This window comes from Bradyrhizobium sp. Arg816 (assembly GCF_029989365.1).
Taxonomy (GTDB): Bacteria; Pseudomonadota; Alphaproteobacteria; order Rhizobiales; family Xanthobacteraceae; genus Bradyrhizobium.
In genome coordinates this window covers 1-225,774 of the sequence record NZ_JAPRAQ010000001.1, presented here as the reverse complement: position 1 = coordinate 225,774, position 225,774 = coordinate 1, and the positions used below count along the sequence as shown (strand labels likewise).

208 protein-coding genes, 1 tRNA gene and 3 pseudogenes are annotated in these 225,774 nt (G+C 64.4%); 133 read left to right on the top strand and 79 right to left on the bottom strand.

The window, feature by feature from the left end:
- Positions 1-265: 265 nt before the first annotated feature.
- Complete coding sequence (locus tag OWC48_RS01060; RefSeq protein ID WP_282518255.1) at positions 266-1,270, bottom strand: hypothetical protein; 1,005 nt, start codon at positions 1,268-1,270, stop codon at positions 266-268.
- Between the two features lie 176 nt (positions 1,271-1,446).
- On the opposite strand from OWC48_RS01060, the gene OWC48_RS01055 reads away from it, so the two are divergent.
- Genes OWC48_RS01055 through OWC48_RS01040 form a run of 4 tightly spaced genes read left to right on the top strand, consistent with a single transcriptional unit; the run spans position 1,447 to position 5,010 of the window.
- Positions 1,447-1,686, top strand: a complete 240-nt coding sequence (locus OWC48_RS01055) for a hypothetical protein (RefSeq protein WP_282518254.1) — start codon at positions 1,447-1,449, stop codon at positions 1,684-1,686.
- A 40-nt stretch (positions 1,687-1,726) separates the two neighbouring features.
- Positions 1,727-2,416, top strand: coding sequence for a M24 family metallopeptidase (locus OWC48_RS01050; protein ID WP_282518253.1), 690 nt, complete (start codon positions 1,727-1,729; stop codon positions 2,414-2,416).
- Between the two features lie 28 nt (positions 2,417-2,444).
- The gene (locus OWC48_RS01045) at positions 2,445-3,242 is read left to right on the top strand and encodes a substrate-binding domain-containing protein (protein WP_282518252.1); all 798 of its coding nucleotides are present in this window, start codon (positions 2,445-2,447) and stop codon (positions 3,240-3,242) included.
- A gap of 13 nt (positions 3,243-3,255) precedes the next feature.
- On the top strand, positions 3,256-5,010 hold the full coding sequence (locus OWC48_RS01040; RefSeq protein WP_282518251.1) for a cytochrome c biogenesis protein DipZ: 1,755 nt from the start codon (positions 3,256-3,258) through the stop codon (positions 5,008-5,010).
- Here OWC48_RS01040 and OWC48_RS01035 read toward each other — a convergent pair.
- From OWC48_RS01035 to OWC48_RS01025, 3 genes are all read right to left on the bottom strand, one after another.
- Positions 4,997-5,785 (bottom strand): hypothetical protein, encoded by a 789-nt coding sequence (locus tag OWC48_RS01035; protein WP_282518250.1) that lies wholly within the window; start codon positions 5,783-5,785, stop codon positions 4,997-4,999. The two genes, OWC48_RS01040 and OWC48_RS01035, sit on opposite strands and share 14 nt — an antisense overlap.
- A gap of 69 nt (positions 5,786-5,854) precedes the next feature.
- The gene (locus OWC48_RS01030) at positions 5,855-6,193 is read right to left on the bottom strand and encodes a hypothetical protein (protein ID WP_282518942.1); all 339 of its coding nucleotides are present in this window, start codon (positions 6,191-6,193) and stop codon (positions 5,855-5,857) included.
- 121 nt (positions 6,194-6,314) lie between these two features.
- Positions 6,315-7,064: a hypothetical protein gene (locus OWC48_RS01025; RefSeq protein WP_247307291.1), complete on the bottom strand. Its 750-nt coding sequence runs from the start codon at positions 7,062-7,064 to the stop codon at positions 6,315-6,317.
- Between the two features lie 227 nt (positions 7,065-7,291).
- Between OWC48_RS01025 and OWC48_RS01020 the strand changes: the two genes are divergently transcribed.
- Both OWC48_RS01020 and OWC48_RS01015 read left to right on the top strand, forming a co-directional pair.
- Entirely contained in the window at positions 7,292-7,954 is a 663-nt protein-coding gene (locus tag OWC48_RS01020) for a response regulator transcription factor (RefSeq protein WP_071917541.1), read from the top strand.
- Positions 7,951-9,261 (top strand): ATP-binding protein, encoded by a 1,311-nt coding sequence (locus tag OWC48_RS01015; protein ID WP_282518249.1) that lies wholly within the window; start codon positions 7,951-7,953, stop codon positions 9,259-9,261. The genes OWC48_RS01020 and OWC48_RS01015 overlap by 4 nt, the downstream gene beginning before the upstream one ends.
- 2 nt (positions 9,262-9,263) lie before the next feature.
- Here the strand turns inward: OWC48_RS01015 and OWC48_RS01010 are convergent, their stop codons facing one another.
- Entirely contained in the window at positions 9,264-10,160 is an 897-nt protein-coding gene (locus OWC48_RS01010; protein ID WP_282518248.1) for an alpha/beta fold hydrolase, read from the bottom strand.
- A 182-nt stretch (positions 10,161-10,342) separates the two neighbouring features.
- Between OWC48_RS01010 and OWC48_RS01005 the strand changes: the two genes are divergently transcribed.
- The 3 genes from OWC48_RS01005 to OWC48_RS00995 are packed head-to-tail and all read left to right on the top strand — an operon-like array spanning position 10,343 to position 13,863.
- Positions 10,343-11,731, top strand: a complete 1,389-nt coding sequence (locus tag OWC48_RS01005; protein WP_282518247.1) for a class II 3-deoxy-7-phosphoheptulonate synthase — start codon at positions 10,343-10,345, stop codon at positions 11,729-11,731.
- A 4-nt stretch (positions 11,732-11,735) separates the two neighbouring features.
- A complete protein-coding gene (locus OWC48_RS01000; protein ID WP_063983991.1) occupies positions 11,736-12,089 on the top strand; it encodes a diacylglycerol kinase in 354 nt (117 codons plus the stop codon).
- Positions 12,090-12,105: 16 nt separating this feature from the next.
- Complete coding sequence (locus OWC48_RS00995) at positions 12,106-13,863, top strand: NAD+ synthase (protein WP_282518246.1); 1,758 nt, start codon at positions 12,106-12,108, stop codon at positions 13,861-13,863.
- 25 nt (positions 13,864-13,888) lie between these two features.
- On the opposite strand, the gene OWC48_RS00990 is transcribed toward OWC48_RS00995, so the two are convergent.
- From OWC48_RS00990 to OWC48_RS00970, 5 genes are all read right to left on the bottom strand, one after another.
- Positions 13,889-14,281, bottom strand: coding sequence for a cytochrome C oxidase subunit IV family protein (locus tag OWC48_RS00990; protein WP_282518245.1), 393 nt, complete (start codon positions 14,279-14,281; stop codon positions 13,889-13,891).
- A 9-nt stretch (positions 14,282-14,290) separates the two neighbouring features.
- Positions 14,291-15,013 carry a heme-copper oxidase subunit III family protein gene (locus OWC48_RS00985; RefSeq protein ID WP_282518244.1) on the bottom strand — a complete coding sequence of 241 codons (723 nt, stop codon included), beginning with the start codon at positions 15,011-15,013 and terminating at the stop codon, positions 14,291-14,293.
- Positions 15,014-15,027: 14 nt separating this feature from the next.
- Entirely contained in the window at positions 15,028-15,732 is a 705-nt protein-coding gene (locus OWC48_RS00980) for a cytochrome c oxidase subunit 3 (RefSeq protein ID WP_282518243.1), read from the bottom strand.
- On the bottom strand, positions 15,729-17,507 hold the full coding sequence (locus tag OWC48_RS00975; RefSeq protein WP_282518242.1) for a cbb3-type cytochrome c oxidase subunit I: 1,779 nt from the start codon (positions 17,505-17,507) through the stop codon (positions 15,729-15,731). Before OWC48_RS00975 ends, OWC48_RS00980 begins: the two co-directional genes overlap by 4 nt.
- A 78-nt stretch (positions 17,508-17,585) precedes the next feature.
- Complete coding sequence (locus OWC48_RS00970; RefSeq protein WP_282518241.1) at positions 17,586-18,419, bottom strand: cytochrome c oxidase subunit II; 834 nt, start codon at positions 18,417-18,419, stop codon at positions 17,586-17,588.
- A 545-nt stretch (positions 18,420-18,964) separates the two neighbouring features.
- Between OWC48_RS00970 and OWC48_RS00965 the strand changes: the two genes are divergently transcribed.
- Entirely contained in the window at positions 18,965-19,873 is a 909-nt protein-coding gene (locus OWC48_RS00965) for a DUF2189 domain-containing protein (protein ID WP_282518240.1), read from the top strand.
- Positions 19,874-19,927: 54 nt separating this feature from the next.
- Here OWC48_RS00965 and OWC48_RS00960 read toward each other — a convergent pair whose 3' ends face one another.
- Together OWC48_RS00960 and OWC48_RS00955 are read right to left on the bottom strand one after the other, a co-directional pair.
- On the bottom strand, positions 19,928-21,130 hold the full coding sequence (locus OWC48_RS00960) for a DUF2865 domain-containing protein (RefSeq protein ID WP_282518239.1): 1,203 nt from the start codon (positions 21,128-21,130) through the stop codon (positions 19,928-19,930).
- Between the two features lie 142 nt (positions 21,131-21,272).
- Positions 21,273-21,578, bottom strand: coding sequence for a hypothetical protein (locus OWC48_RS00955; RefSeq protein WP_282518238.1), 306 nt, complete (start codon positions 21,576-21,578; stop codon positions 21,273-21,275).
- A 290-nt stretch (positions 21,579-21,868) separates the two neighbouring features.
- Here OWC48_RS00955 and cysS point away from each other — a divergent pair, with 290 nt between their 5' ends.
- The 4 genes from cysS (at position 21,869) to OWC48_RS00935 (ending at position 26,055) form a co-directional block, all read left to right on the top strand.
- Positions 21,869-23,251 carry a cysteine--tRNA ligase gene (cysS, locus tag OWC48_RS00950; protein WP_282518237.1) on the top strand — a complete coding sequence of 461 codons (1,383 nt, stop codon included), beginning with the start codon at positions 21,869-21,871 and terminating at the stop codon, positions 23,249-23,251.
- Positions 23,252-23,366: 115 nt separating this feature from the next.
- Positions 23,367-23,858 carry a GNAT family N-acetyltransferase gene (locus tag OWC48_RS00945; protein WP_282518236.1) on the top strand — a complete coding sequence of 164 codons (492 nt, stop codon included), beginning with the start codon at positions 23,367-23,369 and terminating at the stop codon, positions 23,856-23,858.
- Positions 23,855-25,453: a citramalate synthase gene (gene cimA, locus OWC48_RS00940; protein ID WP_282518235.1), complete on the top strand. Its 1,599-nt coding sequence runs from the start codon at positions 23,855-23,857 to the stop codon at positions 25,451-25,453. The genes OWC48_RS00945 and cimA overlap by 4 nt, the downstream gene beginning before the upstream one ends.
- Before the next feature lie 224 nt (positions 25,454-25,677).
- Positions 25,678-26,055 carry a VOC family protein gene (locus OWC48_RS00935; RefSeq protein WP_282518234.1) on the top strand — a complete coding sequence of 126 codons (378 nt, stop codon included), beginning with the start codon at positions 25,678-25,680 and terminating at the stop codon, positions 26,053-26,055.
- A gap of 4 nt (positions 26,056-26,059) precedes the next feature.
- Here the strand turns inward: OWC48_RS00935 and OWC48_RS00930 are convergent, their stop codons facing one another.
- Positions 26,060-26,665, bottom strand: a complete 606-nt coding sequence (locus tag OWC48_RS00930) for a TIGR00730 family Rossman fold protein (protein ID WP_248882691.1) — start codon at positions 26,663-26,665, stop codon at positions 26,060-26,062.
- Between the two features lie 201 nt (positions 26,666-26,866).
- Between OWC48_RS00930 and OWC48_RS00925 the strand changes: the two genes are divergently transcribed.
- The 4 genes and pseudogenes from OWC48_RS00925 (at position 26,867) to OWC48_RS00910 (ending at position 31,416) form a co-directional block, all read left to right on the top strand.
- Positions 26,867-28,825, top strand: coding sequence for an ABC transporter ATP-binding protein/permease (locus OWC48_RS00925; RefSeq protein WP_282518233.1), 1,959 nt, complete (start codon positions 26,867-26,869; stop codon positions 28,823-28,825).
- Between the two features lie 74 nt (positions 28,826-28,899).
- Positions 28,900-29,610: pseudogene (locus tag OWC48_RS00920) on the top strand (phosphatidylserine decarboxylase); the annotation flags it as partial.
- An 80-nt stretch (positions 29,611-29,690) separates the two neighbouring features.
- Positions 29,691-30,575 carry a phosphatidylcholine/phosphatidylserine synthase gene (locus OWC48_RS00915; RefSeq protein ID WP_282518232.1) on the top strand — a complete coding sequence of 295 codons (885 nt, stop codon included), beginning with the start codon at positions 29,691-29,693 and terminating at the stop codon, positions 30,573-30,575.
- Between the two features lie 121 nt (positions 30,576-30,696).
- Positions 30,697-31,416 (top strand): RraA family protein, encoded by a 720-nt coding sequence (locus OWC48_RS00910; protein WP_208086134.1) that lies wholly within the window; start codon positions 30,697-30,699, stop codon positions 31,414-31,416.
- A 16-nt stretch (positions 31,417-31,432) separates the two neighbouring features.
- Here the strand turns inward: OWC48_RS00910 and OWC48_RS00905 are convergent, their stop codons facing one another.
- Complete coding sequence (locus tag OWC48_RS00905; protein WP_282518231.1) at positions 31,433-31,726, bottom strand: hypothetical protein; 294 nt, start codon at positions 31,724-31,726, stop codon at positions 31,433-31,435.
- 100 nt (positions 31,727-31,826) lie between these two features.
- On the opposite strand from OWC48_RS00905, the gene OWC48_RS00900 reads away from it, so the two are divergent.
- From OWC48_RS00900 to OWC48_RS00865, 8 genes are all read left to right on the top strand, one after another.
- The gene (locus tag OWC48_RS00900; protein WP_282518230.1) at positions 31,827-32,651 is read left to right on the top strand and encodes an SDR family NAD(P)-dependent oxidoreductase; all 825 of its coding nucleotides are present in this window, start codon (positions 31,827-31,829) and stop codon (positions 32,649-32,651) included.
- Between the two features lie 226 nt (positions 32,652-32,877).
- Positions 32,878-33,651 (top strand): motility protein A, encoded by a 774-nt coding sequence (locus OWC48_RS00895; RefSeq protein ID WP_028146686.1) that lies wholly within the window; start codon positions 32,878-32,880, stop codon positions 33,649-33,651.
- Between the two features lie 24 nt (positions 33,652-33,675).
- A complete protein-coding gene (locus OWC48_RS00890; protein WP_282518229.1) occupies positions 33,676-34,506 on the top strand; it encodes a flagellar motor protein MotB in 831 nt (276 codons plus the stop codon).
- Between the two features lie 274 nt (positions 34,507-34,780).
- The gene (locus OWC48_RS00885) at positions 34,781-36,679 is read left to right on the top strand and encodes a potassium transporter Kup (protein WP_282518228.1); all 1,899 of its coding nucleotides are present in this window, start codon (positions 34,781-34,783) and stop codon (positions 36,677-36,679) included.
- A gap of 140 nt (positions 36,680-36,819) precedes the next feature.
- Entirely contained in the window at positions 36,820-38,748 is a 1,929-nt protein-coding gene (locus OWC48_RS00880; RefSeq protein WP_282518227.1) for a potassium transporter Kup, read from the top strand.
- 303 nt (positions 38,749-39,051) lie between these two features.
- The gene (locus OWC48_RS00875) at positions 39,052-39,378 is read left to right on the top strand and encodes a rhodanese-like domain-containing protein (protein ID WP_008139644.1); all 327 of its coding nucleotides are present in this window, start codon (positions 39,052-39,054) and stop codon (positions 39,376-39,378) included.
- Positions 39,379-39,385: 7 nt separating this feature from the next.
- Complete coding sequence (locus OWC48_RS00870; RefSeq protein WP_038932055.1) at positions 39,386-40,567, top strand: aminotransferase; 1,182 nt, start codon at positions 39,386-39,388, stop codon at positions 40,565-40,567.
- 5 nt (positions 40,568-40,572) lie between these two features.
- Positions 40,573-41,685 (top strand): polyamine ABC transporter substrate-binding protein, encoded by a 1,113-nt coding sequence (locus OWC48_RS00865; RefSeq protein WP_282518226.1) that lies wholly within the window; start codon positions 40,573-40,575, stop codon positions 41,683-41,685.
- A 302-nt stretch (positions 41,686-41,987) separates the two neighbouring features.
- Here the strand turns inward: OWC48_RS00865 and OWC48_RS00860 are convergent.
- The 3 genes and pseudogenes from OWC48_RS00860 to OWC48_RS00850 all read right to left on the bottom strand — a co-directional run bounded on the left by OWC48_RS00860 (position 41,988) and on the right by OWC48_RS00850 (position 47,928).
- Positions 41,988-44,048, bottom strand: a pseudogene (locus OWC48_RS00860) (autotransporter domain-containing protein).
- A pseudogene (locus OWC48_RS47515) lies at positions 44,025-44,999 on the bottom strand (beta-propeller fold lactonase family protein); the annotation flags it as partial. The pseudogenes OWC48_RS00860 and OWC48_RS47515, both read right to left, overlap by 24 nt.
- Positions 44,989-47,928 (bottom strand): autotransporter domain-containing protein, encoded by a 2,940-nt coding sequence (locus OWC48_RS00850; RefSeq protein ID WP_282518225.1) that lies wholly within the window; start codon positions 47,926-47,928, stop codon positions 44,989-44,991. The pseudogene OWC48_RS47515 and the gene OWC48_RS00850, both read right to left, overlap by 11 nt.
- A 48-nt stretch (positions 47,929-47,976) precedes the next feature.
- Between OWC48_RS00850 and OWC48_RS00845 the strand changes: the two genes are divergently transcribed.
- On the top strand, positions 47,977-49,392 hold the full coding sequence (locus OWC48_RS00845) for a tetratricopeptide repeat protein (RefSeq protein WP_282518224.1): 1,416 nt from the start codon (positions 47,977-47,979) through the stop codon (positions 49,390-49,392).
- A gap of 180 nt (positions 49,393-49,572) precedes the next feature.
- On the opposite strand, the gene OWC48_RS00840 is transcribed toward OWC48_RS00845, so the two are convergent.
- From OWC48_RS00840 to OWC48_RS00815, 6 genes are all read right to left on the bottom strand, one after another.
- Positions 49,573-50,505, bottom strand: a complete 933-nt coding sequence (locus tag OWC48_RS00840) for a lipid A biosynthesis lauroyl acyltransferase (protein ID WP_282518223.1) — start codon at positions 50,503-50,505, stop codon at positions 49,573-49,575.
- 8 nt (positions 50,506-50,513) lie between these two features.
- Positions 50,514-51,791 (bottom strand): beta-ketoacyl-ACP synthase, encoded by a 1,278-nt coding sequence (locus OWC48_RS00835; protein ID WP_282518222.1) that lies wholly within the window; start codon positions 51,789-51,791, stop codon positions 50,514-50,516.
- Positions 51,792-51,838: 47 nt separating this feature from the next.
- A complete protein-coding gene (locus tag OWC48_RS00830) occupies positions 51,839-53,044 on the bottom strand; it encodes a beta-ketoacyl-ACP synthase (RefSeq protein WP_282518221.1) in 1,206 nt (401 codons plus the stop codon).
- Entirely contained in the window at positions 53,041-53,511 is a 471-nt protein-coding gene (locus OWC48_RS00825) for a 3-hydroxyacyl-ACP dehydratase FabZ family protein (RefSeq protein ID WP_282518220.1), read from the bottom strand. Before OWC48_RS00825 ends, OWC48_RS00830 begins: the two co-directional genes overlap by 4 nt.
- A gap of 10 nt (positions 53,512-53,521) precedes the next feature.
- A complete protein-coding gene (locus tag OWC48_RS00820; RefSeq protein ID WP_007592476.1) occupies positions 53,522-53,809 on the bottom strand; it encodes an acyl carrier protein in 288 nt (95 codons plus the stop codon).
- Between the two features lie 210 nt (positions 53,810-54,019).
- Positions 54,020-54,361 (bottom strand): hypothetical protein, encoded by a 342-nt coding sequence (locus tag OWC48_RS00815; protein ID WP_282518219.1) that lies wholly within the window; start codon positions 54,359-54,361, stop codon positions 54,020-54,022.
- Between the two features lie 339 nt (positions 54,362-54,700).
- On the opposite strand from OWC48_RS00815, the gene OWC48_RS00810 reads away from it, so the two are divergent.
- The gene (locus OWC48_RS00810; RefSeq protein WP_282518218.1) at positions 54,701-55,330 is read left to right on the top strand and encodes a ParB-like protein; all 630 of its coding nucleotides are present in this window, start codon (positions 54,701-54,703) and stop codon (positions 55,328-55,330) included.
- 15 nt (positions 55,331-55,345) lie between these two features.
- Here OWC48_RS00810 and OWC48_RS00805 read toward each other — a convergent pair whose 3' ends face one another.
- A complete protein-coding gene (locus tag OWC48_RS00805; RefSeq protein WP_166352319.1) occupies positions 55,346-55,501 on the bottom strand; it encodes a hypothetical protein in 156 nt (51 codons plus the stop codon).
- A gap of 275 nt (positions 55,502-55,776) precedes the next feature.
- On the opposite strand from OWC48_RS00805, the gene OWC48_RS00800 reads away from it, so the two are divergent.
- Positions 55,777-55,920, top strand: a complete 144-nt coding sequence (locus OWC48_RS00800) for a hypothetical protein (RefSeq protein WP_282518217.1) — start codon at positions 55,777-55,779, stop codon at positions 55,918-55,920.
- 43 nt (positions 55,921-55,963) lie between these two features.
- On the opposite strand, the gene OWC48_RS00795 is transcribed toward OWC48_RS00800, so the two are convergent.
- The gene (locus OWC48_RS00795; RefSeq protein ID WP_282518216.1) at positions 55,964-56,167 is read right to left on the bottom strand and encodes a hypothetical protein; all 204 of its coding nucleotides are present in this window, start codon (positions 56,165-56,167) and stop codon (positions 55,964-55,966) included.
- 161 nt (positions 56,168-56,328) lie between these two features.
- Here OWC48_RS00795 and OWC48_RS00790 point away from each other — a divergent pair, with 161 nt between their 5' ends.
- Both OWC48_RS00790 and OWC48_RS00785 read left to right on the top strand, forming a co-directional pair.
- The gene (locus tag OWC48_RS00790) at positions 56,329-57,060 is read left to right on the top strand and encodes a Crp/Fnr family transcriptional regulator (protein WP_282518215.1); all 732 of its coding nucleotides are present in this window, start codon (positions 56,329-56,331) and stop codon (positions 57,058-57,060) included.
- An 8-nt stretch (positions 57,061-57,068) separates the two neighbouring features.
- On the top strand, positions 57,069-57,287 hold the full coding sequence (locus tag OWC48_RS00785) for a DUF6894 family protein (RefSeq protein ID WP_282518214.1): 219 nt from the start codon (positions 57,069-57,071) through the stop codon (positions 57,285-57,287).
- A 20-nt stretch (positions 57,288-57,307) separates the two neighbouring features.
- Here OWC48_RS00785 and OWC48_RS00780 read toward each other — a convergent pair whose 3' ends face one another.
- The 5 genes from OWC48_RS00780 to OWC48_RS00760 all read right to left on the bottom strand — a co-directional run bounded on the left by OWC48_RS00780 (position 57,308) and on the right by OWC48_RS00760 (position 65,326).
- Positions 57,308-57,790, bottom strand: coding sequence for an MgtC/SapB family protein (locus tag OWC48_RS00780; protein WP_282518213.1), 483 nt, complete (start codon positions 57,788-57,790; stop codon positions 57,308-57,310).
- Positions 57,787-58,368, bottom strand: coding sequence for a peroxidase-related enzyme (locus OWC48_RS00775; RefSeq protein WP_282518212.1), 582 nt, complete (start codon positions 58,366-58,368; stop codon positions 57,787-57,789). The genes OWC48_RS00780 and OWC48_RS00775 overlap by 4 nt, the downstream gene beginning before the upstream one ends.
- Before the next feature lie 111 nt (positions 58,369-58,479).
- Complete coding sequence (locus tag OWC48_RS00770; protein WP_282518211.1) at positions 58,480-60,258, bottom strand: di-heme-cytochrome C peroxidase; 1,779 nt, start codon at positions 60,256-60,258, stop codon at positions 58,480-58,482.
- A gap of 282 nt (positions 60,259-60,540) precedes the next feature.
- Positions 60,541-63,432 carry an AAA family ATPase gene (locus tag OWC48_RS00765; RefSeq protein ID WP_282518210.1) on the bottom strand — a complete coding sequence of 964 codons (2,892 nt, stop codon included), beginning with the start codon at positions 63,430-63,432 and terminating at the stop codon, positions 60,541-60,543.
- Between the two features lie 139 nt (positions 63,433-63,571).
- Positions 63,572-65,326 (bottom strand): ATP-binding protein, encoded by a 1,755-nt coding sequence (locus OWC48_RS00760; RefSeq protein WP_282518209.1) that lies wholly within the window; start codon positions 65,324-65,326, stop codon positions 63,572-63,574.
- A gap of 420 nt (positions 65,327-65,746) precedes the next feature.
- On the opposite strand from OWC48_RS00760, the gene OWC48_RS00755 reads away from it, so the two are divergent.
- Positions 65,747-66,715, top strand: coding sequence for a catechol 2,3-dioxygenase (locus tag OWC48_RS00755; RefSeq protein ID WP_282518208.1), 969 nt, complete (start codon positions 65,747-65,749; stop codon positions 66,713-66,715).
- Between the two features lie 75 nt (positions 66,716-66,790).
- On the opposite strand, the gene OWC48_RS00750 is transcribed toward OWC48_RS00755, so the two are convergent.
- A complete protein-coding gene (locus tag OWC48_RS00750) occupies positions 66,791-70,318 on the bottom strand; it encodes a molybdopterin cofactor-binding domain-containing protein (protein ID WP_282518207.1) in 3,528 nt (1,175 codons plus the stop codon).
- Entirely contained in the window at positions 70,318-70,800 is a 483-nt protein-coding gene (locus tag OWC48_RS00745; RefSeq protein ID WP_282518206.1) for a (2Fe-2S)-binding protein, read from the bottom strand. Before OWC48_RS00745 ends, OWC48_RS00750 begins: the two co-directional genes overlap by 1 nt.
- Before the next feature lie 250 nt (positions 70,801-71,050).
- Between OWC48_RS00745 and OWC48_RS00740 the strand changes: the two genes are divergently transcribed.
- The 9 genes from OWC48_RS00740 (at position 71,051) to OWC48_RS00700 (ending at position 79,845) form a co-directional block, all read left to right on the top strand.
- Complete coding sequence (locus tag OWC48_RS00740; protein WP_282518205.1) at positions 71,051-72,508, top strand: 6-hydroxynicotinate reductase; 1,458 nt, start codon at positions 71,051-71,053, stop codon at positions 72,506-72,508.
- Complete coding sequence (locus tag OWC48_RS00735; protein WP_282518204.1) at positions 72,505-73,401, top strand: UPF0280 family protein; 897 nt, start codon at positions 72,505-72,507, stop codon at positions 73,399-73,401. Before OWC48_RS00740 ends, OWC48_RS00735 begins: the two co-directional genes overlap by 4 nt.
- Before the next feature lie 15 nt (positions 73,402-73,416).
- Positions 73,417-74,001, top strand: a complete 585-nt coding sequence (locus tag OWC48_RS00730) for an amino acid synthesis family protein (RefSeq protein ID WP_282518203.1) — start codon at positions 73,417-73,419, stop codon at positions 73,999-74,001.
- Between the two features lie 80 nt (positions 74,002-74,081).
- Complete coding sequence (locus tag OWC48_RS00725; RefSeq protein WP_028146663.1) at positions 74,082-75,284, top strand: ABC transporter substrate-binding protein; 1,203 nt, start codon at positions 74,082-74,084, stop codon at positions 75,282-75,284.
- A gap of 152 nt (positions 75,285-75,436) precedes the next feature.
- Positions 75,437-77,326, top strand: a complete 1,890-nt coding sequence (locus OWC48_RS00720) for an ABC transporter permease (RefSeq protein ID WP_282518202.1) — start codon at positions 75,437-75,439, stop codon at positions 77,324-77,326.
- Positions 77,323-78,108 (top strand): ABC transporter ATP-binding protein, encoded by a 786-nt coding sequence (locus tag OWC48_RS00715; RefSeq protein ID WP_282518201.1) that lies wholly within the window; start codon positions 77,323-77,325, stop codon positions 78,106-78,108. The genes OWC48_RS00720 and OWC48_RS00715 overlap by 4 nt, the downstream gene beginning before the upstream one ends.
- Positions 78,105-78,809, top strand: coding sequence for an ABC transporter ATP-binding protein (locus OWC48_RS00710; RefSeq protein ID WP_247307205.1), 705 nt, complete (start codon positions 78,105-78,107; stop codon positions 78,807-78,809). Before OWC48_RS00715 ends, OWC48_RS00710 begins: the two co-directional genes overlap by 4 nt.
- A gap of 13 nt (positions 78,810-78,822) precedes the next feature.
- Positions 78,823-79,278, top strand: coding sequence for a MarR family winged helix-turn-helix transcriptional regulator (locus OWC48_RS00705; protein ID WP_282518200.1), 456 nt, complete (start codon positions 78,823-78,825; stop codon positions 79,276-79,278).
- A gap of 177 nt (positions 79,279-79,455) precedes the next feature.
- Positions 79,456-79,845: a hypothetical protein gene (locus tag OWC48_RS00700; RefSeq protein WP_306664151.1), complete on the top strand. Its 390-nt coding sequence runs from the start codon at positions 79,456-79,458 to the stop codon at positions 79,843-79,845.
- Positions 79,846-79,849: 4 nt separating this feature from the next.
- Here OWC48_RS00700 and OWC48_RS00695 read toward each other — a convergent pair whose 3' ends face one another.
- Together OWC48_RS00695 and OWC48_RS00690 are read right to left on the bottom strand one after the other, a co-directional pair.
- A complete protein-coding gene (locus tag OWC48_RS00695) occupies positions 79,850-80,539 on the bottom strand; it encodes a hypothetical protein (protein ID WP_282518198.1) in 690 nt (229 codons plus the stop codon).
- Between the two features lie 125 nt (positions 80,540-80,664).
- Positions 80,665-81,861 (bottom strand): amidohydrolase family protein, encoded by a 1,197-nt coding sequence (locus OWC48_RS00690; protein WP_282518197.1) that lies wholly within the window; start codon positions 81,859-81,861, stop codon positions 80,665-80,667.
- A 157-nt stretch (positions 81,862-82,018) separates the two neighbouring features.
- On the opposite strand from OWC48_RS00690, the gene OWC48_RS00685 reads away from it, so the two are divergent.
- From OWC48_RS00685 to OWC48_RS00675, 3 genes are all read left to right on the top strand, one after another.
- Positions 82,019-82,792: a ferredoxin--NADP reductase gene (locus tag OWC48_RS00685; RefSeq protein WP_282518196.1), complete on the top strand. Its 774-nt coding sequence runs from the start codon at positions 82,019-82,021 to the stop codon at positions 82,790-82,792.
- A gap of 106 nt (positions 82,793-82,898) precedes the next feature.
- On the top strand, positions 82,899-83,225 hold the full coding sequence (locus OWC48_RS00680) for a hypothetical protein (protein WP_282518195.1): 327 nt from the start codon (positions 82,899-82,901) through the stop codon (positions 83,223-83,225).
- An 89-nt stretch (positions 83,226-83,314) separates the two neighbouring features.
- A complete protein-coding gene (locus tag OWC48_RS00675) occupies positions 83,315-84,622 on the top strand; it encodes a cytochrome P450 (protein WP_282518194.1) in 1,308 nt (435 codons plus the stop codon).
- Here the strand turns inward: OWC48_RS00675 and OWC48_RS00670 are convergent.
- From OWC48_RS00670 to OWC48_RS00660, 3 genes are all read right to left on the bottom strand, one after another.
- Positions 84,523-85,773, bottom strand: coding sequence for a DUF763 domain-containing protein (locus OWC48_RS00670; protein WP_282518193.1), 1,251 nt, complete (start codon positions 85,771-85,773; stop codon positions 84,523-84,525). The two genes, OWC48_RS00675 and OWC48_RS00670, sit on opposite strands and share 100 nt — an antisense overlap.
- A gap of 104 nt (positions 85,774-85,877) precedes the next feature.
- Positions 85,878-86,678 (bottom strand): ABC transporter substrate-binding protein, encoded by an 801-nt coding sequence (locus OWC48_RS00665; protein ID WP_282518192.1) that lies wholly within the window; start codon positions 86,676-86,678, stop codon positions 85,878-85,880.
- 10 nt (positions 86,679-86,688) lie between these two features.
- Positions 86,689-87,666, bottom strand: coding sequence for a tripartite tricarboxylate transporter substrate binding protein (locus OWC48_RS00660; protein WP_282518191.1), 978 nt, complete (start codon positions 87,664-87,666; stop codon positions 86,689-86,691).
- Between the two features lie 113 nt (positions 87,667-87,779).
- Here OWC48_RS00660 and OWC48_RS00655 point away from each other — a divergent pair, with 113 nt between their 5' ends.
- From OWC48_RS00655 to OWC48_RS00630, 6 genes are read left to right on the top strand one after another with little or no spacing between them, the layout of a single operon-like run.
- Positions 87,780-88,490, top strand: a complete 711-nt coding sequence (locus tag OWC48_RS00655) for a TetR/AcrR family transcriptional regulator (RefSeq protein ID WP_282518190.1) — start codon at positions 87,780-87,782, stop codon at positions 88,488-88,490.
- A gap of 30 nt (positions 88,491-88,520) precedes the next feature.
- Positions 88,521-89,405 carry an amidohydrolase gene (locus OWC48_RS00650; RefSeq protein WP_282518189.1) on the top strand — a complete coding sequence of 295 codons (885 nt, stop codon included), beginning with the start codon at positions 88,521-88,523 and terminating at the stop codon, positions 89,403-89,405.
- Positions 89,406-89,457: 52 nt separating this feature from the next.
- Positions 89,458-90,171, top strand: a complete 714-nt coding sequence (locus tag OWC48_RS00645) for a PIG-L deacetylase family protein (RefSeq protein WP_027517331.1) — start codon at positions 89,458-89,460, stop codon at positions 90,169-90,171.
- Entirely contained in the window at positions 90,168-90,851 is a 684-nt protein-coding gene (locus OWC48_RS00640; protein WP_282518188.1) for a 4-carboxy-4-hydroxy-2-oxoadipate aldolase/oxaloacetate decarboxylase, read from the top strand. Before OWC48_RS00645 ends, OWC48_RS00640 begins: the two co-directional genes overlap by 4 nt.
- Positions 90,852-90,875: 24 nt before the next feature.
- On the top strand, positions 90,876-91,745 hold the full coding sequence (locus OWC48_RS00635; RefSeq protein WP_282518187.1) for a hypothetical protein: 870 nt from the start codon (positions 90,876-90,878) through the stop codon (positions 91,743-91,745).
- Positions 91,745-92,662 carry a DUF1932 domain-containing protein gene (locus OWC48_RS00630; RefSeq protein ID WP_282518186.1) on the top strand — a complete coding sequence of 306 codons (918 nt, stop codon included), beginning with the start codon at positions 91,745-91,747 and terminating at the stop codon, positions 92,660-92,662. The genes OWC48_RS00635 and OWC48_RS00630 overlap by 1 nt, the downstream gene beginning before the upstream one ends.
- Positions 92,663-92,681: 19 nt before the next feature.
- Here the strand turns inward: OWC48_RS00630 and OWC48_RS00625 are convergent, their stop codons facing one another.
- From OWC48_RS00625 to OWC48_RS00615, 3 genes are all read right to left on the bottom strand, one after another.
- A complete protein-coding gene (locus OWC48_RS00625) occupies positions 92,682-92,993 on the bottom strand; it encodes a hypothetical protein (RefSeq protein ID WP_282518185.1) in 312 nt (103 codons plus the stop codon).
- Between the two features lie 152 nt (positions 92,994-93,145).
- A complete protein-coding gene (locus tag OWC48_RS00620; RefSeq protein ID WP_282518184.1) occupies positions 93,146-94,351 on the bottom strand; it encodes an amidohydrolase family protein in 1,206 nt (401 codons plus the stop codon).
- Positions 94,352-94,424: 73 nt separating this feature from the next.
- Positions 94,425-95,678, bottom strand: coding sequence for an amidohydrolase family protein (locus OWC48_RS00615; protein WP_282518183.1), 1,254 nt, complete (start codon positions 95,676-95,678; stop codon positions 94,425-94,427).
- Between the two features lie 143 nt (positions 95,679-95,821).
- Between OWC48_RS00615 and OWC48_RS00610 the strand changes: the two genes are divergently transcribed.
- Positions 95,822-96,241, top strand: coding sequence for a nuclear transport factor 2 family protein (locus OWC48_RS00610; protein WP_282518182.1), 420 nt, complete (start codon positions 95,822-95,824; stop codon positions 96,239-96,241).
- Positions 96,242-96,368: 127 nt separating this feature from the next.
- Positions 96,369-97,277 carry an amino acid ABC transporter substrate-binding protein gene (locus tag OWC48_RS00605; protein WP_282518181.1) on the top strand — a complete coding sequence of 303 codons (909 nt, stop codon included), beginning with the start codon at positions 96,369-96,371 and terminating at the stop codon, positions 97,275-97,277.
- 10 nt (positions 97,278-97,287) lie between these two features.
- Here OWC48_RS00605 and OWC48_RS00600 read toward each other — a convergent pair whose 3' ends face one another.
- On the bottom strand, positions 97,288-98,514 hold the full coding sequence (locus OWC48_RS00600; protein ID WP_282518180.1) for an MFS transporter: 1,227 nt from the start codon (positions 98,512-98,514) through the stop codon (positions 97,288-97,290).
- Positions 98,515-98,606: 92 nt separating this feature from the next.
- Between OWC48_RS00600 and OWC48_RS00595 the strand changes: the two genes are divergently transcribed.
- Genes OWC48_RS00595 through OWC48_RS00580 form a run of 4 tightly spaced genes read left to right on the top strand, consistent with a single transcriptional unit; the run spans position 98,607 to position 102,199 of the window.
- Positions 98,607-99,080, top strand: coding sequence for a MarR family winged helix-turn-helix transcriptional regulator (locus tag OWC48_RS00595; protein WP_282518179.1), 474 nt, complete (start codon positions 98,607-98,609; stop codon positions 99,078-99,080).
- A gap of 1 nt (position 99,081) precedes the next feature.
- Positions 99,082-101,133 carry an FUSC family protein gene (locus tag OWC48_RS00590; RefSeq protein ID WP_282518178.1) on the top strand — a complete coding sequence of 684 codons (2,052 nt, stop codon included), beginning with the start codon at positions 99,082-99,084 and terminating at the stop codon, positions 101,131-101,133.
- Complete coding sequence (locus OWC48_RS00585; RefSeq protein WP_282518177.1) at positions 101,130-101,336, top strand: DUF1656 domain-containing protein; 207 nt, start codon at positions 101,130-101,132, stop codon at positions 101,334-101,336. Before OWC48_RS00590 ends, OWC48_RS00585 begins: the two co-directional genes overlap by 4 nt.
- On the top strand, positions 101,333-102,199 hold the full coding sequence (locus tag OWC48_RS00580) for an HlyD family secretion protein (protein ID WP_063983918.1): 867 nt from the start codon (positions 101,333-101,335) through the stop codon (positions 102,197-102,199). Before OWC48_RS00585 ends, OWC48_RS00580 begins: the two co-directional genes overlap by 4 nt.
- Positions 102,200-102,858: 659 nt before the next feature.
- Here OWC48_RS00580 and OWC48_RS00575 read toward each other — a convergent pair.
- The gene (locus OWC48_RS00575; RefSeq protein ID WP_282518176.1) at positions 102,859-104,070 is read right to left on the bottom strand and encodes an acyl-CoA dehydrogenase family protein; all 1,212 of its coding nucleotides are present in this window, start codon (positions 104,068-104,070) and stop codon (positions 102,859-102,861) included.
- A gap of 556 nt (positions 104,071-104,626) precedes the next feature.
- Here OWC48_RS00575 and OWC48_RS00570 point away from each other — a divergent pair.
- From OWC48_RS00570 to OWC48_RS00555, 4 genes are read left to right on the top strand one after another with little or no spacing between them, the layout of a single operon-like run.
- A complete protein-coding gene (locus tag OWC48_RS00570; RefSeq protein ID WP_282518175.1) occupies positions 104,627-105,367 on the top strand; it encodes an outer membrane protein in 741 nt (246 codons plus the stop codon).
- Positions 105,368-105,418: 51 nt separating this feature from the next.
- Positions 105,419-105,925 (top strand): porin, encoded by a 507-nt coding sequence (locus OWC48_RS00565; RefSeq protein ID WP_282518174.1) that lies wholly within the window; start codon positions 105,419-105,421, stop codon positions 105,923-105,925.
- Entirely contained in the window at positions 105,922-106,737 is an 816-nt protein-coding gene (locus OWC48_RS00560) for an outer membrane protein (RefSeq protein WP_282518173.1), read from the top strand. Before OWC48_RS00565 ends, OWC48_RS00560 begins: the two co-directional genes overlap by 4 nt.
- Positions 106,738-106,768: 31 nt before the next feature.
- Positions 106,769-107,302 carry a porin gene (locus OWC48_RS00555; protein ID WP_282518172.1) on the top strand — a complete coding sequence of 178 codons (534 nt, stop codon included), beginning with the start codon at positions 106,769-106,771 and terminating at the stop codon, positions 107,300-107,302.
- Positions 107,303-107,385: 83 nt separating this feature from the next.
- On the opposite strand, the gene OWC48_RS00550 is transcribed toward OWC48_RS00555, so the two are convergent.
- Together OWC48_RS00550 and OWC48_RS00545 are read right to left on the bottom strand one after the other, a co-directional pair.
- Positions 107,386-108,525, bottom strand: coding sequence for a glycoside hydrolase family 172 protein (locus tag OWC48_RS00550; RefSeq protein WP_282518171.1), 1,140 nt, complete (start codon positions 108,523-108,525; stop codon positions 107,386-107,388).
- A 63-nt stretch (positions 108,526-108,588) separates the two neighbouring features.
- Positions 108,589-110,214 carry a long-chain fatty acid--CoA ligase gene (locus OWC48_RS00545; RefSeq protein ID WP_282518170.1) on the bottom strand — a complete coding sequence of 542 codons (1,626 nt, stop codon included), beginning with the start codon at positions 110,212-110,214 and terminating at the stop codon, positions 108,589-108,591.
- Positions 110,215-110,380: 166 nt separating this feature from the next.
- Here OWC48_RS00545 and OWC48_RS00540 point away from each other — a divergent pair, with 166 nt between their 5' ends.
- From OWC48_RS00540 to OWC48_RS00475, 14 genes are all read left to right on the top strand, one after another.
- Positions 110,381-112,243, top strand: coding sequence for an NAD(P)/FAD-dependent oxidoreductase (locus tag OWC48_RS00540; protein WP_282518169.1), 1,863 nt, complete (start codon positions 110,381-110,383; stop codon positions 112,241-112,243).
- Positions 112,240-113,046, top strand: a complete 807-nt coding sequence (locus OWC48_RS00535) for a shikimate dehydrogenase (protein WP_282518168.1) — start codon at positions 112,240-112,242, stop codon at positions 113,044-113,046. Before OWC48_RS00540 ends, OWC48_RS00535 begins: the two co-directional genes overlap by 4 nt.
- A gap of 119 nt (positions 113,047-113,165) precedes the next feature.
- Positions 113,166-113,996: a lytic transglycosylase domain-containing protein gene (locus tag OWC48_RS00530; RefSeq protein WP_282518167.1), complete on the top strand. Its 831-nt coding sequence runs from the start codon at positions 113,166-113,168 to the stop codon at positions 113,994-113,996.
- A 105-nt stretch (positions 113,997-114,101) separates the two neighbouring features.
- A complete protein-coding gene (locus OWC48_RS00525; RefSeq protein ID WP_014496049.1) occupies positions 114,102-114,323 on the top strand; it encodes a hypothetical protein in 222 nt (73 codons plus the stop codon).
- Positions 114,324-114,335: 12 nt separating this feature from the next.
- Positions 114,336-114,758 (top strand): hypothetical protein, encoded by a 423-nt coding sequence (locus tag OWC48_RS00520; protein ID WP_282518166.1) that lies wholly within the window; start codon positions 114,336-114,338, stop codon positions 114,756-114,758.
- A 387-nt stretch (positions 114,759-115,145) separates the two neighbouring features.
- The gene (locus OWC48_RS00515; protein WP_014496047.1) at positions 115,146-115,592 is read left to right on the top strand and encodes a MaoC family dehydratase; all 447 of its coding nucleotides are present in this window, start codon (positions 115,146-115,148) and stop codon (positions 115,590-115,592) included.
- A 101-nt stretch (positions 115,593-115,693) separates the two neighbouring features.
- On the top strand, positions 115,694-116,206 hold the full coding sequence (locus OWC48_RS00510; RefSeq protein WP_282518165.1) for a hypothetical protein: 513 nt from the start codon (positions 115,694-115,696) through the stop codon (positions 116,204-116,206).
- Between the two features lie 289 nt (positions 116,207-116,495).
- Complete coding sequence (locus OWC48_RS00505) at positions 116,496-117,653, top strand: LuxR C-terminal-related transcriptional regulator (RefSeq protein WP_282518941.1); 1,158 nt, start codon at positions 116,496-116,498, stop codon at positions 117,651-117,653.
- A 209-nt stretch (positions 117,654-117,862) separates the two neighbouring features.
- Entirely contained in the window at positions 117,863-118,837 is a 975-nt protein-coding gene (locus OWC48_RS00500; RefSeq protein WP_282518164.1) for an AraC family transcriptional regulator, read from the top strand.
- A gap of 135 nt (positions 118,838-118,972) precedes the next feature.
- On the top strand, positions 118,973-119,221 hold the full coding sequence (locus OWC48_RS00495; protein ID WP_282518163.1) for a DUF6894 family protein: 249 nt from the start codon (positions 118,973-118,975) through the stop codon (positions 119,219-119,221).
- Positions 119,222-119,328: 107 nt separating this feature from the next.
- Positions 119,329-120,441, top strand: coding sequence for a helix-turn-helix transcriptional regulator (locus OWC48_RS00490; protein WP_282518162.1), 1,113 nt, complete (start codon positions 119,329-119,331; stop codon positions 120,439-120,441).
- 108 nt (positions 120,442-120,549) lie between these two features.
- Positions 120,550-121,668: a helix-turn-helix transcriptional regulator gene (locus tag OWC48_RS00485; protein WP_282518161.1), complete on the top strand. Its 1,119-nt coding sequence runs from the start codon at positions 120,550-120,552 to the stop codon at positions 121,666-121,668.
- A gap of 231 nt (positions 121,669-121,899) precedes the next feature.
- Positions 121,900-122,157 carry a hypothetical protein gene (locus OWC48_RS00480; protein WP_282518160.1) on the top strand — a complete coding sequence of 86 codons (258 nt, stop codon included), beginning with the start codon at positions 121,900-121,902 and terminating at the stop codon, positions 122,155-122,157.
- A 193-nt stretch (positions 122,158-122,350) separates the two neighbouring features.
- The gene (locus OWC48_RS00475; protein ID WP_282518159.1) at positions 122,351-123,079 is read left to right on the top strand and encodes a sulfite exporter TauE/SafE family protein; all 729 of its coding nucleotides are present in this window, start codon (positions 122,351-122,353) and stop codon (positions 123,077-123,079) included.
- On the opposite strand, the gene OWC48_RS00470 is transcribed toward OWC48_RS00475, so the two are convergent.
- Together OWC48_RS00470 and OWC48_RS00465 are read right to left on the bottom strand one after the other, a co-directional pair.
- Positions 123,076-126,276: an efflux RND transporter permease subunit gene (locus OWC48_RS00470; RefSeq protein WP_282518158.1), complete on the bottom strand. Its 3,201-nt coding sequence runs from the start codon at positions 126,274-126,276 to the stop codon at positions 123,076-123,078. The genes OWC48_RS00475 and OWC48_RS00470 overlap by 4 nt on opposite strands.
- Positions 126,277-126,425: 149 nt before the next feature.
- A complete protein-coding gene (locus OWC48_RS00465) occupies positions 126,426-127,670 on the bottom strand; it encodes an efflux RND transporter periplasmic adaptor subunit (protein ID WP_282518157.1) in 1,245 nt (414 codons plus the stop codon).
- Between the two features lie 199 nt (positions 127,671-127,869).
- On the opposite strand from OWC48_RS00465, the gene OWC48_RS00460 reads away from it, so the two are divergent.
- The gene (locus OWC48_RS00460; RefSeq protein WP_282518156.1) at positions 127,870-128,475 is read left to right on the top strand and encodes a TetR/AcrR family transcriptional regulator; all 606 of its coding nucleotides are present in this window, start codon (positions 127,870-127,872) and stop codon (positions 128,473-128,475) included.
- Between the two features lie 16 nt (positions 128,476-128,491).
- Here the strand turns inward: OWC48_RS00460 and OWC48_RS00455 are convergent, their stop codons facing one another.
- The 4 genes from OWC48_RS00455 to OWC48_RS00440 form a co-directional block, all read right to left on the bottom strand.
- Positions 128,492-129,979, bottom strand: coding sequence for an amidase (locus OWC48_RS00455; protein WP_282518155.1), 1,488 nt, complete (start codon positions 129,977-129,979; stop codon positions 128,492-128,494).
- Positions 129,980-130,214: 235 nt separating this feature from the next.
- Entirely contained in the window at positions 130,215-131,582 is a 1,368-nt protein-coding gene (locus tag OWC48_RS00450) for an MFS transporter (protein ID WP_282518154.1), read from the bottom strand.
- 77 nt (positions 131,583-131,659) lie between these two features.
- Complete coding sequence (locus OWC48_RS00445) at positions 131,660-133,189, bottom strand: aldehyde dehydrogenase (RefSeq protein WP_282518153.1); 1,530 nt, start codon at positions 133,187-133,189, stop codon at positions 131,660-131,662.
- Positions 133,186-133,836, bottom strand: coding sequence for a GntR family transcriptional regulator (locus OWC48_RS00440; protein ID WP_212453567.1), 651 nt, complete (start codon positions 133,834-133,836; stop codon positions 133,186-133,188). The genes OWC48_RS00445 and OWC48_RS00440 overlap by 4 nt, the downstream gene beginning before the upstream one ends.
- Positions 133,837-133,993: 157 nt before the next feature.
- Here OWC48_RS00440 and OWC48_RS00435 point away from each other — a divergent pair, with 157 nt between their 5' ends.
- The 5 genes from OWC48_RS00435 to rnz all read left to right on the top strand — a co-directional run bounded on the left by OWC48_RS00435 (position 133,994) and on the right by rnz (position 139,759).
- Positions 133,994-134,767, top strand: a complete 774-nt coding sequence (locus tag OWC48_RS00435; RefSeq protein WP_282518152.1) for an alpha/beta fold hydrolase — start codon at positions 133,994-133,996, stop codon at positions 134,765-134,767.
- A gap of 395 nt (positions 134,768-135,162) precedes the next feature.
- Positions 135,163-136,380, top strand: coding sequence for a multidrug effflux MFS transporter (locus OWC48_RS00430; RefSeq protein WP_282518151.1), 1,218 nt, complete (start codon positions 135,163-135,165; stop codon positions 136,378-136,380).
- A 14-nt stretch (positions 136,381-136,394) separates the two neighbouring features.
- On the top strand, positions 136,395-137,792 hold the full coding sequence (gene guaD / locus OWC48_RS00425) for a guanine deaminase (RefSeq protein ID WP_282518150.1): 1,398 nt from the start codon (positions 136,395-136,397) through the stop codon (positions 137,790-137,792).
- Between the two features lie 14 nt (positions 137,793-137,806).
- Positions 137,807-138,790: an antibiotic biosynthesis monooxygenase gene (locus OWC48_RS00420; protein WP_282518149.1), complete on the top strand. Its 984-nt coding sequence runs from the start codon at positions 137,807-137,809 to the stop codon at positions 138,788-138,790.
- A gap of 66 nt (positions 138,791-138,856) precedes the next feature.
- Positions 138,857-139,759: a ribonuclease Z gene (gene rnz / locus OWC48_RS00415; RefSeq protein ID WP_282518148.1), complete on the top strand. Its 903-nt coding sequence runs from the start codon at positions 138,857-138,859 to the stop codon at positions 139,757-139,759.
- Between the two features lie 15 nt (positions 139,760-139,774).
- Here the strand turns inward: rnz and OWC48_RS00410 are convergent, their stop codons facing one another.
- Positions 139,775-140,596, bottom strand: coding sequence for an IclR family transcriptional regulator (locus OWC48_RS00410; RefSeq protein ID WP_282518147.1), 822 nt, complete (start codon positions 140,594-140,596; stop codon positions 139,775-139,777).
- Positions 140,597-140,719: 123 nt separating this feature from the next.
- On the opposite strand from OWC48_RS00410, the gene OWC48_RS00405 reads away from it, so the two are divergent.
- From OWC48_RS00405 to OWC48_RS00380, 6 genes are read left to right on the top strand one after another with little or no spacing between them, the layout of a single operon-like run.
- Positions 140,720-141,640 carry a dihydrodipicolinate synthase family protein gene (locus OWC48_RS00405; protein ID WP_282518146.1) on the top strand — a complete coding sequence of 307 codons (921 nt, stop codon included), beginning with the start codon at positions 140,720-140,722 and terminating at the stop codon, positions 141,638-141,640.
- A gap of 27 nt (positions 141,641-141,667) precedes the next feature.
- Positions 141,668-143,107: an FAD-binding oxidoreductase gene (locus OWC48_RS00400; RefSeq protein ID WP_282518145.1), complete on the top strand. Its 1,440-nt coding sequence runs from the start codon at positions 141,668-141,670 to the stop codon at positions 143,105-143,107.
- 2 nt (positions 143,108-143,109) lie between these two features.
- Positions 143,110-144,216, top strand: coding sequence for a four-carbon acid sugar kinase family protein (locus OWC48_RS00395; RefSeq protein ID WP_282518940.1), 1,107 nt, complete (start codon positions 143,110-143,112; stop codon positions 144,214-144,216).
- The gene (pdxA, locus tag OWC48_RS00390) at positions 144,213-145,250 is read left to right on the top strand and encodes a 4-hydroxythreonine-4-phosphate dehydrogenase PdxA (RefSeq protein WP_282518144.1); all 1,038 of its coding nucleotides are present in this window, start codon (positions 144,213-144,215) and stop codon (positions 145,248-145,250) included. Before OWC48_RS00395 ends, pdxA begins: the two co-directional genes overlap by 4 nt.
- Before the next feature lie 13 nt (positions 145,251-145,263).
- On the top strand, positions 145,264-146,394 hold the full coding sequence (locus tag OWC48_RS00385) for an iron-containing alcohol dehydrogenase (protein ID WP_282518143.1): 1,131 nt from the start codon (positions 145,264-145,266) through the stop codon (positions 146,392-146,394).
- Positions 146,395-146,452: 58 nt separating this feature from the next.
- A complete protein-coding gene (locus OWC48_RS00380) occupies positions 146,453-147,424 on the top strand; it encodes a tripartite tricarboxylate transporter substrate binding protein (protein WP_282518142.1) in 972 nt (323 codons plus the stop codon).
- Between the two features lie 86 nt (positions 147,425-147,510).
- On the opposite strand, the gene OWC48_RS00375 is transcribed toward OWC48_RS00380, so the two are convergent.
- Entirely contained in the window at positions 147,511-147,912 is a 402-nt protein-coding gene (locus OWC48_RS00375; RefSeq protein ID WP_282518141.1) for a hypothetical protein, read from the bottom strand.
- Between the two features lie 273 nt (positions 147,913-148,185).
- Between OWC48_RS00375 and OWC48_RS00370 the strand changes: the two genes are divergently transcribed.
- Both OWC48_RS00370 and OWC48_RS00365 read left to right on the top strand, forming a co-directional pair.
- Positions 148,186-149,529 carry a YcaO-like family protein gene (locus tag OWC48_RS00370; protein WP_282518140.1) on the top strand — a complete coding sequence of 448 codons (1,344 nt, stop codon included), beginning with the start codon at positions 148,186-148,188 and terminating at the stop codon, positions 149,527-149,529.
- Between the two features lie 210 nt (positions 149,530-149,739).
- Positions 149,740-151,674 carry a BTAD domain-containing putative transcriptional regulator gene (locus OWC48_RS00365; protein WP_282518139.1) on the top strand — a complete coding sequence of 645 codons (1,935 nt, stop codon included), beginning with the start codon at positions 149,740-149,742 and terminating at the stop codon, positions 151,672-151,674.
- 12 nt (positions 151,675-151,686) lie between these two features.
- Here the strand turns inward: OWC48_RS00365 and OWC48_RS00360 are convergent, their stop codons facing one another.
- Complete coding sequence (locus OWC48_RS00360) at positions 151,687-152,079, bottom strand: hypothetical protein (protein WP_282518138.1); 393 nt, start codon at positions 152,077-152,079, stop codon at positions 151,687-151,689.
- 413 nt (positions 152,080-152,492) lie between these two features.
- On the opposite strand from OWC48_RS00360, the gene OWC48_RS00355 reads away from it, so the two are divergent.
- The 4 genes from OWC48_RS00355 to OWC48_RS00340 all read left to right on the top strand — a co-directional run bounded on the left by OWC48_RS00355 (position 152,493) and on the right by OWC48_RS00340 (position 155,318).
- Positions 152,493-152,942 (top strand): hypothetical protein, encoded by a 450-nt coding sequence (locus tag OWC48_RS00355; protein WP_282518137.1) that lies wholly within the window; start codon positions 152,493-152,495, stop codon positions 152,940-152,942.
- A 144-nt stretch (positions 152,943-153,086) separates the two neighbouring features.
- On the top strand, positions 153,087-153,407 hold the full coding sequence (locus OWC48_RS00350; protein ID WP_282518136.1) for a hypothetical protein: 321 nt from the start codon (positions 153,087-153,089) through the stop codon (positions 153,405-153,407).
- A 142-nt stretch (positions 153,408-153,549) separates the two neighbouring features.
- Positions 153,550-154,938 carry a DUF6056 family protein gene (locus OWC48_RS00345; RefSeq protein ID WP_282518135.1) on the top strand — a complete coding sequence of 463 codons (1,389 nt, stop codon included), beginning with the start codon at positions 153,550-153,552 and terminating at the stop codon, positions 154,936-154,938.
- A 306-nt stretch (positions 154,939-155,244) separates the two neighbouring features.
- A tRNA-Gln gene (locus OWC48_RS00340) sits at positions 155,245-155,318 on the top strand.
- A gap of 150 nt (positions 155,319-155,468) precedes the next feature.
- On the opposite strand, the gene OWC48_RS00335 is transcribed toward OWC48_RS00340, so the two are convergent.
- Positions 155,469-155,993 carry a hypothetical protein gene (locus OWC48_RS00335; RefSeq protein ID WP_282518134.1) on the bottom strand — a complete coding sequence of 175 codons (525 nt, stop codon included), beginning with the start codon at positions 155,991-155,993 and terminating at the stop codon, positions 155,469-155,471.
- A 247-nt stretch (positions 155,994-156,240) separates the two neighbouring features.
- Here OWC48_RS00335 and OWC48_RS00330 point away from each other — a divergent pair, with 247 nt between their 5' ends.
- The 6 genes from OWC48_RS00330 to OWC48_RS00305 all read left to right on the top strand — a co-directional run bounded on the left by OWC48_RS00330 (position 156,241) and on the right by OWC48_RS00305 (position 161,597).
- A complete protein-coding gene (locus OWC48_RS00330) occupies positions 156,241-156,603 on the top strand; it encodes a DUF1428 domain-containing protein (protein WP_282518133.1) in 363 nt (120 codons plus the stop codon).
- Between the two features lie 369 nt (positions 156,604-156,972).
- Positions 156,973-158,226, top strand: a complete 1,254-nt coding sequence (locus OWC48_RS00325) for an ABC transporter substrate-binding protein (RefSeq protein ID WP_282518132.1) — start codon at positions 156,973-156,975, stop codon at positions 158,224-158,226.
- A gap of 63 nt (positions 158,227-158,289) precedes the next feature.
- A complete protein-coding gene (locus OWC48_RS00320) occupies positions 158,290-159,153 on the top strand; it encodes a branched-chain amino acid ABC transporter permease (RefSeq protein WP_282518131.1) in 864 nt (287 codons plus the stop codon).
- Positions 159,153-160,124, top strand: coding sequence for a branched-chain amino acid ABC transporter permease (locus tag OWC48_RS00315; protein ID WP_282518130.1), 972 nt, complete (start codon positions 159,153-159,155; stop codon positions 160,122-160,124). The genes OWC48_RS00320 and OWC48_RS00315 overlap by 1 nt, the downstream gene beginning before the upstream one ends.
- Positions 160,114-160,881 carry an ABC transporter ATP-binding protein gene (locus tag OWC48_RS00310; protein ID WP_071914964.1) on the top strand — a complete coding sequence of 256 codons (768 nt, stop codon included), beginning with the start codon at positions 160,114-160,116 and terminating at the stop codon, positions 160,879-160,881. The genes OWC48_RS00315 and OWC48_RS00310 overlap by 11 nt, the downstream gene beginning before the upstream one ends.
- The gene (locus tag OWC48_RS00305) at positions 160,878-161,597 is read left to right on the top strand and encodes an ABC transporter ATP-binding protein (RefSeq protein WP_014496007.1); all 720 of its coding nucleotides are present in this window, start codon (positions 160,878-160,880) and stop codon (positions 161,595-161,597) included. The genes OWC48_RS00310 and OWC48_RS00305 overlap by 4 nt, the downstream gene beginning before the upstream one ends.
- On the opposite strand, the gene OWC48_RS00300 is transcribed toward OWC48_RS00305, so the two are convergent.
- The gene (locus tag OWC48_RS00300; protein ID WP_282518129.1) at positions 161,579-162,244 is read right to left on the bottom strand and encodes a TetR/AcrR family transcriptional regulator; all 666 of its coding nucleotides are present in this window, start codon (positions 162,242-162,244) and stop codon (positions 161,579-161,581) included. The two genes, OWC48_RS00305 and OWC48_RS00300, sit on opposite strands and share 19 nt — an antisense overlap.
- A 107-nt stretch (positions 162,245-162,351) precedes the next feature.
- Between OWC48_RS00300 and OWC48_RS00295 the strand changes: the two genes are divergently transcribed.
- Entirely contained in the window at positions 162,352-164,640 is a 2,289-nt protein-coding gene (locus OWC48_RS00295) for an arylsulfatase (RefSeq protein WP_282518128.1), read from the top strand.
- 151 nt (positions 164,641-164,791) lie between these two features.
- On the opposite strand, the gene OWC48_RS00290 is transcribed toward OWC48_RS00295, so the two are convergent.
- The 3 genes from OWC48_RS00290 to OWC48_RS00280 all read right to left on the bottom strand — a co-directional run bounded on the left by OWC48_RS00290 (position 164,792) and on the right by OWC48_RS00280 (position 169,738).
- Positions 164,792-165,358 (bottom strand): invasion associated locus B family protein, encoded by a 567-nt coding sequence (locus tag OWC48_RS00290; RefSeq protein ID WP_282518127.1) that lies wholly within the window; start codon positions 165,356-165,358, stop codon positions 164,792-164,794.
- Positions 165,359-165,422: 64 nt separating this feature from the next.
- Positions 165,423-168,569 carry a multidrug efflux RND transporter permease subunit gene (locus OWC48_RS00285; RefSeq protein WP_282518126.1) on the bottom strand — a complete coding sequence of 1,049 codons (3,147 nt, stop codon included), beginning with the start codon at positions 168,567-168,569 and terminating at the stop codon, positions 165,423-165,425.
- On the bottom strand, positions 168,566-169,738 hold the full coding sequence (locus OWC48_RS00280; protein WP_282518125.1) for an efflux RND transporter periplasmic adaptor subunit: 1,173 nt from the start codon (positions 169,736-169,738) through the stop codon (positions 168,566-168,568). Before OWC48_RS00280 ends, OWC48_RS00285 begins: the two co-directional genes overlap by 4 nt.
- Positions 169,739-170,132: 394 nt before the next feature.
- Here OWC48_RS00280 and OWC48_RS00275 point away from each other — a divergent pair, with 394 nt between their 5' ends.
- The 6 genes from OWC48_RS00275 to OWC48_RS00250 all read left to right on the top strand — a co-directional run bounded on the left by OWC48_RS00275 (position 170,133) and on the right by OWC48_RS00250 (position 176,248).
- Positions 170,133-170,372, top strand: coding sequence for a hypothetical protein (locus tag OWC48_RS00275; protein ID WP_028146580.1), 240 nt, complete (start codon positions 170,133-170,135; stop codon positions 170,370-170,372).
- Positions 170,373-170,796: 424 nt separating this feature from the next.
- Entirely contained in the window at positions 170,797-173,349 is a 2,553-nt protein-coding gene (locus OWC48_RS00270) for a TonB-dependent siderophore receptor (RefSeq protein ID WP_282518124.1), read from the top strand.
- A gap of 20 nt (positions 173,350-173,369) precedes the next feature.
- Positions 173,370-174,059 carry a Fe2+-dependent dioxygenase gene (locus OWC48_RS00265; RefSeq protein WP_282518123.1) on the top strand — a complete coding sequence of 230 codons (690 nt, stop codon included), beginning with the start codon at positions 173,370-173,372 and terminating at the stop codon, positions 174,057-174,059.
- Positions 174,056-174,964, top strand: coding sequence for a tonB-system energizer ExbB (gene exbB, locus OWC48_RS00260; protein WP_282518122.1), 909 nt, complete (start codon positions 174,056-174,058; stop codon positions 174,962-174,964). The genes OWC48_RS00265 and exbB overlap by 4 nt, the downstream gene beginning before the upstream one ends.
- A 3-nt stretch (positions 174,965-174,967) precedes the next feature.
- Positions 174,968-175,423, top strand: a complete 456-nt coding sequence (exbD, locus tag OWC48_RS00255) for a TonB system transport protein ExbD (protein ID WP_014495997.1) — start codon at positions 174,968-174,970, stop codon at positions 175,421-175,423.
- Positions 175,424-175,432: 9 nt separating this feature from the next.
- Positions 175,433-176,248, top strand: a complete 816-nt coding sequence (locus OWC48_RS00250; protein ID WP_282518121.1) for an energy transducer TonB — start codon at positions 175,433-175,435, stop codon at positions 176,246-176,248.
- Here OWC48_RS00250 and OWC48_RS00245 read toward each other — a convergent pair.
- The 3 genes from OWC48_RS00245 to OWC48_RS00235 form a co-directional block, all read right to left on the bottom strand.
- Positions 176,236-176,655 carry a hypothetical protein gene (locus OWC48_RS00245; protein WP_282518939.1) on the bottom strand — a complete coding sequence of 140 codons (420 nt, stop codon included), beginning with the start codon at positions 176,653-176,655 and terminating at the stop codon, positions 176,236-176,238. The genes OWC48_RS00250 and OWC48_RS00245 overlap by 13 nt on opposite strands.
- A 62-nt stretch (positions 176,656-176,717) precedes the next feature.
- Complete coding sequence (locus OWC48_RS00240; protein ID WP_282518120.1) at positions 176,718-177,398, bottom strand: site-2 protease family protein; 681 nt, start codon at positions 177,396-177,398, stop codon at positions 176,718-176,720.
- Positions 177,399-177,464: 66 nt separating this feature from the next.
- Entirely contained in the window at positions 177,465-178,331 is an 867-nt protein-coding gene (locus OWC48_RS00235) for a LysR family transcriptional regulator (RefSeq protein WP_282518119.1), read from the bottom strand.
- Between the two features lie 90 nt (positions 178,332-178,421).
- On the opposite strand from OWC48_RS00235, the gene OWC48_RS00230 reads away from it, so the two are divergent.
- A complete protein-coding gene (locus OWC48_RS00230; protein WP_282518118.1) occupies positions 178,422-179,321 on the top strand; it encodes a DMT family transporter in 900 nt (299 codons plus the stop codon).
- 8 nt (positions 179,322-179,329) lie between these two features.
- Here the strand turns inward: OWC48_RS00230 and OWC48_RS00225 are convergent, their stop codons facing one another.
- From OWC48_RS00225 to OWC48_RS00205, 5 genes are all read right to left on the bottom strand, one after another.
- A complete protein-coding gene (locus tag OWC48_RS00225) occupies positions 179,330-179,722 on the bottom strand; it encodes a GFA family protein (RefSeq protein ID WP_282518117.1) in 393 nt (130 codons plus the stop codon).
- A 7-nt stretch (positions 179,723-179,729) separates the two neighbouring features.
- Positions 179,730-180,476, bottom strand: coding sequence for an SDR family NAD(P)-dependent oxidoreductase (locus OWC48_RS00220; protein WP_014495989.1), 747 nt, complete (start codon positions 180,474-180,476; stop codon positions 179,730-179,732).
- Between the two features lie 120 nt (positions 180,477-180,596).
- On the bottom strand, positions 180,597-181,328 hold the full coding sequence (locus tag OWC48_RS00215; RefSeq protein WP_135214354.1) for an SDR family oxidoreductase: 732 nt from the start codon (positions 181,326-181,328) through the stop codon (positions 180,597-180,599).
- Positions 181,329-181,456: 128 nt separating this feature from the next.
- Positions 181,457-183,286: an IlvD/Edd family dehydratase gene (locus tag OWC48_RS00210; RefSeq protein WP_282518116.1), complete on the bottom strand. Its 1,830-nt coding sequence runs from the start codon at positions 183,284-183,286 to the stop codon at positions 181,457-181,459.
- 122 nt (positions 183,287-183,408) lie between these two features.
- Positions 183,409-184,509 (bottom strand): LacI family DNA-binding transcriptional regulator, encoded by a 1,101-nt coding sequence (locus tag OWC48_RS00205; protein WP_282518115.1) that lies wholly within the window; start codon positions 184,507-184,509, stop codon positions 183,409-183,411.
- 201 nt (positions 184,510-184,710) lie between these two features.
- On the opposite strand from OWC48_RS00205, the gene OWC48_RS00200 reads away from it, so the two are divergent.
- From OWC48_RS00200 to OWC48_RS00135, 14 genes are all read left to right on the top strand, one after another.
- Positions 184,711-185,772 carry an ABC transporter ATP-binding protein gene (locus OWC48_RS00200; RefSeq protein ID WP_282518114.1) on the top strand — a complete coding sequence of 354 codons (1,062 nt, stop codon included), beginning with the start codon at positions 184,711-184,713 and terminating at the stop codon, positions 185,770-185,772.
- A gap of 72 nt (positions 185,773-185,844) precedes the next feature.
- Positions 185,845-187,158, top strand: coding sequence for an ABC transporter substrate-binding protein (locus tag OWC48_RS00195; protein WP_282518113.1), 1,314 nt, complete (start codon positions 185,845-185,847; stop codon positions 187,156-187,158).
- Positions 187,159-187,225: 67 nt separating this feature from the next.
- Positions 187,226-188,173, top strand: a complete 948-nt coding sequence (locus tag OWC48_RS00190; RefSeq protein ID WP_282518112.1) for a carbohydrate ABC transporter permease — start codon at positions 187,226-187,228, stop codon at positions 188,171-188,173.
- A gap of 2 nt (positions 188,174-188,175) precedes the next feature.
- Positions 188,176-189,051: a carbohydrate ABC transporter permease gene (locus OWC48_RS00185; protein ID WP_014495982.1), complete on the top strand. Its 876-nt coding sequence runs from the start codon at positions 188,176-188,178 to the stop codon at positions 189,049-189,051.
- 75 nt (positions 189,052-189,126) lie between these two features.
- Complete coding sequence (gene denD, locus OWC48_RS00180) at positions 189,127-190,113, top strand: D-erythronate dehydrogenase (protein WP_282518111.1); 987 nt, start codon at positions 189,127-189,129, stop codon at positions 190,111-190,113.
- Positions 190,114-190,142: 29 nt separating this feature from the next.
- Entirely contained in the window at positions 190,143-191,117 is a 975-nt protein-coding gene (locus OWC48_RS00175; protein ID WP_282518110.1) for a sugar kinase, read from the top strand.
- 26 nt (positions 191,118-191,143) lie between these two features.
- Complete coding sequence (gene eda / locus OWC48_RS00170; RefSeq protein ID WP_282518109.1) at positions 191,144-191,794, top strand: bifunctional 4-hydroxy-2-oxoglutarate aldolase/2-dehydro-3-deoxy-phosphogluconate aldolase; 651 nt, start codon at positions 191,144-191,146, stop codon at positions 191,792-191,794.
- A 57-nt stretch (positions 191,795-191,851) separates the two neighbouring features.
- The gene (locus tag OWC48_RS00165) at positions 191,852-193,021 is read left to right on the top strand and encodes an acetyl-CoA acetyltransferase (protein ID WP_028169791.1); all 1,170 of its coding nucleotides are present in this window, start codon (positions 191,852-191,854) and stop codon (positions 193,019-193,021) included.
- Between the two features lie 123 nt (positions 193,022-193,144).
- On the top strand, positions 193,145-193,351 hold the full coding sequence (locus OWC48_RS00160) for a hypothetical protein (RefSeq protein ID WP_282518108.1): 207 nt from the start codon (positions 193,145-193,147) through the stop codon (positions 193,349-193,351).
- A gap of 120 nt (positions 193,352-193,471) precedes the next feature.
- Entirely contained in the window at positions 193,472-194,686 is a 1,215-nt protein-coding gene (locus OWC48_RS00155) for a CaiB/BaiF CoA-transferase family protein (protein WP_282518107.1), read from the top strand.
- Complete coding sequence (locus tag OWC48_RS00150) at positions 194,683-195,819, top strand: thiolase family protein (RefSeq protein ID WP_282518106.1); 1,137 nt, start codon at positions 194,683-194,685, stop codon at positions 195,817-195,819. The genes OWC48_RS00155 and OWC48_RS00150 overlap by 4 nt, the downstream gene beginning before the upstream one ends.
- The gene (locus OWC48_RS00145; protein WP_282518105.1) at positions 195,816-196,175 is read left to right on the top strand and encodes a Zn-ribbon domain-containing OB-fold protein; all 360 of its coding nucleotides are present in this window, start codon (positions 195,816-195,818) and stop codon (positions 196,173-196,175) included. The genes OWC48_RS00150 and OWC48_RS00145 overlap by 4 nt, the downstream gene beginning before the upstream one ends.
- A 511-nt stretch (positions 196,176-196,686) precedes the next feature.
- Positions 196,687-197,214, top strand: a complete 528-nt coding sequence (locus OWC48_RS00140) for a carboxymuconolactone decarboxylase family protein (protein ID WP_282518104.1) — start codon at positions 196,687-196,689, stop codon at positions 197,212-197,214.
- 26 nt (positions 197,215-197,240) lie between these two features.
- On the top strand, positions 197,241-197,543 hold the full coding sequence (locus tag OWC48_RS00135) for a nucleoside triphosphate pyrophosphohydrolase family protein (protein ID WP_282518103.1): 303 nt from the start codon (positions 197,241-197,243) through the stop codon (positions 197,541-197,543).
- Positions 197,544-197,734: 191 nt separating this feature from the next.
- Here OWC48_RS00135 and glsA read toward each other — a convergent pair whose 3' ends face one another.
- The 4 genes from glsA to OWC48_RS00115 form a co-directional block, all read right to left on the bottom strand.
- Positions 197,735-199,582 carry a glutaminase A gene (gene glsA / locus OWC48_RS00130; protein WP_282518102.1) on the bottom strand — a complete coding sequence of 616 codons (1,848 nt, stop codon included), beginning with the start codon at positions 199,580-199,582 and terminating at the stop codon, positions 197,735-197,737.
- 21 nt (positions 199,583-199,603) lie between these two features.
- Positions 199,604-201,802 carry a TRAP transporter permease gene (locus tag OWC48_RS00125; RefSeq protein WP_282518101.1) on the bottom strand — a complete coding sequence of 733 codons (2,199 nt, stop codon included), beginning with the start codon at positions 201,800-201,802 and terminating at the stop codon, positions 199,604-199,606.
- Positions 201,803-201,844: 42 nt separating this feature from the next.
- Entirely contained in the window at positions 201,845-203,008 is a 1,164-nt protein-coding gene (locus OWC48_RS00120; protein ID WP_282518100.1) for a TAXI family TRAP transporter solute-binding subunit, read from the bottom strand.
- A 166-nt stretch (positions 203,009-203,174) separates the two neighbouring features.
- Entirely contained in the window at positions 203,175-203,396 is a 222-nt protein-coding gene (locus tag OWC48_RS00115; protein WP_282518099.1) for an acetyl-CoA carboxylase biotin carboxyl carrier protein subunit, read from the bottom strand.
- A gap of 94 nt (positions 203,397-203,490) precedes the next feature.
- Between OWC48_RS00115 and OWC48_RS00110 the strand changes: the two genes are divergently transcribed.
- From OWC48_RS00110 to OWC48_RS00100, 3 genes are all read left to right on the top strand, one after another.
- Entirely contained in the window at positions 203,491-204,465 is a 975-nt protein-coding gene (locus OWC48_RS00110; RefSeq protein ID WP_282518098.1) for an IclR family transcriptional regulator, read from the top strand.
- Positions 204,395-205,954 (top strand): acyl-CoA carboxylase subunit beta, encoded by a 1,560-nt coding sequence (locus OWC48_RS00105; protein ID WP_282518097.1) that lies wholly within the window; start codon positions 204,395-204,397, stop codon positions 205,952-205,954. Before OWC48_RS00110 ends, OWC48_RS00105 begins: the two co-directional genes overlap by 71 nt.
- Positions 205,955-206,104: 150 nt before the next feature.
- Complete coding sequence (locus tag OWC48_RS00100; protein WP_282518096.1) at positions 206,105-206,281, top strand: hypothetical protein; 177 nt, start codon at positions 206,105-206,107, stop codon at positions 206,279-206,281.
- A 184-nt stretch (positions 206,282-206,465) separates the two neighbouring features.
- Here OWC48_RS00100 and OWC48_RS00095 read toward each other — a convergent pair whose 3' ends face one another.
- Both OWC48_RS00095 and OWC48_RS00090 read right to left on the bottom strand, forming a co-directional pair.
- On the bottom strand, positions 206,466-206,741 hold the full coding sequence (locus OWC48_RS00095; RefSeq protein WP_282518095.1) for a DUF3303 domain-containing protein: 276 nt from the start codon (positions 206,739-206,741) through the stop codon (positions 206,466-206,468).
- Between the two features lie 219 nt (positions 206,742-206,960).
- Complete coding sequence (locus tag OWC48_RS00090) at positions 206,961-208,436, bottom strand: FAD-binding oxidoreductase (RefSeq protein ID WP_282518094.1); 1,476 nt, start codon at positions 208,434-208,436, stop codon at positions 206,961-206,963.
- Positions 208,437-209,045: 609 nt separating this feature from the next.
- Here OWC48_RS00090 and OWC48_RS00085 point away from each other — a divergent pair.
- From OWC48_RS00085 to OWC48_RS00075, 3 genes are read left to right on the top strand one after another with little or no spacing between them, the layout of a single operon-like run.
- Complete coding sequence (locus OWC48_RS00085; RefSeq protein WP_282518093.1) at positions 209,046-210,470, top strand: TadE/TadG family type IV pilus assembly protein; 1,425 nt, start codon at positions 209,046-209,048, stop codon at positions 210,468-210,470.
- 10 nt (positions 210,471-210,480) lie between these two features.
- On the top strand, positions 210,481-211,038 hold the full coding sequence (locus tag OWC48_RS00080) for a TadE/TadG family type IV pilus assembly protein (RefSeq protein ID WP_282518092.1): 558 nt from the start codon (positions 210,481-210,483) through the stop codon (positions 211,036-211,038).
- A complete protein-coding gene (locus OWC48_RS00075; RefSeq protein WP_282518091.1) occupies positions 211,038-211,691 on the top strand; it encodes a TadE/TadG family type IV pilus assembly protein in 654 nt (217 codons plus the stop codon). Before OWC48_RS00080 ends, OWC48_RS00075 begins: the two co-directional genes overlap by 1 nt.
- Before the next feature lie 116 nt (positions 211,692-211,807).
- Here the strand turns inward: OWC48_RS00075 and OWC48_RS00070 are convergent, their stop codons facing one another.
- Complete coding sequence (locus OWC48_RS00070; protein ID WP_282518090.1) at positions 211,808-212,608, bottom strand: type 1 glutamine amidotransferase domain-containing protein; 801 nt, start codon at positions 212,606-212,608, stop codon at positions 211,808-211,810.
- Between the two features lie 112 nt (positions 212,609-212,720).
- Entirely contained in the window at positions 212,721-214,094 is a 1,374-nt protein-coding gene (locus tag OWC48_RS00065) for an aldehyde dehydrogenase family protein (RefSeq protein ID WP_282518089.1), read from the bottom strand.
- Between the two features lie 141 nt (positions 214,095-214,235).
- Between OWC48_RS00065 and OWC48_RS00060 the strand changes: the two genes are divergently transcribed.
- Positions 214,236-214,370 (top strand): hypothetical protein, encoded by a 135-nt coding sequence (locus OWC48_RS00060; RefSeq protein ID WP_282518088.1) that lies wholly within the window; start codon positions 214,236-214,238, stop codon positions 214,368-214,370.
- Between the two features lie 225 nt (positions 214,371-214,595).
- On the opposite strand, the gene OWC48_RS00055 is transcribed toward OWC48_RS00060, so the two are convergent.
- Entirely contained in the window at positions 214,596-215,771 is a 1,176-nt protein-coding gene (locus tag OWC48_RS00055; RefSeq protein WP_282518087.1) for a patatin-like phospholipase family protein, read from the bottom strand.
- Positions 215,772-215,991: 220 nt separating this feature from the next.
- Between OWC48_RS00055 and OWC48_RS00050 the strand changes: the two genes are divergently transcribed.
- The 3 genes from OWC48_RS00050 (at position 215,992) to OWC48_RS00040 (ending at position 219,323) form a co-directional block, all read left to right on the top strand.
- Positions 215,992-216,774 (top strand): acetoacetate decarboxylase, encoded by a 783-nt coding sequence (locus OWC48_RS00050; protein ID WP_028153388.1) that lies wholly within the window; start codon positions 215,992-215,994, stop codon positions 216,772-216,774.
- Positions 216,775-216,889: 115 nt separating this feature from the next.
- On the top strand, positions 216,890-217,909 hold the full coding sequence (locus OWC48_RS00045) for a transporter (RefSeq protein WP_282518086.1): 1,020 nt from the start codon (positions 216,890-216,892) through the stop codon (positions 217,907-217,909).
- A 58-nt stretch (positions 217,910-217,967) separates the two neighbouring features.
- The gene (locus OWC48_RS00040) at positions 217,968-219,323 is read left to right on the top strand and encodes a carbohydrate porin (RefSeq protein ID WP_282518085.1); all 1,356 of its coding nucleotides are present in this window, start codon (positions 217,968-217,970) and stop codon (positions 219,321-219,323) included.
- Here OWC48_RS00040 and OWC48_RS00035 read toward each other — a convergent pair.
- From OWC48_RS00035 to OWC48_RS00025, 3 genes are all read right to left on the bottom strand, one after another.
- On the bottom strand, positions 219,320-220,615 hold the full coding sequence (locus tag OWC48_RS00035) for an MFS transporter (protein WP_282518084.1): 1,296 nt from the start codon (positions 220,613-220,615) through the stop codon (positions 219,320-219,322). The genes OWC48_RS00040 and OWC48_RS00035 overlap by 4 nt on opposite strands.
- A gap of 113 nt (positions 220,616-220,728) precedes the next feature.
- Positions 220,729-221,925 (bottom strand): acetyl-CoA C-acyltransferase, encoded by a 1,197-nt coding sequence (locus OWC48_RS00030; RefSeq protein WP_282518083.1) that lies wholly within the window; start codon positions 221,923-221,925, stop codon positions 220,729-220,731.
- Positions 221,926-222,296: 371 nt separating this feature from the next.
- Positions 222,297-223,067, bottom strand: a complete 771-nt coding sequence (locus tag OWC48_RS00025; RefSeq protein ID WP_282518082.1) for an enoyl-CoA hydratase — start codon at positions 223,065-223,067, stop codon at positions 222,297-222,299.
- A gap of 156 nt (positions 223,068-223,223) precedes the next feature.
- Here OWC48_RS00025 and OWC48_RS00020 point away from each other — a divergent pair, with 156 nt between their 5' ends.
- Positions 223,224-223,757, top strand: coding sequence for a PaaI family thioesterase (locus OWC48_RS00020; protein WP_282518081.1), 534 nt, complete (start codon positions 223,224-223,226; stop codon positions 223,755-223,757).
- 86 nt (positions 223,758-223,843) lie between these two features.
- Positions 223,844-224,464: a TetR/AcrR family transcriptional regulator gene (locus OWC48_RS00015; RefSeq protein ID WP_282518080.1), complete on the top strand. Its 621-nt coding sequence runs from the start codon at positions 223,844-223,846 to the stop codon at positions 224,462-224,464.
- Between the two features lie 125 nt (positions 224,465-224,589).
- On the opposite strand, the gene OWC48_RS00010 is transcribed toward OWC48_RS00015, so the two are convergent.
- Positions 224,590-225,498 (bottom strand): LysR family transcriptional regulator, encoded by a 909-nt coding sequence (locus OWC48_RS00010; RefSeq protein WP_282518079.1) that lies wholly within the window; start codon positions 225,496-225,498, stop codon positions 224,590-224,592.
- Positions 225,499-225,599: 101 nt separating this feature from the next.
- Here OWC48_RS00010 and OWC48_RS00005 point away from each other — a divergent pair.
- Positions 225,600-225,774, top strand: a 175-nt coding sequence (locus tag OWC48_RS00005; protein WP_282518938.1) for an aldehyde dehydrogenase family protein, incomplete at its 3' end; no start/stop codon positions are given.

Sequence of the window (225,774 nt, the reverse complement as noted above, 5' to 3'; positions counted from 1 at the left end):
GCGTTCTCTGCGCCTTGAATCATGCGGTCTCGCGCGTCGTCGAACGGACGCTCCGATCGCGGCGGAGCACCACGGCGCAAAATTAGCCAATCCGGAGCGTTCGCCGCTCCGGCAACGAGGGGAGATTTTGGATCATCCCGGCGAAACCACGCGAAGTCTGCGCCGGGCCGCATGGTTCGTCAACGCTATATACGATGAAATATGGCGCGCAGCCGCGGGACATGGACGCGCAGCGCGATTGCTGCGCTGCGCGTCCGCTGGTGCGTTACTTCGGCAGTGCAATCGGCTTCAGTGTGAAGGCGCCCGGGTCTTTGCTCTTGTTGTCACCGATGACGTAGGACAGTTTGCCTTCCGCGACCCAGCCGGTATTGCCCACCTGCGCGACCGAGACCGGCTCGGCGAGCCCGTCCTTGATCACCTCGATCCGCGCCTCGTCGCCGCTGACGGTGACCTTGTCGAGACGTCCGGCGCCCTCGATCAGCAGAAAACCGCTGCCGAATGTGCGAAGCGCATCGGCGTGGTCCAGCGCGCTTGACGGCTTCAGCTCCGTGATGGCGCCGGACTTGCCGTCCTTGGCGGCGATCCGGAACAGTTTTGCCGGGATGAAGGTCGTGACATAGACGTTGCCGTCGGAACCAACGGCGATGCCGTCGAGACCCACGCCGTCCTTGGCCGGTGCCAGCACCGGGTCCGTCGCCCAGACCTCGAGCGCGGTCGCGCCCGGCTTGAGACTGTAGACATAAGGCGCGAAGGAGTCGCTGACATAGGCTGTTCCATCGGCGCCCACCGCGATGTCGTTGCAGAAGGATTTTTCGTCCTTGAGCGGGAAGCTGCTCCTGGGCGCACCCGTTCGCAGGTCGAACGTCTTGAGGAATGCGCCTTTGCCTTCGCCGGGGCTGGGAACGCCGAGGCCGGAGAGGTCGTTTGAGCAGGCATAGAGCGTGCCGCTTGTCTCGTCGGCCAGCACCCCGAGCGTGGAGCGGCTGCCATTGGCGCCGGGCGAGACGAAGGCATCCACCTTGCCGGTCGGCGTAATCCGCGTCACGCCGCCATGGTTGAAGCTGCCGACATAGAGTGCGCCGTCACTGGTCGACGTCACGCTCTCGGGAAAACTCTTTTCGGGCAGATTGACCGGCGTGGTCTGCGCCCGGGCAAGACCGGTGGTCAGTAGGCAGGCGGTGAGGATGGCAACGGCCGCGCCGAGTGCGCGACCGGTCATGAGCGTTTCTCCCTGCGTGCGCGAGCGCGAGGCATCATTGTACTTTTTCATGATTGCGATTCCTGACGAATAAGAAGGGACTATTCTTCAGAGGCGAGCTTTGTCGGCCGTTTTGTCGCTATGGCTGGCGGTTTGTTGATCCTCCCGGGCCGCCTTGCCGCATTCGATGTATACGGATAAATATAGCGAGACGAAGGCCGACGGCCGGAATGTAAGAGGATCCCACGATGTCCCGTCATGTTGCACCGGCGCAGGGCGCCGCCGATGGTCGCTGGGAGGATGTTCAGCGCAGGTGCCTGAGCTGCAACGGGATTATCGAGAGCCTTGGCGATCAGGACCTCGACATCGGCCTCAACGCCAAGCTCGGTCTGGTCTCGGACGAGTGCGCGCTCGTCTGCAACGCGTGCACCGCAAAATTGATCGAGATGCGTCCGGCAGGCGGGAAGGCCGTCACGCGGCGCAGATAAGATCGCGATCAAAGCAGTTTGACAGGAACGAGGATAACGAGTGAAGCAAGAGCAGGCAGAGCTTTCAGCGCGGCGTATGGCGCTGGTCGAGGCCGAGAAACGTGCAGAGACCCTCTTCGACGAGATCGAACGGCGACACCTGATCCGGCCGGGCCGCACCGAGCGCGAGATCGAGCAGGAGATCTATACGATCGCCCTTGAGCAATTCGGCGTCGAGAAGCACTGGCACAAGCGTATCGTGAGGGCGCGCGAGAACACGCTGACACTGGCCGCCGACAATCCGCCGATCCGGAATATCGAGGCCGACGACATCGTCTATGTCGACCTCGGTCCCGTCTTCGAGGATTGGGAGGCGGACCTTGGACGGACCTATGTCCTGGGCAATCATCCCGGCGGGCCGCTGGTGGAAGCGCTGCCTGTCGTGTTCGACAGGGTGCAAGCCCACTATCTCGCTTCGCCCGACATCACGGGCCAGGATTTGTACGCGTTTGCAGAGAAGGCGTCCGAACAGGCTGGCTGGCGTTTTGGCGGCGCCATCGCGGGCCATCTCGTCAGCGAGTTCGCCCATGCCCACATCCCCGGCGACAAGAACCTCAATCGCGTGCAGCCCGGGAACGACAAGCGGATGCGCGACCCCGACGAGCTCGGCCGGGAGCGGCACTGGATCTTGGAGATCCATCTCGTCGAGCCGAATGGCTCCTACGGCGGATTTTACGAGCGTCTGCTATAGTGCCGACGCATCCGGACATCGAGGTCGAATGAAACTGCTTGTCTCCGCGTTGTGTCTCGCCGTCGGCGTCGTCGCCGCCCATGCCGAGCCGGCGCGCGTCTTCGCCGCGGGAAGCCTGACGGCGCCGCTGAAGCAGGCAATCAAGGCCGCGGGCCTTGACGCCTCGCAGGTCGCCGATCCCGTGTTCGGCCCGTCGGGTGGTCTGCGCGAACGGATCGAGAAGGGCGAGGCCGTTGATTTTTACCTGTCGGCCGACACGGCGCATCCGCGCACGCTGGTGGCTCAACGGCCCCAGGCGCTGATGATCCCGTTCGCGCGCAATACGCTCTGCCTGTTCAGCCGTGAGGCGGTCGGGCTGACCGAGGCGAACGCGCTGGAGACGATGCTGGACCCCAGGATACGTCTGGCGACGTCGACGCCGATCGTCGATCCCGGCGGCGACTATGCTTTTGCGGTGTTCAAGCGCGCGGAGAAGGTCCGGGCCGGTGCGGAGGCGGTGCTCAGCAACAAGGCGCTGAAGCTGATCGGCGGTCCGGCCGCGATCAAGCCGCTGGAAGGCCATTCGCCTGCCGCCAGCATCTTCCTCGCCGACAAGGCGGATGTGCTGCTGGTCTATTGCAGCGGCCGGCAGCAGACCCTCCGCGAGGTTCCGGGATTGAAGGTCTCGCGCCTGCCGGCGGAAATCGACGTCGTCGCCACCTATGGGCTCGCATTGCTCACGGACAATCCGGCCGCCGCAAGGCTCGCGCTGTTCCTGTTGTCGGACAAGGGGCAGGACATTCTCGCCGAAAACGGTCTTGTGAAGATCGCTCCCACTGAGCGGTGATAAGAGCAGGCCCATGATCCTCTATCTATTGGCCTATCTCGGTGGCGTCCTGACCATCGTGAGTCCGTGCATCCTGCCGGTCATCCCATTCGTGCTGGCGCGCGCCGATCGGCCGTTCCTGCGGAACGGGCTGCCGATGCTGATCGGCATGTCGCTGGCCTTTGCCGTCGTCGCGACGTTGGCCTCGGTGGCGGGCGGCTGGGTCGTCTCCGCCAATCAATACGGGCGTGCAGCCGCGCTGATCCTGCTGGCCGTGTTCGGCCTGACGCTGGTGTTTCCTGAGCTGGCCGACCGCCTGATGCGGCCGCTCGTGGCGGTAGGCGCGCGCATCTCGCAATCGGCGGAGCAGCCGGGCGAGGACAGTCTTGTCGCGCCGTTCGTGCTCGGCATCGCTACGGGCTTCCTCTGGGCGCCTTGCGCAGGCCCCGTGCTCGGCCTGATCCTGACCGGCGCAGCGCTCCAGGGTGCAAATGCCGGAACGGCGTTGCTGCTTCTGGTTTACGCCGCGGGAGCGGCGACCTCGCTGGCGCTGGCCCTGCTGGTCGGCGGGCGGGTCTTTGCCGCGATGAAGCGATCGATCGGCGCTGGTGAATGGATCAGGCGTGGCGTGGGCGTCGCCGTGCTCGCGGCTGTCGTCGCCATTTCGCTTGGTCTGGACACCGGCTTCCTCACCAACCTCTCGGTCGGCAGCACGACGTCACTTGAGCAGGCACTGCTCGACAAGCTTCGCCCGAACCAGAAGACGGTGATGACCGGCCCGTCGATGCAGGCCAAGCCCGCTGGCGAGGCCGCCTCCGGCCTGACGGTGGAAGATCTCGATCCCACGCTGGCCGGCGCGCAGGAGTGGCTGAACTCGCCTCCGCTCACGTTTGAGGCGCTCAAGGGCAAAGTCGTCCTCGTCGATTTCTGGACCTATTCCTGCATCAACTGCCTGCGCTCGATCCCCTATGTCCGTGCCTGGGCGGAGAAATATCGCGATCAGGGGCTGGTGGTGATCGGCGTGCACGCGCCCGAATTCGCTTTCGAGCGCAACGTCGCCAACGTCAAGAATGCGGTTTCGACGCTGAGGATCGGCTACCCCGTCGCGATCGACAACGACTACAAGATCTGGCGCTCGTTCGAGAACCAGTACTGGCCCGCGCACTACTTCATCGATGCCAACGGCAAGGTCCGTCACCATCATTTCGGCGAGGGCGAGTATGCGGAGTCCGAGCGCGTGATCCAGACGCTGCTCGCCGAAGCCGGCAACAGGAACGTTCCGTCCGACGTCGTCGCGGTCAAGGCCTCGGGCGCGGAGGCGGCTGCGTCCGACAGCGCCGACGTCCAGTCGCACGAGACCTATGTCGGCTATAGCCGCGGCGAAAACTTCGTCTCACCCGGCGGCGTGGTGAAGGACGAGGCCCACGCCTACGCCGCCGGCGAGCCGCAGCTCAACGACTGGTCGCTGACCGGCAACTGGACGGTCGGGCCCGAGCGCGGGCAACTGAATGCTCCTGATGGCAGCATCGTCTACCGCTTCCACGCCCGCGACCTGCATCTCGTGCTCGGCCCTGCAACGGAAGGCGCCAGCATTCGCTTTCGCGTCACCATCGACGGCAAGCCGCCCGGGGCCGCGCATGGCATGGACACGGACGCCGACGGCAACGGCGTGGTGACGACGCAGCGCCTCTATCAGCTCATCCGTACCCCGGACGCCGTCACCGACCACACCTTCGAAATCCGCTTCCTCGATGCCGGCCTTCAGGCTTACGCGTTCACGTTCGGCTGAGAGAGTGATCGCCGGGATGCTGCCCCGCGCGTTGCGGGAGCAGCAGCAGGCACACCAGCATAAAAGCTGCGATCACGACCGAGGCCAGCGGCCGGCTCAGCGCCAGGCCGCCGTGGTCGAGCGGCTTGTCGAGAAAGTCGCCGACGGTCGCACCCAGCGGACGCGTCAAGATGAAGGCGGCCCAGAACAGCGTGACGCGCGAGGCGCGGGTCCAGAAGTAAAGTGCAGCGATAACGGCGAGTCCGGCCGCGAAGATCAATGCGCCGCCGCGATAGCCCATATCGCCGGTATCTGCGATCCAGTCGCTGAGCGCAGTACCCAGTGTTTGCGAAAAGGTGATCGCGCCCCAATAGAAGGCCTCAACGCGCGGTGTGCTGACGCTGTTGACCGAGATCGTTCCCTCGGCGCGATACCAGAGGCCGAGCACCAGCACGAGACAAGTGAGCAGCAGCGTCGAGCCGCCGGTATAACCGATGCCAAGCGAGCGGTCGGCGAAGTCGGCCATCGTGGTGCCGAAGGTGGTCGATGCGACGATGGTGGCCCAATACAGTGCCGGATGGAATTTGCGCGCGCGGACCTGCGCCGCGACCAGGACGATCATGGCCGCGAGGAACAGGCAAGTCCCGGCCAGATAGCCCCAGTTCAGCGTCATGGTGACGGTGTCGCCGCCGGTCTCGCCGAGCGTGGTGGCGGCGATCTTGATGATCCAGAAGCCGAGCGTGACCTCGGGGACCTTGCTCTCGTTGCTGATACTGCTTTTGGTCTGATCTTCCATTGTGTCCTCGTTGATGCGTCAGCCGCGGACCGGGATCCGCGGCTGACGGGATGATGGCGCGCAGAGGCGTCAGGACTTCGCGGCGGTATCCATGGCCGCGAGCAGATCAGCGATCGCCTGCTTGCACTTCGCCGCATCCGGCGCGCCCGCGCGCAGCGCCTCCAGCGCGCGGTCGATCGCCTTGTCGACGGTGTGCCAATCGGCTGCCGCGCGCGGCTTCAATCCGGCTTCGGCCTCGTCCCATTTGGTCTCGAGGTCCTTGATCCTCGTCTTGGCGGCGGGGAGGTCGCCCTTGTCGATCAGCGCGGCGACGTCGACCACGATGCTCCGGAACGGCGTGAGATCGCCGAGCTTTGCGGTCGCGGCTTCTGCGAGCGGCACGAAGGTGAAGTGCTGGGTCGCATGCATGCGCGGCTCGCCTGTGAGGGTCGTCACGAGGCAGACGGCGACGGCGGAAATCAGTTTCATCATGTGGTTTCTCCTGGTGGAGCTCCTGCTTCGTGCAGAGAGCGGGATTTCGCGGTTGAAACTATTGCGCCGGATCGGCGCGGCGCCTGCCGTCGCCCTCGAAGGTCACCCAGGCGACGAGGCCGACGATCACGGTCAGGAAGGCGATGCTGGTCTGGATCGTGCCGAGGCCGATGCCGCCGTACTCGCGCGATTGCGAGAGCAAATCGCCGAGCGAGGCGCCGAGCGGGCGGGTAAGGATGTAGGCAAGCCAGAAGGTGAGGACGGGATTGGCGCCGAAATAATAGGCCATCATCACCGCCGCGATCAGCATGCCGAAGGCGGCGACGCCGAGCTGGAAACCGAGACCGAGTGCTTCGGTGGCAAGATCGCCTGCGGCCGTGCCGAGCGCGAAGGTGAACAGGATTGCCGTCCAGTAAAATAGCTCGCGCCGCGTCGTCACGATGCTGTGGATCGACAGCGTGCGCTCGACGCCGTACCAGACCGCAAAGGTCGCGGCGAGCGCGCAAGCGAACGCCGCTGTGCTGATGTAGAGGCTGATCTCGAGCTTGTCGGTCAGGAGATCCGTGAGCTGCGTGCCGACGATACTGACGAGAACGACGGTCAGCCAGTAGATCCAGGGCACGTAGACGCGGCGGTTCAGTTGCAGCAGCAGGGCTGCGACCAGCAGGCCGCTCATGCAGATCGCGGTCAGGCTGGCGCCGAGGCCGACATGCACCGCGAGATAGTCGGCGCCGGTCTCGCCAACCGTGGTCGAGAGAATCTTGATGGCCCAGAAGATCGCCGTGACCTCCGGAACCTTGTTCAGCATCCGTCTTGCGCCAAAACCTGAATATTGCGACACGCCCAAATCTCCCAAAGCCGAAGCGATGCGAGACCGTCGCGCAGGCGACTTAGGCCGGGCTTAGGGACGAGAATTTTCAATGCGGGGGCGGCGTTCGCCGCATTTTTGGCCTGCTGGCGCTCCCTAACTCTGCGCTAAGTCGGAACGGCCATGATTTTGACGGCCGGATGGCCGGCGGTTTCGAGGATCGAGCTTTGCGGGTACTGCTGATCGAAGACGACAGGATGGTTGGAGCCGCCGTCGAACAGGCGCTGAAGGATGCTGCTTACGCCGTCGACTGGGTGAGGGACGGCGAGTCCGCGCTGCTTGCTGCCTCAGCCGAGTCTTATGAGGTGCTGCTGCTCGATCTCGGCCTGCCGAACGCGGACGGTCGGGATATCCTGCGGCAGCTGCGCGCGAATGGCTGCAGGTGCCCGGTCATTATCGTCACCGCGCGGGATGGCGTCGATCACAGGATCGAAGGCCTAGATCTCGGCGCAGACGATTATCTGGTCAAGCCGTTCGAGATCCGCGAATTGCTGGCGCGGATGCGGGCGGTGCTTCGCCGCGAAGGCAGCGGTGCGCCCGCTGTGCTTGGCAACGGCAAGCTCAGTCTCGATCCTGCGACCCGCGAGGCTTCTCTGTGTGGCCAAACGGCCCTCCTGACCGCGCGCGAGTTCGCGCTGCTCCAGGCATTGTTGACGCGCCCCGGCACCATCCTGTCGCGAAGCGAACTCGAGCGGCAGCTGTACGGCTGGAACGAGGAGGTCGAAAGCAACGCGGTCGAATTCCTGATCCACACCATCCGAAAGAAGCTTGGTACGGAGGCGATCCGTAACGTGCGCGGGATGGGATGGATGGTGGATCGCGCGCCATGATCAACTCGCTGCGCGGCCGGCTGTTCATCAGCTTGACGACGATCGTGCTGGTGACCGGGCTCATCGGAGGCGTCTTCGCACACCGGTGGGCATTCGATGAGGCGATCGAGACGCAGGACTCCGTGCTGATCCAGATCGCGGGCCTCGTTCAGAGCGGTGGCTTCACCGGAGCTCAGGACCTCCATGGGGTCGATGAAAACTCCGAGGTCTGGCTGATGGAGCTGGGCAAGGCGCCGCAAGGCACACCCGAGGAGCGCCAGTTGTGGCGGCTTCAGGATGGGATGCGCGATGCAACGCGACAGGGAAAACCGGTCCGGGTGGTGCTGAGGACGCGATCCGATGGCAGCCGGTTTGCCGTGGCCCAGAGCACGGGGGTCAGGGATGAGATCGCGAGTGACATGGCGCTCCGCACCGTGCTTCCGATCGCCGCGCTGATCCCTTGCCTGATGCTGGTGATCGCCTTTGTCATTGCCGGATCGCTTCGACCCATGGTCCGGCTGGCGGACGAACTCAACGCACGGCGTGCGGATGACATGACGGCGTTGCCGCTTCGCGAGCTCCCAAGCGAACTGAATCCGTTCGTGTCTTCCATCAACGGCCTGTTGCAGCGCATGCACGAAATGATAGGGCAGCAGCGAAGGTTTATCGCGGATGCCGCGCACGAACTGCGCACACCGCTCACGGCGTTGAGCGTACAGGCTGAGAATCTCGATCACGTCGAACTGCCGCCGGCCGCGCGCGAGCGCCTTGCGGCGCTTCGGCAGGGCATGAGTCGCAGCAAGCATCTTCTGGAGCAGTTGCTTGCGCTGGCGCGCCACGACGCTGCGTCCACCGATTGCCGGCAATGGGAAGTCGTGGAGCTCGATCACGCGGCGAAGAGCGTCATCGCCGATCTCTTGCGGGAGGCGATCAGCCGCGGCGTCGATCTTGGTTTCGAACGGGCCGAGTCAGTTCCGGTGCGCGGCGAGCCGGTCATGCTCGCAGCCATGATCCGCAATCTTCTCGATAACGCGCTCCGTTTCACGCCGGCGGGCGGCAGGATCGATGTGGCGATTTACCGGGATGGCGCCATGGCTGTGCTTCGGATCGAGGACAATGGGCCAGGCGTGTCCCCCGACGAGATCGGCCGGATATTTGAGCCGTTCTTCCGTGGGCAGCGGCCGGAAGGCGAGGGCGTCGGTCTGGGCCTCTCGATCGTCAAGCGGATTGTCGATCGACTTGGGGGAACGATCGACGCCGCGAATATCACGGAGAGCGAACGAAGCGGATTGCGGATCGTCATCAAGCTGCCCGCGGCGGCCGCGTAATGTCACTCCCCCTGGATCCATTCCGCCACGCCGCGCCACAGCGTGTCGCGGTGCTCGGGGCGGAAGAAGCCGAAATGGCCGATCGCCTTGGCGCCGACGTCGGACGGCTTGACCGTCAGCACCTCCGGCTTGATCGCGGTGAAGCCGCTCGCGAGCAGTTCGACCGCGGGCCGCGTCGCCCAGGGATCGTCGGAGAAGCAGAGCGCGCGCAGCTCGCCCTTGAACTTTGCGAAGTTCTCCAGCGCCGGTAATTTGGAGTCGAACAGATAGCGCGGGCTGGAGACCCAGTCGGCCCATTGCAGGAAAACCCCCTTGGGCAGATCCTCGCCGATGCCGGCCCAGCCCGGCGCGTAGCCGAGCGCGTGGACGAGCGGCACGCCGACGAAATTCATGAAGGCGTAGACGCGGTATTTTTCCGGCGACGTCATCAGCCGCCAGGTCGCGGCCTGCGAGGCCACGAAGGCGGCGCGCGAAATGTCGCTGTTGTTGTCGATCAGTCCGAGCGCCTGGCCGCCGAAGGAGTGGCCGACATAGGCGAGCGGCAGGGTGGTGTAGCGCTCGCGCATCCAGCGCACCGCGGCGGTGACGTCCTGCGCGGCCCAGTCCGACATCGAGGCCTTGAAGCCGACCAGCGATTTCGGCTGGTTGTAGCCGACCATCGCCGGCTGCCGGGAATCGCCGATGCCGCGATAATCGTAGGTCAGGACCGCGCAGCCGCGATGGGCGAGGTAGGAGGCAAAGCCGCGATAGATCTTTCGCGGGACGGCGGTGGCGGAGTTGATCAGCACCGCATGGCGTTTGCTGGCGCGCGGCAGGAACAGGGTGCCTGCCAGCGGATAGCCGTCCGTCGCCGGGAAGGTGATCTCGTCGATGAAAACGTCGTTGCGCGCCGCGTCCATGGGCAGCCGATGTCCTGCCGGTTTCCTTGCCAGCCCTCAGCAAATGCGAATTCGGCTTTCCCCGCAAGGGTTTGCAGTGCGAAATGGATTTACAACTGGCGGCGGGGGACTGGGCTGTGTATAAGGCGGCCCTCGCAACCCACAGATCAGGTTGTGCTTTTTTGCTTCACGGAGAGATTGCGATGTCCGAGCGGTGGACGCCCGAGTCCTGGCGCAGCAAGCCGGTGCTACAGGTGCCCGATTATCCCGACGCCAAGGCCTTGGCCGACGTCGAGGCGCAGCTTGCGACCTTTCCGCCGCTGGTGTTCGCGGGCGAGGCGCGCAATCTGAAGAAGTCGCTGGCCCGCGTTGCGGCCGGCGAGGCCTTCCTGCTCCAGGGCGGCGACTGCGCCGAGAGCTTTGCCGAGCACGGCGCCAACAACATCCGCGATTTCTTCCGCGTGCTGCTCCAGATGGCGGTGGTGTTGACCTATGCCGGCGCGGTGCCGGTGGTGAAGGTCGGCCGCATCGCCGGCCAGTTCGCAAAACCGCGGTCGTCGCCGACCGAGAAGATGAACGGCGTCGAGCTGCCGAGCTATCGCGGCGACATCGTCAACGACATCGCCTTCACCAAGGAAGCGCGCGTGCCGGACCCGCAGCGCCAGCTGATGGCCTATCGCCAGTCGGCCGCGACGCTGAACCTGCTGCGGGCATTCGCGACCGGCGGCTTTGCTAATCTCGGCAGCGTGCATCAATGGATGCTCGGCTTCCTGAAGGACTCGCCGCAGTCCCGCCGCTACAAGGAACTGGCCGACCGCATCTCCGACGCGCTCAATTTCATGCGCGCCTGTGGTCTCGACCTCGAGAGCCATCCTGAGCTGCGCGCGACCGATTTCTACACCAGCCACGAGGCGCTGCTGCTCGGCTACGAGCAGGCCATGACCCGGGTCGATTCCACCACCGGCGACTGGTACGCGACCTCGGGCCACATGATCTGGATCGGCGACCGCACCCGCCAGCTCGATCACGGCCATGTCGAATATTTCCGCGGCATCAAGAACCCGATCGGCCTGAAGTGCGGCCCGTCGCTCAAGCCCGACGAGCTCTTGAAGCTGATCGACGTGCTCAACCCCGACAACGAGCCGGGCCGGCTGACGCTGATCAACCGCTTCGGCTCCGACAAGGTCGCCGACCATCTTCCGGGATTGATCCGCGCCGTGAAGCGCGAGGGCAGGGTTGTGGTCTGGTCGTGCGATCCCATGCACGGCAACACCATCACCTCGACGTCGGGCTACAAGACACGCCCGTTCGACCGCGTCCTGTCGGAGGTGAAGTCGTTCTTCACCATCCACGCCGCGGAAGGCACGCACGCCGGCGGCGTGCATCTGGAGATGACCGGCCAGGACGTCACCGAGTGTATCGGCGGCGCCCGCGCGATCACCGACGAGGATCTCAACGACCGCTACCACACGGTCTGCGATCCCCGCCTCAATGCCGAGCAATCGATCGACATGGCTTTCCTGATCGCGGAGCTCCTCAAGCAGGAGCGCGCCGGCAAGGCCAGGCCGATGCCGGTCGCCGCGGGGCTCTAACACCTTGCTGCGGATCTGGAAGGCGACGATCAATTCACGCAACGGTCTGGCCTTCGCGTTCCGGTCGGAGCAGGCCGTTCGCGAGGAGATTTTTGCGCTCATCCTGTCGGTGCCGCTGGCATGGTTCGTCGCCGCGACGGCGCTGCGGGCGGTTGAGCTGGTCTGTTCGGTTGCGTTCGTGCTGACGGTCGAGCTGCTCAACACCGCGATCGAGAAGCTTGCCGACCGCCTGACCATGGATCACGACAAGCAGATCGGCCGGGTCAAGGACATGGGCTCGGCCGCGGTCGGCGTTGCGCTGCTGATGGCCGGCGCGTTCTGGATCATCGCCATCATCGAGCGATTGGGGTTCCTCTGAAGCGGAGTGCGGCGCCATGACCGAACGTCTCAACGTCTTCGCGGTCACGCTCGCCCAGCTCAATCCGACCATGGGCGACATCGAGGGCAATGCCGCGAAAGTGCGTGCCGCGCGCGCGCAAGCCAAGTCCGACGGCGCCGATCTCGTGCTGTTTCCGGAATTGTTCATCGCCGGCTACCCGCCGGAAGATCTGGTGCAGAAGCCGGCGTTTCAGGACGCCTGCCGCGCCGCGATCGAGGCGCTCGCGCGCGAGACCGCCGATGGCGGCCCGGCGGTGCTGGTCGGCACGCCCTGGGTCGAGGACGGCAGGCTCCATAATGCCTGCGCGCTGCTCGATGGCGGCCGCATCGCCGCACTGCGCTTCAAGTGCAACTTGCCGAATTACGGCGTGTTCGACGAGAAGCGGCTGTTTTCGCGCGGCCCTGCCGCAGGTCCCGTGACCGTGCGCGGCGTGCGGATCGGCGTGCCGATCTGCGAGGACATCTGGCTGGAGGAGTCCGAGGATTACGAGAATGTGGTCGAGACGCTGGCCGAGACCGGCGCCGAGATCATCCTGGTGCCGAACGGCTCGCCCTATGCCCGCGACAAGAGCGATGTGCGCCTGTCGGTCGCCGTGGCGCGCGTCACCGAGAGCGGCCTGCCGCTGGTCTATCTCAACCAGGTTTGCGGTCAGGACGAGCTGGTGTTCGACGGCGCGTCCTTTGCACTCAACGGCGATCTCTCGCTCGCGGCGCAATTGCCGGCTTTCGAAGAGAGCGTCACCACATTGCGCTTCACCAGGAACGGCGACGATTGGCGCTGCGCGGGGCCGATTGCCGCGCAGCCCGAGGGCGACCACGCCGACTACGCGGCCTGCGTGCTGGGCTTGCGCGACTATGTCGCCAAGAACGGATTTCCCGGCGTTCTGCTCGGCATTTCCGGCGGCATCGACTCCGCTCTCTGCGCGGCGATCGCGGTCGATGCGCTCGGTGCCGACCAGGTGCATGGGGTGATGCTGCCTTATCGCTACACCGCAGCACACTCGATCGCGGACGCGGGCGAACTCGCCGGGCATCTCGGAATCCGCTACGAGGTGCTGCCGATCGCTGAAGCCGTGACCGGCTTCGAGACCATCCTGTCCGGCATCTTCAGGAATCTGCCGCCCGATATCACCGAGGAAAACCTGCAGGCCCGCACCCGCGGCACGTTGCTGATGGCGATCTCCAACAAGACCGGGCTGATGGTGGTGACGACCGGCAACAAGTCGGAAATGTCGGTCGGCTACGCCACGCTCTATGGCGACATGAACGGCGGCTTCAATCCGATCAAGGACATCTACAAGACGCAGGTGTTTCGGTTGGCCGCGCTGCGCAACCACTGGAAGCCCGACGGCGCGCTCGGGCCTGCGGGCGAGGTCATTCCGCCCGATATCATCACGCGCCCGCCGACGGCGGAGCTGCGCGAAAACCAGACCGATCAGGATTCATTGCCGCCTTATGACGTGCTCGATGCCATCCTGGAGCGTCTGATCGAGCGCGAGGAGTCGCTCGACAAGATCATCGCCGCCGGCTTCGACCGCGAGACGGTCGTCCGCATCGATCATCTGCTCAACGTCGCCGAATACAAGCGCCGCCAGGCCGCGCCGGGCGTGAAGGTGACGGCCAGGAATTTCGGCCGCGACCGCCGCTATCCCATCACCAACCGCTTTCGCGACAAGGGCGAGCCGTCGCCCGCCGCGGACGAGACGCTGGTCTCGCGCGGCAGCACGGCGTCGATCGACGCGTTCGAGGGCTGAACTTCAGCTCGAACGACAGCGGGCCCTATGACGGGGTTGCGAAGAACATCACCCGCAGGAAGTGCGTGTACTCGGATTCGAGCACCATGATTGTCACAAACACCATGACCGCGATTGGTGGCAGCAGGATCGCATAGGCGAGGGCCAGCCGCTCCCAGGCCATGTGCATGAAGACGGCGACGATCAGGCCGGCCTTCAGCACCATGAACACCAGGATCAGCGACCACCTGAGGTAGCCGTGCAGGCCAAAGTAGTCGACGAGGTAGGAGCACGTGCTGAGGACGAACAGCCAGCCCCAGACCACGAGGTAGAGCTTGATCGGGTGCTGTTGCCCCTTGGCGTGCACGGCTGCTGTTGCGACTGCGCCGTGCGCCGGAGCGTGGAGCTGGCCTTCCATGTGTACCGCCGCGTTTGTCATGCGTCGACCTCACCAAAGATAGAACAATGCAAAGATGAACACCCACACGAGATCGACGAAGTGCCAGTACAGGCCCGTGATCTCGACGATCTCGTAATAGCCCTTGCGGCTTGTGAAGAAGCCGCGCCTCTCGACGTCGAAGTCTCCACGCCAGACCTTTCGCGCGATCGCGATCAGGAAGATCACGCCGATCGTCACGTGGGTGCCGTGGAAACCCGTGATCATGAAAAAGCTTGAGCCAAACTGCGCCGCGCCCCATGGATTGCCCCAGGGGCGAACGCCCTCCATGATCAGCTTGGTCCATTCGAACGCCTGCATTCCGACGAATGTTGCGCCGAAGGCCGCCGTGACCAGCATCAGGATTGCGGTTCTGACGCGATCCTTGCGGTAGCCGAAATTGACGGCCATCGCCATTGTTCCGCTGCTGCTGATCAGGACGAAGGTCATGATGGCGATCAGGATCAGGGGGATGTGGTGGCCCCCGATATTGAGGGCGAAGACTTCGCTGGGATTCGGCCACGGCACGGTCGTCGACATGCGTGCCGTCATGTAGGAGAGCAGGAAGCAACTGAAGATGAAGGTGTCGCTGAGGAGGAAGATCCACATCATGGCCTTGCCCCAGGACACGTTCTTGAAGGCGCGCTGATCGGACGCCCAGTCGGCGGCGATGCCGCGCCAGCCTTCAAGCCGCGCAGGCGATTGGCCCGAATGTGTCAGCACGGTTTCAGCCATCTGGTCTCGCCTCCCTAGCTCAGCAATTGACGGCAGATGTTGACGAAATCGTCGGTCCAGCCCGTGAGAAGACCGAGCAGCACAAGCCAGACCAGCAGCAGGAAGTGCCAGTAGATGGCGCACAGCTCCACGCTCAAGCGCATCTCGGCGATCTCGGCGCCGCGCCACACCTTGGCCGAGGTTCGCCCGAGGGCCACCAGGCCGCCCGTCAGATGCAGCCCGTGGACCGCGGTCAACAGGTAGAAGAAGGAATTGGCCGGATTGGACGCCACGAAATATCCGGCAGCCCCGAGCCGTTGCCAGGCCAGGAGCTGTCCGGCGAGGAAGATCACGGCAGATGCTCCGCCGACGAGCAGACCGATCTTGACGCTCTCGGTATCGTGTCGCCCGGCAGCCACGTACGACCATTGCAGCGCGACACTGCTCAGGACCAGGACGCCCGTGTTGACCCACAGCAGCCGCGGTACCGGTACCGGGCGCCAGTCCACCACGCTCATGCGCATCGAGTAGGCGCTGATGAAGAGGACGAATAATGCGCTCGCGACGGCGAGAAACACGCCAAGCCCGACCTTCGCTGCGGGCCAGGTCATGCTATCGCCACCGGGGAAGTCACCGACCGAGCCTTCCTCCAGCCAGGGCTTGGCCATCAGCCGCTGCTGCGACAGCCACCATCCGGCGATCACCGCAAGCACAGCCAGGAACAGGATGATGGCGCTCACGAAGCAGCTCCCTGAACGAGCTGCGTCGCGCGCGGCGGCTGGTTCTGCGGAATGAAGTCCTCCGCGGCGCCGGGCACACTGTAGTCATAGGCCCAGCGGTAGACGACCGGGAGCTCCTTGCCCCAGTTGCCGTGCCCCGGGGGCGTCTCCGGCGTCTGCCACTCCAGCGTCGTCGCCCGCCACGGATTGCCGCCTGAGGCCTCACCCTTGAACAGGCTCCAGGCAAGATTGAACAGGAACACCATCTGGCTGAAGCCGACGGTCAAGGCCACCACGGAGATGAAGGCATTCAGCGAATGGGCCGAGGACGGAATGAACGACGTGTCGCCAAGTTCGAAATACCGGCGCGGAACCCCGAGCAGTCCCAGATAGTGCATGGGGAAGAAGATCAGGTAGGCGCCGAGGAAGGTGACCCAGAAGTGAAACTTGCCCAGGAGGTCGTTCAGCATCCGTCCCGTGACCTTGGGGTACCAATGATAGATCGCGCCGAGCACGACCATGATCGGTGCCACGCCCATCACCATGTGGAAATGCGCGACCACGAACATGGTATCCGAGAGGGGCACGTCCACGACGACGTTGCCGAGGAAGAGGCCGGTGAGCCCGCCATTCACGAAGGTGATGATGAAGCCGAGGGCGAACAGCATCGGCACCCTGAGATGAATGTCGCCGCGCCACAGGGTCAGCACCCAGTTATAGACCTTGATCGCGGTGGGGATGGCGATGATGAGCGTCGTGGTGGCGAAGAAGTACCCGAATTGCGGGAACATACCGCTCACATACATGTGGTGCGCCCACACGACGAAGCTGAGCGCACCAATCCCCACGATCGCCCAGACCATCATGCGATAACCGAAGATGTTCTTGCGCGCATGCGTGCTGATCAGATCGGAGACGATGCCGAAGGCGGGCAGGGCGACGATGTAGACCTCGGGGTGGCCGAAGAACCAGAACAGGTGCTGGAACAGCAGCGGGCTGCCGCCGCCATATTTCGACAGCTGTCCCATCTCGACGAGGGAGGGCATGAAGAAGCTGGTTCCCAGGAGACGGTCGAGCAGCAGCATGACCGAGGCAACGAAGAGTGCAGGGAATGCCAGCAACGCCATGACGGTCGCCGTGAAAATGCCCCACACCGTCAGGGGCAGGCGCATCAACGTCATGCCGCGGGTGCGCGCCTGCAGCACCGTGACCACGTAGTTGAGCCCGCCCATGGTGAAACCGATGATGAACAGGATCAGGGATGACATCATGAGAATGATGCCCCAATCCTGCCCGGGCGTTCCGGAGAGGATGGCTTGCGGCGGGTATAGCGTCCAGCCGGCGCCGGTGGGGCCGCCGGGCACGAAGAATGTCGAGGCCAGCACCAGGACTGCGAGCAGGTAGACCCAGTAGCTCAGCATGTTCACGTAAGGGAAGACCATGTCCCGGGCGCCGACCATCAGCGGGATCAGGTAGTTGCCGAAGCCGCCGAGGAACAATGCGGTGAGCAGATAGATCACCATGATCATGCCGTGCATGGTGATGAACTGGAGGTACTGGTTGGCATCGATGAAAGAGAAGGTGCCGGGGAATCCCAGTTGCAGTCGCATCAGCCACGACAGCACAAGGGCCACCAGCCCGATGGCCGAAGCCGTCAGCGAATACTGAATGGCGATCACCTTGGCGTCCTGCGAGAAGACATACCGCGTCCACCAGCTCCTTGGATGATAGAGCTCGACTTCAGGTACTTCGGCAGGCGGGATGCCTGCGATCCCATCATATGGAATATCGACCATCGAAACCTCCTCGGTCGTTTCCATCGGGGGTGGGGCGTTGGCCTCGTGCACCCGATCCATCTTCGCAGCGGCAGCTTGCTACTTGCCACCGGATTGGTACGTCGCCTTCACGACCGCTCTTGCCGGCGACAATTCGGCAAACGTCTTTTGTTGCTCCAGCCAGGCGTGATATTCACGCTCTTCGTCGACGATGACCTTGGCCCGCATCTGATAATGAGCAGCGCCACAAAGCTCCGCACATAGAACGTCGAACGTTCCGGTTCGGATCGGCGTTATCCAGAAATAGGTCACCATGCCAGGGACCATGTCCATCTTGGCGCGGAATTCGGGCACGTAGAAATCGTGCAGGACATCAACCGAGCGGAGCAGAACCTTGACCGGCTTTCCCATCTGAAGGTGCAGGTCGCCGTTCTCGATCACCACGTCGTCCTGCGCGTGTGGGTCGTCACGATTGAGTCCCATCGGATTGTCGGAAGCGATGTTGCGGACGTCGGATGTGCCCAACCGCCCATCCTTGCCCGGAAGGCGGAAGCTCCATTGCCATTGCTGGCCCATGACCTCGACCTCGGTAGCATCCGCAGGCACCGTCACGAACTGGTGCCAGACCACGAGGCCAGGCGCCAGCATGGCCGCGACTCCGACGCCGGTCCCGACGCTCAGCCACCATTCGAGCTTTTTGTTTTCCGGATTGTAGTCAGCCCGTCTTCCCTCTTTGTGGTGAAAGCGAAAGACGCAATAGGCCATGAAGGCGATGACCGCGACGAAAACGAAGCCCGTGATCCAGAACGTGATGTTGATGGTGTGGTCGATATAGGCCCAGTTCGTGGCGATCGGCGTCCACCACCACGGGCTGTAGAGGTGAAACAGCACCGAGCCGATCGCGACCAGAAGCAGTATCAGAGCGACAGCCATCCTGATCCATCCTTGCCATCGAAGGCTACGGATACGAATCCAGGGCGGAGCTCATGTCTGTCGCGATGGCGGACTTTCTCTACGCGGACATCTATGCTGACATATGCGCCATCGCGGCGCCTCTTGCCTCGCCCATTCAACCGGTCGCGATGTTCAAGAGGAAGACCGCGACCGCTGGGGGCGTCCAGACTTTTAAAATGATCCCCCGCGAACCCGGCGTCAATAGCATGTCAACACGCTTAGGCGGCGTGGGCGATCGATGTTGCCGTGCGAGCTGGCGAGCGTCGGTCTCATTCTCGATGTGATGCATCGCACAAAATATGCAACGCACAATTCACCCAGCCGGGAGCGCTGGTCATTCCAGATCGCGCGCGCTAAGCTCGGGGCGCAGGTCGCGACGGGTTTCGTCCGGCTAAGCTCCTTCCTCGTTGAGCCTGGAACTGCCGTACTCGGCTCGATCGCGTCTCCCGCACATAAGGGCGGATACGCGCGGCCGGAAAGCGCGCCGTTTGCCGCCGCGACTTTCAGCAGAGGAGGGTGTGTCCATGGCCACTCTTTATTCCGACAACATCGTAAAGCGGCACCTGTTCGGCGAAGCGGCCTCCTATCCCATTCGCAAGATCGGCTGGTCCGACCTGACAGAGGCGCTGCGCCTGGGTTGGGAGGATTTCCAGGCGATGCCGAGCCACGCGATCGTCGTGTGCGTGATTTATCCCGTCCTCGGTCTCGTCCTGTTCAGGATGGTTCTCGGCTATTCGGTGCTGCCGCTGCTGTTTCCGCTGGCTGCCGGCTTTGCCTTGATCGGCCCTTTTGCCGCGATCGGTCTATATGAACTCAGCCGGCGTCGCGAGCGCGGCGAGGAGGTCGATGCGTGGGATGCGATCAAGGTGCTGCGCGCACCGTCGTTCGGCGCCATGGTCGAGCTCGGCGTACTCCTGCTGGTCCTGTTCGGGGCCTGGATCGGTGTCGCGAACGCGATCTATGTCACGATCTTCGGTCACGCGGCGGCCGCAAGCATTCCCGACTTCGCAACGCGGGTGCTGACGACACCGGAAGGCTGGTCGCTCATCATCGTCGGTTGCGGTTGTGGCTTCCTGTTTGCGGTTGTGGCCTTGTGCGTCAGCGTCGTGTCGTTTCCGTTGATGCTTGACCGGCACGCGACTGCGATCGACGCGATCCGCACGTCGCTCCGAGCGGTGGCGGCGAATCCGGTTGCGATGGCCGGATGGGGCGTCATCGTCGCGGCACTGCTCGTGATCGGCTCGTTGCCGTTCTTCGTCGGTCTCGCTGTCGTCCTGCCGGTGCTCGGTCACGCCACCTGGCACCTCTATCGGCGGGTGGTCGAGCCGAATCCGAATCCTCCGGACGAGCCGCCGCCGCCTCCGAAGGGAAAGCGCTACGCAGCGGACTTTCCGGCCAATCTCTTCCCGTGGAGCCGCGAGGGTAAGCAGTAACAGTGAAACGGCCGCGCCTGGCGGCCGCCTTCGCGGGGCATGACGGGTCAGGGCCTACTTCTGCTGCTGCGGCAGGAACGTCGGGCCGACTGAGCGGATCGGCTTGTTCTCCGACGACGGGGTGGCCGTGCCGGTCTCCGCAGGCGGCGTCGCAGCCGGTGCGCCGGCCGTCGTCGGCGCGGGAGCCGCGCCCTTCTTGGCAGTCGCAGGCGTGCCCTTGTTGAGCCGCTGCTGCTGCATCTTCTTGGCGCTCTCCTCGGTGACGATGATGTCACCCTGCTGCTCGGCCGCCGCCTTGTCGTCGGCGGATTTCAGCGCGTCGGCCCAGGTCTGGCCTGCGGCCTTGCAGGAGCAGGACGGGTTGAACTCGCCGCGGAATTTGAACGCAGTCGGCAGCGCCGTGTAGGGCTGGCCGCTGGTGGAGACCGCGGAGTTCATGTCTTCGCCGGGATTGCGATGGGTGTAGAGCACGGCTTCCGCGGCCGGGCACAGCGCCTTGCAGGTCTTCTCGTCGTCGGGGATGCGCGCCGGCACGGTGGCAAACGAGACAGGGAAATACGCGCCGTCGCAGGTGCGCACGCACACGGTGCGGTAGGTGCCGGATTGCGGCCCGAGATCGGAGGGCGGCACGCCTTGCGGATTGTTGGGATTGTTGGGGTTGTTGCCGCCGAACAGATTGCTCAGGAAGTTGCCGCCGCCCTGCGATTGCGCGGCGTTGGCATATTGCGGGCCGCAATTGTTCTGCGCCAGTGCCGCCAGCACCGAGCGGCGCTGGTTGTCGCGCTCCGGGCTGAAGCCGCCGGGGCCGCCGCCGCGCAGGCGTTCGAGATTGCCGGTGATCTGGTCCAGATTGGCGCGCATCTGCTGGATCTGGGTGTTGACCGGGCCGCATTGCGCCGACTGGCCGTTGAACAGCGAGAAGAAGCCGGAGGAATCGCAGCCCATGCGCTTGGCCTGCATGGTGACGCGGTCGAGCTCGGCCTGCTGCTTGGCCTGGGAATCCTGATAGCGGCGGATCTGGTCTTCGCGCGCGGGGTCGCCACCGCCGCCGCCACGATCGAGCGCGGCGAGCTGGCCTTCCAGCCGCACGCACATCGGATTTGGTCCGAGCCCGTTCTGGCCGGGCTGCGGCGGCGGGCCGGGCGGGCCGGCTTGCGCGAAAGCACCGTTGGCGAGCACGACCGTGCTCAGAAGCACGGTGCAGGCAAGGATGGAGCGAGCACGGGAGAGAGGCAAAAATTCAGGCATATCCGCCATTCTAGCGAGGTCACGGCCCCAAGTGACTTCCAATGCGATTTTGGGGGCCGACGCGCGCCCTCCAATAGCCGCTTCCTGCGGCATCGTCACGTCGTTTCAGGGGCCGAAAACTGGTCCTAAGGTCCGCCAGCTCCGAGGGAATTCAGCGCTGGCAGGTGATTGCTACATATTCGTCGCAATGGCCATGGGAGCAGTTTGCGCCAGTTTTGAGGACAGAGCCGGTAATTTCGTCGGGATCGACCCGGCGGTAGGCCGAGGCCTGGGCAAAATCGCGTGACTGGCAATAGGTGCGCGCGACCTGTGCGCCGCATTTCTCGCCCTTGGCGAGGCACTGGTCCACACCGTAGCCGTCCGCCTGATTGGCGATGATGAAGACGCGGGTCTCGGCGAACGCGCTGGATGCCGCGATGATGGAGGCACAAGAGACGAGCGCGAGCAGGGATCGCATGGGTGCACCGGGGGCTGTAGGGAACCGCCGGGTTCCAAGTAAACTCAAAAGGTTAAGGATGATGAACCATCAAGGCGGGCGGCCGCGCTTTGCGGAGATAAAACGGCGTTTTCGCGGCTCTCTTGACGCAAGGGCCCCTCGTGGCCCATATGTTCCCGCATGAACGGTCTCCTCGCCATTTGTGGCATTTGCCGCGAGATTACGAGCTAGCGATTCGCTGGCTGGAGCCGTCTTTTCTCAAAAAGCATTGAGAGCACTGGACGCCCGGCCAACAGCCGACGGGTATCCATATGGAATTGCGCCTTTACGATACGCTGAGCCGGGACAAGCGCACCTTCGTGCCGCTCGATGCGAAGAACGTCCGCATGTATGTCTGCGGACCGACCGTCTACGACTTCGCCCATATCGGCAATGCGCGGCCGGTGATCGTGTTCGACGTGCTGTTTCGGTTGCTGCGCCATCTCTATGGCGAGGCGCACGTGACGTATGTCCGCAACATCACCGACGTCGACGACAAGATCAACGACCGCGCCGCGCGCGATTTTCCGGGGCTCCCGCTGAACGAGGCGATCCGCAAGGTCACCGAGCAGACCGGAAAGCAGTTTCACGCCGACGTCGATGCGCTTGGTGCACTCCGGCCGACCGTCGAGCCGCGCGCGACCGAGCATATCGGCGAGATGCGCGAGATCATCGAAAGGCTCGTCAAGGGTGGCTTTGCCTATGCTGCCGAGGACCATGTGCTGTTCTCGCCGCAGGCGATGAACGCGGCCAATTCCGGCCTGCCGCGCTATGGCGCGCTGTCCAATCGCTCGCTGGACGAGATGATCGCCGGCGCCCGCGTCGACGTCGCGCCCTACAAGAAGGACAACACCGACTTTGTACTGTGGAAGCCGTCCAAGCCGGGTGAGCCGTCATGGCCGTCGCCGGCCGGGATCACCGCGCAGGGACGCCCGGGCTGGCACATCGAGTGCTCGGCCATGGCCTGGAAGCATCTCGGCGAATATTTCGACATCCATGGCGGCGGCATCGATCTCGTGTTTCCGCATCACGAGAACGAGGTGGCACAGACCTGCTGCGCCTTCCATCAAGAGCGCATGGCGAATTACTGGATGCACAACGGCTTCCTCCAGGTCGAGAGCGAGAAGATGTCGAAGTCGCTCGGCAACTTCGTCACCATCCACGAGCTGCTCGCGGACTGGCCGGGGGAGGTGCTGCGCCTGAACATGCTGAAGACGCATTACCGTTCGCCGATCGACTGGACCCTGAAGTCGCTGGAGGAGAGCGCCAGGACGCTCGACGACTGGTATCGGGTCGCGGCCGACGCCGAGCCCGGCCAGCCGGCCGCGTCCGTGGTCGAGCCGCTGCTCGACGACCTCAACACGCCGCTGGCGATCGCGGCGCTGCATGGCCTGCGTGGCAGCGACGTGAGCGCGCTGGCGGGCTCGTTGCGCCTGCTCGGCTTCCTCTCCGAAAGCGCTGCGCAGTGGGAAGGGCGCAAGCAGCAGGCCAGCGGGGTCGATGCCAAGGAAGTCGAACGCCTGATCTCGGAGCGGACGGCCGCCCGTAGCCGCAAGGACTTCAAAGAGTCCGACCGAATTCGCGATCTGCTTGCCGCGATGGGCGTTGCGATCAAGGACTCCAAGGACGGGACGACCTGGGAGGTCGCGCGATGAAGCGGCCCGACACGCCTTTTCCGCGGCACTGGCTCTATTACATCGCGCTGAAGATACTGCTGCTCGCGGCGGCCGTGGCGCTGGCCCTGAAACTCTATGGGATGTGGTGAAGACGATGGGACAGACTTTGCCAAAACCCGGATTGCGGCCGTTCCTGCCTGATGACGTTCCGGTTCTCGCCGCGATCTTCACGGCAAGCATCGAGGAGCTGACCGGCGAAGACTACAACGAGGCGCAGCAGCAGGCCTGGATGGAGGCGGCGGAAACCGAAGAGTTCGGCAAGCGGCTCGCGGCCGATCTCACGCTGGTCGCCACGCTGGAGGGCTCGCCCGTCGGCTTCGCCTCGCTGCGCGGGGCCGATCACATCCATATGCTCTATGTGCATCCCGCCGTGACCGGTCAGGGCATCGCGGCCATGCTGGTGGACGCGCTGGAGAAGCTCGCCGGCGGTCGCGGCGCGACCAGCCTGTCGGTCGATGCCAGCGACACCGCGCAAAACTTCTTCGCCAAGCGCGGCTATGTCGCCATGCAGCGCAACAGCATCACCATCAACGACGAGTGGCTCGCCAACACCACGATGAAAAAGACGCTCGGAGGCGCGCAATGAGCAAGGAGCGTCTCTATCTGTTCGACACCACGCTGCGCGACGGGGCGCAGACCAACGGCGTCGACTTCACCCTGACCGACAAGCAGGTCATCGCGGCGATGCTCGACGATCTCGGCATCGACTATGTCGAGGGCGGCTATCCCGGCGCCAATCCGACCGACACCGAGTTCTTCGGCACCAAGCCGAAGTTTTCGCATGCGCGCTTCACCGCCTTCGGCATGACGCGCCGGGCAGGCCGCTCGGTCTCCAACGATCCCGGTGTGGCCGGGCTCCTCGAAGCGAAGGCCGACGCGATCTGCTTCGTGGCGAAGTCCTCCGCCTATCAGGTGCGCGTCGCGCTGGAGACGACGAAGGAAGAAAATCTGGCGTCGATCCGCGACAGCGTCGCGGCGGCGAAGGCCGCGGGCCGCGAGGTCATGCTCGACTGCGAGCACTTCTTCGACGGCTACAAGGAGGATTCAACCTTCGCGCTCGCCTGCGCCAAGGCCGCCTATGAGGCCGGCGCGCGCTGGGTGGTGCTGTGCGACACCAATGGCGGCACCATGCCGAACGAGATCGAGGCCATCGTCACCGAGGTGACGAAGCACATCCCGGGCGACCATGTCGGCATCCACGCCCATAACGACACCGAGCAGGCCGTGGCCAATTCGCTGGCCGCGGTGCGGGCCGGCGCGCGGCAGATCCAGGGCACGCTGAATGGTCTCGGCGAGCGCTGCGGCAACGCCAATCTGTGCTCGCTGATCCCGACGCTGAAGCTCAAGAAGGAGTTTTCCGACGCCTTCGAGATCGGCGTCACGCCCGAAAAGCTCGCAACTCTCGTCAAGGTCTCGCGCACCCTCGACGACATGCTCAACCGCGTGCCGAACCGGCATGCGGCCTATGTCGGCGAGAGCGCCTTTGTCACCAAGACCGGCATTCATGCCTCCGCCGTGCTGAAGGACCCGCAGACGTACGAGCATGTGCTGCCGGAATTGGTCGGCAATCATCGCAAGGTGCTGGTGTCAGACCAGGCCGGGCGCTCCAACGTCATTGCCGAGCTCGACCGTGCCGGCATTGCCTACGAGAAGAGCGATCCCAAGCTGACGCGGCTGGTTGAGGAATTGAAGGAGCGTGAGGCGGCGGGCTACGCCTATGAATCCGCCAACGCCTCGTTCGATCTGCTGGCGCGGCGCACGCTCGGCAAGGTGCCGCATTATTTCGAGGTCGAGCAGTTCGACGTCAATGTCGAGCAGCGCTATAATTCGCACGGCGAGCGCGTCACCGTCGCGCTTGCAGTGGTCAAGGTCGACGTTGCCGGCGAGCGTTTGATCTCGGCCGCCGAAGGCAACGGCCCCGTCAACGCGCTCGACGTCGCGCTGCGCAAGGATCTCGGCAAGTACCAGAAGTACATCGAGGGCCTGACACTGATCGACTACCGCGTCCGTATCCTCAACGGCGGCACCGGCGCGGTCACGCGCGTGCTGATCGAGAGCGAGGACGAGAACGGCGATCGCTGGACCACGGTCGGCGTGTCCCCGAACATCATCGACGCCTCGTTCCAGGCACTGATGGACTCGGTGATCTACAAGCTGGTGAAGTCGGGGGCGCCGGCGTAGTCCCAGGTATTGCTGTCATACCCCGCGACCCGGCTACGCCAAGGCTTCGCCGGGGTTGAGGTCCAGGGGCGCCGAAGCTCTAGCGTAGGCGGCAAGCGGGGTATCCAGTACGCCGCGGCCCATCGGTTCAATCACTCCGTCTCGGAGTACTGGATCGCCCGGTCAAGCCGGGCGATGACAGCGGAGAGTAAGGAGAGGCCGGCAACGATGGGTGGGGACAGAACATGATCGACCACATCTCCGTCGGGGTCAGCGATCTCGATCGCTCCGCAAAATTCTACGAGATCACGCTCGCCGCGCTCGGCCTCACGCGCCTCGTCGTGCGGCCGCTGACGATCGGCTTCGGCAAGGCCTATCCCGAGTTCTGGATCAATCTGCGCGAGGAAATGCTGCCCGTGGCACCGGAGAGCGGCGTGCACATCTGCCTGCGGGCAAAGACGACGGCCGAGGTCGATGCGTTTCACGTCGCGGCGCTGTCCGCCGGCGGTGCGTCCGACGGCGCGCCGGGCCTCCGCCCGCATGACCGCGTGCGCTACTACGCGGCCTTCGTGACCGATCCCGATGGCAACCGGATCGAGGCGGTGACGTTTCCGGCGGAGTAAGGCGCTAGAGCTTGCGCGCCACTTCCGGAGCGAGCTGCGTTTCAGATTCGGCGATCTGTGCCGCCGCCGCCTTCAGCTTCGGCAGAATATCCTCGACGCGATCGGCCTTGAGGATGTCGACCGAAAGGCCGGCGCGGATGAACTCGGTCTGGCGCATGTGCGACAGCAGCGAGAACAGCGGCTCCCAGAAATTGTCGAAGTTGGCGAGCAGCACCGGCTTGGCGTGACGGCCGAGCTGTTTCCAGGTCAGCTGCTCCACCAGCTCCTCCAGCGTGCCGACGCCGCCCGGCAATGCCACGAAGGCGTCGGAGCGCTCGAACATCAACCGCTTGCGTTCGTGCATGTCGGGGGTGACGATCATCTCCTGCACGCGGGTCAGCGCATTCTCCCGCTTGCGGAGGAATTCGGGAATGATGCCGGTGACGGTGCCGCCGTGATCGAGCACGGAGGTTGCGACCGAGCCCATCAGGCCGAGCGAGCCGCCGCCATAGACCAGGCGGATGTTGCTCTCGGCGAGGGCCTTGCCGAACGCCTTGGCGCCTTCGGTGAAGCTGGGATTGGTTCCTGGGCCGGAGCCGCAATAGACACAGACAGTTTTGATCGTGCTCATTGGTGCCATGATGCATTGCAGCGAAGGGGCGTCAAGCCCAATCGGTGATTCGGATCCCCCGGAAATCTACCGGTAAATGGCGACAAACAATCAAAGATTCGCCATCTGGCGGGGTGCGCTGGCATCGGGAAAGCTTTATATGACGGGCGAAAATCGCAAATCGTAACGCTGCCCGCACCCGGCGGGCTTTCAGGCTTTTTGATGGACCAACCTCAATCGTTCGACGGCGCAGACGTTCCCGATCCTCCCTCGGGAGGATCGCTGGAGCGGGCCACGCTGATGGGCACGCTGGCGCATCTGTGGCCCTATATCTGGCCGGGCGACCGTTTCGACCTGAAGATGCGGGTGGTCTGGTCGATGGTGCTGTTGCTCGCCGCCAAGCTGATCACGCTGACCGTTCCGTTCAGCTTCAAATGGGCGACGGACGCGCTGACCGGCGCCAACACCGCGCCGGTGCAGCCCGACAACTGGCACCTCTGGGTGATCGCTTCGCCATTGCTGCTGACCGCGAGCTATGGCGTGACGCGCATCCTGATGGCGGTGCTGACGCAATGGCGCGACGGCATCTTTGCCCGCGTCGCCATGCATGCGGTGCGCAAGCTCGCCACCATCACCTTCATCCACATGCACGAGCTGTCGCTGCGCTTCCACCTCGAGCGCAAGACCGGCGGCCTGACGCGCGTGCTCGAGCGCGGCCGCGAGGGCATCGAGGTCATCGTGCGCATGGTGATCCTGCAGCTGATCCCGACCATCGTCGAGGTCACGCTGCTGCTGGCGGTGCTGCTTTGGCAGTTCGACTGGCGCTACGTCGTGGCGACGCTGATCACGGTCGCGGTCTACATGTACTACACCTACATCGCGACCGAATGGCGGATCGGCATCCGCCGCAAGATGAACGATTCCGACACCGAGGCGAACACCAAGGCGATCGACTCGCTGCTCAACTACGAGACCGTGAAATATTTCAGCGCGGAGACGCGCGAGGCGCAGCGTTACGACAAGTCGGTCGCGCGCTACGAGGAGTCGAGCGTTCAGGCCTATACCTCGCTCGCGGTGCTCAACACCGGCCAGGCCGTGATCTTCACGCTCGGGCTGACCGCGACCATGCTGATGTGCGCGATCGGGGTGCGCAACGGCACCAACACGGTCGGCGATTTCGTGCTGGTCAATGCCATGATGATCCAGCTCTACCAGCCGCTGAATTTCATGGGCATGGTCTATCGCGAGATCAAGCAGGCAATCATCGACATCGAGAAGATGTTTGGCGTGCTCGGACGCGAGGCCGAGATCAAGGACATGCCCGATGCGCAGCCGCTGGTGGTCTCGGCCGGCAATCTGCGTTTCGAGGACGTGCGCTTTGCCTACGAGCCGACGCGGCCGATCCTCAAGGGCATCAGCTTTGAGGTGCCGGCCGGCAAGACGGTCGCGATCGTCGGCCCGTCCGGTGCGGGCAAGTCGACGATTTCGCGTCTGTTGTTCCGCCTCTACGACGTCTCCGGCGGCAAGATCCTGATCGACGGGCAGGACATCCGCGAGGTCACGCAGGATTCACTGCGCGCCTCGATCGGCATGGTGCCGCAGGATACGGTGCTGTTCAACGATACCATCCGTTACAACATCCGCTACGGCCGCTGGGATGCTGGTGATGCCGAGGTCGAAGAGGCGGCGCGGCTGGCGCAGATCGACCATTTCATCCGCATGGCGCCGATGGGTTACGAGACCCAGGTCGGCGAGCGCGGCTTGAAGCTGTCCGGCGGCGAGAAGCAGCGCGTCGCCATCGCGCGCACCGTGCTCAAGGCGCCGCCGATCCTGGTGCTCGATGAGGCGACCTCGGCGCTCGACACCCACACCGAGCACGAGATCCAGGGCGCGCTCGACCGCGTGGCGAAGAACCGCACCTCGCTGGTGATCGCGCACCGGCTTTCCACCATCGTCGGCGCCGATGAGATCATCGTGCTGGACCAGGGCCGCATCGCCGAGCGGGGCACCCACGCCAAGCTGCTCGTGCAGGGCGGCCTCTATGCCAGCATGTGGAACAGGCAGCGCGAGGCCGAGGCGGCGCGCGAGAAACTGGCCAAGATGGCGGATTCCAGCGAGGCGCCCAACCGGGAGCCGCCGCCGGTCGATGACGCCCTCGCGACATCAGCGGCCGCGGAGTGACCTTGTCTCGGGTCCCAACTCTGGCCTAAACAACTCCACCGCGCGGGGGCGACCCGGCGCCATCAACTCCCAGGCGGCAGATAGCGATGTCCATCCTCGATTCGATCCAGCGTCAGATCCCGCCGATCCACAAGGAGGGCTATCCCTTCATTGGCGGCTTTGCGCTGGCAAGCCTGATCCTGTTCTGGCTGTGGTCGCCGCTCGGGTGGATCGGCACGATCCTGACCGTGTGGTGCGCGCTGTTCTTCCGCGACCCCGTGCGCGTGACGCCGGTGCGCGAGGGGCTCGTGGTGTCGCCGGCCGACGGCCGCGTCTCGATGATCACCATGGCGCTGCCGCCGGCCGAGCTCGGGCTCGGCGACCGGCCTTTGCCGCGGATCTCGGTGTTCATGAGCGTGTTCAACTGCCACGTGAACCGCAGCCCGATCGCGGGCAGGGTGGACCGCATCGCCTACCGGCCGGGCCTGTTCGTCAACGCCGAGCTCGACAAGGCGAGCGAGGACAATGAACGCAATTCGCTCGTGATCACGACGCCGACGGCTAGGATCGGCGTGATCCAGATCGCGGGGCTCGTCGCCAAGCGCATCGTCTGCTTCGTCAGGGAAGGGCAGGCGATCGGGGCGGGCGAGCGGTTTGGCCTGATCCGCTTCGGCTCGCGCCTCGACGTCTATCTGCCGCTGGGCACCAAGGCGCTGGTGTCGGAAGGGCAGACCGCGATCGCCGGGGAGACGATTTTGGCCGATCTTGCCGGGGACGACCCAAGCCGCGCCTACCGCGCCAATTAACCATTGGTCGGTGCATCAGGGCCTTCCGCCGCAATGGCGGAGGGGGACGCGGCTTGCTATATCTCGCCTTGAGGTAAGCCATGACGCCCTATGATCTTAAAGACCCTGACGTCCGCCGCCGGCGGTTCCGCCCGATCCCGGTGCGGATGTTGGTGCCCAACGTCATCACGCTGCTGGCGATCTGCGCCGGCCTGACCTCGATCCGGCTGTCGATCGAGGGGCGGATGACGCTCGCGGTCTATGCCATCGTGTTCGCGGCTGCCCTCGACGGCATCGATGGCCGCGTCGCGCGCATGATCAAGGGCCAGTCCAAGTTCGGCGCCGAGCTCGACAGCCTCGCCGACTTCGTCAATTTCGGCGTGGCGCCCGGCCTGATGCTGTACTTCTGGCAGTTGCACGAGCTCGGCAATGCCGGCTGGATCGCCGCCATGGTGTTTGCGATCTCCGGGGGCTTGAGGCTGGCGCGCTTCAACGCCACCATGGACGATCCGAACAAACCGGCCTTCGCCGCCAATTTCTTCACCGGCGTGCCGGCGCCCGCCGGCGCGATCACCGTGCTGCTGCCGATCTATATCGCGTTTCTCGATCTCGGCCGGCTGCCCGCGGCGGTGACGGCGGCCTATACGCTCTTGATCGCCTTCCTGATGGTGTCGCGTCTGCCGGTATTCTCCGGCAAGACCAAGCGCATGCGCGTGCCGCCCGAGCTGGTGCTGCCGGCGTTCGTCGCGGTGATCGTCTTCATCGCTATCCTGATTGCCTATCCCTGGCACGTGCTGTCGATCGGCACGGTGCTGTATCTGCTCGGTTTGCCGCTCGGCTACAAATCCTATCGCGACCAGGCGCGCGCGATGGCGGCCACTGCGCCGTCGGGAGGCGAGGTCCCGTCGCCGCCTTCGGCGCCGACGCTGGCCAATTTGTCGGAGCCGCCGCACGACGACGACGACCGGCCCGGACGGCTGCACTGAGCGGTTTTCGCGGATATCTGCCATGAAGGCGGCCGAGTTGGGTTGAAGCCCGATCTCGGCTATATCGCCCTGTGCCGGCGGCACCGCGCCAACAGCGGCCGCCAATCTGGGAGAGAACGCCGTGACTGATAAAGCGACCGGGCCGCTGCCCGCTTCCGTCCTCGAAGCGCTGGGCCGCTATGACACCCCGACGATCTGCAATGCCATGGAGATCGTGGCGCCCGAGCGCCGGTTGATCGGCTACACCACCAAGCAACTGGTCTGCCCATTTCCCGACCTGCCGCCGATCGTCGGCTACGCCCGCACGGTTGCGATCCGCTCGGTGCTGAAGTCCTCGCTGCCGGCCGAAGAGCAGTCCAAGCGCCGCATCGAATATTACGAATATGTCGGCACCGGCCACGGTCCGCGCATCTCGGTGATCCAGGACATTGACGGCCCCGACGTCGGCTACGGCGCGTTCTGGGGCGAGGTGCAGAGCAACGTGCACAAAGCGCTCGGCTGCCTCGGTGTCATCACCGACGGCTCGATTCGCGACATCCCGCAATGGGCCCCGGGCTTCCAGGCGCTGGCCGGCTCGATCGGCCCGTCGCATGCCTGGGTGCATGCGGAAAGCTTCGGCGGCGAGGTGCGCGTCGCCGGCATGACCGTGAAGTCCGACGATCTGATCCATGCCGACCAGCACGGCGCCATCGTGATCCCGCTCGACATCGCGGCAAAGCTGCCCGAGGCCGCCGAGCTCTGCGGCCGCCGCGAGACGCCGATCCTGGAGATCGCGCGCAGCCCCGACTTCTCGCTGGAGAAGTTGAAAGCCGCGCTGAAGCGCTCGGCGGAGATTCACTGAGGGGCGACCGAACGACTTACGGCCGGCTTGCCGGCCGCGGGCCGCCCTGTTCCGTCAGAAACAGGGCGGCCTGATCCGGCTCGCCGAACACTGCGGCGGCGCACCCGATCAGGGTGAAGCCGCCGGCGAGATCCCAGAGGGTGATGTCGTCGGCATCATCAGGGACGTGAATCAAGCGCGCTGCGATCACGGCAAAGCCCGCCTCGACAAACAGCAAGACGCTGAACGCCGGCAGGACGAGGCCTGGTTCGAGCAGGTGGAGCGCCAGTACCGCGGGCAGCGCGGTGAGAAGACCGAACAGCGTCAACATGGCAAAACGGCTCCTGCGATGGAGCATGCCGCCCGGCAATAGAATACTGCATGATCTCTCGTCGCGGATGTGGCGCAGGGCCGCAGTCGGAGGACGCACAATGAAGATGACTGGCAAAACCGCCCTGATCACCGGTTCGACGGACGGCGTCGGCCGCCACGTCGCGCGCCGGCTGGCCGAAGCAGGTGCGAGGGTCCTGATCCACGGCCGAGATGCCGTGCGCGCGAACGCGCTGATCGACCAGATCGTGCAGGCCGGCCACGCCGCGCCGACATTCTACCAGGCCGATCTATCGTCGATGTCGGGCACGCGAGAGCTCGCAGCGGCCGTTATCCGCGATCACTGGCGTCTCGATGTGTTCGTCAGCAACGCCGGCATCGGCTCGCAGAACGACGGACCGCAACGGCAGGAGAGCCCGGACGGCTACGAACTGCGCTTTGCGGTGAATTACCTCTCGGGCTTCCTGCTTGCGCACCTGCTGCTGCCGCTGTTGAAGTCTGCAGCACCTTCGCGCGTCGTCAATGTTGCCTCCCTCGGTCAGCATCCGATCGATTTCGAGGACGTCATGATCAGCAAGGGCTACAGCGGTTCACGTGCCTACGCCCAGAGCAAGCTCGCGCAGATCATGTTCACCATCGATTTCGCGGAGGACGTGAAACGCATGGGCATCACCGTCAACGCGCTGCATCCGGCGACCTACATGAACACCACGATGGTGCGCGCCGGCGGCATCACGCCGATCTCGACGGTGGAGCAGGGCGGTGCGGCGATCCTGCACCTCGTCGAAGGCGACGATGTCGCCGGCAAGAGCGGACTGTTCTTCAACGGCATGAACGAGACGCGCGCCAATCCGCAGGCCTACGATGCCGGCGCGCGCAGGCGCCTGCGCGCGCTCAGCCGCGAGCTGACCGGGCTTTCGTCCTGAGCTGCCGTCCTGGCGCGCCGCAATCATGGTTAGCGAAGTGTTGAGATTCCGGTCGGTCGCGGGCAAAGCCGGCGTCCTGTCAGCGCGCTGCACCGGTTTGGCGCCCCGGCTCAACTTAACCTTTACGCGGCTTTAAGGGCGGCACTCTAGGGTTTCCGATGCGGTTCGGGGTTGGGCCGCGCCAGCGGCCAGGACGGCCGTTGTTGCGTTCGCGTTGGAGTGTCCCATGGATATCATGACGAGCGTCGGGCTCATTGCGGGCATCATCGTCATTACGGCGATGATCTTCATGGGCGGCGACCTCCACATGTTCATCTCCGAACATGCCATGATCATCATCTTCGGCGGCTCGGTCTCGGCCACCATGATCCGCTTTCCGCTCAGCGCGCTCCTGCACGGCCTTCCGCTCGGCGCCAAGTTCGCTTTCACCATGAGCCGCTTGTCGGCGCACGACCTCGTCGACGAGCTCGCCCGCATCGCCGAGATCGCCCGCAAGCAGGGCCCGGTCGGCCTCGAAAAGGTCGAGACCGACGAGCCGTTCCTGGCCAAGGGCATCCGCTACGTCGCCGACGGCTACGACCTCGACTTCATCCGCGACAATCTCGAGCGTGACCGCGACAACTTCCTCATGCACTTGGACGAAGGCAGCAAGATCTACCGCGCCATCGGCGACTGCGCCCCGGCCTTCGGCATGATCGGCACCCTGATCGGCATGGTGCAGATGTTCGCCAACATGACCGATCCCTCCAAGCTCGGTCCGTTCATGGCGACCGCGCTGCTCGCAACCCTCTACGGTGCGCTCGTCGCGAACCTGTTCTGTCTGCCGATCGCGGACAAGCTGCACGGCAAGCTGCTCGACGAGGAAACCAACCGCACGCTGATCATCGACGGCATCCTGATGATCCGCGACTCCAAGAGCCCGACGCTCGTGCGCGAAATGCTGCTGGCCTATCTGCCGGAGAAGCATCGCCACGCCGAAGGCGAGCCGGTGCCGGCGTAACGCCGCCGCCCGGGATCTCGAGAGATGGCCAAGAAGAAGCGCGGCGATGCTCACGGTGGCGGTCACGGCTGGTTCGTGACCTTCGCCGACCTGATGGGCCTGATGATGAGCTTCTTCGTGATGCTCGTCGCATTCTCGACGCAGGACGCCAACAAGCTGAAGATCGTCGCCGGCTCCATGCGCGACGCATTCGGCGTGCAGAGCGAGGCACGCTACGCCGGTATCGTCGAGTCCGACGGTCTGCCGACCCGCCCGCGGCTGAAGAACGTCGACCACATCCAGCCCGAGGACGCCTCCAACACGCCGACGCCGGATCAGGAGGACCGCGACAAGACGTCCGGCGCGAAGATCAAGGTCGACCGCAATTTCGCGCTCGCCGCGGCCTCGCTGCGCCAGGCGTTGCAGGACATGCCGGAACTGACCGAGATGTCCAAGCACATCATGTTCGAGGAGACCAAGCAGGGCCTCAACCTGGAGATCGTCGACCAGGATGGCCGCTCGATGTTCGCCGACGGCTCCAAGGTCCCGTATGACCGCACCCGCCGTCTGATCGAGAAGCTCGCGATCCCGCTGAAGGCAACGCCGCTCCGTGTCTCCATCGCCGGCCACACCGCGGCCGGATTCGTGCCGACCCGCAGCGACTATGGCGCCTTCGACCTGTCGGCCGATCGCGCCAATTCCGTGCGTCAGATCCTCGAACGCGAGGGCCTGCCGCCATCCCACATCTTCGCCGTCGCCGGCAAGGCGGACACCCAGCCGCTGTTTCCGGACGATCCCTCGCTCGCGGCCAACCGGCGGGTGACGATCACGCTGATGCGCGAGGATCCGCCGCTGCCGCCGAATTTGAAGCCGTAGAGCGTTTCGCGCGAAGCGGCCGCCGGTTTCGCGTGAACAAAACCCGTCAAGCTCAGAATCTCGAGGCCCGTTCCCGCTTCACTCGGAGCGGAAAGCTCTAGGCACTTGCGCTACCATCTTACCTGAGGCATGTCGTCGCGCTAGCGATCATCGTTGCTGCGCCGTCACAGCATCCGCCCCGGCGGCTGCTATGGTGGTGTGCCGATTGACAGGCGCGCCGGAACGGTCAAAAGGCGCCGGATCAATTCTCGGGAAGAAGCGTTTCTCATCTCACATGACGGCGAGCATCACATCGACCGACGCTCAGGACGGGCCCGTCACCTCGGGTTTCTGGGGCCTGACGCTCGGAAGCATCGGCGTTGTCTTCGGCGATATCGGCACCTCGCCGCTGTACGCATTCCACGAGGCGGTCAAGGCTGCGACCCATGGCGAGCCGGTCTCGCGGGTCATGGTGCTCGGCGTGCTCTCGCTGATCCTCTGGGCGCTCTTTATCGTCGTCACCGCCAAATACGTCCTGCTGCTGCTGCGCGCCGACAATAACGGGGAGGGCGGCACGCTCTCGCTGATGGCGCTCGGCCAGCGCGCGCTCGGGCGACGAAGCTGGTTCCTGCTCGCACTCGGCGTGGTCGGCGCCTCCATGTTCATCGGCGATTCCATGATCACGCCGGCCATCTCGGTGCTGTCGGCTGTCGAGGGTCTGAAGCTCGTGACCCCCGCCTTCGAACACTATGTCGTGCCGCTCACCGTCATCATCCTGGTGTTGCTGTTCGCGGTCCAGAGCAAGGGGACGGCGCTGGTGGCCTCGGCCTTCGGGCCGGTGATGGTGGTCTGGTTCACCGTTCTTGCGGTGATGGGCGCCGTGCACATCGCCGACGATCCGTCGGTGCTGGCGGCCATCAATCCCTATTACGCGCTGCAATTCCTGCTGTCGCACGGCACGATCGGCCTGGTGACGCTCGGCGCCGTGTTCCTGGCGGTGACGGGCGGCGAGGCGCTCTACGCCGATCTCGGCCATTTCGGCCGCAAGCCGATCCAGTCGGCCTGGATGTTCTTCGTGCTGCCCGCGCTCCTGATCAACTATTTCGGGCAGGGCGCGCTGGTGCTGTCCGATCCCAGTGCGATCGAGCATTCGTTCTATCGCATGGTGCCCGAGAGTCTGGTGCTGCCGCTGGTTGGACTTGCGACCGCGGCGACCGTGATCGCGAGCCAGGCCGTGATCACCGGCGCCTATTCGCTGGTCTATCAGGCGGTGCAGCTTGGCCTCCTGCCGCGCTTCGAAGTGCGCTACACCTCCGAGACCCATGCTGGCCAGATCTATCTGCCGCGTGTCAATCGGCTGCTGCTGATCGGCGTGATGTTGCTCGTGCTGTTGTTCCACACCCCCAGCAATCTGGCTTCGGCCTACGGCATCGCGGTCTCCACCACCATGGTCGCCGACGGCGTCATGGGCTTCGTCGTGATCTGGAAACTGTGGAACTGGCGCGCCGCGACGGCTGCGGCGGTGATCGTTCCATTCGTTGTCGTAGACATCAGCTTCTTCAGCGCCAATTTGCTCAAGCTGCTCGAGGGCGCCTGGGTGCCACTGCTGTTTGGCGCGGCCATGGCCGGGACGATCTGGACCTGGCGCAAGGGGACCGGCATCCTGCTCCAGAAGACGCGCCGGATCGAGGTGCCGCTCGACGATCTGATCCGCAGCCTCGAGAAGCGCCCGCCGCACATCGTCAAGGGCACCGCGGTGTTCCTGACCAGCGATCCCGCCTTCGTGCCGACCGCGCTGCTGCACAATCTCAAGCACAACAAGGTGCTGCACGAGCACAACGTGGTCCTGACCATCGAGACCGCGCATACGCCGCGGGTCGACCTGTCCGAGCGGTTCCGCATGGAGAAGATCAGCGACAAGTTCTCCAAGGTCAGGCTGCGCTTCGGCTACATGGAGCAGCCGAACGTGCCGAAGGCGCTGGCGATCGCCCGCAAGCAGGGTTGGCAGTTCGACATCATGTCGACGTCGTTCTTCGTGTCGCGAAGGTCGCTCAAGGCCTCGGCCCAGTCGGGCATGCCGCTGTGGCAGGATCACCTCTTCATTGCGCTGAGCCGGTCCGCCAACGACGCCACCGACTATTTCCAGATTCCGACCGGGCGGGTGGTTGAAGTCGGCACCCAAGTCACCATCTGAACGCAATTGGCCAATCCATGCAAATTTCGCATGGCAAGGGCCCAAAATCGGGCTAGGCTATGCCGGCAGCGCAGGACTATAAGCCGCGCGCTCTTCCGCCGTTGTGCAGCGAAGCATTCTAGAGGCCACTGGGCTCTCCCATGACAAGTGACGTAGCGATTTCCGCCCCGGAAACGGCGGCGGCCAATGGGCATGGCGAAGCCCACACCACCGCCCGTTTCGGTGCGCTGACGCTCGGCAGCATCGGCGTCGTCTACGGCGATATCGGCACCAGCCCGCTCTACGCGTTCCGCGAGGCGGTGATGGCGGCCTCGGGCGCGGAGGGGGTGCCGACGCCGGCAGCCGTGCTTGGCGTGCTCTCGCTGATCCTGTGGGCGCTCATCGTCGTGGTGACGCTCAAATACGTCGTGATCCTGCTCCGCGCCGACAACAATGGCGAGGGCGGCACGCTGGCGCTGATGGCGCTGGCCCAGCGCGCGGTCGGCACCGGCGGGGCGACCATCGTCCTGCTCGGCATCATTTCCGGCGCCCTGTTCTACGGCGACGCCGTGATCACGCCGGCGCTTTCGGTGCTATCGGCCATCGAAGGCATGAAGGATATCACCCTGCACTTCGAGCCTTACATCGTTCCGTTGACCGTGATCATCCTGGTCGGCCTGTTCGCCGTGCAGTCGCGCGGCACCGCCCGCGTCGCCGCGTTCTTCGGTCCCGTGATGTGCGTCTGGTTCGCGGTGATCGCGATCGCGGCCATCCACCCGATCATCGAGCAGCCGCAGGTGCTGTTCGCGCTGAACCCGCTCTACGCCGTGTCCTTCATGTTCCACCATGGCATCATCGGTTTCGTGACGCTGGGCGCGGTGTTCCTGGCGGTCACCGGTGCCGAGGCGCTCTATGCCGACCTCGGCCATTTCGGCAAGCGGCCGATCCAGACCGCCTGGCTGTTCATCGTGCTGCCGTCGCTGGCGCTGAACTATCTGGGGCAGGGCGCTCTCGTCCTCGGCGATCCCGGCGCGATCGTGAGCCCGTTCTTCCAGCTGTTCCCGCAAGGCTTTTTCCGCGGCTGCATGGTCGTTCTCGCCACCGCTGCCACGGTGATCGCGAGCCAGGCCGTCATCACCGGTGCCTATTCGCTGACGCGCCAGGCGATTCAGCTCGGGTTGCTGCCGCGCTTCGAAATTCGCCATACGTCTGAAGCTCATTCGGGCCAGATCTTCATCCCGCGCATCAACCAGCTTCTGCTGGTCGCGGTGGTGCTGCTGGTGCTGCTGTTCCGCTCCTCCAGCGCGCTGGCGTCGGCCTATGGCATCTCTGTCACCGGGACCATGGTGGTCACGGCGATGATGGGTTTCGTCGTGATCTGGAAGGTCTGGAAGTGGTCGCCGTTCGCCGCCGCCGCCCTGATCGTGCCGTTCCTGTTCCTCGACCTGACCTTCCTCGCCGCCAACCTGCTCAAGGTGTTCGAGGGCGGCTGGGTGCCGCTCGCGCTCGGCGCGCTCATGATCATCCTGATGTACACGTGGCGGCGCGGCAGCCGGCTGCTGTTCGAGAAGTCGCGCAAGCTCGAATTCCCGCTCGCCGACCTCGTGGCGATGCTGGAGAAACGGCCGCCGCAGCGCGTGCCCGGCACCGCGGTGTTCCTGACCTCGGATCCGCTCAGCGCCCCGACCGCGCTGATGCATAGTCTGAAGCACTACAAAGTGCTGCATGAGAAGAATGTCATTCTCACCATCGAGACCGCGCAGACTCCGCGGATTGATCCGGCCGAGCGCGTGAGGCTGGAGCAGATCTCACCGACCTTCTCCAAGGTGACGCTGAAGTTCGGCTTCATGGAATCGCCCAATGTGCCGAAAGCGCTTGCGATCGCCCGCAAGCTCGGCTGGCAGTTCGACATCATGTCGACCTCGTTCTTCCTGTCGCGGAGGGCGCTCAAGCCCGCCGCCCATTCCGGCATGCCGCGCTGGCAGGACCGGCTGTTCATCTCGCTCAGCCGCTCCGCCAACGACGCCACCGACTATTTCCAGATCCCCTCCGGCCGCGTCGTCGAGGTTGGAACGCAGGTGACGATCTAGTTCCCCCGCTGTCGTCGCCCGGCTTGACCGGGCGACCCAGTATTCCAGAGACGGCGCGGCTAGAACCGAGAAGCCGCGGCGTACTAGATTCCCCGCTTCCGCGGGGAATGACACCGAGCGCGTGGTGGGATGCGGAGCAGGAGTTTCAGGCATCCTGAAAGCTGCACTTCAAGTCGCTGCGATTTAGCTTTAACTTGCGGCATGCAGCTCAAGCCTTTGTAGCGCTTGATTTTCGCCTGCCGAGAGGCGAGGTTGCCGCCCGCCGGGATCGCTCCGGCGCAGGCTCGGACGTTGGAGGATGATGTGGCAAACCAGGTACAGGATCTGACCCCGGACGAGGTCTCCAAGGGTGTCGCGGAAGGGCGCTATCTCCTCGTCGACGTGCGCGAGCCGAACGAGGTCGAGGCCGAGGCATATCCCTACGGCGTTGTCGTGCCGCTCTCGACCTTCGATCCCAAGGCGATCCCCGATCCCCAGGGCAAAGAGGTCGTGTTCGCCTGCCGCTCCGGAAAACGCTCGGTGACGGCCTCGCTCGCGGCGCAGGCGGCGGGGCTGCCTTATGACAAGCATCTGGCCGGCGGCATGCTGGGCTGGAAGGCGGCGGGTCTTCCCAGCAAGGTCGGTGGCTGACCTCGCGATGACGACCAAGAGCTCCTCGCTGAACAAGGTCTTTGCCGACCTTCCCGTCACCATCTTCGAGGCGATGTCGCAGGCCGCGCGCGACAACAACGCCATCAATCTCGGCCAGGGCTTTCCTGATGATCCCGGGCCTGAGGACATCCGCCGCGCCGCGGCCGATGCCTCGCTGAACGGCTACAACCAGTACCCCTCGATGATGGGCCTGCCGGAGCTGCGTCAGGCGATCGCGACCCATTACGGTCACTGGCACGGCCTCAAGCTCGATCCGATGAGCGAGGTGATGGTCACCTCCGGCGGCACCGAGGCGCTGACCTCGGCGATCCTCGCGGTGGTCCAGCCCGGCGACGAGGTGGTCTGCTTCCAGCCGGTCTATGATTCCTATTTGCCGATCATCCGCCAGGCCGGCGGCATTCCGCGCCTCGTACGCCTCGAGCCGCCGCACTGGCGGTTGAATGAGGACATGCTGAAAAGCGTCTTCAATTCAAAGACCAAGGCGGTGCTCTTCAACAATCCCCTGAATCCGTCCGCAGTGGTCTATCCGCGCGAAGATCTCGAACTGCTTGCGCGCTACTGCCAGGAGTTCGACGTCATCGCGATCTGCGACGAGGTCTGGGAGCACGTCACCTTCGACGAGCACAAGCACATCCCGCTGATCACCATCCCCGGCATGCGCGACCGCACCATCAAGGTCGGCTCGGCCGGCAAGATCTTCTCGTTGACCGGCTGGAAGATCGGCTTCGTCTGCGCCGCGCCGCCGCTGCTGCGGGTGGCGGCCAAAGTGCACCAGTTCCTGACCTTCACCACCGCGCCGAACTTGCAAGCCGCCGTCGCCTACGGGCTTGGCAAGTCCGACGACTACTTCCTGTCGATGCGCAAGGACCTGACGCGGAGCAGGGACCGCCTGACCAGGGGGCTGGAGAGCCTCGGCTTCCCCGTGCTGAAGTCGCAGGGCACCTACTTCCTCACCGTCGACCTATCGCCGCTCGGGCTCAACGAGAGCGACACCGAGTTCTGCTGGCGGATCGTGAAGGACTACAAGGTCGCGGCGATCCCGGTGTCGGCCTTCTACGAGCAGGACGCGGTGACCTCCGTGGTCCGCTTCTGCTTTGCCAAGAAGGACGAGACCCTCGACACCGCGCTGGAGCGGCTGTCGGACGCGGTGCGCGGGCGCAAGAGGTAGGAAAGATGACGAACGTCGGCCGCTCCAGGCTTTGCCTTGGTTTTGCGATCGCCGCGGCGCTGACGTTGCTTTCTGCCCCCTCAGAGGCCGAGGAGCGGGTCGTCAACTTCTACAACTGGTCGAACTACATGGCGCCTGACGTCCTTGAGGCCTTCACCAAGGAGACCGGCATCAAAGTGGTCTACGAAACCTTTGATGCCAACGAGACGCTGGAGACGCGCCTGATGGCCGGCAAGTCCGGCTACGACGTCGTGGTGCCCACGGCCTATTTCCTCCAGCGCCAGATCAAGGCCAACATCTTCCAGAAGCTCGACAAGTCGAAGCTGCCGAACCTCGCCAATGCGTGGGGCGTGGTGACCGAGCGCCTTGGCATTTACGACCCCGGCAATGTCTACGCCGCGAACTACATGTGGGGCACGACGGGCATCGGCTACAACGTCGCCAAGCTGAAGCAGATCCTGGGAGCCGACGCGAAGATCGACAGTTGGGACATCGTCTTCAAGCCGGAGAATTTGGCGAAATTCAAAGACTGCGGCGTCCACATGCTCGACTCCGCCGACGACATCTTTCCGGCGGCGCTGAATTATCTCGGGCTCGATCCGAACTCGACCAAGCAGGCCGACCTCGACAAGGCAGCCGACGTCGTCGCCAAGGTCCGCCCGTCCGTGCGCAAGTTTCATTCGTCCGAATATCTCAGCGCGCTCGCCACCGGCGAGATCTGCTTCGTGGTCGGCTGGTCCGGCGACATCATGCAGGCCCGCGCCCGCGCGGCTGAAGCGAAAAGCGGCGTCGAGATCGGCTACGCCATTCCGAAGGAGGGCGCACAGATGTTCTTCGACAATCTCGCGATCCCCGCCGACGCCAAGAACGTTAGGGAAGCCTACGAGCTGATCAACTATCTCTATCGCCCGGATGTCGCCGCCAAGAATTCGGACTTCCTGTCCTACGCCAACGGCAACCTCGCCAGCCAGAAGCTGATCGATCCGAAGATCCTTGATGACAAGAACATCTATCCGGACGAGGCGACGCTCTCGAAGTTGTTCGTCATCACGGCGCGTGAGCCTGCGACGCAGCGGATCATCAACCGGCTCTGGACGAAGGTGAAGACGGGGCGGTAGTCGCTCCGGGAACCAACCCGAAAACTAAATCCCGCAAAACAACCCCATGCACAGTAGAACCGCTACCGGCGTGTTGCCGGCGGCGATGATGCCTAAGTTGCGGTGTGGTTTCGATGAATCGACCCGCAGGCGCAACAGTCTGAAACGTCTCTCCCGCAACGCGAAGTGAGCCACCGGATGCGCCTGATGTGATCAGCCTCCGGTCCTTTGACTCGTCGGGCAAAACACTGGCAGAGTCGTAACGTGGCCATCACGCCCAGATGCCGCTCCCAGTGCGAGACACCGCGAGAGCAACGCGCCTGCTACCACGCATAACGCAGCGCGCCCTTGCCGGCGTAGGAGCGCGTCACGTTGGAGAACTCGCCTTCGAAGGTTGCTGCCGTCGACCAGCCGTTCAGCCATTTCATTTCCGCGGATGCGGTGGCGAGGGCGGAGTCGGCTGCCGATCGTGCACCGCCTACGACGAAGCTCGCGCCGGGCAGCGCCTGGAATGTCGCGGCGACGGAGTGATCCGGATTGAAGTCATGCGCCCAGGCGGCGCGGCCGCGCAGGGTGAGGACGCCATCCGCCGTGGCGAAGGATTTGTCGGTGCGCAAGCCGAGCTCGCTGCGCGCATCGGTCACGCTCTTGGCGGCATAGGCAAGCGCAAACGCATTGCTCCCCGAGACCACCGTTTCAGCATAGGCCGGCAGATCGAACGTCGTGAACTGGACCGCGGCCTAGGGCGTGAGGCCGATGCCGCCGACCCATGGCGCGACGAAGCGATAGCCGCCTTCGAGCCGGCCGGACCACGCATTGGCGTTGAACTCGGCGCGCAGCCGGTCGACGCCGGCGAGCGTCACCGTGCGATCGGTGGTGACGTCCTGCCAGCCATAAGCCAGCGCGGCAGAGATGTAGCTCGGGCCATTGGTGTGGCGGAGATAGGCGCCGGCTTGGAACAGGTCGGAGCGGCCGTAACCCAGACCATTGACGTTGAAGCTGGTGCCGCCGCCGGCGAGCGCAAAGCCTGCGAGCGTGTTCGGCGAGAACAGGTAGTCGGCGCCGACAGCGGTGCCGGCGATGCGGCTCGCAGAATCGTTCGAACCGACCACCGCATTGCCGCTGGTCGATTGTGAGCCACCGAAGCCTGCCGCCCACACGCTCCAGCGCGGCTCGTAGGCCCTGGCGAGCGGCACCTTCGTGAACATCGCGAACGCATCGGTCTTGTTGCTCGCGGCGTAAGCGCTGGCCTCGCCTTCCTCCGCGTAGCCCGTCGGTGACGTCGCGCCATCGATGCCGCCGCCGCGTCCTGCGAACGGATCGGTCATCATGCCCATGAACTGGCCCATGGCGCCGAAGGTCGTCTGTTGCGAGCCGGTGGCGCTCTCGCCGGAGGCCTGGGTCAGGCCATTGGCGGTGAGCGCGCTGTAGATCAGCGAAATGCCGCCATTGCGGTTGAAGAAATTGACGATCGCGTTCCCCACGCCCTGCTGGTTGCCGGCAAGCCCCGATCCCGGCGGCGCCACGAAGGCGAGCGACAGGTCGAGATAGGCATGGGTCGCGTCATAGCCGAGATCGGTCTTGAAATTCACCGGCAGATTGGTGTTGACCACGGTCGGAGCAAACGTGCCGCTGACGCTGCCTGCGGTCAGGATGGTGTACTGCTTTGCCACATAGCTGCCGCCGGCAAACACCGCGTTCACGCCGGCGCCGCCGAGCGTGGCGGTGCCGCTGACGGTCGCGAACGAAGCGGTCGAGGGATTCACCTGCACCTGATAGATCGCGCCGGACTGGAAGGCGAGATTGCCCGCGATCGCCATCGACGAGCCCGGCGTGCCATTGCCGGGCGCAAAAATGCCGCCGCTCGCAATTGTCAGCGTTGGAATGGCGGCGCCGCCGTTGATGACCGATCCTGTCCCCGTCAGGCCGCCGATGGTCTGATCGAAACCGTTGAGATCGAGCGCAGCCCCGCTTGCGATTGTGTAGTTGCTGTTCGGCGAAAACGCGTTCGCGATGCCGGCTTGCAGCGTCCCGGCATTGACTAAGGTGGGCCCGAAATAGGTGCCGGCGCCCGAGAGCGTCAGGGTTCCGGCACCGATCTTGGTGAGGCCGCCCGGCCCGCCGATCGTCCCCGACAGCGTCGCATTGTTGCCGGCGGTATCGAACGTGCCGCCGGCGACCATCAGGGTGATCGGCAGATTGCTCGTGATGCCGGTGCCGGCGAATTGCATCGTGCCCCCGGTGAACACCGGCCCGCCAGCGCCGGTGCAGGCCAGCGCGCCCGATGTGTTGGCCGTGAATGTCAGCCCCGCCGCCAGCAGGGCATTGCCGCCGCCGCAGATGCCGGAGGACCAAGGACGGAATCCAACGGCCAGCGTGGCCATCACCGTGTTGGTCGCGGTGTTGATCACGGAAACCGTGTCGAGACCAATGGTCACATAGATGCGGCTGCCGTCGGGACTGACGCTGACCGCCAGCGGAACAACTCCAACCGGGATGGCGGCCGTCACCGTGTTCGTTGCGGTATCGACTACGAAAACCGACGAGCTGACCGAGTTGACCACATAGAGGTGACTGCCGTCGGGACTGACGGCGACCGCCACCGGACGACTTCCGACCGGGATGGTGGCCGTCACCGCGTTGATCGCGGTGTTGATCACGGAAACCGAGTTGCCGCTCGAGTTCACCACATAGACGCGGCTGCCGTCGGCACTGACGACGACCCCCCGCGGAGCATTTCCGACCGGGATGGTGGCCGTCACCGTGTTGGTCGCGGTGTTGATCACGGAAACCGTGTTGCCGGTAAAGCTGGGCACATAGAGGCGGCTGCCGTCGGCACTGACGGCGATCCCGAGCGGAAAACTTCCGACCGGGATGGTGGCGGCCACCGTGTTGGTCGCGGTGTCGATCACGGAAACCGTGCCGTCAACAGCGTTGGCCACATAGACGCGGCTGCCGTCGGCACTCACGGCGACCGCGTACGGATTGGTTCCGACCGGGATGGTGGCCGTCACCGTGTTCGTTGCGGTATTGATCACGGAAACTGTGCCGTCAGATAAGTTGGCCACGTAGACCAGCGACTGGTCGCCGCGAACCGCCACTGCAGAGGGATCAGAGCCGACGTTGATGGTGGATCCGGAGACCGCGTTCGTCGTCGTATCGATGACCGAGACGGTAGCGTCACCAGAATTGCCCACGTAGAGGAACGGCCCCGACTGCGCGTGCGCCGCGGCCAGGCTCCCGAGCGTCAGCGCCAACGCCAGCGCCGACGACGCCAGCAGCGCGGCCCGCAAGCGGCGGGTCGCCGCGAGACGATCTTTCCGCTTACCACTCATACCGCACGGTGCCCTTGCCCGTGTAAGTCTGCGTGCTCTGGGAGAACTCGCCGTCGACGGTGCCCGCGAGCGAGAACCCGTTCCGCCATTTCATCTCGGCGCGGCCGCCGACCAGCGCGGAGTCGGCCGCCGGTTGCGCGCCGTTGACGGTGAAGGCTGCGCCCGGCAGCGTCTGGAAGGCTGCGCTGACGAGGCGGCTGGTGTTGGAATCGTGCGCCCAGGCGAGCCGGCCGCGCAGCGTGAGCACGCCACCATTGATGAGGAAGTGCTGGTCGGTCCGCGCGCCGAGCTCGGTGCGCACATTCGTCGTGTCCTGCGAGCTGTAGGACAGCGCGAACTGGTTGCTGCCGACGAGCGCGGTCTCGCCGTAACCGGGCAAATGGAAGGTCGTGACTTGTGCGGCCGCGTAGGGCGTCACGCCGAAGCTGGAGGCGGGAATGGGTGCGAAGCGCCAGCCGGCTTCCAGGCGGCCGGAGAAGGTGCTCGCCCTAAAGTTCGCGGTGAGCCTGTCGGTGCCTGAGACCGTCACGGTGCGATCGGTGGTGACGTCCTGCCAGCCATAGGCGAGCGCCGCGGAGATATACGCCGGCCCGAATGTGTGGCGGCCATAGAAGCCGGCCTGGAACAGATCGGCGCGGCCGCCGCCGAGGCTATTTGAGAGCGCAAAATTGTAGCCGGCGCCGCCGAGCGCAAAGCCGACCAGCGTGTTCGGCGAGACGCGATAATCGGCGCCGACCACGGTGCCGTAGATGCGGCTGGTGGTGGTGCTCGAACCCGATGCGGCATTGCCGTTCAGCGTGCTGGCGCCGCCATAGCCGGACGCCCATACGCCCCAGCGCCGGTCGATGACATCACCGCTTGCCTCGCGCGGCGTCACCGCGGCGTAGGCCTCGCGCACCTTGGCGTCGTTTGGTCTGATGGAAGCATAGCCCAGCGTCCCGCTGTCGCCGGCAGTGCCGCCGCGCTCGCCGTCCAAGCCGCCGCCACCGAGCGGATCGAGCATATTGACGAACTGCTGCGTGGCGTTGAACGAGGCTTGCCTGCCCGCGGCGCCGGGCTGGCCGGAGACCTGGCCGAGCGCGCCGTTGAGCTGCGGCTGGCCCATGTTGAGCAGCACGTCGAACCCTGCCGGCGGCGTCGCGGCGGCCTCGACCGCCCGGTTGATGGCGCCGGCCACATTGCTCTGGTTGCCCCCCATACCCGGCGACAGCGCGATCGTGCCGGGATCGAGCACGAGATAGACGTTGTTCAGATCGTAGGTGAGGTGCGGATTGCGCGCGCCGGGCGCGAAGCTGCTGCCGGTGAGGCCGGCGAAATGTGTTCCACCGAAGCCGCCGCTGGCGTTCAGGATGGTGTAGGTCTGCTGCCGAAAGCTGCCGGGCAAGGCGACCGCCTGCACGGTCGCGCCGGTGAGCGTCGCAATGCCGGTGACATTGGTGCGGTCGGCGGCGCTCGGCGAGACCTCGACGGTATAGAAGCTGCCGGCGTTGAAGGTCAGGTTGCCGCTGACGGTGAGGGTGCCGACGGAATTGCCCGGCGCCAGCGTGCCGCCGCTCGCGATCGTCGTGTTGCCGACGGTGCCGGTGCCGCCAAGCGTGCCGCCGCTGTTCACGGTGACGCCGCTGGAGGACGCGATCGAGCCGTTCACCGCCAGCGTGCCGCCGTCGATCTGGGTCGCGCCGGTGTAGGTGTTGACGCCCGACAGGGTCAGCCTGCCGGTGCCGACCTTCACCAGCGAGGCGCCGGTGCCGCCGCCGGATCCGCCATCGGCAAGCACGCCGGTGACATTGGTCGACAGGTTGTTGCTGCCGACCGTCAGCTGCTTGCCGCCGAGGTCGAAGGTGCCGCCACCGGCGAGCGAGCCGGCGCTGAGCTTGTTGTCGCTGTTCGGGCCGGTGCTCATCGAGAAGTCGAAGACGGCGCTGGGCGTGCTGTTGATGAGCTGCGCGCTGCCGGCCGTGGCGTTGCCGTCGAACAGCACGTTGCCGTTGTTGGTGATGGTGGCGCTTCCGGCTGTGGCGTTGGTATCGAAGGTCAGCTGCGCGTTGTTGGTGATTTGAGTGCCGCCGGCCGTGGCATTGCCGCTGAACACCAGCGTGCCGGCAGAGATCGTCAGGGCGGATAAATTGTCCGCGCCGGTCAAGGTCAGCGTGCCGGCGCCGGACTTGGTCAGCGCGCCGACGCTGAGATTCTGGCTGATGACGAAATTGTTGGCTGCCGCTGCAATCTCCAGCGTGCCGCCGCCGGCACCGAAGGAGATGCTGCGCGTGGTGGCGTTGAAAGCCGTGCCTGATATCTGCAAGGTGCCGCCGTTGAAGGTCAGGCCGCCCGCGAGGTCGCCGAGATTGGCGTCCGAGGAGACGCTGACCGTGCCGCCGGCGAAGGTGGTGCCGCCGATATAGGCGTTGGTGCCCGACAGCGTCAGCGTGCCGGTGCCGGTCTTTACCAGTGAACCGCCGGTGCCGCCAAAGTAGCCGCCATCGGCGATCACGCCGCTGACGGTGGTCGACAGATTGTTGCCGCCGACCGTCAGCTCGTTGGCGCCGCAAGAGAAGGCGCCGTTGCCGGCGATCGAGCCGGCGCTGAGCTTGTTGTCGCCGTTCGGGCCGGTGCTGCCGGAAAAATCGAAGGCGGCGCCCGGGTCGTTGTTGATCAGCTGCGCATTGCCCGCGGTTGCGTGGACCCGGAAATAGGTCGTTCCGATGGAACTGTGGAAGGGACCGCCGCCATTGTTGGTGATGACCGCGTTGCCGGCCGTGCTCAAGCCCATGAAGGATAGATTATAGGTGTTGGTGATGGTCGCGCTGCCGGCCGTGCTGTAGCCGACGAACCCCATGAGGCGGTCTGGCCGAACGTCCATGTCGGCGAGGACAGCCTGTTCCAGTGCATCCGCGAGCTGCGCACCGCGCTCGGTGACGAGCGGCGGCAACTGATCAAGCTCGCCTCCGGCGGCGGCTATCTGCTGGCGGCGGAGGTCGTGGACGCGCCCGCCGACCTGACGCCGGCCGGGGAGGTCGCGCTCCTGCCGTCGGCCGAGGTGGTCGCGGCGCCCGTGAGGCCGCAGCGCGCCCTGTTCGGTCTGAGCCGGCAGGCCATGGTCGCCGCCGTGGCCGGGCTCTGCGTGATCGTCATGGGGCTTGCGGTTGCCGCGCCCGTGCTGAAGCCGGACCTCCTGTTCAGGCGAACGCCGCCGCGGCTCGCGGTGATGCCGATCGTTGACGACAGCAACGATGCGCGCGGCGCGGCAATGGCCGCCGACGTCACTGCCCGCCTCACGGATGGTTTTGCCAAGATCCAGAACATCAGCGTGGTTGCGCCGCGATTGGCAGCCAAGGGCGGCGACAGCACCGCTGCGCCCGCCGCATCATCCGATTACGAGCTGCGCGGCGAACTGGAGCGTCGCGATCAGTCGTGGACGCTGCGCGCGCGCATCATCAAGGCCGCGACCGGAGAGGTGCAGTCGGTCGTTGCAGCGTCAGTCGCGGCGGACGAGGCGGACGCGCAGCTTGCGCAGTCGCGGCTCGTCGCCGGCGTCGGTCACGGGCTTGCGCGCCGTCTCAACGAGATTCTGGAGTCGCGTGTGCCGCGCCCCCAGGCCGCCGGGGCGTCGGCCGGCGGCGACAAGGTGGCCGTCGAGCAGGCGCTCGCCTCGATCAACCAGACCACGCGCGAGCGCTTTGGCGCGGCGCAGGCCATGCTGCAAAAGGCGCTCAGCGACGACCCTGACAATCTCGACATCGCGGTTGCGCTCGCCTCGCTCCAGATGCGCGGCATCCAGATGGTCTGGTTCAGCCCGGAGGAGGCGGTCGCCGTCGAGGCGAAGGCCAATGCGACGCTCGAGCAGGCGTTGCGGTCGAAGCCGAATTCCATTCCGGTGCTCGAGGCCTATTGCCGCTTCCTCAGCGCGACCAACCATTTCGTCGAAAGTCTCGTCACCTGCGCCAAGGCATTGAGCTTCGATCCGTGGAATGGGTCTGCGCTCTATCTGATCGGCCTCGGGCAGATCTTTCTCGGCCGCCACGACGATGCGCTCGCGACATTCCGGCAAGCCGATCGCTACGATACGCCGCCGGCCTCGCGCTGGACCTGGCTGCTCGGCGCGGGCCTGGCGAATCTCTTGATGGGGCGCGACGAGGAGGCGTTGCCGTGGCTGCAGCGTTCGATCGCCATCACGCCGGCGTCCGGGCGCTCGCACCTGCTGCTCGCTGCCGCCTACCAGAGATCGGGCCGGTTCGAGGAGGCGAGGGCGGCGATCGCGGAGGGCCTGAGGCTGCGGCCCGGTACGACCAGGCTCAACGTCTCGCCGCCGCTGAAGAACGTAAGTCCGGTTAATATCGCAGCCTGGGAGCGCATCGTTCAGGCCGAGGTCGATGCGGGACTGCCGGAGCAGTAGGGCGGGAAGTTTGAACCCCGCTGTCATGCCCCGCGAAGGCGGGGCATCCAGTACGCCGCGGCGTGAATTGTGAGAGCGAGCTCTCCAACGAAAGCCTCTGGGATACTGGATCGCCCGGTCAAGCCGGGCGATGACACCGAGAATGAGGCGCTCTCGGCCTCCACGCAATGACGGCAGTAGCTACCGCCACCTGCGGTGCAGCCACAGCCACTGCTCGGGATGCTCGCGCACCCAGCTTTCCACCACGCTGGTGATCGCCTGGGTCGTGCCCTGGATGTCGATCTTGCCCTCGGCATCGCGCACGGGCGGGACCTCCTCGGTCAGCTCGCCGCGGAATCGGCCGCCGGGCAGGCGGATGATGCGGACACCGTGGATCGGGCATTCGACCTGGCGGAGCAGGCGCGCCAGCATCGGGTTGGCGCGGGTCTTGCGGCCGAAGAAGGTGACCTCGACGCCGCCGGTCAGATACTGGTCGATCAGCATGGCGACGTGTTTGCCGTCCTTGAGCGCCTGCGCGAGGCGCAGCGGCGCATCGCGCCCCGCCGGGATCAGCGTGCCCATGTTGACCTGGCGCATCTCCTGGATGATGCGGTCGGCGGAGGCGATGTTGGGGCGGCGGTAGAGGATCGCGGCGTCCAGCCCATGCTCGACGGCGGCGAGTGCCGGCAATTCCCAGTTGGCGAGATGCGCGGCGAAGATCAGCGCCGGCTTGCCGTCATCGCGGATCTGGTCGAACAGCTCGATGCTGCGCGCCGGGAGTTCGATCCGGCTCTTCTCGGGATGGTCGCGGTCGTAGTCCCAGACGTGGTCCATATGGGCGAATTCGGCGCCGACGCGGCCGAGATTGTCCCACACGCCCATCAGGATCTGTTCGATTTCTTCCGGCGACTTCTCCGGAAATGCCGCGGTGAGGTTGGCGCGGCCGATGCGGTGCTCGCGCAGGCGCGGGCCGATCGTCTTCACCACGCGGGAGAAGAAGTCCGAGGTCTTGGCCGGATCGAAATAACGCGTGGTGCGCAGCATGCCGACGGTGGCAGCACCAATCAGGCTGCCGCCGAGCGATTTGGCAGCCTCCCGCGCGCGGGCCTTCGTGCTCGCAGGAAGCAGCGCCATGCGTCCGGTCAGGCCGGTTCGCGGGTCAGGATCAGCGAGGCGTTCTGGCCGCCGAAGCCGAACGAGTTCGACATCACTGCGGTGACGCGGGCATCGCGGGCCTTGTTGCCGACGACGTCGAACAGGATCGTGGGATCCGGGGTCTCGTAGTTGATCGTCGGCGGAATGCGCTGATGCTCGAGGGTGAGCAGCGAGAAGATCGCTTCGACCGCGCCCGCGGCCGAGATGGTGTGGCCGACCATCGACTTGTTGGAGGTCACCGGGATCTTCTGCGCGAGATCGCCGAACACGGCCGACGTCGTGTTGAATTCCATCTTGTCGTTCTCGGGCGTCGCGGTGCCGTGCGCGTTGATGTGGTCGATCTGGTCCGGCGTCATGCCGGCATCGGCCAGCGTCTTGTTCATGCAGCCGATGATCGGCTTGCCATCGGGCGAAGAGCGGGTGCGGTGGAAGGAATCGGTGAGCTCGCCGCAGCCGGCGATCACGCCGAGGATTTTTGCGCCGCGCGCGGTCGCGGCCTCGTAGCTCTCCAGGACGAGCGCGCCGGCGCCCTCGGCCATGACGAAACCGTCGCGGTTCTTGGAGAAGGGGCGGGAGGCCGCCTGCGGCGGATCATTCTGGGTCGACAGCGCCGAGAGCAGCGAGAAACGCACGAGAGCTTCGGGGTTCACGGTGCCGTCGGTGGCCACGCACAGCGCGGCATCGGTCTCGCCGCGGCGGATCGCCTCGACGCCGAGCTGGATCGAGGTCGCGCCCGAGGCGCAGGCCGTCGACAGCGAGATCGGCGAGCCCTTGGTGCCGAAGGTCTCGGCGAGATGGGCTGCCACCGAGCCGAACATGAAGCGGTGGTGATAGGCACTGTACTTGCCGCCGCCGGAGATGCGCAGCAGATCGTCATAGGTGATATCCTGCGCGCCGACGGCGCGGCCAAGCTCACGGCGCTGCGGCCATTCGACTTCGACCGGTGCAACCGCAAGGAAGAGCGGACCGGGGAAATCGGCCTTGGCGCCGATGCCGGCCTGCTCGAGCGCTTCCTGCGTGACGAGCTCAGCCATCCGCTCGGACAGGGCGGTGGAGGAGAACGGATCGACGCTGACGAAATCGACCGTGCCGGCCATCGTCGTCCTCAGGCCGTCGACCGGAAAGCGCGTGATGGTGCGGATGCCGGATTCGCCGGCGACGAGCTTCGCCCAATTGTCGGCCTTGCCGTTGCCGAGCGAGGTCATGATGCCCATGCCGGTGACGACGACGACGGGACGCCCGAGTTTGTCGCGTGGTGCAGTCATGTCGATCCCCCGATTGAGCTAGAGCATCCGCCAAAGCGCGACGCGCTTCAGCTTACGGCCTCGACCAGAGCCATGCCCTCGCCGCGCCAGTGTCCGGCCCCCACCACCACAATCTGGGTGGGCGCGCCCTGCATTTCAATCTCCGTCCCGGTGGAATCGTTCGGCGGGAACAGCGCACCGCGCGAGATCGACAGCGCCGCAAGCGCAATGCCGAGCGGGAATTGCGTTTCCATGGTGTGGCCGAACATCGTGCCGGTCGAACGCACCGGGAAGTCGGGATGGCCCTTCAGGAAGCCGAGCTCCTCTGACGTCGCGGGCTCCGCGCCGGTCGCGCCCGATATGATCGCGCCCTTGCCCTCGCGCCTGGGCAGCTTTTCCCAAAGCTTCTCCAGCGTCGCGGCCATGTCGCCGGGCTGCTTGCGCCGGGCGAGGTCGGCAACGACGCTCGAAAGCTTTGCGAACGGCTTTGCGCCGCGCGCCTCCGCGTGCGCCTTCGATTCCAGCACCAGGAACGCGCCGGCAGATCCCAGCGCGAAACCGGCGTGATCCTTGCGCGCCCACACCGGAGCAAACTTGTCCTTCAGATTGAAGGCGCCGAATTCGTAGAGGACCATCAGGTCCTTGCGCTCGCCATTGTGGGAGCCGCCGATCAGCGCGATGTCGCTCTCGCCCGAGGCGATGCGCGCGAGCGCAATGCGCGCCGCATCGGCGCCCGCGACCTCTTCGCCCATGAAAGTGCGCGAGGTGCCGCCGAGACCGTGCACAATGGCGATGTTGCCGGCGAGCAGGTTCGAGAGCTGGGCCAGGAACAGCGTCGGCCTGAGATCGCTCATCAGCCGTTCGTTGAGGAAGCCGGGCGCATTGGCGCCCTTGACCTCGGCCGTGAGCACGCCGGAGTCGACATTGATGTCGCGCTCGCCGCCGCCGGCGGCCACCACCATGTCGATCTTCGACAGGATGTCCTTGTTGCCCTTGATCCCGGCGGAATCGAGCGCAAGGCCCGCGGCATAGGTGCCGATGCGCTGCCAGGCTTCCATCTGGCGCTGGTCGCCCTTCTTCGGGATCTGGCTGTCGAAGGTCACAGGCATCAGGGGATGCACGATGCAGGGTGCAAAGCCCTTCTCGTCGACATTGATGCGCTTGTCCTGAAGCGCGGCCCAGTTGGCGTCCAGGCCTTCGCCGAGCGAGGTGGCAAGGCCGATGCCGGTGATCCAGACTTCCGTCTGGCCGGCCTTCGAAGCAATTTCAGTCATGGCGATACGGCCTGTTGCGGAAAGCCGACGCGTTTGGCGACCGCGTCCATGAAGCCGCGCATATCCGCATTGGGGAAGGGGATCTGCGTGAAGGTGAGCGTCGAATTCGCGCGCAGCTTACCGCCGACCTTGATCTTGGCCTCGGTCACCGCGTAGCCCGAGCCCTGATGCGACAGGGTCGCCTCGATGGTCATGAGATCGCCGGGGAAGACCGAGCCGCGGACCTTGGCCTCCTTGACGGCGGCCAGGATCGGCATGCGCTCGAACTTGAGCACGCCGAGCTGAAGCCAGCCCGAGGCCTGGGCCATCGATTCGATCAGGAGCACGCCGGGCATCAGGGGATAGCCCGGGAAGTGCCCCTCGAAGATCGTGCTCTCCTTGGGGACCAGGGCTTCGACGACAATCGTCTTCGCGTCGACGTTGAGGTCGACGACGCGATCGATCATGTGGAAGTATTCGAGTTGCATGACCGCGCGCTTAGGCGCTTGCGCCCTTGGCCGCAACCAATTCGTCGATGCGGGCGCACAGATTTTTCAGGACGAAATACTGCTCGGTGGTCGCCTTGCCGTCGTTGACCTCCTGGGTCCACTTTTCCAGCGGCAGCTTAATGCCGAACTGCTTGTCGATCGCGAACGCGATGTCCAGGAAATCGAGGCTGTCGATGCCGAGGTCATCGATGGCGTGGCTATCCGGCGTGATCGTGTCGCGCGGGATGTCGCAGGTTTCAGCGATGATCGTAGCGACCTGATCGAATGTGGAGGACATCACTAAGCCTTTGATATATTGCTGACATTTGTCTGAAGTTCCAGAGTGGAACGGTGGGTGGGCATCGCGCCCCGATGACGCCCTCAAACCCCCCTCTGGCCGGGTCGAAAGCCCATATATCGGAGCGCCGCGCTGAGTTCAATGGAGCCGGGCGGCCCCGGCGACAGGGCTGGGGATGCCGTCGGCGGGCCTTTCAGCCGGGAGACGTACCTAGATATGGGGCGTCGTGATCTTGGCGCAGTCCCGGCGGCCCATCAGCACGCAGTCCTGGGTGCGGCGCAGGTCGGCAATGCTCACCGCGAGCCAGATTCCGATTGCGGTCAGCGCGATGGTGAAGGCGAGCGCCGCGATATTGGCGAGCATGCGGTGGCGGAAATTATCCGGTTCCCGGCGGGGCTGCTCGTAGCGCGACAGGTCGAGCGGCTCGGGCGCGACGCGCAACGGCTGCACGGTGCCGCTGCCCCGTTGGACCGGCGGGGGAGACGCGTTGCGCGGCCTGAACTGGAGCACCCGGTGCTCGTCATCCGAGCTGATGGGCCGCTGTGTTTTCATGGCGCGGGGATCACTCCGAAGCAGCGGTTTTTAGATAGCATACGTCGTGAATGCCTTGCAGAAAATCTTCTCAACGCGCACGTGCATTGCGCTTTCGCACTATCTTGCATGGCATCTTTCCGGAACGGCCCGCGAACGAACGCGGCGCCGGCTGTCAGGCCGGTGACAGGATGCGGGGGTTGCGTTGCAGCAACAACCCCGAAGCACGCATCGCCGGCTCTCGTGAACATCTGCTTGTGATCTCCGCGGCCGGATCGAACGCATTTTGCCACCGCGGCGCCCATGGCATAATCAAGGGAACCGGACCACCGGTTGCAACCATGTGAGGGGCCTTCGACCATGACCACCACCAACGCACGCGAACCGAGAGTGCATCCGGTGCCGATCCTGTCGCTCCGGCCGACGCAGATGACGGTCGGCATGCGCGAGGTCAAGGAGAAGCGAAAGCGCTGGCGCGAGCACGACAAGAAGAAGCAGGCCGACCTGCTTGGCAATCACATGATCCCCGTCGTCTACGGACCGGATCAGCGCTACTACGTGATCGACCATCATCATCTCGGCCGCGCATTGCACGACGAGGGCGTCAAGGAGGTGCTGGTGACCGTGGTCGGCGACCTCAGGATGGTCGAGCGCGAGGCGTTCTGGGGCGTGATGGACAACAAGCGCTGGGTCTACCCTTACGATTCCAAGGGTGAGCGGCGGCCGTTCCGCGATCTGCCGAAATCGGTCGTCGATCTCAAGGACGATCCGTTCCGAAGCCTTGCCGGTGAGCTCCGCCGCATGGGCGGCTTTGCGAAGGACACCACCCCGTTCTCCGAATTCCTGTGGGCCGACTTTCTGCGCCGGAAACTGTCGCGCAAGGCAGTCGATGCCAATTTCGACAAGGCGCTCGAGAAGGCCCTGTCCGCAGCCAAGAGCAAGGATGCCATCTATCTGCCCGGCTGGTGCGGACCGGCGGACGAGGACTAAGCGCAACCATTCGCATCAGTCGCGCTGGAAGATCTTGGCGCCGGGGTAGACGCGCCGGGCGTAGCTTACGACCAGTGCGCGGTCCTGGGTTGCCAGGAAGGGCGTTCGGATCTGGCACGAGCCGACGACGAGGTGCCACAGACCATTGAGTTTCCGGATGACGACGTTCATTTGAGCAATCCTCGATGACTCCGCATTTCTGCGAACACTGCTTATCGCGGCAGTCTTGCGATTCATGATCGTGGTCGCTGGCGTGAAATTCCCGGTACCGCTCGCGACCGTCGCAAGACAACAGCGATTATTGTTATTTGGTTACGGCGCGCACCCCGAGAAGCCGGATCTCATCACAGCCGCTTGAGCGAAGTCATTTTCCGCAGGGATGAAACCGTCCTGAAACAGAGCCGCCCCATCTCTGTGGGGTAGTCGAGCTCACACAGGAGGCCAACATGCGCCGTCTGGTTTTCGCAATTGCCTTGCTCGCAGTCGCCACAGCAGGAATCTCGGCATCGTTTGCCGCAGTTCGCCACGCCAAGACGCTGACATTTTCCGAGCGCTTTGCTCCGGCGCTCGAGTTGATGGCGCAGCGCTAGCGACGTAGCGCCTCGCGGTCGCAGGTATGCAACGGTGCGACGATCACTTCTGATGCTGCGGGCCGGGTGGGGACAGAAGGCGTTCCATCTCGGCGGCTGCCTCGCCGTCGCGCGCCTTCTGCAACAGCGTGTGGCGTTCGGTGCCGGCTGGGAGCTTCTTGGCCGCGGCGCGGGCGTCCTGCGTGAACTTGTTCAGGCGCTGCTGGAGTGACAGGGCCGGTCGCGTGCGGTTGCGCTTCTTGGTCATGGCTGGACCTTTCCGGCGCGAAGCCCACCATGGTGAGGCGAGTGGCGTCCTTAACTTTTGTTGGAACCGGGAGCGTGGATCGCGGGTTTTTCATTGCAGCGGCGCCTCGGCGCCAAGGATTGCAATACAGGTCCCAAATGTACCGGTCGGAGCTGACCCGCGTGCCCAGCGATACGATCCGTGCTGCGCTTGTCAGGCGTTTGCGCACATCTTCAGGCATCTCGGACGACGACGTGAAGGAGATCGAGGCGCTCCCGATCGCGGTTCGTCAATACCCGGCGGAGACGCCCGTGGTCCGCGATGGCGAGCGCGCAACCGATTGCTGCCTGATCGCAGACGGCTTCTGTGCGCGTTCCAAGACGATTCCAAGCGGCAAGCGCCAGATCCTCTCCATCCACATCCCCGGTGAGATCCCCGACCTGATGAGCCTGTTCCTGCACGTGATGGATCACGACCTGTCGACGCTGACCCCGTGCACGCTCGGATTCATCAAGCACGAAACGCTGCGAAAATTGCACCAGCGCAGTCCAAGCGTCGCCGAGCTGTTCTGGCGAGACACGCTGATCGACTCCGCCATGTTCCGCGAATGGATCGTCAATGTTGGCCAGCGTCCCGCGCCCGCAAGGCTTGCCCATGTCATGATCGAGCTGCGCGAGCGTCTTCGGGTCATCGAGCGTCTGGACGGCAACAGCTTCGAGATGCCGCTGACCCAGGAGCAGATCGGCGAAGCTTTGGGCATCACGGCGGTGCACGCCAACCGCGTGATCAAGCAGTTGCGGCAGGAGGGCATCGCCGAGCTGCACCGCGGCCGCGTCACGGTGCTGGACGAGCGGAAATTTTTGGAACTTGCCGATTTCGACGGCCGTTATCTGCATCAGTCGCCGACCCTTTAAGGGGCCCGATGCCGCGATTCAACTTCGACATTCACGAGAACGGCCGTCTCATTCCGGACGACGACCGAAGAGATGAGGACGCACGCAAGGAGGCGGTGCTGACCCGCGCCTCCATCGCCCGCGATGCCTTCGCTGCCGGTAGCGCCCATCGCGTCGTCGTCGATGTCCGCGAAGAGGGAGCGCCGCCGCTGAAGGTTTCGATTACGCTTGAGGTTGAAGAGGCCTAGGTCGGTACCGGCGCGCAACGCTACTCGTGCGGCGTCTCTGCCTCGCGCGGGCCGCCTTTGCCGCCGAGCATGCGGTGCAACCGCCGCTCGATGTGGCGGCCCACCGTCAACAGCACGAAGGCGAGGGCCAGCGCGACGGTGACGATCTTCCACTGTCCGGCACCGCAGACGATGCCGATGCAGGCCGCGAGAAAGGTGCAGGCGGCGCTGGTCAGCCCGCGGACGCGAAATCCGATGCTCTGATGCACGATGACGCCGGCACCGAGAAAGCCGATGCCGGTGAGGATGCCCTGGATGACGCGGCTTGCGGCATCGGCGACCCTGGTTGGTTCGGCGAGCTGCAGGGCGAGCAGAACCACGGTCGCCGTGGAGAGCCCGACGATGCCGAGCGTCTTCAGCCCGATCGGCTTGCCGTGCAGGTCGCGGTCGAGGCCGATCGCGCCGGCGGCGACGGTCGCGGCACCGAGACGAGCAAGGATTTCGGGCCAGTCGAGCTCCGTCATTTTTTCGGCAAACGCCCCATCAGGTAAAACTCCTCGTTCGGCCTCATGCCGGTGAAGTTTGCCAGCCGATTGGACAGCGCGAAGAAGGCCGAGATTGCGGCGATGTCCCAGATGTCGTCGTCGCTGAAGCCGTGCGGCGCGAGCGCCGCGAAGTCCTCCTCGGAGACGCGCTGCGCGTCGGCCGAAACCTTCATCGCGAAATCGAGCATCGCCTTTTGCCGCGGCGTGATGTCGGCCTTGCGGTAGTTCACAGCGACCTGGTCGGCGATCACAGGGTTCTTGGCGCGAATGCGCAGGATCGCGCCGTGCGCGATCACGCAATACTGGCACTGGTTGGCCGCCGAGGTCGCGACCACGATCATCTCGCGCTCGGCCTTGGTGAGGCCGCCGTCCTTCTCCATCAGCGCATCATGATAGGCGAAGAACGCGCGGAACTCGTCGGGCCGGTAGGCCAGCGTCAGGAACACGTTCGGCACGAAGCCGCTCTTCTCCTGCACGGCGAGCAGGCGCGTGCGGATGTCGTCGGGGAGTGTGTCGAGGGCGGGTGCGGGGAAGCGTTTTGAGGGAGGAGGAGACATGACGATGTTCCGGATCGGGTTCTCGGGGAACGCGGAACATAGTCGATCGCAGTCCTTCGCGCAAAGCGCTTGCGCGGACTACATCTTCTAGCGCAGACAGAGTCGAGGCTGTCAAAGAGTCTTCAAATATTCGAGGAGTGCCTTCTTTTCGTCGTCGCTCAAGCTCGTGCCATAGTCATGCCCGCATCGGCTGTTTCCTGAATTGAGGTCATTGCAATCGGTGACTGGACGAGTTGGCCCCTCTTGTGTGACGTCAAGACCAACATTTTTGATGTCGTATCTCGCGCCAACTTTGAACTGTGACATGCGCTTCGCAGGCGGTACGAGCAATTCCGCCAATGTCGGCACCGAGCCGTTGTGCAAGTAAGGCGCCGCGGCCCAAATTCCCTCCAGCACGCGAGCTTCATACTTGCCTCTCTTGAGGGTGCGCCTGAAAAACGTCCAAGGCTCGATTGTCAGGCTGTCCGGCGCTCCCGATGGTTGCGCGCTGGGCGGTTCGGTGGAGGCCCGTGCCGGAGCCGGAGACGCTGGCAACGGAGACTTGGGTGCGGAGCGCGCCATTGGCCCGTTGCGAGGCAAGGAGGAGCCAAAGCCGTCACCAGCACCGAGCTCGCTCCCTAAAGACAGCTTATAGTTCAGAATCGTGCCGGCGACTGCGCTAAACATCATGTGGACGGCATAATCCTCTTCCTTGAGATCCCTGGCGACCCCCAGGGTGCCTGCTCCCTTCAGCGCGCCGGTCTTCACTCTCCAACCGAGCTCATCGAATTGACGAGTGTCGGTGCCGACGTTCTTGAGCGGCGTCTCCCACGTCGTAGCAAAAAAGTCACGCAGGGCGTGTATCTCCTTCTTCTTGTGACACCCCTCGCTGCAGTGTCTTTCGTAGAGTTTTTGACCGTCGTCAGCCAGTTTCGAGTCGATAGGCCATTCCCGTGGCCATTTTGGCGGACCCATCTTCAAGATCAATTTCTCGAGTCTTTCCAGCCCATCGAAGTTGATGGAGTTGGCGTAGTCCAAGAATAAGCCGGACGAACGCTTTGGTTCAAAGTTGGCGAACGCCAGAGCTTGCCCGGTGTTCCGGGCAAGTGCAAAAACGCGGTTTCCATTCGACACAAAACCGGCCCAGTCGGTTTGGTTCTGCATCGGTGTGTTCCACAGGAAAGGATACCGCACCGGAGCGTCGGCAATCCTCATGTTGTCCTTGATCAAAAAATCAGGCGGCGGCCCGACGTCGGTGCCGGATATGCGGTTGAAGATGATTCCGACGGCGTCCAGCCGCCCAGGCCCCCAGCCAACAGGCGGCAATGTACCGGCCACGAATGCATGGAAGCGCAGGTGCCATGCATCAACCCTCTGACGTAGTGCGTCAACATCGGCATCAGAAGGTGTCGCAGGTTGGGAGACGGCCGCAGCAAATGCAGCGAATGCCGTCTTGCTGGCGGTTGCGTCTCCTACCGCCTTGTCCAGGTCGCTCAGGAACTCCTGGAAATCCATAAAGGCCGGACCGCCATCGATGCGGTACGTCTTGCCCTCCACTTCAACCTGCCGCGTGTGACACGCGGAGCATGTTATCCCGACCATCTGGGACTCTGCGGGACCTGTGGTGTGGAGGCCGACGGGGAGGTTGGCCTTGTCGCCCGGATTTGGGAGAAAGCCGTATCGGGCCAGACCGTCCGAGAGGAACGGTTGTCCGTCCTTCGCTTTCAATGCCCGTAACCAGGTGAGGTTGATTAAGCGGGAGCCTTGGTCGCGCGTGTAGTAGTCGGCCCTGTCTTCCGCTGTCCAATACGGGCCTTGGTCGACATATATTGGATCGCCGAGAGCGGTCTCAATTCCCGAACTTGCGGCGACGACCAGCGCAATGCGAATGAGGAAAGCGACACGACGCATCGCATGACCCTCCATGAACTACAATTGAACCACCCGTTGTCTCGAAACCAGAATCTGTCGAGATATGCGCAGCTGGGCGAGAGAAAGTAACGCAGCTCGCCCGGTGGCGACGAGAGCTGTCAGAAATAGCCGTCCGATGCTCGAGATTGTACTTCTTGGCAAAGTCCCGTCAAGGTCGTTGCTCCGGGCCGGAGCCCCGGATGGCATGCCACGCCCATTGAAGCGCGGCGGCCCGCGAAATGGGCCCCGGTAAACTGGTGTGTCTCGACCCGAGCGGCCTTGCTAAACCGCGAGCCGGGATCCGTCCCAGGCAACAATGCCAAACTGATCGCAAATCGCGTGCATCTCGGCGAGATCCTCAACGACGCGGGCGGTGCCAGGCTTCGCCTCGGCGAACAGTCGCGCCCTCAGGCCAAGACATTCTACAATCAGCCATGGATTCCTGATGGTCCTGGCGATGGAAAGAGCATCATCCAAGGCGCTCAGGCCACGTTCGGATTTCCCGTCCCGAACGAGAGCCTCAGCATAACCCGCATAGAGAAGGCAGAGCTCGATCTGGCCTGTCCGCAGATGCGTGCCGCTCTCCATACAAGCGTCTATCAGGTCGACGGCCTGATGTGCCTGGCCTGTTCGTGCCAGAGCGGTCGCCATTGCTCCGGTCAGGTTGGCCTTGCTGGCATCGTACCCGTTACGTTCGACGATCTCCCTTGCGATCGACAAGCATTCCACAGCCTGGTCATTTCGATGGAGCATGAGGAGATTTCGCCCCATCGTAATGCGGGCGAGCACTTGCCCATATGAATCCTGTTCACGAACTGCGATCTCCAATGCACGCAATGCGAATCCGAGCGCCTCCGCATATTGACCTGTTGCATTCATGAACCAGCTCCTGAATGCCAAAACCGTGCATTTTGGACCGGCCGGTGTCCCGAGGCGGGCAGTCTCGAGTTCTCCTGTGAGCATTTCATTCAGTTCGTCCATCGCCGCAATCGCGCGATGGACATGGCCCATGCTGTGCAACACATTTGCCATGATGGTCTGATTTGAAAATATGAGTGCGGTCGATTTCAGCGCTCGAGCTGTTCTCAATCCCTCGCTCGTTATTTGCAGCCCTTCTTCATACCGGCCCTCAAACCAGTAGACCATTCCGAGTTGCGACTGGACGCTGCACACGTGAGCAATCCTGCCTTGGCGCCGCGCCAGCTCCAACGTTCGTGGCAAATGCATATTTACTTTTTTGAATTCGCCGAGTTGCAGCATCGAAGCGAAGCTCATTCGACCGAAGTCGACATATTTTTCTTCGGCGGCTTCCCCAAGACGCTCGATGAGCTTGAGCGCCCGGTCGTATATCAAGCTGAGCGATGAGGCTGCGGCGTTCCGGCGCGCTTCGACGGCAGCCTCCCAGAGATAGCCAAGTGCAGCACCAGAATCTCCGGCTTCCTCTGCATGAAAGGCCAACTGTTCGTAACGGCCATCCAGATTCGGGTAACGCCGCACGATTGCCTGGACAGCGGCCTGGTGGATTTCCAGACGCCGGCCACGCGGTATCGTGTTTGCACAGGCCTCGGCGATGATCTGATGCCGGAAACGCACGGAGTTACCCGCAAGCGGATGGACAAAAGCAAATCGGGCAAGCTCGAACAATGCAGTCAGCAGCTCGCCTACGTCCACGCCGAGCACCGTCGTAGCCAATTGGATTTCGACCTCCTCTCCCAGCAGGCTAAGCGTCTGCGCGAATGTCTTCATCTTCGGAGAAAGCCGTTGCAGCCGCGCATGAATCACGGACTCGACGCTCTGAGGCAGTTGTTCGCTCGTTGCGTTCGTCGCGTCCGCCGAACGCAAGAACTCTTCCAATACGAAGGGGACGCCGTCAGCGCGATCGATCGCTCTCGCAAACACGGTCGGGGATCGAGTTTTCGGCCACAATTGGCGTCCCAAAGCCTCCATGCAGGCCCGCGACAGCGGTTGCAGATGAATGAGCGAGTCCGCAATCTCCATGGCCTGGTCTGATGATTCCGGACGTCCGGTCAGCAATATGCAAAGCGGCTGCGGGGTACTTGCGCGCGCGAGTAATTTCAGGAAATGGCGGCTTTCCGGATCGATCCACTGGAGGTCTTCGATCAGCAAGAGAGTTGGTCTACTTAGCGCCAATGCGAGGAAGGCATTGACAAGTGCGCGTGCAATTTGCGTTTGCGTATTGTCGGTCAATCGTTGGCGAGAGGACGCTTTTCCAACGATGAACAGGGCTTCGAGCTTTCTGCGATCGCCTGCCTCGACGTGCAGTTCCGCGAGAGCCTTCCGAATATGTTCATCCGACGATGAGTTGTTTGCAGCGAGCATGTCGCCCACCAACGTGCGGGCGGCGGCGAATGCGGTGGCACGTCTCTGCACGCCGCCATAAAAGACGCAACACCTCACGTCGGATGTCAGTGCCTCGGTCATTACGGCTGTCGCAAGGCGGCTCTTGCCGATACCTGGTTCGCCCAGCAGGGCGACGGAGCAGCTTTTGGCGCCCGGGCGCGGGAGTAGCCCCCGAAGCGCCGCAAGCTCGTCGACCCGATTCACGATCGGATTTTGATAGCGGCTGGCGATTTCGTTGTGATCGACATCGTCCGGCCGGGCAATCAGCGTGTAGGCCTCGATGACCCGATCGGCGATTCCCGAAGTCGTCTTGTGTGCCGTAAGGTCGAGTGGCGATCGGCACAGCTTTGCGGTTTCGGCGCTTACCCTGATCTCGTCTGCCGCCGCTTCCTGCTGCAGCTTGGCAGCGACGTGCACGGTCGCTCCGGAAACGTCGAAGCGGGCGATGGCGTTTTTGCCGCCTATGCGTAAGCCGACCAGGCCGGAGTGAAGTCCGACGCGAAAATTGACCGGATCTCCCCTGGGGCCGGTCGACTGGCTATGACTCTGAATGTCCCAGGCTGCGATGCACGCACGATCCGCATGATCCTCATATGCGGTTGGCCAGCCGAATATGGCAATGCCACCGTCTCCCGCATAGTGGACAATCTGTCCCCCGAGACGCTCCACGGAACTGCGGATGTGATCCAGCCAATGGTCCAAAAACGCTTGAGCTTCATCGGGGTCGCAAGCCGCGATGTGGCGAGTTGAACCCACCATGTCGACGGCGAGCACCGTTATGATGTTGCGATCCGCAATATTGGCACCGCCCACGGACATCCTCGCGCCCCGCGTGCTCAAACCGGCTCCAAAGCCAAGGGTAGCACGAAGGACAAGCCTTGGGCTATCCGCGAGACGCGGCCTTGAGCCGCGATATCCGGGGCATTCCCCGTCGCGCCCAGCCGCGCCGTCTTTACCGCAGTGGCTTCTTCAGCAGCGAGAAGCGGTCCGGGTCCAGCCCCATCGAGGGCTGCAGCATCGGCGCTTCGGCGGTCGCGAGCGTCTTTGCGGGCGGCTGCGAAAACACCGGGTCGTTCGGCGCGTCGCGTTGCGAGGTGGCGCCGCGCCAGCGTTCGAGCACGGCGCCGACGAAATGCATGTCGTGACCGGAGGTGACCGACGGCACGCTTGAGATGGTGGCTTCGCCGCGCGGCAATTGATGCGGCGGCACTTCCTTGAAGCGCAGGCGGGTCGGCAGTGCGACGCCTTCGCCGAACGCCAGCACCTCGCGGGTGCCGAGCGATGGCACGAAGGACAGCAGGTTCGCGGCGGCATCCGACACCGCGGCGCGCAGCAGCGCCTGGTCGCGCTCGTTGGCCAGACGCATCGTGAACAGCGTGTTGCACTGGGAGATGATGGTGGCGTCGAGCTCGGCCGGACGTTGGGTGATGAGGCCGAGATAGACGCCGTATTTGCGGCCTTCCTTGGCGATGCGCGACACCGCCTTGCGGGTCGGCCCGAAGCCGACATTGCGGTCGGCCGAGGCGTAGCGGTGCGCCTCTTCGCAGACGAACAGCATCGGCGACACGCCGTCGCTCCACAGGCCGAAGTCGAAGGCCATGCGGCACAGCACCGAGACAACGGAATCGATGACCTCGGCCGGGAAGCCGGCGAGCTGCATCACTGTCATCGGCTTGCCGTTGGCGGGCAGGCGGAACAGATGGCTGATCACCTCGGCCATGGTGTCGCCGCCGACATTGGCGTTGTCGAACATGAAGGCGTAGCGCGGGTCGTTGCGGACGGCCTCGATGCGCGAGATCAGCTTGTGATAGATGATGCGCGAGGAGCGGTTTTCCAGCTTGCCCATGCGCTCGTCGATCAGCGAGATCAAATCGACCAGGCGGTATGGCACCGGCGTATCGACGGTGAAGCCGACCTGCTTGGGATCGATGCGCTTCAGGCCGAGTCGATCGGTGTTCTGATACTGGGTGTAGATGCCCTTGGCGATCGGGATCACCTCGGCGAGAACGTCGAGCTCCTCGGGCACGCCGGCGCGGCCGCCGAACAGCACGTCGACGATCTCTTCAAAGTTGAACAGCCAGAACGGCAGCTTCAGGTTTCGCGGGTTGAGCACCAGCGCGCGGTCGCCGAAGCAGCGGCCATATTCGTTGTGCACGTCGAGCAGGAAGATGCGCAGGTTCGGGCGTGATTTCAGGATTTCGTTGAGCAGCAGCGACACGCCGGTGGATTTGCCGACGCCGGTCGATCCCAGCACCGCGAAATGCTTGGAGAGCATTTCCTCGACGTCGACATAGGCGACGACGGAGCGGTCCTGCTGGAGGAAGCCGACATTGATCTGGTCCGATCCGGTCGGCGCGTAGATCGTGCGCAGCTCCTGGCTCGTGATCAGGTCGACGGAATCGCCGATGGTCGGATAGTTGGTGACGCCGCGCTGAAACTTGGCCTTGTCGGCGGCATTGTGGATTTCGCCGAGCAGGTCGACCGACGCGATGGCGATGTAGTCGGAGCTCGAGAGGTTCTCGCAGGACACCTCGGTGATCATGGCGACGATCACCGAGCTGGCGCAGCGGATGCTGACGAACCGGCCGACCGTGGCCCGAATTTCCGAGATCGGCATCTGGCTTGCCGCCAGCAGCCCGACCCGAGCGAGCGACCCGCGTACCGAAATCACGCGTCCAAAGGATGTCACGATGAATGAACCTGGCATGAGCAAGAGATTTAACCCTGACTATGCGTGCCGCGGCTGGACAAACGGTTAAACGGCAGGCGCGGGGGCTTTGTTAAATCTGCGACAATTCGGTTGAGAGATTTGCTCCTAATGCATACTTGCGGGCGGAATCGGTAGGGGAATGCCGCTTTTCTAGGCCGATAGGCCCGACAGCGCTTAAGGAAGATTTTACCATTCGGTCAGTCGGTCCGCCCTTCGGGGATGGAGGTCATCCCGGCTGGCGCGTCACTCGATCCGGGCGGCCATGTTTTGATTTGTTGACGGGAGCTAATCATTTGTACATTAGTACAAATGAACCGGCGGCCTGGATGCCGCCCCCGGACACTTGAGCGCGTTTGCAGCCTTGCGTCCGGTTGCGCGATCCGGTCCGGCGGATCGCAGCCACGCCTGGAGGAAAGCATGCAGCCCGAACCGATCCTCGATCTTGCTCATCTCGGCCACATGGAGCTGCTGACGCCGAAGCCCGACGAGAGCCTGAAATTCTTCGTCGACGTCATGGGCATGACCGTGAGCGGGCAGAAGGGCGAGTCGGTCTACTTGCGTGGCTGGGACGATTATGAGCGCTATTCGCTCAAGCTCACGGCGTCGAAGACGTCAGGCATGGAACATATGGCGCTGCGCGCGCGCAGCCAGCAGGCGCTGGAGCGCCGCGTCGCCGCGCTCAAAGGCTCCGGCTTCGACATCGGCTGGATCGATGGCGACATGGGGCAGGGGCCGACCTTCCGCTGCCGCGACCCCGACGGCCACATCGTCGAGCTCTATTACGAGACCGAATGGTACCAGGCGCCGCCGGAGCTGAAGCCTGCACTGAAGAACCAGGCGCAGCGCTTTCCTGCGCGCGGCGTCAACGTTCGCCGCCTCGACCATCTCAACTGCCTCGCCGTCGACATCAAGGCCAACCGCGAGTTCTTCGAGAACTATCTCGGCTGCCGCCTCACCGAGCAGATCGTGCTCAACGACGGGCGGGAAGCGGCGATGTGGATGACGATGTCGAACAAGAGCTACGATTTCGCCTATTCGCTCGACCATTCCGGCACGCCCGGCCGCTTCCACCATGTCACCTACGCGCTCGACAGCCGCGAGGAGATTTTGCGCGCCGCCGATATTTTTCTGGAGAACGGCGTGCACATCGAGACCGGCCCGCACAAGCACGCGATCCAGCAGACCTTCTTCCTCTATGTCTACGAGCCCGGCGGCAATCGCGTCGAAGTCGCCAATGCCGGCGCGCGCCTCATCCTCGCACCCGACTGGAAGCCGATCGTGTGGACGGAAGAAGAGCGCAAGAAGGGCCAGGCGTGGGGATTGAAGACGATCGAGTCGTTCCACACCCACGGCACGCCGCCGGTAGAGGCGAAGAAGCACGGCTAGAGCATGACCCGGACCCGAAGGGCCGCGTTAGCGCAAAGTGTGAAGCAGTTTTCCGATTAGGTCATGCTCCAAAAATCAATGCGTTGAGCTGCGCACCCGTGCGATCGTCTCGCGGACGCCGGTCCACGCCGGCTTGTCCGGCGCGAACTGCTTGCGCAGGAAGCTGACGAGTTCGTCGACCTGCGCATCGCTCATGCTGTTCTTGAAGGCTGGCATGTAGCCGAGATCGCTCGACACCGGCTCGGCGATGCCGTGCAGGACGACCTGCACGAGATTGTCCGATGTCGCGCTGTGCAGATTGCTGTTGAGCGCGAGCGAGGGCCGAGTTCCGAACAGCGGCAGGCCGCCGACCTCGTGGCAGACGGCGCACGCGCCCTGATAGATCCGCGCGCCGGTGGAGGGCGCCACCGTGACCTGCGTTGAGCCTTCAAGCTTTGCGGCAAGTGCGTCCTGGCCCCGCGCATCGATCGCGGTGTCGTTGAACGAGTTGAGATAGACCGCCATCGCGCGGATGTCGGGGTCCGGCAGGGCCTTGAGGTCCTTGACGATAGGCGCCATCGGGCCAGCCGCGACACCGTGATAGCGCGAATGGCCGGTGCGCAAATAGGCGAAAAGCTCGTCCTCGCTCCATGGGATCGGCGCGCGTGAGAGCGACGTCAGCGCCGGCGCTTCCCAGCCTTCGGCAAATCCGCCCGCGAGATAGGCATTGCGTTGCTCCGCACCAAGCGCGTTGCGCGGCGAATGACACGCGCTGCAATGGCCGAGGCTCTCGACGAGATAGGCGCCGCGATTCCACTGTTCGGATTTGGCGGGATCGGGCTTGAACTCTTGCGTGTGTTGGAACAGCGCGTTCCAGCCTGCGAGCAGCGGGCGGAGGTTGAACGGGAAGGCGAGCGCATTCGCCGGTGTCGTCGCACGCACCGCAGGCTGCGCCATCAGAAAGGCGTAGAGCGCCTGCATGTCGGCATCGCCAGTCTTGGCGAAATGGGTGTAGGGGAAGGCGGGATAGAGCTGCCGTCCGTCACGATGAAGCCCGTCGCGCATCGCGCGCTCGAAGGCGGGGTAGGACCAGGCGCCGATGCCGGTCTCGACGTCCGGGGTGATGTTGGTCGCGTAGATCGTGCCGAACGGCGTCTGTAGCGCACGGCCGCCGGCGTTCACCGCGCCGCCGATCATGGTGTGGCACTCCGCGCAATTGCCGAGTGCTGCAAGCTGCTCTCCGCGCGCGATCGTCGCCGCGGAATAGACCAATGGATCGGGACGTGCGATCGGCGCGATCGCGCGCCCGGGCAGGAGGGCAGCGCCGACGCCGATCGCGGCGGTGCAGACGGCCGCAATCGTCGCGAAGATGCCGGCGCGCTTGGCGAACGGATTCTGCCAGATGCGAGATGGATGCGGCGTAGCGGGTGCGGGCAGGGCTTGCGGCACGGGCGATGTTTCACCGTGCAATCCCTTCAAGATGCGTTCCGGCGTGAACGGCGGCTCGCGGAAGCGCACGCCGGTGGCATCGAAGATCGCGTTGGCGATCGCGGCTGCGCTCGGCACCGAGGCGGACTCGCCGACGCCGAGCGGCGGCTGGTCCTGACGCGGCAACATCAGTACGTCGATCTTGGGTACGTCGGGGAAGGGGATGATCGGATAGGCGCCCCATTCGCGCGCCGCCACTGCGCCGCGCTCGAACGAAACCTCCTCCATCAGCGCGCGGCTGGTGGACTGGATGACGTTGCCGTGGATCTGGTGACGCACGCCGTCCGGATTGATCATCAGGCCGGAGTCCTGCCCGGCGACGACGCGCGTGACGCTGACATCGCCCGTCGCTTTGTTCACGGCTACGTCGGCAACCCAGGCCGACCACGCCGCGCCATAGCCGGGAAACTTGCTGTGGACATAGAGCGCATAGGCAAATCCGCGCCCGTGCACGACGTCGCCATCTTTCTCTTCGCGGACCGGCCGGGGCGTCCAGCCCGCGCGCTCGGCCACCGCATTGACGAGATCGACGGCGCGCTGGTCCTTCAGGTAACGCAGGCGGTATTCGATGGGATCGACACCGGCCTCGGTCGCGGCCTCGTCGATATAGGATTCATGTGCGAAAGTGTTCGGCAGGGCCGAGACACCGCGAAGCCAGGAGGCGCGCACGATCGGCGCCATGTCATGGGCGACGACGCGCATGTGGTCGTAGTCGTAAGGCGGAATCGCGGTGCGGTCGCCCATCTGGAGCACATCGGCCACCGGCGAGATTCGCCCCGTCAACAGCAGCGCCAGCGTTGGCGCGGCGTTCGAGGGATAGCGCGTGGCGAGATCGTAAGCAGCGATGCCGCCGTCGGCGTCGAGTCCACCATTGACATCGATGAGCTGCGCGGTGCCCTTGGGCTCCCAGGCATGCTCCTGCTCACGCGTCAGCTGCACGCGCACGGGCCGGCCGACGGCGCGCGACAGCAGCAGCGCGTCCGCAGTGACGTCATCGGCGCAGTTGCGGCCGTAGCAACCGGCGGCCTCCAGGCGGATCACCTCGATCTCGCTTTCGGGACGTTCGATCAGGAGCGCCAGATCGCTACGCAGCAGGTGCGGGTTCTGCGTGCCGGACCAGACGCGGATGTTACCGTCCTGGACATCGGCGACCGCGCAGGACGGCCCGATCGAGGCGTGCATCTGGTACGGCCACACATAAGTGCGCTGCATCGGCTTGGCCGCGCCTGATATCGCCGCGTCGACGTCGCCCTTGTCGATCAGCGTGCGCGGCGTCGATGGATTGGCGCGTAGCGCAGTCTCGACGTCGGCGAGATCGGTCAGACCGGGCGTCGGCTTCCAGCTCACCGCGAGCTGCTCCGCCGCGCGGATCGCGTTCTCCTCGCGCTCGGCGACCACGCCGACGAAATCGCCGATGCGCACGACGGCAATGATGCCGGGAATGTCGCGTACCGAGGACTCATCCACCGCGACCAGGCTGGTGCCGACGAACGGGCCGGCATCGACGCCGGCATAGGGCGGACGCACCACCCGGCCGTGCAGCATGCCTGATAGCCGGATGTCGTGCACGAAGGTCAGCTCGCCGGTCGCCTTGGCGGGCAGGTCGACGCGGGGCGTCGACTGGCCGACGATGGCGTAGTCGCCAACGGGCTTGAGCGCGACGTCGTCGGCAAGTTCGAGGCGAATGGTCTCGCCGCCGATCAATTCGCCATAGCTGACGCTGCGGTTGTGCCCGCGCACGAGGCCGTCTTCGATCTTGATCTCGCTGGCCGGCAGCTCCAGCCGCTCGGCTGCGCGCGCGATCAGGAAGTGCCGCGCCTGCGCTGCGGCCTTGCGCAGGGGGACGGCGGTGATCTGGATGGTTTCGCTGGCGATCGTCGCGCCCTGGTTCGGCACCACGGCGGTATCGCCGAGCACCACGACGACGCGCGCAAAGGACACATCCAGCTCCTCGGCGACGATCTGGCCGAGTGCGGTGCGGATCCCGGTGCCGAGATCGACATGGCCGTTATAGGCCGTGACCGATCCATCCGCGGTGATGCGGACGAAGGTCTCTGATGTGATCTCGTCCACGGTGCAGACGACGACGAGCGAACCGGACTGCCGCTCAGCTCCGTTCGAAACAGGGGAGGCCATCAATCAACGGCCTCAGTGAGCTGGCCGGATGCGCGCATCACCGCGCGCAGGATCTCGACATGCGTGCCGCAGCGGCAGAGATTGTAGCGCAGCGCCGCGAGCGCCTCCTGCTCGGTCGGTTGCGGGTTGATCGCAAGTAGAGCCTTGGTGGTCATGATCATGCCGTTGAGGCAATAGCCGCATTGCGCGGCCTGCTCGTCGATGAAGGCCTGCTGCACCGTATCCGGCTTGTCGCGCGTGCCGAGCCCTTCGAGCGTCAGGATGTCGCGGCCTGCGCAGCCGCTGACGGGAATCACGCAGGAGCGCGCAGCCTGCCCGTCGATCAGGACAGTGCAGGTGCCGCATTCGCCCAAGCCGCAGCCGTATTTCGGGCCGTTGAGCGCGAGATCGTTGCGCAGCACATAGAGCAGCGGCGTCTGCGGCGCTGCCGTGACCTCGTGGATCCTGCCGTTCACGGTGAGGCGGATCGGTGTCTGAATCATCCTCGTTCCCAAGCCCGTGGCCAAGTGCTCGTCAAAACCTACGTCGCGACGATACCGTTTGTACACAAACGTGCAAGCCGCGCATGCCGCACTGCAGCGCGACTGCCTTCTTTGTGGACAGAGCGGATAGGCAAATGGGGTTTTATGCGGCAGCCGCACCTTTTGCGCCGCACCGCCGCTTGACAGCCTTCGGGAGGGCGCGCAACATCGTTCGTATACGAATGATAACCGCAGTCGGCTGGCTTTGCACATGGTGACTGAAACGACGAGCGCCGCCATCGACAAGATCCGTTGCGATGCCTGTCCGGTGATGTGCTACATCAAGCCGGGCGCGGCGGGCGCCTGCGACCGCTATGCCAATCACGACGGCAAGCTCGTCCGCGTCGACCCGCATGTGATCCTGGAGCGCACCGTCTCGCATGGCGGCAAGCTCGTTCCGTTCAGCCGCACCGAAGACTGGGACGGCAAGATCGTCCACGAGCCCTCAACCTTTGTGACGGCGATCGGCGCGGGCACGACCTATCCCGATTACAAGCCGGCGCCTTTCATCGTCTCCGCGGAGGTCGATGGCGTCGACATGGTGACCGTGGTGACCGAGGGCATCTTCTCCTATTGCGGCATCAAGGTGAAGATCGACACCGACCGCTATCTCGGCCCGGAAACCGCGACCGTTCGCGCGCAGGGCGAGGCGGTCGGTCACGTCACGACCAGCGAATACGGCTCGCAGATGCTGTCGCTCGGCGGCGTGCATCATCTCACCGGCGGCTCCAAGAAAGAGGGCCGCGTCACCTGTGACACGCTGATGGATCTCGCCAATTGCAAGGCGGTCGAGCTGACCATCGACGGCGGCGCCAGCGTGGTGGTGCAAGCCGGCCAGCCGCCGATCGTCAACGGCATGAAAGAAGAGCGCATGCGCGTCGGCTGCGGCTCGGCGACGATCGGCATGTTCGCCAAGCAATGGCACGGCAAGGTCGATGAAGTCGTCGTCGTCGACGATCACATCACCGGCGTGCTCTCGGAGCACCAAGCCGGCAAGCTGCTCGACATCGCCGACACCGGCATCAAGATGAAGGGCCGTCGCTCGACGCCAGGCCGCTATTTCCAGGTCGCCGATCCCGGCACGGGCTGGGGCGGCACCAACATCTCCGATCCGCTGGCGATTCTCGGGCCGTTCGATGCCAAGGAAGCCAAGCCTGGTCTCTCCATGCTGATGGTCTCCACGACCGGCGAGCACTCGTCTTACTATGTGCTCGACGAAGCCCTGAAGCCGGTCGAGACCGAGATGCCTGATGACCTGAAGTTCTCGGTCGAGCGCATCCAGGAGAATTGCGAGCCGGCGCTGTGCACGGTGTTGTTCATGGCGGGTGCCGGCGGCTCCTTGCGCGCGGGCGTCACCGACAATCCGGTCCGGCTGACGCGCTCGGTGAAGGACGCGCTGACGCGCGTCACCAGCGGCGGCGCACCTGTTTATGTCTGGCCGGGCGGCGGCATCACCTACATGGTCGATGTGACGCAGATGCCTTCAGGCGCGTTCGGTTATGTGCCGACGCCGGCGCTGGTCGCGCCGATCGAGTTCACGATGAAGCTGTCGGACTATGCCGCGCTCGGCGGGCACATGGACTATGTAAAACCGCTGTCCGAGGTGCAGAACGGCGACGACGTCCGCCAATTGCCCTGGCAGAACCCGATCCCGGGGCCCCGGGCATGACCAGGCTCCCGCAAATCGCATTGCTGTCTGATGGCCGGCGGCTGCATTTGCAGGATGGACCGATTGATGTGATCGTGGAGGCGAGGGGGCGCGCGGACGCAGTGCGTGCGGCCTATGAGGCGGCGGCGCGGCGATTCACCGGACTGCTCGACGAACTCTGCGCGGAGTTGCCGGAACTGCGGACGGCCGCTGTGGGGCGGACGTCGCTGACGGGCGTGGTGGCGCGTCGGATGCACGCTGCTGTCGCACCCTATGCTGCCGATTGCTTCATTACGCCGATGGCCGCGGTTGCCGGCAGCGTTGCAGAGGAGATTCTTGGCGCCATGCTGGGCGCTGCGACGCTCGATCAGGCCTATGTCAACAATGGCGGCGATATCGCGCTGCATCTCGGCGAGGGCGAGCATTTCTCGGTCGGCCTGATGGATCGGCCCGATCGTGACGGCGTGCTGCGCAAGTTGAGGGTCTACTCAGGTGATCCCGTGCGCGGCATCGCGACCAGCGGGCGTCACGGCCGCAGCTTTTCGCTCGGCATTGCCGACGCGGTCACGGTGCTGGCTGCCACCGCATCGCAGGCCGATGCGGCCGCGACGGTCATCGCCAACGCCGTCGATCTGCCCGGGCATCCCGCCATCATCAGAAAGCCTGCGAACGAGCTTCAGCCTGACAGCGATCTCGGCGTGCGTCTCGTCACCCGCGATGTCGGTGAATTGTCGCAGAACGAGGTCGCGGCCGCGCTGGAATCTGGCGCGGAATGTGCACGGCAATTGTTCGATCGCGGATTGATCGAGGGTGCCGTGTTGCAGCTTTGTGGTGATATGCTTGTCATCGGAACCAAGGATATAGAAGAGCAACGAACGCGCCCGCTCATGCTGGAGAACGCGGTCTATGCCTGAACAGGGAAGCGAAACATGAGCGCGATCATCCGCAAGATCGTCACCGTCGTCGAAGAGACGCAGATGGAAATGGGCCGCCAGGTCTCGCCGCCGACGCGGCGTGCGGCGGCGATCGCCGTGATCGAAAATCCCTTTGCCGGCAAATATGTCGAGGATCTCTCGCCGCTGATCACGATCGGCGAGGAGCTCGGCGAGCTTCTGTCAAAGCGCGCGGTGGCGGCGCTCGGCATCGATGGCGCGAAGGCGCAGAGCTACGGCAAGGCCGCGGCGGTCGGCGAGAACGGCGAGCTGGAGCATGCAGCGGCTATCCTGCATCCGAAGATGGGCGCTCCGGTGCGCAAGGTGCTGAGCAAGGGCGCGGCGCTGATCCCGTCATCGAAGAAGCGCAGCGGCCCCGGCACGACACTGGACATTCCGCTCGGGCACAAGGACGCGGCTTTCGTGCGCAGTCACTTTGACGGCATGGAAGTGCAGATCAATGATGCGCCGCGCGCCAACGAGATCATGGTCGCAGTCGCCGTCACCGACAGCGGACGCCCGTTGCCGCGCGTCGGCGGCCTGACGGTTGCGGAAGTGAAGGGTGAAGACGGTTTGAGATAGAGTTTGAACAGGGGAGGCGGGCACAGCTTCTCCGACAAGATCACGCTGAAGACGTAGAAAGTTCAAAACTGGAGGTTGGGATGCGAGCAAGAAACACTTTTGTGGGCGCGGCCTTCGCGCTGCTGGCGGGCGGCATGGCTCATTCGGCCGTGGCGCAGGAGATCAAGATCGGCGAGATCAACAGCTACTCGCTGTTGCCGGCGTTCACCGAGCCCTATCGCAAGGGCTGGCAGCTCGCAGTCGAACAGGTCAACGCGGCCGGCGGCATCAACGGCAAGAAGCTTGTCGTCGTCTCCAAGGACGACGGCGGCAAGCCGGCCGATGCGCAGACCGCGGCCAACGAGCTCGTCTCCAGCGAGGGTGTTGCGATGCTGACGGGTACGTTCCTGTCGAACATCGGCCTCGCCGTCAGCGACTTCGCCAACCAGAAGAAGGTGTTCTTCCTCGCGGCCGAGCCGCTGACGGATGCCATCACCTGGTCCAAGGGCAACAAGTACACCTTCCGCCTGCGTCCCTCCAACTACATGCAGGCCGCGATGCTGGTGGAAGCCGCCAGCAAGCTGCCCGCCAAACGCTGGGCGACGATCGCGCCGAACTATGAATATGGTCAGTCGGCGGTTGCGGTGTTCAAGAAGCTGATGTCGGAGAAGCGCCCGGACATCCAGTGGGTCGACGAGCAGTGGCCGCCGCAGGGCAAGATCGACGCGGGTCCCGTGGTGCAGGCGGTTGCCGCAGCCAATCCCGAAGCGATCCTCAACGTCACCTTCGGCGCCGACCTCGTGAAGCTCGTGCGTGAAGGCAACACCCGCGGCCTGTTCAAGGGGCGCGAGGTCGTCTCGTTCCTGACCGGTGAGCCCGAATATCTCGATCCGCTTAAGGACGAGACCCCGGAGGGCTGGATCGTCACCGGCTATCCCTGGTACTCGATCAAGACGCCCGAGCATGACGCGTTCCTGAAGGCCTATCAGGCCAAGTACAACGATTATCCGCGCCTAGGCTCGATCGTCGGTTATCAGACCATCAAGGCGGCCGCCGCGATCCTTGCGAAGGCCGGCTCGACCGATCCGGAGAAACTGATTGCCGCGGCAGAGGGGCTGTCGATGCCGTCGCCGTTCGGCGAGATCACCTTCCGCAAGATCGACCACCAGTCGACGCTCGGTGCCTATGTCGGCAAGACCGCGCTGAAGGACGGCAAGGGCGTGATGGTGGATTCTTCTTACAAGAAGGGATCGGACTATTTGCCGAGCGACGCCGAAGTCGAGAAGCTGCGTCCGAAGGATTGATGCGAAGAGAGACCGGGGCCTCATGGTTCGAGACGCGCGGCGTTGCCGCGCTCCTCACCATGAGGGTCCCGGACCTCATCCTGAGGAGGCGCGTAGCGCCGTCTCGAAGGATGAAGCGAGACACTGAGACTTATGCCTAACCCGGACCGCCGATGGCCTTTTATGTCGTACAGTTTTTGACCGGTCTCGCCAGCGCAGCGTCGCTGTTCCTGGTGGCCTCGGGCCTGTCGATCATCTTCGGCGTGACGCGGATCGTGAATTTCGCGCATGGCGCCTTCTACATGATCGGCGCCTACATCGCCTTCACGCTCACCGAGCGGCTTTCGGGAGCGTGCGGCTTCTGGGGCGCGATCGTCATCGCCGCGTTTGCCGTGGCCTTGATCGGCGTCATCGTCGAGATGGTGCTGCTGCGCCGCATCTATCACGCGCCCGAGCTGTTCCAGCTGCTTGCGACCTTCGGCCTGACCTTGATGGTCGAGGATCTCGTCGTGCTGATCTGGGGCCCCGACGATCTCGTCGGCCGCCGCGCGCCGGGCTTCAAGGGCGCCATCGATTTCTTCGGCCAGAACATCCCGAGCTACGATTTGTTCCTGATCGTGCTCAGCCCGGTCGTACTCGGCATTCTCTGGCTGCTGTTCCAGCGCACGCGCTGGGGCGTGCTGGTGCGCGCGGCGACGCAGGACCGCGACATGGTCGCGGCGCTTGGCGTCAACCAGAAATGGCTGTTCACATCCGTGTTTGCGGTCGGCGTCTTCCTCGCCGCACTCGGCGGCGCGCTCCAGATCCCGCGCGATGCCGTGCATCACGCCATGGATCTGCGTATCATCGTCGAGGTCTTCGTCGTGGTCGTGATCGGTGGCCTCGGCAGCATCGTCGGCGCCTTCGTCGCGGCGGTGCTGGTCTCCGAGCTCAATGCCTTCGGCATCCTGATCTTTCCGAAAATCTCCATCATCCTGGTCTTCCTGGTGATGGCGGTGGTGCTGATCGTCCGGCCCTGGGGCCTGTTCGGCAAACCCGAGGCGGCCGCGCGCAAGACACCGGGCCTCACCGTCAATCCCTGGCGGCCGCTGACGTCGAACGAGCGGCTCGCGGCGCTTGCCGCGCTCGTCATCGCGGCGACGCTGCCGCTGTTCGCCGGCAATTATGTTCTCACGGTCGGTTCGGAGATCGCGATCTTCGTGATCTTCGCCGTCAGCCTGCATTTCCTGATGTCGGTCGGCGGGCTCGCGTCGTTCGGGCATGCCGCTTATTTCGGTCTCGGCGCCTACGGCGTCGCCTTCCTCGCCAAGATAGCAGGGTTGCCGATGATCGTGTGCCTGCTGCTCGGACCGCTGCTGGGCTGCATGGGCGCGGCCGTGTTCGGTTTCTTCGCGGTGCAGCTTTCCGGCGTCTATTTCGCGATGCTGACGCTTGCGTTTGCGCAGATCGTCTGGTCGATCGCGTTCCAGTGGGTGAGTGTAACGGGCGGCGACAACGGCATACTCGGCGTCTGGCCGTCAAGCTGGGCGGCGAGCCCGGGGCATTTCTATTGGTTGGCGCTCGGCGTTGCGGCACTTGTGACGGTCGCGCTTCGGGCCATGGTATTCTCGCCGTTCGGCTACGCACTCAGGGCCACGCGCGACTCGCCTCTGCGCAGCGAGGCGGTCGGCATCAATGCCAAGCGCATCCAGTGGACGGCGTTCGTGATCGCCGGCACGACCGCCGGCATCGGCGGCGCGCTGTTCGCCTACCTCAAGGGCAGCGTCTTCCCCGACAATCTTGGGATCTCGCTGTCGGTCGACGCGCTGGTCATGGTGCTGCTCGGCGGCGTCGAGACGGTGTCGGGCGCGGTGATCGGCGCTATCGTCTACAAGGCGCTCAACATCTGGCTGGTCAGCCAGACCGACCTGTCAAAGCTCGTGCTTGGCGGCTTCATCGTGCTGATCGTCGTCGTCTTCCCCAAGGGCATCGTCGGCACGCTGGAGATGCTGGCGCAGCGGCGCAGAAAGACATCGCCGCCGGGATCTCCCTTGCTTGCCAAGCCGATCGAGTCCGTCGAATGAGCGTCGCACCCCCACTTCTCGCGGTTGAAGGCCTGTCCAAATCTTATGGCGGCATCCACGCCGTGCGCGGCGTCTCGTTCTCGCTGCGATCAGGCGAAATTCTGGCGCTGATCGGTCCGAACGGCGCGGGCAAGAGCACCTGCTTCGACATGCTCAACGGCCAGAACAAGCCTGATACCGGCCATGTCCGCCTGCTCGGCGAGGAGATCACCGGCAAGAAGCCGCGCGAGATCTGGCGGCTCGGCGTCGGGCGCACCTTCCAGATCACGGCGACCTTCGCGACCATGACCGTGCGAGAGAACGTGCAGGTCGCGCTGATCTCGCATGGGAAGCAGCTGTTTAATCTCTTTGGCTCGGCGCCGAACTTCGACCGCGGCGAGGCCGGGCGGCTGCTCGAGCTGGTCGGCATGGGCGGCTACGCCGATCGGCCCTGCGGTGAGCTCGCCTATGGCGACCTCAAGCGGCTCGAGCTCGCGGTTGCGCTCGCCAACGAGCCCAAGCTGCTGCTGATGGACGAGCCGACCGCCGGCATGGCGCCGCGCGAGCGCGTCGAGCTGATGCGGCTGACGGCGCAGATCGCGCGGGAGAAGTCGATCGGCGTGCTCTTCACCGAGCACGACATGGACGTGGTGTTCGAGCATGCCGACCGCATCATCGTGCTCAACCGCGGCACGCTGATCGCCGAAGGCTCGCCGGCCGAGGTGCGCAGCAATCCGCAGGTGCAGGCAGTCTATCTTGGCGATGGCCTGCTTTACGATGCCGGGCATGGAGCCTCCGCATGAAGCTCACGGTGCAGGACCTCAACAGTCATTACGGCCCGGCCCATATCCTGTTCGACATCGGTTTCGAGGTCGGCGAGGGCGAGGTGGTGGCGTTGCTCGGCCGCAACGGCGCCGGCAAGTCGACGACGTTTCGCTCGATCGTCGGGCTCGTTGCCCAGCGCTCGGGGCGCATCATGTTCGAGGGCAAGGATGTCTCGGCGCGCCCGACGCATGAAATCGTGCGCGACGGGCTCGGCTATGTGCCGGAGGAGCGGCGCATCTTCACTGATTTGACGGTGGAGGAGAATCTCGAGGTCGGCCGCCAGCCGAAGCGTCCGAACGCCCCGCACTGGACCCGCGAAAAACTGTTCGCGCTGTTTCCGAACCTGGGTGAGATGAAGAATCGTCCGGGCGGCCGTATGAGCGGCGGCGAGCAGCAGATGCTCACCATCGCGCGCACGCTGATGGGCAATCCGTCGCTGGTGCTGCTGGACGAGCCCTCGGAAGGCCTGTCGCCGAAGATCGTGGAGCAGATGGTCGATGCCATCCTGACCATGAAGAAGGAAGGCGTCAGCATCGTCGTCTCCGAGCAGAATTTGCACTTTGCGCGGCTGATTTCCGACCGCGCCTATATCATCGAGCGCGGCCGCATCTGCTTCGGCGGCACCATGGCCGAGCTCGACGCGCGTCCGGATATCCGCGACGCGCATCTGTCGTTGTGAGGGGCGGGACTGAATGGCAAGAAGCGTCGCGGCGAAGAAGAGCGTCAAGCCGGCAAAATCGTCTTACGTGCTCGACGAGCAGGTCGGCTTCATCCTGCGTCAGGTCTGGCAGCGCCACAGCTCGATCTTCTCGCGCGACATCGGCACCAATCTGACCCCGACGCAGTGGGCGGCCTTGTCGAAGCTGGCCGAGACCGGGCCATGCTCGCAGAACCAGCTCGGGCGGCTGACGGCGATGGATGTCGCGACCATCAAGGGCGTGATCGATCGCCTGACGGCGCGCGGTCTCACGGAGACCAGCCAGGACCCTGAAGACGGACGTCGGCTGCTGGTCAGCCTGACGCGTGCAGGTCAGCAGCTATCCGAGAAGGTCGCGCCGAATGCGCTCGCGATCACACGGGAAACGCTGGCGCCGCTCGACGCCAGGGAGCGCGAGATGCTGATGGCGCTGTTGAACAAGCTGCGGTGAGTAAGGTGCCGTAGTGAAGGTCTCGTAGGGTGGGCAAAGCGAAGCGTGCCCCCCATCTTCCTTAAGCCGCAAGGATCGTGGGCACGGCGCTTCGCGCCTTTGCCCACCCTACGGCAGTTGAACAAGCTGCGGGGACTGGCGACTAATCTCGATGAAGGGTTTGTCGAGGTTTTTGGGATGAGAGCGGTAACGCGGTTTGCAGTGACTTTGAGTGTTGCTGCAGCGCTGGCGGGCAGTTGCGCTCCCGCTTGGGCGGCGCAACCCTACGAGGGCTTCTGGGCCTCGACCAAAAAGGACTGCCGCGATCAGGACAGCGCCAACCGCATGAGCATCGAGGGCGGCAACCGTCTCTATTGGTACGAGACCCGGTGCCACGCCAGCGAGATCACTGCGGACGGCAAGCTCGGCTGGAAGATGAAGCTCGCCTGCGAAGGCGAGGGCGAGAAGTTTCGCTCCAATCCGCGGGTGTCCATCGCGGCGGACAGCAGGCTGGTGATGGACAACGGCCCAGTCGGTCAGGCCAAGCGCCAGACCTATGTGCGCTGTGAGATCGCGAAGAAGCGCTGATCCCTTACGTCTTCCCCGGCCATTTGGCGCGGTAGCGGATTTCGCTGCCATCGGCGAGCCGCCGCCACGTGCCGAACTCTGGCGTATGCGGCGCGCGGGCCGTCAAGTCGACCGGATAGATCCGGCTCGGCTGGTCCGCGATGTTGACGGCGAGTTGCCGGTGCGCGGTCCGGAACGCCAGCTCGACCTCGCCGGCAATGACAGGTTGGTCGCCGTCGTAATAGTAGCCGGCGGGGTTCAGCTCACCCGGCATGGTGTTGAGGTCGGTCTGCAATTCGATGGTGATGCCTTGCGGTGACGCCGGCACCGTTACGCCGGCGGGGAAGCGAACCTCGAACACGAGCAGGGGATTGCTGGCGTTCGGATTGAGCCAGGGTGTTGCGGTCGCATAGGCGTAGGCAATGTAGATGCCGATACCGGCGGCGCAGAGCAGCACGACGATGCCAAGCGACTTCAGGCTGTTGCGCGCGACGCTGCCCTTGCCTGCGTCCCTGCCTGAACGCGTCACCAGCCAGCTGGCGAGCATCGCGCCGGCGATCGCACCGATGGGGGAGTAGAAGAACAGCCCCAGCAGACCCGACGTGATCGGGTCTGCGCGGTTGCCGAAATCGAGCACGGAGAACAGGACGAAGGTCGCGACATAGCCCGCTACTGCGCCAGCAACGCCGATGGCTATTCGCGATGAATTTTTCATGTCTCCCTCGATGGTCCAGCAATGAACTGCCGCCGCCGAGGGCTGCCTGCGTTAGACGCAGCAGGCAGCAGACTTGTTCAATGCCTTCGAGGCGCGACGCGGAGCGGCAAGCCGCTCCGGCTGCGTCACTTCGCCACCACTTCCGGCACCCGTCCGGCCGGCGGCGTGTTGCGGCTGCGCTGGGTGCGCACGATGCCGTCGATGATGGTCATGCCGATGCCGGGGAGGTCGCCGAGCTGGACGCTCTCCAGGATGGTCTTGCCGGGTGAGTGCTGGGCCTTGTCCATGATGACGAAATCGGCGGAGCGGCCGACCTCGATCAGGCCGCAATCAAGCGCGCGCATCCGCGCGGTGTTGCCGGTCGCAAGGCAGAACGCGAGCTCGGCCGGCAAATCGCCGAGCGAGGACAGCATCGAGACCATGCGCAGAATGCCGAGCGGCTGCACCCCGGAGCCGGCGGGCGCGTCGGTGCCGAGGATGACGCGGTGCAGGTCGCCCATCTCGCGCGCGATGCGCAGCGTGAACAGGGCCGAGCGCTCATTGCCGTTGTGAACGATCTCAAGGCCGCGCTTGCAGCCCTCGCAGATGCAGCGGATCTGGTCGTCGGGCAGCGCGGTGTGGCCGCCATTGATGTGGCCGACCACGTCGGTGTCGGCCTCCAGCACCACGTCCTTGTCGATCAGGCCGGAGCCGGGGATCGAGGGGCCGCCGGTGTGGATCGTGCTCTGGATGCCGTATTTGCGGGCCCAGCCGACCATCTTGCGCGCCGTCGGGCCGTCCTTGACGCCGCCAAGGCCGACCTCGCCGAGCAGCTTGACGCCGGCGGCGGCCAACTCCTTGAAATCCTCCTCGACCATCTCGCATTCGATCACCGGTGCGCCGGCGTGAACCTTCACGCCGCCCGGGCGCAGATTCCAGAATGCGCGCTGTGCGAAGATCGCCATCGCCTTCAGCCCGACGACGTCGCGCGGGCGGCCGGGCATGTGAACCTCGCCGGCGGAGATCATCGTGGTGACGCCGCCGTGCAAATTGCTGTCGATCCAGCCGATCTGGTTCTGGCGTGGCGTCCAGTCGCCCGCCACAGGGTGGACATGGCTGTCGATCAGGCCGGGCGCGACCGTGGTGCCGTTGGCCTCGACGATGGTGGTCGCGCCTTCGGTGTTGAGGTCCTTGAAGCGGCCGATGGCGGTGATCTTGCCGTTCTCGGCGACGATGGTGTCGCCGTCCAGGATCGGCTTTTCCAGGGCGCCGGACAGGATCAGGCCGATATTCCGGATCACGAGCTTCGAGGGTCCGGTGGCCTGGGGGGCGTCATGCGCCATGGAAGGGGCTCCTTGTTCCTAACTGCAACGCTCGCGATCTTGGGCAGCCTTGACCCCGGGAGCAAGCAGGATTATTCATTAGTACACGAATGATCGTGTACAAACGACGCATAGCTGCCCGCCTCGGAACCGCATTGCAAGCGACAGGGAAGGTGAGATGAGCAATTTCAATCAGGAAAGCGTTTTGAGCGTCCACCACTGGACCGACACGCTGTTCTCCTTCAAGACCACCCGCAGCCCGACCTTCCGTTTCCGCAACGGCGAATTCACCATGATCGGGCTCAAGGTCGGCGAGAAGCCGCTGCTGCGGGCCTACAGCGTCGCCAGCGCCAATTACGAGGACACGCTGGAGTTCTTCTCGATCAAGGTGCCGGACGGTCCGCTGACCTCGCGCCTCCAGCATCTGAAGGAAGGCGACGAGATCATCGTCAGCCGCAAGGCCACCGGCACGCTGGTGATCGACAATCTCGAAGAGGGCCGCAACCTCTACCTCATCGGCACCGGCACGGGCCTCGCACCGTTTCTGAGCGTGATCAAGGACCCCGAGACCTATGAGCGGTTCGAGAAGGTCGCGCTGCTGCACGGCTGCCGGCATGTGAAGGAGCTCGCCTATGGCGAGATGATCACCGAGACGCTGCCGAAGGACGAATTGATCGGCGAGTACATCCGCGATCAGCTGATCTACTATCCGACCGTGACCCGCGATCCCTTCCGCAACCGCGGCCGCATTACCGACCTCATCACCTCGGGCAGGCTGTTCGCCGATATCGGCCTGCCGCCGCTGGAAGCCGCCCATGACCGGGTCATGATTTGCGGCAGCCCGGCATTGGTCGCTGACACCCGCGTGCTGCTGGGCGAGCGTGGCCTCATTGAGGGCAATCACGGCGAGCCGGCCCAATTCGTGGTCGAAAAGGCCTTTGCCGAGCGCTGATCGCGGATTTTTCGCGCAATAAGACCGTATTTCCGCCGTTTGGCGGGCGTTGCGGCGCCGATTCCGTGCGCGATACACTGTGGGAACGAATCAGCGGAGTTCCCACATGGTTGCGGACAGCGACAGCAACATCGCCTGGCACCGGGTCCAGTTGAAGAAGAACCGCGCCGAGTTGAAGGCGCTCGAGACCGCGCGCTTCACGATGGGCGAGATCGCGTCTTCGAAGCGGAATGGGGAGACCCAGAAGACGATCGCGGAGCTCAAGCGCAAGATCGCGCAGTCCGAGCGCCTGGTCGCCGATCACGACAAGCGCACGCGCCGTCCCCTCGGCACCGATCTGCAAAGCCTCAGCAACGGTAGCTGGAGCCATTGGGATGCCTACACCGGCCGCCAGCAGCGCAAGACCGGCCAACGGTCGCCGGGGCGCGGATAGGCTCGCTTCTTCTCGCGCGGTTCCGGCCCTTGCGCGTCGCCTCGTACACACCATCTGGTTGAGGCGCCACCAACCAGTACGGTGAACCCATGACACCGCGCCTCGATTTCACCAGCGAGGCCTTCTTCCGCGATCCGCCCAAGGCGATCGCGGCGCTGCGCGCGTCCGGTCCGGTGGTGGCGACGCGATTTCCTCTGGTCGGCGATGTCTGGATCACCACGACCCATGACGCTACGGCGCAGGTCCTGAAGGACAGCACCACCTTCACGCTGCGCAAGGGGGATGGCAAAGTCGCCGGCCTGCGCTGGTGGATGCCGAAGCTGGTCACCACCATCGCCAACAACATGCTGACGATGGACGAGCCTGATCACACGAGGCTGCGCAGCATCGTCGACGAGGCCTTTCGCCGCCGCGCGATCGTGGCGATGGAGCCACGCATTCGCGCCATCGCCGACGGCTTGGCGAACGACCTGTTTGCCGATGGCAGCCCCGCCGACCTGATCCAGCGTTACGCCCGCATCCTGCCGGTGTCGGTGATCTGCGAATTGCTGGGGCTGCCTGCGGCCGATCGCCCGCGATTCATCGCCTGGGCCAACAAGATGTCGTCGCTGACGAACGTCATCAGCTTCTTCCGCCTGCTGCTCGCGTTTCGCAAGATGCGCGCCTATCTCGAACGGCAGTTGCAGGTCGCGCGCGTGCAGGGCGGCGAGGGCCTGATTGCCGAGCTGGTTCAGGTCGAGCGTGAGGGCGGCCAGATCACGCCGGACGAAATGGTGTCGATGGTGTTCCTGTTGCTCGCGGCAGGATCGGAGACCACGACGCATCTAATCAGCGGCTCGGTCTACGAGTTCCTCAGAAATCCGGGCTTGCGGGATTGGTTGGAGGAAGACCGGAGCCGCGTCGGGCTCGCCGTCGAGGAGTTCTTGCGCTTCGTGTCACCGGTGCAGTTTTCCAAGCCGCGCTATGTGCGGCGGGATATCGAGCTTGCGGGCGTGCCGCTGAAAAAGGGCGATCGCGTCATGGTCATGCTCGCCGCGGCGAACATGGATCCGGCGGTGCATGACCAGCCCGAGCGGCCCGACCTCACGCGCAAGCCGAACCGCCACATCTCGTTCGGAACGGGAATTCACTTCTGTCTCGGCCATCAGCTCGCACGGATCGAGGCGGCCTGTGCGCTGGAGGCGCTGTTTGCGCGATGGCCGAAGCTCGGTCTTGCCGTCGATCCCGCCCAAATTCACTGGCGCAAGCGACCGGGTCTACGTGCGATTGCGAAGCTGCCGGTCGTCGCCGTGGACAGTCAGCCCGTCGACTTCCGTGACGCCACGATGTCACGCTCCCAACCGAACACGGAGCGGCCGTCGAGATCGGGCGAGACTTCACGCTCGCCGGCGATATAGGCCTCGACCGACGGTCCGCTGGTAGTCCGCTCCAGCCGCCGCGCCTGGTCGTCGAGCCGCCTGATCGCCTGCATCTCTTCCTCGCGTCCGAGCTTTGCGTTCTGGATCGCGCCCTTCAGGACGCGGATGGTTTCGTCATAGACCTTGATCGGAACGGGGTAGGGATGCCGGTCTTTGCCGCCATGGGCGAGCGAGAAGCGCGCGGGGTCGTTGAAGCGATAGGGCGCGCCATGCACGACCTCGGCAACCATCGCGAGCGAGCGCACGGTACGCGCGCCGACGCCGGGCGTCAGTAGCAGTTCCGGGAAATCGACCGGGCCGCGTTCGGCTGCGGCGGCCAGCGTGCCGTGCAGGCGGCGCGCGAACACGTCCTTGGGCCGGACATCATGATGCGCGGGCATGATCAGATGCGGCAGCATCGCCTGCGCCGGCTCGGGCGCAGTTCCAACGAGGCGTTCGAATTCTGTGAGGATGCGATCGGGGCCGAGACCGCTCAACAGCTCGAGCTGCGCGATGCGCGAGACCTCGGCACGGTGATCGGTGAGATTGACGATCTCGCCCTGCTGCGGTCCGTCGATCGCACTGTGCGGCATATCGACAAAACTCTTCAGCGACTCCGAATGCCAGTGATAGCGGCGGGCCTGCCGCTTGTCGCCGTTCATGCCCTGCTGCACCACGGTCCATTTGGCGTCGGCGGTGACGAAGAAGCCATGCAAATAGAGATCGAAACCGTCCTGGACCGCCGCGCTGTCCACCTTGGCGACCAGGCGGCTGGCGCGCGTGAGTTTTGCGCCGTCGAAGCCGACGCGATCGCCGAGCTGCAGCAGCTCGTCCGGCGTCTTGCGCGAATGCTGGCCGCGTCCGCCGCAGACATAGATGCCGAGCTCATCCTGCAGGGGCCCGAGCCCACGCTTCAGCGCGCCGATCACGGAGGTGGTGATGCCCGAGGAATGCCAGTCCATCCCCATCACGGCACCGAACGACTGGAACCAGAACGGATGCGAGAGCCGCTGGAGGAACGCATCGCGGCCGTAATGATGCACGATCGCCTGCGTGACGATCGCACCCAGCGACGACATGCGGGTGGCGAGCCAGGGTGGAACCCGTCCGGTATGGAGAGGGAGATCGGCGCTGCCGGTACGTCGAGTCATGATCGACGCAAACTAGCGCAATTCGGCGACGGTTGCATTGAGGGAATACTGTATTGGGCAGGGCGGGAGGACACCCCACCCATGTCCGCACCCAAGTCCGGGAGCTACTCGCGCGTCACCTTGGTTGCGCCGCGCAGGCCCGCCTGCTGCTGGATCGTGTCCAGCGCGCCGGACGACTGCTCGTCCGACACGAAGCGGTTGATCAGGGGGAGTGCGTCCTCCCGTCCCTTGGGAATCGCGATGGCCATATGCTCGGCGCCCCAATTGCCGTCGAGGATTTTCGCGCCCGGCATCTGGTCGGACATCTCGAACAGCGTCGGCTTGTTGGTCGCGTAGAGGTCAATCTCGCCGCGGCCGAACATGGCGATCGCGACCTTGACGCTTTCCGCGGGAACGATGGTCGCATTCCCAAACTTCGCCGGCAATGTCCGTTCCGAGGTCGAGCCCTTGGTGACGCCGATCTTCACGCCCGGCCTGTCGATGTCCTCGATCCTGCCGATCGGCGAGTTCGCCGGGACGAGATAGCCGAGCTCGATTGCCAGCACGGGCTGGCTGAAGCTGACCTCGTTGGCGCGGGCCGGCGTGGCGTTGGTCACGGTGAAATCGACCTGGCCGTCGTGGATCGCGGTGACGATGTCGGCGACGCGCTGAAACCTGACATAGTCGATGCCAACGCCGAGCCGTTTGGCCAGCTCGCCGCCGAGATCGTAGGCGAGGCCATGCGGCTTGCCGGCCGCATCCGTCACCATCGAGGTCGGGCTGCCCGGATAGATGCCGACACGCAACGTGCCGCTCGGCGCCAGCAGCCTGGCTTCGCCATCGGCGCGCGCGGGCGCGCCGAGCAGGCCGCTCATTGCAAATGCGAGCAGGGCGGTGCGCGCAAATCGCCGGGAAGAGATCCTCATGTGACGAGCCTCACTGCGCGCGGATGTCGGCGGCCTTCAGCACCGGCTCCCATTTGGTCGCCTCGGCGTGCATGTAGGCGTCAAAGTCCTTGGCGGAGGAGCCGACCGGCGAGGCGCCGATCTTGCCGAGCGTCGACAGCACGTTCGGGTCCTGCAGCGCCGCCTTCAGATCGGTCTCGAGCTTCGCCACGATCTCCGGCGGCATCTTGGCAGGTCCAAGAACGCCCCACCAAACCGAGACGTCGTAGCCGGGGACACCGGACTCGGCGACGGTCGGGACATCAGGCAGCGCCTTGGAGCGTTCGGCCGATGTCACCGCGAGCGCGCGCACCGGGCCGCCTTCGAGCTGGCCGATCGCCTCGGCGAGCGGATTGATGCTGAGCGGGATCTCGCCCGCGATCACCGCGGTCAGCGCCGGGGCGCCGCCTTTGTAGGGGATCGCGACGATCTTGGTGCCGGACATGTATTTGAGCAGCTCGCCGGCGAGATGCGCCGAGGTGCCGTTGCCGGACATGCCGTAGGAGAGCTTGTCCGGCTCCTTCTTTGCGGCGGCGAGGAGATCGCCGAGTGTCTTGTAGGGGCTGTCCTTGGCGACGACGATCGCGAGCGGCGAGGAGGCGACCTCGGTGATCGCGGTGAAATCCTTGAACGTGTCATAGGGCACGCTTGGATAGATGAACTGGTTGAGCGGATGGCCGCTCGCGACCAGGATCAGCGTGTAGCCGTCGGGGGCGGCCTGTGTCAGCGCCTGCGAGGCGACGATGCCGCCGGCGCCCGGACGGTTGTCGATCACCGGCTGCTGGCCCCAGGTCTTCGCCAGCGCCTGGCCGAGCGTACGCGCGAGCACGTCGACGGCGCCGCCTGCCGCGTAGGGCACAAGGATATGGACCGGCTTGCTCGGGTAGTTGTCGGCGGCCTGCGCGGCGCCGCCCAGCAGCAGACCGGCACCCAGCATCAAGCCGCCGATTGTCTTGTTCAAACCCAGCATTCCCAGCACTCCTAGAGGGCGGTCGCGCGCGTGTGGCTGTCTCGAAGCCGTCCGGACGCCGCCCATGGTTCTTGTTGACGAGACCTGATCTTTTGTACGATAGTACAAATCACATGGTACGCAAGCCCACCAGCAAGGAAACGGCCCGCAAGCCGAACATGCGCGAGGCGATCCTCGCCGCGGCGGAGGAGCTGTTCGCCACCAACGGCTTCAACGCTGTTTCGGTGCGCGACATCGCCCAGGCCGCCGGCGCCAATCCCGGCAGCGTGACCTATCATTTCAAGACCAAGGACGGCCTGCTGCTGGAGATCTACCGGCGCCATTGCGGGCCGATGAATTTGCGCCGTTTCGAGCTGCTCGCCGCTGCGAAGCGCGTGCGCGATCTCCAGGACCGGCTGGAGGCGGTGGTGCGCGCCTATGTGGTGCCGGCTTTCACCTCGGGCAGCGATCTCGCCGGGGGCGGGGCGCGCTTCACGCGGCTGCGCGCCGTGATGTCCGCCGAAGGCAACGAGGTCGCGCGAAAAATCATCGCGCAGACCTTTGACGATACCAGTCACGCCTTCATCGATGCGGTCCACGAGAGCCTGCCGCATATTCCGCGCACCGACATCGTCTGGCGCAGCCACTTCCTGCTCGGCGCACTCTATTATTCGCTGGTGACGCCCGACCGCGTCTCGCGCCTGTCGCGCGGCGAGGCCGACGGCAGCGATGCCGCCAGCGCCATCGAGCAATTGGTGCAGGCCACCGTCGCCGCGTTCCAGGCGCCGGCGCTGGATCAGGCCGCGCCGGCGCGGCGGCGGCCGGTCGTCAGCAGCAAGACCTGAAAGAAGCGATCTCGCTCGGCGGTTCACCTGATGACAACGATGTACACGCCGACCATTCCGCCGCCCGATCCGAACACGCGCACGCCGAAGTTCAAGCTGCCAAGGCTGTCCTGCGATGCGCATTGCCACATCTTCGGGCCCGGCGCGACATATCCGTATGCGCCTGACCGTTCCTACACGCCGCCGGATGCACCGCTCGAGGATTTTCGTGCGCTGCATGCCAAGCTCGGCGTCGAGCGGGCCGTCATCGTCAATGCCAGCGTGCATGGGACCGACAACACTGTCGCGCTCGATGCGATCGCGCAGAGCAATGGCGCCTATCGCGCGGTCGCCAATATCGACGACACCATCAGCGAGCGTGGGCTCCAGGTGCTGCATGATGGCGGCTTCCGCGGCTGCCGCTTCAATTTCGTCCGCCATCTCGGCGGCGTCCCCGACAAGCGTGTGTTCGATCGCATCATCGCGATGGTTGCGCCGCTCGGCTGGCACATCGATCTGCATTTCGACGCGATCGACCTGCCCGAATATGCCGACGTGCTGACAAGATTGCCGCTGAGCTACACCATCGACCATATGGGACGGGTGAAGGCGTCCGAGGGGCTCGATCAGCTTCCGTTCAAAATCCTGATTGAGCTGATGCAACGCGACGAGAAATGCTGGGTCAAGATCTGCGGCTCGGAGCGGGTGTCCTCGGCCGGACCGCCGTTCGCGGACGCGGTGCCGTTCGCGCGAAAGATCGTCGAGACCGCGCCCGACCGTGTCATCTGGGGCACCGACTGGCCGCATCCCAACGTCAAGGTGATGCCGAATGACGGCGACCTGGTCGACCTGATCCCGCTGTTCGCGCCCGAGCCGGAGTTCCAGCAGAAGATTCTCGTCGATAATCCTGCGCGTCTGTTTGGGTTCGACACATGACGGTGCTCGCGATCGATACGTTGCTTATCAAGGAAAGAGGGGAGTTCGTCCCATGAAAACAGGTCTCGTGATCACCGCCCATCCCGGCGATTTCGTCTGGCGCGCCGGCGGCGCCATCGCGCTGCATGCGAAGAAGGGTTATCGCATGAAGATCGTCTGCATGTCCTTCGGCGAGCGTGGCGAGAGCCAGTTCGCCTGGAAGGAAAAAGGCGCGACGCTGGAATCGGTCAAGGCCGGCCGCAAGGACGAGGCGGAGCGGGCGGCGAAGCTGCTTGGCGCCGAGATCGAGTTCTTCGACTGCGGCGACTATCCGCTGAAGCTCACCGAGGCGCATTTCGATCGCATGGTCGACATCTACCGCGAGCTCAATCCGAGCTTCGTGCTGACGCACGCGCTGGAAGATCCCTATAATTTCGACCATCCCAACGCGGCGCATTTCGCGCAGGAGACCCGTGTGGTCGCGCAGGCGATGGGTCACAAGCCCGGCGCGCAGTACAAATATTCGGCGCCCCCGGTGTTCCTGTTCGAGCCGCATCAGCCTGAGCAGTGCAATTACAAGCCGGATCTGCTCCTCAAGATCGACGAGGTCTGGAAGGAGAAGTACGAGGCGTTCCAGATCCTCGCCGCGCAGAAGCATCTCTGGGGCTATTACGAGCGCGTCGCGCTCAACCGCGGCATCCAGGGCAGCCGCAACACCGGCGTGCCCATGACCTATGGCGAGGCCTATCAGCGGCTGTTCCCGACGGTTGCGGAGGAGCTGGCATGAAGCCCGTCGTCGTTCGCAACATCAAACGTGCCGATCCCGCTGACATGGCGGAGTACGGCGTCTCGACGGTGCACGAGGCTTACGGCCGCTTCGGCCTGATGAAGCCGTATCTGCGGCCTGTGTGGCCGGGCGCAGCGATTGCGGGTCCAGCGGTGACCGTGCTCGCGCAGCCCGGCGACAACTGGATGATCCATGTCGCCGTCGAGCAGTGCAGGAAGGGCGACATCCTCGTCGTGGGCTGCACCACCGACAACACTGACGGCATGTTTGGCGAGCTGCTCGCGACGTCGCTTCAGGCGCGCGGCGTGCAGGGGCTGATCATCGACGCCGGCTGCCGCGACGTGAAAGCGCTGCACGAGATGAATTTTCCGGTGTGGTCGCGCGCGGTCTCGGCCAAGGGCACGGTCAAGGCGACGCTCGGCTCGGTCAACATTCCCGTGGTTTGTGCCGGCGTCAACGTCCATCCCGGTGACATCATCGTGGCCGATGACGACGGCGTCGTGGTGGTGCCGAAGCGCTATGCTGCTGAAGTCGCCGAGAAGGCGAAGAAGCGCAACGCCGACGAGGGCGGCAAGCGCAAGCGTCTGGCTTCGGGCGAGCTGGGCCTCGACATGTACAACATGCGCGAGGCCTTGGCGAAAGCCGGGCTCGTCTATGTCGACAATCCCGAGGACCTCTGAAGCGAAAAGAAGCGGAGCGGGCGGATGGATCGTCTCAAGCTGAAGGCCGTGCTCGGCAGTCATCCACATGTCCAGGCGGTGAAGAGCGGCGAGCTCCGCTCCGACCTCTTCGACCTCGACTTCATCGCCTACACGCCGACCAATACGGCGTTCAAGCCGATGGTGCGCGAGCAGGCGTTCGACGTCTGCGAGATGGCGATCGTCACCTATCTGATGGCGAAGGCGCATGGCAAGCCGCTGGTGCTGCTGCCGGCGACCATGCTCGGCCGCTTCCAGCATTCCTACGCGCTCTATAATCCGGCGCAGGGAACGCTCGGGCCGTCCGATCTCGAAGGCAAGCGCGTCGGCATCCGCTCGTTCACGACGACGACGGGCGCATGGATCAGGGGCATTCTCGCCAACGACTACCGTGTCAATCTCGACAAGATCAACTGGGTCACCTTCGAGGATCCGCACGTTGCCGAATATGTCGACGGCACCGAGCGTGCGCCGAAGGACAAGAAGGTTTTGCAAATGTTGCTCGACGGCGAGCTCGATGCCGTTCTCGGCGAGACCTCTGATAATCCCACATTGAAGCCGCTATTCCCCGATCCTGCCGCGGAAGCGGCCAAATGGTACGCGCATCGCGGCGTCGTCCCGGTCAATCATCTCGTGGTCGTGACCGAGCAGCTCGCAGGATCGCGCCCCGATGTGGTTGCGGGCGTCTATGATCTCCTGAAGCGGAACAAGGCGCAGGCGGGACCCGCGGCGACGCCCGACCTCGTTCCGTTCGGGATCGAAGCGAATAGAAAACCGTTGGAGCTGATCGTCGACTACGCATTCCAGCAGGCGCTGATCCCGCGCCGCTATGCGGTCGAGGAGCTGTTCGACGAGACTACGCGAGGATTGGATTGATGGCGGGTGATCCCAGGCGCTGGCAGATCGGATTGGTGGGTTACGGCGAGGTCGGCAGGATCCTGGCCGAGGATTTGCGCCAGCAGGACATCAAGGTTGCCGCGTACGACATCAAGCTCGGAGGCGAGCACGGCGCTCCGCTGAAGCAGCATGCGGCGAAGTTCGGCGTGACGCTGGCGGTGTCTCACGCCGAGCTGACCGCGAAATCCGATTTCATCATCTCCGCGGTCACGGCGAGCCAGGCCGTGCCCGTTGCAAAAGCCTGCGCCAGTGCAATCAACCAGGGCGCCTGGTTCCTCGATTTCAATTCGGCGTCTCCCGGCGCCAAGCAGCGCGCCGCCGCGCTGATCGACGGCGCTGCCGGACGCTATGTCGAGGGCGCCGTGATGACCTCGGTGCCGCCTTATCGCATCAAGGTGCCGCTGCTGCTCGGCGGCCCCGGCGCGAGGGAGTTGGAGCCGCTGCTGAACGCGATCGGCTTCGCGGCGAAGGTTGCGAGCGACAAGCTCGGTGTGTCGTCAGCTGTGAAGATGTGCCGTAGCATCATGATCAAGGGCCTCGAGGCCATGGTCATCGAAAGTTTCACCACGGCGCGCGCCTATGGCGTCGAGGATGCGGTGCTGGCCTCGCTCGCGGAGACGTTTCCCGTGATCGACTGGGAGAAGCAGGGCGCCTATTGCTTCCAACGCGTGATCGAGCACGGGCGCCGACGCGCCGAGGAGATGCGTGAAGTCGCGGAGACCGTGCGCGAGGCGGGGCTGACGCCGTGGTCGGCGCAGGGCACCGCCGAGCGGCAGGCCTGGGTTGCCGATCTCGCTGACGAAGGGCTGTTCGGCCTCAAGGGGACGAAGGAATTTGCCCGCAGCGCCGATTGGCGTACCGAGGCGGATCGTATCCTGGCGAAGATCAAGCGCTGAGGTCCAGCCCGCGTTCAGCTCAAGACTCTGCTGCCGCCGCGTAGTCCGAGAGTTCGTCGCGCGCGAGCTCGATCAGGCTGATCAGGCTCGTGGCTTCGCGGACGACTTCCGTGGTGCGCTCGGTGCGGAACTCGGCGAGAATCGTGCGAACGCATTTGTCGGCGGTATCGAGCGTCAACAGCGCGCGGGCCATGTCGTCCTGCGTGCGGATTGCCGATATGTCGATGCCCGACAGGACTTCGCCGATGCCGGTCAGTCGCTTGATGGCCATCTCGGCGGGCGTGTTGGCCCGAATGGAATGGTAATCGATGCTGCTGAATGCGCTGAACATTCCATACTTCCCCAGAGAACGCAGATGTCAGTGCGGGCCTTAGTATGATCTCCTTGGCCCGTCGCGCAATGCGCGTATTTACGGTCAGGGAATCTACCGGATTCGGGGGTGAGGAAAGCTGACGGTATAATCGAACGGAAAAGATCCGATCATTAGCCGCGCTTCCCGACAATCTTACCGTCGGATGCGACGAGCTTGCCTTCCTTGTACACGGAGCGCCCTTGCGGCACTCCGACAACGGCTTCAGGAACATGCTCGGCATTCAGTGTCACCAAATCGGCCTTGGCGCCGACACGCAGGCCATAGCTTTCGAGCCGCAGCGCTTTTGCGCCTGTTACGGTGACGATATCGAAAGCGACGCGCAGTTCCTCGTCGATGTTGAAGCCCGAGCGATAGCCGAGCGTCGTGGCCCGGCGCAGCATGTCGCCGTCGCCATAGGGCCACCAGGAATCGCGGATGTTGTCGTTGCCGCTGAAGACGGTGACGCCTGCATTGCGCAGGGCCAGGATCGGCGGGAAGGGCCGGGCGCCCGGCGCATTGGTCATGATCGCGACGCCGGAGCGGGCGAGGATGTCGGCGATCTTCTTGAGCTGATCCATGGAGATATCGCCGAGCCCGTAAGCATGGCTGACGGCAACGCGTCCCTCCATGCCGAGCGCGCGCGTGCGCGCTGCGATCTGCTCGATCTCGAACGCGCCCAGTGTGCCCATGTCGTGCAGATGGATGTCGACGTCGACGCCGTGCTTGCCGGCCACGCCGAACACGACGTCGAGATGCTTCTCGATGTCGCGATCGAAGCTTGCGGGATCGAGCCCGCCGACGAGATCGGCGCCGATCCCGATGGCCTCGTCCAGCAATTGCGGCGTGCCCGGGCTCATCAGGATGCCGCTGTGGGGGAAGGCGACGAGCTGGATGTCGATCAGGCCCTTGTATTCCTCGCGCACGCGCAAAATCGTCTCGAGCGATTTCAGGCCGACGGAGCCGTCGACCATGACGTGGCTGCGCATCTGCGTGGTGCCGTGGCCGATGCAGAGGTCGAGCTGGTTGCGTGCGCGCACATCCATCGGCGCTGATACGGCCATGTTCTGGGCCTGGAAGGCCACACGCTCATGCACGTCGAACCCGTTGGTGCATGGCTTGTGCGGACGCCAGGCGTCGCCATAGAAGCTGGTGTCGAGATGGATGTGGCCTTCGACGAAGCCGGGAAGGACGAGGACGTTGCCGAGGTCGATGGTCTCGTTCGCGGCGGGACGCTCATCGAGGGGCGTGATCGCGGCGATGCGGCCGTCCGCGACGGCGATGTGATGCCGGGCTCCGCCGTCGAAGCGAGCGTTCAGGAAGATCGTGTCGAAGGCCATCCGGTTGCTCCGTTGGTCGATTGTGATGATCATCGCGCAAGCTGCGGGCAGGGCGCAAGGCGCGGAAAGTCGGTCAGCCAGGTCCGAACAAAGTGGCCCGCGGCCGCTCGAACGTCTGCCGGCCAGCCTTGAAGCCCATCACGATGTCCGGCAGCTCGGCGATGGCGAAGCGGCTGTCCTGGGTATCGAGCACGACGAGATCGGCGGGGTTGCCGATCTTGATGCCGTAATCGCCAAGGTTCATCAGCCGCGCCGGCAGCTCGGTCACGAGATCGAGGCAGGTATCGAAGTCGCTGACCGAGGCGTGCGCGACGTTGGCATAGAAATTTGCCATCCGCAGCAGCGAGGCGTCGCCAAACGGCGTGAACGGGTTGAGCACGTTGTTGGTGGCGACCGAGCACAGCACGCCGTCGCCGGTGAGCTTGTGGGCAAGCGTCAGCCCGCGCGGCACGTTGTGGGTGGCTTCGCGGCCCATCAGATAGAGATCGGTCGCGGGCAGCACGGTGACGGCAACGCCTGATTTTGCCAGCTGCGCGGTGGCCGCCTTCATCCGCTCCGGCGGCAGCGCTGAGAGTTTTGTGGCATGACCGATGGCGACGCGCCCCCCGTAGTTGCGCCGCTCGGTCTGCCGGCAGACCTCGTCGAGGTGCCACCAGGAGGGATCGAGGTCGAAATCGAGATGGAGATCGATGTCGACGTCGAATTCCTGCGCGAGATCGAAGATGCGCTCGAGGTGCGCGTTCGGGTCGGTGTCCATGTAGGGACAGCCGCCGATCGCTTCGCCGCCGTCGCGCAGCGCCTGCACCAGCAGCTCTTCGCTGCCGGGGTCGTTGGTCAGGCCTTCCTGCGGGAAGACACAGAGCGACAGGTCGAGGGCCCAGGCATAGTCGCGCTTCAGCGCCTTGACCGCCTCGAAACCGCGCAAGGCGATGCGCGGGTCGATCTCGACATGGGTGCGCATGCGCGTCGTGCCGTGCACGATCGCGCGTTCGAGCACTCTTGCGCCGCGTGCGTAGACGTCCTCGACGGTGAAGTCCTTCTTCATCCCGGCCACGGCGCGGATCGCGTCCGAGACGCTGCCGTGATTGTGCCCGCAGCGGCCGAGCAGGCAGGCCTTGTCGAGATGGATGTGGCTGTCGACGAACCCGGGCAGGGCGAGGCGTCCGCCGACATCGACCTCGACGGTCTCGCAGGCAAGCTTTTCACTCGTTAGCTTGGGCTCGATCGCGGCGATGCGGCCGCCCTTCACGCCGATATCGACGGGTGCGGCGGATGACCGCAACAGCGTGTCGCGGAAGATCAGGTCGAAGGCGGGTTGGGCGGTCATGCAATGAATCTTCGGGCTGGACTTATAAACGTCGGCGAGGCTTCGGGGCGGCGGCAATGTAGCGGGGGATCTGATCGAAATATATGCGTGCTTTCTCCGATCTGGACGGTAGTATTTCGCGAATTTGTCCGGGAGATGCCGCCATGTCCGTAGCCGTGAAAAGCCAGAACGCGCCGTCGTCGGACGCCGAGATCGTGGAAGCCTATCTCACGGCCTCTATGATTCCCGATCCCGATGCCGCGGCGGCCTATATGAAGCCGGGCACGGTGATCACCTTTACCGGCGGGCGCGAGTTCGACCACCCGCGCGGGCCGACCGGCTTCAACGCCAAGCGCTATCGCTGGGTCAAGAAGAAGATGGATCGCTTCGATGTTTGCCCCGGCGTGGACGAGACCGTCGTCTACAGCGTGGGCACGCTCTATGGCGAGTGGATGGACGGCACGCCGTTCGAGGGCAACCGCTACGTCGACCGCTTCGTCGTCCGGAGCGGGCAGATCGTCAAGATGGACGTCTGGAACGACAGCGCCGAGCGCATCCTGGTGCAGCGGGGCATCGACGCGTAGGGGCTGGCACATCGAAAGCTGCGATAGCTGATAGACGCAAGCTGCTCTGGCGGCTGGCAGGCGTCTGCGCTATTACCCCTGCGACTGCGCCCGGCACGGAGGCGCAAGCCCCCTTGAGGAGCCCCCGATGCGTCTTCCCACAATTATCCTGGCCGTCACATGTCTTGCGGGCGCAGCTTCAGCCGAGGATCTGTCGGGCACGCTCCAGAAGGTCAAGGAGACCAAGAAGATCACGCTGGGCTATCAGGAGGCCTCGGTCCCCTTCAGCTATCTCGACGGCAACCAGAAGCCGATCGGCTTCGCGATGGATATCTGCCTCAGAATCGTGGATGCCGTGAAGAAGCAGCTCGGCATGCCCGACATCGCCGTCGACACCCTCGCCGTGACGTCGTCGAACCGGATTCCGCTGATGGTCAACGGCACCCTCGATCTGCACTGCTCGGCGACAACCAACAACGCCGACCGCCAGAAACAGGTCGCCTTCACCAACACGCATTTCCTCAGCGCGACCCGGTTTGCAGCCAAGAAAGCCGCGAAGATCAACACCATCGACGATCTCAAGGGCAAGGCCGTCACGGCGGTGGCAGGCTCGGTCAATCTGAATCAGCTTGCCAAGGTCAACACCGAGCGAAACCTTGGCATCAGAATAATGCCGGCCGTGGATCAGGCCGAAGCGTTCCTGCTGCTGGAAACCGACCGCGCCCAGGCTTACGCGCTCGACGACGTCCAGCTCGCGGTCGCGATTGCGCGCTCGAAGGAACCGGCGCTGTTCATGATCAGCGAGGAGACGTTCGCGAAGGCCGAGCCCTTCGGGATCATGCTGCGGCGGGAGGATGCGGCGTTCAAGGCGCTGGCCGACCGCGCCACCGCGGAGCTTTACGCGAGCCCGGAGATCGAGGTTCTCTACAAGCGCTGGCTGGAATCGCCAACGCCGCCGAACGGCATCAATTACAACGTTCCGATGTCGGCAGCCCTGCGCCAGGCCTTCAAGAAGCCGAGCTCGAGCGCCGATCCGGACGTGTACCTGGTGAAGTGAGGCGAGGGCGCTAGCGCGTCCGCGGCGTATCGAGCAGTTGGCCGGCCAGCGCGGTGCCGACCACAGCGATCGCAGCCATTATCAGCGCCCACGGGACGAACAGCCGATGACCGATCAGCGCGCCGCTCAGGAGCGGTGCGCTGATATTTGCGCCCGACATCAGGGACTGGTTGAGGCCCATGATCATGCCCTGGCGGTTGATCGCGGTCGAGCGCGACAGCTCGGCCGTCAACGTGCTTCGCGCGAACATGGTGCCGACGATGATCAGCGACAGGTTGACCGCGAGCAGGCCGACATTGTCGCCGGCTGCGAGCCCGGCAAAGCCGAGGCCCATGCAGGCGAAGGCCGTCATCACGATGCTGCGGTCGGAGGCGATCAGGCTGACGCGCGTGATCAGGAAGCCCTGAACCACCATGTTGATGAAGCCGGCATAGGCGAACATCCAGCCGAGCTCGCGCGCGCCGAAGGGATGTCCGTCCCAGGAGAACCGCGCCGACAGGAACAGGCCGATCTGCGACAGGAACATCGAGTTGACGAAGAAGAACACGATGAGCAGGCCGAGCAGCCGCCAGGCATAGCGCATGTCGAGCAGGCTGCGGGTCAGCGTCGGCTCGGGCACACGATGCTGGTAGAGCGGCTCGGACGCCGGGTGATCAGGCGGGAGCAGGGCGATCGTCGCAACGATGCTGATCAGCGAGAGCGCGGCCGCGGCCCACACCGGCGCGGTCGGGCCGTAGTGCACGAGGAAGCTCGAGAGAGCAGGGCCGAGCAGCAGCCCGGTTCCGATCGCACCGCTGGTCATGCCGAGTGCCTGCTTGCGCGTTGCCGGCGCGCTGTGCTCGGCGGCATAGGCGTGAGCGACCGAGATGTTGCCTGAGGTCAGGCCGTCGATGATGCGCGCCAGGAACACCAGCGTCAGGTTGCCCGCTAACGCGAGCAGGATGAAGCCGATGAAAGTGCCGATCTGGCTGACGACCAGAACCTTCCGCCGGCCGTACCGATCCGAGAGCATGCCGACCACGGGGCCGGCGACGAGCTGGCAGACGGCATAGGTCGAGATCAGTGCGCCGAGCAGGAACGGCGTTGCGCCGAGCCGCTGCGAGTAGAACGGCAATAGCGGCAGGATGATTCCCATGCCCGTCGCGTCCACGGCGACGACCACGAAGGTCGGGACCAGCGTCAGCGCGCTCTCGCCCGCTATCGTCTCCCTTGCCTCGGTCGCGGAACCCGGTCCCATCCAGCGCTGTCCTCGTTCGCATTTGCGTGATCGATTGGGATACCCCGGATTATATAGTTGCAGGCTAATAGTTCGTGTCCTATCTAATTTGCATGGCTCCCTCGCAGGCTCATATCCACGGCGAGATCGGTCGGCTGATCGCCCGCCTGGCCCGCATCTGGCGCCGCGAGTCGGATCAGGCACTGTCCGATCACGGCCTGTCCTATGCGACCGCGATTCCGCTGCTGGTGCTGTCGCGTCAGGGCGAGAACGTCCGCCAGGGCGTGCTCGCCGACGAGCTCGGCATCGAGGGGCCGTCGCTGGTCCGGTTGATCGATCTGCTCGAGGCCGAGGGGCTGGTTGAACGTCGCGAGGATCGGAGCGACCGCCGTGCCAAAACGCTACATCTGACCAAAGCGGGCGGGGCGAAGGTCGAAGAGACCAACCGGGTGCTGCGGCGGGTACGGGCGAGCCTGCTCAAGGATATCGGCGCGGACGAACTTGCGATAACCTTCGAAACTCTTCAGCGCATCGAACAGCGGGCCAGTCGCCTGCAGGACACCAAGCCCGGTCCAGAGACGAAATAGCATGCGCGCAGACGAGCCGTTCCTGGTCCGCCACGCGGACGTCATTTTTGCGTTGAAGACGTTTGCCGCGTCGATGCTGGCGCTCGTCGTCGCATTCGCCATGGACCTGCCGCGGCCCTATTGGGCGATGGCGACCGTCTACATCACCTCGCAGCCGCTGGCGGGCGCGACCAGCTCAAAAGCGTTCTTCCGCGTCATGGGCACGCTGGTCGGCGCCACCATGACGGTGGTGCTGGTGCCGAACCTGATCGATGCGCCGGAACTGCTTTGCCTCGCGATCGCGCTCTGGGTCGGGCTCTGCCTCTATCTGTCGCTGCTGGATGGCACGCCGCGCAGCTACGTCTTCATGCTGGCGGGATACACGGTCGCGTTGATCGGGTTTCCCTCGGTCTCGGAGCCCGGCGCCATCTTCGATACCGCCATTGCGCGGGTGGAGGAGATTTCCCTCGGCATCATCTGCGCGAGCCTCGTCTCCACCATCGTCTTTCCCCGCAGCGTCGCGCCAGCCGTTGCCAATCGCGTCGACGCCTGGCTGTCGGATGCGCAGCGCCTGAGCCAGGCGGTGCTGCTTCGTCAGGGAACGAGTGAAACGCGCCGCGGCAAGCGACTCAAGCTTGCGACCGACATCGTCGAGATCGACACGCTTTCCACCCATCTTGCGTATGACCGGCTGACCGATCGCAATGTGGTGACCGGCCTCGGCGAGATCCGGCTGCGCATGCTGATGCTGTTGCCGGTGATCGCCTCGTTGGAGGATCGGCTGGCAGCGCTGGGGGAGGAGGCGCTGCGTCGGCAGCCCGAGCTGAAGCGGCTGCTGGAGGATCTTGCGCAATGGATTGGCAGCGATGTCGGCGCGCGGCAACCGGCCGAGCCGATCCGCGCCGCGATCACAGAGCGACAGGCGGTGCTCGATGACAGCGCCTCATGGGAGCGGATCATCACCACGAGCCTGCTGTTGCGGCTGCGCGAGCTGGTCGACCTCTCGCGCGACTGCCGCGCGCTCAGCGAGGCCATCGCCGAGAGCCGCAATGTTTCGACGCTCGATCTGGCCTTCCATTCCGAGGCCGGCGCCGCGCCGGTGCGCCATCGCGACCGCGGCCTTGCCTTGTGGTCGGCGGCCGGCGCGGCCACCGCCATCCTGATCTGCTGCGCGTTCTGGATCGGGACCGGCTGGCCCGACGGCGCGTCGGCGCCGATGATGGCGGCGGTCGCGTGCTCCTTCTTTGCCGCGCAGGACGAGCCCGCACGTTTCATCCGCAGTTTCGGCCTGTGGTCGCTGGTCGCCATCGTGGTCGTCGCGATCTATCTGTTCGCGCTGGTGCCCGCGATCTCCCATATCGAGGTTCTGATCGTCGCGCTGGCGCCGACCTTCCTGCTCTACGGCTTCCTGATCGGACGGCCGGCAACGGCGGGAACAGGCATGGCGCTCGCGGCCAACACCGCAACGCTATTGGCGCTGCAATCGACCTACAGCGCGGAATTCGCATCCTATGCCAATTCCGCGGTCGCCTTCTTCGTCGGCGTCGTCATCGCCGAGCTCGTGACGCGGATCGCGCGCGGCGTGGGCGCGGAGTGGATCGCCCATCGCCTGGTGCTGTCGAGCTGGAAGACGCTCGCGGTCGCTGCCGAGCGCCGCGGCAAACATGATCGGGCAGAGTTTGCAGGCCTCATGCTGCACCGTCTGGGCCTTCTGGTGCAGCGGATCGCCTTCCTCTCCGAGAGCGATCGCCGCGATGCCGACAGCCTCGTGCAGCTTCGAATCGGGATCAATATCATCGACCTGCGCCGCGCCCGTTATGGGCTTGCCGCAACCACGATTGCCGTCATCGACGACATGCTTGATCAGCTCGCCATCGCTTGCCGCAGCTATGCCGGTGGGGGAATGCCGACCGAGCTGTTGACCAGCGTCGATCGGGCGCTGGCCAAGGCGGTGGCGGATTCCAATGACAGCGCGCGCGAAGACGCCCTGATCGGCCTCGTCGGCATCAGGCGCGGCCTGTTTCCGGACGCACCGGCCTATCGACCGCGTGCAGGCAAGAGTGTTGCGGCATGAGGTACCAGATCGACATCTATGGCGTGCTCGTGCCGGCGTTGCTGGCGTGGATCATCGTCGCCTACGTCCTGAGCGCGATCCTGCGCCGGCTCATGCAGCGCTTCGACCTCTACCGGCTGGTCTGGCACCGTGCGCTGTTCGATTTCGCGATTTTCGTCTGTCTTCTCGGCGGCGTCGTCTATCTCTCGGAGTTTTTGCCATGAAGGGGAATTTCGCCTGGTTTGGCCGCCTTGCGCTGACCGTTCTCGCCGTCGTCGCCGCGCTCGCGGTCGGCCGTGAGCTTTGGGTCTATTACATGGAGCAGCCCTGGACCCGCGACGGCCGCGTCCGTGCCGACGTGGTTCAGGTCGCGCCTGACGTCTCCGGGTTCGTCACGGAGGTACTGGTCAAGGACAACCAGAAAGTCCATCGCGGCGATGTGCTGTTCCGGATTGATCGCGAACGTTTCGCGCTGGCCTTGCGGCAAGCCGATGCATCGGTGGCGGGTCATCAGGCCACGCTCGACCAGGCCAATTCCGATTTGAAGCGCTACAGCGCGCTGACGACCGATGCGGTATCGCAGCAGAAGCAGGAGCAGGTGTTGGCGACCCAGCTCCAGGCCAAGGCGGCGTTCGATCAGGCCGTCGCCGACCGCGCGGTCGCCCAGCTCAACCTCGATCGCAGCGAGGTCCACGCCTCCGTGAACGGTGTCATCACCAACATGGATCTGCGTCCCGGCGCCTACGTCACGGCTGGCAAGGGCGTGATGGCGCTGGTCGACACCGACACGTTGCATGTGGAGGGCTATTTCGAAGAGACAAAGCTCGCGCGCATCCGCACCGGCGACAAGGTGCGGGTTCGCCTGATGGGCGAGACGGTCACGCTGTCGGGCCATGTCGAGAGCATCGCCGCCGGCATCGAGGACCGCGACCGCGCCGAGGGCGCGAACCTGCTTGCCAATGTCAACCCGACCTTCAGCTGGGTGCGGCTCGCCCAGCGCGTCCCCGTGCGCATCGCGCTGGACAATGTCCCCGACACCATATCGCTCGTCGCCGGCCGCTCTGCGACGGTAGAGGTATTGGACTAACGCAACGAGCCCATGGATCGCGCCTGGCTTGGGGAAAACCGCCAACAGGCGTTTCAATGCCAGATCGCAGGGCTAATCCTGACTCGCTTGTGTGAGTCGGGGGACTTATGGGCGTTTGGTTTTTAGTCCTGGCAGCCTGCGTCGTAGGCGCGTTGCTCCTTTTGGCATTCTGCCGATAGAGCCGACAGCGGACGCAAATGTTGCAGCGAAGCATCAGCCAGCCGTTGAATAGCGGTTCCAGACCGATGGGTTTTGACTGTGCATGGATGAGCGCGTTCACTTCCGGGATCGGAGGCGGACATGAGCTGGTTCTTTGTGTTTCTCATTGCCGCGAGCGCAGTCGTTCTGATCGCCCATGCGATTGACGCGATGCGTTCCTGAAACTGCCTGCGACTCGGTTTCTTCGGTAGCTAGGTAAGCCACGAAAATGTTCCGAGGCGGGCGAGTGTCAATTTGAGGAACCTGGTCCTGCAGGCCAAGGTTGTCACAGCAGGAGGAATACGGTCATGCTTGCGTTCTATCTGCCGATCATCATTTTCGGAGCTATGCTCGAAGCGATTTCGAAGCAAAATGTGTCTGCATCCATCCCGGAGCCGCAAAGCGTCGATTAGACTCCGATGCTCAGGCGCCCGGCTCTGGACTGACGAACTAACATCGACTCAGGCATTCGAGTATTTCTTCAGCTCGAACCGCGCGATCTGGTTCCTGTGGACTTCATCCGGCCCATCAGCGAGCCGCAACAGGCGCGCGGTCGCGTAAGCCTGGGTCAAGCCAAAATCGTTCGAGGTGCCGCCGCCGCCATGGGCCTGGATGGCCCAGTCGACGATCTGGCAGGCCATGTTGGGCACGGCGACCTTGATCATCGCGATCTCGGCCTTCGCGACCTTGTTGCCGACCGTGTCCATCGCATAGGCGGCGTTGAGCGTCAGCAGCCGGGCCTGCTCGATCATGATGCGGGCTTCCGCGATGCGCTCCTGCGTCACGGTCTGCTCTGAGACCGGCTTGCCGAAGGCGACGCGGCTGCGCACGCGGCGACACATCTTTTCCAGCGTGCGTTCGGCTAGTCCAATCAGCCGCATGCAGTGATGGATGCGGCCGGGGCCGAGGCGGCCTTGTGCGATCTCGAAGCCGCGGCCTTCGCCCAGCAGCATGTTCTCCTTGGGCACGCGCACATTGGTGAAGACGACCTCGGAAGCGCGGTCGGGCACGCCGTAGAAGCCGAACACGGGCAGCGGACGTTTCACCTCGATGCCCGGCGTGTCCATCGGCACAAGGATCATGGATTGCTGCTTGTGGCGGTCGGGATTGTCCGGATCGGTCTTGCCCATGAAGATGCAGATCTTGCAGCGCGGGTCGGTCGCGTTGGTCGTGTACCATTTGCGCCCATTGATGACGTAATGGTCGCCGTCGCGCACGATCGAGCTTTCGATGTTCGTCGCATCGGATGATGCGACCGCGGGCTCGGTCATGGCGAAGCAGGAGCGGATTTCGCCTGATAGCAGCGGCTTCAGCCAGCGCTCCTTGTCCTTCTCCGTGCCATAGCGTTCCAGCACCTCCATGTTGCCGGTGTCGGGCGCCGAGCAGTTGAACACTTCGGGCGCCAGATGCGTGCGCCCCATCACCTCGCAGAGCGGGGCATATTCGAGATTGGTGAGACCCGCGCCGTGGCCGGACTCCGGCAGGAACAGATTCCAGAGACCCTCGGCGCGCGCCAGCGGCTTCAGCTCCTCGACGACGGGATAGACCTTCCACGGCCCGAGCTCCTCCGCTTCGCGATAGAAGCGCTCCTCGTTCGGATAGATGTGCCGGTCCATGAAACTTTCGAGCTTGCGCTTGAGCTCGACGACTTTGGGCGACATCGGGTAGAGCATCTGGACCTCCTGTAGATCAAGCAGCGCCTGCACGCGGGGCCGGCCTGCATCAGAATCGAGTCGGCGATAGCGGCGCTTGCCTCATCGCATTTTCATCGGCGCGGCTCTGCGCAAATCGCGTCAGAGCTCACCTGTTGCGTAGCGATATTAACGTCCATTCATGCGTTGTCTTGCGTTTGTGCACCGAATGAGAAGCGCGTGGGAAACAATCAGCAACTGTGACTTTGACGCGACTGGCAATCCGAAAGGTCGTGCCTAAGATCGGCCTCAATCAAAAGTGGGGGCAGCAGTCATGACAACACAAGGGGACTACGGAAGCACATCCTTACGGATCGCGCGCCCCTAGTTCGCCAGTCGATAGGACGCGGAGCGCATTGCTCTAGACTGCGCGCGGGTTCTTCCAACAACCGATAGTTCGTCCCGTCGATCCGCAAGCTGCGCGGTCGCCGGTTTCGTTCGTTCAAAAGCAAGCAAGGGCTTGATCCAAACGTTGCATCTCAAGGCACAATCTAAAATAGAGAAATATAATAGCGGCAATCTTGAATTCGAAAAGGAAATGGACATCGACATGCACACGCAATCAGGACGTTCCGTAACTCACCGCATCAGACTCGCCGCCGCCGTTGCAGCGGTGAGCGCGATTATTACTTCACCTGCTTTCGCCGGCGGTCCGTTGCCTGCACCCGTCGTCTCCTGGTCTGGATTCTACGCCGGTGTCCATGGCGGCTGGGGATGGGGGAAGTCGGAGTTTCGCGATCCCCTCAACAGCCCCGCCAACAATCCGTTCTTTGCCTACTACAACGGACCGCTCGCGGGCGGGCAGCTCGGCTACAATTGGCAGCTGGGCAACTATGTCCTTGGTGCCGAGGTCGACGGCTCCTGGTCCTTCGTGAAGGGCAACACCAGCACCTCGCCCCTTCTCACGTCGAGCACCACCAACGGGGTCGGCTACACCGCCCTCGCGACCGCGACGGGCCGTGTCGGCTACGCATCGGGCCAATGGCTCGCCTATGCCAAGGGCGGTGGCGCCTATGCCCGCATGGAGCTCTCGTCGCGGTTCACCCCGGAGATCACCAACTACAACCGCGAGCTGTTCGGTGCCGTCGGCGGCGTCGGCCTGGAAGTGGCCTTCCTGCGCAACGTCTCCGCCAAGGTCGAATACAACGCGATCTTTCTCCCCACCGAAACGCTCCACTGGGTGAGCGCGGACACGACGTCCGAGATCAAGCATTTCGTCCAGGTGGTGAAGGCCGGCATCAACATCCGCTTCAACGGCGACGGCGGCCTCCCGCGTTAATTCCCCGGCACATCGAAACAGCATTCAACAGAAATCCTCGGAGACAACATCATGTTCACCATGTCCAAGATCGCTGCAGTCGTCACCGCCGGCCTCGGCGCCATGATCGCCGCACCAGGCCACGCCGCTCCGGTCGAGTACGTCAAGGTCTGCTCCTTGTACGGCGCCGGCTTCTTCTACATTCCGGGCACCGACACCTGCACCAACGCCAACCAGATCGCGACGAACCAGTTCGATCTCGCGCGTGCGCAGACCCGCGCTTCGACCGGCACCGCGATGGCTGCGTCGCTCGTCGCGCCGTGGCTTCCGACCGGCACCAACTACGCCGTCTCGACCCACTGGGCGACCTATGACGGCCAGCACGCAGCGGGCTTCTCAGGGCTCGTGCGGGTCTCCGGCAACTTCGTGTTCTCGGGCGGCTTCTCGCTCGGCCTCGACAAGGGAAGCCTCACGTCCCTCACCAACCGGACGCAGACGGAATTCGGCACGGCGATCCCGGCGCAATCGTGGAGTGACGTCCGTGGCCTCGGCCGCGCGGGCTTCATGTACGCCTGGTGAAGCACGCGACGCTCGCTCCGAAAATTCATTCTGACATTTTGAAAGATCATCCCATGACAATCTCTCTCTCGCGATCGGCGCGCCGCTTCCTCTCCTGCGTTGCTGCCGCCACGCCGCTTCTCGCGGCCATGCCGCTCACTGCCACATCTGCGAACGCGGCCGACATGACAGTGAAGGCTCCGGTCGTCGCTCCGGTGCCGCTCTGGAACGGCTTCTACATTGGTGCTCATGGCGGTTATGGCATGGGCAGCAGCCGGCTCGTAGACCCGAGCTTCGCATTCGCGCAAGACCGCTTCGCGATGGACACAAAGGGCGCGCTCGCAGGTGCGCAGGTTGGCGGCAACTGGCAGTTCGACAACATCGTGGTCGGTGCCGAGCTCGATCTCTCCTGGGCGTCGATCAAGGGCAATCGGCCGTTCGATCCCGCGAACCCCATCTTGTCCGGGCTTTCAGTGTCGTACCAAGCACTGGCGACGGGTACCGGTCGCATCGGCTACGCGTTTGATAATGTGCTGGCTTACGCCAAAGGCGGCGTTGCATGGGCCAACGTCGCCTACCAGGCCTATGTCGGCACGTTTGCTCCGCTCGACGTGAACCACCAGCGGACCGGTTTGACCGGCGGCGTTGGCCTTGAATACGCGTTGACGAGCAATCTCTCGGCGCGACTGGAGTACGACTATCTGTACTTCGGTCCGGCCGCGATCGCGCTGAGCACACGGATCAGTACCCAAAACGTCGACCATGACCTGCACCTCGTGAAGCTCGGCGTGAACTACCGCTTCAACGGCGATGCCATCGTTGCTCGTTACTGAGCCGCGTCAACGTCACTGATTGGAGACAAACATGTGGAAGCAAATCAACGCGGCACGAGACGTCTTCCGATGTCACCTGCGCGCTATCCTTGCGACTGCCGCTGTGGTTCTGGCGATCCCGACGCCCGGCCATGCTGCGGTCGAGTACGAAAAGATCTGCTCGATCTACGGTGCCAACTTCTTCTACATACCGGGTACCGACACCTGCGTGAACGCGGGGCAGACGGTGCAGAGCCAGTTCGATCTCGCGCGCCAGATTACCCGTGCAGCGACGGGAACGGCCATGGCGACTTCGCTCGTCAATCCGTTCCTGCCCGACGGGACCAACTATGCGATCTCGACGCACTGGGCCGTCTTTGACGGGCAGCATGCCGCCGGTGTGGTCGGAATGATCAGGATCCAGGGAAACCTGTCACTGACCATGGGCATCGCGTTCGGTCTCGATCGCGGCAGCTTGACGTCCACGTCCAACCGGACCGCGACGGAGTTTGGCGTGGCGCTTCCGGCGCAGTCGTGGAGCGACGTGCGCGCCCTTGGACGCGTGGGGCTCCAGTATTCCTGGTAGCCGGCGCCGAACACGAAGGCGCCGCCCGGACGATCTTCACGACGTCCGGGCGGCGCAAATGCTGTGAGCGCAGGGAAGGGCGGCTAGCCGATTTCGAGATAATCCGGGCCGGGCAATGTCGGGAAGGGCGGGGTCGGCAGCGTCTGGTACCAGAACGCGACCGAGGCGATGTCGTCCTGCAATGGAAGATACTTCGCCTCCTTGACGCCCGGCAGCCAGCCCAGCGCCTGGATCGTCACGCGCAGATCGGAGCGGAAGCGCACGGGATCGGGGATGTGCCAGCGGTACAGGCCGAAGCGTTGCTGCGATTTGTAGACGCCATCGGGACGGATCACCTGCGGCAGGCCGGCATAGGGCGTGGTGAATTCCTGGTAGCGTGATTGCCCCTGGCCGGAATGCGCGACATGGGGATCGAAATTGTAGGCGCCGCAGAAATAATCCTCGGTGCCGGTGCCGCAGATGGTCGGGAATGCACCGTCGCCGTCGATGAAGAACTTGATCTCGCCTTCGCCCCACCAGCCGTTGTTGTTGACGCCCCAGGCCATATAGGTGCCGACATAATGGCCCGCACCGCTGACGCCATCGAGGATGGTGTAGACCCCCTTGTAGGGTAGCGGATTGGTGCGCCGGAACTGCGCATGGAAATAGGCGCAGTCCTCGGGCACCTCGGTGAGCGCATAATTGATCTGGTAGTAAACGGTGAGCTGCTCCTCGCTGCGGTTCTCCAGCGTGAAGCGCGCGCGCTTGCGGAACGGCATCTCCCAGTAGCAGTTGAAGGCGCGGCCGGGATTGACGCAGACCGCGAGCGAGGACACCTGCGCGAATTCCTCCCATCCGCAGGCAAAGAAATCGCCGGCCGGGCACTCGACGCTCGGTTGCTCCTGGTCGTCCCAACAGATCCGGAGGATCGAGTGACGCAGCCGCCCGCGCGCCAGCGTCATCCAGATCTGCTGGATCGCGCCCTGGCCCTGAATGTCGGCGAGCGTAAAGGTCGCGCCGGGTTCGATGACGACATAGGGCGAGATCTTCCAGCCCTGGCCGAGATCGCGGGCCTGGCGTGCGGCGGGTCCGTCGACGGACATGCCGCCCTTGCCCTTCTCGCCGGTGAAATTCTCGGGGCTGATCGAGCGCGTCTGCGCATTCGACAGGCGCGACAGATTGCCGAGATGCAGGCCCAATCCGGAAAACGCCATGCTGTCCTCGATCCCTGGAGTTAGCGACATCTCGATATATCGCCGTCGAATCTACCAAAAGATGAAGACCGCGCACGGCAGGGTGCGCGTACCTCAGGCGACGCGGTACTCCCTGAACTTCTCGCGCAGCGCGGATTTGAGCACCTTGCCGGTGCCGGTCATCGGAAACTCGTCGAGGAATTCGACGGCGTCGGGCATCCACCAGCTCGCGATCTTCGGGCGCATGTGGTCGAGCAGGGTCTTGCCGTCGACGGTCGCGCCTTTCTTGCGGACGACGAGGAGCAGGGGACGCTCCTGCCATTTCTCGTGGTTGATCGCGACCACCGCGGCCTGAAGCACGTCGGGGTGGGACAAGGCGACGTCCTCGAGCTGGATCGAGGAGATCCATTCGCCGCCGGACTTGATCACATCCTTGGAGCGATCGGTCAGCGTGACGTGGCCTTGGCTGTCGATCACCGCCATGTCGCCGGTGATCAGCCAGCCATCACGGTCGAGGCCTTCGTCGAGCTTCATATAGCCGGAAGCGACCCATGGGCCGCGGGCGCGCAAATGGCCGACGGTCTTGCCGTCGCGCGGCAGCTCGTTGCCGCCGTCGTCGACGATGCGCAAGGAGGTGCCGAAGCAGGCGCGGCCCGACACCTGGCGCCGGTCGAATTTCTCCTTGTCGCCGAGATGCTCGGAGCCGGGCCGCAAGCCCGGCATCGAGCAGCCCAGGGCCTCGGTCATGCCCCAGGCCTGGACGTAGTCGACGTCATAGTCGCGCTTGAGCTTCTCGACCATCGCGCGCGGCGGCGCCGAGCCGGACGACAGCGTCGCGCGCAGCGTCGAGAATTTGTTGCCGGTGCGCCCCAGCCAATCGAGCAGGATCAGCCAGAAGCTCGGCACGCCGGCGGAGAGCGTCACCTTCTCGCCTTCGAGCAGCTCATAGAGCTTGTCGGGCTCATAGTTACGGCCGGGCAGCACCAGCTTTGATCCCGTGTAAGGCGCAGTGAACGGCATGTTCCAGCCGTTGCCGTGGAAGAGCGGCGCCATCGGCATCATGACTTCGCGCACGCCTTCGAGATGTCCCGGCAGGAAGTCGAAATTGCAGCAAGTCATGGTCTGCAGGATGGCGGCGCGGTGCGAGTAGATCACGCCCTTGGGGTTGCCCGTCGTGCCCGACGTGTAGCAGATGGTGGATGCGGATTTTTCGTCGAACTCCGGCCAGGCGAAACCGGCGTCGTTCTCGCTGGCGAGGAGATCCTCGTAGCAATGCACGTTCGCAAGCTTGGTCTCCGGCATCCGCTCGCGCGAAGACATCACGACGAAGGCCTCGATCGTCTTCAGCTGCGGCGCGATCGCCTCGACCAGCGGCAGCGTGGCGCGGTCGATGAACAGCAGCCGGTCTTCGGCGTGGTTGATGATGTAGACGAGCTGCTCGGGGAATAGCCGCGGATTGATGGTGTGCAGCACGTAGCCCATGCCCGGCGCGGCATAGAACATCTCGAAATGGCGGTGCGTATTCCAGGCCAGGGTGCCGACGCGGTCGCCTTGCTTCATGCCGAGCCGCTTCAGCGCCAGCGCCATGCGCTTGATGCGTGGATGGGCGTCGGCATAGGTGTAGCGATGGATGTCGCCCTCGATCTCGCGCGCGACGATCTCGGCTTCGCCGTGGTAGTCTGCGGCATACTGGATCAGGCCGCTGATCAAAAGCGGCATGTCCATCATCAATCCCTGCATGGTCTCCTCCGGGCTGCCACGTCGTTGCGTGGCGTATGCTTGTGATTTACGTGCGAGGTTAGCGGAACGTCACGGGACGTTCACGCAAAAAGCGAGCGACGCGATTGCATGCGTCACTTTTTCGGGGCTAACTGATCCGAAGCAGCGTCCGCCGCGGAGGAAATCGATGTCAGCGGAAAGACACAAGACCGGCGCAGCCGGCGAATCTACGGTCGATATTTCCGCACTCCGTGCGCGCTATCGCGACGAGCGCGACCGGCGTTTGCGCGCCGAGGGCAAGGCGCAATATGTCGAGGTCACAGGCGATTTCGGCCGCTACCTCGACGATCCCTGGGCCGATCCCGGGTTTGCGCGCGCTTCGGTCAGGGAAGAAACCGAAGTTCTCATCGTTGGCGGCGGCTTCGGCGGCCTGCTCTGCGGCGCCCGCCTGCGCGAGGCCGGCATCGAGGATTTTCGTCTCGTGGAAAAGGCCGCCGATTTCGGCGGCACCTGGTACTGGAATCGTTATCCCGGGGCGGCCTGCGATACCGAGAGCTACATCTATCTGCCGCTGCTGGAAGAGACCGGCTACATGCCGGTGCGCAAATATGCGCGCGCGCCCGAGATCTACGAACACTCCCGCCGCATCGGCCGTCACTTCGGCCTCTACGAGCGCGCGCTGTTTCAGACCATCGTCTCGCGGATGGAATGGCAGGAGCAGGAGGGACGCTGGTTGGTCGAGACCGACCGCGGCGATCGCATCTGCGCGCGCTTCGTCATTCTCGCCGGGGGCCCGCTGAGCCGTCCGAAGCTGCCGGGCATTCCCGGCATCGAGACCTTCAGGGGACACAGCTTCCACACCAGCCGCTGGGACTATGGCTACACCGGCGGCACGGCCGAAGGCGGTCTCACAGGTCTCGCCGACAAGCGCGTCGGCATCATTGGCACTGGCGCGACCGCCGTGCAATGCGTGCCGCATCTCGGCCGCTCGGCGAAAGAGCTCTACGTCTTCCAGCGCACGCCATCGGCGATCGGTGTGCGCGACGACCGTCCGACGGACGCAGACTGGGCGCAGAGCCTCAAGCCCGGCTGGCAGCGCGAGCGCATGGACAATTTCACCGCGGTGATCTCGGGCGAGCCGTTCGAACGGGACCTGGTCCAGGACGGCTGGACCGGCCTGCTTGGCGAGATCCTGCTCGCGCCGCGCCGCCAGCCGCAGCCGGTGACCTCGCTCGAAGAGGCGTTGAAGGTCATCGAGCAGGCCGACTACCGCAAGATGGAAGAGATCCGCGCGCGCGTCGATACCGTGGTGAAGGACGAAGCCGCCGCGGCGGCGCTCAAGCCCTGGTACAAGGCGTTCTGCAAGCGCCCATGCTTCCACGACGAATATCTCGACACCTTCAATCGTCCCAACGTGCATCTGGTCGACACCAGGGGCGAGGGCGTCGAGCGCATCACCGAGAACGCCGTCGTGGTTGACGGCAAGGCCCATGAGCTCGACTGCCTGATCTATGCCAGCGGCTTCGAGGTCGGCACTGACTATGCCCGCCGCATGGGCTTCGAGGTTTACGGCCGCGACGGTGTGAGCCTGTCCGAGCGATGGCGCGATGGCGTCAAGACGCTGCATGGCTTCTACAGTCGCGGCTTCCCGAATTGCTTCCTGATCGTCACGGTGCAGGCCGGCCAGAGCGCCAATTTTCCGCACATCATCGACGAGCAGTCGCAGCACATCGCCTATGTGATCGCGGAGGCGCGCAAGCGCAAAGCGCGGACGCTGGAGCCGACGCTCGCCGCCGAGAACGCCTGGGTCGACGAAGTCGTCAAGGCCGCGCTCGGCCGCCAGACCTATCTGGCCGAGTGCACGCCGGGCTATTACAACAACGAGGGCGTGTTCGATCCGATCGCGGCAAGAAACAGCCAGTACTGGCGCGGGCCGGTGGCGTTCCTGCGGCTGCTCGACAAATGGCGCAAGGAAGGCAATCTGGATGGGCTGGAATTGACTGAGGGGACCGAGGCGGGCGGCTCTCAGGTTCCGGCCTCAACGGTATGATCCCGGCCCCATCAGGCGCGACGCGGCTCTACGTCATCGTCGGCGATCCCATCGCACAGGTGCGCTCGCCGGCAGGCGTAACAGCCGCCTTCGCCGCGCGCGGCCATGACGGCATTCTCGTGCCGGTCCAGGTTTCGGCTGCTGACCTCGCTGATTTCCTTTCGCTGGCGACGCGGCTGAAGAACCTCGACGGCATCGTCGTGACCATCCCGCACAAATTCGCCTGCTACCAGGCCTGCGTCAGTGCGACCGAGCGCGCACATTTCCTGCGCACGGCGAACCTGATGCGCCGGCGCGGCGACCGCTCCTGGCATGGCGACATGGTGGACGGCCTCGGTTTCGTCGGTGCGGCGCGGGCGAAGGGGATCGATCCCGGCGGCATGCGGGCACTGCTCGTCGGCGCCGGCGGCGCAGGATCGGCGATCGCGCTTGCGCTGGTCGAAGCCGGTGTGAGCGATCTCGCGATTCACGACAGCGTGCCCGAGCGCCGCGACGCACTGATCGGCCGGCTCAACGGGCTCGGCAGAACGCCCGTGCGGATCGGTACCGGGGATCCCGCGGGCTTCGATTTCGTCGCCAATGCGACACCCGCCGGGATGAAGGAGGGCGATCCGCTGCCGGTCGATGTCGCGCGGCTGGCGCCGACTGCCTATTGCGGCTGCGTCATCACAAAGCCCGAAGTCTCGCCCTTCATCGCTGCCGCCCGCAGGATCGGCTGCGTGACCGGGACCGGTACGGACATGTATGAGCAGCACCAGGGCATCATGGTGGATTTCCTGCTCGGCCGCGACGGGGAAAGGTAGGCCGTCATCCCGGTGTCAAGGCACAGGTTGCGCCGGATGGGGCTTGAGCGATCAGGGCCGACGTAGGATCATGGGCCCGCGCGAGCCGGTCGCGCACGTTTATGTGAGAGGACCAGGGAATGACCAAGGGCAGGACCGTTGCGACGGCCATGATCGGCGCTGCAGCGCTGCTTCTCGCGCTGGCGCCCATGTCCCTGATATCCATGGCCCACGCCGCCACATGCGGCCGCTCCCCGGCGGGCTTTGAGGCCTGGAAGCGCGAGTTCAGCGCGGAGGCGCAGGGCAAGGGCGTCGGCCAGACCGCGCTCGCGGCGCTGATGCAGACCAATTACGCCGGTGCCACGATCGCAGCCGACCGCGGCCAGCGCAGTTTTTCCCTGACGCTCGACCAGTTCCTCGCCAAGCGCGGCGCCACCACCATCGTCGCCAAGGGGCGGCAGCTCAAGCAGTCGCAGGCCGCCTTGTTCGCCTCGATCCAGCAGCGCTACGGCGTCCCGCCCGGGCCGTTGATCGCGATCTGGGGCATGGAGACCGGTTTCGGCAGCCAGCGCGGCAACCAGAACATGTTGTCGTCGATCGCGACCCTTGCCTATGACTGCCGCCGTCCCGAATTCTTCACCGACCAGCTCTATGCCGCCCTCAAGCTGATTGACCGCGGCACGCTGTCGGGGGCGACCCGCGGCTCCATGCACGGCGAGGTCGGCCAGACCCAGTTCATGCCCAAGAACATCCTGGCCTATGGCACCGGCAATCTCGAGGTTGCCGCCAATGCGCTGAACTCGACGGCGAATTTCCTGAAAGCTCATGGCTGGCGCGCAGGAGCCGGTTACCAGCCGGGCGAACCGAATTTTGCCGCTATCGAGGCTTGGAATGCTGCCGGCGTCTATCAGAAGGCAATCGCCTTGATGGGACGGCAGATCGACGAAGGAGGGGCGGCCGCGTCGCGTTGAGGCCGCATGAAGGCTCGGCCGCGCAGGAGAAAGTTCTTGCGTTGAGGAACTGACGGCACGAGGTTTGCTTTGATCGGGGGCGGGGCTGGCATGAGGAGACTCAATATGGCTACCCAGATCGTGATGGACCAGACTGGTGACACGCGCCACGAGTTTGATCCTGACAATGCCGAAGCGCTGGCGCGAGCCGAACGGCGCTTTCGTGAGCTGACCGGAGCGGGCTTCACCGCCGCCTATCGAACCGGACCCGGTGAAGTCACCCGTATCAAGTCATTCGATCCGACCGCGCAGGAAACGCTGTTCTATCCCCGCCTGGTCGGCGGTTGATCTGAGCTGCTCATGATCGCGGCAGTTTGGCTCCGCGCGCCGGCGCGTGCGCGTCTGCATGCGCTGCGCGAGCTCTATCGGCGGTTCTTCGGCGAGAACACGCCGGATGCCCGCGGCCGCCGGCTTTTGGCCGAATGGCTGTCGCCGGCACAGCATGCGCAATTCGAGCAGCATCGGTATTTCGATGTCATCGGCTGTGATACCGGCAAGCGGTATCGCATCCACTACGGCACGGCCGCCAATGTCCATGAGATCGACGACGAGGGGCGTGCGGCGATGGGATGGTGCTTCGTCCCGTCAGGCTTTCTCGTGCCCGGCGACGTGATGCTGGCGCAGAAGGTCGCGCTCGAGACCGACGAGAGCGCGGCAATCGCGCTCGCCAACCGGTTTCCGCCGGCCACGCATTCGGAGCACTTCTACCGGCGCCCGTTCTAGCGGCCGGAGGGCGTACCGATCAGGAGTGCGTGGTACGGTAGGCATCCAACGCATGCGCCGCGAAGACAGCGACGCTGCAAAGGGCGAGCACGGCTGAGATCAGCTCGATCATAGCTTATCCTCCCGCAGCGGCTGGGAGACGAGATTTTGGCAACAGGCATAATCCAGGATCAGGTCGAGGAAGAATTGCATGGTGGCCGTCCCTGTATGATTTTGACAACCAGATAACCGGCCATCTGTTTCAGGCGTGTTTCGTCGTTTTGGGAAACGGGTTTCGCGGGGAACCCGGGGCTGGTTTGTGCACCGCAGACCCGCTACATCCCGCGCTGCTCGGTCCTTCAGCCGGGCCTTTCGGGCGGGCGGCCAATCATATTGCGAGGCAAAATCATGGCGCAGGTCGAGTGGTTCGACGATCTCACCATCGGAATGCGGTTCAAATCCCCCGAGGTCCAAGTCACCGAAGCCGACATCAAGCGCTTTGCAGCCGAGTTCGATCCGCAGCCGATGCATCTCGACCACGAGGCCGCCAAGCAGACCTTGTTCAACGGCCTGGCTGCATCAGGATGGCACACCGCCGCGATCGCCATGAACCTCGCGATCCAGGCCCGCCCGTTCGGCCCGCATCCGCTGATCGGCGCGGGCGTCGATGGCCTGCGCTGGACCATCCCGGTACGGCCCAATGACCGCCTGCATCTCGTCGGCGAGGTCATGAGCCTGACGCCGTCGAAGTCGAAGCCGCAGGGCATCGCGCTGGTGAAATGGACCATGTTCAACCAGAACGGCGAGGAGGTTTACACCTTCACTCCGATCGCCATCATCCCCCGGCGGGTGTAGGGCCGGCGACGTTCCAGCATCGGCCCGGATCAGCCTCCTCGAGCCCTTGCGGGCTGCAGGCTGAGGTGGTCATCTCCGCGTGGGGAACGCTGGAGGCTGACATGAGACGATTCCTTCTTGCCGCTTTGCTGACCGCGGGCGCCCTGGGCGCGGCCGTCTCGAGCACAGGGTCGGCGCTCGCGCAGCAATCCAGGGTCGGCGACTGGACCATCGAGAAGCGCACGCAGGACACGCATTGCAATGCGAGCCGCGGCTACAAGGACAAGGAGGACGAGAACCGCGACTACGTCATCGTCATCACCTATTCCGAGAAGGCCATCGTGATCGTGATGATCTATGACGGTTGGGAGTGGGACAAGGTCGGCGAGATCCTCCGAGCCGACCTCGGCACCGATGACGCCGATATCATGAAGAAGGCGAAGTGGGAGGTCATGGACAAGACCACCGTGCGCGGCATCTTCGAATACGACCAGTCGATCATGGACCGGCTGTCGAAGGCCAGGCGTCTCTCGCTCGATTTCGAGGACGATGACGAGGATAGCATCGAGATGCAGATCCCGCGCGCCGGCGAGGCGCTCGCCGCGCTGAAGTTCTGCGAGGAAAATCGGAAATAGAGTGCTCCGCCGCGCACAGTGCGCGCGATCGAGCAAGCAGCGCGAGGGCGCGTGACCCACAGCACACAGCCCGCGCGCTGTTCGCTTTTATCCTAGTCTTTGGCGAAAACGTCCAAGCCGCACCCTGCGGTTGACGTTACGCAAGGACGATGTCCGATATTTTAGCATCTCGCTGCACTGCCTTTTCCACGCCGAAGGCGACGATTGACCGCTCCGTCGCCTCTGCCAATTTCCAATGCGCAAGCTCCCTTCGTCACCGGGACGGCACGCCGATCGCATCGTCCTTCCGATGACGATCCTCCAGGCAAACCGGTTCTCGTCTCTCGTCGGCGAGATCTACGATGCGGCGGTCGATCCTGCGCTGCGCAGCGGCGCGCTGGAACAGGTTTCCCATTTCGTCGGCGGGTGTGCCGCGACCATCCTGTCCCGAGATGCGGCAAGGCTCTCGATCGAGATTCACCAGCATTTTGGCACCGAATCCCGCTTCCGTAAGCTCTATCGCGACAGATATGTCGAGCAGGATCCTCTGCTCGATCGTCATCTCGCTTTTGCGGCCGGGCAGGCCATCGGCGTGACCGATATCATGCCGCATGCGGATTTCGTGGCCACGAGCTTCTATCGCGAGTGGGTCGAGCCGCAGGGCGCGATCGATCTCGCGACCGTCGCGCTCGAGAGATCGGACGCGCGTACCACGGTGTTGCAGGTGTTGCGCCACCGATCCCGCGGAACCGTCGACGAGGCGATGCGCGAACGCATGCGGCTGCTCGCACCCCATATCCAGCGTTCCAGGATCATGGGCCGACAGATCAGGGCGCGCTCGCACACGGTGGACGACCTTGCCGATGTCCTCGACGGCCTCAGCACGGCGATCTGCCTGCTCGATGCGGATGGCCGGGTCGTCCACGCCAATGCGGCGTGCCGGCAGCTGTTCGTCGATGCAAACCTGCTCGCGATGGTCGGCGACCGGATCGTGGTCCGCAACACCCAGGCCGACAAATCATTCCGCGGCCTGTTTGAAGTCGCCGCAGATGGCGAAGCTCATCCGGCTGGTCGCCGCCGCATCGAGCTCGCGACGTCGGCGGATGGTCAGCACTATCTCGTCCATGCCCTCCGATTGAAGCGGGAGCGCAGCCTGCCGCGAGACGTCGCGGCTACGGTGCTTCTCGTACAGAAGGCGGTGATGGTGCCATCACTCGTGCCCGACGCCATTGCTGCTGCCTTCAGGCTGACGCCGTCCGAGTTGCGCGTGCTGATGGCCATCGTCGAGGTCGGCGGCGTTCCCGATATCGCGGCAAAGCTCGGCATTGCCGAGACGACGGTGAAGACGCATCTCGGTCGCCTGTTCGAGAAGACCGGTGCCGGCAGGCAGGCCGACCTCGTGAAGATCGCGGCCGGCTTCGCTGCACCGTTTGCACAGCGAACGAGCCGCGACGACGACACCGTGTGATTCATTTCACAGCGCGGGCCGCGCGGCGATGCAATCTCAATCCATTGTGATGAGCAGGATCGTCAGGTCCTCCGAACGTACGACGCGCGTCATTTGATACTTTCGTATATGGCGCCACTTGAACGAGAACGGCAGCGTGCGCCACCGGACGCGGGTGCGGGAGAGGACAGCGCGTGGCCGGGCCTGCCCAGTTGGTTGGAGAAATTGCAGTGAGCGGCAAGGACGAATTTTCCATTCTCGAAGTTTCAACGGACCACATTCCCGAAGACGAGCGCGTGCCGCTGCTGCGCGAATTCTACTGCCGTGGCGTGCTCAAGGCCGAGGTCGAGCCGACGGACGAAAAGCCGTTTGCGGCGAGCCTCACATCCCACGCCCTGCCGGACGTCCAGCTGGTGATCGGCGGGCTGGTCGGAGCGCGGGTCATCCGTACCAAGCAACTGGTCGTCGACGGCAACGACAGCCTCGGCCTGATGATCAACCGATCCGGCATCGTCGAAGTATCCGCGCGAGGACGAGATCTGCGGCTTCATCCCGGTGACGCGGTTCTGACGAGCGCGGAGGATGCGACGATCTACGAACGCCTCTCGCTTGGAAATTGCCTGTCGTTGCGCGTGCCGCGGCGGGTGCTGGCGCCCATGATCGTGGACATCGACGACACGGTGATGCGGATCATTCCGGAGCGCGCCGCCGGACTTCGACTGCTGGTCGACTACGCGACCTCGCTGGTGCGCGAGCGCGCGCTCGCGGTGCCCGCATTGCGCCAGCTCGCGGTTGCGCATCTCCATGATCTGATGGCGCGTGTTCTTGGCGCGACGGATGAGGTTCACGAGCTGGCCGGACGCCGAGGCGTCAGGGCCGCGCGGCTACGGAAGATGAAGTCCTTCATCGCCAACAATTGCTGGCATCAGGACCTCTCGGTCGCGACCGTGGCGCAGGAATTCGGCGTCACCACACGTTATCTCCAGCGGCTGTTCGAAGCCGACGGCAAGACGTTCTCGTCCTTCCTGACCGAGCAGCGCCTCAAACGCGCGCATCGCATGCTGCGCGAGCCTGACTTCGCCGGGCGGCCGGTGAGCTCGATCGCCTACGACGTGGGCTTCGGCGATCTCTCTTATTTCAATCGTTGTTTCCGGCGGGCCTATGGCGCGACGCCCAGCGGCGTCAGGAGCGGCGAAGTGCTGTGACCGCGCGGTGCGCTGTTCGTGCGACCAGACAGGTGCCTATCGCAGTGCGCCGCATTCGGCCGACTACGTCTTCTAAGCGCGAGGAGTAGAACGATGACGCTGTGTTTCGGACGACGCCTGTAGTTGGAGTTGTGAATGCGCCGCTTCTTCTTTGATCTCCTGGTCGACAATGTCGTGAAGATCGATCCGGGCGGCATGGTCTTCGAGCAGGCCAGGGCCACGTTCGTCGTGGCCGACGAGATGGCGAGACATCTGTTCGTTTGGCGCGACGATCTGCGTGATCGCGACGCCTGGATCCGCGTCAGGGATGCGGGCGGGCGAGAGGTCTATCGCGCGGCGGTCTGGTCGGAAAATTCCGAGAAGGTCGGCTGGGACCAGGCATGACCGTTCCGGCTTCACCTTCCGGGGCGGCGCCTCCTCCGATCGGAGGACGCCGCATGCTGTGGTTGTGGTATGCTTGGTGATATTGATCACTCAGGCCATTTCACGCCATGCACGGACCACGGAAGCTGCCCGAACTGGTCGAGTCCATCTATGACGCGGGGCTCGATCCCTGGCTGTGGAACAACGCCGTCGCCGGCATCCGCGATTTCGTCGGCGGACAGGCCTGCGGGCTGTTTTCCAAGGATTCGATCAGCAAATTCGGCGTGACCCATTATTATTGCGGGGCCGACCCGCACTATATCCGGCTCTATTCAGAAACCCATTCGAAGTTCGATCCGCTGACGGTGCTGCCGCCGCATGGCGAGATCGTCAGCATCCCCGATCTCGTCAATTTCGATGAATACCGGAGAGGGCGCTTTTACCAGGAGTGGATGCAGCCGCAGGGTTGCAGCGACGCGGCCAACGTTGTGCTCGAGAAATCGAGCTGTCCCGTGATGATGACGGTGCTGTCGGGCCGGCGCATGGTGGACCCGGCGATGAAGCATCGGCTCTCGCTGATTGTGCCGCACGCGAGCCGCGCGCTGCTGATCAACCGCGCCATCACCTCGCAACTGACACTGGCGACGGCGCTGGCGGATGTTCTGGACAATCTGGCGTCCGGCATCTTCCTGCTCGATGCCTTTTGCCGGGTGGTGCATGCGAATTCGGCCGGCCACGCCTTGCTTGCCGCCGACGATGTGGTTCGGTCCGTTGCCGGGCAGCTCGTAGCCAGCAGTGCGGAGGCCAATCAGACCCTGCGCGAGGCGCTTGCGACCGGCAGCGAAATTGTCCTGCTTGCCGCGAAGGACCGTGCGATTCCGCTGTTGTCACCCAGCGGCGAGCGTTATGTCGCGCATATCCTGCCGCTGTCGTCCGTGCTGCGCGATGGCGGCGAGCGGGTGGTCGATGCGGTCGGTGCGCTGCTCCTGCGCAGGGTGTCGCTTGGCGGACAGTCCTATGGCGAGCTGATCGCACGGACCTTCGATCTCACGCCGGCCGAGCTGCGCGTGTTCCTGTCGATCGTCGAGGTCGGTGGTGTCCCGGAAACGGCGGCAGCGCTCGGTATCGCAGAAACCACGGCGAAGACGCATCTGCATCGGGTGTTTGCCAAGACCGGCGTTTCGCGTCAGGCCGATCTCGTCAAGCTCGCGGCCGGATTCTCCAACCCGCTCGTCAACTGATCGGTCAATCGCGGTCGGGGTTGAACCTTTTGCTCCCGCGATAGACTCAATTGTGCCGCCGGGCATGACGAACATTTCGCTATCTCCAAGTCACCATTGGCTGTTCTGATGTCCCGACCTCCCAAACAGTCCGAGTTGATCGAGAACATATATGACGCGGGTCTCCACCCTGAGTTGTGGAGCGACGTCGTCGTCAAGCTCAATGCGTTCATCGGCAGCCAGGCGTGCGGGCTGATTTCGAAGGATCCGGTCAGCAAGTCCGGCGCGACGCATTATTACTGCGGTGTCGATCCGCACTACATCCAGCTCTATGCCGAGACCTATGCCCAGTACGACCCGCTGGCGCGGCTGCCTCGCTATGGCGAGGTTCGTAACATCCCCGATCTCGTGAATTTCGACGAATATCGCCGCGGGCGGTTCTATCAGGAATGGCTGCGGCCTCAGGGCTGCGTCGATGTCGCCGGCGTGGTTCTGGAACAGTCGAAGTCGCCGTGTCCGATGCTGATCACCGTGATCCCCGGCAAGCGGATGCTCGATGCGGAGCAGCGGGCGCGGATGCAATTCCTGGTTCCGCATGCGAGCCGGGCGCTGCTGATCAACCGGGCGATCGAGCGGAAGCAGCAGCGGGCGATCGCGCTCGCCGATGTCGTGGACCGGCTGAATGCCGGCGTCATCCTGCTCGATACGGCCTGCAACATCGTCCACAGCAATCCCGCCGCGGACACGTTGCTCGCCGCCGATGATGTCCTGCGGTCCGTCGCGGGCCGGCTGGCGGCACGATCTTCCGCGGCAAATTCGGCGCTGCGCGATATCTTTCGTGACGCAGGCGAGGTCGCCGTCGCGGCGGCCGCCGGGCGAAAGATTCCGCTGATGTCGCATGACGGCTCCTACTACGTCGCGCACGTCATCGCACTGCCGTCGTTGTTGCGTGAAGGTGCCGCGGAGCGCACGTCGGCGGTCGGCGCCTTGTTCATCTGGAAGGCGGAACTCGACGGCCGCTCATGTGCCGGCCTCATCGACCGCGCGTTCGAGTTGACCCCTGCGGAGCTGAGGGTCCTGCAATCGATCGTCGAGGTCGGCGGCGTGCCGGAGACAGCCGTGGCGCTCGGCATCGCGGAGACGACGGTGAAGACGCATCTGCATCGGGTGTTCGCGAAGACCGGCGTCTCGCGTCAGGCCGATCTCGTCAAGCTCGCGGCTGGATTCTCCAATCCGGTTCTGCACTGACGCGCTTTCCGAAGGCGCAGGCGAGTCGCTCCGTCTCGCGATAGGTTCAAACAGCAGCATCATTAGAAAGTTATCGCGGGTCGTTCGATCGAATGACGCGATTCTCCGCGCTCTCTTCTACGAGAACTCACACGTTGTCTTGTTCGACGCGTTCGATTGTCGTGTGAAGCAACTCACAGCAAGCGGAAGTGAACCTCATCAATCTCTCGCGCAAGTTGAGAGGAGATTGTCATGCGAAAGGCGTCACCAGCTCCGGCCGGCAAGTTTCGCGACATCGTCGCCCGCATCGGAGCGGCATTCCGCGCGCAGCGCGAGATCGACGCGAAGCGCGCGCTACGGCGCTACGGCCATTTGCTGGAGCAGCCGCATGAAACGTCGCGTTTGAATGAAATTATTCCCGTCTGCAATGAAGAGGATACTTTTGAAAATGCCAACAGAGTTGATCCGCGCGAGCGCGCGGCCGGCCGCACCACGTTCGAACGGGCGTAACGTCAATATTGTCGCCGCCGCGCTGACGGCGGCGCTCGTCACGCTTCAACTGGTCGGGCTGGCAATGCTGGCGCGTTCGCACGCGCAGCCGGTCGCTCGGCCTCTCCTGAATTCGCACGATGCGGAGCTCTGCACCGGGACTGCCGATGTCCCTGCGACGCAGACACCCTACGACTGAGCCGGAGAACGCATCGTGCCTGATATCACGACCAGCCTTCTCGTGAGTGTCGCCGTGTTCGCCGGCGCCTTCGTCTCGGGGCTCTCGGGCTTCGCGTTCTCGGCCGTGGCGGGCGCGATTCTGCTTCGCGTGTTTCAGCCGCTGGAGGCCGTGCCGCTGATGATGGCGTGCAGCATCGGCGTGCAGGCCACCAATCTGTGGGCGCTTCGGCGCAGCATCCGGTGGGAGGGCAGTCTGCTGCTGATCGTCGGCGGATTGATCGGCGTTCCCATCGCGGTGTCGCTGTTGCAATCCACGGACACGCATCTGCTGCGGCGCGGCTTCGGCATCATCGTCGCGCTCTATGCGGCCTACATGTTGCTGCGACCGACGTTGGTCACGGCCGGCGAAGCCGTCGGCCGGCACTGGGTCGCACTGATCGGATTCGGGGGAGGGCTGATCGGCGGCCTGACCGCGATGCCCGGCGCAATCCCCACAATCTGGTGCGACATGCGCGGCATGCCTAAGAGCGAGCAGCGCGGCCTGGTGCAGCCCTTCATCGCCGCGATGCAGGTCTTTGCGATCGCGTTGCTGGTCGGGCACCAGGACCTGTCGTCCAAGGTGTTCGTCGACCTCGCGATCAGCCTGCCGGCACTGTTCGCCGGCTCAGGGCTGGGTGTGATCGCCTTTCACCGGGTCAACGAGACGGTCTTTCGCAAGACCGTGCTCGTTCTGTTGTTGCTTTCAGGGATTTCCCTGATCTAGTGCCCTTGGACTTCGTGAAGGCCCTGGACCGGCGCGGCGCTGGTGTCGCTGCTGTGATGCACCAGCGGTTTGTTGCCGGTGATGGTTCTGAGCAGCACATAGAACACCGGTGTCAGGAACAGGCCGAACACGGTGACGCCGATCATGCCGGAGAACACCGCGACGCCCATCGCGCGTCGCATCTCCGAGCCCGCGCCGGTCGAGAGCACGAGCGGCAAGACGCCCATGATGAACGCCATCGACGTCATCAGGATCGGACGCAGCCGTAAGCGGCTCGCCTCGATCGCGGCCCGGATCGGCGTGCGTCCCGCGAATTCGAGCTCACGCGCGAATTCGACGATCAGGATGGCGTTCTTGGCGGAGAGGCCGACCAGCACGATCAATCCGATCTGGGTAAAGACGTTGTTGTCGCCCTTCGTGATCCAGACGCCGAACATCGCCGCCAATAGGCCCATCGGCACGATCATGATGATCGAGAGCGGCAGGGTCAGGCTCTCGTAGAGCGCGGCCAGCACTAGGAACACCAGCAGGATCGCCAGCGGGAACACCCAGAGGCCGGAATTGCCGGCGATGAACTCCTGATAGGTCAGGTCGGTCCATTCGAAGGCGAAGCCGGGCGGCAATGTCTCCGCCGCGATCCGCGTCGCGACCTCCTGGGCCTGCCCCGACGAAAAGCCGGGCGCAGCGGCCGCGTTGATGTCGGAGGACAGGAAGCCGTTGTAGCGGATCGCGCGCTCAGGTCCGGCGCTCTGGCGGATCGTCAGCAGCGCCGACAGCGGCACCATGTCGCCGGAGGACGAGCGGACCTTCAACTGCCTGATGTCGTCGGCGCGGGCGCGGAACGGCGCGTCGGCCTGGACGTAGACGGAATAGGTGCGGCCAAACTTGTTGAAGTCGTTGACGTAGTAGGAACCGAGGTAAATCTGGAGCGTGTTGAACACCTCGGTCACGGGCACGCCCAACTGGAGCGCCTTGGTGCGGTCGATGTCGGCAAAGAGCTGGGGCACGTTGACCTGGAAACTCGAGAACACGCCGGCGATCTCCGGCGCCTTCTGCATCGCCGTCATGAACGCCTTGGTCGCCTCGTTCAGCGCTTCATAGCCGAGACCGGCACGGTCCTCGATCTGGAGCTTGAAGCCGCCGATGGTGCCGAGGCCGTTGACCGGCGGCGGCGGGAACATGGCGATGAAGGCTTCCTGGATGCCGGAATATTTTTTGTTGAGGTCGGCCGCGATGGCATTCCCACTCAGGGCCGGCCCCTTGCGCTCGTCGAACGGTTTCAGCGTCGAGAACACGATGCCGGCATTGGACGAGTTGGTGAAGCCGGAGATCGACAGGCCGGGAAACGCGACAGAACTCTCGACGCCGGGCTGGGTCAGCGCGATGTCGCTCATCTTGCGGATCACCTCCTCGGTACGGTCGAGCGTGGCGCCATCGGGCAGCCGCGAGAAGCCGACCAGGTACTGCTTGTCCTGGCCGGGGACGAAGCCGCTCGGCACCTGCTGGAACAGCAAGGCGGTGAGGCCGACCAGCACCACATAGAGGCCCATCACCGCGGCCTTGCCCGAGATCACCTTGGTGACGGTGCCGCTGTAATTGTCCGACGAACGTGTGAAGGCCTTGTTGAAGCCGCGGAAGAACCAGCCGAGGCTCTTTTCCATGATGATCGTCAGCCGGTCCTTCGGCTCGTTGTGGCCCTTGAGCAGCAGCGCCGACAGGGCCGGCGAGAGCGTCAGCGAGTTGACGGCGGAGATCACGGTCGAGATCGCGATGGTCAGCGCGAACTGCTTGTAGAACTGCCCGGTCAGGCCGGAGATGAAGGCGAGCGGCACGAACACCGCGATCAGCACCATCGCGATCGCGATGATCGGACCGGAGACCTCGCGCATCGCCTGGTAGGTGGCGTCGCGCGGCGACAGTCCACCCTCGATGTTGCGCTCGACGTTCTCGACCACGACGATGGCGTCGTCGACGACGATGCCGATGGCGAGCACCAGGCCGAACAGGCTGAGCGCGTTGATGGAGAAGCCGAACACGTGCATCACGGCGAAGGTGCCGACGATCGACACGGGCACCGCCAGCAGCGGAATGATCGAGGCGCGCCAGGTCTGGAGGAACAGGATCACGACCAGCACCACCAGCGCGATCGCCTCCAGCAGCGTATGGATCACGGCCTCGATCGAGGAGCGCACGAACTGGGTGGGATCGTAGACGATCTGGTAGGACACGCCCTCCGGCATGTTCTTCTTGATCTCGGCCATGGTGGCGCGGACGTGGTCGGAGATCTCGAGCGCGTTGGAGCCCGGCGCCTGGAAGATCGGGATCGCCACCGCCTGCTTGTTGTCGAGCAGCGAACGCAGGCCGTATTCGGAGGCGCCAAGCTCGATGCGGGCGACGTCGCGTAAGCGAACCACTTCGCCGCGCGTGCCGGTCTTGACCACGATGTCGCCGAACTGCTCCTCGTTGGCGAGCCGTCCTTCCGCATTGACGGAGAGTTGCAGGTCGATGCCCTTGACGTTGGGGGAGGAGCCGACGACGCCGGCGGCGGCTTCGACGTTCTGCGCCTGGATCGACTTGACGATGTCGCTCGCGGTCAGGCCATGCTCGGCCGCCTTCTGCGGATCGACCCAGACCCGCATCGAATAATCGCCGGCGCCGTAGAGCTGGACGTCGCCGACGCCGTCGATGCGCGCCAGCCGGTCCTTGACGTTGAGGACGGCATAGTTGCGCAAATACGTCATGTCGTAGCGGTTGTTCGGCGACAGCAAATGCACGACCATGGTGAGGTCGGGGGACGATTTCTTGGTGATGATGCCGAGCTGACGCACCACGGCCGGCAGGCGCGGCTCGGCCTGCTGCACGCGGTTCTGCACCAGCTGCGTCGCCTTGTCAGGATCGGTGCCGAGCCGGAACGTCACCGTCAGCGTCATGGCGCCGTCGGTGGTCGCCTGGCTCGACATGTAGAGCATGCCTTCGACGCCGTTGATCTGCTCCTCGATCGGGGTTGCCACCGTCTCGGCGATCACCTTGGGATTGGCGCCGGGATAGGTCGCGCGCACCAGCACCGAGGGCGGCACCACGTCCGGATATTCCGAGATCGGCATCGCGAACAGCGAGATCAGGCCTGCGAGGAAGATCAGGACGGACAGCACGCCGGCGAAGATCGGACGGTCGATAAAGAACTTTGAGAGATTCATGGCTTTGCCCCTACGCGAGCGACAGCTCTCCCGTTACTCCGGGACGTAGGCGACGCCCACGAACCCGGAATCGAGATGCGATGTCTTGGTCGTTATGTCTTGGTCGTTATGACTTGGTCATTCCGGGCGCGCGGCCCGGAATGATGTAGCTAGCGTTGCACCACATCCTGGTTGCTGTGGTTGGAGGCCTGCTGCGGTCCACGCGCACCCATCGCCGCGACCTCCGTCTTGAGCAGCGCACCCGGACGCACGCGCTGGAGACCGTTGACGATGATGCGATCGCCGGGCTTCAGCCCCGCCGTCACGATGCGAAGGCCGTCGACCGAGCCGCCGAGCGTGATCGGCCGGTAGACCGCACGGCTGTCGTCGCCGACCCCCATCACGAACTTCTTGTCCTGGTCGGTGCCGATCGCGCGCTCGTCGATCATCACCAGCGTCTGCTGCTTCGGCTGGCCCATGCGCACGCGGGCGAACTGGCCGGGGATGAGACGCCCGTCCTCGTTCCGAAACACCGCGCGGACCCGGATGGTGCCGCTCTGGCCGTTGACCTGGTTGTCGATGAGCTGGATGTGACCCTTCGCCGAGAGACCGCCGGATGTCGTCATTTCCACCGGGATCTGGTCGAGCTTGCCGCGTTGGCCGGAGGTATCCGCGATCGAGTTCAGCGCGCGCAGCACGACCTCTTCATCCGCATCGAACGAGGCGTAGATCGGATTGACCGACACCAGCGAGGTCAGCACCGGGGAGGCGGTGCCGGCGGCGACGAGATTGCCGACGGTGATCTCGAACTTGCCCACGCGGCCGTCTACGGGCGCACGCACCTCGGTGTAGTCGAGATTGAGCTTTGCGGTCTGGAGCGTCGCTTCGGCGGCCTTCACGTTGGCGATGGCTTCACGATTGGCGTTGTCGCGCTGGTCGTAGTCGCGCCGCGTGACCACGGCATTGCCGACCAGCTGCGCGCCGCGCTCGAGCTCGCTCTGGGTGAACACGACGCGCGCCTTGGCAGCCTCGAGCTGGGCGTTGGCCTTGTCGACCTCCGCGGCGTAAGGTGCCGGATCGATCTTGAACAGCACATCGCCGGCCTTCACCAGCGCGCCTTCGGTGAAGTTGGTCGCAAGGATCGCACCGGCCACGCGGGGACGAAGCTCGACACGGTTGATGGCCTCGAGCCGGCCGGAGAAATCGTCCCACAGCACGGTCTGCTTGGGTTCGATCATCGCGACGGTGACCGAGACGGCCTGCTCGGCAGCGGCAGCCGTTGCCGTGGCTTGGGCGGCACGGAAGTAGTGGCCGGTCGCGATCGCGCCGGCCACGGCGAGGGCGCCCACGATGGCGACGCCGCCGAGGAGGCGGCGGAAACGGCCGGTGCGGGGGGAGTTTTGCGAGGGATGCATTTGCGCGCTCCAGATATGTAGTGTTCACTACAGATGTGGAGCTGGATGCCGCAGTGCAAGATACTTATGTATCATTCACTAAGAAAATTGTAGCGGCATACCGCAAGAATTGGAAGACTGCAGAAAATAAAGCTAGAACAAATAGATAGGATTGGGCGTTAAGCCTCAGGCAGAACCTGAATTCCGAGGAGACAGGCACATGGGCATGGGACGCCCCCGCGAATTCGACGCCGAAACGGCGTTGGACCAGGCGATGGAAGTGTTTTGGCGCCACGGCTATGAGGGCGCCACCATTGCCCAGCTCACCGAGGCCATGGGCATCAATCCCCCGAGCCTTTACGCCTGCTTCGGCAACAAGGAAGGCCTGCTCAAGGCCGCGCTCGACCGTTACACCAAATTGCGCGGCGTCTGGATGGACGAGGTGGTCGCCGCACCGACCGCCCGCGACGTCGCCGAGCGGATGCTGATGGGCATCGCCGAAAAGCAGACCGACCCCGCCAATCCGCCCGGCTGCCTGCTCGTGCAGGGCGGCATTGCCTGCGGTAGCGGCTCCGAAAACGTCCCGTTCGAGCTTGCCGCCCGCCGCGCCGAGAACGAAGACCAGCTCCGCGAGCGCTTTGTTCGCGCCAAGGCCGAAGGCGATCTCAAGCCGAGTTCTGATCCCGCCGCGCTCGCGCGCTACGTCTCGGCCGTCTCGGTCGGCATGGGCGTGATGGCGTCCTCAGGCTCCGACCGCGAGGCGCTGCGTCAGGTCGCGAGCGTTGCCGTGCAGGCGGTCGAGGCGCAGTCGTCCGACAGAAGGTGACGGCCGCCGGCCGTTGTCATTTTGAGGATTGCAGCGCCGGCGGCGGGACGAAGCCACCGAACTCGCGTTCAATCAACCCGGCGAGCGCAATCGTCGTACGGTCCTCGAGGTACGGCCCGATGATCTGAACGCCGACCGGCAAGCCCGACGTCGTTCGCTCGATCGGAACGGCGGTTGCCGGCAGTCCGCAGGTCGAGGCGGGGTCTGCCCAGATGAAGCACGCATCGGAATAGGGATGGAGCTTGCCGTCGATGTCCAGTTGCCGGGCGTCGAACGGCTCGGAGTGATCATGCGGAAAGGCCGGCACGGCGGCGGCTGGGTAGATCACCGCGTCAAACTCGCGGAACAGCTGATACCATTTCTGCTGCAACTGCAGGCGCGCCGCGTCGGTCGCCAGCCAATCGCGATGGATCATGCCCCAGCCGCGCGCGCGCTCGGCCTGCAGGCTGCGGTCGTCGGGCGCGAGTGCCGCGGCAACTCCTTGCGCCTCTGCGAGAGCGGCCGGCGTCAGCCGCGGGCTTCGCGCTGCGTTCAACAGCTTCATGTAGAGCCGCGCGGAGTCGGCGAGGTCGGGCAGCGAGGTGCTCGCGCGCGCGACCCGCGCGCCTGACTTGCCGAGCCGGTCGGCCAATCGCCCGATGGCTGAGCGCACTGCGTCTCCGGTCGCCATTAGCGGATGCGTATTGATCACGAGGATACTGAAACCCTTGAGATGGTCATGCCGCGGGGCCGGCAGTGCAAGGCGATAGCCGATCCCGTCGCGCGTCGCGTCGGGGCCGGCAATCACGTCGAGCGCCAGCGCGAGGTCCGAGGCACTGCGCGCCATCGGCCCGACGACAGCGAGATCGCCCTGGCCGGGGACGGGCAGTGCCGGCGGCAGGCTGTAGCCGCGCAGCGGCACCAGGCCGAGGCTCGGCTTGTGTCCGAACACACCGCAGAAATGCGCGGGCACCCGGATCGAGCCGCCGATGTCCGAGCCGATCGAGAGGGGACCGAAACCCGCGGCCAGCGCCGCGCCCGATCCGCCTGAGGAGCCGCCGGGTGACCGGCCGAGGTCCCACGGGTTGTTGGTCGTCCCGTGGATGTCGTTGTAGCTCTGGAAGTCCCGCAAGCCGATCGGGATATTGGTCTTGCCGATGATGATGGCGCCTGCCGCCTTCAGCCGCGAGACGACAAGGGCATCGTCCGCAGGCATGAAATCCCTGAAATGCGGGAAGCCCCATGTCGTCGGCAGACCGGCGACGTTGAACGGTTCCTTGAGGGTCACGGGGATGCCGAGCAAAGGCAGTCGTTCGCCGCGGCCAAGCGCGGCATCGGCGGCGCGTGCGGCCTCTCTCGCGCGATCGAAATCGCGAACGATGATGGCATTGATCCGGCCGTCCAGCGCCTCGATGCGCGCGATCGTATGCGCGAGCAACTCGGACGCAGACACTTTGCGCGCGTGCAGGGCGCTCAGAAGTGCGCCGATCGAGCCGTAGTCCAGGTCAGCGGCATCTGCGGTCATCACGAGCTCCATTGTATCCCGGCTGAGACCTTGTAGCCCGGATGGAGCGCAGCGCAATCCGGGAGATATCCCGACGCGGATGCATGACCCGGATTACGCTATCGCTTCATCCGGGCTACGACGCTATCGCATCTGGTCGTCATGCCCGGGCTTGTCCCGGGCATCCACGTTCTCAGTGCGGCGTCACAAGGCGTGGATGGCCGGGACAAGCCCGGCCATGACGCGGTGGAGAGCCTCAGGAAGCTTCCTTCAGCACCGGCGAAGCAGATTCCTCCGCCTTGAGTTCCTCGAGGCTGCGATGCCGCGGCTCGATGCCGAGCGCCCAGACCGTGATGATCTGCACCACCAGCAGTCCGATCATCAAGGCCATGACGCCGGCCACGCCGCGCGTCTCGAACAGCGACACGACGAGGAACGGTGTGACGATGGTGGCGCCGCGCCCCAGCGTGTTGACGATGCCGGAGGCGCGCAGGCGGACCTCGGTTGGAAACAGCTCCGGGATATAGATGCCGAACAGAAGGGCGACCAGGACGTAGATCGGCACCGTCAGCGCGAAGCCCACGGCGGGCAGCAGGATCGGATCGGAGATCATGGGGTAGAGGATTCCAAGCATCACCGTGATCAGGGATGCGCCGATGATGGTCGGCTTGCGGCCCCAGCGGTCGGCGGTCAGCGCGCCGATGGCCGAGCCGACGGGCGCGCCGAGCGCCATCAGCAGCGAATAGCCGAACGAGGTCGCGATCGAGAGGCCCTGCTTGACGAAGAACACGGGCAGCCAGGTCACGAAGCCATAGAGCAGGGTGTTGATGGTGATCAGGCAGACGGCGCCGACGATCATCCGCGACAGCAAGGGCGCGGTGAACAGCGTGCCGAGATCGGCAGATGCCGGGACCGGCGTCGTGGCCGCGGGAGGAGGCAGGGGCTGGCCTTGCGCGGCTTCCTTCTCGATGGTCTGCATCAGCGCTTCCGCCTCGTCGGTGCGTCCCACCGCTTCCAGCCAGCGCGGCGATTCCGGCAGCGACTTGCGCATGTACCACACCACGAGCGCGCCGACGCCGCCGAGCACGAACATGGAGCGCCAGCCGAATTGCGGCACCACCACGGACGCGACCAATAGCGCCACGGGCAGGCCGGTGACGACGCACACGGTGGTGAAGCCAAGCCATTTGCCGCGGGTGCGCGCGGGCACGAATTCCGTCATCGTCGAATAGCCGACGACATTCTCCGCACCTAACCCAACGCCCATCACGAAGCGGCAGGCGATCAGGAAGGCCATGTTCGGCGAGAAAGCCGCGGCCAGGGAGGCAACGCCGAAAAGGAGCAAATTGAATTGATAGGTGAAGCGGCGTCCGTAGCGGTCGCCGAGGAAGCCGGTGCCGAATGATCCCAGCATCATGCCGACGAAGGTCGCGGAGATGAAAACCGCGTTCTGGGCGAGGGTCGAAAAGCCGGTCTTCAGCGTGACGCTGAGCACGGTTCCGGCGATATAGATGTCGAAACCGTCGAAAAACATTCCGATGCCGATCAGCAGCATGATGCGGCGATGGAATGGCCCGATCGGCAGCCGATCCAGACGGCTGCCGGCGTTCACCGATGTCGACATATACGCTCTCCCTTGACTGTTGATCTGGTCGATGCGGCCCGCCTTCTATGGACGGTCGGCCGCTTGTCGTTTTTTTGCTAGTTCAGGCGCTTTTGGTTGGCCGTGTCGCGATACCAGTCGAACGGCTGCTCGTGGGTGGCGACCATCACGCTCTTGGTGTTGAAGTGGTCGTTGAAGCTCTCGGTGCCGCATTCGCGGCCGATGCCGGAATCGTCGACGCCACCCCAGGGCGAAGCCGGGTCGAGCCGATGGTGATCGTTGATCCAGACGATGCCGGCCTTGACGGAAGCGGCAACGCGGTGGGCGCGGGCGACGTCGCGGGTGCGGATGGCCGCAGCGAGGCCGAACGGCGAGTCATTGGCGAGCCGAAGCGCGTCGGCCTCGTCCTTGAACGGCGTCACCGAGGTGAAGGGACCGAACACTTCCTCCTGGAAGATGCGCATGTCGGATGTGACGTCGGCGAACACGGTCGGCTCGACGAAATAGCCGTTGTCGTGACCTGCCACCTTCGCGGCAACACCGCCGGTGACGAGACGCGCGCCATCCTCGTGGCCGTAGCCTGCGTAGGTGAGAACGCGGTCGCGCTGCCGGGCGGAGATCACGGGGCCCATCTGGGTGCTCGCGTCGAAGGGATCGCCGACGCGGATCGTGCGGGTCTTGGCCTGCAGTTTCTCGACGAATTCGTCATAGATCGAAGCCTGGACGATGTGGCGCGAGGCGCAGACGCAGGTCTGTCCGGCGCCGATGAAAGCGCCGAACGCGGCGTAGTTGACGGCGCGGTCGACATCGAAATCGTCGAACACCATCACCGGCGTCTTGCCGCCGAGTTCCATGGTTTGATGCGCGAACACCTTTGCGGCCGCGCTGCCGGCTATGCGGCCGGCCTCGGTACCGCCGGTCAGGACCAGCTTGTTGATGTCGCCATGCTCGGCCAGCATCTTGCCGGCGCTCTGGCCGAGGCCGAGAACGATGTTGAAGACGCCCGGCGGGAGGCCCGCTTCGGTGAAGATCTGCGCAAGCTTCAACGTCGTCAGCGGCGTGTATTCGGACGGCTTGACCACGGTGACGCATCCGGTCGCCAGCACCACGGCCAGCGACTTGCACAGGATCATCAAGGGATGATTGAACGGCGTGCAATTGGCGACGATGCCGATCGGGGTGCGAAGCGTATAATTCAGATAGGCGCCTTCGACGGGGATGACGGAGTCGCGGCGCGCCAGCGCAACGCCGGCAAAGTAGCGGAAGAAATCGGGCAGGCGGGAGAGCTGGGCGCGGGTCTCGTTGATCGGCCGGCCGTTGTTGAGGGTTTCCAGCCGGTACAGGCTGTCGAGATTGGCCTCGAAGGCATCGGCGAGCTTGTTGACCAGTCTGGCACGCGCGCGCGTGTCGATGCCGCCCCAGGCTTTGCCTTCGAACGCCGCGCGCGCGCTCTTCATCGCGCGGTCGATGTCCTCGGCGGTCGAATTGGGAATGCGGGCGATGACGTCGCCGGTCGCGGGATTGCGGACGTCGAGCATCACGCCGTTGCCGGCTTCGACTTCACGCCCGTCGATGAAATTGCCATGGATTTCGACGTCGATCGACGCAGGTTTCGACGGAATGTTCATGATGACCTCTCCTCGACGATGACGGCATTGCGCTTGAGCGCCGGCAGAACGCGTTTTTCGGTGGCCCCGATATGGGCCTTGATGATGCGCGCGGCGGTTCGCGTTTCGCGGCTCTGCATGGCGTCGATCAGGGCAACGTGCTCGGCGACGAGCTTTGCCGGGTCGTGACCCCTAAGATTGGACACGCTGACGCGAACCAGCCGGTCGGCCTGGCCGATCAGGTCGCACAGCGCCGTCGCCATGCGGCGATTGCCGGACGCATGAGCCAGCGCGGAGTGGAAGCCGCGGTTGTAGGCGATGAAGTCCTCGTGGTCGCCGGAGAAGCGGCGAAATTCATCGAGCGATTTCAGGACGCTGTCGGGAGCGCTCTCGATCGCCTCGGCGACGCAGGCCGGCTCCAGCGCAAGACGGAAGCGGAGGAGGTCGCGGGCGTCCGACAGCGAGATCGGGGTGACCCGGTAGCCCTGGCGCGGCTGCACCGTCACCAGGTGCTCGCGCTGCAGCCTCAAAAGCGCATCCCGAACCGGTTGGCGGCTCACCGAATAGCGTTCGGCCAGATCCTGCTCCCGCATTTCATCGCCTGGAGCAAAGCGACAAGCTAAAATATCAGATCTGAGAAGATCGTAGATGTTTTCGCGTAAAAGCATGATCGTTAGGGACCTCGTTGGCGATAATCTGGCAAGTCTGATATTTCACGTCAAGCGCCAAATGCTTGAATTCCCTGACAGTTGATTTATCAATCGGGGGCCTCCACGGCACGCGAACGGGTGTGATCCCGCCGACGAAGTTAAGGAAAGACCGGACATGGACAGGCTTCTTGCCAACGGGACCGTCAACGCCGCGCAATCGGGCGAAGGGCCGCCGCTGTTTCTCTTCCACTCGCTGTTGTCGGACCGTGCGAGCTTCGATGCGATCGTGCCCGAGCTTGAGGGATCGTTTCGCACCATCGTGCCGGAGTTGCCGGGGTTCGGTCGCTCACGCGCGGTCGGGGGCGGGCTCGTCGTTGTCGCGGACAGGATGGCGGAGGCCGTGAAGGAGGCTGCGGGCGGTGCGCCGGCGATCGTGCTCGGCAACGGCTATGGCGGCTTCGTCGCCTTGCAGATGGCGATCCGGCACCCGGAGATCGCCAGCAAGCTCGTCCTCGCCGATTGCGGCGCGGCGTTCTCGGAGCCCGGCCGCGAGGCGTTTCGCAACATGGCGATGGTCTCGCGGGAGAAGGGCCTCGAGGCGATCACTGACGTTGCGATGCGGCGTCTGTTTGCGCCCGAGTTTCAGGAGCAGCATCCCGAACTGATGCGGGATCGTCGCGAAGCTTTTCTGCGGACGGATCCCGATGTGTTTCGCAGCGCATGCGACGCGTTGGCAAGCCTCGATCTCCGCGCCGAACTTGCCGCGGTGAAAGTTCCTGCCCTCGTTCTGGTCGGTGAGCACGACGAGGCGACGCCTCCGCCAATGTCGCATGAGCTGGCCGCCGGTTTGCCGTGCGCCGAACTCAAGGTCATTCCAGGCTGCGCGCACGTGCCGCAGCTTCAGTCGCCGCGGCAGTTTCTCGGAGCTCTCAAGGGTTTCTTGCTTTGATCTGCACCCGGCTGATGCCGAACCTGCGTTCGAAACGGCGATGCCTTCCGAACGGTTAATGGCTTCTGTGCGACGGCGAATTCACAGGCGGGGATGGTGCAGTCCTGCGCCTGTTTTGCCCGACGTGTCAAACGTCCTCGGGGCTAGGCTCGCGTCATGCCGAAGCGAAATTCTTCAATGATTTGTACTGTGCATGGGGTTGTTTTCGCATTTTTTGTTGGAGCATCCCGGGACAGCGAGGACCAGAGCCTCGGCCGCCCGCATTGAGGCGGACCCCCTAAGAGTTTTTACACACAGTTCTGGCACGCTCCGCGCGTCAATCCGCAACCTGCATCGTCGCCTCTCACTGCGCGCACGAAAAGACAGGACCCGCGGGCATCGAGGGGGCGTGAGCCATGACTGCAGTTGCTTCGGACGCTGGTCGCGCGAAGGGCGGGATCGTGCCGATCCTGCTGTGCGTCGTGCCGTTCAGCCAGATTCCGCTCGATGCCTATACGCCGGGCCTGCCGCAGATGGTGGTTGATCTCGCCACCGATTCCGCGTCGATGCAGAACACCGTCACCGCCTACATGCTCGGCATGAGTCTGGCGCTGGTGCCTGTCGGCATCGCCTCCGACACGCTTGGCCGCCGTAACGTCCTGCTCGCGGGGCTATCGGTTCTCATCGCGATGAGCATCGCCTGTGCGCTCGCCACCAGCGCATCGCTGCTGCTCGCGCTACGCTTCCTGCAGGGCGTCGGTGGCTGCACCTGCCTCGTCGTCGCCTATGCGGTTGCGGCCGACTGCTTTCGCGGCCGCGAGCTCACGGCGATCTCCGGCCTGCTTGGCGCCGCCTGGGGGCTTGCACCCGTGCTCGCACCGGCGGCCGGCGGCTTCATCGTCGAGCTGACGTCCTGGCGCGGGGTCTTCGTCATCATTGCCATCGCCGCGGCCATCGTCGCTGCGATCGTCGTGCTGCTTCTGCCCGAGACGCTGCCGGCCGAGCGGCGCGCGCCGTTCGATCCGCGCCGCACGGCGAGCATTCTCCGCGAGGCGCTCGTCCGTCCGGGCTTCCTGGCCTTCGTGCTGGTGTTCGCCGCCGCGGCCAGCGCGCAACTGGCGTTCGGCGTCGTCGCGCCGTTCTTCTACCAGACCGGCCTCGGTTATTCCGCGGCCATCTACGGCCTCGTCGCGCTCGGCCTTGGCGGCGTCAATCTCGCTGGCGAGCTCGGCTGTGCGCACTTCGCGAGCTGGATGCCGGCCCGCGTGATGGCTTTTGGTGCCTTCGCGCTGTTTCTCGCCGGCGCTGTGGTCTTGACCGCAACTGGCATGACCCTCGGCCTTGATTTTGCGTCGATCACGATCGGCGGTGCACTGGTGCTCGGCGGCTGCGGCGTGCTGTGCCCGATGATGTACGGCATGGCGCTCGGCCTGTTCGAGCGCGACCACGGCCTGATCGGCGGCCTCATCAGCGCGCTCTGCTATCTCGCGGTCAGCGGCGCCATGGCGATCGCAGCGGTGTTGCCCGAAGCGACGCAGGCGCCGATCGGCTGGCTTTATCTCGGCCTCTGCGCCGTCGCAGGCACGCTGCTTGCGATCTCGCTGCCTGCAGCGCGCCACGCCACACAGACTTAAGGAAGGAACCTCTCATGACCACCGTTGGTATTCGCGGCACATTCTTCGACTTCGTCGACGATCCCTGGAAGCACATCGGCAACGAGCAGGCTGCCGCGCGCTTTCACCAGGACGGCCTCATGGTCGTCACGGATGGGGTCATCAAGGCGTTCGGTCCGTATGAGAAGATCGCCGCCGCGCACCCGGGCGTCGAGATCACCCATATCAAGGACCGCATCATCGTCCCCGGCTTCATCGACGGCCACATCCATCTGCCGCAGACCCGCGTGCTCGGCGCCTATGGCGAACAGCTGCTGCCGTGGCTCCAGAAGTCGATCTACCCCGAGGAGATCAAGTACAAGGATCGCAACTACGCGCGCGAGGGCGTGAAGCGTTTTCTCGACGCACTGCTCGCCGCCGGCACCACCACCTGCCAGGCCTTCACCAGCTCCTCGCCGGTCTCGACCGAAGAGCTGTTCGAGGAAGCCGCCCGCCGCAACATGCGCGTGATCGCGGGCCTCACCGGGATCGACCGCAACGCGCCGGCCGAGTTCATCGACACGCCCGAGAACTTCTATCGCGACAGCAAGCGTCTGATCGCGCAGTACCACAACAAGGGCCGCAACCTCTACGCCATCACGCCGCGCTTCGCCTTCGGCGCTTCGCCGGAGCTGCTCAAGGCGTGTCAGCGCCTCAAGCACGAGCATCCGGACTGCTGGGTCAACACCCACATCTCCGAGAACCCGGCCGAGTGCAGCGGCGTGCTGGTCGAGCATCCGGACTGCCAGGACTATCTCGGTGTCTACGAGAAGTTCGACCTGGTCGGGCCAAAATTCTCCGGCGGCCATGGTGTCTATCTCTCGAACAACGAGTTCCGCCGCATGTCCAAGAAGGGCGCCGCGGTGGTGTTCTGCCCGTGCTCGAACCTGTTCCTCGGCAGCGGCCTGTTCCGCCTCGGCCGCGCCACCGATCCCGAGCATCGGGTGAAGATGTCGTTCGGCACCGACGTCGGCGGCGGCAACCGCTTCTCGATGATTTCCGTGCTCGATGACGCCTACAAGGTCGGCATGTGCAACAACACGTTGCTCGACGGCAGCATCGACCCGGCGCGCAAGGATCTTGCGGAAGCCGAGCGCAACAAGCTCTCGCCCTATCGCGGCTTCTGGTCGGTCACGCTCGGCGGCGCCGAAGGCCTCTACATCGACGACAAGCTCGGCAATTTCGAGCCCGGCAAGGAGGCCGATTTCGTCGCGCTCGATCCGAATGGTGGCCAGCTGGCGCAACCCTGGCACCAGTCGCTGATCGCCGACGGTGCTGGTCCGCGCACGGTTGATGAGGTCGCGAATATGCTGTTCGCCGTCATGATGGTCGGCGACGACCGCTGCGTCGACGAGACCTGGGTGATGGGCAAGCGCCTCTTCAAGCAGAGCTGAAGCGGACGGTCGCGATGAGCGCATCTCCGGATCCAGCGGCCCAGGCGGTCGCCCTCGTCATCCAGCGCCGCATCGCCGACGACGGCTTTGCCGCGTTCGCGCGCTGGAACGGCGAGGTCGGCGAGGTGCTGAAGGCGTGGCCTGGCTTCCTCAGCCAGGAGGTCGTGCCGCCGCAGCCGCCGGCGCATGTGGACTGGGTGACGATCGTACGTTTCGCGAATCCGGCCGCTGCCCGCGCTTGGCTTCAGAGCGAGGTACGGGCGCGGCTGATCGCGGACGTGCAGCGCTTCTTCGTCGGGTCGGAGGACGTCCATATCCTTCCCGACACCGGCGTTCAGCGCGACAGCGCGGTCTCCGCCGTCATCTCCTTCAAGGTGCCGGATGGACTCGAGGATGCGTTCCTCAAATGGCAACAGCGCATCCAGGCCGCGGAGGCCGAGTTCAGGGGGTTCCTGCGCCACAAGATCGAGCGGCCTATCTCGGGCCTGCACGACGAGTGGATCGTCATCCTGTCGTTCGACAGCGATGCCAACCTCAATGCATGGCTCGACTCGCCCTTGCGGCAGACGCTGCTTGAGGAAGGCGCGCGCTTCAACGCCGGCATGAACGTGAAGCGGGCAAGCTACGGCTTCAATTTCTGGTTCCCAACGGGGAAGGCCCAGGCGCCGGAGCAGAGTGCGGGTCTGATCTGGAAGAGCAACCTCATCGTGCTCCTGGTGCTCTATCCCGTGGTCTATCTCTGGGGCTATTTCGTCAGCGCGCCGCTGATCGATAGCCACGGCGTGCCCGTCTGGCTGTCGCTGTTCGTCGGCAATCTCGTGAGTACCCAGCTGCTCGGCTGGTTTCTCGTGCCGGCCGCCTTCAGGGCGCTCGACTGGTGGATCAAGCCGAAGGCAGCGCTCGGCCGCCAGATCGCCGGATATGCATTGCTTGCCGCGCTCTATGCGGGCTCGATGGGCCTGTACGCGCTGCTGCTCGCATGGCATTGGGGACGGTGAGGCCATCCACCGTGCGGACCGTTGAAGGGCTGCCGGGGAGAGGTCGGTCTCTGGACGCTGACGACCATGTTCGCCCTGACATTTCTCGGCACCTCGGCAAGCGTTCCCTCAGTGGAGCGCAACCATCCGGCCCTCCTGGTGGAGGTCGCGGGCAAGCGCATTCTGGTTGATTGCGGCGAGGGCACGCAGCGCCAGTTGCTGCGCAGTGGCGCCGGCTTTCGCCGGCTCGACCGCATCCTGCTGACGCACGGGCATCTCGATCACGTGCTCGGCATCCCCGGTCTCTTCTCGACGCTGGGGTTGCGGCAGACCTCCGACGTGATGACCGTTCATGCCGGCCCGGGCACGCTCGACATCGTCGTTCGCATGCTTGCAGGTCTGTGGGGCGCGGGCAGGGCGCCGATCCCTGTGGCATTCGCGCCGCTGACCGAGGGGCAAGTCATCGATGCCGGCGACTTCACTATCGACTGCTTTCCGGTCCGCCACCGCGACACCGACAGCTTTGGCTTCTCTTTCCAAAGTCCCGCACGCCGCCACCTTCTGCCCGAGCGCCTCGCGTTGCTCAGCGTCCCGGACGGGCCGATGCGCGGAGAGCTGGCCGCCGGACGACCGGTCGTGATCGCCGGTCGAACCATCGATCCGGAAGACGTCCTGGGCCCGCCGGGCGGCGGCAGGAAGCTCGTCGTGGTCGGCGACACCGAAACCACCGATGGTCTATCTCGACATGTCGCCGACGCCGACTTGCTGGTGATCGAGGCGACGTTCCTCGATCGTGACGCCGCGACCGCGCGGGACTACGGCCATCTCACGGCAACCGAAGCCGCTTCGTTTGCCGCTGCCAACAACGTCAAGCAGCTCGTGCTGGTCCACATGTCGGGACGATACGAGGATGAAGAGATCTTGACGGAGGCGACAAAGATGTTTCCGAATACGCGGATCGCTGCCGACTTCGATCACATCGTGATCTGATCGCCGTCACCACCCTCAGCTCGTCAATCCCGATTTGATCGCGAGATCCTGGACTTGGGCGGTCGCCTGCATCAGCCGCGGCAACGCCTGGTCGCGGAAGGCCGCCATGTCCATGCGCATCGCATCGACCGTGACGCTCAAGCCGCCGATCACAAAACCCTGAGCGTCGAAGATCGGCGTTGCCAGCGTGCGCAGGCCATAGGCATTCTCGCCGTCGGAGACGGCATGGCCTTTTTTCTTCACCTGATCGAGCCGGGCGAGCAGTGCGTCGAGATCGGTCAGCGTTCGCTCCGACAGTTTGACGCGAGGACGCAACTCGAGCCGCTCGATCTGCTGGTCGCGTGGCAGATGCGCCAGCATGACATGGCCGAGCGCGGCACTGTAGGCGGGAATGCGCGTGCCCGGCCGGCGGTCCATCTTGTGACGGTCGAGGCCGGCACCGACGCGCGCGAGATAGACTACGTCGCCGCCATCGAGAATGCCGAGCGAGGCCGCATCGCCCACCGCCGGGACGAGGTCGCGCAGCAGCGGCTCGACGATCGGCCGCAGCGAGCCGTGCGACAGCACGGTGTAGCCGAGGTCGAGACAGGCGACGCCGAGACGGAACCGGCGGCTTTGCGGAACGGCCTGGAGATAGCCGAGCTCGGTCAGTGTTTGGATCAGGCGGAACGCCGTCCCGCGATCGAGCTCGGCCCGTGCGGCAATCTCACTCAGGGTCAGCTCGAAGGCCTCGCTGCTGAAACTCTTGAGCACCGCGAAGGCCTTCCCAACGGAAGCGACGTGGTTCTTAGGGTTTTTCCGCGACGATTCCGTTATGCGCTTTGCAGCCTTGGCCATGCTCGAATGCCCCGCCATGACAGCCATGCCCTTGACGTCGGGCCGAGCTGATTTTACGACTGCATCAGCAAATAACAAATGTTCGCATTCCGAACAATATCGTTCTGACGATCGGAGGAAGTTTTGTCGACATCATCGCTGCACCCTCATGGCGTGTTCTCCGCCGCGTTGACGCCGCTCGACGCCGAGCTTGCTCCCGATCATGCGCGCTTCGTGGACCATTGTCGCTATCTGCTCGACGAAGGCTGCGACGGCATCGCGATGCTGGGCACGACGGGTGAGGCGAACTCCTTTTCGGTGGCCGAACGCTCGGCGCTGCTCGAGGCGGTGGTGGCCGCCGGCATCGCGCCGCGGCGGCTTTTGCCCGGCACCGGCGTTGCCGCGCTCAGCGATACCACCGCGCTGACGCGCCACGCGCTCTCGGTCGGCGTCGACACCGTGGTGATGCTGCCGCCGTTCTACTACAAGAACGTCACCGATGACGGCATCTTCGCCTCCTACAGCGAGGTGGTTCAGCGTATCGGTGATGCGCGCCTGAAAGTCGTCCTCTATCACTACCCGCAGATGTCGGCGCAACCGATCTCGCATGCACTGATCGAGCGGCTGCGCAAGGTCTATCCGGCGACGTTCACCGGCATCAAGGATTCGTCCGGCGACTTCGCCAACATGACGGCGATGGTCGAGCGGTTTCCGGGCTTCGCTGTCCTGGGCGGCGCCGATCCATTGATGCTGCCGCTGCTGCGCAAGGGCGGCGCGGGCTGCATAACCGCGACCTCCAATGTCGTCGCGCGCAGTCTTGCCTATGTCTTCAAGCACTTTGGCAACAGCGACGACGATCCGGCGCTCAAGGCGGCGCAGGCGCGCATCGTGAAGGCGCGCGAGCTGGTCTCGCAATTTCCGCAGATGGCCTCGCTGAAGGCGCTTGCGGCCGATCGCACCAAGCATGCCGGTTGGCAGCGCCTGCGGCCGCCGCTGGAGTCCCTGCTGCCGGACCAGCTGAAAGAGCTGCTTGCGAATGCTGCGGCATTCGCAGCCTCCGCCTAAGCTCGGTACGGACGACGAGGCGATCTGATGTCCGACTCATTCCAGGATGCATTGGCCGGGCTCGCCGCGATCGTCGGCGACAAGCACGTCATCGCGTCCGGAGTCGACCAGGAGCCCTATGTGGTGGACTGGCGCGGGCGCTATCGCGGCCGCGCTGTCGCGGTGGTGAAGCCCGTCTCGACTGCCGAGGTCGCCTCCGTCGTCAAATACTGTGTCGACAGGCGCCTTGCGATCGTGCCGCAAGGCGGCAACACCGGCATGTGCGGAGCCGCGACTCCGGACGATCACGCTGGCAATGTCGTGATCCGGCTCGACCGCATGCGAGCGGTGCGCGACGTCAGTCCGCTCGCCAGTACGATCACGGTCGAGGCCGGCTGCATTCTCGCCGAGGTCCAGAATGCGGCGCGTAGCGTCGATCGCTATTTTCCCCTGAGCCTGGGTGCCGAAGGTTCCTGCCAGATCGGCGGCAATATCTCGACCAATGCCGGCGGCACGGCCGTGCTGCGCTACGGCCCGACGCGCGATCTCGTGCTCGGGCTCGAAGCCGTGCTGCCCGACGGGCGTATCTTCAACGGCCTGCGCGCGCTACGCAAGGACAACACGGGTTACGCGCTCAAGCAGCTCTTCATCGGCGCGGAAGGGACGCTCGGCATCGTCACCGCGGCGGTGCTGAAACTGTTTTCGCCGCCGCGCAGCTCGGCGCTGGCGCTGGTGAAATTGCGGGGTGTCGCGCAGGCACTCGAGATCATGCAGCGCCTGCGCGGTGTGGTCGGCGACCGGCTCGGCAGCCTCGAAATCATGTCGCGCTCGCAGATCGAGGCGATCGCGGAGACCGTGCCGCATGTCACGATCCCGTTCGCGCTGACGACGCCGTGGTACCTGATCGTCGAGTTGACGGACACGCTTGCGGGCGTCGATCTCGACGAGCCGCTCGCCACGGCTCTGGCGGATGCGATGGAGGCCGGTATCGCCGAAGACGTCATCCTGACCTCCAACCTCGCGCAGGCGAAAGCGATCTGGGCGGTCAGGCACAGCGTGTCCGAAGGCAACAAGCGCAGCGGCTATGTCGTCTCGCACGACAGCGTTGTGCCGCTGGAGCGCCAGGCGGACTTCGTCACCAATGTCGAGGCGCGGATCATGGCCGCGGTACCGCATGCCCGCGTGGTGATGCATGGCCATATCGGCGACGGCAACATCCACGTGATCGCCCTGATCGACCGTGCGCATTGTCAGGAGCCGGCGACGACGGCCGCCCTGGTGGCGCAAATCAATGAGATCGTCGACGACGAGACCGCAGCGCAGTGCGGGGCGATCAGTGCCGAGCACGGCATCGGGATCACCAATCGCGTCCGGCTGGCCCGTGTCGCCGATCCGCTCGATATCGAGCTGATGCGTGGCATCAAACGCTTGCTCGATCCGAATGGCCTGATGAACCCCGGCAAGATCTTTGGCGCGGGAGCAGCATGACAATGACGGTCGTGCGCCTGCTTGCCGACGATCTCACCGGCGCACTCGACACCGCGGCGGAGTTCGTCGGCCTGTGCGGACCATTCGACGTCACCTGGGCGGATTCGCCCGCGACTCCGGGCACGCAAAGCCTCGCGATCGACAGCGGCACCCGCGAGCGGTCGAAAGCCGACAGCGTCGAGATCGTCGGACGGCTGGCGCCGCAGCTTCAGGGTGGGACCATCGCCTACAAGAAGGTCGACAGCCTGCTCCGCGGTGCCTGGGCGGCCGAGCTCGGCGCCTGCCTGCGCAGCGGCCCTTGGGCGTCATGCGTGGTCGCACCAGCCTTCGACTATCAGGGACGCCGCACCGTGGGCGGCCAGCAATTTGCGCGTACGGTCCAGGGCGACTGGCATCGCGTCGGTGACAATCTGCTGGCTCAACTGCAGCTCGAGGGCATCGAAGCACGGCAGGGCCGGGCCGATACGCTGTCGCAAGGCGGTGTTCAGGTCTTCGATGCCGAGAACGACGTCGAGCTCGATCGCATCGTCGAGATGGCGCGGCAGATGCCGGGGCCGGTGCTGTGGTGCGGAAGCGGCGGGCTCGCCGGTGCACTCGCCCGCAGCGATCGCGCCGATGCGCCGAGCCGGCTGAAGCGGCCGGTGCTGGGGCTGTTCGGTTCCGACCAGGCCACCACCGCCTCCCAGCTCGCAGCATGTGGCGAAGCCACCATCGCGTTGGCCGAAGGTGAGGGGGGCGCAGGCGTTCAACGCAAGCTGGCTGACGATGGCGTGGCGCTGGTGAAATTCGCGCTCGCGGATGGCCTTTCGCGCGTCGAGGCCGCGCAGCGGATCGCGCGCGAGCTGACGACGCTGATTTCGGCGCTCGATCCGCCCGGAACCTTGATCGTTGCTGGCGGCGAGACCTTGAAGGCCGTATGCGTTGCGCTCGGCGCGCATGCGCTCCAGGTGAGGGGGCGTATCGTACCGGGGCTGCCGCGCTCGGTACTGCAAGGCGGTCGCTGGGCCGGCGTCGACATCATCTCGAAGTCCGGCGCGTTCGGCCCCAGCGAGCTGTGGCGCGATCTGCTCCGGGACAATCATTTGCTCAATACTGGGAGCCCGACATGACCTCTCGTCATCTTGCCATCACCATGGGCGATCCGGCCGGGATCGGCCCGGAGATCATCGTCAAGGCCTGCGTCGGGCTGAAGGACCGGATCGCGAAAGGCGATCTGCGGATCCTGATCATCGGCAGCGGCGCGGCGCTCGATGGTGCCAAGGCCGCGCTCGGCGCTGCCGTTGCGATTCCGGAGGTGCGTGCTGACGATGCTGACTGGCCGAACCTCTGTTTCCTCCAGGCGGATGTCGAGGGCACCCCGATCAAGCCCGGCGTCTTGAGCGCCGATGGCGGCCGCTTTGCCTACAAGGCGATCGAGCAGGGCGTGCGCCTGACCCAGGCCGGGCGGACCTCCGCGATTGTCACCGCGCCGCTCAACAAGGAAGCACTCAACAAGGCCGGCTATCATTTCCCTGGCCATACCGAGATGCTGGCGCACCTCACCGGCGTGCGCGGCTCGGTGATGCTGCTCGCCCACGGCAACATGCGCGTCAGCCATGTCTCGACCCACGTGGCGCTTGAAGACGTGCCGAAGCGCCTGACGCCGGAGCGTCTGCGCATGGTGATCGATCTCACCAACGAGGCCTTGCTGCGGCTCGGTATCGCCAAACCGAAGATTGCGATCGCCGCGCTCAATCCGCATGCCGGCGAGGGCGGTCTGTTCGGCCGGCAGGATATCGACGTTTCGGCACCGACGATTGCCAAGGCCGTCGCCGATGGCCTCGACGTCGTCGGCCCGGTGCCCGGCGACACCATCTTCGTCAAGCTGCGCGCCGGCCAGTACGATGCTGCGGTCGCGATGTATCACGACCAGGGGCACATCCCGGTCAAACTGCTGGGCTTCCAGGTTGATCCCGCGACCGGCCGCTGGCAGGAGCTCTCCGGCGTCAACATCACGCTGGGCCTGCCGATCATCCGCACCTCCGTCGATCACGGCACCGCCTTCGACATTGCCGGCAAGGGCATTGCCAACGAGCACAGCCTGATCGAGGCCATCGACTATGCCGAGCGGCTCTCCGCTGGCGCCTCCGCCTCCAAATCATGAGATCTAGCGCACGATGACCAACGCCTTCACGCCCATCGAAATCCAGCGTCCCACCATCCTGGAATTCGGCAACGGCACGATCACCGCCGCGGCGCGCTTCGCCGAGCGGATCGGCGCCAGGCGGCCGCTGGTGATTTCCGATCTGTTCAATGCGCGCCGCGTCGATGCGCTGGCGCTGCCGGGCGCAGTGAAGGTGTTCGGCGACGTGAAGCCCGAGCCGGACCTGCCCAATCTCGAGAAGGCCGTCGCGATGGCACGCGACGCCAAGCCCGATCTCGTGGTCGGCTTCGGCGGCGGCAGCGCGATGGATCTTGCCAAGCTGGTTGCCGTGCTCTGCACCAGCGACGTGGCCTTTGCCGATATCGTTGGGCCGGAAAAAGTCGCTGGCCGCAGCGTCGCGCTGATGCAGATACCGACCACATCGGGCACCGGCAGCGAGGCGGGCACCCGTGCGCTCGTCACCGATCCCGTCAGCCAGAACAAGCAGGCAGTGCAGAGCCGCTTCATGCTCGCCGATATCGCCATCGTCGACCCCGATCTCACGATGACGGTGCCGAAGCAGGTCACTGCGGCCACCGGCGTCGATGCGCTGGCGCATTGCGTCGAGGCCTATACCAGCCGCAAGGCGCATCCGATGATCGACCTTTATGCGCTCGAGGGCGCGCGGCTGGTCGGGCAATATCTCAAGCGGGCGGTCGCCGACGGCGGCGATCGCGAGGCACGCGCGGGTCTCTCCCTAGCCTCGCTCTATGGCGGCTATTGCCTCGGGCCGGTGAACACCACTGCCGGGCATGCCGTCGCTTATCCGCTGGGCACGCGCCATCATGTCGCGCATGGGCTCGCCTGCGCCGTGATCTTCCCGCACACGCTGGCCTTCAACATGCCGGCAGTCGAGGCGAAGACGGTCGCGGTGCTGGCGGCGCTCGGCCTGCCGGCGCAGAACGACCCGATTCTTGCATTCGAGGCCACTTACGAGTTCTGCAAGAACCTCGGCATCGAGATGCGTCTGTCCGCGCTCGGCGTGCCCAAGGGCGATCTCGGCGTCATGGCCGACGAGGCGCACGCCATTCGCCGCCTGCTCGACAACAATCCGCGAGACCTCGGCCGGGATGCGATCCTGAACATGTACGAGGTCGCGTTCTAGTCACCTCCGCCGCCCGCGGGACCCAATCAACAAAACAGTAATAGTAGAGGAAACCTCGATGAGATCGATGTGGCTTGGTCTTGTGTCAGCCGTGCTGCTGGCGACGTCGCCGGCAAAGGCGCAGGACGGCTATCCGTCCAAGCAGGTGACGGTGATCGTGCCTTTCGCCGCCGGCGGCACCGCCGACATCTTCGCGCGCATGGTGTCGAACCATCTGCAAGTGAAGCTGGGCAAGCCGTTCGTGGTAGAGAATGTCGGCGGCGCGGGTTCGATCCTCGGCGTGACGCGGCTGGCGAAATCGGCGCCTGACGGCATCACGCTCGGCCTTGCCAGCACCTCCGCGCTCGCGATCAACCCCACGCTCTACGGGCCGAAGCTCAGCTACCAGCCGGACAGGGACCTGGTGGCAGTCGCCCAGATCAGCGTCGTGCCGAACGTGCTCGTGGTGAATCCCAACAAGATCAAGGCGCGCACCGTGCCGGAGCTGATCGCCTATCTGAAGGCGAACCCGGACAAGGTCTCGTTCGGCTCGGCCGGCGTCGGCACCTCGCAGCATCTTGCCGCCGAACTGTTTCAACAGATGACCGGCACCAAGATGGTGCATGTGCCCTACAAGGGCTCCAGCCAGATGCTGACGGATCTGTTGAGCGGCCAGATCGATCTTGCCTTCGACAACGTGCCGCTGCTGCTGCCGCAGGTGAAGACCGGCCAGCTCGCGATGCTCGCCACTGCAACGCCCAAGCGCGCCGCCTTCGATCCGGAAGTCCCGGCCGTCGCCGAATTCCTGCCGGGCTTCGAGGCCGTGGCCTGGCACGGCTTCTTCGTCCCCGCGGCAACGCCGAAGCCCATCGTCGACAAGCTGTCGGGCGAGATCCGCGCCTTCATGCAGCAGCCGGAGACGGTGCAGAAGATGGCCGAGCTCGGCGCGGCCGCGGTTGCGGTGGATTCCGAACCTTTCAAGGCCTACATCGCCTCCGAGACCGAGCGGTGGAAGAAGGTGATCGAGGCGGCGAATATCAAGCTGGAGTAGGCGACGGTCGCTTCTCTGGAAATGACGGATGGGTCGCTGTCGGCTCGGCTTCCTCGCGAGCCCCTGCTGAGCGCGGGGCTCGCCCCTCATTCGAAGAACTCGCCGACCCAGTTGTGCCTGACGGCCTCGACGTGCCAGCCCATTGCGCGTTGCGCGTTCGGCAGGGGATCCGGCATGTCGCTGCGGACGTGGCTGTCGAGGCCTCGAGCACGGTGCGCGTGGCGTCCTTCGCTGCGCAGGCGAAACCTGCCCTGTGACTCGAAAATCCGGCTGTAGCCGTCGGTCGGGAAGAATGTTCCTGCGATTGGAAAATGGGTCGGCTGCTGCCGAAGCATCAGGAACGTGATGTCTTCCGCGGTTTCCGACAGGAGAATTCCAACGGCCGTGTTGACCGGCGCGAGGCCGATCGGAGCTTCGGTCTCCGGTTCTACCTTGCCTGCTGCGCTCGCAATGGTGATGAACTCCGAGTTCGGACCGCAGCGGGACACGATGATCCATCGCCGGACCTTGCGTCGGATCGAAATCGGTCGATGATAGGCCGCGAACGAAAATTCCGCTGCCATTGCAACGACAAAGCCATTTTTCCACATACCGGCCATCTAACCCGTTACGGTCGAGGGCCGATCATCATGTGCGGGCGTGAAGCCAGCGTGAATTCGCACGGTCGCGGCGTGATCGCACGAATTACTTGACCTTCCGCAGGGGCCTTGATGGCATGCTGTCGATCGAAACTGTACCCTGCCGGGTAGCGGAACCGACCGATGGAAGCATCGAAGGCAACCAATCTGTTCGAGCGGTTGGCCGCATACCTGGCGGGCCCGCCAGCGCACGGCCGTGATCGCGAGCTGGAATCCATCCTCGAGAAACTCGAATACCTCCCGTCGGGCGGGACGGCGCCGTCGGAGACGCGCAATCGCATTGCACTGCTCGAAGCGGCGGCCAGATTTTCCGACGTCTTCCAGCTGGTCTCCCGTGATGCGCCGGGCGTCACGTTCTTCGGCGCGGACATCCGTGCGACCGGCGTCGATTCCACCTTCTCGCATCAGGCGCGCTCGAGCGCATCCGGCGCCGGTCTCTCGCTTCGTCAGGCTTTCGAATCATGCATCGGAGAAGGGGTCGAATACCTCTCCCAGTTCGAGACCGTACTGGATCGTCTTCACCAGGGCCCGATCGCAGATGGACTTGCCGCCTTCGATCCCGCATCCCGGTCTGTCCTCTCCGAGTTCATGCGCCTGTCGGTGCGCAACAACGTCGATTGGATCGAAGCAACGCAGCTATCGAGCGGCCGGTCGATGCCGTTTCCGGCGGACCTGTGCCTGCGCCGCACGCCCGAGCGAAGCGCGCTCACGCCGCCATTCAGCCTGAGCTCGGGCTGTGCGGCCGGCACCTCGTTCGAGACGGCTGCGTTGCACGGGATGCTGGAGCTGGTCGAGAGGGATGCGGCAAGCCTGTGGTGGCGCGGCGGCCTTCGCGGGCGGCAGGTTGCGCTGGAGGGGCACGCCGCGGCAACGGCCGCAGCCTGGGTTGCGCAGGCGCGCGGCGGCGTCACGACGAGGCGAACCTGGCTGCTCGAGATCACCACCGATATGGAGGTGCCTTGCATCGTCGCGATCTCCTGCTGCGCCGATGGCAGCGGCTTCGCCTGCGGACTGGCTGCACGTTTGAGTGTCGAGAATGCGGTCCGCTCGGCGCTGACGGAGATGTGCCAGATGGAATTGGCCTATGCCGTCGTCGAGCAGAAGCGCCGGGAAGGAGGCGACGCGAGGCTGAACGAACATGATCATCGTCACGTCGCTCGCAGCACGCTGATCGATGCTGCGAGTTGCACGCTGCTGCATCCGATCGCGCCCCGTCACGCGACCGTCGAGTTCAGCCCGGACACGCCCGCGCGGCAGCTTGCGGCATTGATCGAGAGACTGTCAGCCAGAGGCGTCGAGACGTTTGCCATCGATCTGACCCGTCCCATGTTCGGGGTTGTCGTCGCTCGGATCGTCGCGCCGGCACTCCAGATGGAGCCGTCCGAAGTCGCGACCGAACGTCTGGTGTCCGCTCGGCGCAGGACCGGAGGAGGCGATGCCTATACACATGGAATTAGTTTGTTATAGTTGCTGTTATTCCCAAATGCGGTTTATCGGGGCGGATCCAAAGTGAGCGCTCGTGCATCTCTCTCAAAGTCCATTGCAAGGGACGGCGGAATTCCCAAGCCGAGCGAAAACCTGTCGATTTCCGTTTTGGGCGGCCTGTCCGTCGCATTCGCGGGGCGGGAAATTCGGGTCAAGAGCCGAAAGTCGCGGGCGGTTCTCGGCTACCTGGCATTGACGGATCGCCACCAGGAAACACGTGAGCGTCTGGTCGGGCTGCTGTGGAGCGAGTCTGACGAATACAAGGCGCGAGCCTCGCTTCGTCAGGTCCTCCATGAGTTGCGGGAAACGTTCCTGGAGGCCGGATACGACGGGTTGCAGATCGAGAAAATGCTCGTCGAAATGGGCCGCGATCGGCTGCGTGTCGATCTCCTCGACACCTTGCGAGAGGCCGAAGCGCAACAGGCGCATCCGCTGCTGATGAGCGCGCCAGGTGTCATGGAAACTCTTCTCGCGGGCCTCGACGATATCGACCCGTCGTTCCGTGTCTGGCTTCTCGCCAAGCGGCAGACCTTCCATGATCGCATCTCGCGTGCACTCGAGGCCGGCCTCAGGAACGTCGGACTTGCCGTGGCGAGCAGGCGCGCGCTGGCCGAGGCAATCCTGAATCTCGACCCGACCCACGAGGAGGCGTGCCGCTTCGCGATGCAGACGCGCGCGGAAGAAGGCGACCTGTCAGGGGCGCTCCGAGTTTACAAGACCTTGTGGAACATCCTCGATGATGAATATGGGATGGAGCCTTCGGCCAAGACCCAGCAATTGATCGCCGACATCAAGAACGGTCAATTCGAGGGAGAGGCCGCATCCGTTGCGGGCGATCAGATGCAGCGCGACGGCGCAAAGGGTCCGACGGCCGATGAGGCGCCGAGACAATCGCCGGCCTCGTCCCGGGCGGCGGCCAAGATCGCGATCCTGGTCGATCCGTTCAGCATGAATGGCGTAAGCGCGGACCGCGTCCACCTCGTGACGGGATTTCGACATCATCTCATCGCCTGCCTGACCAAGTTCCGCGAGTGGTATGTCGGAGACGGCACGGCGCAACAACCCGTGGCGCCGGGAGAGCGTGCGGCAGCGTCCCGCTACAGCGTGGCGGCGACTGCCTATCAGGCGGGTGACACGATCAGCATGGTGCTGACGCTGCGAGAGACGAACACCGGCGTCTATATCTGGAGTGACACGTTCGAGCTGAAGCTCGAGAACTGGTTCCAGGTGCAACAAAGGATCGTGCAACGCACGGCGCTCTCGGTGAACGTCTATCTGTCGACCGAGCGGCTGACGCGCGTGGCCGTCGCCCCGGACGTGTCCCTGGACATCTACGACCGCTGGCTTCGCGCACAGGCAAGCTTCGGAAGCTTCAGCGCCGAACATTGGCGCGCTTCGACCGCGCTCCTGACCGAGGCGATCGCCGTCGCTCCGAACTTTTCGCCGAGCTACAGCGCGCTGGTTCAAATGAACAATACCGAGCATCTCGTCTTTCCCGGCCTGTTCCGCGATCTGACGAAGGCGAGGTCCACGCTCGAGCTTGCGAGAACGGCGGTGCAGCTCGACCCCGTCGATTCCAGGGCCCAGCTCTGCCTCGGCTGGTCGCAGGCGATGCTGATGCAATATTCGGAAGCCAGTGCCCACATCGATCTCGCATGCGAGCTCAACGGCAACGATCCCTGGACGTTGCTGTCGGCAGCGTCCTGCCAGGGGTTTTGCGGCAATTTCGAGCGTGGCAACGATCTCGTGGCAGAAGCTCTCAAGGTGTTCTGGTCGCCGCCGCCACTGCACTGGCCCTATCGCGCCGTGCTTCAGTTCATGCGAGGCAATTACCTGGAGGCGATCGAGGGGATCGATCGCGCCAACAACGTGGCGAAGACGCTCCCGGGCTGGAAGGCGGCCGCACTGTATCATCTCGGCAGGACGGAAGAGGCCCGCCTCGAGGGCAGGAAATTCCTCGATGGAATCCGCGCGATATGGTTCGGCAAGCCGCCCGCCGACCAGGACATCGCGCTCTGGCTCCTCCATGCGCATCCAATTGCCCGTCGCGAGGATTGGGAGCGCCTGCGCGATGGCATAGGCGGCGCAGGCGTCCCGGTCGTCGGCTTCAGGCATCACGCATGGTGAGCGGGTGCCTGCTCACCCGCAGAACTTGATCGTGTACTCGCCGACACGCCTCGAATGGAACAGCAGCCTGCCGCTGGGGGTATCGTTCTTCAGGCTGCTGTCCTTCATGTCGCTCGCGTAGAACGGCGGCATTGGGTAAGGGGAGGTGCCTTGCACCTCCTTTTCGGCCTCATTGAGCAGCTCGGCCGGCGGCAGCTTGATCAGCAGCTTGCCGTCATCGTAGCCCGCCTCGATGAAGACAAGCTCCGTGAATTTCTGGGGATATTTCGCCATCACGTCGGCCTTCAGGAGCTGGTCCTGGAATTCGGCGACGGTGGTCGGGCGCGACGACCGATCGCGAGCCCATTTTTTCACGAGCTCGCCCCACTTGTCATAGTTTTCGACGTCGAACATCTCGAATTTCATTGCGGTCTCCCTTGGCTTTCCGCCGGCGGCATTGCCGGCCGTTCGAAAAAAGGTCAGATCGGCTTCCTTCAGGTCGTCGAAATTGGCGGCGAACGGAGCGGTCCCGGCCGGCTCTGTAGCGGTGGACCGTGCCGGCCGATCGTAGACGTCCCAAAGTCGACGGTGATCCTAGTTTGGCAACGTGATTTGAACGTGAATCGCCCTTCGCGGGCAGGGAGACCGGCTGCATCGGCGCTCGAGGGGGAAGCACCGATCCGCTTGACCCGTTGAGACGCCTCTCGACCGCCGAATTCACGCGCCTTTCACGATCAGCTTCGCCTTGCAAGCCTATGCTTCCTCCGCCGCCAAAGCACGGTCGGCCGTAAACCGATCGGCCCGTTCTCAGTCGCAAGAGACAACCGCGGGAGAGGAGCATGACACACACGACGAGCGCCGAATGGATCTACTATTTGCTGCTCTGTGGCCTGCTGGGGATGGCCGGCCAATGCGTTCGCGCCATCGGCGGGGCGAAGAAGGTGCACGATCAGGCGCGAGGCCTGAGCGCGGGCTTCAAGGACGTGTTCGACGGGTCGGCGTTTCTGGTGTCGATAGTGATCGGCTGCGTGGCGGGGATTTCCGCGGGGCTGATGGTCGAGCCGAAGGAAATCGGCCGGCAATTTCTCCTGAGCGTCATGGCGGCCGGGTACGCTGGCGCTGACTTCATCGACGCGTTCGTGAAGAAGAGCGTCCCCGACATCAACAAGGTCGCGGAAGCCTCCAAAGCCGTCGGCGGGCCGGAAAACTTGCCGGCCGTGAAGGCGCTTGGCGGTGAGGCTCCGGCCCTCGCTAGCGCGATCCGCGCCAAGGCGGCAGCCGGGACTTGAAAGCCCGGTTGGAGGGGGAGGCGGTGATCGGGGGGGCCCCGGTATCTGTCCGTCCGGCTGCGACGATTTTACAGGCGAAGGGTCGGCGCCACTCGTCGGGACGAGGGGCGGACAATTCGCAGCTTGGCCAAGGAGAGACGTGTTATGACTGTCCTGCTGAGAAACACCTTCAAGGCCTGGATCGACCGGGCGCCGGGGGCGCCGCCCAAGCTGGTCATGGTTGGCGACGTGAGGGTACCGACCGATGGCTGGCAGGCCCGGCTGACCAGGCGCTCGCCGCAGGGGATCAATCCGAAGATCCTGATCCTCGACGTGAACACGCAGCAGCCGGGCGGCGAACCGCAGGAAGCGATCACCACGATCCCGCTCCGCTACGAGGAGAGCCCGCCGCAGGACGAATACGGCCAGGTGATGATCGCGAACGGCAAGGCTGAGATCGTGGTCCGCGTCTGCGGCTCGAACTAGCCTTTCGATTGTTTGCCCGCGGAACCTGTGATCTTCTGTGCCGCGTTGCATAACGAGGGTTGCGTTCGGGGCTGTTCGCTCTCACGTTGCTGCCGCTTTGCTCTGTTGATTTGGGGGATTTCCAGTGCGCCTCGGAAGCCGCATGCCGGACGTGATGCCTATCGTAGCCGCTTCTGTCGCTCTCTTTATCCTGCTCTGGCTCGCGTCCATCGCGCTCTATGCGATGCCCGAATCTGACGATTATTGCGTGACGAACCGCGTCAACAGCATGGGTCTCGTCGGAATGGTCAAATCCTATTATTTGCACCAGATGGGCCGACTGACCTCGCTTGTAGCAATCGCGGCCCCCGCGGTTGTCAGCAAGGTGACAGGCGCCGATTATGTGGTCGTCTATCCGGTCATACTCATTTGCGGGATGGCCATCTTCTTTGCAGTCAGCGTTTTTTGGGCTGGTCGATTGTGGACCGGCCTGTCGTGGCCAGAGAGATTTTCGGCGGGGGCAATGCTCAGCGCGGCGTCGTTCGTTCTGGCGATCAGTCTGCGGGAGATGCTTTACTGGATCTCGGGCAGTGCGTCCTACATGGTTCCCGCCCTCTTCGTGATCATCATCCTCGTCGAGCTGGTGCGGTCCGCAGCGAACGAAACCGTGCTCTCGACGGGCCAAGTCGTCGTTCTTTCCGCAATCGGCTTCCTGGGTGCTCTTGCCAACGAGTTCACGCCGTTTTGGATCGCGGCCCTCGTCGCCGGTTCCGCCCTTTATCGCGCGTTCTACCATCCTCGCCCGCAACTGGCGGGCCATGCAGCGATGCTGACGGCGACCTTCATCGGACTTGCGATCCTGCTTTTGTCACCCGGGAATGCGGTCCGGATGGCGGCATATCCGGAGGGGGGGAAGATCGCCGCTTCTTTCTCGATGGGGTTGTACTATCTGTGGCTCGAGCTCGTTCGGCACTACACCGAATCTGCGACGTGGGCCTGGCTCGGTTTCGTGGCGTTGTTTTCGGTGTTCGTGGTGCCTTCGCAACCGAGGCCGGCGGCGCGGCTGCTGGTCTTGATCGTTGGGCTCATGGCGGCGGTGCTCGCTGGTCTCTACACCGCTTATGTCATTGCCTATTTTGCGACGGCCGAGGATCTCGCGACGCGAGGGCGGAACGAGGTGGTGGTTTTTCTTCTTGCCGGAGGGGGCTGCGTCGTCGCCCTGGCTGCCCGCTTCCTTCCCTCCCTGGGCCATCATGCCCATGTTCGCATGACGGCCCTGGTGGCTTGCGGGCTCCTTTCTTTTTTGCTCCTCGATACCGTCGCGCTGGGATACGTCCGCGCCGAGGAGTCGCAATTCGCGACCTTCTGGAGCGAGAGTGTCCAGAGGCATCAATTTCTTCGGACGACCAAGGACCTGGATGTTGTCGTCCCCAAGAGATCGGTCCAGCCGTCCATGCTGATGGATGCCGAGCTGACCAAAAATCCGGGCCAGCTGCCGAATGATTGCGTCGGTGAATTCTATGGCAAGCGATCCGTGGTCTTGGGCGATTAGGTCAGCGGATCAGCCTGTAAACCTCCCGCGCTTCGTGCGGGCGATCGCCGGCTGCGGCCTGCCGGCGTTGAGTGCGCGCATCATGGGTCTCCTGGTGCTGATTGCCGGAGCGGCGGCGCGTGAGGGCGGACGTGGCCACGTTTCCATGGTGCGAACGCAGAGAGAACAAGCTGCGATGCTCACAGAGGGGCTAGACCGCGAACGCCGGCGCGGCTATATGAGCGCCAGCGCGGCCGCTGATTTGCAAAACTCTTTCTGCGGCTTGCAAAACGTCCGAAGATAGTCTTGTGATATCAAGCACTTCGGTGGGGAATGGTGTAACGGTAGCACAACAGACTCTGACTCTGTTTGTCTTGGTTCGAATCCAGGTTCCCCAGCCAGTTCCGGGCGATTAATCGAGATCTCAACCTGCTTGAATCGGGCCCGTGCCGTCGGCAGTCCGCGCCTTTGGCCGGGCCGGGCCGGTCTCGGCGCGTTGGCCGGACTCATGGCGCCCGCGATGCACTGTGCGGCGATGCAAGGCGAAATGATTAGCGGCGCTTCTTCCGGCCTGTCTTGGCGGCACGCTTTTTCGGCGCCCGCCGCTGGCCGCGACCTGCATCTGCCGCGCCCCATGGAATTTTCGCGCTGACGCGCTTCTTGGCGCCGACCAGATTGGGCGTCTGGTTATATTTGAGGCGACGGAGTTTGGCCGTGACGCCGTCACGATATTCATAGGACGGCTCCTGCTCCTGGCAGGCCTCGAGGAGGATCGGCAGATAAGGACCGTGATGCCCGAGCTCGGCCCGCGTCTTGTTGTATTCCTTGTCGGGCTGGGTGCGGAGCGCCATGCTGCGCCCGAGCCGCTGCGTGGCGCCGTTGTCGCCGAGATAGTCGGCGCCGTTCTTGCTCTTGCTCAGACTCTCGTTGAGGGGAGGGAGCTCGCGTGGCGCCCACATGCCTTCGCTTGCCTCCCACCGCAGCGCCCGGTGGCGGATATCGTCGGGCGGCGTCAGGCCGCGGATGCGTGGACCGCCGTCACGTGTCATGCCGCCGGAAGGGCAGCAGTCGAGCATGGCGACGAAATAGCAGTCGTACGGAAGCTGTGAGTAGAGCTGGCTGAACTGGCGGTCGAGGATCGCGTGCTCGGGCGCCGATGTGCGAGCGCAAACGTCCGGGATGATGTCACGGCGCCGCGAGCTTCAAATGTGAAGTACCGCACGAAATCCTCGCGACAGTTTGCCTCACCTTGCGGGAGGCATGACGTGTCGGATCGTCCCGTGCCGCTTCGTCCTTGGAGCAGGCAACCCAAGGAGATCCGTGATGCCCTATGTCGATGGTTTCGTGCTGGCCGTGCCGAAGGACAAGATCGAGGCCTACAAGGCGCTGGCGCGAAACGCCTGCACCATATGGATGGAACACGGCGCGCTCGATTACGTCGAGTGCATCGGCGACGACGTGCCCCATGGCGAATTGACCTCGTTTCCGCGCGCGGTGATCGCGAAGGAGGACGAGGTCGTGGTGTTCTCCTGGATCGTCTACCGTGATCGGGAGACCCGCGATGCCGTCAACAAGAAGGTGATGGCCGATGAGCGGCTCAAGGGCGCCGACATGCCCTTCGACGGCAAGCGCATGATCTATGGCGGCTTCACGACGCTGCTGCGGGCGAGCGACGTCGTCGGCTGACGGCGCTTCGCAGGGTGGGGTGGCGACAGCGTCACCCACCGCCTCTGCGTTCGCGGAAACACACGGGGGCCGGGTTACGCCAGCGGACCGCGCTTGGCGCAGTCGCAGTGTTAACCCACCCCTGCAGATCGCAATGACATCCGCCGTTCGGGTTACCGCGTTCGCGCCGGACGACGCCGGATTTGAACGCCGCCCGCGCCGGCGCGTTCGCTGCCTCCCATGCAGCATTGCGCAAGTCCGTTTCACCTTGCCGGTGTCCGGCTGGCATGCCATCCTAGATCCACCAGGCATAAACAAACGGAAGCGGGCGCTTAGCCTGCAGCTTCTAAAATAGCTTGGTCGGGGAAACCCTTTGGGAGGTCTGATTTGATGAATTTCAAGCACGTCACCAGGCTGTTTTGCGCAGCCGCGATGTTTCTTGCGCTGGGCTCCGGCGCACAGGCCCAGGACAAGGTCATCAAGATCGGCGTCATCATGCCGATGTCCGGCGGCACGGCCTCGATCGGTGCGCACGCCAAGGCGGCGCTCGAAGTCGCCATGGACATCATAAACAACGCCCATCCTGAGCTTGGCAATCTGCCGCTGGCGAAGAACGCCGGCCTTGCCGGCCTCGGCGGCGCCAAGATCGAAGCTGTATTCGCCGACAACCAGGGTAACCCGGCGACGGGCCAGAACCAGGCGCTGCGCCTGATCACGGAAGAGAAGGTGGCGGCCGTGTTCGGCTCCTACCAGTCCGGCGTCACGCTGACTTCGAGCGCGATCGCCGAGAAATACGGCGTTCCCTTCCTGAACTCGGAATCGGTCGCCGCCAATCTCACCGAGCGCGGCTTCAAATGGTTCTTCCGCACCACGCCGATCGCGACCGATTTCGCCAAGATCTATGTCGACTTCCTCGCCGACATCAAGGCGCAGGGTGCCAAGACCGACAGCGTCGCGGTGGTCCATGACAATACCGAATACGGCACCTCGGTCGCCAATACGATCGCCGGCGCCTTCAAGGAAAAGGGCCGGCCGATCGCGCTCGATATCGCCTATCCCGTCAATGCGACCGACTTGCAGGGCCAGGTGCTGCAGCTCAAGGACAAGAAGCCCGACGTCGTCATCATGATCAGCTACACGTCGGACGCGATCTTGTTCGCCAAGACCATGCAGTCGCTCGACTACAAGCCGCCCGTGCTGCTGGCCGACGATGCCGGCTACTCCGATCCGTCCTTCACCAAGGCGGTCGGCAAGATCTCGCAAGGCGCCTTCAACCGCTCGTCCTGGGTCGTGGGACCGCCGGGCTCGGCGTCCGCCATCATCGCCGACATGTACAAGAAGAAGAGCGGCGAGGAGATGGACGACACGGTCGCCCGGCAGATGCAGGGCTTCTTCGTGCTGGCCGATGCCATCGACCGCGCCGGTTCGACCGAGCCTGCAAAGATCCAGGCCGCGCTGAAGGCGACGGACCTGAAGCCCGAGCAGCTCATGATCGGCTACAAGGGCGTGAAGTTCGACGACAAGGGCCAGAATGTCCTCGCGTCCGGCGCCATCATCCAGCTTCAGGATGGCGAGAACTATGTCTCGGTGTGGCCGAAGGCCAATGCCGAGAAGGCGCCGATGCTGCCCTACAAGGGCTGGTGAGATTGACGGCGGGACCGCGCGTCCCGCCTTTCCCAAAATGATCTGATCAGAGCAACGCAGCTCATGTCCTTTGTTCTCGTGCAGGTGATTGCCGGCGGGCTTCTGCTCGGTGCCGTCTACGCCCTGTTTTCCTCTGGCCTCACGCTGGTGTGGGGCATGATGAACATCGTCAATTTCGCGCATGGCGACTTCGTCATGCTCGGCATGTACGTCGCCTATGTCGTCTACACGCTGATGGGGGGAGGGCCCATCCTCGGCGCGCCGCTGGCGACACTGGTGCTCGCGACCGTCGGGGTCGTCGTCTATTTCGCCCTGATCCGCGACATCATGAAGGGGCCGATGCTGGCGCAGATCCTCGGCACGTTCGGGCTCGCGCTGCTGCTGCGCTATTCCGTGTTCTGGTGGTTCGGCGCCAACTTCCTGTCGATGCCGTCGAATATCGTCGGCGGCACCTATGCGTTTGCGGGCCTGCGCCTCGAAGCCTCGCGGCTGCTTGCCGGTGTCGTCGCGCTGCTGGTGACATTCGGTCTCCACCTGCTCCTGACGCGCACATCGCTTGGTTCAAAAATGCTGGCGGTGGCGGAGGATCAGACCGCGGCTCAGCTCATGGGCATCAGGCCCGATACCATGCAGGCGATCGCCTGGGCCATCGCGGCCGGCGCCACCGGCCTCGCCGGCGCGCTGATCGCGAACTTCTTCTACATCGTGCCGACGGTCGGCGAGACGCTCGGCATCGTCGCCTTCGTCACGGTGTCCCTCGGCGGTTTCGGCAGCGTGCCCGGCGCGCTCGTCGCTGGCCTGTTGATCGGCGTGATCGAGTCGCTATCGGGCTATCTGATCGGCGCGGTCTACAAGGACATCGTCGTCTATGTCCTGTTCCTGTCCTTCCTCTGGTTCCGGCCGCAAGGCCTGATGGGGAAGATGTGATGCGGCGTCTGATCTGGCTCTCGGTCGTCGCAGCCATTGCGATCGCCTATCCGCTGCTGCTGTCCTCGCCGTTCCAGCAGCGCTTGGGCGCGCTGGTGCTGCTCTATGCCATCGCCGCGTCGGCCTGGAACATAGTCGGCGGCTATGCCGGCCAGGTCTCGGTCGGCCATGTCGTGTTCTTCGGCTGCGGCGCCTATGCCGCGATGGGCTCCTACGCAAAATTCGGCCTGTCGCCGCTGCTCGGAATCCCCGGCGGCATCGTGCTGGCGGTGGGACTCGCTGCGATCATCGGTGTGCCGACGCTGCGCTTGTCCGGCCATTATTTCAGCATGGCAACGATCGCAGTGGCTGAGACGGTACGGCTGATCGTGACCAATACCGAATGGCTTGGCGCTGCCGTCGGTCTTTCCGGCCCGACGGTCCCGCGCAACGTCTTCGATCTCTCGTTCCTGTCGTCGCTGCCGTATTACTATCTCTTTCTGGTCGTCCTCGTGATCACGCTCCTGATCACCTGGTGGATGACCAACAGCCGGATGGGATTTTACCTGCGCGCGATCAAGGATTCCGAACGGGCCGCGCGCTCGCTCGGCGCGCCGGCGAGCCGCACCAAGCTCTATGCCTACATGCTGAGCGCGGCGCTGACGAGCGTTGCTGGCGCGCTCTATGCGATGATGTTCGGCTTCGTCGATCCCGAGTCCGGGCTCGGCATCCTGATCTCGGTCAAGATCCTGATCATGGCGGCGCTGGGCGGGGCAGGGTTGCTGTTCGGGCCGCTGATCGGTGCCGCAATCCTCGTGCCGCTGGAGGAGATCTCCAACAGCTGGCTTGGCGGCAAGGGGGCGGGCCTCACCTTCGTGGTGTATGGCGCGATCATCGTGCTGATCGCGCGCTTCCAGCCCGGCGGCCTGCTCAGCCTGTTCACGGGACGACGCAAGCCCGGCGCAGACAAGGGAGCCGGCCATGCTCCTTGAGGCGCGCGGGATCACAAAGGCGTTCGGCAGCTTCAAGGCGGTGGACGATGCGTCCGTGACGCTGGAGCAGGGCGATATTCTCGGCCTGATCGGCCCCAACGGCGCCGGCAAATCCACCTTCTTCAATTGCCTCACCGGCGACCTCAAGACCACGTCGGGCCGCGTGCTGTTCGAGGGGACCGACATCACCGACTTCGCGCCGGAGCAGCGCGCCGGGCTCGGGCTTGCGCGCACCTTCCAGGTGCCGCAGACCTTTGAAGGCATGACGGTGCTAGAGAATGTCATGATCGGCGCCTTCCTGCGCACCTCGCATCGCCACGAGGCCGAGACCCGGGCGCGCGCGGTGCTGGAGCGCGTCGGCATGAGCAGGCTTGCGGATGCGCCGGCGCGCTCGCTCGGCACGCCCGGCCGCAAGCGGCTGGAGATCGCCCGCGCACTTGCGACCGAGCCAAAGGTGCTGCTGCTCGACGAGGCCATGGCCGGGCTCAACGCCCACGAAGTGAGGCTCGCCATCGATCTCGTGCGCGACATCCACCGCTCCGGCATCACGCTCGTCATCGTCGAGCACATCATGGAAGTGATCATGTCGCTTGCGAGCCGCGTGATGGTGTTTCACCAGGGCAAGGAGATCGCCCGCGGCTCGCCGCGCGAGGTCACCTCGAACCCGGCGGTGATCGAAGCCTATCTCGGCAAACGCGCGGCGAAGGCCGCGGCCGGCCATACGCCGGTCGAGCTGATGGGCGGGCGGGACCTATGAGCGGCGCGCTTCTTCGGATCGAGCACCTCGAGGTGCGCTACGGCGACCTCATCGGTGTCTCCGACGTCTCGCTGGAGGTGCCGGAGGGCAGCGTCGTCGCGCTGCTCGGCTCCAATGGCGGCGGCAAGACCACGACGCTGAATGCAATCGCGGGTCTCATTCCCGTGCATTCCGGATCGATCAGCTTTCGCGGCGAGGACATCGCCGGCCAGAAGGCCTTTGCGATCGTGCGCAAGGGGCTTGCGCTGTCGCCGGAAGGCTGGCGGCTGTTCGTGCAGCAGAGCGTCGAGAACAACCTCATGCTCGGCGCGACGCCGCTGCACGACAAGTCACGCCAGGCCAATTTGCTTGAGCGCGTCTACGAGATCTTCCCGCGCCTGAAGGAGCGCCGCAACCAGCGCGCCGGCACCATGTCCGGCGGCGAGCGGCAGATGCTCGCGGTCGGCCGCGCGCTGATGAGCGATCCGAAGCTGCTGATGCTGGACGAACCGTCGCTCGGCCTCGCGCCGGCGGTGGTTGAATCCATGTACGAGACCTTCGGCCGCCTGCATCGCGAGGGCCTGACCATCCTGCTCGCCGAGCAATCGATCGAGCTCGCGCTGGAAGTCTCGGACTTCGCCACCGTGCTCCAGGTCGGCAAGAGCGTGCTATCCGGCACGGCCGCGGCGCTCGCACAGGACCCGCAGGTGCAGAAGGCCTATCTCGGCGTCGACTGATTGATCTCCGCCTGGAGCAACAGCAACAGGCAACCGGCGAGCCGCGTCTCCATCTCTTTTGATCTAAGCGACAGCGGCCCGGGATCGTTGAGGATCGCGTTCACCAGCGTGCCCAGAACGACCTGAAAGCCGAAGGCGATGGTCCGGGTCTTTGCGGCCTTGCGTCCCTTGCCCATGGCCGGGAGCAGGAGAGGGGTGGCGCGCTCGGTCGTTGCCTTCGCGAGGGCCTTGAACGGCGTCCATTTGTCCGGGCGGGTGTCGTCGTGCTGAAGCGCGGCGTGCAGCACGCCCTCGTGGTTGCGCATCCAGGTGATGATGCCGCTGACGATGACGTGGCAGAGCTTGTCGAGGTCCGTATCCGGTGACGGTCGCCTGATTTCGCCGAGCCGCTGCTCGCCGTCGCGCGCAGCCAGCGCCATCAGTGCGTTGAAATAGGCCTCCTTGCTCTCGAAGCGGCTGTAGAAGGCGCCGACGGTGGCGCCGACCTCGGTGCAGAGCGTCTCGATCGACAGCTCGGCAAGGCTGCGCGTCCGCAGCATGTCGGCGCCGGCGCGCAGCAGCGCCAGCGTCGTCTCGCGGCTGCGCTTCTGGCGCGACGGGGCAACGCCGGGCAGGTCGAAATCGGGGTCGTCCGAGCTTGGCCGCATCCGCGCTTGCATCCGGCAAAAATCATAATCATAATTCGGATTATAATCTAGACGTGGGTGGGCCGCGGGTCAACCGTGCCGTTCCCGCAGCGAGCAGGGAGGAACAGATGAGCGCAGGCAGCGGCACGCCGTTCCGCGGCACCGTCGGCAAGACGGTCGCGGAGTCAAAACCCTGGTGGCCGGATGCGCCGAAGCCGCCCGAGGGCGCGCCGAACATCCTGGTCGTGCTGTTCGACGACGTCGGCTTCTCCGATTTCGGCTGCTACGGTTCGGCAATCAAAACGCCGACCATCGACCGGCTCGCGGCCGAAGGGCTGCGTTACTCAGGATTCCACACCACGGCGATGTGCTCGACGACGCGCGCCGCGCTGCTGACAGGACGCAATCATCACTCGGTCGGCGTCGGCTGCCTTGCCAATTTCGATTCCGGCTATCCCGGCTACCGCGGCAAGATCGCGCGCGAGGCGGGGACGCTGGCCGAGATGCTGCGCATCCATGGCTACCGCAACTACATGGTCGGCAAATGGCACGTCACGCCGCTGACCGAAAGCGGCGCCACCGGTCCGTTCGACGGCTGGCCCCTGGGACGCGGCTTTGATCGCTTCTACGGCTTCCTCGATGCCGAGACCGACCAGTACGCGCCGGAGCTCGTCTCCGACAACACGCATATTGATCCTCCCGGCACCTACGCCGACGGCTATCACCTGACCGAGGACCTGATTGACCAGTCGATCCGATTCATCGGCGACCATGTCGCCGACCGTCCTGACGTTCCCTGGCTCACCTGGGTCGCACTTGGCGCCTGTCATGCGCCGCATCAGGCGCCGGGCGATATCATCAGGAGCTATGATGCCGAATTCGCGCACGGCTGGGACGTCGAGCGCGAACGGCGTCTGGCACGCCAGAAGGCGATGGGGCTGGTGCCTGAGGCAACCCGGATGCCGGCGCGCAACGATGGCGTGAAGCCGTGGGAGGAGCACACAGCCGATGAGCGCCGTGTCTTCACCCGCCTGCAGGCGGCCTTCGCCGGCATGCTCGACCATTCCGACCGCCATCTTGCACGGCTTGTCGCGTTCCTGGAGACGGCCGGCATTCGCGACAACACCGTGATCATCGTGATGTCCGACAATGGCGCGAGCCAGGAAGGCGGGCCGCTCGGCTTCGTCAACGCGATGGGGCCGTTCAACTTCAAGCCGGAGCCGATCGCGGAGAAGCTCGCGCGTCTCGACGATATCGGCGGGCCCGACACCCACAGCAATTTCCCGCATGGCTGGGCGATGGCGTCGAACACGCCGCTGCGGCGCTACAAGCAGAACACCCATGGCGGCGGCATCCGCGATCCCTTCGTCATCAACTGGCCGAAGAAGATCGCAGGCAAAGGCGAGCTGCGGCACCACTTCGTCCACGCCTGCGACCTCACGCCGACGCTGCTCGAGCTGATCGGCATCGAGGCGCCCAGCACGATCGCCGGCTGCCCGCAGATGCCGCTGGAAGGCGAGAGCTTTGCGCGCTCGATCAGGGATGCGTCCGCGCCCTCAAAGAGCTCGCCGCAATATTTCGAGATGTTCGGCCATCGCGGCCTCTGGCAGGGCGGCTGGAAGGCGGTCGCCTTCCATCCCTCGGGGACGCCATTCGAGAACGACAAATGGGAGCTGTTTCATCTCGACGAGGATTTCTCCGAGACCGACGATCTCGCCGCAAAGCAGCCGGAGCGTCTGGCAGCAATGATCGCGACCTGGTGGGCGGAGGCCGAGAAGCACAAGGTGCTGCCGCTCGACGACCGCTTCGGTCCGCGCTTCGCCGAGAACGCCGCACGCTTCCATGGTGCGCGCCACCATTTCGTCTTTCACGCCGGCATGGGCCACGTGCCGACCGATGTCGCACCTGATGTGCGCAGCCGCAGCTACACGATCGAGGCCCATGTCGAGATCGACGAGGCGGGTGCAAACGGCGTGCTGATCTCGCATGGCGACGCGACGTCGGGCTACAGCCTCTACATCAGAGATGGCCACCTCGTGCACGACCTCAACATCGGCGGCAGCCACCAGATCGTGCGGTCGGACCGGAAAGTGTCGTCAGGCGCGCGGCGGCTCGGGGTGCACGTCGAACGCCTCGTCCGCAAGGAGGCGCCGGCCAAGGGTTCGCGCACCGGCGTCACCGAATACACGCTGCTGATCGACGGCGAGCCGGCGGGGGCGCTCCAGACCCAGCTCGGCTTCCACACGCTGATCTCGTGGTCCGGTCTCGACATCGGCCGCGACCGTGGCAGCCCCGTGTCACATTACGAGGCGCCGTTCGAATTCGCTGGAAGGCTACTGCGCGTCACCGTCACCATGCACGACGACCAGAAGCTCGACGGCGATGCCGTCGGCAATGCGCAGATGGCGCGGCAGTGAGAGGGAAGAGGCGGCGCTGCATCCGCGCCGTCATTGCGAGCGCAGCGAAGCAATCCAGACTGCCTCCGCGGAAAGATTGCTGGATTGCTTCGCTACGCTCGCAATCACGAGGTGAGAGAGCGTCCACTCCAACGGGAAACGGGAACGGTCCTTACTTGATCTTGTCGTAGGCCGCCGCGAAATCGCCCAGCGGCATCGGGATCGCGATCGCCTCCTTGGCCATGTTCTGGAAGGAGACTTTCAGCTGCTTGCCCGACCGCAAGGCCGCGAGCAGGTCCGCCGCGATCGGCGTCGAGGCGTAGCAGCCGCGGTTCTCGCAGGTCTGGATCTGGAGGTCGAATGTCTTGCCCTCGTCGACCTGGAGCTTGGCCCCGACGGGCAGGTTGAGGCCGAGCGGCAATTGCAGCAGCGCCACCGGCGTGCGGGTGTCCGGCGCGATGCGGATGTTGATCAGGACGATGGTCTGGCCGGTCTTGGTCAGCACCGCGTTCTGCTCCATCGCGCATTCGAGCGGCGCGTCGCGGCTGACGCTGGTGCAGCGCACGACCCATCCGGCTTGCTGTGCACCGTCAGCCTGCGGCTGCGTCGGAGCTGGCGCGGGCTGTGCGGCCGGTGCAGGGGAAGCGGCGTTCTTTTTGGCGCTCTGCTGGGCAGACGCGCCGGCTGTCGACAGCAGAAGGGCGGCGGCGAGGGCGACAAGTCTGGATTGCATGGACATGGCGAAACCGCGTTGGCGTGAACCGAGGGGCTCGCTGTAGCGTCGCGGGAGCCGCGGCGCAAGTTTACTCGGCGGCTTGCTTAACGGTGCCGTGCTCGGCGACCTCGTGGCCGTCGCCGTCACCCGAACGGCCCCAGCCCGAGAACCAGTTGTTGAGCTCGTCGAGATAGAGATAGACCACCGGGGTGGTGAACAGCGTCAGCGCCTGGCTGACGATCAGGCCGCCGACCATGGCGTAGCCGAGCGGCTGGCGGATCTCGGCGCCGGTGCCGTGGCCGAGCATCAGCGGCACGCCGCCGAGCAGGGCGGCCATCGTCGTCATCATGATCGGCCGGAAGCGCAGCAGCGCGGCCTGACGGATCGATTCCGCCGGCGTCTTGTGCTCGTCGCGCTCGGCCGCGATGGCGAAGTCGACCATCATGATGCCGTTCTTCTTCACGATGCCGATCAGGAGAATGATTCCGATCAGCGCGATCAAGCTGAAGTCGAAGCCGGCCGCCATCAGGATCAGGAGCGCGCCGACGCCGGCCGAGGGCAGGGTCGACAGAATCGTGATCGGATGGATGTAGCTCTCGTACAGGATGCCGAGGATCAGATAGACCACGACGAGGGCTGCGAGGATCAGCAGCGGCACGGTGCCGAGCGACTGCTGGAACGCCTGCGCGGTGCCCTGGAAGCTCGAATTCAGGGTCGGTGGTGCGCCGAGATCGGCCATCGCCTTCTGCACGGCCTCGGTGGCCTGGCCGAGCGCGACGCCTTGGGCGAGGTTGAAGCTGATCGTGATCGCCGGGAACTGGCCCTGGTGGCTGATCGAGAGCGGGCGGACCGGATCGGTGGACCAGGTCGCAAAGGTCGACAGCGGCACCTGCTCGCCGGTCAGCGGCGATTTCAGGTAGAGCTTGTTCAGGCTGTCGAGACTGCCCTGCATCTCCGGCAGGATCTCGAGGATCACCTTGTAGGTGTTGAGCTGGGTGAAATACTGCGTGACCTGCCGCTGTCCGAAGGCGTCATACAGCGTGTCGTCGATCAGCTGCGGCTGGATGCCGTAGCGCGATGCGGTGTCGCGGTTGATCTTGAGCTGGACCGTGGTGCCCTGCGTCTGCTGGTCGGTCGCGACGTCGCGCAATTGCGGCAGCGTCTGCATCTTGGCGAGGATTTTCGGCGCCCAGTCGTTGAGCTCGGTGAGATCGGCATCCTGTAGCGTGAATTCAAACTGCGTGCGCGTCGGCCGGCCGCCGAGCCGGACGTCCTGGGCCGCCTGCATGTAGAGGCGGGCGCCCGACACCTTCTCGAGCTTGGGACGCAGTCGGGCAATGATCTCCTGGGCCGACGCGTTGCGCTCGTTACGCGGTTTCAGCGTGATGAACAAATTGCCGTTGTTGCCGGCGCGGCCGCTGCCGCCGATGTTCATCGCGATCGTGGCGACGTCGGGATCTTCCATCACGATCTTGCCGAGCTCGACCTGGCGGCGCTGCATCTCGGCGAAGGAGATGTCCTGGGACGCTTCCGAGGTCGCCGTGATCAGGCCGACGTCCTGCTGCGGGAAGAAGCCCTTCGGGATCAGGATGAACAAATAGATCGACAGGCCGAGCGTGGCGAAGAAGATCAGGAGCGTGGTGCGGCGCCAGGCCAGGGCATGATCGAGAACGTACTCGTAGCCGCGCAGCATGCCGTCGAAGGCGCGTTCGCTCCACTGGTAGAACTTGCCGTGGGTCACCTCGCCATGGGCGCGCAGGAAGCGCGAGGCCATCATCGGCGTCAGCGTCAGCGACACGAACATCGAGACGAAGATGGTCATCGCCAGCACGACGGCGAACTCGCGGAACAGGCGTCCGATGATGCCGCCCATCAGCAGCAGCGGGATCAGCACCGCGACCAGCGAGATGCTGATCGAGACGATGGTGAAGCCGATTTCCTTGGAGCCCTTAAAGGCGGCCGCCATCGGCGATTCGCCTTCCTCGATGTAGCGCGTGATGTTCTCGAGCATCACGATGGCGTCGTCGACGACGAAGCCGACCGCGATGGTGAGCGCCATCAGCGACAGATTATCCAGCGAATAACCGACCACCCACATCAGGGCGCACGCGCCCAGTAGCGCCAGCGGAACCGTGATGGTGGGAATGACCGTCGCCCAGAAGCTGCGCAGGAAGACGAAGATGACCATGACCACGAGGGCGATGGTCAGGAGCAGCGTGAACTGGACATCCTCGACCGCGGCGCGGATCGTCGTGGTACGGTCGCTGATGAGCTCGATCTTGATCGCGGGCGGGATCGCTGCCACGAGGCGAGGCAGGGTCGCCTTGATCCGGTCGACGGTCTCGATGACGTTGGCGCCCGGCTGCTTAAACACGACCAGGAACACGCCACGCTTGCCGTTGGCCCAGGCTGCCTGCTTGGCGTCCTCGGCGCCGCTCACCGCCTGGCCGATGTCGCGGATTCGAAGCGGACCGCCATTGCGATAGGCGATGATGACGTCGTTCCAGTCCTTCGACTGGGTGAGCTGGTCGTTGGCGTAGATCGTGTAGGCGCGCTTCGGCCCGTCGATATTGCCCTTGGGGCTGTCGACCGTGGTGATCGCGATCTGGCTGCGCACGTCCTCCAGCGACAGGCCCTTGGCGACGAGTTTCGCCGGGTCGATCTGAATGCGGATGGAGGGCTTCTGCTGGCCGCCGATGAAGACCTGCGCCACGCCCGAGAGCTGGCTGATCTGCTGGGCGAGCTGGGCGTCGACGGCGTCGCTGACGGTGGTCAGCGGCAGCGTCTCCGATGTCGCCGAGAGCAGCAGGATCGGCGCGTCGGCCGGGTTGACCTTGCGGTAGGTTGGCGGCGAGGGCAGGTTCTTCGGCAATTGGCCGCTTGCGGCGTTGATGGCGCCCTGCACGTCATTGGCGGCGCCGTCGATGCTGCGGTTGAGGTCGAACTGGATGGTGATCGAGGCGGTGCCCAGATAGCTCGTCGAGGTCATCTGGGCGATGCCGGGGATCTGGGCGAATTGCCGCTCGAGCGGCTGGGCCACCGACGAGGCCATCGTCTCGGGGCTGCCGCCCGGCAAATTGGCCGTGATCTGGATGGTCGGGAAGTCCACCTGCGGCAGCGGTGCGACCGGCAGCAGGGGATAGGCGACGAGACCGACGAAGAGGATGCCGGCCATCAGCAGCGAGGTGCCGATGGGATAACGGATGAAAGGTGCCGAAATCCCGCCTTCGGTCATTCCTGTCGTACCTTGTTCTGGCTCGGATCCGAGCTTGCTACGGCCGTCGAGACGAGGCTTCCGGGCTGGACCTTGAATTGACCGCCGGTGATCACCTGTTGACCCGGGCTCAAGCCTTCGTCGACGACCGAACGGCCGTCGATGGCGTAGCTGACCTTGATCTTGTGCACTTCCGCCTTGTTGTCCTGATTGACGGTATAGGCGTAGAGGCCGTTGGTCGAATGCTGAACCGCGTCATCCGGAACCACGGTCGCGTCCTTCAGGGTGCGTACCAGAAGGCGCGTCGAAACCGACTGGCCCGGCCACAGCGTGTGTTCCTTGTTGTCGAACACCGCCTTGAGCCGAATAGTCCCGCTGGTCGTATCGACCTGATTGTTGATGACCGCGAGCTTGCCCTCGGCCAGCGTCTTCTTGCCGTCGGTGGTGAACGCGATCACCTTGAGCGCACCGGCCTTCTGACCTTCGCTGATATAGGGCAGCTGATCTTCCGGCGCGGTGAAGATCACCGAGATCGGCTCGACCTGCGAGATCGTCACGATTCCCGTCTGCGTGGAGGCGTTGACGATGTTGCCAACGTCGACCAGGCGCAGCCCGGCCACGCCGGTGATCGGCGCCTTGATCTGGGTGTAGTCGAGCTGGGTCTGGGCGTTGGCGATGGCAGCTTCGTCGGCCGCGATCTGGGCGTTGAGCTGGGCCACCGTCGAGCGCTGGGTGTCGACCCGCTGCGCGGTCGCGAATTCGCCGAGCTTCATGGCGCGCTGGAGTTCGAGATTGGCGTTGGCGAGATTGGCCTCGTCCTGCGCCTTCTTGGCCTTGGCCTGGTCGAGCGCGGCTTGATAGGGGCGGGGATCGATCGAGACCAGAAGCTCGTCCTGCTTGACGATCTGGCCTTCGGTGAAGGCGATCTTGTCGATCTGGCCGTCAACCCGGCTTCGGACCTGCACCGTATTGAAGCCCTGAACCGTGCCGAGACCGGTCAGATAAACCGGAAAGTCGGACTTCTGGACCGGCGAAACGCTGACGGGGATGGCGGGCGCGCGCGGCGGACCCTTCTGAGCGGTCTGGGTTTTTCCGGCCTCGGGCGAGCCGAATTTCTGCCAGCCATAGTAACCTGCGGAGGCCACGGCCGCGATGATCAGAATCCAGAGGATCGGCCGTGTTTTTTTCATGTCGGCTCGTTGGTTCGTACGCCCAAAACTACGAATTGTGGAGCAATCATAGGGTTCCAGCGCGCTTGTATAATACACGCCAAGTTCCAGTGTAAACAGCACTATCCGTTCGGAATCCTAAACAATTGGAAAGCTTTGCACGGTCTAGGCAGCTCCGTGACACTACGGTGTGCAGTCCTGCATTTTTCCCGGCGCGAACGATCCGCGCGCAAACTTTAGGCAATGCTCGGAACCGGTGTCGGCGGCCCGCAGAGCCGCAAGACAGCGCCGGCCGCCCTGCGAAGTGAGCCGGAATCAACACCCGTGAGAACGGTTCTAATTCGCGTGCAGGGCGTTTCGGTTGTCAGGAAAATCGGTATCGGTCATATCGGCCCCGCCACAACGGGAGCGCAGGATGGACGAACTGAACGGCAAGCTGATCGCGTGCCAGATTCTGATCACGGGACTGATCGCACGCGTCGCCAACGAGCAGCGCGATCCCTTGCGATTCCTCACCGACTTTCGCGACGAGATCAAAGCCGTCGTCAACGGCGTCAACATCGCCGGCATGGACAACTCCGATCGCGTGCGCGCCGTCGCGCAGAAAACCGTCGACGAATTGTTCTCGCTGATGAAGCCGCCGAGCAGCGATTGAGAGCGGCGCCGCCGCTCGCGCCTGCGCAGCTCTCGCATGCGCCCATGCTTCCAGATTGAAATCTGCACCGAGTCCGATCTGGATGAATTCAAATGTGCAGGCAGATCAATCGCATTGACCAGCTTTTCTCCGACCGATAGCACCGCCCCATCGTTCGCGTCTCTGCATCGACGAAGCGCATCAGCTCGAAGGTTGATGCGGCACGACGAGATTGCAGCGATCAATGTCCAGATTAGAATGGTTCAAGTTTAGAACCATTTAAAACTGCGGCGCACTCAACCGAGTTTAGAATTGCTTTGAAATGGTCGGATTCAAACGGAGTGTGGCCGAGATCGCGTTGACCCCCAATACCACGCTCGATAGCACCAATGCGTCGCGTTGCCGCAACGCGACCAATGGAAGCATAAGCACTGTGGGGCGTGTGATGGGCATGATGAAAACACCGCGATCGTTGCGTTCGGTTGCGGATCGGAAATCCTTCGGCAACAATTTCGACACCGCGACCGGCAAGACTGTATCCACGGTCGCCAGTCTGATCGCGGTCGCGACGGTCTCGACCGGCGCACAGGCGCAGCAGACCAATCTGCCCCCCGTGAACGTCGATGCGCCTCAGCAGCGTCCGCGTCCGACCGCTTCGAAGCCCACCGCCGATCAGATTCGTGCGCGCAACGCCCTGCGGCGCGCGGCGCAGCGGCAGCAGGCCTCACAAGCGCCTGTCGCCAATCCGAGCCCTGGTGCTGCCGATCGTGATCCGTACGCAAATCCCGCCGCGCCTTACATGGCCACTCGAGTGCAAGCGTCAGGTAAATTCCCTGAGCCAATCCTCAACACGCCAAAATCGATCACCGTGCTTACAAAGGATGTGCTCGAGGACAAGAACGCCACGACGCTGAAGCAGGCGATCCTGAGCACGGCAGGCGTGACGCTCGGAACGGGTGAGGGCGGCAATGCCTTCGGTGACCGCTTCTTCATTCGCGGCTTCGATGCCCGCAACGACGTCTTCATCGACGGCGTGCGCGACTCGGGCGTCAGCGTGCGCGAGAATTTCTTTACCGAACAGGTCGAGATTTTGCGTGGTCCGGGCTCGTCCTTCGCTGGTCGCGGTACGGCCGGCGGCGCGATCAACATCGTCACCAAGCAGGCGACGACCGAGAAGAGCTTCTACAACATGGACACCACGTTTGGCACCGACATGACCAAGCGCGTGGTGCTCGACGTCAACCAGGTGATCAACCCGACCTGGTCGGTGCGCGCGGGCGGACTGTTTCAGGACGCCAATGTCGCTGGGCGAGGCTATGTGACGGACAATCGCGACGGCGCATTCGTCGCGACGGTATGGAAGCCTCTGGATGCGGTCAAAATCACTGCCAACTACATCCATACCGAACTGACCGGACTCCCGGACTTCGGCGTGCCTTACTATCGGCCGAGCACGGCAACGACCGCCGGCGGCCCGTTCACCGATTTCGGGGTTAATCGTAAGAATTGGTACGGCTTCCTCAACCGAGACTTCTACCGGACCGGCCAGGACATTGGTTCGCTCAACGCCGAAGTTTACGTCACGCCAGATCTCTTGATCACCAACAGGTTCAGGGATTCTCACTCCACGCAGAACTACATTGGAACGCTGCCTGAAGCGCCGACACTCGCCGCAGGGGCTCCGTTTACGGCCTACACCCTCAGTGCGAATCCGCAGAGCCGCTACCAGGTCACGGACGTCATCGCCAATCAGACCGAGGCGACTTACAAGTTCAGTGATATCGCAGGCTTCAAACACACTGCGCTTGCCGGGTTCGAATACGACCACGAGACGTCGTCTATCAACAGCTATACCGGCCTTGCTTCGGAGGCGCTACCTGGCGGCTTTACCGGCAACTCGCTGACAGGCGTGAGCGTGTTCAGTCCGCAATACACAAACCTTCCCTTCGGGATTCCCGGAGGTTTGACGCAGAAGCCGACCAACATCGCGATCGATACCAAGAGCGTTTACGTGCTGGATACGGCCAACTACAACGACGTCCTGATCCTGAATGGTGGCGTTCGGTATGATGACTATAATGTCAAGGTGAACGGCTGGGGTTCGGTCAACGGGGGAACGCTGAACGCCTTTGGCCAGCAGCAGCAAGACTACGGGATGCCGAATTTCAATCTCGGCCTCACCCTCAAGCCGTTGCCGAACGGAAGCGTTTACGCGGCCTACGCAACCTCGTCGAACCCGGTTGGCGCGGAATTTGACGGAACCAGCGTTCAGTATGGTGGTCTTGCGCCCGTGCTCAACGGCGCCGCTCCTCAGATCTTCGGTCCTGAGAAGAACAAGGCGATCGAGCTTGGGACGAAGTGGGAGCTGTTCGACAGGCACCTGTTGCTGACGGCTGCGCTCTTCCAGACCGAAAAGGAAAATGCGCGAGAATCGCGCAATGTCACTGCTGCAACTGCGACTGCGGCATGTCCCTATACTGCTACGGCGGGGAACGTATCCTGTATCACGGCCGGCGCGGCCTATCGTATTCGCGGTATCGACCTCGGCGTCGGCGGCAAGATCACCGACAAATGGAGCATTTTCGGCGGTCTCGTTCTGATGCAGTCGGAAGTGACGAAGTCGCTGATTCCGCCGGCCAACACGACGCTCTACACCACCAACGTGGGCCTGCCCCTCTCCAACATCGCGCACCAATCCTTCAGCTTGCTCAGCAAATATCAGTTGACGGATGTGTGGGAGCTGGGCGGTCAGGCGGTCTACCGCTCGAAGATTTATGGCGGTACGTTCCTCGCGGCGAACCAGGGCACCTCGATCCCGAGCTACTGGCGGTTCGATGCCTTCGTCGAAGCCAAGCTCAACAAGAACTGGCAGTTGAAGCTGTTCGTGAACAACATCTTCGACAAACGCTACTATGACGCGCTGTACCAGAGCGCCGCGCCCTTCGTGCTGGAAGCACCGGGACGCGCCGCCTATCTGGTGATCTCGGCGCGCTACTGATGGAGTAACGACGAGGTGCCATGCTGACATGCATAGAAGGCGTCCTGAGCAAGGATGATGTGGCGGATTTCCGCCGCATCATGGACGCCAGCGAATGGGAAGACGGACGCTCCACCGCGGGCGCGCAGTCAGCAATGGTCAAGCGCAATGAGCAGTTGCCGCCTGACAGCGAGGTCGCGCGCAAGCTCGGCAACCGCATCATCTCGGCGTTGACGTCGAACCCGCGGTTCCTGGCAGCGGCGATCCCGCTCCATATCTTCCCGCCGCTGTTCAACCGCTATGCGGCGAACAGCGGCCATCATTTCGGGCTGCATGTCGACAACGCGATCCGCGGCGACCGCCTGACCGGCCTTCGCATCCGCACAGACCTGTCGGTCACGCTGTTCCTGGCCGAGCCGGAAGAGTATGACGGTGGCGAACTTGTGATCGAGGACACCTACGGTTCGCACGAAGTGAAGTTGCAAGCCGGGGACTGCGTGCTCTATCCCTCGACCAGCCTCCATCTCGTCACGCCGGTGACGAGGGGGACGCGGGTTGCGTCTTTCTTCTGGCTTCAGAGCATGATACGGGACGATCAAGCCCGGAGCATGATCTTTGACCTCGACACCGCGATACAGGCGCTGGTGGAACGGCTCGGGCGTGACGATCCCGAAACGGTCAAATTGACGGGTATCTATCACAACCTCATTCGCTACTGGGCCGAAGTATGAAGATCATGTCCTTCCAAGCAAGCCTTGCCGCCGCCTTGATGCTGGCGGCCGCCTGGCTCGTATCCCCTGTTTCTGCCCAGACACAGACACAGACCCAGCCGGCGGCACCGGCACAGGCGACGGCTCAGCCGGCCGCGGCCAGCCCGGCTCCAGCTGCCGCTCCGACGGCGGCGGCGCCCGCGGCGAAGCCCGACGCGGCCGCTATCGCGCCGGCCATGAAGGAGCTGTCCCCCTGGGTGATGTTCATGTCGGCGGACGTCATCGTGAAGGCGGTGATGATCGGGCTCGCCTTTGCATCGCTGATGACCTGGACCGTCCTGATCGCCAAGTCGATCGAGCTGTCGGTCGCATCCGGCAAGCTTCGTTCGGCACTGAAGAAGATCTCGGAGGCGCGGTCGCTGGCGGAAGCCCAGATGGCGCTCGGTGCCAAGCAGGGCATTCTGCCGTCCTTCCTGGCGGCAGCGCTGCGCGAGGCGCGGATGTCGGCCGGCCTGTCCAGCGATGCCGGCATCAAGGAGCGTGCGGCCTCGAGCTTCCAGGAGATTGTGCGCGCAGAAGCGCGGCGCATCCGCATCGGCATGGGCGTGCTCGCGACCATCGGCTCGACGTCGCCCTTCGTCGGCCTGTTCGGCACGGTCTGGGGCATCATGAACAGCTTCATCGGCATCTCGAAGTCGCAGACCACGAACCTCGCCGTGGTCGCGCCCGGCATCGCCGAGGCGCTGCTCGCGACCGCGATCGGCCTCGTCGCCGCCATTCCCGCCGTCATCATCTACAACCACTTCTCGCGCGTGACGAAAAGCTATCTCGAGCTCGTCAGCCGTGCCTCGGGCGCGGCGGCGCGGCTGCTCTCGCGCGATCTCGACCGCAGCCACGGCAGCGCGCATTCGCGCGCGGCGGAGTGAACCATGGGCGTTTCGCTCGCAGACAATGATGACGACGACGATTTCGGCGAGACGCATGACATCAACGTCACGCCGTTCATCGACGTCATCCTGGTACTGCTGATCATCTTCATGGTCGCAGCTCCGCTTTCCACGGTCGACCTGCCGATCGATCTGCCGACCTCGAGCGCGACCCCGCAGAAGAAGCCGGACAAGCCGACCTATCTCAGCATCAAGCCCGACCTGACGCTTGCGATCGGCGAAAACCCGGTCCACCGCGCCGAGTTGATCGGGACCCTCGACGGCCTGTCCGACATGAGCAAGGACAAGTATGTCTTCCTGCGCGCCGATCGCTCGGTGCCGTATGGCGAATTGATGAGCGTCATGGAGCTCTTGCGCTCAGGCGGCTATTCCCGGGTGAAGCTGGTCGCGCTGGAGGGCGCTCCCGGAGCGCCTGCGGCAGGCGCCGGTCAGCCTTAGAGGCGCACGATGTCGGACGAAGCCAGACCATCCCGGAAGCTCTGGATTTTGGCGGCGGTGGCGGCGCTCGCGCTCCATCTGGGCGGTGCCGCGCTTGCCCTGGCCCATCTGCGGACCGATGACGACGACGATGGCCTGGGCGCGTCCGGCGCGGAGTTCGCCGTCGAGATGGCCTCGCCCAAGGCGCCCGAGACCGACCTTCCGCCGGGACCGGACAGCGAAGCGATGCAGGAGCAGCAGGCGCTTCCCGAGCAAAAGGCCGAGACCAAGGAAACCGAGCTTCCGAAGGACCAGTCGCAACAGGTCGACGATCCCGATCGGGTCGTCACCGAAAACACCTCGAAGAAGCCGCAGGACGAGGATCCCAAGATCGCGGCGGTCGAGACACCCGCTGCCGAGGCTTCGCCGCAGTCGGTTGCAACGGCGCGGCAGACACTCGACGAGGACGCGCGCGAGGCCGAGAAGGCCCTGGCGCCGGTGCTTGGCCTCGGCAAGGACATCCTCAGGATTACGAGCGACTGGAATCGCAAGATCAGCGCGCACCTCACGGCCCACAAGGTCAACCCCGAGGGCAAGCAGCCCAATAATCAGAAGGTGAAGGTCAGCTTCGCGATCAACCGCAGGGGCAATGTGCTGTCCGTCGACGTCGTGGAGTCGTCAGGGGATGTGGCCTACGATGCGGCCGCGATCTCGATTGTCCGCAAGTCCGATCCCATCCCGCAGCCTCCGGCCGGACTGACCGAAGACCGGTTCGAGCGTACCGTCGACATCATCTTCACGCCGCCGGACGAGAAGAAAAAGAAGAAATCGGCTCAGCGCCAGTAGAGCCGGATCCCGACATAGACCACGACCAGGCAGGCGAAGATCAGCGCCACCGGGAGCGGCCGTTTCTGGGCTCCGCTAAACGCCGCCGTAAAGGAGGCCGTCTTCGTCGGTTTCGGAGGCGGGCGGCGGAAAGCGGTAACATTGTCCGCTGCCGGCTCGGGCGGACGGGTCCGGACGTCGGGCGGAGTTCCCGCGCCGCCCATCTCGGCATAGTAGGCCTTGTAGATCGCGCCGATGGTGGCCTCGGTGGCCTCGCCCTCGCTCATCTGCGCCAGCAGGTTCTTGTAGCTGGCCAGGAACTCTTGCGCCTCGGCAGGCAGCGCGGAGGCCCCGTTGAGCTTGGCCATCATCTTCCAGGTGGCAAAATCGGCGCGGGCGCGGGTGTCCGCGCGTCGCGCGATCAGCATATCGGCAGCTTTGACCAAGTCGGCCTCGAGACCTTCGGCTTGTGTTCGGGTGTTCTGTTGAACTACGCGTTGCCGGTCAGGAAGAGAACAGCCTGAATCACATAACCGGTCAACGTTCGCAGTATTCCTGAAATAACATCAAGATTTAGACCGAGCTGCGAGCCCGCGAGCGGCAGCAGGATCAACAGGCCGATCAGGATCAGCATCCCGAACGGCTCGAGCCGGGCCAGCGGCATGGCGAGGGCCCGAGGCAACAGCCCGACCGCGACGCGCCCGCCGTCGAGCGGCGGGATCGGCATCATGTTGAACACCGCCAGCACCGCGTTGATCACCAGCGCATTCTTGAGGTTGTCGAAGATCCACTGGGCCGAGGCCGCCGGTGCAAGGGGCAGGGCATGCAGGGCGAGAGCCGCCGCGAGCGCCAGCAGGATGTTGGTGGCGGGCCCGGCAAGGGCCACCCAGACCATGTCGAGCCTGGGATGGTTGAGCTTGCGGAAATTGACGGGAACCGGCTTGGCATAACCGAACAGGAACGGTGAGTGCGCGAACAGCAGCATCGCCGGCAGGATCAGGGTGCCGAACGGATCGATATGCTTGATAGGGTTGAAGCTGACGCGGCCGAGCTGCCAGGCCGTGTTGTCACCGAGACGGTACGCGACGAAAGCGTGCGCGGCCTCGTGGAAGGTGATGGCGAGCAGCAGCGGTAGCACCCATACGGAAAGCTCATAAAGGGAAATGTTCACGGCTCGTCTATCCCGGTTTGCCTGCGGCCTTGCAGCCGTCCCAGCCAACCGGCGGTGCAGCAGCGCTCAAGCTCTAGATAGGGTGGCCGGTTCCGAAAAACTACGTCGCAAATGATCCGCCAGCAGCGCCGCCGGACGCGACAGGTTGCGCGCGCGGTGCAGGCGGATATCCGCGGCCGGCAGCGGCGGCAGGCCGTTCGACAGGATGCGCAGGCGAGGGGGCAGGGTGCCGGCCTTCACGACGGTGATCGCAACGCCCTGCGCCGCGATCGCCTCCACCGCCGCAAGGGTGCGGCTGACAAAGGCGAGGCGCCAGGGCCGGCCTGCGGCATCCAGCGCCTCCGCGGCCCATTGCCGGAACAGGCAGCCCGGCGGGTAGAGCGCGACGGGCAGCGTGTCGTGCGCCTCGGCTGAGTACGATCCGCCCGCAGCCCAGACCGCCTGCTCGCACCGGAGCAACTCGCCATCGCCGCGTCCTTCCGGATGCATGGCGATGACGAGGTCATAGGCCTCGCCGACCCGCGCCGGCATCGTCGCGGTCAAGCCGGTCTCGATCTCGACCCGGATCTCCGGATGGTTTTGGGCAAAGCGCGCCAGCAAGGGCGGAATGACGATCGTGCCGTAATCGTCCATCACGCCGAGGCGGACCACGGCGTCGTGCTTGCGCGCGCGGAGCACATCGATCGCCTCTGCATTGAGGTCGAGAAGCCGTCTCGCATAAACGAGGAGTTCTTCGCCCGCCGCGGTCAGCGCGACGCCGGCCCTGGTGCGCTCAAACAACTTGGTGCCGATCCGCTCCTCCAGGCGCTTGATCTGGACGCTGATCGCCGACTGGGTCCGGTTGAGCAATTGGGCTGCGCGCGTGAACGAGCGATGCTCGGCGACGGCGAGAAATGCCTTCAGCAGATCGGGATCGAGAACAGGCGTGGTCATGACGAAAACTTATCCCAGCATGACGGAAACTCCATTCCCTGTTTCGGCGCGCCTCGTATGCTGCGTTCGAGGCTCGTCAAGGGAGGAAGTGTGGGCGAAATCTCCGGCGTTCTGGCCGCGGTGCTGTCGAGCGGCCTCGGCGGCACCTCGATCGGCGCCACGCGCTATCTCGTGGGCAGCCTCGATCCGCTGGCAATCGGCTCGTTCCGGTTCGGCATCGGCTTCCTGCTGCTGTTGCCTCTCACGCTGTTCCGCGGTGACCGCTGGCCGGGGCGAGGGGACTGGGCCGCCGCGACCGGGCTCGGCATCCTGTTCTTCGCGCTGTTTCCGATCCTGTTCAACGCGTCGCTGATCTTCACGACCGCCGCGCGCGGCGCGCTCGCCTTGTCGACGCTTCCGTTGCTGTCACTCGTGATCGGCGCCGCGCTCGGCGCCGAGGCCCTGAGCTGGCGTAAATCGATTGGTGTCGTGATAGCGACATTTGGCGTCGCCGTCGCGCTGCTCTCCGACCTGACCTCGGCACCATCGGGCGCCTGGCGCGGCGATCTCCTGATGATGGCGGCAGCGCTGTGCATGGCGCTCTACGGTATCTGGTCGAAGCCGCTGATCCGGCGCTCCGGCCCGATCGCCTTCACCACGATGAGCATGGCGGCTGGGGCGGCCTGCCTCGTCCTGCTCTCTTATATCCGCGGCAGTTTTGCGCCGGTCGCCGGCTTCGGCGCGCCGCAATGGCTGGCGGCTTTCTATCTCGGCGCCTTTGGTGCTGCGCTGACCTTCTATCTCTGGGCCTTCGCGCTGGAGCGGACCACGCCGACGCGCGTCGCGATCTCGGTCACGGTCAACCCGATCACGGCGTCGCTGGTCGGCGCGTGGCTGCTGAACGAGCCGCTGCGCTGGAATCTGGCGGCCGGCATCGTCGCGGTGTTTGCCGGGATCTGGATCGCGACGACGGCGGGACGGCGCGTTGCAACGGCTGGCGCCTCAGGCTGATCGCGACCTCAGGTCGGGATCGTCCCCTGGTGTTGCACCAGACCGTCATCGAGATTCACCCAGGCGAGCTTCTCGCTCACCCAGATGTGCTCGGTCGGCGCAAAGGCGTTGCGGTCGTCGAAGGTCGCAAGCGAAACGCCGGCCAGCGTGCCGTTGCGCCGCCAGGCGAACAGCCGCGTGCCGCACTGCTTGCAGAACACGCGGTCGATGTTTTCGGACGACGCATAGCGGGCGGTGTCGCCCTCGACGGTCAGCGCGCGCTGGTCGAATTGCGCGCGAGCAAAGTAGGGCGAGCCCATCGCCTTCTGGCACATGCGGCAATGGCAGATGCGGACGTTGAGCGGCTCACCTTCCGCCTTGAACCGCACCGCGCCGCACAGGCATCCACCTTCCCGGATCATGGCTGCCTCAGTAGGTCGCCCGTCCGCCGGAAATATCAAACACCGCGCCGGTGGAGAAGGCACAATCTTGGGATGCGAGCCAGCTCACCATCGCGGCGAGCTCTTCCACCAGCACGAAGCGCGCCTTGGGGATTTTCGACAGCATGAAGTCGATATGCTGCTGCGTCATCTGGTCGAAGATCGCGGTCTTCGCCGCGGCCGGCGTCACCGCATTCACGAGGATGTCATGTGCCGCCAATTCCTTGCCGAGCGATTTCGTCAGCGCGATCAGTCCGGCCTTGGAGGCCGAATAATGCGAGGCGTTGGGATTGCCTTCCTTGCCGGCGATCGAGGCGATGTTCACGATCCGCCCGTATTTCTGCTTGAGCATCGTCGGCACGATCGCCTTGCAGACGATGAAAGGGCCGTCGAGATTGATGCGCAGGACCTTGCGCCACTCCTCGAGATCGGTCTCCCAGACCGGCTTGTTGACGCCGGCGATGCCGGCATTGTTGACGAGGATGTCGATCTTGCCGAAGGCGGCAAGCGTCGCATCGCGCGCCTGCTCGACGGCGGCGGGGTCGGTGACGTCGACCTTGAAGACCTTTGTCTCGCCGCCGACTTCATTCGCGGTCTTCTCGGCGAGAGCCGAGTCGAAATCCCAGATCGCGACCTTGGCGCCGGAGTCGATGAAACGCCGGGTGATGGCACGGCCAAAGCCCTGCGCGCCGCCGGTGACGACGGCAATGCGGCCGTTGAGATCGATCTTGTTCATCGAGAACTCCCCTATCTATCCCTCATGGTGAGGAGCGCGCAGTTGCGCGCGTCTCGAACCATAAGCCCGTGGCCCATCCCTCGGGAGGGCGCTGTCGCGCCTCCTGGGGATGAGGAGCGATCAGAGCATGTAGCCGCCGTCGACGACAAGGTCGACGCCGGTGGTGAATGCGCTTTCGTCGCTGCCGAGATAGACCGCCATGGATGCGATTTCGTCGGCGGTGCCGAGCCGGCCCATCTTCTGGCGGGAGACGAACATCTCCTTGCCCTGCGGTCCCTGCGCGGCGGCGCGGTCGAGCATCGAGGGCGTCTCGACGGTGCCGGGACAGATGCTGTTGCAGCGGATGCCCTTGGTGATGAAGTCGAGCGCGACCGCGCGCGTCAGCAGCGACACCGCCGCCTTCGACGCGCTGTAGACGTAGCGGTTGGCCGGCGGCCGCAGCGCCGCGCAGGACGAGATGTTGACGATGCTGCCGCCGCCGCCAGCCAGCATCTCGGGCAGGAACGCCCTGATGGTCCGGTGCATCGACTTAACGTTGAGGTCGAACGAGAAGTCAAAATCCTCTTCCGAGCACTCCAGGATGGTGCCGTGATGCACGAAGCCCGCCGCGTTGAGCAGGATGTCGACCTTGCCGATGCGCTTGGCGAAGGCGTTGACGTCGGCGGTGTTGCGGACGTCGAGCTTTGCGACCTCGGCGATGCCTTCCTTGGTCAGGCCCGCGATGCCGGCCTCGTTGATATCGGTCGCGATGACGGTTGCGCCCTCACGCGCGAATGCGATGGCGCATGCGCGCCCGATGCCTGCTGCTGCAGCCGTGACGACGGCGCGCTTTCCCTTGAGGCGGTCTGCCATTTTCTTGTTCTCCTTCTTGAATTGTCTATCGGATCGTCATTGCGAGCGAAGCGAAGCAATCCAGAATCTCGCCGCGGAGACAGTCTGGATTGCTTCGTCGCTTCGCTCCTCGCAATGACGGTGTGCTGTTAGTGATTGTCCCGCGCCACACCAAATGTGCCGGCGACGTTCTGGTAGCGTGTGGCGAGCTCCATGCAGGCGCCGGTCGATTGCTGGCCGACGGTGTTGCGGTAGATCTCCTGCCACGGCGTCTGGTTCGCCGGATGCTTGAAGCCGCCATTGGCCATCAGCTCGGCGTGGCGCTTCTTCACCTCGTCGTCCGAAATGAGAATATTGGCGCTGCCCTTGTTGAGGTCGATGCGCACCTTGTCGCCGGTCTTGAGGATCGCGAGCCCGCCATTGGCGGCAGCTTCCGGCGAGGCATTCAGGATCGACGGCGAGCCCGAGGTGCCGGACTGGCGGCCGTCGCCGATGCAGGGCAGGGCGAGAATGCCGCGTTTGATCAGCGCCGTCGGCGGCTGCATGTTCACGACCTCGGCGCCACCGGGGTAGCCGATCGGGCCGGTGCCGCGGACGAACAGCATGCAATGCTCGTCGATGTCGAGTGAAGGATCGTCGATCCGCTCGTGATAATCCTCGGGTCCCTCGAACACGATGGCGCGGCCCTCGAATGCGCCAGGGTCCTTCGGGTTGCTGAGATAGCGGTCGCGGAACTCCTTGGAGATCACGCTGGTCTTCATGATCGCGGAATCGAACAGATTGCCCTTCAGCACCAGGAAGCCGGCGTCCTTCACCAGCGGCTTGTCGTAGGTCCGGATCACGTCATTGTCGGGCGCGGGCGCATTGGCGCAGTTCTCGCCGATGCCGCGGCCGTTCACCGTGACCGCGTCCTCATGGATGCGCTTGTGCTTCATCAGCTCGCGCACCACTGCCGGCACGCCGCCGGCGCGGTGGAATTCCTCGCCGAGGTAGAAGCCGGCCGGCTGCATGTTAACCAGCAGCGGCACGTCGTGGCCGAATTTCTGCCAGTCGTCGATCGACAGCTCGACGCCGATGTGGCGCGCCAGCGCGTTGATGTGGATCGGCGCGTTGGTCGAGCCGCCGATCGCCGAGTTGATCACGATGCAGTTCTCGAACGCCTTGCGGGTCAGGATGTCCGAAGGCTTGAGGTCTTCCCAGACCATCTCGACGGCGCGCTTGCCGGTCTCGTAGGCGATCTGGCCGCGCTCGCGATAGGGGGCGGGGATCGCCGCGCAGCCCGGCAGCGAGAAGCCGAGCGCTTCAGCAAGGCCGTTCATGGTCGAGGCGGTGCCCATGGTGTTGCAATGGCCGACCGACGGCGCCGAGGACGCCACGATCTCCATGAATTCCTCATAGTCGATCTCGCCGGCGGCGAGCCGTTCGCGCGACTTCCAGACGATGGTGCCGGAGCCGGTGCGCTCGCCGGCATGCCAGCCGTTCAGCATCGGGCCGCCCGACAGCACGATCGCGGGCAGGTTCACGGTCGCCGCCGCCATCATGCAGGCAGGCGTGGTCTTGTCGCAGCCGGTGGTCAGCACCACGCCGTCGAGCGGATAGCCGTAGAGGATCTCGACGAGGCCGAGATAGGCGAGGTTGCGGTCGAGCGCCGCAGTCGGGCGCTTGCCGGTCTCCTGGATCGGATGGGTCGGGAATTCCATCGCGATGCCGCCGGCCTCGCGGATGCCTTCGCGGACGCGGTGCGCCAGCTCGATATGATGGCGGTTGCAGGGGGACAGGTCGTTGCCGGTCTGGGCGATGCCGATGATCGGCTTGCCGGACTGAAGCTCGGCCCGGGTGAGGCCGTAATTCAGGTAGCGCTCCATATAGAGCGCGGTCATGCCCGGATTATGCGGATTGTTGAACCATTCCTGCGAGCGGAGGTGGCGGCGAGCGCCGTTGCTGGCGGGCGCATGCCCATTGGTTGGCTTTTTTGTCATTGGTTTCTCCTGCAATGCAAACGCACTGGCGTCGGGGGCTCAGCTTCGGCTGGTGCGATGCCCAACGGCGCGATCCATGGTTCAAAGGCCCGTTGGCGGGTCATTCCCTCACAAGTGCGATACTAGTCTTGGCCACTTGGTAACGCTATCATTTTGTTCGCGGCGCCCGCGCCCGATGCGGCAGGCCTGTCGTCCGACCGCCGCGACGACGAGCTTTGCCGCTCGATCACCTTGAAGCCGAGATCGAGCACCGGCTGCTCGGGGCGCCGTCCGTCGATCGCTTCGATCAGCATGGTGGCGGCCGTGTTGCCCATCTCGTAGCGGTTGGTGCGCACGCTGGTGAGGGTAGGCACGGCGGAGGCCATGAATTCGAGGTCGTTGAATCCGACGATCGCGATCTGCTCGGGGACTGCGATCTCCCGGCGCCGGCATTCGAACAGCACGCCGAGCGCGAGGTCGTCATTGGCGCAGAATACCGCGTCGATATCGGGCTCGCGCGCCAGCAGATCGGTGAACAGGGTGCCGCCGAGCGTCACCGAGGTCGGTGTCGCCGTGGTGACGACGAGGCGCTGCTCGAACAGCGCGGCGTCCTTCATGGCCGAGACATATCCGTCCAGCCGCCGCTGCACCCGCGGATCCATGCGCGCGCCGACGAAACCGATCTTGCGATGGCCCTGCGCGAACAGGTGGGCAATCGCCGCGCGGGCCGCATCATAGTGCGAAAAGCCGATCATCATGTCGACCGGATTGGGCCCGATCTCCATGATCTGCACGATCGGGCAGTCGGCGGCTTCCAGCATCGCGCGCGATTCCGCGGTCTGGTCGATGCCGGTGACGATCAATCCGGCCGGCTTCTGCGCGAGAAACAGGCGCAGCAGCTTCTCCTCCTGGAGGATGCTGTAGCGTGTGTTCGACAACTGGATCGAGTACCGGCTGCCTTCGGAGGCGTCATAGATGCCGCGCAGCACGTCGGAAAACACGTTGTTGGTCAGTGACGGGATCAAGACGCCGATCACTTCGGTGCGCTGCGAGGCCAGCGCCCGCGCCGCCAGGTTCGGCACATAGCCGAGCTCGTTGGCCGCGCTCTCGACCCGCGTCCGCTTGGCGACCGACAGGGCCTCCGGATTGCGGAAGAACCGGGACGCCGTGATCGGGCTGACGCCGGCAAGCTCGGCAACTTCCGCCAGCCGGATTTTACCTGACTTGGTGCGTTTTCGACCCATTTGCTGCTCTTATCACAGTCGGTCCGGCAAACAAAGGAACGTTGACAGCGCTACCAGCAACGACTAACCAAAGACAAATTGCCAAAACCGCACAAACTGCCGACAATGTCGCTCGCTAAGATCGGGCTTCGTTCGGCGAAGTCTGAAAAACAAGACGGTCGCGGCGCGTGAGCCGTCGTGGACTTTCGAGGAGGGAGCTAGATGTCGTCTGTGCAAATCCGCGACGTGCGGAAATCGTTCGGCAATTTTGAAGTCCTGCACGGCGTTTCGATTCCGATCGAGGACGGCCAGTTCGTCGTCCTGGTTGGCCCCTCCGGCTGCGGCAAGTCGACGCTTCTGCGCATGCTTGCAGGCCTCGAGAACATCACCTCCGGCACGATCTCGATCGGCGACCGCGTCGTCAACAATATCCAGCCCAAGGAGCGGGATATTGCGATGGTGTTCCAGAACTACGCGCTCTATCCGCACATGACTGTCGGCGAGAACATGGGCTTCTCGCTGAAGCTGCGGAACGCGGGCTCCGACGAGATCAACAAGCGCGTCAAGCGCGCCGCCGAAATTCTCGCACTGTCGCCGCTGCTCGAGCGCTATCCGCGCCAGCTCTCCGGCGGCCAGCGCCAGCGCGTCGCGATGGGCCGCGCCATCGTGCGCGATCCGCAGGTGTTCCTGTTCGACGAGCCCTTGTCGAACCTCGACGCCAAGCTGCGCGTCGCCATGCGCACCGAGATCAAGGAGCTGCACCAGCGGCTGAAGACGACGACCGTCTACGTCACCCACGATCAGATCGAGGCCATGACCATGGCCGACAAGATCGTCGTCATGCATGACGGCATCGTCGAGCAGATGGGGACCCCGCTCGAGCTCTACGACAAGCCCGACAACCAGTTCGTCGCCGGCTTCATCGGCTCGCCGGCCATGAACTTCCTGAAAGGCCATGTGCGCGTCAACGGCGTTGCGACCTTCGAGGGGCCGAACGGCGTCAAGCTGCCGCTCAAGAGCGCGCCGGCGGCGTCCGACGGTCGCCCTGTCGTCTATGGCGTGCGACCCGAGCATTTCACCATCGCGGACGACGGCGCCGATGCCGAGATCATCGTGGTCGAGCCGACCGGCTCGGAGACGCAGGTGTTCGCGAAGGTGGGTGGCGAGCAGGTCGTCGCGGTCTTCCGCGAGCGTCACCAGTTCAATCCGGGCGACAAGGTCAAGCTGAAGCCTGACCCGTCCCTGGTTCATCTGTTCGACGAGGCGACGGGCAAACGCATGTAGCCGCGCCGAAAGGATTGCCCAACGACTGTTCAAGAACGACCCAATACAAATATAAAATTCAGGGAGAGAACGATGAGCAATTTCGACAGGCGAAGTGTGCTTAAGGCCGGCCTGGGCGGCGCAGCGTTGCTGGCCGGCCCGGGCATCGTGCCGGTCCGCGCCGCGGAGTGGACCAACACGCCCGAGCCGAACGCGTCCATCCGCGTCTTGCGCTGGAAGCAGTTCATCCAGGCCGAGTTCGACAAGTTCGCCGAGCAGACCAAGAAGTTCTCCGAGAAGACCGGCGTCAAGATCAAGCTCGAGGCCGAGAGCTGGGAAGACATCCGCCCGAAGGCCGCGGTGGCCGCCAATGTCGGCGCCGGCCCCGACCTCATCATCGGCACGCTCGACGATCCCCACAAATTCCCGGAAAAGCTGATCGATATGACTGATGTCGCCGACTATCTCGGCGCGCAGTATGGCGGCTGGTATCCGGTTGCCGAACGTTACGGCAAGAAGGGCAACGGCTGGATCGCCATTCCGCAGGGCGCGACCGGCGGCTGCCTGAACTACCGCATCAGCCACGTGAAGGCTGCGGGCTTCGAGGAATTCCCCAAGGACACCGCCGGCTTCCTCAAGCTCTGCCAGGCGTTGAAGAAGAACAACACGCCCGCCGGCTTCGCGCTCGGCCATGCCACGGGCGATGCCAATGGTTGGTGCCAGTGGGCGCTCTGGGCGTTCGGCGGCAAGGTCGTCAACGACAAGAACGAGGTCGTGATCGACTCCCCGGAGACGATCGCCGCGCTCGAATACGTCAAGCAGCTCTACGAGACCTTCATTCCGGGCGTGCTGTCGTGGAATGACTCGAACAACAACAAGGCGTTCCTGAACGGTGAACTCAGCCTGACGCTGAACGGCATCTCGATCTGGACCGTCGGCAAGAACTCCACCGATCCGAAGCAGCAGGAGATCGCCAAGGACATGAACCACGCGCCGATGCCGATCGGCCCCGTGGGCGTATCGACCGAGCAGCAGAACGTGCTGGTCTACTACGGCTACAAGCACTCGAAGTATCCCAAGGCGGTCAAGGAATTCATCAAGTTCATGATGGACAAGGAGAATTACGACGCCTGGGAGGTCGCTTCCAACGGCTACGTGTCGCCGCCGCTGCCGGCCTACAACGACAACCCGGTGTGGACGTCGGATCCGAAGATCACCCCGTATCGCGACTGCCTGAAGCGCTGCCGCGACAACGGCTTTGCCGGCGATCTCGGCTATGCCTCCGCCGCGGTGATGGGCGACTTCGTCGTCGTCGACATGTTCGCGGAAGCAGCCTCCGGCTCGGCGACGCCGAAGCAGGCTGCGGCGCGCGCCGCCGAGCGCGCCAAGCGCTACTACCAGGTCTGATCAACGCCAATCTGCGCGGCGTCCGGTTCGCCGGACGCCGTGACTCTTCCTCCGAGGGGAATCCGACATGGCAGTCATGGCCGAGTCCGCTGTCGCGCAGGTCAAGCGCAGCAGCCTGTGGACCAGAGCATTCGAGAGCCGGAATTGGCTCGGCGCGATGTTCATGGTGCCGGCGATCGCGATCCTCATCCTGTTTCTGGCTTATCCGCTGGCGCTGGGCTTCTGGCTCGGCATGACCGACACCAAGATCGGCGGGGCCGGGCGCTATATCGGCTTTGCGAACTTCGTCTCGCTCTCCAAGGATTCGGTGTTCTGGCTCTCGGTCTTCAACACCATCTTCTATACGTTCACCGCGAGCATCGTGAAATTCGCCATCGGCCTTTACCTCGCGCTGCTGCTCAACGAGCGGCTGCCGTTCAAGTCGATGATCCGCGCCATCGTGCTGCTGCCCTTCGTGGTGCCGACGGTGCTGTCCGCGATCGCGTTCTGGTGGATCTATGACAGCCAGTTCTCGATCATCTCCTGGGTGCTGATCAAGGCCGGCCTGATCACGCGCTACATCGATTTCCTCGGCGATCCCTGGAATGCGCGCTTGTCGGTCGTCGCCGCCAATATCTGGCGTGGCGTGCCCTTTGTGGCGATCACGCTGCTGGCGGGATTGCAGACGATTTCGCCCTCGCTCTACGAGGCGGCCAATCTCGATGGCGCCACCAACATGCAGCGCTTCCGCCACATCACGCTGCCGATGCTGTCGCCGATCATCGCGGTCGTGATGACATTCTCGGTGCTGATGACGTTCACCGACTTCCAGCTGATCTACACCATCACGCGGGGCGGGCCGATCAATGCCACGCATCTGATGGCGACGCTGTCGTTCCAGCGCGCCATCACCGGCGGCAATCTCGGGGAGGGCGCGGCGATCTCGAACGCGATGATCCCGTTCCTGGTCGCGGCGATCCTGCTCAGCTTCTTCGGGCTTCAGCGCTCCCGCTGGCAGCAGGGCGGGAGGGACTGACCATGAGCACCGCAGACGACCAAAGCGTCGGAATGGATTATCTCGAGAGCTTCCCGCGGAAGTTCTTGCGGGTCTACTTTCCGCTCGGCCTGATCATCTTCTTCCTGCTGTTCCCGTTCTATTGGATGGCGGTCGCGACGTTCAAGCCGGACGCGGAGATGTACGATTACGAGAAGTACAATCCGTTCTGGATCGTGAATCCGACCATCGAGCACATCAAGAAGCTGTTGGTCGAAACCGACTATCCGCTCTGGATGTGGAACACCGTGATCGTCTCGGTGTCCTCCACCTTCATCTCGCTGTTCGCCAGCGTCTGCGCCGCCTACGCGATCGAACGCCTCCGCTACAAGGGCTCGCGCTATGTCGGCCTTGCGATCTTCCTCGGCTATCTCGTGCCGCCCTCGATCCTGTTCATTCCGCTGGCGGCGATCGTGTTCCAGCTCGGCCTGTTCGACGGCAATCTGGCGCTGATCCTGACCTATCCGACCTTCCTGATCCCGTTCTGCACGTGGCTCCTGATGGGCTATTTCCGCACCATTCCCTACGAGCTGGAGGAATGCGCCCTGATCGACGGGGCGACGCGGCTCCAGATCCTGGTCAAGATCACACTGCCGCTGTCGCTCCCGGGGGTGATCTCGGCCGGCATCTTCGCCTTCACGTTGTCCTGGAATGAGTTCATCTACGCGCTGACCTTCATCTCCTCGTCGGAGAACAAGACGATTCCCGTCGGCGCCATCACCGAGCTCGTCAGCGGCGACGTCTACCATTGGGGCGCGCTGATGGCGGCGGCCCTGATCGGCTCGGTCCCCGTAGTTATCCTTTATTCCTTCTTCGTGGAGTACTATGTGTCGGCGATGACCGGCGCCGTGAAGGAATGATCGCGGGGCCTGCCTGAGAGCGCGCCAAGACTTTTCAGGAGCGGTGCGCTCCGGCCAATAAAAAGGAGTAGGCTCTTGCACATTCTGGTTCTGGGCGCCGCCGGCATGGTGGGCCGTAAATTGTGTGAACGGCTGTTGCGCGACGGCCGGCTCGGCAAGAGCGACATCACCAAGCTGACCATGCACGACGTGGTCGAGCCCAAGAAGCCGGAAAAGGCCGGTTTCCCCGTCGAGACCGTGTCAGGCGATTTCGCCGTGCCGGGCGCAGCCGAAAAGCTGATCGCCGGCCGCCCCGACGTGATCTTCCATCTCGCCGCGATCGTCTCCGGCGAAGCCGAGCTCGATTTCGACAAGGGCTACTGCATCAATCTCGACGGCACGCGCATGCTGCTCGATGCCGTCAGGCTCGTCGGCGGCGGCTACAAGCCGCGCGTGGTCTTCACCTCGTCAATCGCGGTATTCGGCGCCCCGTTCCCGGATGCGATCGGCGACGAGTTCTTCCACACCCCGCTGCTCAGCTACGGCACTCAGAAGGCGATCGGCGAATTGCTGCTCGCCGACTATTCGCGCCGCGGCTTCCTCGACGGCATCGGCATTCGTCTGCCGACCATCTGCATCCGGCCCGGCCTGCCCAACAAGGCGGCATCGGGCTTTTTCTCCAACATCCTGCGCGAGCCGCTGGCCGGCAAGGAGGCGGTCCTCCCGGTCTCCGAGGACGTCCGCCACTGGCACGCCACGCCGCGTTCCGCCGTCGGCTTCCTGCTCCATGCCGGCACCATGGACCTCGCCAAGGTCGGTCCGCGCCGCAATCTGACCATGCCCGGCTTTTCGGCGACGGTCGGCGAACAGATCGCTGCGCTCAAGCGGGTGGCCGGCGACAAGGTCGCCGCGCGCATCAAGCACGAGCCGGATCCGTTCATCGTCGGCATCGTCGGTGGCTGGCCGCGTAATTTCGAGGCGAAGCGGGCGCGCGAGCTCGGCTTCACCACCGAAGAAAAGAGCTTCGACGACATCATCCGCATTCACATCGAAGACGAGCTCGGCGGCAACTTCGTCGCCTGACCCAACCGATGAACAGCGTGGATATGACGATGGCGAGCGTTGCTTGCATCGGTGAATGCATGGTCGAGCTCCGGCAGGCCCAGGGTGGACAGTCCAGCGGGCATGGCCAGGGCGGTGGCCTGTACTCGCGCGGCTTCGGCGGCGACACCCTCAACACGGCGGTGTATCTGGCGCGGCTCGAGGTCAAGGTCGACTATCTCACCGCGCTCGGCGACGATGCCCTGAGCGACGAGATGATCGCGGCCTGGAATGCGGAGAGCATCGGCACCCGCCGCGTCGTGCGGCTGCCGGGCAAGCTGCCCGGCCTCTACATGATCCAGACGGATGCGAAGGGCGAGCGCCAGTTCTTCCACTGGCGCGACAGTGCGGCGGCGCGCCAATTGATGAGCCTGCCGGAGACGGACGAGCTGCTCAACTCGCTGATGAGCTACGACATCGTCTATCTCTCCGCGATCACGCTCTCGATCTACGATGCGCCCGGGCGCGAGCGCCTGTTCGCGGCGATCAAGCGGGCGCGCCTGCTCGGCACCCGCTTCGTGTTCGACACCAATTTCCGCGCGCGGGGATGGCCGGACCGCGACGTCGCCCGCGAGGTCTTCGCCGCGGCGTTTGCAACCGCCGACATCGTGCTGACCTCGACGGAGGATCTGCTCGCGCTCTATCCCGGCGAGAGCCAGGACCAGCTGATGGCACGCATCCCGAGCCCCGAGCTGGTGTTCCGGCTGGCCGAGCCGGTCAGCCTGCTGCGCTTCCCCGGCGGTACCAGCGAGGTCCGCGCCGAACCGATGACAAATCCCGTCGTCGACACCACGGCGGCCGGCGACAGCTTCGCCGCGGCCTATATCGCCGCCCGGCTTGCCGGTTCCGAGCCGGTCGAGGCGGCCCAGGCCGGGCATCGCCTCGCAAGCCTCGTGATCTGCTATCCCGGCGCCATCATTCCGGGCTATGCCATGCCGCCGAAGAAGCGGCACCGGCCGGGGACCACGCGTCAAGCGACCAAGTAAAGCGACCTAGTGAAACGAAAGCCAAGATGACCACGACTGCCCAACAGAACCACCTCGTCGCGCTGTTCAAGGCTGCGACCGTCATTCCCGTCCTCACCATCGAGCGCATCCAGGATGCCGTGCCGCTGGCGAAAGCGCTGGTGGCCGGCGGCGTCCGTACGCTGGAGGTGACCATGCGCACCCCGGTTGCGATCGAGGCGGCGCGGGCGATGATGGCCGAAGTCCCCGAGGCGGTCGTCGGCATCGGCACGATTCTCAATCCGGCCGATTTCGTCCGTGTCGAGAAGCTCGGCGTCGCGTTCGGCATCAGCCCGGGCCTGACCCCCGATCTCCTGAAGGTCGCCGCGGACAGCTCCCTGCCGTTCGCGCCGGGCATTGCCACGGCGTCAGAACTGATGCTGGCGCTATCCTACGGGCTCGACGTCGCAAAATTCTTCCCGGCCGAGCAGGCCGGCGGCATCAAGGGCCTGCGCGCGCTGGGCGGGCCGTTCCCGAACGTGCGGTTCTGCCCGACCGGCGGTGTGGGCGAGGCCAATGCGGCGACCTGGCTTGCCGAGCCCAATGTGGTCGCGGTCGGCGGTTCCTGGCTGTGCCCGGCGGCGGAGATCAAGGCCGGAAACTGGGCCGGCATAACTGCCATCTGCCAGCGCACCCTCAAGGCCCTGAAAGCAGCGTGAAGTCTTGCGGTCGGTGGGCTAAGATTTAGCTCAGTAAGAGTCCCCAGGGAGATGACCATGACCGCCAGCATCGTCGGATGGGCGCATACGCCGTTCGGCAAGTTCGACACCGAGACCGTCGAAAGCCTCGTCACCCGCGTGGCCAATGAGGCGATTGCGGATGCCGGCATCTCCGCCTCCGACGTCGACGAGATCGTGCTCGGCCATTTCAACGCCGGCTTCTCGCCGCAGGATTTTACCGCCTCGCTGGTGCTCCAGGCCGACCCGAAGCTGCGCTTCAAGCCGACGACCCGCGTCGAGAACGCCTGCGCCACCGGCTCCGCCGCGGTCCATCAGGGCCTGCGAGCGATCGACGCAGGCGCGGCCAGGATCGTGCTCGTCGTCGGCGTCGAGCAGATGACCCGCACCCCGGGGCCTGAGATCGGCAAGAACCTGCTCAAGGCGTCCTATCTGCCGGAAGACGGCGACACCGTCGGCGGCTTCGCCGGCGTGTTCGGCAAGATCGCCAGCTCCTATTTCCAGAAATACGGCGACCAGTCCGATGCGCTGGCGCTGATCGCGGCCAAGAACCACAAGAACGGCGTCGCCAATCCCTTCGCCCAGATGCGCAAGGACTTTGGCTTCGAGTTCTGCCGGGCCGAGAGCGAGAAGAACCCCTACGTCGCGGGTCCCCTGAAGCGTACCGACTGCTCGCTGGTCTCCGACGGCGCCGCGGCGCTGGTGCTGGCCGATGCCGAGACCGCCAAGGGCATGAGCAAGTCGATCGGCTTCCGCGCCACCGCGCACGCCCAGGACTTCCTGCCGATGTCCAAGCGCGACATCCTCCAGTTCGAGGGCTGCACGGTCGCCTGGCAGCGCGCGCTGGAGAAGGCGGGCGTTGCGCTCACCGATCTCTCCTTCGTCGAGACCCATGACTGCTTCACGGTCGCCGAGCTGATCGAATACGAAGCGATGGGCCTGACGCCGAAGGGGCAGGGCGCCCGCGCCATCAAGGAAGGCTGGACCCTCAAGGACGGCAAGCTGCCGGTCAATCCGTCCGGCGGGTTGAAGGCCAAGGGCCATCCGATCGGCGCCACCGGCGTCTCGATGCACGTGATGACCGCGATGCAGCTCGCCGGCCAGGCGCCCGAGGGCATGCAGCTCAAGAACGCCAAGCTCGGCGGCATCTTCAACATGGGCGGCGCGGCGGTTGCCAACTACGTCTCCGTGCTGGAGCCGCTGAAGTAAGGTCTCGTAGGGTGGGCAAAGGCGCGTTTGCGCCGTGCCCACCTTTTTGTTGCGCTAGATCAAGGTGGGCACACTACGCTTTGCCCATCCTGCGGCTGTTGAGTGATTGGCAGGGAACGCATCATGGGCAATGACTACGAAGACTCGCTGTCGATAGACGCACTCAACGATCGCATCGCGATCCTCGAGGACAATATCCGGCAGCTCATCGAGCAGGCCGCTGCCGCCTCCGGCGAGCAGAACGAGTCGCGGATCGCCGACCGGATCAACCAGCAGAACGATGAGCTCGACCGTCTCATCAAGATCCGCGAAGCCCGCCAGAAGAAATAGCGCCGCATCGGCCTGCGCATGCGGCCATACCCCGGCCGCCCTTGCGCGCGCGGCGTCGCTGCCCTTAGCTGGACCGAAATCGCAGGGCCAGGTTGAGCTCGCGCAATCGGGAGCGAACGGATGGGGCCGCTGAAGGGCATCAAGGTCGTGGACATGACCACCGTGCTGATGGGTCCCTATGCGACCCAGATGCTCGGCGACTACGGTGCCGACGTGATCAAGGTGGAATCGCTCGACGGCGACGTCACCCGCCTGATCGGCCCGACGCGCCATGCCGGCATGGGCCCGGTGTTCCTCAACACCAACCGCAGCAAACGCTCGATCTGTCTCGATCTGAAGAAGCCCGCCGGCCGCGAGGCCGTGCTGCGGCTGCTGAAGGACGCCGACGTTCTCGTCTACAACGTCCGCCCGCAGGCGATGGCGCGGCTTCAGCTCGGCTACGACGTCGTCTCGAAAATCAACCCGCGCCTCGTCTATGCCGGCGTGTTCGGCTTCGGCCAGGACGGGCCTTATGCGGCAAAACCCGCCTATGACGATTTGATCCAGGGCGCGACCGCGCTGCCCGCCTTGATGGCGCAGACCGGCGACGGCGTGCCGCGTTATGTGCCCAACGCGCTGGTCGACCGCATCGTCGGTCTCACTGCGGTCGGCGCGATCTGCGCCAGCCTGGTGCATCGGGATCGCACCGGCCGCGGCCAGCGCGTCGACATCCCGATGTTCGAGACCATGGCCGGCTTCGTCATGGGCGACCACATGGGCGGTCTCACCTACGAGCCGCCGCTCGACAAGGGCGGCTATGCCCGCCATCTCTCGCGCGACCGCCGGCCCTACAAGACCTCGGACGGCTATCTCAGCGTCATCGTCTACAACGACAAGCAGTGGGAGAACTTCTTCAAGGCAACGAGCCGCGACGATCTGCGCGCCGACCCCAAATTCGCGACATTCGCCGGCCGTGCCGCCAATATCGACGTCGTCTATGCCGAGCTCGCGCGCATCTTCGAGACGCGCACCACGGCCGAGTGGATCGATTTGCTGACCAAGGCCGACGTGCCCGTGATGCCGATGCACGACCTCGCGTCGATCCTGCATGATGAGCATCTGGAAGCCACCGGCTTCTTCCCGGTCGTGAACCATCCGACCGAAGGCCCGATCCGCAGTATGAAGGTGACGGCGACCTGGTCAGAGACCGAGGCGGAGCCGGTGCGACTTGCGCCGCGGCTCAACGAGCACGGCGCGGAGATTCTGCGTGAGGTCGGCTACTCCCCGGACGAGATCGCCGCGCTGGTCCGCGATGGCGTCACGCGCTCGCCGCAGCAGCAGGGAGGGGCATCGTGAGCTTCGTCACCGGCGTCGGCCTCACGCCTTTCGGCAAGCACGAAGGCTCATCCTCGCTCGACCTGATGAGCCGGGCCGCACAAGCCGCGCTCGACGATGCCGGGCTGAAGCGCGCCGAGATCGACGGCATCCTCTGCGGCTACTCCACCGTCTCGCCGCACATCATGTTGGCGACCGTCTTCGCCGAGCATTTCGGCATCCGCCCGTCTTACGCGCATGCCGTGCAGGTCGGCGGCGCCACCGGTCTCGCAATGACGATGCTGGCCCATCACCTCGTCGAGGCGGGCGTCGCGCGCAACGTCCTCGTCGTCGCCGGCGAGAACCGGCTCACCGGGCAGAGCCGCGACGCCTCGATCCAGGCTTTGGCGCAGGTCGGCCATCCCGATTACGAGGTGCCGCTCGGCCCGACCATTCCCGCCTATTACGGCCTGGTCGCCACGCGCTGCATGCACGAATACGGCGTGACGGAAGAAGACCTCGCCGAATTCGCGGTGCTGATGCGCGCGCATGCCTGCACTCACCCCGACGCGCAATTCCACGATCCCATCACGGTCGCCGATGTCATGGCCTCGAAGCCGGTGGCAATGCCGCTCAAGCTGCTGGACTGCTGCCCGGTGTCAGACGGCGGCGCGGCATTCGTCATCAGCCGTGAGCGGACCGGCGAGACCGCCGTGCGCATCCGCGGCTGCGCCCAGGCGCATACCCATCAGCATGTGACGGCCGCGCCCGCGCTCAGCGAGCTCGGTGCTGAAATCTCCATCGCCCGCGCCAAGGAGGCCACCGGCCTTGCGATCTCCGACGTGCGCTACGCCGCGATCTACGACAGCTTTACCATCACGCTCGCCATGCTGCTGGAAGACCTCGGCCTTGCCGGCCGCGGCGAGGCGGCTGCGCGCGTGCGCGCCGGCCATTTCAGCCGCGACGGCGCGATGCCGCTCAACACCCATGGCGGCCTTCTCAGCTATGGCCATTGCGGCGTCGGCGGTGCGATGGCGCATCTGGTCGAGGCGCATTTGCAGATGACGGGGCGGGCGGCTAGCCGCCAGGTGCGCGATGCCTCGATCGCGCTGCTGCACGGCGACGGCGGCGTGCTGTCGTCCCACGTGAGCATGTTTCTGGAGCGCGTGCGATGAGCGAACGAATCGCGGACTGGACCAAGGGTGAGCAGGCCATCACCTTTCAGACCTGCGGCGCATGCGGCCATGTGCAGTATTTCCATCGCGCCTTCTGCGCGGCCTGCGGCGCGCCCGATCCGCGCGATGCGCGCGCCAGCGGCAAGGGCAGGGTCTATGCGACCTCGCTGGTCTGCCGCGCCGCCACGCCCGAGACCCGCGCGCACGTGCCCTACAACATCCTGCTGGTCGATTGCGCCGAGGGCTTTCGCATGATGGCGCATGGCGAGCCGAATCTAGCTATCGGTGATGAGGTCACCGCGAGCTTCCCGACATTCGCCGGCAAGCTCGTGCCGTTTTTCAGCAAAAGGAAATAGAGTAGGATCCGTCATTCGGGGGCGGTCCAAGGGACCGAGCCTGGAACGGGATTCTGGGCTTGGCCTGTGCGAGAGCCACCCCGGAATGACGAAAACACTCTACGCAACTCTTGCTAACGCCCGTAGAACAAGATGCTGGCGATGACGAGCATCGCCGTCACCGCCAGCATATGCGCGAGCGCTTCCGAGGCCGCCCCCTTGGTGGCTTCCTTCATGCCTTATTCTCCCTAGACTTGGGCGTGACTCATCGTTGCGCGGCTAGCGCACCCGACGGTCAATTGTTTTTACTCGGAACACCCCTTGCGAGTATTCACCGTGATTTGTCCCCACGCGGCGAATATCGACTGTGCCAAGGTCGATCAGCAATGCGGCGGCATTTTGACTCGATGATGTTGCTGTTGCGGTCACGCCAGAATACAGTTTCGTGGAACTCTCGCCGCTAACGACAAAAAAGCATCAAAGGCCCAAGGTAATCTTCAAGGAAATCGTCAGGGAAATCTTCAGGTAAATCATGGCCCGTATCAACTACAGCGACCCGATCAAGGCGTCCGACCGCACCCGCGAAATTCTCGACAAGAACCGCAACGCCAACATCTTCCGCATGATGGCGCACTCGCCGAGCTACTTTGAGCAATATTGCCGGCTCGGCGGCGCCATCCGCCACAAGGGCGAGCTCGATCCCATCGTGCGCGAGCTCGCGATCACCCGCACCGGGATTTTGTGCGAGGCGCCGTATGAGATCGTCGCGCACAAGCGCATCGGCAAGAATGTCGGCGTCACCGACGAGCAGAACGAAGCGCTGGAGAACTGGCAGGCCGCGGCCTGCTTCAATGAGGTGCAGCGCGCCGCACTCGCCTTCACCGACGAGATCGTGAAGCTGAAGAAGCCGACGGATGCGACGTTCAAGGCGATCGCATCGAAGCTGACACCGGCCGCGCTGGTCGAGCTCCAGCTTTCGGTCGGCTTCTACATCATGACCTCGAAATTTCTGGAGACCTTTGAAATCGACCTCCAGCCCGTCACGGAAGTGGTGGGCTGATCCAAAAACTGTGGCGAGGTTTGCCAATGACGATCGATGAATACGCGGTCTGGGCCGCGAGCATTGCGAAAGTCGATGAGCATCCGTCCAACGAGCGGCTGTCCTATCTCGGGCTCGGCCTCGCCGGCGAATCCGGCGAGGTCGCCGAGCACATCAAGAAGCTGCTCCGCGATGACTGGCTCGACAAGGCGGGTCTCGTCGAAGAGCTCGGCGATGTCATCTATTACTGGGCCTGCCTGTGCGCGGCGACCGGCCAGCAGCCATCCGAATTGCTCAAGGCCAGCGCCGCCAAGATCAAGCGGCGGATCAGCGAGGCCGCGAGCCGCTGAGCAAGAGGCGTACGCTGGGGCACCGACAGTCTCCGCAGCGTCATGGCCGGGCTTGTCCCGGCTATCCACGCCTTGCCACGCAGCAAAAGAACGTGGATGCCCGGGCCTTCGCCGCGCCGAAGCGGCTTCGGCCGCGCAGGCGGGACAAGCCCGGGCATGACGGCCTCTTGTGAATGAACCTCGGCCAGCCTTTACGTCGACGTCAGGATATCCACCTTGGCGTTGGCGACGATCAGGCGGTCGGCGAGCAGCTGCGCCAGATTGCGCATGACGCGTTCGCTGGCGCGCGGGTGCTGCTTGCGGAAGCGCTCGAAATCCTTCAGCGGCACCTCGAACGCGGTTGCCGACATATCCGCGAACACATCGGCCGTGCGCGTCGGCTCCAGCAGCCCCATCTCGCCGAAGGCCATGCCGGCGGTCAGCGTCGCCAGCCGCACGCCGTCGGGCAGGGTGACATGCACGGCGCCGCTGCGCAGGAAGAACAGGGACTCGGCGGGGGCGCCCGTCGTGATGATCTTTGCCCCGGATGGAAAGGTCCGGATCGCGCAGATCGAGGCGAGGTCGGTCAGCTCTTCCTCGCTCATGCCTGATAGCAGCGGCTGTTCAGCAAGCTCGGTGGTCTCGTGGAAATCGATCGAGCCGCCATAGCGGTAGACGATCTGGTCTTCCGCCCATTCGATTGCGGTGTCGAGCAGATAGAAGTCGCGGACGTTCTTCAGCTCCGCCGTCCATTCCCGCAGGCTGTCCCACTCCTTGGAAGCGCGTCGGACGCCTGAAATCACGACGGTCACGTTCAGCGCCGCCAGCTCCTCGAACGCCTCGGCCACGAGCCGCGCCCCGGCGCGGGTGGTGGAGGTGACGCGGTGGAGATCGAAGATCACGATTTGCGGCCGCGGCTGTCCGGCGAGCCTGCGTGAGACATAATCGACCGCCGACAGCGACAGCGTGCCGACCAGCTCGATGACCCGCACCTCCTGCTCGTGCGCGGCCAGAATCTCGCGCTCTTGCGGCCGGCGCACGCGCCGCGACGGGCTCTTGCCGATGTCGTAGTCGGCGATGACGGCGTTGCGGGCGTCGTCGCTGCGGTTGAGCATGTGCAGGTCGTAATGCGAGGACAGCGCCTCGCAGACCTTGATGCCGCGCACGCTGTTGCCGTGCTTGTCGAGCTTGGGCGAATAGCTGCCGAGGCCGAGGCGGGCGGGGAGTGCCGCCAGAATGCCGCCGCCGACGCCGCTCTTGGCGGGAATGCCGATCCGGTAGATCCATTCGCCGGCGTAGTCGTACATGCCCGACGACGTCATCACCGACAGCGTGCGCGAGATCGCGTAAGCGCTCAGCACCTGCTCGCCCGTCACCGGATTGACGCCGCGGTTGGCGAGCGTTGCCGCCATCACCGCAATGTCGCGCGCCGTGACCAGCACCGCGCATTGCCTAAAATAGACGTCGAGCACACCCGCGACATTGTCCGAGATCACCGCATTGGTCTTGAGGAGGTAGCCGATGGCGCGGTTGCGGTCGCCGGTCTGGCTCTCCGAGCTGTAAACGGCCTCGTCCACCGCGAGATCGCGGCCCGCGAAGCGGCTGAGCGCGAGCCGAATCTGCTCGAAGGCTTCAGGGCCCTTGCTGTCATAGATCAGCCCGGTGCAGGCGATCGCGCCGGCATTGACCATCGGGTTGAACGGATGGTTGTCGGAATTGAGCCGGATCGAGTTGAAGGGATCGCCCGAGGGCTCGACGCCGATCGCGCTCTCGACGCGGCCGGCGCCCAGGAGGTCCAGCGCCAGCGCGAACACGAACGGCTTTGACATCGACTGGATGGTGAAGGGCACCCTGGAGTCGCCGACCTCGTAGACATGGCCGTCCAGCGTCGCGAGGCTGATGCCAAAATGGGCAGGGTCGGCCTTGCTCAGCTCGGGGATGTAGTCGGCGACGGCGCCTGCGGTCTCGGCCGAGAATTCGTTGAGACAATTGCCCAGAAACCGCAGCAAGGGCGGCTTCGAGCGGGTCCAGGCGGAGGCGGCAAGCGAGAGCGGTGTCATCGCCCCTGTTTTGCAACGCAATCAGGGCACGCGCAACCCGTCCGGCACCACGGCCTGCCGCCGAACCAGCAGCAGGGCGATCAAGACCGTGGGCACCAGGATCGCGAGGCCGAGCAGCGTGACCTGCATCTGCGACAGCGGCATGATCCCGCCGCCAGGCGTGGCCACGACAAAACCGCCGATCACCAGCAGCACCCGCAAAGGCCACTCCATCAGGCCGGCGCCGCGAAGGTCGCCGACATAAGCCTGGTAGCCCTGGATGCCGCCGCAGATGAAGACGATGCCGAAGCAGGCAAGTCCGGTCAGCCCGAATGCCTCCAGATACGGATTGCTGCCCTGAAGCAGTAGCGCCGGATTGAGCACGAAGAAGAACGGGATGAAATAGATGATGCTGCCGACCCACATGCTCTCCCAGCCCGTCTTCATCGCGGGCGCGCCTGCGATGCCGGCCGCCGCGAAGGAGGCGATCGCCACCGGCGGCGTGATCGAGGACAGCATGCCCCAGTAGAAGATGAACATGTGCACGGCCATCTTGTTCAGCCCGAGCTTCTCCAGCGCCGGCGCCACCAGGATGGCCAGGAAGATGTAGCAGGAGGTCGTGGTCAGCCCGAGCCCGAGGATCAGGCTGGTGATGGCGCACATGATCAGCAGCAGGAAGGCATCGCCCCCGGCAATGCTGAGCAGATCGTTGGCGAGGCTCGAGATCACGCCGGTGAGCGAGAAGGCGCCGATCAAGAGGCCACAGCCGGCGAGGATCGCGATCAGCTCGACGAAGGTCTTGCCGTTGAGCTCGAGGAAATGCAGCCAGCGCGCGCCGCCCCAGTTCTTGCCGGGGAAGAACTCGTTCAGTGCCGCCAGCAGGCACATGCCCCACAGCGCCGCGTTGAGCACGCCGAACCAGAACATCGCAGCCGTTGCCGCGATCGAACCGGCGAGCACGAGCGTATTGCCGGTCTTCCAGCGCGCCGGCCCGGACCATTGATGCAGGATCACGAGCAGCACGGAGGCATAGAACGGCGCGTGGCTCTCGCGCTTGAAGTAGAGCAGCATCACCACGAGCACGACGATCACGAAGAGATAGTACCAGCCCTCTTTGAAAGCGTCCCAGAAGCGCGGCAGCTCGGCGCGCGGCAGACCTTTCAGCTTGTGGCGGGCGGCATAGGCGTCGACCTGCGCGAACAGGCCGACATAATAGAGGATCGAGGGGATGGTCGCGGCGAGCGCGACGTCGGCATAGCCGGTGTTCATGAACTGCGCCATGACGAAGGCGGTGGCGCCCAGCACCGGCGGCGCCAGCACGGCGCCGGTCGAGGCGCAGGCCTCGATCGCGCCGGAATAGGACGGCGTGAAGCCGGTCTTCTTCATCGCGGGGATCGTCATCGTTCCCGCCGTCAGCACGTTGGAAACGATGCTGCCGCCGACGGTGCCGAGCAGGCCGGAGGCGAACACGCAGACCTTTGCCGCGCCGCCGCGGAAGGTGCCGCACATCGCGAAGGCGATGTTGATGAAGAATTTGCCCGCGCCCGTCATCATCAGCGCGGTGCCGAAGACGAGGAAGCCGATCACGGTGTCGGCAAAGGCCTGGATGGGAATGCCGAGCAGGCTCTCACCGGAGAGCATGTGATAAGACGTGGTCTGCTGCAGCGTCGATTGCGTGCCGCGGAACGGTCCGAGCCAGGAAGAGTCCGCAAACAGCGGATAGAGCGTGAAGGGCAGCACGCTGAGCAGCAGGCTCCAGCCGCCGGTGCGCCGCAGCGCCTCCATCAGCACGAACCACATCACGAGCCCGGCGGCGATGACGCTGCCAGGCGCGCCATCGAACTCCCAGCCGAATTGCGCGGCCTTGCGGATGTTGAGCATCAGCCAGATCGCCGAGCCGAAGGTCGCCGCGAACAGCAGCAGGTCATACCAGGGGATGCGGTCGAGCGGCGCCTTCTCCGATCCCGGAAAGATCAGGAAGGTGAACGGGAGCATCAGCGCGATCAGCAGGTAGAAATATTCGGTGTTGAGCTGTGTGTAGTCGATGAAGAACCGCAGCGAGAATTGCTGGTTCACACACAACAGAATGGTGGCCGCGGTGGCCGCCATCAGCACCCAGCGCCACGCGCCCTTCAATGTGCGGACGCGCGTGACCTCGGCTTCCTGCAGGTCGGCGGCGGCGCCGGGATGCGGGTCCTCGAATTCAACCTTCGTCGCCGGCGCTGCCGCAGTCTCTGACATCGGTGCTCTCCTCAAACAGTTCTGCGGCAGGCAGCTTGACGGTCAGTCAAACCCGTTCGGCATGTCGGCCTTGGCCAGCGCCGTGGCGCGCGCCTTCATCCAGCCTTCGAGGAAGGCCTTTTCGTCCGACGGCGGATTGGACCTGCTGTAATCCGCCCACGCCGCACCAAGCACGTCCTGTCGCTTGAACAGCTTGTTGTTGTGGGCGTCCTGCGCGTCAGACCATTGCCCGGCTTCTTTCAAGGCCTTCACCGCGCCGGGATGCACGGGCACCACCCAGTTCTTGGTCTGCCGGTCGGAGGCGAGCCCGCCGGCGCCCGGTGCAGAGTCCTTGTAGGCGTCGTAGTTCGCGATCATCGCCTTGGTCATCGCATAGACCTGGTCGGCCGGTTGCGAGGCATAGGCGACGAAGATCGGATAGGGGTAGTTGCCGAGCTCGATCGGCTTGTCCGGCGTGATGCCGGCGCCGCAGGTTGCGGTCTGCGGGAAGAAGAACGAGCCGACCTTCTGCATCCGCGCCCAGCCTTCCTTGTCCTTGGCGGGCAGTGGCGGCCAGACCAGGCCACGCGGCGAGGTCTCGGCTTCCTTGGCGGGGCCGGTGATGGTGGTGCCGAAGGCGGCGTCGGTGTCGTTGTTGATCAGGCCTTTCCACATCGCGCCGTAGCTCGCGAACTCGACGACCTTGACGTCCTTCTGCGTCAGGCCCGCGAAGGCGAGCACCGCGAGCGAGTTCTGGTTCAGCGCGGGCGAGCCGACCACGAAGCCGACGCGCTTGCCTTTCAGGTCTTTCAGATCTTTCACGCCGCTATCGGCTGCGACCCCAAGCGAACCGCAATTGCAATCGACGCTCGACAGCATGATCTGGAGCGGCTGCGGGCCCCACTCCTTCGAGCCGAATTCGAACACGCCTTCCTGCGCGAAATAGGTGCCCGATCCCATCGCGGATGACGCCGCGCGCTTGGCGCGCAATGGTGCAAGCCGCGCGACGTCGTTGCCTGCGGGCAGCACGCGCACATCGGTGCCGTATTTGTCCTTCATCATCTTGCCGACGCCGACCGCGATGTTGAAGCCGGCGGTGCCGGTGTCATAGGCGGTGAACGTCAATGTCGCCGGCAGCTTGCTGTCTTCGGCGCTTGCATAGCGTGTAGACGCAAAAGAAATGCCCGCAACCAAGGCGGGCGCGAGCATGGTCAGCCCACGAAGCATGTTTCCCTCCAATGATCCCCGCGTTTGCCGCGAAGAGTTTCATTCTTTGTTTGAAACAGATTTTTGTTTGAAACGATCATGTCATCGCGATCAGGCGATGGCAACGCCGTACCGCGAACGCGGCGATGAGGCAGACAGATTGTCGCGGAAGCAACGGATAATGCAGTCAGTTTGCGACGATCGCGATCGCCTGTCCTTCCGCGACGACATCGTCGAGCTTGACGAGCAGCGATTTGATCGTGCCGCTCGCAGGCGAGGGCACAGGTATCTCCATCTTCATGGCTTCGACGATCACAACGTCATCACCATCCGCAACGGTTCCGCCAACTTGCACGGGAGTTGAGCAGATGCGACCCGCGACCTCCGTGACGATCTTAATTTCTGGCATGCCATCGCCTTTTTGTTGTCGTCGCAAAATGCCTGAGGTAGCGTCGTCTGCAAGTGGAATTTAATTCCGCAGAGCGGAACGAACGGTAGGGAACATGGGACGACGATCGGAGCGGTTAAGCAGGCAAGGTGCGCTCGCTGGCGATGCCGGCGAGGGTGATGTCATCCAGGTGGTGTCGCGCGCGTTCGACGTGTTGCGATGCTTCGAGGGCCACGAGGCCCGACTCGGCAATCTCGAGATTTCAAATCGCTGCGGCCTGCCGCGCTCGACGGTGTCGCGGCTCACGCACACGCTGACGCGGATGGGGCAGCTCGTGTACCTGCCGCGAGACCAGAAGTATCGCATCGGTCCGAGCGCGGTGGCGATGAGCGCCTCGATGATGAAGGGCGCGCAGCTGCGCAGCATGATCCGGCAGCGGCTGCAGGAAGTCGCCGAGCAGCTTCCGGGCACGGTCGGCTTCGTTGTCCCCGATCGCTTCCATCTGGTCTATCTCCAGTTCGCGCGCTCGGCGGCTGCGCTCGGCCTGCACGAGGGCACCGGCAGCCGCATCTCGATGGCCTCGACGGCCGCGGGCGCGGCCTTCACGGCGGCGCTGGCGCCTGAAGTCGGCGATGCCTTCATCACGGACATGGAACGGGAAGCGCCCGAAGCTGCAAAGATCCTGAGGCCCCGCATCGAGGCCAACAGGCAGTCGTTGCTCGAGCGCGGATACGTCGTGGCCTGCGGCCTGTGGAGCCCGCACATCAACGGCCTCGCGGTGCCGATCTGGTCGCCGCAGTACCAGACCTTCGTCGTCATCACGATCGGCCTTCTGTCGTCGATGTATGACGAGCAGCGTCTGCATGCCGAAGTCGCGCCGCTGATGCTCGCGCTCGGCCGTTCGCTCGGCAGCCTGATGGAGGGCGCGGAAGGCGACGTCTTCAACGCCCGTATCTCACGCAAACCGGTCGCAATGGCCGTACATAACAATAACAAGCCGATCAATTCGGAGGGAGTGAATGAACTGGAAGCCGGAACTCGACGAGCTCGCCCGGCGCGAAGCCTTCGCGCGGGAGATGGGCGGCGTTGACAAGGTCAAGCGTCAGCATGACCAGGGCCGACTGACTGTTCGGGAGCGTATCGACAGACTGATCGACAGCGGCAGCTTTCACGAGATCGGTGCCGTCTCCGGCATCGGTGAGTACGATTCCCGCGGCGAGTTGCAGAAATTGACGCCGGCGAACTGCGTGTTCGGCCGCGCGCGCGTCGAAGGCCGCACGGTCGTCGTGGTCGGCGACGACTTCACCGTCCGCGGCGGCTCGGCCGATGCGTCGATCTCGGCCAAGCCGTTGATGGCGGAGGAGATGGCGCATGATTTCCGTCTGCCCATCGTCCGAATCATCGAGGGCTCCGGCGGCGGCGGCTCGGTCAAGACCATCGAGACCAAGGGCGCGGCCAATCTGCCGGGCGGCATCGGCGGCACGCGCTGGTATCGCTTCACGACGGAAAATTTGTCGCGCGTGCCGGTCGTCGCGCTCGGTCTCGGCTCGGTCGCTGGCCTTGGCGCGGCGCGCCTTGCCGCCAGCCACTATTCCATCATGACCAGGAAGTCCGCGATGTTCGTCGCGGGGCCGCCGGTGGTGAAGGCGCTCGGGCAGGACCTCTCGAAGGAGGAGCTCGGCGGCGCCGACATCCAGACCCGCGCCGGCGCGGTCGATCACGCCGTCGACACGGAAGAAGAGGCGTTCGCCTGCGCGCGGCGCTTCCTCTCTTATCTGCCGTCATCGGTCTACGAGCTGCCGCCGACCTTGCCGTGCACCGACAATCCGGAGCGTACCGAAGAAGCCCTGATGAATGCGGTGCCGCGCAACCGCAAGCAGGTCTACAAGATGCGGCCGATCGTCGAGCAGGTCGTCGACAAGGGCTCGTTCTTCGAGGTCGCCAAGAATTTCGGCAAGCCGATCATTGTCGGTCTCGCCCGGCTCGAGGGCAGGGCGGTGATGGTGCTTGCCAGCGACAGTTTCCACTATGGCGGCTCGTGGACCGCGGATGCCTGCCAGAAGGTGGTGCGTTGGGTCGACTTCGCCGAAACCTTCCACCTGCCGATCGTCTATCTCATGGACTGCCCGGGCTTCATGATCGGCCTCGATGCCGAGAAGGCGGCCACCATCCGCCACGGCGTCCGTGCCATGGCCGCGGTCAACCAGACCACCGTGCCCTGGTGCACCGTGATCCTGCGCAACGCCTTCGGTGTCGCCGGCGTGGTGCATCAGCCGGCCGACCGCTTCTCGATCCGCTACGCCTGGCCGTCGGCCTATTGGGGCTCGCTGCCGCTCGAAGGCGGCATCGAAGCCGCCTACCGCGCCGACATCGATGCGGCCGAGGACAAGGCGGGCAAGCTGAGGGAGATCGAGGATCGCCTCAACAAGCTGCGCTCGCCGTTCCGCTCCGCCGAAAAATTCTGGGTCGAGGAGATCATCGATCCCAGGAAGACAAGGTCGCTGCTGTGCGAGTTCGCAAGGCTCGCCGAGCCGCTGCGAAAGGCCGGGCCGCCGGAGAAATTTTCGATCAGGCCGTAGGCTGCGGTCACTGCCAGCAACCGGGTGCGCGCGAAGCGAGGCCCCCGATGACAGGCTCCGCGAAGCAATCCAGACTTTACCCGCGGAGGCCGTCTGGATTGCCTTCGTCGCCTCGCTCCTCGTGGAGCGACGTGATGAAAGTCGTGATGGATGGAACCATTCGCGGCGCAGCGCATTCAAACGCGCATGAGGAACCTGTATTTCGGCATCGGGGCTCTCGCCGCCGCGCTGGTTCTCTTTACGATTTGGTTGGGCCAGCATGAACGGGAGGCATCGATCGATCGCCTCGAGCAATGGGTGATTCCACGCTCGCCACCTGAGCGCTAAAGGAATCGCGGCCGTCACTGACGACCCTATCGAAATACCCACAAGCACAGTAGCTGTAAGCCGCCAGACGGGAGCGACCACGCCTTCCGCCGGACAGATCGACATTCTAAACCTGCCGGGCATGCCACTGCCGCCGGTCTTCGGCGGCAATGGCATGAGGATTGACGGTTAGCGCTTTTGACGATTAGCGCTTGGGCAGCGAGGCCATCACTTCGCCCGCGTCGCCATCCTCCAGACAGGGTGTGACGGTCAATGGGAGCAGATCAGCCCACTGTGCGTGCCAGCGATACATCGCCTTTGGATCGCTCGATTCAGAGATCGCAAATCCCTGTCCGTTCATGCCATGCCACCGGCCCAGCATCTTGACGCCTTCGGGTGGCGCTCCGCCGGTTTCCAGAAAGCGGCTGACGGCCGCATTGAAGGTGCCTTGCGGTACACTCCAGGTTGTAATGAATTTCATGCGATTCTCCCATAATCTGAATTATTGGATGAATGCCGCGGCTGCGCCGCCCGCGCACAATAGCGCTGGCGTGTCGAATGACAACGGCGAATGAAGCCGTGGGTTAGTGCGATGCGGAAGCCGAAACGGACTTGGTCGTGTGTCCAAGGCGAGTGTTCGTGTTCTGCTACCGCTCTGACATCGACGCAGCCGAAGACGACGCGGCGAAGCGTCACCTCATCACAGCCGTAGCACCTTGCCGGGATTCATGATGTTTTGCGGATCGAGCGCGCGCTTGATGGTGCGCATGATGTCGAGCTCGGTCTTCGAGCGGTAGTGACTGAGCTCGTCGAGCTTGTCGATGCCGATGCCGTGCTCCGCCGAGATCGAGCCGCCCATGGACGTGATGAGATCGTTCACGGCCCGCGTGATGGCGGACGAATATTGGGTCAGCGTCTGCTGATCCATGCCTTTGGGGCCCATGAACGAGAAATGCAGATTGCCGTCGCCGATGTGCCCCAAAGGATAGGGGCGGATGGTCGGAAGAATGTCGAGCACGGCCTTGAGCCCCTGGTCGATGAACCCGGGAATCCTGGAGATGGCCACCGACACGTCGTAGCTCAGTCCCGGCCCCTCGGCACGGGAGGCCTCGGCGACGCTTTCCCGGATGCGCCACATGTTGCGCGATTGATTTCCGGTGTGCGCGATCACCGCGTCGAGCACGCGGCCGGCCTCGAGCTGATCGGCGAGAAACTGCTCCAGCTTCTCGGTCATGCCCTCGGTCCCGTCCTGTCGGGCCCGCGAGGACGACCATTCGAGCAGGAGGTACCATGGCGTGTCCGCCTTGAGAGGATCCTGGGTGCCGGGGATATGGCGCAGCACCATGTCGATGGCGCTGCGGCTCATCAGCTCGCAGGAGCCGACATTGTCCCCTGATGCAGCATGGGCTTCGGACAGGATCTCCAGCGCCGCGCGCGGATCGCGGATCGCCAGCCACGCTGTGCAGATGTCCTTCGGTGCCGGCCATAGTTTGAGGACAGCCTTGGTGATGATGCCCAGCGTTCCCTCGGCGCCCATGAAGAGGTGCTTGAGGTCGTAGCCCGTGTTGTCCTTCTTGAGCGCACGCAGTCCGTCCCAGACGTCTCCGTTGGCCAGCACGACTTCGAGCCCCAAGACGAGATTGCGGGCATTGCCATAGCGGAGCACCTGCACGCCGCCGGCGTTCGTCGACAGATTGCCGCCGATCATGCACGAGCCCTGGGCGCCAAGGCTGAGCGGCAGGAACCTGTCGTGACGGCTTGCCGTCTCCTGAAGCGTCTGGAGAACGCAACCGGCCTCGACCGTCATCGCGTAGCCGACGGCATCGACGTCCAGCACGCGGTTCATGCGGCCGAGCGACAGCACGATACCGGTGTGCGCCGGCCAGGGCGTGGCCCCGCCCATCAGGCCGGTGTTGCCACCCTGCGGCACGATCGCGACGCCGTGCTCATGGCAAAGCCGGACCACTCTCGAGACTTCCTCGGTGCTGCCAGGACGAACGACGGCGCCCGCGCCGCCAACCAGCGATCCACGCCAGTCCGTCACGAACGGCTGCTTGCCGTGCTCGTCCTCGATGAGGCCCTTCTCGCCGACGATCGCGCGCAACGCATCGCGCATGCGGACAGTCAAAGGAGCGGTCGGGATGGTGGGTAGGGACGACGGGAAGGCAGCCGGCATTTTGTTTCCCCTGGCGCATCTTGGTGTGCACTGCGCACGTGACGTGCGGGGGCATTCTCCACGTTTGCGGCGGGGAGTCTAATGGCAATGTGGCGCGTACCTGCCTTTGCGGGCCCCTCACCAAGAGGGCTGGATATCTCGCCGCAAGGCGCGACCTCATCCTGAGGGCCCGCCGGAGGCGGGCGTCCCGAAGGATGGGCCGCAGGCGAGCTGCCGCCACGTCTTTCCTCGTATGCGTTGGGCCTAGCCTCGAAAGCGGTATCGCAGCCGGCGTGCCGCGCCGACATCGACGCCGCCTGCGGCCGCTTACGGAGGCGGCACCCGCTAGCGCCGGCGTTAGGCCGTCTCGACCTCACCGGAGGCCGCTTACCCCTCAATCTCTGCGATCGCGTTTAAGCGACGTTAATGATGTCCTCTCGATATGGAACATCCCACTCGGTTGCACTCCCTGTTTGTGGATTGCCCGTAAGTGTTGATTAAGAAGGCCATATCCATATTCCAGCCTGCGATTGGCGGGCTGACCGGCAGCGGTCATCCCACCGGTTGCCCCGATCAAAAGACTTTAGGAATTTGCTCTCTGCCGCCACGACGGCAATCAGGATGAAGGTCATGCTCCGCCGGGTAGTGCTCCGTTTCGCAAGAGACCGGAAGGCCAACATCGCCGTTATCTTCGCCCTCACGATGGTCCCGATCGTCTTTCTCCTGGGCATGACGCTCGACTATACGCAGGCCGTCCGCAAGCGCGAGCAACTGAACGCAGCCGCCGACGCGGCCGCGATCGCAGCCGTGCGGCCGGCGATGCTGACCCAGACCGACAAGACGGTCGTCCAGGCGACCGCCGCAGCCGTCTTTGCAGCGAAGGCGAATCTTCCCGGTCTGACGGCGACGCCGACGCCGACCATCACCGTCACGGATTCCGGCCTCGCGCGGAGCATCACGGTTTCCTACATCGCGCATTCCGTCAATAATTTCCCCAGCGTTCTCGGAAAGCAGACCTGGGACGTCTCCGGCTCCGCAACGGCAAAGGCGTCGAGCGCGCCCAACATGAACTTCTACCTGCTGCTGGACGACTCGCCTTCGATGGCACTTGCTGCGACGCAGGCCGACATCACCAACATGATCGCGGCCACGAAGAACCAGCCCAGCTACGCGAAGAATTGCTCGTTCGCCTGCCATGAGGCGCGTCCCAACAATGCAACGGCCAGCTCGACGAACAAGGACAATCTCACCGTCGCACGCGCAAACAACATCACGCTGCGCATCGATCTCGTGACCAACGCCGTTACGCAATTGCTGAAGGGACCCTGGACGTGCCCGCAGGCGGGTGTGACGGGCGGCGTCATGCAGTGCATGTCGGCGCTCAACAACACGACCTACAAGGCCGCCATCTACACCTTCGACTACGCCCTCAACACGGTTCAGATGCTGACCACCCCGGACACCGCTGCCACGAAGATCAACAACATTCAGCTCCTGACGGTCGACCACCAGAACTGCCCCATTGTCGACAGCAAGGGCAACTGCACCTACACCACCGACTACGGCACGGACATCTCGGGCGGGCTCACGGGCGTCAACACCGTGATGCCTGCGCCGGGCACCGGCACCAATCAGGCGGGCGATACGCCGCAGGAAGTGGTCTTCCTCGTCACCGACGGCGTCGAGGACAAGCTGATCCCGAAGACGGGGGGCTCCTGCGACCCCAATGCCACCTATGCGCTTCCGACAGCCAACTCGACGACCTTGCGATGCCAGCAACCGCTCGACACGACGGTCTGCACGACGATCAAGAACCGCGGCATTCGCATCGCGGTCCTCTACACCGAGTATCTGCAGCTGAGCGACAGCTGGTACACGAGCCGCATCTCGCAGTTCAACAATCCGACCTCGTCGACCGGTACGATCGCGACACGGCTGCAATCGTGCGCGTCGCCCGGCCTGTATGCGAGTGTGCAGACAGGTGGCGACATTTCCGCGGCGCTGACCAACCTCTTCATCAAGGTTGCGTCCAGCACGGCCAGCCTCGTGCAGTAGGGAAGGGGCCATGACCCGACAGGTCACGACTACGAAAAGACGCCGCAACCGCTGCGCCGCCTTCGCCGGCGATAGCCGCGGAGCCACGGCCGTCGAATTCGCGCTGGTTGCCGCGCCGTTTCTCGCCCTCATCATCGCGCTCATCCAGACGTTTCTGGTTTTCTTTGCCCAGCAGATGCTTGAAACCGTGGTGCGCCAGTCGGCGCGTCTCGTCATGACGGGGCAGGTTCAGTCGGCGCAGATGAACCAGGCGGTTTTCAAGCAGAAGGTCTGCGATCAGATCGTGATCCTGTTCAATTGCAGCGGTCTGATGGTCGACATGCAGGTCGCGACGTCCTGGTCTTCCGCGAACACGGCGACGCCCTCGCTGACGTTCGACGGCTCGGGCAATGTGACCAATAGCTGGCAATACGATCCGGGCGATTCCGGCGATATCGTCGTTCTCCGCGTCATGTATGTCTGGCCGGTCGTGCTCGGTCCGCTCGGCTTCAATCTCTCGAACCTTACCAATGGCAACCGGCTGCTCATGTCGTCCGCCGCGTTCCAGAACGAGCCAGGAGCCACCTGATGATCTCCGCCCTGTCGTCCCGCGCTCGGCAGATGTTGACCGATGTACGCGCCGTTGCAGCGACGGAGTTCGCCATCGTGACGCCGTTCATGCTGGTGCTCTATGTCGGCGGTGTCGAGCTCGGGAACGGGCTCGCCATGAACGTCAAGGTCAGCGCGACCGCGCACAGCGTTGCCGACATGATCTCGCAGAACACGGCCGTCACGTCGACCCAGATGGACGGCATTCTCGCTGCGGCGAGCTCCATCATGGCTCCCTATCCCATCAAGAACGGCAGCACCTCGCTGATGACGATCACGGTCTCCGAGGTCTCGACCGACAGCAATGGCAACGCGACGGTGCAATGGAGCAAGTCGACCAGTACGTCGGGGGCGAGGGCCGCCGGTCAGCAGATGACCTTGTCGTCCTTTACCGCGCCGGGCGGTACCAGCAATGCCAACATCTCGCTCATCCTGAGCGAGGTGTCCTACGACTACGCGCCCAACCTCGGCTTCACGATCGCCGGTACGGTGAAGCTGTCCGACAGCTATTACCTGTTCCCCCGCTGCTCGACGAATACCCCCGCCACGTCGAGTTTTCCCTATTACGACATAAAATATCCGGCGGCGAAGACCTGCACCTGCGTGCAGCACTTGCAGCAGAAGACCTGTTAGTTTCACGGAACGCGGTCGAAAGAAGCCGGATGCCGCTGAGGCAAGCTTCTGTCCCGATTTCCTCCCGGCCCCTGTGCGCAATTGCGCACCAGGCCGGGATACATTGGGGTGAACGCCTACGCCGCCACAGTGACGCGGTCGAGCGCTGCGATCAGCTTTGCCGCGATGGGATGGTCTGACCGCGGATTCTGGCCGGTGATCAGCTCGCGGTCCTCGACGACGTAGGGCTCGAAATCGACGGCGCTTCGGCTGACCTCGGCACCTGCGGCTCCCAGCGCGTCCGGCATGGTGAAGTAGATCTTGCCGTGCAGGAACTGCTCCTCGATCGGTATCTCTTCCGAGGCGGTGAACACCGTCATCTTGTATCCCGCATATTGCCAGCCCTTGCCCAGCTCCGCGATCTTGGCCTTGTCGCCGGCGATCAGGGCGGCACGATAGGCCTTGGCGTCGGGCAGGGCGGCCAGCGTCGCGATCGGTCCGTGGCAGAGCAGCGCGGTGATCTTCTTCCGTTCATGAAAATATCGCAGGATCTTGCCGAGCTCGGCATCCTGCATGAGGTCGACGACCGGACCCTGGCCGCCGGGGACGAAAACGGCGGCATATTGATCCAGTCCGCCGTCCACGATCGCGCGCAACGTGCGCACGTTGGTCATCGACGGGTCCTTGTCGAAGAAATCGCGTCCCCGCCGGTAGGCTTTCTCGTCGCCGCCGAAATGGGCCGCATGATCGGAGGCCGGATCGATGTATGGTTGCTTGCCGTTCGGCGTGGCCAGCACCACCTCGTAACCGGCATCGACCAAGGCCATCGCGGGCACGACGGTCTCGTTGAGATATTGGCCGGTCGGCCCGGTGCCGCCGCCCTGGATCTCGATACGGGTTGCATTGGAGCCGACAACGAGCACTTTTCCTTTGGACATGGTGTCTCCTGACTGTTGGATTCATCAATTGCCAGCGGCACCCTCGATCGCGGCAAGGGCTGTCCGGGCCACTTCTTCGTCCTGCTCCACCGAGCCTGCGCTTGTGCGGCGACTACCTGAACACGATCATCTTCTCCGCCGTCATCTCGTGCATCGTGTAGGGAATGCCGCCCACGCCATGGCCGGACACGCGGCGGCCCGCGAACGGCATCCAGTCGGTGCGGAAGGCGGTGTGGTCGTTGATCATCACCGCCGCCGCGTCGAGGCGCTCCGCCGCATCGAGCGCGACCGCGAGATCGCGCGTAAAGATGGCGGACTGGAATGAGACCGGAAGCGAGTTGGCTTCCGCGATCGCGTCGTCGATGCGATCGAACGGATAGACGCAGGTCACCGGCCCGAACACCTCCAGCGTGGAAATTTTGGCATCGCGCGGCGGCGAGATCAGGATCGATGGCTTGAGCGTGGTCTCGCTCAACCGGCCGCCCCCGATCTGTCGTGTCCCGGCCGAAACCGCCTCATTGATCCAGCCTTCGACACGCGCAACCTCCTGCGGCGTAATCAGCGGTCCCACCTCTGTCTCGGGGAGCGTCGGGTCTCCCACCTTCAGGGCCTCGACCCTGGCCGCGAAGCGGTCGACGAACTCCTTCTGAAGCGCGGAATGCACATAGATGCGCTGGACCGACACGCAGACTTGCCCCGCGTGGTAATAGCCGCCCTTGGCGATCGGCTCGATGATCTTTTCGAGGTCGGCGCTGCGGTCGACGATGAGGGGCGCGACACCGCCGTGCTCGAGGGCGCAGCGTGCACCGGGGGTGATGACCGATCGCAGATGCCAGCCGACGCGCGCCGAGCCGATGAAGCTCAGGAAGGCGACGCGTGGGTCGGTCGCGAATTTTTCAGGCAGGCTATGATCCTCCGGGAGGAACGTCTGCACCCAGCCTTCGGGCATGCCGGCTTCGTGGACGAGCTTCACGAGCTCGACGCAGCACAGGGGCGTTGTGCCAGCCGGTTTGACGATGACAGGGCAACCCGTCGCGATCGCCGGTGCGATCTGGTGAACGATCAGGTTGAGGGGATGATTGAAGGCCGAGATCGCTGCGACAATGCCGATGGGTTCCTTGATGGTCCATGCCCGCCGGCCATCGCTTGCGGGCGTCAGGCCCATCGGGACCTCGACCCCGCCGCGGGTCCGCAAAAAATCCGCTGCCGAGCGGATGCCGTCGATCGCCCGATCCGTCTCGATCAACGCATCCGTGAGCGGCTTGCCGCCTTCGCGCGCGATCAGGAGACCAAAATCCTGCCGCTTCGCCGAGACCAGATCGGCGAGCCTATTGAGAATGGCGATCCGCTGATGCGGCTTCAGCCAGGCCTTTCGGTCCGCGAACAGCTTTCGCGCGGTCTCGAACTTTGCCTCCAGCGCGGCGGCGTCGTCACTGCCGAGCTCGGTGATCTCTTTTCGGTCGAAGGCCTGTACAATCTTGATCATCATTTTCTCCACGCCGTGTTGTGCTCTTCGCCTGGCGTCCACTATGGCATGGGGCGCGGTGTGGCCAATGTCGCGGATTGGCGCTGAGCGGATCCGTCGTGCGATTTGGCAAATGGCCGGACCGTCCCTGCAAACTTCTCCATGTCCGGCAACAAGGTGGTCATGCAGGTCAACCTCAACGGAATGCAGATTCGGTTCGACGGCGTCATCAATGGTGACGAAATGAGCGGTCAAGTCACGAGCGCACGGCCAATGAGTTACCGCAGGCAGGTGTGATGCCCCAGCGTACGCGCGACATCGAGACCGCGGGGCTGATGCTTTGCGTCACGTCATCGAAGGTCAAAATGGATGGAAGGCGACGATAGTATCATGCCCCTGTTTTGCCCGACGAGTCAAATTGCTTCGGGAAAGCGTAAGTCATTGATCCGCCACGCCCCGGCTACTGTGCATGGGGTTGTTTTCGCAGTTTTTGTTTGGAGCGGTCCGTCTGAAGAGCGCCCGTTACGCGCTCTCCGTCTCCCGGTGCACGTCGTGCACCACGAGGCCCATGCCTTCCTCGGGCATCTTGATCCAGTCGCGGCGCTTCAGCGTGCGCTTGGTGTCCTCGTAGCCGCTTGTCCAGTGCTCGCGCATCGAGGTGCCCGAGAATTCGTGGTCCTTGGCGTCGCCCTCATAGGCCTTCTGCTGGTAGATCAGATGCAGGATCGCGATCTCCGGCATGTTGCGCAGGCTTACCTTGAGGCTACGATCCTCCTCGGACAATTGCTCGTCCGGAATCTTCGCCAGCGCCTTGTAGAGCAGAACCTTGAGATTGTGGGTGCGGCGATAGACGTCGGTGTTGTGGCGCGTGCGCGAGGAATACATGATGTCCTTGTGGCGGGCCATCACGTCCTGGATCGAGCGCGGCAGCACGCCCCGCGCGCTGAACAGGTCGACCTGGAACACCAGCGAGTTGAGCGCATCCTCCTGGTCGAGCAGGTGCTGGAGCGGCGTGTTGGAGACGATGCCGCCGTCCCAGAAATGATCGGTGCCGATCCGCACCATCGGCAGTGCCGGCGGCAGGGCGCCGGAGGCCATGATGTGCTCCGGCTCGATCTCGTCATGGGAATTGTCGAAATAGATGAAGTTGCCCGAGAGCACGTTGACCGCGCCGACCGCGAAGCGGACCTTCTTCTCGTTGATGAGGTCGAAGTCGACGAGCTCCAGCAGGCTCTCCTTCAGCGGCATCGTGTCGTAATAGCTGGTGGCGGTGCGCGCGCCGACCGGGCTGAACCAGGGATTGACCTGGTGCGGGGTGAAGAAGCCGGGCTGGCCCATCGCCGACGTCATCCACGCACTGGTGAGATTGCGCCACTGGCGGAAGATGTCGCCGTCGGGCGTGTAATGCCAGATCTTGCGATTGGTGATGCGCTCCCAGAAGATGCGCAGGGCCTCCAGCCGCTTCTCCGGCTTGTTGCCGGCGATGATGGCAGAATTGATTGCACCGATTGAGACGCCGCAGACCCAGTCGGGCTCGATGCCGGCCTCGTGCAGCGCCTGATAGACGCCGGCCTGGTAGGCGCCGAGCGCGCCGCCACCTTGCAGAACCAGCGCGACGCGGTCGCAGCGTTCGGGGCGCCAGCCCCGCGCGGGAGGCTGATGCGTCTGATGAGCCGGTTGCGACGTGCGGGCGTCCATGGGTGCCTCCTAGCGTGGACCAAACGATTGCGTCCGGCAGTGACGGCGTGATGACAATTTCAGCGCCGATGCATTGTCCGCATGCAGGTCGACCGCAACGGGAATGGCGGGAGGTCGTGCGCCTGACGGAAATCCTTCACATCGCAGTCAATGACGGCGGCTAGCAATTTGCGGTCCAGGCCTGACGCCGCCGGGCGGGCATCACACACAGGAGATCAGGATGCGCAGGGAAGACGTGCTGAGACTTCCGTCCATGCCGGCGGCGGGACCGAGCTATCCGGCCGGGCCCTATCGCTTCGTCAACCGCGAATTCCTCGTCATCACCTACGAGACCGATCCGGAGCTGATCCGCGCCGGCCTGCCTGAGCCGCTGGAGCCGATCGACCAGCCGATCGTGCATTACGAATGGATCAAGATGCCGGACTCCTCCGGCTTCGGCAGCTACACCGAATCCGGCCTCGTCATCCCCGCGCGTCTCAACGGCGAGGAGGTCAATTTCGTCTCGCAGATGTATCTGGACGACGATCCGCCGATCGCGGCGGGCCGCGAGATCTGGGGCTTTCCCAAGAAATACGCCCATCCCAAGCTCGAGATCGTCAAGGACACGCTGACGGGCACGCTGGAATATGCCGGCCAGCTCGTCGCCATGGGCACGATGGGCTACAAGCACGAGAGCATGGCCGGCAACGGCGATCGCACCCGTGCGACGCTGTCGAAGACGCAGATCAATCTGAAGATGATCCCGGGCGTCGACGGCCGTCTCGAAGTCTGTCAGCTCGTCGCGATCAACCTCATCGACATCGTGCCGAAAGGCTCCTGGATGGGGCCCGGCCGGCTGCATCTGGTGCCCCACGTCAACGCGCCGGTCGCGGATTTCCCGGTTCGCCGCTGCCTCGGCGCGCACCACTACATCGCCGATCTCACGCTGCCGTTCGGCCGCGTCGTGCACGACTACGTCAAGGAGGCCGAGGCGGTGGCCGCGACGGGGCTGGCCGCGGAGTAGGGCGGCACCATCATCAAACTGTAACAAAGCCGTAATTGAGTACCCGCGAGAGGTTCGGAAGATGCCGTCAGCCATCTTCCGGAAGCGGGGCATTTATTGACAATTGGGGTTGGCCATGGCTGAGCCGGCGAAGCTTGTCAGCGCGATATCGGATTCCGTGCCCGCCATTCCCGGCTTGGTCTGGGCGTTCCGGCTGCACGGCGACGGCAGTGCCGAGGCGCTGCCGATCGACCAGCCGATCGAGTTCAGCCATGACGGCCGGCTCTGGCTGCATTTCAACCTGACCGATGCGCGCGCGCCGCCCTGGATCGCAGCGTCACAGCTGCCGCCGCTTGCGCGTGACCTCCTGCTGTCCAACGACACCTTCCAGCAGCTTCACGTCATCGACCACTGCGTCTACGGGGTCTTCTCCGATCTCGTGCGCGACATCGACAGCGCGACGGAAGAGACCGCGTTCCTGCGTTTCGCCATGACCGAGCATCTTCTCGTCAGCGGCCGGCATCAGGCGCTGTGCTCGGCTGATGCGACGCGCCGCGTGCTCGAAGGCGGCTACCGCGTCGACAACGTCGCCCATCTCCTGGAAAAGATCGTCGACGAGGTCGCCGACACGCTGGACCGGATGGCGGACAAGCTCGGCCAGGAGATCGACGACATCGAGGAACGGATTTTGGCCGACGACGCCAAGCCGGAGATGCGCCGCAATCTCGGCCGGCTGCGCCGGACCTGCGTCAGACTGCATCGCCAGCTCACCGGCCTGCGCGTGCTGTTCCACCGCCTCGATCAGAAGAATACCGATCATCTCTCGCCGGCCTTACGCATTCACGCCGGCAAGCTGGCGCAGCGGCTGGACGGGCTCGATCACGACATCGTCGAGCTCCGCGAACGCAGCCGCCTGCTCGAGGAGGAGCTGCGTTTCAAGAACGAGGAGGAGAGCAACCGCCACCTCCACACGCTCTCCATCGTGACCTCGCTGTTGCTGCCGCCGACCCTGATCACCGGCATCTTCGGCATGAACACCAAGGGCCTGCCGCTGACCGACGTCGAGAGCGGATTTCTCGTGGCGGCGCTGCTGATGGCCTCTTCGGTCGGCGCGGCCTATCTCTTCATGCGGCGCACGGGCATCTTCAAAAAATAGCGTATTGACCGTGAGTTGGCGTGCCCATCAATCTCCGTTGCGACGCGCGGCCGCCATTGTGCTGGCCTCAACGGTCGCGAGCACGAGCGCGCTCGCCGGCGCCAAGGACGAAAGCGCGGCCGAATGGCTGGCGCCAAAATGGTTCAACGAATGGCATGACGGGCTCGCCAACAAGGGCCTGAATTTCGGCGCCACCTATATCGCCGACAACATCGCCAACGTCTCCGGCGGGGTGAAGCGCGGCGCCATCCATTTCGGCCGCCTCGATCTCTCGGTCGATGCCGATCTCGACAAGCTGGTGGGCTGGACCGGCGGCCGCTTCTACGCCAATGCGTTCGTGATCTACGGCCAGGGGCTGAGCCGCAATTACGTGATGAACCTCGCCACCATCAGCGAGATCGAGGCACTGCCAGACCGGCGGCTCTACAACGCCTATTTCGAGCAGAGCTTCTTCGGCGACCGCCTGAACATCAGGGCCGGCCAGCAGGCCGCCGACGTCGAGTTCTTCGACAGCCAGACCGACGACCTCTTCATCAACGGCACCTTCGGCTGGCCCGCGATCAAGGCGAGCAATCTTCCCGCCGGCGGCCCGGCACCGCCGATCGCTGTGCCCGGCATCCGCATCAAGGCGGCGCTGACCGAAAACATCACCGCGTTCGGTGCGGTGTTCAACGGCGATCCGTCAGGCCCGGGCGAGGCGGATCCGCAGCTGCGCGACCATCATGGTCTGGCGTTCCGCGTCAACGATCCGCCGTGGGTGATCGGGCAGGTCCGCTTCAACTACGACATCGATCTCGGAGGCCGGCCGCTCGCCGGCAATTTCACGCCGGGCGCCTGGAAGCATTACGGCTCGTTCGACAGCCAGCGCTTTACGGCGGAGGGGCTGTCGATCGCCGATCCCGGCGGGAGCGGTGTGCCTGCAAGACTTCGCGGCAATTACGGTATCTTCGCCGTCGTCGAGCAAGTGCTCTATCGCCCGCCGGAGGTGAAGGACAACACCACGTCAGCCTCGATCCCGGGCGTCACCGCGTTCGGCCGCATCGCCTACAGCCCGCCGGACCGCAATCTGATCGACCTTTACGTGGACGGCGGCATCGGCTTCGTCGGCTTCACGCCAGGCCGTCCGCTCGATCGCTTCGGCGTGGCGATGGCCTATATGCGGATTTCGAACACCGCGCGCAATCTTGATCTCGATACGCAGGCCTTCACCGGCATCCAGAGCCCGGTGCGCAGCAACGAGACGCTGATCGAGATGATCTACGAGGCGCATATCAAGCCGGGCTGGCTGATCGCACCATACTTCCAATACGTGTTCCGCCCCTCCGGTGGCGTCCCCAATCCGAACGATCCGACCGGCGTGTCGCGGATCGGTGACGCCGCCGTCTTCGGCGTCACCACCACGATCAGGTACTAGGCCATCGCCGGCTTCGGCTCGACCTTCGGTTGCCGCGACAGCGCCAGCACGATCAGCGAGGCAAACACGCAGAGCGCGCCGGCGATGAAGAACGCGGGCAGGTAGCTCTCATAGACAGTCCGCGAGAAACCGGCGCCGAACGCCGCGGTGCCTGCGCCGAGCTGATGGCCGGCAAAGATCCAGCCGAACACCAGATTGGCGCGCTCGGGTCCGAACTTCTGCGCGGTGAGCCGCACCGTCGGCGGCACCGTGGCGATCCAGTCGAGCCCGTAGAACATCGCGAAGATCGACAGCCCGTAGAACGAGAAATCGCTGAAGGGCAGGAAGATCAGCGAGAGGCCGCGCAGGCCGTAGTACCAGAACAGGAGGTAGCGATTATCGTAGCGGTCCGACAGCCAGCCCGACATGATGGTGCCGAAGAAGTCGAAGATGCCCATCGCGGCGAGCAGGCTTGCGGCCTGCACCTGCGGGATGCCGAAATCGAGGCACATCGGAATCAAATGCACCTGGACGAGGCCGTTGGTCGAGGCGCCGCAGACGAAGAAGGTCGCAAACAGGATCCAGAACGCGCGCGACTTCGAGGCGTCGCGCAGCGTGCCGAGCGCCACGCCCGTGATCGAGCCATGGCTGACCGGCGGAGCCGGCAGGGGCTCGGTGCCTTCGTCGCCGAACGGGCGCAGGCCCAGATCGCTCGGCCGGTCGCGCATCGCGAGGAGAACCGCAACGGCCGAAACGCATAGCGCGATGCAGACGAAGCCGAGCGCGAGCCGCCAGCCGTAACGCTCGGTCAGGCTTGCGAGCAGCGGCAGGAAGACGAGCTGGCCGGTAGCGACGCTCGCGGTCATGATGCCGACGACGAGGCCGCGCCGCGCGGCGAACCAGCGCGTCGCGATAGTGGCGCCCAGCACCAGCGCGGTCATGCCGGTGCCGATGCCGATCACGACGCCCCACAGCAACACGAGCTGCCAGACTTCGGTCATGCCCAGCGAAAGGACCAGCGCCGAGACCACGATGAGCTGTGCAGTCAACGTGACGTTGCGCAGGCCGTAACGGTTGAGCAGGGCGGCCGCGAACGGCGCCATCAGCCCGAACAGGATGAAGCGGATCGACAGCGCGGAGGAAATCTGCGCCGTGCTCCAGCCGAACTCGTGCTGAAGCGGGACGATGAACACGCCGGGCGCACCGACCGTGCCGGCGCTGATCAGCGCGGTGAGGAAGGTCACGCCGACCATCACCCAGCCGTAGTGGATATTGCGGCGGCTGAGTGTCGCCGCGAGCCAGTTCGAGATCATTGGGCCTCAATGTTTGATGGGCAGGCTTTGAGACACCTGCACGAGCTTGCAGAATGGCACGGGACGTGTCTGTCGAAAATGACAGAGTTCCCTCATTTTCGGACGTATCTTGGTCAGTGCGTCAGACGCTCCACGGCGATGGCCGTGGCTTCACCGCCGCCAATGCAGAGTGCCGCGACGCCGCGCTTGAGGTTGTGCGCCTCGAGCGCGTGCAGCAGCGTCACGATCAGCCGCGCGCCGGTGGCACCGATGGGATGGCCGAGCGCGCAGGCGCCGCCGTTGATGTTCAGCTTGTCGCGGGGAATGCCGAGATCGCGCTGCGCCGCCATCGCTACCACGGCGAAGGCCTCGTTGATCTCGAACAGATCGACGTCGCCGGCGCTCCAGCCGACCTTGTCGAGCAGCTTGCGGATCGCCGGGATCGGCGCCGTCGTGAACCATTGCGGTTCCTGGCTGTGGGTGGCGTGGCCCTTGATCTCGGCAATTGCCGGCAGGCCGTTGCGATCCGCGAGTGAGCGCTTCGTCAGCACCAGCGCGGCGGCGCCGTCGGCATTTGCGGAGGAGGCCGCCGGCGTGATGGTGCCGTTGGCGCGGAACGCCGGCTTCAATCCGGGGATTTTTGCAGGATCGACCTTCAACGGATGTTCGTCATTGGCGATGATGCGCGGGCCTGCTTTCTCGGTGAGCGTGATCGGCGCGATCTCGGCCTTGAACGCGCCGCCCTCGACCGCCTTGCGCGCGCGGCTCAGCGTCTCCATCGCATAGGCATCCTGGTCCTTGCGGGTGAACTGATAGGCCTCCGCGGTGGCCTCGCCGAAATCGCCCATGGAGCGGCCGGTCTCGTAGGCATCCTCCAGCCCGTCCATCATCATGTGGTCGATGATGCGGTCGTGCCCGGCGCGGTAACCACCGCGTGCCTTGGCGAGGAGATAGGGCGCGTTGCTCATGCTCTCCATGCCGCCGGAGACGACGATCTCGGCCGAGCCGGCGCGGATGATGTCGTGCGCCAGCATGGTCGCCTTCATGCCGGAGCCGCAGACCTTGTTGACCGTGGTCGCGCCCGTGGCGTCGGGCAGGCCGGCGCTACGTGCCGCCTGGCGCGCCGGCGCCTGGCCTTGTCCGGCCGGCAGCACGCAGCCCATGAAGACCTCGTCGACCTTCTCGGGCGCGAGCCTGGCGCGCTCAAGTGCCGCACCGATGACGTGGGATCCGAGCTTGTGTGCCGCCAGCGGCGACAGCTCGCCCATGAAGCGGCCGAGCGGGGTGCGGGCGGCGGAGACGATGACGACGGGATCGGCGGCTTCGGCCATGATGAAACTCCCAGCGATGACGAGAAAGATTATGATCATCATATGATGCGGCGCAAAAAATGCAACCGCGGCCGGCATGAGAAATTGTCGTGGCTCGGATGAGATTTGGTCGTTCGATCGGAGGAGGGGCTGTGATTATGGAAACGAAGGCGCTTCCCCAATGACGGTGTCATGCCTCGCGACCCGGCTACGCCAAGGCTTCGCCGGGGCTGAAGTCTAGGGGCGCCGAAGCTTTAGCGTAGGCGGCAGGCGGGGCATCCAGTACGCCGCGGCCTCTCCGTATCCACGCACGGCCTCTGGAATACTGGATCGCCCGCTTTCGCGGGCGATGACAGCTTCATGCGGAACGATCACGGCACCCCGTCCAGCGCCTACCGCTTCCTGTTCACAAACGCGCCCATCAGCCGTGTCGGCTCGTCCGTCAGGAACGATTCGCCGAACACCTTGACGCTGAGATTCACCGACTCCGTCAGCGGCAATTCCTCCCATTGCCGCAGCAGCGCCTTTTGCGAGCGCAGCGCCTCGGGGCCGCATTCGAGCAACGCCTTCACAACGTGTTCGACCTCGGCATCCAATCCGCCCTCCGGCGCGACCTTGTCGATCAGTCCCCAGGCCAGCGCCGTCGGTGCGTCGATGTTCTCCGCGGTCATCACCAGCCAGCGGGCATGGGCCCAGCCGATCAGGCGCGGCAGCAGGGCTGCATGGATCACCGAGGGGATGCCGACGCGAACCTCCGGCATGCCGAAATGCGCATCATGCGCGGCGACCCGGAAGTCGCAGGCGGCGGCGACTTCGAGGCCGCCGCCGAGGCACCAGCCTGGCATGCGTGCGATCACCGGCGCCGGGAATTGGCGCACGGCCTCGCAGAGATCGCGCAGGCGGCTGATGAAGGCTTCGGCTGACTTCTGGTCGAGCTTTGCCATCTCCTTGATGTCGGCGCCGCCGATCATGCTCTTCTCGCTCTGGCCGCGCAGCACCACAACACGGATGCTCCGGTCGGAAGCGAGCTGCTGCAGGCCTTCGCGGACCGCATCGGTCACGGGCGATCCGAGGATGTTGAGCGGGCCGGCGTTGCAGATCGCGACATGAACGACGCCGCGCGTATCGCGCGTCACGCCGCAGTGATTGTTGAGCATTTCCATCAGTGCATCTCGGAGCTTTCGTGGACATGCGCGGGGCGCGCGCGTCGGGATCACTTCGGTGCCGAAACGCCCTGCTTGTCAAGCAGGCAGGAGAGGGGCAGTTGCCATCGCGAAGTCCGTCGCATAGTATGACAAATATCATATAAAGAGGCGATCATGACTGACAACGATCAACTCGACCTGTTTTCGCCCGCGCAGCGGCGTGAGCGCGTGGTGGACTGGCAGGTGCCTGCGCCGGTTGCAAAAGCAGCGATGGGGCTTTCAGGCATGGACGCGATGCTGGGAATCCGCGACGGGCGGTTGCCGCCGCCGCCCTTCGCAAAATTGATCGGTTTCATCATGGCCGTGGTCGAGCCGGGCCGGATCGTGATGGAACTGGAGCCGCGCGAGGATCTCGAAAATACCATCGGGCTCCTGCACGGCGCGACCGCCGCGGCGCTGATCGATACCGCCATGGGCTGCGCCATCTCGACGCGGCTGGAGGCGGGGCAATCGTCAGTGACGCTCGACCTGAAAATGACGTTCCTGCGCCCGCTGTCGGTCCGTTCCGGGCTGATCTCGGCCGAAGGCAAGATCATCAAGCTGGGGCGTCAGACCAGTTACACGGAAGGTTTCGTGCGCGACGGCAAGGGTGCGCTCGCAGTCCATGCAACTGCAACCTTTTCCATGATCGGCGCGACAACTTCATGATCGGCGCGACAACTTAACGTGAATTAATGCATCGCGCGGTCCATTTCTGTGTTATGGGATGATCTCCGACATTCAATGAGACTCGCATGCGCTATTCCCGGGAACACAAGCAGGAAACCCACGACCGCATCGTGAAGAAAGCCTCCGTGCGGCTGCGGGAAAAAGGCGCGCACGGCATCGGCGTCGCCGACCTCATGAAGGAGGCGGGCCTGACCCATGGCGGCTTCTACGCGCATTTCGACTCGCGCGAGGCGCTGGTGATCGAGGCCTTTGCCTACGCCATGGACCGCTCTATGGAGCACTGGCGCAAGCAGTCCGATCAGGTCGCGCCCGAAAAGCAACTGACGCAGATCGTCGAGACCTATCTCTCGGCGTTGCATCGGGACAATCCCGGCCACGGCTGCTCGATTCCCGCGCTCGGCGCGGAGATCGCCCGCGAGAGCCCGAAGACGCGCAAGGCCTTTGCCGGAAAGCTCGACGAGATGGTCGAGATGATGACCGATTTCATCCCCAATTTGCCGCGCAAGGCCGCGCGCAAGCAGGCGATCGCCACGCTGGCCACGATGGCCGGCACCATGCTGCTGGCGCGCATTGCCGGCTCCAGCGAACTGTCGGACGAGGTGCTGAAGGCCGGCAAGGACAGCGCGCTCGATGGCGCGAAGCGCGAGCCGAAGGTGACGGCGGCGAAGAAGGTGAAGCAGAGTTAGGCCTTAGCCAAGCGCTCAGGTGCCGTAGGGTGGCAAAGGCGCGTCAGCACCGTGCCCACCATCTCTCTACGATCGCGGGTGACGTGGTGGGCACGCTTCGCTTTGCCCACCCTACGAAACCGTCGTTACCGCCCCGCAAACAACGCCCGCTCGCGCTCCACGATCTCGCCGATGTAATCGGCCACCGCGCGGATCCGCGCGAGATCCTTGCTATCCGCGTGCATCAGCATCCAGAACGTCCGCGTGATCGATATCTCCTCCGGCAGCACCGCCACCAGCTGCGGATAATCACTCGCCATGAAATGCGGCAGCACGGCGATGCCGAAGCCCGCGAGCGTGGAGTTGAGCTGCGCGATCAGATTGGCGCTGCGAAAGCGTGCCGAAATCCGCGGCGATACTTGCGGGAGGTAATCGAGCTCGGGCGTGAACAGGAGCTCCTCGATATAGCCGACGAAGCGATGCTGCGGCAGCACCTCGCGCGAGGTGATCTTCGGGAAACGGTCGAGATAGGCCGGCGCCGCATAAAGCCCGAGGCGGTAGTCCAGCAGCTTGCGGCCGACGATGCGGCCTTCCTTCGGCATGGTCAGGCTGATCGCGATATCGGCCTCGCGCTTGGAGAGACTGAACAGCCGCGCGGTGGCCACAAGTTGCAGATCGAGGTCGGGATAGCGGTCGGCGAAGGGCGCCAGGCGCGGCGCCAGGAAGGCGGTGCCGAACCCGTCGGGCGCGCCGATCCGCACCGTTCCGGTCAGCCGCGCGACCGAGCCGCCGACCTGCTCCTGGTTGGCGACGATGGTCGATTCCATCGCTTCCGCGCTGTCGGCGACGCGCTGGCCGGCCTCGGTGAGGAGATAGCCGGTCTTGCGCCGGTCAAACAGCTTTGCCGAGAGGTGTCTCTCCAGCCGGTCGACGCGGCGGATCACGGTGGCGTGGTCCACTCCGAGCTGTTTAGCCGCAGCCGAAACCGAGCCGCCCCGCACGATGGCCAGCACGAAGCGGAAGTCGTCCCAGTCGATGCTACCTTGATCCAGCATTTTCGCACATCTATGGTGCATTATCTCAGACTTGAATCCTATAAAATGCAGGTCGATAGGATTTGTCAAAGCGTTCACGCTCGACCTCAGGAGATCATTCCATGCGTTCAATCGGACATTTCATCGGTGGCAAGGAGGTCAAGGGCACCTCGGGCCGGACGGCAGACGTTTTCGAGCCGATGACCGGTGACGTCCAGGCCAAGGTGGCGCTGGCGTCCAAGGCCGAGGTCCGCGCTGCCGTCGAGAACGCCCGCGCCGCGCAGCCGGAATGGGCCG

Excerpts from the sequence above, each read along its gene's own strand:
- OWC48_RS00565 (WP_282518174.1), top strand. The coding sequence starts at position 105,419 with ATGTTCACCATGTCCAAGATCGCTGCAGTCGTCACCGCCGGCCTCGGC.
- OWC48_RS00185 (WP_014495982.1), top strand. The coding sequence starts at position 188,176 with ATGAGCACCGCAGACGACCAAAGCGTCGGAATGGATTATCTCGAGAGC.
- OWC48_RS00925 (WP_282518233.1), top strand. The coding sequence starts at position 26,867 with ATGGACCAACCTCAATCGTTCGACGGCGCAGACGTTCCCGATCCTCCC.
- OWC48_RS00795 (WP_282518216.1), bottom strand. The coding sequence starts at position 56,167 with ATGACCAAGAAGCGCAACCGCACGCGACCGGCCCTGTCACTCCAGCAG.
- OWC48_RS00395 (WP_282518940.1), top strand. The coding sequence starts at position 143,110 with ATGACGGTCGTGCGCCTGCTTGCCGACGATCTCACCGGCGCACTCGAC.
- OWC48_RS00535 (WP_282518168.1), top strand. The coding sequence starts at position 112,240 with ATGATCCCGGCCCCATCAGGCGCGACGCGGCTCTACGTCATCGTCGGC.
- glsA (WP_282518102.1), bottom strand. The coding sequence starts at position 199,582 with ATGACACCGCTCTCGCTTGCCGCCTCCGCCTGGACCCGCTCGAAGCCG.
- OWC48_RS00785 (WP_282518214.1), top strand. The coding sequence starts at position 57,069 with ATGCCGCGATTCAACTTCGACATTCACGAGAACGGCCGTCTCATTCCG.
- OWC48_RS00200 (WP_282518114.1), top strand. The coding sequence starts at position 184,711 with ATGTCGTCTGTGCAAATCCGCGACGTGCGGAAATCGTTCGGCAATTTT.
- OWC48_RS00825 (WP_282518220.1), bottom strand. The coding sequence starts at position 53,511 with ATGCAACTCGAATACTTCCACATGATCGATCGCGTCGTCGACCTCAAC.
- OWC48_RS00555 (WP_282518172.1), top strand. The coding sequence starts at position 106,769 with ATGTGGAAGCAAATCAACGCGGCACGAGACGTCTTCCGATGTCACCTG.
- OWC48_RS00435 (WP_282518152.1), top strand. The coding sequence starts at position 133,994 with ATGGACAGGCTTCTTGCCAACGGGACCGTCAACGCCGCGCAATCGGGC.
- OWC48_RS00295 (WP_282518128.1), top strand. The coding sequence starts at position 162,352 with ATGAGCGCAGGCAGCGGCACGCCGTTCCGCGGCACCGTCGGCAAGACG.
- OWC48_RS00195 (WP_282518113.1), top strand. The coding sequence starts at position 185,845 with ATGAGCAATTTCGACAGGCGAAGTGTGCTTAAGGCCGGCCTGGGCGGC.
- OWC48_RS00945 (WP_282518236.1), top strand. The coding sequence starts at position 23,367 with ATGGGACAGACTTTGCCAAAACCCGGATTGCGGCCGTTCCTGCCTGAT.
- OWC48_RS00590 (WP_282518178.1), top strand. The coding sequence starts at position 99,082 with ATGCGCGCAGACGAGCCGTTCCTGGTCCGCCACGCGGACGTCATTTTT.
- OWC48_RS00460 (WP_282518156.1), top strand. The coding sequence starts at position 127,870 with ATGGGCATGGGACGCCCCCGCGAATTCGACGCCGAAACGGCGTTGGAC.
- OWC48_RS01015 (WP_282518249.1), top strand. The coding sequence starts at position 7,951 with ATGATCAACTCGCTGCGCGGCCGGCTGTTCATCAGCTTGACGACGATC.
- OWC48_RS00540 (WP_282518169.1), top strand. The coding sequence starts at position 110,381 with ATGTCAGCGGAAAGACACAAGACCGGCGCAGCCGGCGAATCTACGGTC.
- OWC48_RS00815 (WP_282518219.1), bottom strand. The coding sequence starts at position 54,361 with ATGAAAACACAGCGGCCCATCAGCTCGGATGACGAGCACCGGGTGCTC.
- OWC48_RS00225 (WP_282518117.1), bottom strand. The coding sequence starts at position 179,722 with ATGATCCGGGAAGGTGGATGCCTGTGCGGCGCGGTGCGGTTCAAGGCG.
- OWC48_RS00015 (WP_282518080.1), top strand. The coding sequence starts at position 223,844 with ATGCGCTATTCCCGGGAACACAAGCAGGAAACCCACGACCGCATCGTG.
- OWC48_RS00750 (WP_282518207.1), bottom strand. The coding sequence starts at position 70,318 with ATGGCCTCCCCTGTTTCGAACGGAGCTGAGCGGCAGTCCGGTTCGCTC.
- OWC48_RS00890 (WP_282518229.1), top strand. The coding sequence starts at position 33,676 with ATGGCCAAGAAGAAGCGCGGCGATGCTCACGGTGGCGGTCACGGCTGG.
- OWC48_RS00660 (WP_282518191.1), bottom strand. The coding sequence starts at position 87,666 with ATGCTGGGTTTGAACAAGACAATCGGCGGCTTGATGCTGGGTGCCGGT.
- OWC48_RS00345 (WP_282518135.1), top strand. The coding sequence starts at position 153,550 with ATGCCGGACGTGATGCCTATCGTAGCCGCTTCTGTCGCTCTCTTTATC.
- OWC48_RS00400 (WP_282518145.1), top strand. The coding sequence starts at position 141,668 with ATGTCCGACTCATTCCAGGATGCATTGGCCGGGCTCGCCGCGATCGTC.
- OWC48_RS00035 (WP_282518084.1), bottom strand. The coding sequence starts at position 220,615 with ATGATCTCGAACTGGCTCGCGGCGACACTCAGCCGCCGCAATATCCAC.
- OWC48_RS00235 (WP_282518119.1), bottom strand. The coding sequence starts at position 178,331 with ATGACCACGCCTGTTCTCGATCCCGATCTGCTGAAGGCATTTCTCGCC.
- OWC48_RS00695 (WP_282518198.1), bottom strand. The coding sequence starts at position 80,539 with ATGAAAAATTCATCGCGAATAGCCATCGGCGTTGCTGGCGCAGTAGCG.
- OWC48_RS00930 (WP_248882691.1), bottom strand. The coding sequence starts at position 26,665 with ATGAGCACGATCAAAACTGTCTGTGTCTATTGCGGCTCCGGCCCAGGA.
- OWC48_RS00480 (WP_282518160.1), top strand. The coding sequence starts at position 121,900 with ATGCGAAAGGCGTCACCAGCTCCGGCCGGCAAGTTTCGCGACATCGTC.
- OWC48_RS00290 (WP_282518127.1), bottom strand. The coding sequence starts at position 165,358 with ATGTCCATGCAATCCAGACTTGTCGCCCTCGCCGCCGCCCTTCTGCTG.
- OWC48_RS00700 (WP_306664151.1), top strand. The coding sequence starts at position 79,456 with ATGAGAGCGGTAACGCGGTTTGCAGTGACTTTGAGTGTTGCTGCAGCG.
- OWC48_RS00735 (WP_282518204.1), top strand. The coding sequence starts at position 72,505 with ATGACCAGGCTCCCGCAAATCGCATTGCTGTCTGATGGCCGGCGGCTG.
- OWC48_RS00610 (WP_282518182.1), top strand. The coding sequence starts at position 95,822 with ATGTCCGTAGCCGTGAAAAGCCAGAACGCGCCGTCGTCGGACGCCGAG.
- OWC48_RS00600 (WP_282518180.1), bottom strand. The coding sequence starts at position 98,514 with ATGGGACCGGGTTCCGCGACCGAGGCAAGGGAGACGATAGCGGGCGAG.
- OWC48_RS00685 (WP_282518196.1), top strand. The coding sequence starts at position 82,019 with ATGAGCAATTTCAATCAGGAAAGCGTTTTGAGCGTCCACCACTGGACC.
- OWC48_RS00275 (WP_028146580.1), top strand. The coding sequence starts at position 170,133 with ATGGACGAACTGAACGGCAAGCTGATCGCGTGCCAGATTCTGATCACG.
- cimA (WP_282518235.1), top strand. The coding sequence starts at position 23,855 with ATGAGCAAGGAGCGTCTCTATCTGTTCGACACCACGCTGCGCGACGGG.
- OWC48_RS00680 (WP_282518195.1), top strand. The coding sequence starts at position 82,899 with ATGGTTGCGGACAGCGACAGCAACATCGCCTGGCACCGGGTCCAGTTG.
- OWC48_RS00190 (WP_282518112.1), top strand. The coding sequence starts at position 187,226 with ATGGCAGTCATGGCCGAGTCCGCTGTCGCGCAGGTCAAGCGCAGCAGC.
- OWC48_RS00140 (WP_282518104.1), top strand. The coding sequence starts at position 196,687 with ATGGCCCGTATCAACTACAGCGACCCGATCAAGGCGTCCGACCGCACC.
- OWC48_RS00520 (WP_282518166.1), top strand. The coding sequence starts at position 114,336 with ATGATCGCGGCAGTTTGGCTCCGCGCGCCGGCGCGTGCGCGTCTGCAT.
- OWC48_RS00470 (WP_282518158.1), bottom strand. The coding sequence starts at position 126,276 with ATGAATCTCTCAAAGTTCTTTATCGACCGTCCGATCTTCGCCGGCGTG.
- OWC48_RS00840 (WP_282518223.1), bottom strand. The coding sequence starts at position 50,505 with ATGGCGCTGCTTCCTGCGAGCACGAAGGCCCGCGCGCGGGAGGCTGCC.
- OWC48_RS00320 (WP_282518131.1), top strand. The coding sequence starts at position 158,290 with ATGTCCTTTGTTCTCGTGCAGGTGATTGCCGGCGGGCTTCTGCTCGGT.
- OWC48_RS00385 (WP_282518143.1), top strand. The coding sequence starts at position 145,264 with ATGACCAACGCCTTCACGCCCATCGAAATCCAGCGTCCCACCATCCTG.
- OWC48_RS00325 (WP_282518132.1), top strand. The coding sequence starts at position 156,973 with ATGAATTTCAAGCACGTCACCAGGCTGTTTTGCGCAGCCGCGATGTTT.
- OWC48_RS00045 (WP_282518086.1), top strand. The coding sequence starts at position 216,890 with ATGGCTGAGCCGGCGAAGCTTGTCAGCGCGATATCGGATTCCGTGCCC.
- OWC48_RS00105 (WP_282518097.1), top strand. The coding sequence starts at position 204,395 with ATGAACTGGAAGCCGGAACTCGACGAGCTCGCCCGGCGCGAAGCCTTC.
- OWC48_RS00430 (WP_282518151.1), top strand. The coding sequence starts at position 135,163 with ATGACTGCAGTTGCTTCGGACGCTGGTCGCGCGAAGGGCGGGATCGTG.
- cysS (WP_282518237.1), top strand. The coding sequence starts at position 21,869 with ATGGAATTGCGCCTTTACGATACGCTGAGCCGGGACAAGCGCACCTTC.
- OWC48_RS00165 (WP_028169791.1), top strand. The coding sequence starts at position 191,852 with ATGACCGCCAGCATCGTCGGATGGGCGCATACGCCGTTCGGCAAGTTC.
- OWC48_RS00900 (WP_282518230.1), top strand. The coding sequence starts at position 31,827 with ATGAAGATGACTGGCAAAACCGCCCTGATCACCGGTTCGACGGACGGC.
- OWC48_RS00990 (WP_282518245.1), bottom strand. The coding sequence starts at position 14,281 with ATGACAAACGCGGCGGTACACATGGAAGGCCAGCTCCACGCTCCGGCG.
- exbD (WP_014495997.1), top strand. The coding sequence starts at position 174,968 with ATGGGCGTTTCGCTCGCAGACAATGATGACGACGACGATTTCGGCGAG.
- OWC48_RS01030 (WP_282518942.1), bottom strand. The coding sequence starts at position 6,193 with ATGCATGCGACCCAGCACTTCACCTTCGTGCCGCTCGCAGAAGCCGCG.
- OWC48_RS00210 (WP_282518116.1), bottom strand. The coding sequence starts at position 183,286 with ATGACAAAAAAGCCAACCAATGGGCATGCGCCCGCCAGCAACGGCGCT.
- OWC48_RS01040 (WP_282518251.1), top strand. The coding sequence starts at position 3,256 with ATGATCCTCTATCTATTGGCCTATCTCGGTGGCGTCCTGACCATCGTG.
- OWC48_RS00995 (WP_282518246.1), top strand. The coding sequence starts at position 12,106 with ATGACCGAACGTCTCAACGTCTTCGCGGTCACGCTCGCCCAGCTCAAT.
- OWC48_RS00095 (WP_282518095.1), bottom strand. The coding sequence starts at position 206,741 with ATGAAATTCATTACAACCTGGAGTGTACCGCAAGGCACCTTCAATGCG.
- OWC48_RS01035 (WP_282518250.1), bottom strand. The coding sequence starts at position 5,785 with ATGGAAGATCAGACCAAAAGCAGTATCAGCAACGAGAGCAAGGTCCCC.
- OWC48_RS00745 (WP_282518206.1), bottom strand. The coding sequence starts at position 70,800 with ATGATTCAGACACCGATCCGCCTCACCGTGAACGGCAGGATCCACGAG.
- OWC48_RS00050 (WP_028153388.1), top strand. The coding sequence starts at position 215,992 with ATGCGCAGGGAAGACGTGCTGAGACTTCCGTCCATGCCGGCGGCGGGA.
- OWC48_RS00885 (WP_282518228.1), top strand. The coding sequence starts at position 34,781 with ATGACGGCGAGCATCACATCGACCGACGCTCAGGACGGGCCCGTCACC.
- OWC48_RS00100 (WP_282518096.1), top strand. The coding sequence starts at position 206,105 with ATGGAACCATTCGCGGCGCAGCGCATTCAAACGCGCATGAGGAACCTG.
- OWC48_RS00585 (WP_282518177.1), top strand. The coding sequence starts at position 101,130 with ATGAGGTACCAGATCGACATCTATGGCGTGCTCGTGCCGGCGTTGCTG.
- OWC48_RS00145 (WP_282518105.1), top strand. The coding sequence starts at position 195,816 with ATGAGCGAACGAATCGCGGACTGGACCAAGGGTGAGCAGGCCATCACC.
- OWC48_RS00810 (WP_282518218.1), top strand. The coding sequence starts at position 54,701 with ATGACCACCACCAACGCACGCGAACCGAGAGTGCATCCGGTGCCGATC.
- OWC48_RS00250 (WP_282518121.1), top strand. The coding sequence starts at position 175,433 with ATGTCGGACGAAGCCAGACCATCCCGGAAGCTCTGGATTTTGGCGGCG.
- OWC48_RS00530 (WP_282518167.1), top strand. The coding sequence starts at position 113,166 with ATGACCAAGGGCAGGACCGTTGCGACGGCCATGATCGGCGCTGCAGCG.
- OWC48_RS00125 (WP_282518101.1), bottom strand. The coding sequence starts at position 201,802 with ATGTCAGAGACTGCGGCAGCGCCGGCGACGAAGGTTGAATTCGAGGAC.
- OWC48_RS00285 (WP_282518126.1), bottom strand. The coding sequence starts at position 168,569 with ATGACCGAAGGCGGGATTTCGGCACCTTTCATCCGTTATCCCATCGGC.
- OWC48_RS00620 (WP_282518184.1), bottom strand. The coding sequence starts at position 94,351 with ATGGCCTTCGACACGATCTTCCTGAACGCTCGCTTCGACGGCGGAGCC.
- OWC48_RS00550 (WP_282518171.1), bottom strand. The coding sequence starts at position 108,525 with ATGTCGCTAACTCCAGGGATCGAGGACAGCATGGCGTTTTCCGGATTG.
- OWC48_RS00025 (WP_282518082.1), bottom strand. The coding sequence starts at position 223,067 with ATGGAAATGCTCAACAATCACTGCGGCGTGACGCGCGATACGCGCGGC.
- OWC48_RS00575 (WP_282518176.1), bottom strand. The coding sequence starts at position 104,070 with ATGCTCTACCCGATGTCGCCCAAAGTCGTCGAGCTCAAGCGCAAGCTC.
- OWC48_RS00955 (WP_282518238.1), bottom strand. The coding sequence starts at position 21,578 with ATGCGATCCCTGCTCGCGCTCGTCTCTTGTGCCTCCATCATCGCGGCA.
- OWC48_RS00355 (WP_282518137.1), top strand. The coding sequence starts at position 152,493 with ATGACACACACGACGAGCGCCGAATGGATCTACTATTTGCTGCTCTGT.
- OWC48_RS01055 (WP_282518254.1), top strand. The coding sequence starts at position 1,447 with ATGTCCCGTCATGTTGCACCGGCGCAGGGCGCCGCCGATGGTCGCTGG.
- OWC48_RS00525 (WP_014496049.1), top strand. The coding sequence starts at position 114,102 with ATGGCTACCCAGATCGTGATGGACCAGACTGGTGACACGCGCCACGAG.
- OWC48_RS00895 (WP_028146686.1), top strand. The coding sequence starts at position 32,878 with ATGGATATCATGACGAGCGTCGGGCTCATTGCGGGCATCATCGTCATT.
- OWC48_RS00075 (WP_282518091.1), top strand. The coding sequence starts at position 211,038 with ATGATCTCCGCCCTGTCGTCCCGCGCTCGGCAGATGTTGACCGATGTA.
- OWC48_RS01005 (WP_282518247.1), top strand. The coding sequence starts at position 10,343 with ATGTCCGAGCGGTGGACGCCCGAGTCCTGGCGCAGCAAGCCGGTGCTA.
- OWC48_RS00495 (WP_282518163.1), top strand. The coding sequence starts at position 118,973 with ATGCGCCGCTTCTTCTTTGATCTCCTGGTCGACAATGTCGTGAAGATC.
- OWC48_RS00715 (WP_282518201.1), top strand. The coding sequence starts at position 77,323 with ATGAGCGTCGCACCCCCACTTCTCGCGGTTGAAGGCCTGTCCAAATCT.
- OWC48_RS00650 (WP_282518189.1), top strand. The coding sequence starts at position 88,521 with ATGACAACGATGTACACGCCGACCATTCCGCCGCCCGATCCGAACACG.
- OWC48_RS01060 (WP_282518255.1), bottom strand. The coding sequence starts at position 1,270 with ATGAAAAAGTACAATGATGCCTCGCGCTCGCGCACGCAGGGAGAAACG.
- OWC48_RS00720 (WP_282518202.1), top strand. The coding sequence starts at position 75,437 with ATGGCCTTTTATGTCGTACAGTTTTTGACCGGTCTCGCCAGCGCAGCG.
- OWC48_RS00020 (WP_282518081.1), top strand. The coding sequence starts at position 223,224 with ATGACTGACAACGATCAACTCGACCTGTTTTCGCCCGCGCAGCGGCGT.
- eda (WP_282518109.1), top strand. The coding sequence starts at position 191,144 with ATGACCACGACTGCCCAACAGAACCACCTCGTCGCGCTGTTCAAGGCT.
- OWC48_RS00880 (WP_282518227.1), top strand. The coding sequence starts at position 36,820 with ATGACAAGTGACGTAGCGATTTCCGCCCCGGAAACGGCGGCGGCCAAT.
- OWC48_RS00465 (WP_282518157.1), bottom strand. The coding sequence starts at position 127,670 with ATGCATCCCTCGCAAAACTCCCCCCGCACCGGCCGTTTCCGCCGCCTC.
- rnz (WP_282518148.1), top strand. The coding sequence starts at position 138,857 with ATGTTCGCCCTGACATTTCTCGGCACCTCGGCAAGCGTTCCCTCAGTG.
- OWC48_RS00630 (WP_282518186.1), top strand. The coding sequence starts at position 91,745 with ATGGCGGGTGATCCCAGGCGCTGGCAGATCGGATTGGTGGGTTACGGC.
- OWC48_RS00935 (WP_282518234.1), top strand. The coding sequence starts at position 25,678 with ATGATCGACCACATCTCCGTCGGGGTCAGCGATCTCGATCGCTCCGCA.
- OWC48_RS00310 (WP_071914964.1), top strand. The coding sequence starts at position 160,114 with ATGCTCCTTGAGGCGCGCGGGATCACAAAGGCGTTCGGCAGCTTCAAG.
- OWC48_RS00030 (WP_282518083.1), bottom strand. The coding sequence starts at position 221,925 with ATGGCCGAAGCCGCCGATCCCGTCGTCATCGTCTCCGCCGCCCGCACC.
- OWC48_RS00725 (WP_028146663.1), top strand. The coding sequence starts at position 74,082 with ATGCGAGCAAGAAACACTTTTGTGGGCGCGGCCTTCGCGCTGCTGGCG.
- OWC48_RS00445 (WP_282518153.1), bottom strand. The coding sequence starts at position 133,189 with ATGAACATTCCGTCGAAACCTGCGTCGATCGACGTCGAAATCCATGGC.
- OWC48_RS00970 (WP_282518241.1), bottom strand. The coding sequence starts at position 18,419 with ATGGCTGTCGCTCTGATACTGCTTCTGGTCGCGATCGGCTCGGTGCTG.
- OWC48_RS00730 (WP_282518203.1), top strand. The coding sequence starts at position 73,417 with ATGAGCGCGATCATCCGCAAGATCGTCACCGTCGTCGAAGAGACGCAG.
- OWC48_RS00870 (WP_038932055.1), top strand. The coding sequence starts at position 39,386 with ATGACGACCAAGAGCTCCTCGCTGAACAAGGTCTTTGCCGACCTTCCC.
- OWC48_RS00485 (WP_282518161.1), top strand. The coding sequence starts at position 120,550 with ATGTCCCGACCTCCCAAACAGTCCGAGTTGATCGAGAACATATATGAC.
- OWC48_RS00510 (WP_282518165.1), top strand. The coding sequence starts at position 115,694 with ATGAGACGATTCCTTCTTGCCGCTTTGCTGACCGCGGGCGCCCTGGGC.
- OWC48_RS00410 (WP_282518147.1), bottom strand. The coding sequence starts at position 140,596 with ATGGCCAAGGCTGCAAAGCGCATAACGGAATCGTCGCGGAAAAACCCT.
- OWC48_RS00335 (WP_282518134.1), bottom strand. The coding sequence starts at position 155,993 with ATGCTCGACTGCTGCCCTTCCGGCGGCATGACACGTGACGGCGGTCCA.
- OWC48_RS00370 (WP_282518140.1), top strand. The coding sequence starts at position 148,186 with ATGGAAGCATCGAAGGCAACCAATCTGTTCGAGCGGTTGGCCGCATAC.
- OWC48_RS00690 (WP_282518197.1), bottom strand. The coding sequence starts at position 81,861 with ATGGCGCATGACGCCCCCCAGGCCACCGGACCCTCGAAGCTCGTGATC.
- OWC48_RS00155 (WP_282518107.1), top strand. The coding sequence starts at position 193,472 with ATGGGGCCGCTGAAGGGCATCAAGGTCGTGGACATGACCACCGTGCTG.
- OWC48_RS00675 (WP_282518194.1), top strand. The coding sequence starts at position 83,315 with ATGACACCGCGCCTCGATTTCACCAGCGAGGCCTTCTTCCGCGATCCG.
- exbB (WP_282518122.1), top strand. The coding sequence starts at position 174,056 with ATGAAGATCATGTCCTTCCAAGCAAGCCTTGCCGCCGCCTTGATGCTG.
- OWC48_RS00055 (WP_282518087.1), bottom strand. The coding sequence starts at position 215,771 with ATGGACGCCCGCACGTCGCAACCGGCTCATCAGACGCATCAGCCTCCC.
- OWC48_RS00515 (WP_014496047.1), top strand. The coding sequence starts at position 115,146 with ATGGCGCAGGTCGAGTGGTTCGACGATCTCACCATCGGAATGCGGTTC.
- OWC48_RS00270 (WP_282518124.1), top strand. The coding sequence starts at position 170,797 with ATGGGCATGATGAAAACACCGCGATCGTTGCGTTCGGTTGCGGATCGG.
- OWC48_RS00800 (WP_282518217.1), top strand. The coding sequence starts at position 55,777 with ATGCGCCGTCTGGTTTTCGCAATTGCCTTGCTCGCAGTCGCCACAGCA.
- pdxA (WP_282518144.1), top strand. The coding sequence starts at position 144,213 with ATGACCTCTCGTCATCTTGCCATCACCATGGGCGATCCGGCCGGGATC.
- OWC48_RS00705 (WP_282518200.1), top strand. The coding sequence starts at position 78,823 with ATGGCAAGAAGCGTCGCGGCGAAGAAGAGCGTCAAGCCGGCAAAATCG.
- OWC48_RS00960 (WP_282518239.1), bottom strand. The coding sequence starts at position 21,130 with ATGGCGGATATGCCTGAATTTTTGCCTCTCTCCCGTGCTCGCTCCATC.
- OWC48_RS01025 (WP_247307291.1), bottom strand. The coding sequence starts at position 7,064 with ATGCTGAACAAGGTTCCGGAGGTCACGGCGATCTTCTGGGCCATCAAG.
- OWC48_RS00710 (WP_247307205.1), top strand. The coding sequence starts at position 78,105 with ATGAAGCTCACGGTGCAGGACCTCAACAGTCATTACGGCCCGGCCCAT.
- OWC48_RS00915 (WP_282518232.1), top strand. The coding sequence starts at position 29,691 with ATGACGCCCTATGATCTTAAAGACCCTGACGTCCGCCGCCGGCGGTTC.
- OWC48_RS00775 (WP_282518212.1), bottom strand. The coding sequence starts at position 58,368 with ATGTCTCCTCCTCCCTCAAAACGCTTCCCCGCACCCGCCCTCGACACA.
- OWC48_RS00380 (WP_282518142.1), top strand. The coding sequence starts at position 146,453 with ATGAGATCGATGTGGCTTGGTCTTGTGTCAGCCGTGCTGCTGGCGACG.
- OWC48_RS00300 (WP_282518129.1), bottom strand. The coding sequence starts at position 162,244 with ATGCGGCCAAGCTCGGACGACCCCGATTTCGACCTGCCCGGCGTTGCC.
- OWC48_RS00760 (WP_282518209.1), bottom strand. The coding sequence starts at position 65,326 with ATGCCAGGTTCATTCATCGTGACATCCTTTGGACGCGTGATTTCGGTA.
- OWC48_RS00865 (WP_282518226.1), top strand. The coding sequence starts at position 40,573 with ATGACGAACGTCGGCCGCTCCAGGCTTTGCCTTGGTTTTGCGATCGCC.
- OWC48_RS00505 (WP_282518941.1), top strand. The coding sequence starts at position 116,496 with ATGACGATCCTCCAGGCAAACCGGTTCTCGTCTCTCGTCGGCGAGATC.
- OWC48_RS00280 (WP_282518125.1), bottom strand. The coding sequence starts at position 169,738 with ATGAAAAAAACACGGCCGATCCTCTGGATTCTGATCATCGCGGCCGTG.
- OWC48_RS00625 (WP_282518185.1), bottom strand. The coding sequence starts at position 92,993 with ATGTTCAGCGCATTCAGCAGCATCGATTACCATTCCATTCGGGCCAAC.
- OWC48_RS00115 (WP_282518099.1), bottom strand. The coding sequence starts at position 203,396 with ATGCCAGAAATTAAGATCGTCACGGAGGTCGCGGGTCGCATCTGCTCA.
- OWC48_RS00770 (WP_282518211.1), bottom strand. The coding sequence starts at position 60,258 with ATGCGTCGTGTCGCTTTCCTCATTCGCATTGCGCTGGTCGTCGCCGCA.
- OWC48_RS00070 (WP_282518090.1), bottom strand. The coding sequence starts at position 212,608 with ATGTCCAAAGGAAAAGTGCTCGTTGTCGGCTCCAATGCAACCCGTATC.
- OWC48_RS00010 (WP_282518079.1), bottom strand. The coding sequence starts at position 225,498 with ATGCTGGATCAAGGTAGCATCGACTGGGACGACTTCCGCTTCGTGCTG.
- OWC48_RS00985 (WP_282518244.1), bottom strand. The coding sequence starts at position 15,013 with ATGGCTGAAACCGTGCTGACACATTCGGGCCAATCGCCTGCGCGGCTT.
- OWC48_RS00265 (WP_282518123.1), top strand. The coding sequence starts at position 173,370 with ATGCTGACATGCATAGAAGGCGTCCTGAGCAAGGATGATGTGGCGGAT.
- OWC48_RS00975 (WP_282518242.1), bottom strand. The coding sequence starts at position 17,507 with ATGGTCGATATTCCATATGATGGGATCGCAGGCATCCCGCCTGCCGAA.
- OWC48_RS00120 (WP_282518100.1), bottom strand. The coding sequence starts at position 203,008 with ATGCTTCGTGGGCTGACCATGCTCGCGCCCGCCTTGGTTGCGGGCATT.
- OWC48_RS00245 (WP_282518939.1), bottom strand. The coding sequence starts at position 176,655 with ATGCTGATCGCGCGACGCGCGGACACCCGCGCCCGCGCCGATTTTGCC.
- OWC48_RS00645 (WP_027517331.1), top strand. The coding sequence starts at position 89,458 with ATGAAAACAGGTCTCGTGATCACCGCCCATCCCGGCGATTTCGTCTGG.
- OWC48_RS00175 (WP_282518110.1), top strand. The coding sequence starts at position 190,143 with ATGGCGAGCGTTGCTTGCATCGGTGAATGCATGGTCGAGCTCCGGCAG.
- OWC48_RS00160 (WP_282518108.1), top strand. The coding sequence starts at position 193,145 with ATGGGCAATGACTACGAAGACTCGCTGTCGATAGACGCACTCAACGAT.
- OWC48_RS01045 (WP_282518252.1), top strand. The coding sequence starts at position 2,445 with ATGAAACTGCTTGTCTCCGCGTTGTGTCTCGCCGTCGGCGTCGTCGCC.
- OWC48_RS00740 (WP_282518205.1), top strand. The coding sequence starts at position 71,051 with ATGGTGACTGAAACGACGAGCGCCGCCATCGACAAGATCCGTTGCGAT.
- OWC48_RS00205 (WP_282518115.1), bottom strand. The coding sequence starts at position 184,509 with ATGGGTCGAAAACGCACCAAGTCAGGTAAAATCCGGCTGGCGGAAGTT.
- OWC48_RS00330 (WP_282518133.1), top strand. The coding sequence starts at position 156,241 with ATGCCCTATGTCGATGGTTTCGTGCTGGCCGTGCCGAAGGACAAGATC.
- OWC48_RS00635 (WP_282518187.1), top strand. The coding sequence starts at position 90,876 with ATGGATCGTCTCAAGCTGAAGGCCGTGCTCGGCAGTCATCCACATGTC.
- OWC48_RS00545 (WP_282518170.1), bottom strand. The coding sequence starts at position 110,214 with ATGCAGGGATTGATGATGGACATGCCGCTTTTGATCAGCGGCCTGATC.
- OWC48_RS01010 (WP_282518248.1), bottom strand. The coding sequence starts at position 10,160 with ATGGACGCGGCGCGCAACGACGTTTTCATCGACGAGATCACCTTCCCG.
- OWC48_RS00580 (WP_063983918.1), top strand. The coding sequence starts at position 101,333 with ATGAAGGGGAATTTCGCCTGGTTTGGCCGCCTTGCGCTGACCGTTCTC.
- OWC48_RS00315 (WP_282518130.1), top strand. The coding sequence starts at position 159,153 with ATGCGGCGTCTGATCTGGCTCTCGGTCGTCGCAGCCATTGCGATCGCC.
- OWC48_RS00360 (WP_282518138.1), bottom strand. The coding sequence starts at position 152,079 with ATGAAATTCGAGATGTTCGACGTCGAAAACTATGACAAGTGGGGCGAG.
- OWC48_RS00835 (WP_282518222.1), bottom strand. The coding sequence starts at position 51,791 with ATGACTGCACCACGCGACAAACTCGGGCGTCCCGTCGTCGTCGTCACC.
- guaD (WP_282518150.1), top strand. The coding sequence starts at position 136,395 with ATGACCACCGTTGGTATTCGCGGCACATTCTTCGACTTCGTCGACGAT.
- OWC48_RS00455 (WP_282518155.1), bottom strand. The coding sequence starts at position 129,979 with ATGACCGCAGATGCCGCTGACCTGGACTACGGCTCGATCGGCGCACTT.
- OWC48_RS00905 (WP_282518231.1), bottom strand. The coding sequence starts at position 31,726 with ATGTTGACGCTGTTCGGTCTTCTCACCGCGCTGCCCGCGGTACTGGCG.
- OWC48_RS00965 (WP_282518240.1), top strand. The coding sequence starts at position 18,965 with ATGGCCACTCTTTATTCCGACAACATCGTAAAGCGGCACCTGTTCGGC.
- OWC48_RS00110 (WP_282518098.1), top strand. The coding sequence starts at position 203,491 with ATGGGACGACGATCGGAGCGGTTAAGCAGGCAAGGTGCGCTCGCTGGC.
- OWC48_RS00440 (WP_212453567.1), bottom strand. The coding sequence starts at position 133,836 with ATGCTTTTACGCGAAAACATCTACGATCTTCTCAGATCTGATATTTTA.
- OWC48_RS00350 (WP_282518136.1), top strand. The coding sequence starts at position 153,087 with ATGACTGTCCTGCTGAGAAACACCTTCAAGGCCTGGATCGACCGGGCG.
- OWC48_RS00805 (WP_166352319.1), bottom strand. The coding sequence starts at position 55,501 with ATGAACGTCGTCATCCGGAAACTCAATGGTCTGTGGCACCTCGTCGTC.
- OWC48_RS00595 (WP_282518179.1), top strand. The coding sequence starts at position 98,607 with ATGGCTCCCTCGCAGGCTCATATCCACGGCGAGATCGGTCGGCTGATC.
- OWC48_RS00755 (WP_282518208.1), top strand. The coding sequence starts at position 65,747 with ATGCAGCCCGAACCGATCCTCGATCTTGCTCATCTCGGCCACATGGAG.
- OWC48_RS00605 (WP_282518181.1), top strand. The coding sequence starts at position 96,369 with ATGCGTCTTCCCACAATTATCCTGGCCGTCACATGTCTTGCGGGCGCA.
- OWC48_RS00820 (WP_007592476.1), bottom strand. The coding sequence starts at position 53,809 with ATGTCCTCCACATTCGATCAGGTCGCTACGATCATCGCTGAAACCTGC.
- OWC48_RS00615 (WP_282518183.1), bottom strand. The coding sequence starts at position 95,678 with ATGACCGCCCAACCCGCCTTCGACCTGATCTTCCGCGACACGCTGTTG.
- OWC48_RS00780 (WP_282518213.1), bottom strand. The coding sequence starts at position 57,790 with ATGACGGAGCTCGACTGGCCCGAAATCCTTGCTCGTCTCGGTGCCGCG.
- OWC48_RS00220 (WP_014495989.1), bottom strand. The coding sequence starts at position 180,476 with ATGAACAAGATCGATCTCAACGGCCGCATTGCCGTCGTCACCGGCGGC.
- OWC48_RS00060 (WP_282518088.1), top strand. The coding sequence starts at position 214,236 with ATGTCCGGCAACAAGGTGGTCATGCAGGTCAACCTCAACGGAATGCAG.
- OWC48_RS00090 (WP_282518094.1), bottom strand. The coding sequence starts at position 208,436 with ATGCCGGCTGCCTTCCCGTCGTCCCTACCCACCATCCCGACCGCTCCT.
- OWC48_RS00655 (WP_282518190.1), top strand. The coding sequence starts at position 87,780 with ATGGTACGCAAGCCCACCAGCAAGGAAACGGCCCGCAAGCCGAACATG.
- OWC48_RS00420 (WP_282518149.1), top strand. The coding sequence starts at position 137,807 with ATGAGCGCATCTCCGGATCCAGCGGCCCAGGCGGTCGCCCTCGTCATC.
- OWC48_RS00215 (WP_135214354.1), bottom strand. The coding sequence starts at position 181,328 with ATGGCAGACCGCCTCAAGGGAAAGCGCGCCGTCGTCACGGCTGCAGCA.
- OWC48_RS00830 (WP_282518221.1), bottom strand. The coding sequence starts at position 53,044 with ATGACTGAAATTGCTTCGAAGGCCGGCCAGACGGAAGTCTGGATCACC.
- OWC48_RS00670 (WP_282518193.1), bottom strand. The coding sequence starts at position 85,773 with ATGACTCGACGTACCGGCAGCGCCGATCTCCCTCTCCATACCGGACGG.
- OWC48_RS00640 (WP_282518188.1), top strand. The coding sequence starts at position 90,168 with ATGAAGCCCGTCGTCGTTCGCAACATCAAACGTGCCGATCCCGCTGAC.
- OWC48_RS00305 (WP_014496007.1), top strand. The coding sequence starts at position 160,878 with ATGAGCGGCGCGCTTCTTCGGATCGAGCACCTCGAGGTGCGCTACGGC.
- OWC48_RS00135 (WP_282518103.1), top strand. The coding sequence starts at position 197,241 with ATGACGATCGATGAATACGCGGTCTGGGCCGCGAGCATTGCGAAAGTC.
- OWC48_RS00065 (WP_282518089.1), bottom strand. The coding sequence starts at position 214,094 with ATGATCAAGATTGTACAGGCCTTCGACCGAAAAGAGATCACCGAGCTC.
- OWC48_RS00665 (WP_282518192.1), bottom strand. The coding sequence starts at position 86,678 with ATGAGGATCTCTTCCCGGCGATTTGCGCGCACCGCCCTGCTCGCATTT.
- OWC48_RS00085 (WP_282518093.1), top strand. The coding sequence starts at position 209,046 with ATGCTCCGCCGGGTAGTGCTCCGTTTCGCAAGAGACCGGAAGGCCAAC.
- OWC48_RS00490 (WP_282518162.1), top strand. The coding sequence starts at position 119,329 with ATGCACGGACCACGGAAGCTGCCCGAACTGGTCGAGTCCATCTATGAC.
- OWC48_RS00570 (WP_282518175.1), top strand. The coding sequence starts at position 104,627 with ATGGACATCGACATGCACACGCAATCAGGACGTTCCGTAACTCACCGC.
- OWC48_RS00080 (WP_282518092.1), top strand. The coding sequence starts at position 210,481 with ATGACCCGACAGGTCACGACTACGAAAAGACGCCGCAACCGCTGCGCC.
- OWC48_RS00450 (WP_282518154.1), bottom strand. The coding sequence starts at position 131,582 with ATGTCGACATCGGTGAACGCCGGCAGCCGTCTGGATCGGCTGCCGATC.